Here is a 230,686-nt window from a genome sequence, read left to right on the forward strand (position 1 = left end):
CTGGTCTCCTATAATCTGCTGAGAAAGGAAATGGTTGATATAGCAGGGGAGGCTGGAGTCATACCGACGCGAATTAGCTTTGTTGCGGCATTAAATATCCTGGTATCGCAGGTCAGAGTGAGCGGTAAAGGCGCTGCGGGAAACATCCCTAAGCATCTGAAAGGAATGAGGGAAAATGTAAAAGCGTTTATCCTTCCGGAAAAAAGAAAGCACCGACGATACGATCGTACAGTGCTTTACATACCACCTAAATATCCGTTCAGTTTTAAGTCACGTGAGGCTTAAGTGAACGGCATTATTCCGATGGAAGGCTTTTTGGTGGCTCAACCCTGGCCGGGAAAGCGTTATTCAATAAATGCCGCACTGTGAAAATCAATCTCCCACTGTAATACCTGCCCATACAATACCGACAGGCGCTGCCTCTCGGCGGCGGTGAGTTGGGCGGCGCAGCGGTCGAGTTCTGCTTTCAACCAGCTGGCCTGATCAATAAAGGTTTTCTCAGCATGCATCGCCACCCAGGCTTTCACGTCGGGGTCCGCAATGTCTGAGCGACTGACCCGTTCACACCAGTGGTAATACATCCATTCGGCACCGAACATTAGCGTCAGAATCTCGGCATAGCTGCCGGTTTCAGCGGTGCTTAACATGCCCTGACTGAAACGGTAGACCTCAGGCGCACTGTGATGATAGTGCGCCTGATCGATATTGCGCTCGCTCATCACCCGTTCGAAATAGGCAATTTGCTCATTGGCGAGTGCATCCAGCACGCCTATCAGCCAGCGCTGATGGCGGATATTCGGTGCTTTTATCACCGCATGGGAAAAGATGCCGATAGCGGTCGCGACGAAATCCCCTTCGAACACTAAATATTGATTAAACACCCGTGCCGGCAACGTGCCATTTTCAATGCCAGTGACAAAGGGGTGAGTTTGCATCGCCTGCCAGCTTTCGTGATGCTCGGCCAGCAGCTGTTCGGTAAAAACCTGTCCTGTCACAGTGCTACTCCTCGAGCCCGGCCTGGGCTACCGACATGAAATGTTTAACGCGTTCCAGATCAACCTGATTCCACCATACACCGCCAAACTTCAACGTGCTGGCCACAATGACGCCCTGCGTGCGCTGCAAAATGGCACAGATATTGTCTGGCGTGACGCCGGAACCCACCAACAATGGCAGTTCAGTGGCAGAACGGATTTCGTCAATCTCTTCCATGGTGGCGCTGTCGCCGGTGCGCTGACCGGTGGCAATCACCCCATCGGCCAGGAAAAAATCGACGTCGCGGGTCAGTTCGGGAATCGAGCGGTCCGCCACGATGGCGTGGCTGCCGTGTTTGACGTGGCTGTCGGCGAAGACTTTAATGTGCCCGGCACGCAGTTGTGAACGGTAGCGCAGCGCCGTCGCTGCCGCCCCTTCGATAAAACCTTCGTTGGCAATGTAGGCATTGGCCCACTGGTTGACGCGGATAAAGTCCGCCCCACCCGCCAGCGCCGTGGCAAACGCCGGAATGGCCGCGTTGGCCAGTACGTTGATGCCGAGCGGACAACCGAACTCCTGTTTAATTCTGTCGGTGATCACCGACATAAATGCCGCGGTTTCATGACCAATATGTTCAGGTTTAGAAAAAGGAATGTCGCCATGATTTTCAATAATCAGCCCATGAAGCCCCCCGGTTAAATAAGCCTCAGCATCACTCAAGGCCACATCAATTATTTTATTAATTGATTTTCCCTGATAATTCGGCGAGCCGGGAAAAGCTTCACAATGCACTACGCCAATTATTGCTTTAGAACGGGAAAATATCTCTTGAATCGCGCTGGGTTTTCCTGCTGATATAGACGCCATCTTCATTCACCTTTCAGGGGATTAACTATGCGTGTTTTCGTCGTGGGTAATATAAGCGTTGACGAAACGTATGTAATAAATGAAATACCAGAAAAAGGCGCATCCGTTCACGGCCAGAAAATAAATCAGGATCTGGGCGGAAAAGGCGCCAATCAGGCAGTCATACTTTCTCGCTGTGCGGTCAGCACAGTGCTTATTGCCGCCACTGGCAATGATAATCAGGGCCAGTGGTGTCGTCAAAAACTAGCTCAGGAATCATTAACGCTTCTTCCTGATGAATCTTTATATTGCCGCACCGACACCTCACTGATTTTAAATACGGCTGACGGTGATAATTCTATTATTACTACCACCACCGCCGCCGACGCATTATCACTGGCCGACATTAAGCAGGCGCTGTCCACGGCACAATCCGGTGACGTGCTGTTACAGCAGGGGAATTTCTCACTGGAGAAAACCGCTGCCATTTTCACCCACGCCCGTGAACGCGGGTTACTCACCGTGTTCAACCCCTCGCCGGTCAAACAGGCATTCAGCCAGCTCTGGCCGCTGATTGACCTGCTGGTGGTCAACCGTGGCGAAGCTGAGTACTTCAGCGCGACATCGGCTGACCCTGCACAAGCGGCACATCATTTACTGGCCGCCGGGGTATCGAGCGTCGTCATGACTCTCGGTGCCGAAGGCGTTTATCTTGCCACACAGGCGCAACACCTTCAGGTCGATACACCGCGCTGCCATGTGGTGGATACCACCGGCGCCGGAGATACCTTCCTGGCAGTGATGCTGGCCGCCATGCTGCAACGCAATGCCAGTGAGCCTGAGAAACTCGATTTGCAACGTGCCGCTCAGGCCGCGGCAATCACCATTGGCCGCTCGGGTACCTTCAGTGCCTTTCCTTCCGCGACCGAGCTGGATACGCTGCTAAAAAATTAAATATCGGGGCCTGAAAGCGGGTTATGATTTCATAACCCGCTAATAGAAAACGATTATATTGTTATTGTTTGAACAAAGGACGGAAAGTATCGACGTTAGCTTTGGTCACGATCGTGGCCGGAACCTGGATACTTTTATCCACCGTTTTGCCCTCTACCACAATTTTATTCAGCGCCTTGACGGCCTCAACACCCATGTTTTTCGGGTCCTGTTGCAGCACGGCCGCCACGTAGCCCTGATCAATGCCGCTGACGGCTTTTGAGGTCAGATCCCAGCCAAAGACTTTGATGTCTTTCTGACGCCCCTGATTCTCAACCGCCGCAATAGCACCCAGCAGTGCGGGTTCACCGGTGGCGTAAATCGCCGTCATATCCGGGTTACCGGTGATCAGGTTTTCAGCCGCCGTTAGCGCATCATCTTGAATGTTACGGCCATCGACCACGCCCACGATTTTGATGCCAGGGTGCCCCTGCAGCGTATCTTCAAACCCTTTTTGACGCTGGTTTTGAATCGCCGAATTCAGCGCACCGACAATGCCTAACTTGGCTTTATCGCCCATATTTTTCTTTACGTAATTGGTGAAGTAATTACCGAGCAGCGCCCCGCCTTTGAGGTTATCGACCCCAACCTGGGCTTTTTGTGGCCCGGCGGGCAATACGGCATCGATAGCAATCACCGGTATATGTGCCGCTTCGGCTTCTTTAATGGCAGGCAAAATTCCATTGACGTCAATCGCATCAACCATAATGCCTTTCACACCCTGTTGAATATAGGTTTCGATGGCATCATTTTGGGAAACAGGATTATCATTGGCATTAAAAATAACCAATTTCGCACCCGATTTCGCGGCTTCTTCCTCTGCCCCTTTATTCATCAAGTTAAAGAACAAAGCCTGCTGGTTAATTTGCACTAACGCATAGGTTGGTGCTTCAACGGCAAAGGCGGAATAACTAAAAATGCAAAGCCCCAATGACGCAATGATTGCGCAAGCGGATTTTTTTAAATTCAACGCATTATATGCTGGAACGGATTTATTGTTGCTGGTGTTGATAAACATAATGACATCCTCAATATTTGGTGATGGCAATGCAATGCGCCGAACTGAATAAAACGCAGAGGATTTATTCTTCAGCAGAACCTCTGGCACAGTTAAATGACCTGACCATGGGGGAACGTTGGCGGGAGACACACATCAGAATGTCATGTTAAACGAAAAATACCGTTCCAAACGGAGAGTTTTCGGTAAAACGGGTGGTGCGGGTAAACTGCCAATTACAATTAAACGCGGCCCAAAAATTGTCAAGTATAAATTTTATCTGATCCGTGGCATGGTGAGCACCGAGCCAAGAGCCGCCATAATTTGAAGGATAAAGAGTAATGGCCAATTTATCAGACGTCGCTAAACGCGCGGGCCTGTCAAAAGCCACCGTCTCGCGCTATCTCAACAAAAGCATCGTCCTGCCCCAGCCTACCGTGGCGCGTATCGAAGACGCAATTAAGGCGCTGAATTATCGGGCCAATAGCCTGGCCCGCAGGCTGAGTATGGGTGGCAGTGAAACCATTGGTCTGGTCTTACCGGACATCGCCAACCCGTTCTTCGCTGAACTGGCGGACGCCGCGGAAGAGGCGGCCTCAGAGCACAAATACAGCCTGGTGTTATGCGTGACGCGCAACAATCTTGAGAAAGAGTCTCAGTTCATCCGCTGGCTGGATACCCGCCAGGTCGATGGTCTGTTATTCACCACCAACCGGCCGGACAACGGCCAGCTATGCGAGCAGTTGAAAGGCCAGCGCCACGTGGTGTTACTCGATGAAGACGTGCCGGGCAGCACGGTGCCTAAGGTCTTTTCCGACAACGTGCACGGCGGCGCACTGGCGGCCGAACACTTGATCGCGGCGGGGCATCAGCGCATCGCGTTTGTCGGCGGCCCGGACGAACTGATGAGCGTACGCGAACGTCATCAGGGTTTCCGTCAGGCTTTGCTGAACGCCGGCCTGCCTTACGATCCTGACCGGGTGCTGTACGGCGAGTATAGCCGCAACTTTGGTCGTTTAGCCCTGGATACACTGCTGAAACTACCGCAACCACCGACCGCCATCTTCGCCGCCAGTGACTATTTGGCACTTGGCCTGCTCGATGGCCTGCGTCAACGCGGCCTCTCCTCCCCGCAGGCGCTCTCTCTGGTGGGGTTTGATGACGCGATTTATTCCGATTTGATCACTCCACGTCTGTCGACCATTCGTCAGTCAGCCCGTGAACTGGGCCGCGCGGCAGTAGAAACGTTGATCAAATTGTTTAACAACCAGCCAGATATCCCGCCGGTAACACGCATTCCGGTGGAGTGGATCGCCCGTGACTCCGTCGCGCCTCCGGCCAAACACCCATGATCGGCGGGTCGTGTTGCACAAAAAAGGCGCAATTGCGCCTTTTCTGTGCAACGCACTGCGCTGAAAAATGCTGCCGCAGAACAATGTGCCCGGGGTGAAAGCGTGACAACCGCCACAAAAAATTAAATTTTAGCTTTTTGTTCACCTAATTATCACATTGATACATAGCGCATTTAACATACTCGTTGCTTAATATTTGAACCACGTCACTTTCCACCCTGCGATTAACTGGCATACATTCTGCTACATTCACATCGGCGACACAGAGTTCCACATTCAGAATTTTTTGACCATTCCGGGTGCGGGAAAAAACATCGCCGTTATTTTTGCCTTTCGGGTAAACCGGTTTACAAGGAAAGAAAAACCGGGAAAGGCCAGAAAAACGGCGCTGTCAGCAGCGGCAATCGCAGGTTTTCTCGGGTCATTCCGGCGAAAACCTTCGCCCTGCACCCGCCAGCCCCTCACCAGTTGGAGAGCAGTTATGTCCCAAGAGATGTCCAGAAATCTGTCTGGTTCACCCCGGGTGGAAATGGTAAATATCACCAAAACCTACGGCTCGATCCGCTCACTGCGCGGTGTCAATCTGAGCCTGGCACCTGGCGAAGTGCTGGGGCTGGTCGGTGATAACGGTGCAGGGAAATCTACCCTGACCAAAATTCTGGCAGGCGCGGTGGTGCCGACCGGTGGGATCTTGCGCATCGACGGCGAAGAGGTGAACTTTGCCAACCCGTCTGACGCCCGCCGTTGCCATATCGAAATGGTCTATCAGGATCTCTCCCTGTGCGACACGGTCAACGTGGCGGGAAATCTGTTTATGGGCCGCGAGCCGCAAACCCGCGTGCTGGGCATCCCTTTTCTTGATGAGAAAAAGATGCATGAACAGGCCCGCGACATGTTGCAAGGGCTCGGTATTTCCATTCCTGATACCCGGCTGCTGGTGCGCAATCTCTCGGGCGGCCAGCGCCAGGCGATTGCCATTGCCCGCGCCGCTGCCTTCGAGCCGAAGGTGTTGATCATGGATGAACCGACGGCCGCACTGGCCGTGGCCGAGGTGGAAGCGGTGTTGGAACTGATTCGACGCGTCAGCGCTCGTGGTGTCAGCGTGATCCTGATAACCCACCGTCTGCAGGATCTGTTCCTGGTGTGTGACCGCATCATGGTGATGTACGAAGGCACTAACGTGGCAGACCGCCAGATCGCCGATACCAGCCTATCTGACATCGTGAACCTGATCGTTGGCGAGAAATTCGAGGCGCACTCTGCGCGCGGAACGGTACATCACTAGACCCTCGCAGCGCTGCGTTTCTGTCTGGCAACGGGCAGTGGCCGGTTGATGCACATCCCGACTGATAAGGCTTAGCTCATGAGTATCATAAATATGTCCAGTCCCCGACTTATTAAGCAATCGGTTACGCGGCGCATGCTGCACAACCACTCCGGCGTGGTGAGCATCGCGGTATTCTTTATTTTCTGCTGCGCGGTGTTCTCTTTTGCTACCGACAACTTCCTCAGTGGCGCCAACTGGCTGAATATTCTGCGCCAAAGCGCACCATTACTGATTGTCGCCGCGGCCATGACGCTGGTGATCACCACCGGCGGCATTGATTTATCAGTGGGTTCGACATTGGCACTGGTCGGTGCGCTGTCGGCGATTGCGCTGAATAACTGGGGTTTGCCGTGGCCGGTGGTGTTGCTCGGTGGGTTGTTACTGGGCGGGCTGATTGGGGCCATTAACGGTTATTTCATCGCCTATGAGGGTATTCCGGCCTTTATCGTTACGCTGGCAACGCTGGCGGTTATTCGCGGTATCGCCCTGCTCATTACCCAGGGTTACTCCATCCCTATTCCGGCGGACAGCCCGTTCAGCCTGCTTGGCCGCGCCTGGGTACTCGGCTTGCCGTTACCTGCCATTATCGGCGTGCTGGCCCTGTTCTTCGGTCATGTATTGCTTAATCACATGCGCTTTGGCCGCTATGTCACCGCCATCGGGGCCAACGCCGAAGGGGTACGCCGTGCCGGAGTGAACACCAAAAGTATTACGCTGCGCGTGTACGTCATTTGCGGCATGTGTGCAGCACTGGCCGGAATGATCATCACCGCACGTCTGGGCAGTGGTTCTTCCAATCAGGGTGAAGGTTTTGAATTGCAGGTGATTGCCGCCGTGGTGCTCGGCAGTACCAGCCTGTTTGGTGGCTTCGGCACTATCATTGGTACTCTGCTTGGCGCGCTGTCGATTGCGGTGATCCAAAACGGGTTGATCCTGTCGCACATGTCGCCGTTTTATACCCAAATCGCCACCGGGTTGATCATTTTGCTGGCCATCTGGCTTAACACCCGCATCTTTAACCCGGTTCGAAGTACAAAAGGATAGCGCCATGTCATCAGACTCTGCATTTTCAGGTTCCCTGTTCCGGCATGCCGATCCTTTTCCGCTCGGCACACAAAGCGGCTTTGCGATGACCGTTCTCGGGCCACTGGCGGTAGAGAAACTCGGCGTGACCCTGATGCACGAGCATATTCTGCTCGACGCCTCGGGCAAATGGGTGCCGCCGTGTTGTTGCAGTGAAAGGCATATGGCTGAAATGCCAGTAAAAATCGAGAACCTCGGTGAATTACAGCACAACCCTTTAATGAGCCGCGATAACTGCCAGTTATTTGATGCTGATTTAGCAATAGAAGAGTTGATGAAATACCGCGCACTGGGCGGCGAAACAGTGGTGGACCCGACCAATATTGGTATCGGTCGCGATCCTAAAGCCTTGCAGCGCATTTCGCGTCTGACCGGCCTGAACATCATTATGGGCACCGGTTTTTACCTCGAACCGTCCCACCCTGACTACGTCAAAACGCATTCGCTGGAAACGCTGACCGATCAGATTATTTATGACGTCGGTGGTTTCAGCGACAAACCCGAGGTGGTGGCGGGTCTGATTGGCGAAATCGGTGTGTCTGCGGCGTTTACGCCAAATGAAGAGAAATCACTGCGGGCCGCCGGGCGGGCCAGTGCCAGAACCGGCGTACCGATGCAAATCCACCTGCCCGGCTGGGAGCGTTACGGTCATAAGGTGCTGGATATTCTGGAGGAAGAAGGCACCTTGTTGCGCAATGTGGTGCTGTGTCATATGAACCCGAGCTTTGCGGACAAAAATTACCAGCGCACGCTGGCCGGGCGAGGTGCGTATCTGGAGTACGACATGATTGGGATGTCTTACTTTTACGCCGATGAAAACGTCCAGTCGCCGTCTGACGAAGATAACGCCCGCGCTATTTGCGAGCTGATCGATGACGGTTTTATCCAACAGGTATTGCTGTCGCAGGACGTTTTTCTGAAAACCATGCTGACCAAATTTGGCGGTCAGGGTTATGGCTATATCCTCAAACATTTTGTGCCGCGCCTGCGCCGCCACGGTGTGACCGGTGAACAACTGGAAACGCTGCTGATTGGCAACCCAAAACGCGTTTTTGCCATAAAATCGTAACCGTTTAGCCGGGGACTGAGCATGAATGAAGACGTCATTACCCTGACCCGCGCCCTGCTGGGTTTCGATACCCTTAATCCGCCGGGTAACGAAGCGCAATGCCTGCGCTGGCTGGCGGACTTTCTTACTGAAAATAGTTTTGATGTTCAGCTGCATCACTTCGGTGAAAACCGTTACAACCTGCTGGCTTCGCTGCCGGGGTCAACCGCCGGTAAACCGCTGGCCTTCACGGGTCATCTCGACACCGTGCCGCTCGGCAATGCGCCGTGGCAGTGGGATCCGTTCGCTGGTGAAATCGATAACGGCCGGATTTATGGACGTGGCAGCAGCGATATGAAAGCAGCCATTGCCGCCTTTATTGTCGCCTGTATGAACAGTGCGGAAGCTATTGCTGCGGGAAACGGCGTAGTGCTGATTCTCACCGGAGGTGAGGAGACCGGCTGCGACGGTGCGCGGGCGATGATTAACGATCCTTCCATCACATTACCGCAACCCGGTGCGCTGATCGTCGGTGAACCGACGGCCAATTACCCGATAATCGGGCATAAAGGCGCGCTCTGGTTGCGCTGCGAAACACAGGGTAAAACCGCGCACGGCGCGATGCCGGAACTGGGCATTAATGCCATTTATCTGGCGGCAGACGCCATCGGTAAAATCCGCCATTTCGATCCCGGCCCGCCGCATCCGCTGATGAAAAAACCCACCCTGAACGTCGGCACTATCCGCGGCGGTCTGAATATCAACTCGGTGCCGGATCGCGCCAGTTTTGACGTCGACATACGCACCGACCCGACGCTGGTTCATACCCGGCTCAGAGAGCGATTACAGCACCACCTGAGTGACAGTGTCACGATATCTCCATTGGTTGACCTGCCTGCTGTGCTCACCGGGCGTCAACATCCGTGGATCCAAAGTGTCTTCGCACTCTGCGAACCGCTTCACGCCGCCCCTCTCGAAGCCCGGATTGTGCCCTATTTTACCGACGCCGCCCTGCTGATTAATGCGCTCGGCGCACCGCCCTGCATCATCCTCGGGCCGGGAGAACCTTCGATGGCGCATCAGACCGATGAATATTGCGTGGTGGCACGCTTATATGAGGGAGTGGAGCTCTATCAGCAGTTGATACAGGACTATGGGGTAGCGCCCCAAAGCTGCCTTTAAATTCAAATTCAAGATCGTGGGCGTCGGCCCACACCTAAGACCTTGGGCTGCCGCCCAAACCCGCCCAAAAGGAGGCGTAAACGCGCCTCCTCTTGGAACTCCTGCGTTTTTTTATGCGGCTTCAGCAGCTGCGCTGGTCACAATGGCCGTGTTTCAGGTATTTCTGTTATAGCCGCAAACTCCGCCGCTGCGCGGTACTCTCATTTCGGGTTCGGACCAGCTCGAATAAAAACCTCTCGCCGTTTCTCACCGCTCACTCGACGTCGTTTTGAACGCGGCCTCGACATTTTTAAGGACAAACACAGCACAGGTTTTGAAGTTAAAGTCGAAATTGAAGACAAAACAGCTTGTGCCGTATTAACTGCTTCAGCTTCAGCGCAGCCTGCGATGACGGCTGATCTTTACGGCTGAGTAAAATCACCTCAAACGGCAGAGCTTCCACCACGGGCAGAATTTTAAGTTGGTTGATGTAACGCCGCGCAGTAAAAGTATCGACGACGCCAACGCCACCACCGGCCAGCACCAGATCGGCGATCACCGAGTAGGTTTTAATGTGCAGTTGTGAACGTGGCGTCAGGCCGTTTTCGCGTAATACACGGCTGAGCACCTGACCAAGCGGGTCTTGCTGCTGCAACATCAGTAAATCGTTGTCGCACAGCCAGCTCAGCGAAACCGGCCCTTCCTGCGGGCTGTCAGGAGGTAACAGCGCCACCATATCAGCATGGTAGATAGACTCGGAGATCAACTCGGACGAAACCTGCTCGCCGAAAGCCAGCGCGAAATCCATCTTATAATGCAGCAGATCCTGACTCAGCGTGTTGAAGTGACCAGTCACCAGTTCGACACTGCCACCGGGGATCTGACGGCGAAAATCCACCAGCACCGGTGCCATCACGCTGTGGCCCAGTGCATGCGCCGAGCCGATACGCACATGCTGCCCTTCGCCCTGGCGCAGCTGTTCTGCCAGCACGCCGATGGCCTGAATGTGGCTGAACAGCGCCTCAACTTCCGGCATCAGCCGACGCCCTTCTGGCGTGACGATCAATCCCTGCGGGCTGCGCTCAAACAGCGTAAAGCCCAGCTGTTGCTCGGCATGATTGAGCACCCGGCTGACATTCGGCTGCGACACGTTGAGCAAGCGCGCCGCGCCGCTGACGCTGCCCGCCTGTAAGACCGCCTGAAACACTTCGATATGACGTAAACGCATACGCTTAATGACCTTCACAAAATCCGATGTCTGAAAGTAGCAAAAAGCTCAGTCGTTCGCTGATCTATTATTTCTGCGTTGATGCCAGATAAGAGAAGGCGCTCAGTAAGCTGATGACCGGTGCAACGCTGGCACTGGTGTAACTGACGGTGACGGCGTCAAGGCGCTCGACGCCGGGGATCAACATGAAGATATCCGCCAGCACCGGTTTAGTCACCATCAGTTCGAGGGTATACGGCGAGGCGAAACGGTTAGTGATCCCCGGTACGGCTTTGGTGACGGCAAGGGTGGCCTGCTTGCGGATCTGAGCGCGGGCAATCGCCGGGCTGTCAGATTCGGCGGCGTTGGCGGAAATTGCGCGTTTCACACAGACAAACTGTGCATACGGATAGTGCTGGTTGATCCACCTTTCCAGCTGGTCATCACCGGTCACCAGCCATAATGGCACGTTGAGTTCGGCAGCCGCCGCGGCGTAAAGATCACTTTCACCCACCACCTGCCCGTTCAGTTTTACCCGGTAAAACGCCCGTCCATTAATGGTATGCGCCAACACCCCGGATTCACCGGCAGCGGTATGGAAACCCACCAGCATCAGGCCGTCATATTGCTGTTGCGCAATACCTTCAATCATCGATAAAGCCCGGGGTTTGCCCTGGACCAGGCGCGCACGGGGATCGATATTTTCAGCCCGCAGATTTTGCATCGTCGCGTGGCTGTCTGCCACCGTGACAGTGGTTGCGCCACCGGCAAATGCGCCGTCAATCGCGGCATTCACTTCTTGCTCCATTAATGCACGGGCAGCCTCATAGTCCGCATTGCCAGGGCTGCACTGCTCAGGGCGCATCACGCCCGCCACACCTTCGATATCGGCAGAGATAAAGATTTTCATGATGATTTCTCGTTGTAGTGATCCAAAATATCCCGCAAGGAAACGCGGTGATTACCGCGAAATCCGGTAACAGATTCAGCACTGAGCATGGCGTCCTGCACGGCCTGTTCGGTGGCGTCTGCGGCCATCGCCAGCAGCGGCTCAAGAGCCAGATCGGCGGGCAGAATACCGGCGCGTTGGGTAGAAAACGCCAGCGAAATATCCCCGGAACCGTGGCCCCAGTAGCTTCCCAGACGGCCTAACCCGGCACCGGCCCGTTTAGCGATACGTGTAAGCTGACGGCTGTCGAGATACCGGTCACAGGCCATAATAATAATCACCGATCCCGCATCAACCTGCGGTGCCAGCTGCGGCAAGATGTTCTGTACCGCCGCACCGACCCGCACACCATCAAGGGTCAGTTCAGACAGCGTACCAAAATTGGCCAGCACCAGAACGCCAAGCGTGGCATTGAGGCTCTCGCACCAGCGCGACGCGGTGCCAATCCCGCCTTTCAGCCCGAAACAGCTCATTCCGCGCCCGGCCCCCACGCTGCCACGGGCGAAGTCGCAACGGGCGGTATCCAGCGCGGCCAGCACGTGGTTTTCAGTGACCGCCATCGCCTGAATATCATTGAGATAGAAGTCATTGCATTCGAGGATCAGCGGATTGATGGTCGGATCAGGGCGTCCGATGTGCGGAAATTGCTGGCAGCTGCGCTTCACCAGTGCGTTGAAGAGAGTACCGGTGGCGAAGGTGTTGCTGAGCAAAATGGGCGTTTGCAGTTCGCCCAATTCCATTAGCTGAATGAGCCCCATGGGTTTAGCAAAACCGTTAAGTACCGAGACGCCACAGGGCAAAGGCTGGGCATAAAGATTGTCGCCGGGAGGCACAATCGCGGTGACACCCGTCTGCACATCGCCCGCCGCCAGTGTGCTGTGGCCGACGGTGATACCGGCCACATCGCTCAGGCTGTTGCCCGGTCCACAGGGAAAACGCGGATGGAAAATCTGCCGCTTATCAGCCCAACGTTGGCGCAGCGTCTGCAGGCCGGGTGAGGAAAAATCATCAGTTTCTGTTGTCATTTCTTCAGTTTAGGATCCAGCGTGTCGCGCAGGGCGTCACCCAGCAAGTTAAAAGCCAATACCGTGAGGAAGATCGCAAGACCGGGGAACACGCTGACATGCCACTTACCGGCCATCATCATGTTGCGGCTCATCGCCAGAATGTTGCCCCACTCCGGCACGTCCGGCTCAGGGCCGAGGCCGATAAAACTGAGACTGGCCGCCGTCAGGATACTGGTACCGATGCGCATGGTGAAATAGACGATCACGTTCGACAGTGTGCCGGGCAAAATATGACGCAGCAGCACCACGCGGTCAGGCGCACCAACGCAGCGAACCGCTTCAACATAGGGACTTTGTTTGATAAATAACGTGGCGGCACGCACGATGCGCGCAAACACCGGCACACTGAACACCGCCACCGCGATAATCACGTTGTTGAGGCCAGGGCCGAGGATCGCCACCACAGCAATCGCCAGCAGCATACCGGGGAAAGCAAACAGCACGTCCGAACCCCGCATGATCAGCATATCCAGCCATTTGCCGTAATAGCCCGCCAACAGCCCGAGAAACACACCCACCACCATACCGAGCGTGACCGAGAAGACACCGACGTACAGCGAAATGCGCGAACCATAAATGATACGGCTCAGCACGTCGCGGCCCAGATCATCGGTTCCAAACCAGTGCGTGGCCGAAGGGCCAGCGCCGAGCGCCATCCAGTCGGGTGTCATCGGGTCATACGGGGCCAGCCACGGGGCAAAGATGGCGATCAGCACCAACAGCAGGATAAATCCCCCCGCCACCACGGCCATCGGATGGCGGATAAATGCATGAAAAAAATCGTACCAGGGGGAACGGATGTCGTCGTTCTGCGGTGCAAGCGTGACAATTACAGGCTCAGTCATAAGGCCTCCTTAACGCAGACGGATAGCCGGGTTAACCACCGCATAGAGCAGGTCCACCAGCAGGTTAATCAGAATAAATTCGAACACAAACAGCATCACCAGCGCCTGAATCACCGGCTGATCCTGCGTTTTGATCGACTCAATCAGCAGCCAGCCCAGACCCGGCCAACTGAATACGCTCTCAACAATGATCGAGCCGCCGAGCAGGAACCCGAATTGCAGGCCGAGCATGGTAATAATCGGGATCAGCGCATTGCGCATGATGTGTTTCCAGGTCACCCGCTGCGCGCGCAACCCTTTGGCGTTGGCGGTGCGGACATAATCCTCTTGCGCCACGTCGAGAAACGCCGAGCGGGTAAAACGCGCCATCACTGCCGCCACCGATGACCCCAGCGTGATCGCCGGTAAGATAATGTCACTGGGATGGTTAAATCCGCTGACCGAAAACAGCCCGAACGGCATGGCAACGAACTGGATCAACAGTAACCCCAGCCAAAACGGCGGCATGGAAATCCCCCCCACCGCCATACTCATCAGCGTCCAGTCCTGCCATTTCCCGCGCTTTAGCGCCGACACCACGCCGATCACCAATCCCAATACCACTGACCAGGCAAAACCGGCCAGCGCCAGCAATAACGTCGGCATAAAGCCACTTTCAATGACGCTGCTGACCGGCTGACGGGTGCGGTAGGTGGTACCTAAATCGCCATGTACCATGCCGTCGAGCCAGCGCCAGTACTGCGCAGGCAGCGGATCGTTGAGGCCAAGCAGTTGCCGTGCTGACTCCACCGCTTCGATCGGTGCATCCTGTCCGGCGTAAATACGTGCAGGGTCACCCGGCAGTAGCTTGATGAAACCAAAAACCAGCAACGACACCACCAAGAGCACCGGGATCATTTCCAGTAACCGGCGGATAAAATAGGTCAGCATAAATGTGTTTCCCGTACCTTCATGACAGGTGGTGCTGGCTCCCCCCGCGTCTCACGGGAGGAGCCGAACAACCAGAAAATTACTTAAACTCTGCCTGATTGAAGATCAGCGAACCGTCCGCCAACATATACACGCCGGAGAGATCTTTGCTCTTGCCGACCAGATTGTCCGGTACGCCGAGGTAAGCCATCGGCGCATCAGCCCACAGCAGCTTTTGCGCGTCGGCGTAAGCCGCTTTACGTTTGGCAGGGTCAGCCGTTTGCAGGCCCGCCGTAATGGCCTCATCCACCTGCTTGTTACTGTAGTAGGAGACGTTATAGCCGGTTGGGATCCAGGATTCGGTGGCAAACAGCGGACGCAGCGCCCAGTCGGCATCACCGGTTGACGCCGACCACGCGCCGTAATACATCTCGACTTTGGCATCCGCCGGTTTCGGCGTACTCCACAGACGCTGGTTCAGCGAACCGGAGTCCATCGGCACCAGTTTCACCCGTACGCCAATCAGCGACAGTTGCTGTTTGAGGAACTGGCCGCTGCGGATGCGGTCAGTTTTGTTGGAGCTCCAGAGTTCAACATCAAAGCCGTTCTCGTAACCGGCATCTTTCATCAGCGCTTTCGCTTTAGCGATGTTGTAGCTGTAATCCGGTGAAGTCTGCTTCTCATAGAACTGGACGTTTTTTGGCAGCGGTGACGTGGACGGCGAACCCAGACCCGCGAAACCGACTTTCAGCCACAGGTTACGGTCGATGGCGTAGTTAATCGCCTGTCGCACACGCACGTCTGAGAACTCTTTTTTCTGCGTATTGAACGCGATGTAATAAAGGTAGATGCCGGGGTTTTGCGAGATATCCAGTTTCGGATCGCTTTTCACGGTATCGACCAGATCCGATGGCAGCGGATACACGGCATCCACGCCGCCTGATTTGAGTTTTGCCACCTGGGTGGAGTCTTCCGGCGTCGGGTAAAGCGTCACGGAGTCCACTTTTGGCCAGCCTTTTTGCCAGTAGTTATCGTACTTCACCAGCTTGACGTCTTTGCCCTGCTGCCATTCGACAAACTTAAACGGCCCGGTCCCCACCGGGTGCACGCTCAGATCCTGCTCATTCGGATACTGTTTCAGCACCGCCGGGCTGTGCATCACCGCCGAGGGGTGCGCCAGCGTGTTGATCATCGCGCCAAAAGGTTTGTTCAGGGTGATTTTCACCTGATACGGCGTCATCACGTCGACCGATTTGATCATACTGAACAGCGCGTTGCGCTTCAGGTGATTGGCCGGGTTAGCGAGCCGGTCGAGGTTGATTTTCACGGCATCGGCGTTGAACGGCGTGCCGTCCTGGAAGGTCACGTCATGGCGCAGATTGATGGTGAATTCGGTGGCGTCACTGTTACTGGTGTAATCGGTGGCCAGTACCGGCACCACCGCCATTTTGCTGTCGAACTGGAACAGACGTTCGAAAATAGCGCTCTGCACGGAGTAACTCAGGGTGTCCGTGGTGTCGTGCGGGTCAAATCCCGTCATGTCGGCGTACATAGAGATGCGCAGGTCTTTGGCCTGGGCCGTGGCCGAAAAACTGAGCACCAGTGCGGCAGCTACCAGGGTTTTACGTAAAAAAGTCGATTGCATGTACTTCTCCTGTGTGTCCCAAAAATAAGCGTAAATTAGGTCTCTGATACCCAGTGGTGCGGGCTTACCCGCCGATATTTGATTTTATCTATCTGCATTCCCGCCGGGTGAACCGGCGATTTCACTTCCACATCATCAAAATTGCGCGTCGTCCGCCGTGACGGATCCGCCACCGGTACAGAGCTGAGCAAACGACGGGTATAAGGGTGCTGAGGCGAGCTGAAAATCGCCTCGCGTGGACCGATCTCCACAATCTGTCCGAGGTACATCACCGCCACGCGATTAGCGATGCGTTCCACTACCGCCATGTCGTGGGAGATAAATAGCCAGGCCACGCCGGTGTCGCGCTGTAGATCCATCATCAGATTCACCACCTGCGCCTGAATCGACACATCCAGCGCGGACACCGCTTCATCGGCAATGATCACCTGAGGCTGCAAGGCCATCGCGCGGGCAATGGCAATGCGCTGGCGCTGGCCACCGGAGAACTCATGCGGGTAACGCCGCGCATGTGATGGCTCCAGCCCGACACTTTCAAGCAGTTTGTTAACCGTCGGCGTAGCATGGGCCAGCGACTTCGCCAGCCCGTGCAGCAGCAACGGTTCAGCAATGGAAAAACCCACGGTTAGACGCGGATTTAATGACGCGTAGGGATCCTGAAATACCATTTGGATTTGACGGCGTACCGCCTGAAACGGCGGGTCCCGCAACAGGGTTATTTCTTTACCTTCGAGATGAATACTTTCAGATTGGCTGTCGGCAAGGCGCAAAATGGCCCGGCCGGTGGTGGATTTTCCGCAACCGCTCTCACCCACCAGCGCCAGCGTTTCCCCCGGCCAGATGGAGAAGTCGATCTGCTCCACCGCATGCACTTCTTTCGTCACCCGCGACAGCACGCCGGAGCGGATCGGGTAACAGACGCGCAACCCGCGCACATCGAGCAGGGGTGGCACGTCGTAATTGGCGGTGATCTGATCACCGTGATGGGCTAAAACGTGAGCATCATCACCTGCAATCGATTGCTTTTCTGGCGCAGAAAAAACGTTCAACAACGGGAAGCGGCGTGGCCATTTCAGGCCCCGCATATCGCCAAGTTTTGGCACCGCCGCCAGTAAAGCGCGGGTATAAGGATGTTGCGCGTTGGCAAAGATCTCGGTCACATGGCCCTGCTCCACCACGCGGCCCTGATACATCACCACCACGCGGTCGGCAATTTCAGCCACCACGCCCATATCGTGGGTAATGAACATGACCGACATATCGGTGCCCTGCTGCAAGTCACGCAGAATTTGCAAAATGCGGGCCTGCACGGTGACGTCAAGTGCGGTGGTCGGCTCGTCGGCAATCAGCAGCGCGGGGTCACACGACAGCGCCTGAGCAATCATCACCCGCTGACGCATGCCGCCGGACAGTTCGTGCGGATAACACTGTAAAATACGTTCGACATCAGGAATACGCACCTGCCGCAACAGTTCACGGGCCTTGTCGAGCGCGGCTTTTTTACCGCAAATATGGTGATCGAGCAGCGCTTCGGTAAGCTGATCGCCCACCCGCAGCACCGGGTTGAGGGAGGTCATCGGCTCCTGAAAAATCATCGCCATCTCTTGCCCGCGCAGTTTGCGTCGTGCCTCGGCAGAGGCTGCCACCAGCGGGTGACGCTCGCCGTCGCGGGTAAAGAAGTCGATGTTACCGCCGTTAATCCGGGCAGCATCAGGCAACAGGCCCATGATGCTCAGTGAAGTGACCGATTTCCCGGAGCCGCTTTCACCAACCACCGCCACCACTTCACCTTTATTAATAGAAAAGGAAATGCCTTTCAGTGCCTGCGTCTGGCCCTGACGGCCAGAAAAACTGACCGACAGGTTATTCACCTGCAGAATGGGCCGGTGAGGCTTGTCCGTTGACGCGGTTTGCGCATCGCTGGGGTTGTCTTGAGTGGCCGGTTCTGTCTTCAAAAAGCGTCTCCTTAAGGGTACGTCAGGGGAAATTACAACCAGATTTCACCCTGGTGATAGCGCAATGCCGGTTCGGCGTCCTGAGCCAGCCAGATAGGCCCGTCGAGATCGACCCGTTCTGCCTGCACGGCGACGGGCAGCGCGGCCTCCATGGCAATCGACGAACCCAGCATGCAGCCGACCATCACTCGCAGACCCAGCGCTTTGGCCTCAGTGCTCATGGCCAGCGCTTCGGTCAGGCCACCGCATTTATCCAGCTTGATGTTGATCATCTCGTAACGATCACGCAATTTGGCGATGTCAGAACGCTGATGGCAGCTTTCATCGGCACACACCGGAATGGGGTGCAAACAACGGACCAGATCGTGATCATTACCGGCTGGCAGGGGTTGTTCGATCATCGCGACAGTGAAATCATGTAAGGCATGGAACAGACTTTCCAGATCCAGCCCGGCCCAGGATTCATTGGCATCAACCACCAGCGTGGCGTGCGGTGCCGCGTTGCGGATTGCCGCGACCTTCTCAATGATCTGCTCACGGTTCAGTTTAATCTTCAGCAGCTTAGCGCCACCGGCAACCGCTTGTGTGGCGGCAGCCACCATATTCTCCAGCGTGTCCAGACTCAGCGTTTCAGCGGTGACAACCGTCGCGGGAGGAGTGACGCCAAGAAGTTGCCAGACGGTTTTTCCCTGGCGTGCGGCATCCAACTTCCACAGCGCGCAGTCGAGGGCATTGCGCGCTGAACCTTGTGGCAGAACCTGTTGCAGTGCCTCGCGGCTTAACCCCTGCTCTATTTGTGGCTGGATCAACACCAGTTGTTCGGTCACGCTCTCTGCCGACTCCTGATAATGCGGCGTCGGTGTGCATTCACCGCTCCCGCGATATTCGCCGTCAGTCAGATGCACACGCACCACGGTGACGGCCGTGCGGGCGCTGCGTGAAATCACGAAAGGCCGGGCCAGGGGTAACTCCAGCGTTTCAAAAGTCATGGTGATCATCAGCCGTTGTCCTTAATCCACTGCGCCATTTCCTCAATACCGAAGCGCACCGGGTCGGTGGCCGGAACGCCAAATTCAGCGGCGATCTCGGCCAGTGCGGCCCTGGCGGCTTGTTCACTCACGCCGGAGGTATTGAGGGAGAAACCGGCCAGTTTTACCTGCGGGCTGGTCAGCTGTGCGGCCGCCAGGTTGGTCTCCACGCACTGGCGCAGGGTGGGCATCGGTTGATGCGGTAAATGACGCATATGCGGGCGGCCCAGTTCATGGCACATCACCAGCAGATGGGCCTGCGCACCATGAATCAGCCCCATGCTGACGCCGGCGAACGACGGGTGATACAGCGACCCCTGACCTTCGATGATGTCCCAGTGATGTTCATCATTGGCCGGGGAAAGGGCTTCCACCGCACCGGAGATAAAGTCTGCGATCACCGCATCAATGGCGATACCTGCCCCGGCCACCAGCACGCCGGTCTGACCGGTTGCGCGAAATTCCGCATTGAGGTCCAGTTCACGCATGGCGGCTTCGAGGGCCAGCGAGGTGTACATTTTTCCCACCGAGCAATCGGTGCCAACGGTCAGAATACGTTTGCCGCTGCGCTTAATGCCGGTGCCGGTATCCAGCGCCGGGCGCATGTGGCGCACATCGAACAGTTCGACCTGATGCGCTTTTGCAAGCTCCACCAGTTCAGGAATATCGTTGAGGCCCTGATGCAAACCGTTGGCGACATTCAACCCGGCGCGGATGGCGGTTTTGATCGAGTCCAGCCAGTGGGCAGGCAGCTTGCCACCCGAGTTCGCCGTGCCGAGTACCATGGTTTTTGCACCACGGGCTTTGGCGGTCGCGATATCCATCTCTTCCAGACCCAGGGATACCGAGTCCGCTGCCAGGCGGATTTGGCCCACGCAGGCGTCTGGACGCCAGACGTAAATACCACGCGCCGTTTTCGCCGCCAGCGGATCCATCACATCACCGAGGAACAGCAGATACGGCATGGGAATATGTTGCATGTCAGTCTCTCTCCAAAAAAATGTCAGGGAACAGATCCGGTTTTTGTCACCGGTGAGACAGACTATTTCATGTGGAGGTAACGCTTGCGAATACTTGTTTAGTTAGGGGGTATGTCTTTAGGTTATAGGTAGATAAATCATTGAGCAGGAATGGGTTTTTAGGCATTTATACGGCGGGGAATACAGCAAAACACAGGCATAAAAAAAGGCAGAGCCAATGAACTCTGCCTTTGCGATTACCATTTTCAGACACAGAAACGGGTAATAACTCGTGGTGTCAACTTAGAAGCGATAGGTCATAGCGACGGTCATGATGTCGTCGGTATTCAGTTTCAACGCGTTATCGTCTTTCAGTTGGTTGATCAGGTAGTCAGCATAAACGTACATGTTTTTGTTGAAGTAGTACGTTGCGCCAACTTCAAAGTATTTCACCAGGTCCGCATCACCAATACCGTTTTCGATATCTTGCGCTTTAGACTGTACATAACCTACAGAAGGACGCAGGCCGTTTTCGAACTGGTACTGAGCAACAAATTCAATGCCTTTGGTTTTGTTAGCAAAACCCGCAGTTTTTGCAACTGCACCCGTAGCAGGGACAGTGATCGGCGTTTGATTATTTGTTTCGTTATACATTGCCGCCAGGTAAACCTGGTTAGCGTCGTATTTCAGGCCGGTTGCCCATGCAGAAGCTTTGTCGCCTTTGCCGTAAACAGAGCCAGTCTGAGCATTAGTACGGTCAGAAGAAGAACCGGCTAATGAAGCGCCGATACCGGTGCCTGCAATGTTTTCATAATCCAGTGATGCGCCGTAACCGTCGCCATTCGCTTTATTCGGAGTACGGGTATCGGAGCTGTCATTTTCGTTTTTGCCCTGATATTGCAGAGCAAAGTTCAGGCCTTCAACCAGACCGAAGAAGTTCTGGTTACGATAAGTTGCCAGACCGTTAGAACGACCCACCATGAAGTTATCAGAAATACCGGTGTCACCGCCGTATTCAGGCATCATATCGGTGAATGCGATAGCGTCATACACCACACCGTAGTTACGGCCGTAATCGAATGAACCCAGGTTTTTAACTTTCAGACCGGCGAAGCCCAGACGCGTTTTGGTGCCTTCGGTGCCTGCTGATTCAGCGTGGTTAGCCTGCACGTTATATTCCCACTGGCCGTAACCGGTCAGTTGGTCATTAATTTGAGTTTCGCCTTTAAATCCGAAACGCACGTAAGTTTTATCACCGTCAGAACCGGTGTTATCACTGAACTGGTGCTTACCATTTACGCGACCATATAAGTCTAATTTATTGCCGTCTTTATTATAAATTTCTGCCGCATTTGCTGCGGAGGATGCAACAATTAAAGAGACCACTACGGCCAACACACTGCGCTTCATCATTATTTAAGTTTCCTTGATTTTTTTATAAAGGATTTCTCATGCCCGCTTTTAAATATAGGGCTGTGAGTTTTAAAATGTTTTTAAATGCGTCTGTCTGTAAATCGATTTGAACCTTAGCACTAAGCACAAAAAGTTAAAATGGAAAAGTTCGGACGTTTTGGTCAATTTAACGAAAAGACTTGTAAGTAAATATTTCAAAATGAAGCCTATAAACCCCTATTTATATGCGCTTTTCGCATAATGCATTGCACCAGATCAGTGCCAGGCACTTTTTTGGTGCAATTTACGTTTCAATCTATGTCTGAAATGTAATGGAGATCACTTTTCTGTCCGGGTTTTTCGTCGTTAACAATCGTTAATAAAAACATACTCGGAATAGTGGTACTGCATTTAAATAGTGCATAGCAAGATAAGCATTTAAAATAACTTTCTCTTATACAAAAAACAGAAAACACCACAATCCTATTTTTTGTACTACGTCATTTTTCGCCGTTTCTTTTATTTGGAGATTAATAAGCCAAATCCCACAAATACATCCCACAAAAATAATTACCAAGGTTATTAAATTGATCAAAAAAATCCATTCCCCATTGCCCGTTTTGATTGTTTTCCACTCACGGTACTCATAATGGTGTTTTCTTCATGCTATATAAAGAGGGAAAATAGCGGAGGTTGAGAGCCAATATTGTGTGAAATACCCGTCTCTCCTGTAAAAATTAAACCTTCATTTTTACAGGAGAGAAGCGGCCTTTAATAAGGAGGATAGATAAGCGTGATGAACGGACTAAACGATTATCTGAACTGTGCGGCGTGAAGTTGTGCGTAGCGACCCTGAAGAGCGAGTAGCGCCTCGTGAGTACCCTGCTCGATAATGCCTTCTTTATCTACCACGATGATACGGTCCGCGTTCTGAATCGTCGCCAGACGGTGAGCAATAACCAGAGTGGTTCGCCCCTGGGATAAATCAGCCAGCGACTGCTGAATTGCCTGTTCGGTGGCGGTATCCAGCGCCGAGGTGGCTTCATCGAGGATCAGGATCGGCGGGTTCTTAAGGAAGATACGCGCAATCGACAGACGCTGTTTCTGCCCGCCTGAGAGTTTCACACCCCGCTCACCAATCACCGTGTCCATGCCCAGCGGCAGCGCATCAATGACTTCATCCAACCTTGCCTGGCGCGCGGCCTCGCGGATCTCAGCTTCGGTCGCATCCAGTTTACCGTAAGCAATATTCTCCCGAATACTGCCACCAAACAGGAACACGTCCTGCTGCACGATGCCGATGTTATTGCGCAGCGATGCCTGGGTCATATCGCGGATATCAATCCCGTCGATGGTAATAGAACCGCTGTCAAGTTCGTAAAAGCGCGGCAGCAGCGAACACAGCGTGGTTTTACCGGCCCCCGATGGCCCGACAAACGCCAGCGTCTCGCCCGCTTTAATCTCCAGATTGATGCCGTTGAGAATTTTGCTGACCGGGGTATAACCAAACACCACATCGCGGTAACAGATATCACCACGCAAATGCGTCACGGTCTGCGCATTCGGCCGGTCAACGATGTCCGGTGCGGTATCAATCAGCTGGGTAAAGCGTTTAAAACCGGCGATGCCTTTCGGATAACTTTCCAGTACCGAGGTGATTTTCGCCACCGGGCGGAAGAACACTTCCACCAACAGCAGGAAGCCGACAAAGCCGCCATAGCTCAGTTGGCCGTTCACCACGTACCAGGTTCCGGCGATCATCACGATAATCTGGATCAGGCGCGTGCTCAGGTAGCTCAGCGTCAGGCTGGCGGTCATGATGCGGTAGGCTTTCAGCTTGGTGGTGCGATAGTTGTCGTTGTCTGAGGCGAACAGTTTTTCCTCATGGGCTTCGTTGGCAAAGGCTTTAACCACGCGAATACCGCCGATACTCTCTTCAATTCGGGCGTTGAAATTGCCCACCTGACCAAACAGACGCCGCCAGGTTTCGGTCATCTGCGCGCCATAGCGGCTGACCAGGAATGTCATGAACGGCACAATAATGATGGTCATCAGCGCCAGCGGCAGATGCACGGTCGCCATCAGAATAAACGCACCGATAAAGGTCATGATCGCGATAAACAGATCTTCCGGCCCGTGGTGTGCCACTTCCCCCACTTCTTCCAAATCCTTGGTGACGTGAGTAATGATGTGACCGGTTTTGGTGTTGTCGTAATAACGGAAAGAGAGTTTCTGTAAATGGCTGAATGCCTGACGGCGCATATCCGTCTCGATACCGACCCCCAGCGCATGCCCCCAGTAGTTGACGATAGCCATCAACCCGGTGTTGAGCATATAGATGAGCAGCAAACCGACGGTCGCCGCCAGAATCAGCACGAAGTCATGGGCTGGCAGCAGTTTATCGATGAAGACTTTGATCGCCATCGGAAAGCCCAGCTCCAGCAACCCGCCCAGGATCGCGCAGCCGAAATCAAGATAGAACAGTTTTTTATAGGGGGCGTAATAAGAGAAGAAACGGCGGAGCATCATGCATCCTCAGTGGAATAGCCCGGGCGCGGGCAAGTTCGCTAGTCTAAATGAAAACTGTTATCAACGGGAAGGGGTTTAACGCTTTGGAAAGCGTTGGAAACTTTCTTTCAACTTCAACTTCAACTTCAAATTCAAAACCGTGGGCGTCGGCCCACACCGACCAAGGGAGACGCGCGCGCCTCCCTTGGAACCCTGCGCTAATGACTCCGTTGCTTCGCAAGTTGGGATGGCCGTGTTTCAGGCACCTTGGTGATAGCCGCAAAATGTCGCCGCGTTGCGGTCCCTTCGCTACGGGTTCGAGCCATAGGTCTCGAACCTCTTGCTCAGCGCCATTTTTGAATGCGGCCTCGACATTTTAAAAGATAAACACAGTCTGGATTTTGATTTTAGAAAAGCCTCGGCCGCGTTCAAAACGACGTCGAGGGAGAGGCGCAAAACCGCGTGGGGGTTTACGCGGGTTGAAGCCCGAACGGAGAGCACCGCGCAGCGGCGGAGTTTGCGGCTATAACAGAAATACCTGAAACACGGCCATTGTGACCAGCGCAGCTGCGGTGTCCCATGAAAGAGCCCGGGAGTCCAGAGGGCGGCGGCGACTGGCCGCCTTCTGGGCGGGTGTGGGCAGCAGGCCCACGGTTTTGACGTTGAATTTAAAAAGCCGGTTTGGGTGGCAACCCAAAGTCTTGACCTTGAGTTTGAGTTTGAGTTTGAGTTTGAGTTTGAGTTTGAGTTTGAGTTTGAGTTTGAGTTTGAATTTAAAGAAGCCTCGGCCGCGTTCAAAACGACGTCGAGTGAGAGGCGTAAAACCGCGTGTTTTTTTACGCGGGTTGAAGCCCGAACGGAGAGCACCGCGCAGCGGCGGAGTTTGCGGCTATAACAGAAATACCTGAAACACGGCCGTTGTGACCAGCGCAGCTGCGGTGTCCCATGAAAGAGCCCGGGAGTCCAGAGGGCGGCGGCGACTGGCCGCCTTCTGGGCGGGTGTGGGCAGCAGGCCCACGGTTTTGACGTTGAATTTAAAAAACCGGTTTGGGTGGCAACCCAAGGTCTTGACCTTGAGTTTGAATTTGAAATTAAAAAACCTACTGCTTGGCCTTCCGCCGAATCACGATCCAGCTAATCAACCCGAGGATGGCCCCAAAAACGATAAACCAGATCCCCAGCAAAAACTGCGGTGGCATTTCACCCACTGACGGATCGCTGTTGCCGACAATCAGACCGTGGACCACTGCAACGATGCCAATGACGATCAGTATCAGACTGTTGCGCAGTAAACGGCGCGGCAGGGAGAAGGGTTTTCTTTCAATGGCCATGGGGGCATCCTTGAGATCAAATTTGGAAAAAACGAAGGGCGCATCATAGCGCCCTTCTGTTTCTTGTCAAAATGCCGTGTGCTGCAACCGTTAGCGGCGGTTACGCACCAGTTGGTAACGACGGGTGAGATACTCCACCGGTGCGCTCCAGATATGCACCAAACGGCAGAACGGGAACAGCAGGAACAACGTCATGCCGAGCACCAGATGGACGCGGAAGATAAAGGCCACCCCCTCGAGATGTGCAGCCGCACCGCCGTGGAAAGTCACCACCGATTGTGCCCAACCCACCAGTTTCATCATTTCGCTGCCGTCCATATGCTGAGCGGAGAACGGAATGGTGCTGAGTCCCAGCGCACACTGAATCACCAGCAATGCGATGATCATGATGTCTCCGAAACTGGAGGTCGCCCGCACGCGGTCGTTACTCAGACGGCGCCACAGCAACATGCCGCCGCCAATCAGCGTCATCACACCGCAGGCACCGCCCGCCCACATCGCCATTTGCTGTTTCACCGGCACCGGCAGGAAGGATTCATACATCCAGTGTGGCGTCAGCATCCCGAAGGCGTGACCAGCGAAAATACCAAGAATACCGACGTGGAACAGCGGCGAGGCGATGCGCAGGATCTTTTTCTCCATAATCTGGCTGGAACCGGCGCGCCAGCTGTACTGGCCGTAGTCATAACGCAGCCAGCTGCCGACCAGGAATACCGTGCCGCACAGGTACGGGTAAATATTGAAGAAGAAGTTGTTGAGGAAGTCAGTCATTTGCGTGGTTCCCCCGCAGGTGTGTCATCAAGGTTCAGATACTGTGGCGCAACCGCACCCGCGAAGCGTTTCTGGTGCGCGGCTTCATCACCGCTCGCACAACTCTGCTCGCCGAGGAACTTAATCTGCTCCTCTTCCCATACCGCATCGAGCGCGGCGGGTGTGTCATCACGCGCTTCTTGTTTGATACTGTCACGCACGGTTTGCGTAGCGATATTCGCACCGGACAGCGCCAGCAGCAGATCAAACAGTTCGGCGTAATGGCTATTGCGTTCCTGTAAACGGGCACTGAGCAAAGCCAGGATTGGCGCGATATCGTTCAGACCACTACAGGCTTCAGCCCGGCTGAGCGTAGATAAATATTCCAGGTAGAGCGGCAGATAGTCCGGCAATTCGCGACTGTCGATCTCCAGACCGGCAGCGCGGTACTGGTCGAGTAAATCGACCATCGCCTGGCCGCGATCCCGTGATTCACCATGCACATGTTCAAACAGCAGCAGCGACGTCGCGCGGCCACGGTCAAACAGGCCGGTGTACGCCGACTGCGCGTCGAGCAGTTCCTGCTGGCAGAAATCGGCCACATACAGCGCCAGATCCAGGCGCTGTTCTGTCGTCAATTCTTCCGACTCATCAATGGCTTCCAACAGGTCATTCTGGTGATCCCACAGCAACTCGCCAGGGTAATCGAGCAGCAAACCCAGGATGCGTAAACTGTTCATTAGCCTTTCCTTTCTGTTTTCGCGCCGATGTCGATGGCATCGATACGTTTACTGTTGAACAGATTGAATTTGGTGTCGCTGCCGTGGCAGCCGTCGCCAAAGCTGAAACCGCAGCCTTTAGCTTCCGGGAAGGCTTCACGCGCCTGTTCACGGTGGCTGGAAGGCACCACGAAACGGTCTTCGTAGTTGGCAATCGCCAGATAGCGGTACATCTCCTGCGCCTGGGCTTCGCTCAAACCGACTTGCTCCAGCGCGCTGGTATCCAGCACGCCATCGACCGTTTCAGCACGTTTGAAATGACGCATCGCCAGCATGCGTTTCAGTGCCCGCAGCACCGGCTCCGGGTCACCCGCAGTCAGCAGGTTCGCCAGATATTGCACCGGAATGCGCAGGCTTTCGACGTCAGGCAGTACGCCGGTGTGCGGCAATGCGCCCGCGTCGGCGGCGGACTGAATCGGAGACAGCGGCGGCACGTACCAGACCATCGGCAGCGTGCGGTATTCCGGGTGCAGCGGCAGCGCCAGCTTCCACTCAATCGCCATTTTGTAGACTGGCGACTGACGGGCGGCGTCCATCACGGACAGGGGAATACCGTCGATTTCCGCCTGAGCAATCACTTGCGGGTCATTCGGATTGAGGAAAATGCTCATCTGGCTTTCGTACAGGTCTTTCTCGTTTTCTACTGAAGCGGCCTGTTCGATGCGATCGGCGTCATACAGCACCACGCCGAGATAACGGATACGGCCCACGCAGGTCTCGGAGCAGACGGTCGGCTGGCCGGCTTCGATACGCGGATAACAGAAAATGCATTTTTCTGATTTGCCGCTTTTCCAGTTGAAGTAGATTTTTTTGTACGGGCAGCCGGTCAGGCACATGCGCCAGCCGCGGCATTTGTCCTGATCGATCAGCACAATGCCGTCTTCGCCGCGTTTATAAATCGCGCCGCTCGGACAGGTCGCCACACAGGCCGGATTCAGGCAGTGTTCGCACAGACGTGGCAGGTAGGCCATGAAAGTGTTTTCGAATTCGCCGTACATCTCTTTTTGCATATTGGCAAAGTTCTGGTCAGCGGAACGTTTGCTGAACTCCGTACCCAGATCGTCTTCCCAGTTCGGGCCGCCGACGATTTTGTTCATGCGTTTGCCGGTCAGCAGCGAGCGCGGACGGGCCACGGGCTGATGTTTGCCCTCTTTCGCGGTGTGCAGATGCTGGTAGTCAAAATCAAACGGCTCATAGTAATCGTCGATTTCCGGCATGTGCGGATTGGCGAAGATTTTATGCAGCAGGTTGACTTTGTTACCCATGCGCGGCTGCAGTTTGCCGTTGATTTTGCGGATCCAGCCGCCCTTCCATTTTTGCTGATTTTCCCAGTCGGTCGGATAGCCCAGACCCGGTTTGGTTTCCACGTTGTTAAACCACGCGTACTCCATCCCTTCGCGGCTGGTCCAGACGTTTTTACAGGTCACGGAACAGGTGTGGCAGCCAATGCATTTGTCGAGATTCAGCACCATGCCGACTTGTGAACGAATTTTCATTTGGCTTTCTCCTGTACTTTTTTAGGGAGGACTGCGGCCTGCACGTAGTCGTTGCCTTCATCGTCCAACCAGTCGATACGGTTCATTTTGCGCACAATCACGAACTCATCGCGGTTGGAACCCACGGTGCCGTAATAGTTGAAACCGTAAGAGAGCTGCGCATAGCCGCCGATCATGTGGGTCGGTTTCGGGCAGACGCGGGTCACGGAGTTGTGAATACCGCCGCGCTGCTGGCTGATTTCAGAGCCCGGAATGTTCACGATGCGTTCCTGCGCGTGATACATCATGGTCATCCCCGCCGGTACGCGCTGGCTGACCACCGCACGGGCGCTCAGTGAACCGTTGGCATTGAAGGCTTCGATCCAGTCGTTGTCTTCGATGCCCAGACGGGTGGCATCCTCTTCACTCAGCCAGACAATCGGGCCGCCGCGACCTAAGGTCAGCATCAGCAGGTTGTCACTGTAAGTAGAGTGAATGCCCCATTTCTGGTGCGGCGTCAGGAAGTTCAGCGCCATCTCTGGGTTGCCGTTCGGCTTGGCGTTGAGCAACGGCTGCGCAGCGCGGGTGTCAATTGGCGGACGGTAAACCAGCAGGCTTTCACCGAAGGCACGCATCCACGCGTGATCCTGATAAAGCTGCTGACGGCCGGACAGCGTGCGCCATGGGATCAGCTCATGCACGTTGGTGTAACAGGCGTTATAAGAGACGTGCTCGTCTTCCAGCCCTGACCAGGTCGGGCTGGAGATGATTTTGCGCGGCTGGGCCTGAATATCGCGGAAGCGGATTTTCTCGTCTTCTTTATTCAGTGCCAGATGCGTATGGTCGCGGCCAGTGTTGGCACTGAGCGCCGCCCAGGCTTTCACGGCAACCTGACCGTTGGTTTCCGGTGCTAATGTCAGAATCACTTCGGCGGCGTCGATGGCGGTGTCGATATTTGGACGCCCCTTCGCTGCGCCATCCAGCTTGGTGTAATTCAGCTTTTTGAGCAGTTCGACTTCACTGTCAGTATTCCAGCTAATGCCTTTTCCGCCGTTGCCGAGTTTTTCCAGCAGCGGACCGACGGACGTAAAACGCTCGTAAGTATTCGGGTAATCGCGCTCTACCACCATCAGATGGGGTGCCGTCACACCCGGAATCAGCTCACATTGGCCTTTTTTCCAGTCTTCCACGCCAAATGGCTGGGCCATTTCAGCGGCGGAATCGTGCTGAATCGGCAAAGTCACCAGATCGGTTTCTAAGCCCAGATGGCCGACGCAGACGCGGGAGAACTCTTTGGCGATGCCTTTGTAGATTTCCCAGTCGCTTTTTGAATCCCACGCCGGGTCAACGGCGGCGGACAGCGGGTGAATAAACGGATGCATATCCGAGGTATTCATGTCGTCTTTTTCGTACCAGGTCGCGGTTGGCAACACGATGTCAGAATAGAGACAGGTGCTGGACATACGGAAGTCGAGCGTCACCACCAGATCCAGTTTGCCTTCGCCGCCCTGTGCCTGCCATTCCACCTCTTCCGGCATGATGCCACCCTGCACGCCGAGATCTTCTCCCTGAATACCGTGTTCGGTACCCAGCAGATATTTCAGCATGTATTCGTGGCCTTTACCGGAGGAGCCCAGCAGGTTGGAGCGCCATACAAACAGGTTGCGCGGGAAGTTTTGCGGGTTATCCGGCTGCTCTGCGGCAAAGCGCAGACTGCCATCTTTCAGGCTGTCGACCGCGAATTCCTGCGTCGTTTTCCCGGCCTGTTTGGCCATTTCGGCCAGATTCAGCGGGTTGACGTTGAGCTGCGGTGCAGAAGGCAACCACCCCATGCGTTCAGCACGCACGTTGAAGTCGATCATGCTGCCGGTGAACTGGGATTTATCCGCCAGCGGTGACAGCAGTTCCTGCGGCGCAACGGTTTCATAGCGCCACTGGCTGGAGTGGTTATAGAAGAACGAAGTGCTGTTCATATGACGCGGTGGGCGCTGCCAGTCGAGGCCGAAGGCCAGTGGCTGCCAGCCGGTTTGTGGACGCAGTTTTTCCTGGCCGACATAGTGTGCCCAGCCGCCGCCGCTCTGACCGACGCAGCCGCAGAAGACCAGCATATTGATCAGGCCACGGTAGTTCATGTCCATGTGATACCAGTGGTTCATACCGGCACCGACGATGATCATCGAACGACCATGGGTTTTGTTGGCGTTATCCGCGAATTCAGTCGCGATACGCACGATGTTTTGCTGTGAAACCCCGGTGATCAGCTCCGCCCAGGCCGGGCTGTAGGCTTTCACTTCGTCAAAGGTTTTAGCGCAGTTTTCGTCATTCAGACCGCGCTCGACGCCATAGTTGGCGAGGGTCAGGTCGTAGACGCTGGCGACCAGCGCGGTGCTGCCGTCAGCCAGTTGCAGGCGTTTCACCGGCAGTTTGTGCAGCAATACTTCTTCCAGCGCGACGCTGTTGAAGTGCTCGCTGACCGCGCCACCAAAGTAGGGGAAACCGACGTTAACCACGTCGTCGTGCTTATCCATCAGGCTCAGCGTCAGGCTGACTTCCTGCTGATCTTTGCCTTCGCGGGCTTCCAGATTCCACTGGCCCTTCTGGCCCCAGCGGTAACCGATGGAACCGAGCGGCGAGACCAGTTCGCCAGTGGTTTCATCGATAGCGATGGTTTTCCACTGCGGGTTATTTTCCTGACCCAGGTTATCCACCAGATCAGACGCACGCAGCATACGGCCTGCGGCGTAGTGGCCTTCTTCTCGTTCTTCGAGCATCACCAGCATCGGCATATCGGTGTAACGGCGCACGTAGTCGGTGAAATATTGGCTCGGGTTATCGAGGTGGAAGGACTTGAGGATCACATGCCCCATCGCCAGCGCCAGTGCGCTGTCGGTGCCCTGCTTCGGCGCTAGCCAGTGGTCGCACAGTTTGGCGACTTCAGCATAGTCCGGCGTGATGGCAACCGTTTTGGTGCCTTTGTAACGCACTTCGGTGAAGAAGTGGGCGTCCGGGGTACGGGTCTGCGGAACGTTGGAACCCCAGGCGATGATGTAGGAAGAGTTATACCAGTCGGCGGATTCCGGCACGTCGGTCTGCTCACCCCAGGTCATCGGCGAGGCCGGTGGCAGGTCACAGTACCAGTCGTAGAAGCTCAGGCAAACGCCGCCAATCAGCGAGAGATAACGCGCCCCGGCGGCATATGAGACCATCGACATGGCCGGAATTGGCGAGAAGCCGATGATGCGGTCCGGGCCGAAGGTTTTGGCAGTGTAGACGTTAGCAGCCGCAATCAGCTCATTCACTTCCTGCCAGCTTGAACGCACAAAACCGCCGCGTCCGCGTGCGGTTTTATATTGTTTGGCTTTTTCTGGCTGGCTGATAATCGAGCCCCAGGCATCCACCGGATCGCTGAATTGCAGCCTGGCTTCGCGCCACAGCTGAATCAGCTTCTTACGCATCAGCGGATATTTCAGGCGGTTGGCGCTGTAAAGATACCAGGAGTAGCTTGCGCCACGCGGGCAGCCGCGCGGTTCATGGTTCGGCAAATCAGGGCGGGTGCGCGGATAGTCAGTTTGCTGGGTTTCCCAGGTGACCAGGCCATTCTTGACGTAGATTTTCCAGCTACAGGAGCCGGTGCAGTTAACGCCATGGGTGGAACGCACCACTTTGTCATGCTGCCAGCGGCTGCGATAACCGTCTTCCCAGTCACGATTGGTATTCAGCGTCTGGCCGTGGCCGTCGGCAAAGGGTTCAGCTAAGGTTTTAAAATAGCGAAACCGGTCAAGAAACTTGCTCATCCGGGACTCTCCTGTGCAGCCGCCTGAAGCGTACTGTCGTTATGGTGTAAAGCGGGGAATGTCGACATTGCTCTTGGTACTCAACGTAACTGCGAGGGTAATCAGTGCGGGGTAGCGGCTAATTGATTGCGATCAACGTCACGCCGTTAGGTGAATTTTTATATAGCGCGAAATACTCCCAAGGGGGTAGCCAATGGATTTAGGATAACTTGTTGATTTTAAATATTTATAACCTGTTTTATCTATATTGAAGGCGCGGGAGGGATAACAGAGGAAAATTGGAGGTATGGGTAAGAAAACGGCCTGTTTTCACACAGGCCATCCTGATTCACAAAAAGGTTTTGGCTTTATTCAGCAATGAAGCTTTGGTGATCACGCCGAGCAGACGGCGGGTTTCGGCATTTTCCAGTACGGGCAGACGCTCCAGCGGCGAGTCACTGAACATCGCCCACGCCTGCTCATAACTGGCATCCTGATACAGGGTGGTAAACTCTTGTTCGATAAACGCCGTTATCGGCCCATCGGCCCTGAGGCTGCCGTCGATAATACCGCTGGCGAGGACGTTGGTCGGCACCACGCCGAGAAAACGCTCCTGCCGGTCCACCACATACACATAGCGGGTGCGCTGTTTCAGCCCTTCACTCACCACTTCGGCCAGGGTGGAATCCACCACCATTTTCGAACAGGGGGTGATAAGCGAAGCCACCGAGCTGTACTCAAACTCATTTTTCGCCGCGAAGCGCGCATTGTGACGGGTCAGCACCGGGTAGGTTCCTCCGGCTTTCAACCTGGAAGCCACTACGTAGGAAATGGCAGTCGCCAGCATCAGCGGGAACAGCAGCGAGCTGTTCAAGGTCATCTCAAAAGCCATCATGATCGACATCAACGGCGCATGGCTGGTTGCTGCCAGCAGCGCGCTCATCCCAATGGCGGCGTACAAACCCACCGGGCCGGGGTCAAACCCCAGCGATTGCAAAAACGTACACACCAGCGCCCCGCTCGCCGCGCCAATCAGCAATGATGGCGTAAACAACCCGCCCACCGCGCCGGAACCCACTGTAATGGCAGTGGCGACAATTTTCAGCACCAGCACTAACAGCAGCGACGTGTGCAAATTGCCGTCGTTGAGGATCAGGTCAATCACTTCAAAACCGTTGCCGAGCACCAGTGGCGACACCATCGCCACCAGCCCGACCGCCAGACCGCCCAGCCCAAGGCGCAGCGCGGGGTGGGATATCGGCTTCATCCACTGACGGACTTTATCGATAGACGCAATAAACAACGGCCCCAATGTGCCGGTTACCACGCCAATTGCCAGCACGGTGACAATCGCCCCCGGTGACGGGCTGAACGTAGCTGAGGAGTAAAGATAGAGTGGTTCGTAGTCGGTGACAGAACGCACAGTGAGCACGGCCACCGACGCGGAAATAAACAGCGGAATCAGCCGCTGCACGGCGGTGACGCCAAAAGCGATCTCAGCCACGAACAGTGCCCCCGCAAAGGGCGCATGGTACACCGCCGCCAGCCCGCCTGCGGCGGCCATGGCAATCACGTCAGATTGATGCAGGCCAGGGAAGCGTGAAAAACGCCCGAGCAGGCTGCCGCTCAACGCCGACAGTTGCACCATCGCCCCTTCGCGGCCAATAGACCCCCCGCTGGCGATGCTGGCGAGGGACGATGCCGCGCGCAGCAGCGTACTGCGCAGCGGAATGCCCGGCAGCCGCTGGTCAATGACGTCGAGGTAATCTGGCATTTTGCCGTGTTTGCGCTCCACGCTGATGGCCCACAGCAGAATGAAACCAGCAATAATGCCGCCTGCGGCGGTAATAAGCGGCCACACCATGCGCGGGTATTCGACGAAGGCTTTGGTGATATCGGTGCCGTCGGTGAACATCAGACCGTTAATACCGGAGATCGCCCCACGGAAACCGATGGTCACCAATGCGGCGATGATCCCGGCCGGAATGGCAATCAATAAGTTAATCCAGTCGCCCTTCTGCCAGGCATCAAGTGCTTTTAAAGTCATGATTATTCCGTGAAGTCGTGATATCGCCCGGACCCGCAGAGTAACATTTTATGCGCGGTTGTCGCACCTGCTGACATGTCCAGTTCAGGCCATTTTGATTTGCGCACCTAAGGCCTTAAAACCGTCACCATTTCGTCTCAATTTTGACCAGTCAGTCTAAATATCCATCACTAAACCGCTTTACTAAACCGGTTTACTTTGTTATCACCTTGATACGGAAAGTTTGAAAACAATGATGTCCTCACCAGAGAATTCATTCAGGAGATGAGATCCATGACTAAACGCGTTTTGTTGTTGGGTGAAAGTTGGGTCAGTTCCGCCACGCACTATAAGGGCTTCGACCAGTTCGGCAGCGTCACTTTCCATTTAGGCGCGGAGCCGTTGGTGAATGCGCTAAAAGGCAGTGAGTTTGAACTGACCTACATGCCCGCCCACGAAGTGGTAGAGAAAATGCCGTTTGATCTCGAAAGTCTTAAGGCTTACGACGCGATCATTTTGTCGGATATTGGTGCCAACTCGCTGTTACTGCCGCCTGCCGTCTGGCTGCACAGCAAACCCATGCCCAACCGGCTGAAACTGCTGCGCCAGTGGACCGAAGAAGGCGGTGGTCTGATGATGATTGGCGGTTACTTCTCGTTTCAGGGGATTGACGGCAAAGCACGCTGGCGCAATACGCCGGTCGAAGACGTCCTGCCGGTCACCTGCCTGCCGTATGACGATCGTCTCGAAGTGCCGGAAGGTTTCTCCGCCCGCATCACCGGCGATAAAAATCACCCGATCCTGCAAGGGATCGAAGGGGAATGGCCGCTGCTGCTGGGGGCTAACGAAGTGTTGCTCAAAGAAGGGGCGCAGGTGCTCGCTACCCTGCCCGCCGACGAAGGCGGCCACCCGCTGCTGGTGACCGGCACTTATGGCAAAGGGCGTTCGGTCGCCTGGACGTCAGACATCGGACCGCACTGGGTCCCCGGCGAATTCATCGCCTGGCCGGGTTACGACCTGCTGTGGAAAAACTGTCTGCGCTGGCTGACGCGTCTGGATAATGTCTGAGTATCCTGACGTTATGAAAAGAGCAGGTTATGCAAAGAGTATAGTGCCGGCCATTTTTGCTCCTCCCCCGGTAATGTTTGGGGGAGGAAACAGAAAGACCCTATTGATGATTAACGCGGCTTCTTGGTCGCAAAGCCCTTGTTCAGATTACGCCAGTAAACGAACCAGGTGATCACAGCACAAACCACGTAGAACACCAGGAACACTTTCATCGCACCCGCCGGTGAGCCGGTCAACGCCAGTGAGGTGCCGAACGCTTTCGGAATGAAGAAGCCGCCGATAGCACCGATGGATGAGATAAAACCCAGTGCCGCTGCGGTATCCGTCACGGCTTCACGCTGTGCTGATTCCGCGGTATCGCCACGGGCCAGCGCCGAATCGGTGGTCAGTTTGCGGAAGATCACCGCGATCATCTGGTAAGTCGACCCACTTCCCAGACCCGCAGTCAGGAACAGCACCATAAACACACCAAAGAAGGCCACGAAATTGCCGCCCACGCCGCCGTGTGGCAGGGTCAGGAACAGCGCCGCCGCCGCCATGGCCATCACCACGAAGTTCCAGAATGTCACCCGCACGCCACCTAAACGGTCAGACAGCATGCCGCCGAAAGAGCGCGCCAGCGCACCAAAGAACGGGCCAAAGAAGGCGTAATGCATGATGTTGACTTCCGGGAACTGGGTTTTGGTCAGCATAGCGAAACCGGCAGAGAAGCCGATGAACGAGCCGAACGCCGCCAGATACAACACGCACATGATCCACAGGTGACCGCGTTTCAGAACCGGCAGTTGCTGACGGATTGACGCTTTCGATGACGCCAGATCGTTCATTCCAAACCAGGCAGCCACGGTGCAAATCAGCAGGAAAGGCACCCAGATCCATGCGGCATTTTGCAACCACATGCTGCTGCCGTCGGCCAGGGTTTGCGGGTCGCTGAACGCGCTGAAAATCCCAACAGAGATCGCCAGCGGTGCCAGTAACTGCATCACGCTCACGCCCATATTACCCAGACCGCCATTAATACCCAGCGCACCGCCCTGTTTGGCTTTCGGATAGAAGAAGCTGATGTTGGCCATGCTTGACGCAAAGTTCGCCCCACCAAAACCACACAGCAGGGAGATGATCAAGAAGGTGTTGTAGGACGTCGACGTATCCTGCACCGCAAAGCCCAGCCAGGCGCAAGGAAGGATCAGGAACACGGTGCTGATCGCCGTCCAGCGGCGGCCACCAAACAACGGGATCATAAACGAGTAAGGTACGCGTAGAATGGCACCCGACACCGACGGGATCGCCGTCAACATAAACAACTGATCGGTCGTGAAGTTAAAACCGACTTTATTGAGGTTGACGGAAACCAGGCTAAACAGCATCCAGACGCAGAAGCCGAGCAGCAGGGAAGGAACGGAGATCCACAAATTACGGCTGGCAACGTGGTGACCGCTTTCGGCCCAGAATACCGGGTCTTCCGGTCTCCAGTCCTGTAACAGCCGCGACTGTTTTTCAGCCGGTGTGGAAGCATTGTGCGACATTGAAACCTCAGTATGCAGAACATTGTTGTTATTAATGCTGTACACACTAGGTAGGGGCCCGCTGCCTGATGTTGATGCAAATCAACCCGATGACCGGTATGTTTTGGGTGGAAAAACCGCACATGCCCTTTGTGAGTAGCCAGCACTCTGGCAATAAATAGCTATAATTCATCACGTTGGTCTCTGTTTATGGGGGCGTCATCCAATACAACCACTGAGACGGAAATTAGTGAGTACTCCGATAGGGGTATAGGTGATCGAGGCAGGATAATAAAAAATATGCCCACACAATTAGGATGCTTTATCACAACGTGGACCCACAGGAACTCATTCATGATTAATCGCGCCCTCGCCCCGCTCTCGCTGGTCAGCCAGATTGCATTATTGATGCTGCTGTTGGGCCTGTTAGGCATTGGCAGTATGAGCGTGGCCGCGTGGATGGCGCAAAGTATCCAGGGCAATGCCCACGCCATTAATAAGGCCGGATCACTGCGCATGCAGAGCTATCGCTTACTGGCGTCAGTGCCTCTGACCAAAGAGAGCAATGGGTATTTGCGCCAGATGGAGCAGGACCAGGACAGCACTGACTTACTTCGTGCTGTGCAAAGCGAACATCTGCAATCGGAGTTTGAGGCTCTGCGCCATTATTGGACAACCACCCTGAAAAGCCAGATTCAGCAGGCGCAGCGTCCGGCTCAGGTGGCGTCTAACGTGGCGGTGTATGTCAGTCAACTCGACAAACTGGTGGCCGCGCTGGAGCATAAAACCGAATACCACCTGACGCTAATCTCCATGGTGCAGCGCGGTTTGCTGGCCATCACCCTGCTGCTGCTGGCGCTGACTATTTGGTTTCTGCGCCGCCGTTTGCTGGAACCCTGGCAGCGCCTGCTGGCGCAGGCCAATGCGGTCACCGCCGGGGATTTCAGCCAGCGCTACCAACTGATGCGCGTGTCATCGGCAGACGCGACCCGCGCACCGCGCCCGCACAACGAAATGGACATTCTCGGCCAGTCGCTTAACAGCATGTCGCTGGCGATGGAACGCCTGGTCGACAGCCTGGCCGAGTTGGTCGCCAATAAAACCGCCGATCTGCAACATAAGAATCAGGTGCTGGATTTCCTCTATCGCGTCAGCCGCCAGTTGCATACCACCGCGCCACTGGAACAGCGTCTGGTGCCGGTACTGGAAGAGTTACAAACCCTGACGCCGTTACAATCGGTCCAACTGCGTTTATACGAAAATAACAGCGCCGAACTGTTTAATGACATTGGCAGCCCGCAACAGGCGCAGACAACGCATAACGCCGCCGATACACAGGGCAATCACCATCTGCTACGCGAAAATATCGCCCTGGATCAAGATAATCTGCACCAGCCATTAAGCTGGAGCCTGCGCGATGACCGGGAAAATTACGGTGTCCTGCTGGCACAGCTGCCGCAGGATTGCCAGCTTAACGACGACCAGCAGCAGTTGATCACCACCCTGCTCGACCAACTGACCAGTTCATTGATGTTGGCACGACAGTCTGAGCATCAGCAACAATTGATGCTGATGGATGAGCGCTCGGCCATCGCCCGCGAGCTGCACGATTCGCTGGCCCAGTCGCTCTCTTGCATGAAGATCCAGATTGCCTGTCTGCAAATGCAGGGCGGCGAACGGAGCGAAGAAAACCGCCAACTGATTCAACAAATACGCGATGAACTGAACACGGCCTACCGCCAACTGCGCGAACTGCTGACCACTTTCCGCCTGAAGATGCATACACCGGGGCTACGCGCGGCGATGCAACATGCGGTAGACGAGTTCTCGGCACGAATGGGGTTTGATATTGCCTTTAATTACCAGTTGCCGCCGCGTTCGGTGCCCGCTAATCAGGCGATTCACCTGCTACACATCGCCCGGGAGGCGCTTAATAACGCCTTTAAACATGCCCATGCCACCGACGTTTCTTTGACGCTGACCTGCGACGAGGGGCAGATTCTCATGCAGGTGGCCGACAACGGACAGGGATTACCCGAGAACGTTGAACGACAAAATCACTATGGCCTGATCATCATGCAAGATCGCGCCAAAAGTTTGCACGGCGAATGCAGGGTTGCCCGCAGAGCCCACGGGGGTACTGAAGTCACCGTTCGCTTTCGCCCCGACGCATTGCCCATTAATCCCCAGGAGCAAGTATGAATGACGTGACCCCTTCTACCATTTTACTGATCGACGATCACCCGATGTTGCGTAACGGGGTTAAGCAGCTTATCGCGCTGGACACCACCTTGCAGGTGGTCGGCGAAGCGAGTAACGGGGAGCAAGGCGTGGAGATGGCAAAAGAGCTGGACCCGGACTTGATCCTGCTGGATCTCAACATGCCCGGCATGAACGGTCTGGATACACTGGATAAAATGCGCCAGACCTCGCTGTCCGGCCGCATCGTGGTCTTTAGCGTGTCCAATCATGAAGATGATGTGGTCACGGCGCTCAAACGCGGCGCGGATGGCTATCTGTTGAAAGATATGGAACCGGAAGATTTACTGGCTGCGCTGCACAACGCCGCAGGGGGGAAAATGGTGTTAAGCGAAGCGCTGACGCCGGTGCTGGCCGCCAGCCTGCGCGAAAGCCGACCGAGCGGTGACCGCGACATTCAGTCCCTCACGCCACGCGAGCGCGATATCATCAAGCTGATTGCCGAAGGCTTACCGAATAAGGTCATCGCCCGCCGTCTTAACATCACCGAAAGCACCGTCAAAGTGCACGTGAAACATCTGCTGAAAAAGATGAAGCTCAAATCTCGCGTCGAAGCGGCCGTATGGGTGTTACAAAGCAATGTGATCTAGGGCGGGCGTCGGCCCGTAAACGCTTTTAAATTCAAGCTCAAAACCTTGGGTTGCTACCCAAACCTGCTTTTAAATCTTTAAATTCAAAACCGTGGGCTCGCCGCCCACACGGGCCCAAAGGAGGTTTAAACGAACCTCCTTTGGAATCCTGCGTTTTTTAACTGCGCGCTATCGCTGAATCGGGATGGCCGTGTTCCAGTTATCTCCGTGATAGCCGCAAAATGTCGCCGCTTAGGCGGTGCCTTCGCCGCGGGTTCGAGCCTCAGCGCCATTTTTGAATGCGGCCCACACTTTTTTAAAACATAAAAGCAGATCGGGTTTTGTTTTTAGTCTTCCATCTTTTGATTTACATAGCCGCTAAGGCGCAGTCAAAAATGGCACCGGATGAGGGGTTCGAGACCTGAGGCTCGAACCCGAAATACGGGGACGGCGCAGCCGTGACATTTTGCGCCGTGAACGGAAGTGGCTGAAACACGTGCCCTGCCAGCGGCGAAGCTGTCGGTGTTTCATGAAAAAGCGCGGAGTCCAGAGGCCCGCGCGACTGCGGGTCTCTGGTCGGTGTGGGCCGACGCCCACGACCTTGATTTTGAATTTGAATTTAAAGATTTAAAGATTTAAAAGCAGGTTTGGGCCGCAGCCCAAGGGTTTAGCGGGCGCGGGCAGCAGGCCCACAGCTTAAAAATTAAGCCCCTGATCTTGCATACCCGCACTGAGCGGCGGCGCCGCAACATCAAGCGTTATCCAATTTGAGGTGACGTGCTGTGATTTGCTGTCCACCACCGTGACTGACAACCGGTAGCTGTTACTGGCTCCCGGTGAGCTGTCCCACGGCGGGATGATCACACTCCAGCCGTCGGTATCGCGGTTATTGTGCGGCGGTGTCAGGCTCAGCGCCTGCGTGTCGCCCTGCCAGCTTAAGGCAGTCAGGCTGTTAAACGCCCTGACCTGTAATTTCAAGGCTAACGTTTCGCCGGGCTGTAACGTCCACGGCGGCGTGGCGAGGAATACCGAGAGGGTTTTACGCTGTTTGAACTCCATCACCGGCATTGAATTACGCTCGACGATGTCCATGCGGCTGCCGCGCAGTGAATGCGCGTCTGCGACATAATCGGAAGAGAGTTGCTGTGCCAGCGGCACGCCCAAACGATAATTGAGCGACAGCTGCACGGTGTCCTGATTATCCCCATCCTGCCCGGCCTGATGAGCGGCTTTGACCGTCACCAGCGGCACCGGCGTGTAGTTGACGCCAAACGTCATGGCCGACGGATTGATCTGCCGCGTACCGTTGCCGAGTAAATCGACCTGGTTGCCAAAATACTGTTCATAACTCAGGGAAGCACCAATCTGACGATAGAAAGGCAAATAGCCTTTGGTGGTGATGTCGTAACCCCGCGCCTGCCGCCGCAGCTGAGCTGACGTGCTGTTGTCTGGTGTATAAGAAGAAAATGGATGGTAGTAGTTGGTAGAAAAATGCAGGTAATCAGTCCAGGCTTCAACTCCCAAACTGCCGCGCGTCAACTGATGCTCAAAATCGTTATCGACAAAAGCGTTGTAGCCCAGCATCCATGGACCTTCGTTCCAGCGCTGGCCTAAGCCGAAATTCCCCACCGTGGCATCGGTGGCGCTGGTGACACCAACCTGACTGTAGGTCAGCAGATTTTTACCGTTATACAAAGGGCTGAATAGCTGCCCAGAGCTGCCATCCAGATTTCGCCCACTGACATCCAGCGACATACTGGCAGTACCCAGCGGCGACAATAAGCTACTGGTCTCTTTTTGCACCAGTTTTGCCGCCTGGGTCAGCGCCAGCGTTTCGGCTTGCTCCCGCAGCGGGTCTTCGCTGTCGCTGGAGGTGCTTTGCTCACCGAACTGTTTGAGCGTGGTGGCAATTTTGGTTGCGGCGGTACTGGCTGAGGTGGAGGGCTTGTAATAAGCACTGCCGAGGCTGGGTATTTGGTTCGGGTCAGCGACGGGTGCGCGGGTATTGAACAGCGAATTAGGGTCGCCTGCCGGGGCAGAAAGATCGACCTCTGGGGAAAATAGCGGATAGGTATCACCCGTCAGCGCATGAGCGCTGGCAGCATAAAACGCCGAACCTATTAACACACACAGGGGTAAGCGCAGCGTAGGGGGAATTCGCTTTATTAAACCGGGAATAAAATCCGTGACGTCCGTCATATCCTGCACAAATAATGAGTGAGTTTCGATCTTACCGCACGGTTGACAGATTTCAACCCTGAATGCCGCTTTATCTCCCCAGTACCTTGTTTTTGGTAGATTCTGGCCGGTAATGACCACCCGGCGTCGCTCAAGTTAAACCTGATATTGCCCCCTGCCTGCTTTAACAATTTGTGTGGTTTTCATGCCAGATGAAGTAAGTGTCTGCGCGGCTTGACTAATACATCCACCCAAACGCACACATTTCATAACATTTTTAACATATAACCACATTCTCTTTACAAGGGCTTTTCATCTATCCTAATGACGTATGTTTGATGTGGCTACGCCACCCGAATGCAAATTTTTATTTGCAGTGCGTGACTATCATCACAGTTCAATGACGTTATCAGCACGACGTCTCCCACTCGCCAAACAGCACAGACTGGTTGGTGAGAAGTGCGCATTCTATAAAAACAAGGGAACATAGATGAGCAAAAAAACCTTGCCCGGCGTCACGCGTCGGCAAATCCTGACGTTCACCGCCGCCTCTGCGGTGCTTGGCGCCGCCAAAGCCGCCAATGCCGTTACGCTCAAAGGTACGCCCGTGTGGAGCCCCTTTGACGCCAGTCCGCCCCCGCAAATCGAAACCGACGGTTGGGTGTTTTTCACCGACGCCGAAGCTTCCGCGCTGGAAGCCATTGTTGACCGCCTGATCCCGGCCGACGACCTGAGCGTCGGAGGCAAAGATGCCGGTTGCGCGGTGTTTATCGACCGCCAGCTGGCCGGCTTTTACGGCACCTACTCCCGCCTGTATATGAAAGGCCCTTTCCAGCCCGGCACCCCGGAGCAAGGCGACCAGTCGCCGCTGGTGCCGCAACAGCGTTACCGCCTCGGGCTGGCAGGCCTTGAGCAATATACTCAGTCCCAGCATAAAAAATCCTTCAAAGATCTGACCGGTGACCAGCAGGACGAGATCCTGAGCGGTTTGCAGGCCGGAAAAATTGCTCTGAATGGGATCGATTCCAAACTCTTCTTCGACATCGCGCTGAAGAACACCATGGAAGGTTTCTTCGCTGACCCGATTTATGGCGGAAACCGCAACATGGTGTCCTGGAAAATGCTCGGTTTTCCGGGTGCGCGCTACGACTACCGGGAATACGTCGGCAAACATAACCAGAAATTAGATCTGGAACCGCTGAGTATCTCCGGTGGAGATGCATGGAAGATGAAAAGCTAGGGGCGAAGAGAAAGATTATGGCAAAGAAATTACCCAAAACTGATGTGGTGGTGATTGGACTCGGCTGGGCCGGATCCATCATCGCCAATGAACTGGCCGACGAAGGCCTGAATGTCGTGGCTATAGAGCGTGGCCCATGGCGCGATACCGCCCGTGATTTTAACGTCGCCACGGTGACTGATGAACTGCGTTACAACAGCCGTCAGGAACTGATGGTGCAGACCGCACAGAACGCCATCACCATCCGTAACAACCCGTCGCAAACCGCACTGCCGATGCGCGAATGGGGATCGTTCCACCCCGGTAACGGCACCGGCGGCGCGGGCAACCACTGGGCGGGCATCACCTTCCGCTTCCAGCCAGACGAGTTCCGCCTGAAAAGCCACCTGACCGAAAAGTACGGCGCGAAAGCCATTCCTGAAGAGCTGGTTTTGCAGGACTGGGGCACCGACTGGGAAGAGATGGAACCGCATTACGCCTCGTTTGAGCGTCTGGCCGGGGTTTCCGGTAAAGCCAGCAACGTCAACGGCGAACATCATGAAGGCGGCAACCCTTACGAGGGTATGCGCTCGATTGAGTACCCGACCAAACCGATGGACATGCCCTACGGTCCGACGCTGTTTGCCGAAGCCGCCCGCAACATGGGTTACAAAGCCTTCCCGGTGCCCTCCTCGCTGGTGTCCGAAGCCTATACCAACCCGCTTGGCGTCAAGATGGGGCCATGCACCTATTGTGGTTTCTGCACCAACTACGGCTGCGCCAACTACTCCAAAGCCAGCGCCATCACCACGGTTCTGCCTTCGCTTATCCGCAAGGAAAATTTCGAAGCGCGCACCAGTTGTGAAGTGATGCGCGTGGTTAAATCGCCAGACGGTAAACAGGTCACCGGCGTGGTGTATATCGACTCGTCCGGCGACGAGTGGGAACAACCGGCCGACCTGGTGGTAGTCACCGCGTTCACCTTCGAAAACGTCCGCCTGATGCTGCTTTCTGGCATCGGTAAGCCTTACGATCCGATCAGCGGCACCGGCACCACCGGCCGTAACTATGCGTACCAGACCGCCAACAGCGTGCAGTTGTTCTTCGATGACAAGAACTTCAACCCGTTCATCGGTGCAGGCGCGGTCGGCATGGGTATTGATGACTTCAACAACGATAATTTTGACCACACCGGTCTCGGCTTCTTCGGCGGCGGCAGTATCCGCGTGACGCCCATCGGTGGCGCACCTATCGGTTATCGCCCGGTTCCACCGGGAACGCCGAAATGGGGGAAAGAGTGGAAGCAGGCGACGGTCAGCAACTATCTCAGCAGCATGTCGATTGGCTGCGAAGCCAGCAGCTACACCACGCGCACCAACTATCTGTCGCTCGACCCGAACTATGAAGACCGTCTGGGCCGTCCGCTGCTGCGTGTGACGTTCGACTTCCCGCAAAACGACCTGAAAATGGCCGCCTATTGCACCGGAAAAGTCGGCGAAATCGCCAAAGCCATGAACCCGCGTCAATACGTGGAAAACCCGATGAAAGGCCACTGGAACGGCTCGCCGTATCAGTCTTCGCATATTGTCGGCGGTTTCGTGATGGGGGCAGACCCGGCCACCAGCTCAGTGAACAAATATCTGCAAGTCTGGGACATGCCTAACCTGTTTGTGGTCGGTGCTTCTGCCTTCCCGCAAAACCCGGGTTACAACCCAACCGGCACCGTCGGCGCGCTGGCCTTTAAAGCCGCTGAAGCCATTCGCAAAAGTTACCTGAAAAAACCGGGAGAGATGATCGCATGAAGACATTAACCTCATTCTCACTCGGACTGGTGGCGCTGACCGTCTCCGGGCTGGTACACGCCGCCGGTGACGGTGCTTTCGAGCAGGTTGAACGCGGACGTTATCTGGCCACCGTTGGCGACTGTGCCGCCTGCCATACGGCCTCTACGCCGCATGCCAAACCGTTTGCCGGCGGTGTGCCGATTCAGACGCCGTTTGGCCGTCTGGTTGGCGCGAACATCACGCCAGATCCGGAAACCGGCATCGGCCGCTGGAGCTTTGATGACTTCCAGCGTGCCATGTCAGAAGGTGTCGGCCACGGTGGAAAGCGTCTGTATGGTGCAATGCCTTTCACCGCTTACACCAAGGTGACCCGTGACGATAACGCCGCCATCTGGGCCTATCTGCAAACGGTGCAACCGGTACACAGCGAAGTGGAATCCAACCAGTTGCCCTTCCCGTTCAACATCCGCACCAGCCTGATAGGCTGGAACTGGCTGAACTTCACCCAAGGTGAATATAAGCCGAAGATGGATAAATCGGCCGAGTGGAACCGTGGTGCCTATATTGTGGAAGGCCTCGGCCACTGCGGCACCTGCCACACGCCGAAAAATATCATCGGCGGTGATAAAGACAGTCAGTTCCTGCAAGGCGCGGTGATTGAAAACTGGGTCGCCCCGGATATCACCACCAATAAGCACACCGGGATTGGTAACTGGACTGAAGCGGACCTGACCCAATATCTGAAAACCGGTGCCAACCGTTTTGATATCGCTTCCGGGCCGATGGCCGAAGAAGTGGATAATTCGTCGCAGCACTGGACCGATGCCGATCTGAAAGCCGTGGCGGTGTATCTCAAAGACAGCGGCCACGACAGCGGCTCCAAAGCAGCGGAACCGCTGAAAACGGATGACAAGGCCATGATTGTCGGTAAGCATATTTATGCCGACCGCTGTTCAGCCTGTCATACGCCAGACGGTAAGGGACAAGAAGGTATGTTCCCACGCCTGGCCGATTCCGCGCTGATCAATCAGGACAACGCAACCTCGCTTATCCACGTCGTCCTGACCGGTAGCCGCCCGGTCGCCACCAACGCTGCCCCAACCGCACCAGCGATGCCTTCGTTTGACGCCAACCTGAGCGATGAAGATGTCGCCAACGTGCTGACGTATATTCGCAACAGTTGGGGGAATGCTTCGACAGCCGTATCGAGCTCTGACGTCAAAGATTTACGGGCAGAGCTGAAGAAGTAATTAAGGTTTTACCTTAATAATCCCAGGTATCGGGGCGCTGAAAAGCGCCCTTTTTTTTCGTTTGAAAACGAAGGAAATTTTTAAATTCAAATTCAAATTCAAGGTCGTGGGCTCGCCGCCCACACTGGCTCAGAGGGGGTCTAAGCGGTCCCCCTCTGAACTCCCGCGCCTTTTTAAAAACAGCAGCTGCGCTGGTCACAATGGCCGTGTTTCAGGGGCCAAGACGATAGCCGCAAACTCCGCCGCTGCGCGGTACTCTCAGTTCGGGCTTCAACCCGCGTAAAAAGACTCGCGGTTTTGCGCCTCTCCCTCGACGTCGTTTTGAACGCGGCCTCGACATTTTTAAAGAAAAATACCATGTAGGTTTTGATTTTGAATTTAAAGAAGCTTCGGCCGCATTCAAAAATGTCACCGGCAAGTCGGTGGAGAGACAACATCTTTACCGTTGGCTCGAACCCGCAGCCGGGAAGCCCGTCAGGACTGACATTTTGCGGCTATAACCGCGCTACCTGAAACACGGCCATCCCGATTCAGCGATAGCGCGCAGTTAAAAAACGCAGGATTGTTAAGGGCCGCGTTTACGGCCCTTGACCCGGTGTGGGCCGGCGCCCACGACCTTGACGTTGAATTTAAAAAGCGGGTGTGGGCGGCGAGCCCACGACCTTGAATTTGACTTCAAAGATGAAATTGAAAAAGAAAACAGTTATGGAATTTCCTCCTCCCCACCTGTTATGCATGCCTATTTCTTCGTCTGCTATGCTTTCCTGGTAACTCCCTTTTAAGGAAAAAACCATGTTCTCTCGTAAAACATTGTTAAAAACGGCAGTCGCCGTCACCCTGACCGCTTGGTTACCGCTGGCGAGTGCGGCAGGAATATTTACCCTTTCATCGCCAGATTTTCACGACAATGCGCTGCTGGCGCAAAAATTCGCCGGGAATATTAAGGGGAATGCCTTCTGTACCGGTGAGAACATCTCCCCGGCGCTGAGTTGGGAGAACGTTCCAGCGGGTACAAAAAGTCTGGCGCTGACGATGGTGGATCCTGAGGGGCGTGGAGGTCTGGGTGTTAATCATCTGGTGGCTTACGGGATCGCCGCCGACGCGAAAGGTTTTGCGCAAAACGAGTTGTCAGCCGGCAAAGGATTTATTGGCGGGAAAAGCACCCAGGGCAATGGTCACTATAATGGTCCCTGCCCGCCAGTTAGCGCAGGCGTACACCATTACACCTTCACACTTATAGCCACCGATTTAGCCCCGGATGCTTTACCAGCAGGTTTAACGCGTGAGCAATTGTTCGAAAAACTTGATGGTCACAGCAAAGGTGCCGCAGGCATCATCGGGCGTTTTGGCAATAAGTAAGTTACCCGCGGACGGTCACACCGTCCGCCATAGAATTTCTCCCCGTGCCAGCAGATAAAACCCGGTAAAAATCTGCCAGAAGGTGATGGTATACACCGAACCACGCTCAGCAATGCCTGTAGGTAGAAGACCCATCATCAGTATGATAACGTTGAGTAAACCGACCATACCCAGCACCCAACTTAAGCGGCTAAAAGTGCACCATTGGGGTTTATTCCACTGGCTCCAGCCTGCGCATAGCAACGTCAAATTTCCACCGACAATCGCCAGCACCGCGCCTGACTGATGCATTGAGACACTCCCAAGCATCGTCCCCTGCGGGTCACTGTGAAAAAACGCAATCAATACCCCGCCAAGCCCATGCAAAAACCCGAACAATAAAAATAGTTTGCTGGCAGCCCCCGTAAACAAGGGTCTTAACAACCAGCAGGCGATAAAGAACAGCACGCCTTCGAACGCAAACCCACCGTTCATTACCGCATGCAAGGGAGAGCATAAATTTCTGCCATCCTGCATCACACCGCATTGCGCCACGCCCAGATCACTAATGAAGTTGGCCGCGTAACTGTAAAACGGATTAACCCAGCTAAGCGCCGTTATTTTTTCGGCCAGCAGATATTGCACTCCACCCAACGCGAAGCACAATGCGCCGCAGGTCTTTCTATAATTTTTCGCAGACATGATGCTCTGGTCTTGGATATCAGCAGGTTGCGTAAGCCTAGCTGATATTTAAGCTTTCAACGGTTCTGCGCAAACAAAAAAGCCCCGCCATATTGGCAGAGCCTCGTAAGTCAGGGATTGGTGTTAGCGGGGAATACTGAACACTTCAAAATATTGACCGGGTAAACCGTCAATAGGCTCGTAGCGCATGGTGCCGTCAGCGCGGGCTTTATCGCGGGCGATATTAATGTCCCTTATCATATTGATGCGGTGCGCCTCATACTGGGCGGCTAGCATCTCTTCAGCTGTGATCTTCAGGGGTTCTGACAACATAACCATCTCCTTTTGGTTGCGGGATAATCTGGTAGGTAAATCCATATTTCTGATGTGTACTCAGCATCCTTTGATACATTCTGGCTAAACCTTCATCGGCCGCCTGGGCCAAATATATACCCGGATGGTGCTTAATATAATGCGTCAAAATCAATCTAACAAGCCGGTCGAAAAGAGTTTTTGTTTGGCGAAAATCGAATATATCCAATCGTTTATAGTGAGTTCCGTAACGTATATTACTAACTGAATCAAAACAGATTTCGAAATTCCCTGCATCACTGAATTTAAAATCAGTCGGTAGCGCGAAAAAAACACTATTAACATCAGTCAGTTTCACAAAGTAAATTTCGTACTCAATCTGACTGACCTCGAAATGACTGATATAAATATCTCTCGTTCCATCATTAAAAAATTTAAAAGGCGTCATTGCATTACGTGATCCCTGATTAAAAAAGAGATCACTTATATTATGCACTTTCGCCTTTTTATCGACTTCAACGCCCAGCCCTGCGCGATGTCTCGCAAAGTTTTATTTGGCAACCGTATCCAAATAGAGCTGACTACCGGCGACGTTCTGACTGGCACCGGTGACGTTGTCACGCAATGCCACCAGTAATTTGCTTTGCAACGCGACCACAAACGGTGAGTTGCGTTGGAGTTCGCGCTGAAGATCGGCATAGCGCGCCAGGCGTTTGGTCGGGTCCGATTCTGCAGCCGCTGCACGGGTCTGTTTACTGATTTCAGGGATCACCCACTGGACGCGCTGGGCCAGCGTTTTCGGGCCGTCTGGCACGTTATAAGCGAATGTGCTGGCGTTAGTATTCGGGTCCAGATAATCCGCGCCCCAGTAGGTGAAAATAGACTGGAATTTATGCGCCCGCATACGGGTCAGTACGTCACTTTCCACCAGTGGATGCACTACCAGATTGATATCGGCCTTGGCGAAGCTGGCCTGCAGTGACTGGGCAATATCGGAGTACGGTGGCTGGTTGATCACAATCAGGTCAATTTTGGTCCCCGGCGCAATTCCCCCTTTGGCGAGGATAGCTTTGGCTTTTGCCACATCGAGGGTAAACGGCTGGTCATCAATCGCCCCGGCCAGACCATCAGGCAAGAAGGTCTGATGAATGCCGTACTGGCCTTTAAGCAAATCCTGCGAGATACCTTTGTAATCCACCAGCCAGCGTGCCGCTTCCCACAGCGCAGGGTTATTCAACGCAGGCTGCGTGGTATCGCCGGTATTGAACGCCAGATAGAACACTTTGGCCGCCGGGAACTGCGCCACACGCACGCCCTTCTCTTTTTGCAGCGACGCAAACTGGTCAGCGCCCAGATCATAGGCAATATCCGCATCGCCATTGAGCACCAGCAGGCGGCGTGTGGCTGGGTCGGCAACGTTCTTAAACAGCACGTTATCAATTTTGGCGGCAGGCTGCGCGTTCGGATTACGTTTGAACAGCAGCGCCTCGTGTGGCACATAGTTACGCACTTCAAACGCACCGCTGCCCGCAGAACGTGAGCGCAACCAGCCATTGCCGAAGTCGTTATTTTGCGCGTGAGACTGCACCAGTTTGCTGTCGACAATTGCCGCCACCGGCGCGGTCAGCACGCGCAAGACCAGTTCACTGCCGATATCTGCAGGCCAGCTCAGCTGAAGTTTATCGTCGCCCACTTTTTTAAACTGCGCATCGACGTTATCCGGCGTCCAGCCCAGTTCACCTAAAATAAACGACGGGCTTTTGTTAAGTTTGACTGCGCGGCTCAGGGAGTAAACCACGTCATCGGCCGTAACCGGGTTCCCGCTGGCGAACTTCGCTCCCGGCTTGATGGTAAAAATCAGGCTGTGATCGCTGTCGCCTTTGCTCCATGCCGAAGCCACGTCCGGATCCAGCGTGTCCGGGTGCTGGCGGTCAGGTGCAACCAGCTGCTGGTATAAATTGATTAAGTTGCCAGAGCTCACCGTTTCAAAGCTTTCGGCCGGATCCAGACTGATGATCCCTTCAAGAGACCCCGCCACCACCAAGGTATCTTTCGGCGTTGCCGCATGAGCACTGAAGGCCGCCGTAACAGCCAGAAAAAGTAAAGAAGGAAGACGCACTTTCATTGAGGGGTAACTCCCGGAAATTAGGTTGTTTTCCGAGTGTAGGGACACTGGCCTGAAGGCAAAACGATGAAATTAAGCTTTAGAATTTAGGAAAATAGCTAAGCAGGGGAAAGGTGGCGACCTTTTTGGTCGCTTTTAAATTCTAATTCAAATTCAAGGTCGTGGGCACCGGCCCACACTGGCAGATTTGGGGTTGCGGCCTGAACCCGCTTTTTTAATTCAAGGTCAAGGTCGTGGGCTCGCCGCCCACACTGGCCCAAAGGGTTTTAAACGAAACCCTTTGGAATCCTGCGTTTTTTTGCTGCTGTCACACCGCTGCTGCGCGGGTCACAATGGCCGTGTTTCAGGGAGTTCTGTTATAGCCGCAAAATGTCAGCCCTTACGGGCTTCCCGGCTGCGGGTTCGAGCCAACGGTAAAAATGTTGTCTCTCCACCGACTTGCCGGTGACATTTTTGAACGCGGCCGAGGCTTCTTCAAATTCAAAACCGACAGAGTATTTATCTTTAAAAATGCCTCTGCCGCGTTCAAAACGACGTCGAGGGAGAGGCGCAAAACCGCGAGTCTTTTTACGCGGGTTGAAGCCCGAACGGAGAGGACCGCGCAGCGGCGGAGTTTGCGGCTATCACAGCGGTACCTGAAACACGGCCATTGTGACCCGCGCAGCTGCCAGTGCCTCATGAAAAAGCCCGGGAGTCCAGAGGGCGGCGGCGACTGGCCGCCTTCTGGGCGGGTGTGGGCAGCAGGCCCACGACCTTGAAGTTGAAGTTAAAGTTAAAGTTAAAAAGCAGGTTTGGGCAGCAGCCCAATATCACCCAATGATATATCCCCTCTCCATATGCACTGCCCTGTCACACATATGGTCGATCACATCCGCATCATGACTCACCAACAGCATGGTCAAATCCCCTGCTGATTTCAGATCATTGAGAAGATTGAGGATTTCAGCCTGTACGGACATATCCAATGCGGAAGTCGGTTCATCAAGCAGCAGCAGTTTTGGCTTTAGCAGCAACGCACGCACAATCGCAACGCGCTGACGCTGGCCGCCGGAAAGCTGGTGCGGGTAACGGCTCATCAGGGCCGGGTCGAGGCCTACCTGACGAAAACCTTCGGCAATTTTCTGCTCGATATCCTGCTCTTTGAGGATTTTTAGCGGCTCTGCCAGCGTGCGGCGCAGCCGGTGTTTCGGGTGCAGCGAGGCGTACGGGTCCTGAAATACCATCTGGACGTCGCGGCGCAGGCTGCCGGTAAAAGATTTACCCGGCGTCAACGGTTGGCCGAGCAGCGTCAGGTTACCATCCCACTGGCCGTTCAGACCCGCCAGCACCCACAACAGCGATGACTTACCGCAGCCGGAGGGGCCGACCAGGCCAAAACACTCGCCCTGATTAATGGTCAGATGGACGTCATGCACCACGGTGCGCACATCATAGCCATGGCGATGCGATACGCTGAGATGCTCCAGTTCGGCGACAGGCTGGTTCATGTCTGTGGCTCCTGCGAAGAAGTCTGTTTCAGCGATTCCAGTAACGCTCTGTCCAGTACCGGCAGCCGCTCACCGTGAGTGGCTTTGCTTGGTCGGCACGACCACAGCGTCTGGGTGTAAGGATGCGTGGCGTGTGCCAACTGATCAGCCGGAAGTTCATCCAGCAGGTCACCTTTGTACATCACCAGCACGCGTTCGCAGAAATGCGATACCTGTTGCAGGTCATGGCTGATCAGAATCAGACCCATGTTGCGCTGTTCGACTAAACGTTCAATCAGCGCCAGCACCTGCTCGCGCATGTCGAAATCCAGTGCGGAAGTCGGCTCATCGGCAATCAGCCATTGCGGGTCGTTAATCAGCGCAATCGCCAGCATCACGCGCTGGCCCATGCCGCCGGACAGCTGATGCGGATACTGCCCGCATATCCGTTTAAGGTCGGGCAAACCGACCGCATTGAGCATATCGAGTACCTTTTCCTGCCGCGCTTTACGCCCCAGACGGGTATGCAGACGCAGAGGTTCTTCCACCTGCCAGCCAATTGGCCGGGCGGGATTGAGGGCGTGTTTTGGGTCCTGCATCACCAGCGAGACACGGTTACCGCGCAGCTGATTCCATTGGCGTTCATTCAGGGTCATAAGATCCTGCTCACCCAGCGTCAGCTGGCTGGCACGCATGGCGCACGGATGCGGCAACAGGCCCATCAGCGCACGTGCGGTGAGGGATTTGCCTGAGCCGGATTCACCCACCATCGCCACCCGCTCTTTGCCCACGCTAAACGAGAGCGACTTCACCAGCTCCACCGGATGCGGGCCGGGCAGATAAACAGTCAGATCTTTGGCGATCAGCACGTCGTTATGCAGCGTCTTTTGCTGATTCAGTTCAAAATCATTTGCCATGTCGTGGGTCCATTTTGTCACGCAGGCCATCGCCCAGCAGGTTGAAAGCCAGACTGGCGAATAAAATTGCGCCGCCCGGTGCGGCAGCCACCCACCACTGGTCGAAAATCACTTTACTGCCTTCGGCGACCATCGAACCCCATTCAGCGGTCGGTGGCTGAATGCCCATGCCGAGGAAGCCAAGACCGGCCGAAGCCAGAATAATCCCGCCGAGGCTGAGTGCGGCGCGCACCACGGCGCTCGGCAGGCACAATGGCAGAATATGGCCGAACATCAGCCGCAGCCCGCCGATGCCCTGCATACGGGCCGCAGCCAGATAATCACTGCGGCGCAGGGCCAGCGTCTCCGCCCTCGCCTGACGGGCAAATGGCGGCCAACTGGTAAAGGCCAGCGCCAGCGCGCCGTTCATCAGACCGGGACCGAGGATCGCCACCAGTGCCAGCGCGATCACCAGACTGGGCAACGACAGCACGATGTCGGTCACGCGCATGATAATGCGTTCGTACCAGCCACCAATATATCCGGCGCTGATGCCCACCAGCAGACCAACAGGAATGGTCAGCACCAGAATCAGTGACACCAGCAGCAGCGTGGGCCGCGCGCCGTAAATCACGCGCGACAGCAGGTCACGGCCAAAACCGTCGGTACCCAGCCAATGCTCTGAGGAAGGCGGCAGCAAGCGAAACTCAATGTGCTGAATGTTGGGGGCGAACGGCGCCAGCCAGGGTGCCAGCAGCGCACAGACAATCAGGATAATGACCAGCACCGTACCAATCGACAGCGTGGTAATACGCCAGGCGGGATTTGCGGCGACCTGCGTTGGCGGGTCAGGAATAAGTTGAGTCATATTAGGGGGCCAGTTATCGGGTTCGCGGATCGAGCAGATACGTCAGGGCATCAGCCAGTGCGTTCAGCAGCACAAAACAGGTGCCGATCAACAGGGTCGCGCCAAGGATGGCTGGGGTGTCCGCCGCAAACAGCGCGGTGGTCAGATAACGCCCGACGCCGGGCCAGGCAAAGACGGTTTCCGTCAGCACCGCGCCTTCCAGCAGGCTGGCGTAGGAGAGCGTCAGCACGGTGATAAGCGTGCCGAGCACATTCGGAAAGACGTGGCGTAGCAGTACACGTGCGCGCCCTGCGCCTTTTGAACGGGCCAGAATCACATACTCTTTGTTCATTTCGCCGAGCATGGAGGCACGCAGCAGACGGGTGATCCCCGCCATCGACAGCAGCGCCAGCACAGTCACCGGCAGCCACAGATGGCTGATGGCGTTAAAGAACATATCGCGATCGCCCGACAGCCAGGTGTCGATCAGCACAAAACCGGTTTTCGGCTCCATGCTGTAGAGATACACATCATCCAGCCGCCCCGGCCCACCGGCCCAGTGCAGCACAGCGTAAAACAGCAACAGCCCGAGCAGGCTGAGCCAGAAGATCGGTACCGAATAGCCCAACAGAGAGATCAGCCGCGCGGCGTTATCCAGCCAGCTTCCCGGTTTCCACACCGCCAGCAAGGCCAGTGAAATGCCAAAGAAAGCGCCGAGGATAATCGCACAGGTCGCGAGCTCTACCGTCGCAGGAAAAGTCCGCGCCAGATCACTGGCTACCGGCTGCGCGGTGATGCGCGACATGCCCATATCACCCTGCGCCAGATGCTGAATATAGCGGCCAAACTGCACCGGCACAGATTCATCAAGGCCCAGATCGCGGCGAACCTGCGCATAGGTGGATTCGCTGGCGTGATCCCCGGCGATTTGCAACGTCGGGTCAATCGGGGCGAGGTGGGAAAGCGTAAAGGTAAAAGCCAGCAGGCCAAGTAGCGTGAGCGCCAGCGATAACACGCCGGTCAGCAAACGGCCAGACCAGCGCCAACCCTGCCGGACGAATCCGGCGGGTGTTGAACTGTCTGTCATTACTTGGTGACCTTGCTGTAGAAGACCATGTCAGGGTTGATGCCCTGCACGTAGCCCTGAATATTATCACGCACAGCGATCAGGCTTTTGGCCTGCAGACCAATCACGAACGGCGAGTTCTTCTGCACTTCCAGCTGCAACTGGCGGTAATCTGCCACGCGCTTGGCCTGATCCGGTTCGGCAATCGCCGCCAGTGTCAGTTTGTTCAGCGCCGGAATCGACCAGTTGGCACGCCATGCCAGCGTTTTGCTGCCATCTTCAGGGTTGAAAGCAAACGCTGAGGCGTTGGTGTTTGGGTCAAAGTAGTCAGGGCCCCATGAAGACATGTAAGCGTCGTACTCATGCGCTTTCACTTTGGTGGAGATCTGCTGGCTCAGGCCCGGATCCAGTTTCACCGTCACACCGCCCTGCGCAAAGCTGGCCTGCAGTGCCTGGGCGATATCCAGATACGGCGGCTGGTTGGCCGTGGAGAGGGTGAAGGTGACATTTTTCAAGCCGGCTTTGTCCAGAATGGCTTTGGCTTTGGCCGGATCGTAGGTGTACGGGGTGTCATTCAGGGCACCAAGGTAACCTTCCGGCAGGAACGCCTGATGGACCTGGAAGTTATCTTTCATCAGATCATGGGCGATTTTTTGGTAATCAAACAGGTAACGGGCAGCTTCCCAGAAGGCCGGGTTCCCCAACGCCGGAGAGGCTTTGGCGTTAAATTGCAGGAAATAGAGCGAGGCATAAGGGACCGCCAGCGGCTTCACGCCTTTCTTACCTGCCAGTGCTGCCATCTGGTCTGCGCCGAGGTTACGTGCCATGTCGGCGTCGCCCTGCTCAATCAGCAGGCGGCGGGCAGCCGGGTCCGGTACGTTTTTAATCAGAATGGTTTTCAGCTTCGGCGCGCCTTCCGGCGAAGTCAGGTTGGCGTCAAGCACCAACACTTCATGTGGCACATAAGTGCGGATTTTATACGGACCGCTGCCCGCTGAGTGGCTGCTCAGCCAGTCGTGGCCGAGGTCATCACCCTTGGCATTCTCTTTTACCTGTTTGCTGTCGACGATGGATGACACCGGCGCAGAGAGCAGACTCAGCACGAACGACGGGCTGACATCGGCGGTCCAGCTGATTTTCACATGCTGGTCATCGACTTTGGTCAGGAAGGTATCAACATTTTTGTCAGTCCAGCCCAGCTGCGTCAGGATGAATGACGGCTCGAGATTGAGTTTCACCACGCGGGACAGCGAGAAGATAATGTCATCCGCCGTGAGCGGGTTACCACTGGCAAACACGGCTTTCGGATCCAGAGTGAATGTCAGGCTGCGGTTGTCAGCGGCGGCTTCCCAGGACTTCGCCAACGTCGGTTTAAGATCAATCGGGTTATTGGGATCAGACTGCACCAGTCGCTGGTAAATATTGTTAAACGCCTGCACGGTGGTCAGTTCAAAACCCTGCGCCGGGTCAAAGCTGGAGGTGTCATCAATGGATTGTGCGATAACCAGCGTATTTGCCGGTGTTGCAGCCTGAACGGTGAAACTGGCCGCGATAGCAGCAAAGAGAACGGACGGGATTAAGGCTTTCACAGTGAGTGACTCTCCAAAATAGCGAAATTGCTAATGATTTCACGAGTGTAAGTGAGTCTTGAACCGACAATAAAGTCGTTTAATGACTAACGTTATGCGCATTTTGCATAACGTTATGAAACGGGTTATTAACAGGCTCGTTTCAAATATTGCGACAAATAGCACCATCAGCAGGTTTCCCTGCCGATGGCTGAACATTCGTGTGATTTCACCAAAAATTTAGCTTTAGGTGGGATGGGTATGATGGAGTGATGCAGGGAATCGCTGGGCGGAAAATACACCGGGGAAATAAAAAAATTATCCCAGCCCGGGAATGCCCTCGCCCGGCGATACCGCCAGCAGTATTCGTACCTGATTCACCAGTTCACTCATGCAGTCATCACGCATGCCGTAATTAGCCAGCTCTTTTTCCAGTGCGAACAGATATTGGGCGTTAGTGCCCAGCGGACCACTGGCTTTAGCGATCAGCGGCGCAATCACCTGATAGGAGGTATCGGCTTCAAACAATGGGTGGCCGGGATCCATGATAAACACCAGTGCGGTGACCGTACGGCCATCGTCGAGATCCAGTTCGCACCAGGTCGGGCGGTAGCAACCGGTCAGCATTTCACGCTTCCACAGTAACTCCAGCTCATCGCGCAGTTTTTCCTCCGGCAGACGGAAAGCCAGCCCGGTGGTGCGGCCGCCATTTTTCAGCGCCAACATACGCCCGGGTTGAGCGTGCGTACCTCGCCCGGCGGTCAGACGTAAACAGAATGCGCGGTGATAACCGTTAAGCGTCGCCGGGCGCGCCTCTTCTGAGTCGAACACCGGGTTCCACATTAGTGAGCCGTAGCCGAAAATCCACACCGGGCTGTTGTCCGGGCGCCGCGCAAGAGTACAGTCCAGCGAAGCGCAGCGTTGTTCGGAGGTCAATAACATCGATTCATCGATGCTGCCGAATGCTGTTTTGCAATCTGCATTACGCAGAAAATCTCGGGTTAACATCATTCATACCCTCCGTAATAAACACGACTCAGATAACTAGCCATACTGTCACGCTGTTTCTCCCGCTGATTATATTGATCTGCCCTTACCTGATGAAAAAGGGGTAGGCGTAAATATCAGAATTTCTTTATCTTACTAATAGCTCAAACCTTATGCGTTTCTGCGTCATCAATCAAGATTGATAATGATCACAAAACGAAAATTAAATGAACATTTAATGAACATTGATAAAAAGTTGGCCAGCCGACGTTAAAACCCTCACCCGGAGAGATTCCTGGCGCCAGGTCTGACACAGAATATCGTCCAGCTGCTACGCTCAATGGGGTTATTGGTCTTTGTCCGATAAGGCAGATTGTTATTAAAAAGTTAAAGAAACTTCAGGCTGTGTAAAGCCAGGTAAACCCCAGCATTAAATCTTGTGAAAAATGTGGATATAACGCCACTTATGAATAAACAACACCATAGGGTTATAAGACGGCATTAAGTCAGTAAGAAACTGTTTTACATTGATTTTAAAGTTAAGTTAAACAAATAATAGCGGCAGAATAAGCGCAGTAAATCAAATTGTGATGCCTAAAATTGACCGTTAATTATTTTTTTGTATCCAGCATTGGTTTTTTCTGTTAATTGAGTGCTTTTTCTACTATAGTTAATACGTTAACTCGTTAGACGCTAACGGGTTTTTATACTGGCAGCTCTGCTCGACTGACAAGGTTTAAGGCTGCCGTTTCGTGAAGCCGGTTCATCCGGTGAAGCGTGTGTTTATAAGGAGAATACTCATCATGGTGTCATCTCAGGAGCATCCGAAGCACAAATCCCGTCATCAGGAATATACGTTGGTTTTCCCCATCGCCGCATTATTGGTGCTGGTCTTCTTCAGTAACAGCAGCGACTTCCTCACCGTTGTTGGTATCAATTTAATTGCGTTGGTCGGTATTCTCGCCAGCGCATTCAGCGTCGTGCGCCATGCCGACGTGTTAGCCCACCGTCTGGGTGAGCCTTATGGTTCCCTGATCCTCAGCCTGTCAGTGGTGATTCTCGAAGTCAGCCTGATATCCGCCCTGATGGCCACCGGCGACGCTGCCCCGGCCCTGATGCGCGATACGCTGTTCTCGATCATTATGATTGTGACCGCCGGTCTGGTCGGCTTCTCGCTGCTGCTTGGCGGACGTAAATTCGCGACCCAGTATGTGAACCTCGGCGGCATCAAACAGTATCTGATGGCGATTTTCCCGCTGGCGATCATCGTGCTGGTGTTACCTGCGGCACTGCCGGAAGGGAATTTCTCCACCGGCCAGGCATTGTTTGTCGCGGCAATTTCAGCGGCGATGTACGGCGTATTTTTGCTGATCCAAACCAAAACCCACCAGAGCCTGTTTATTTACGAGCATGAAGATGAAGGCGAAGAAGATGGCCACGGAAAGCCCTCTTCGAAAAGCAACCTGACGCACACGCTGTGGCTTATTGTGCATCTGGTGTTGGTTATCGCGGTCACCAAATTTAATGCGAACCCGCTGGAAGCACTGCTGACTGAGCTGAACGCTCCGGCACAGTTCACCGGTTTTCTGGTGGCATTACTGATCCTCTCCCCTGAAGGCCTGGGTGCGTTGAAGGCAGTAATGAAAAACCAGGTACAACGCGCCATGAATCTGTTCTTCGGTTCGGTGCTGGCGACCATTTCACTGACTGTTCCAGCGGTGACAATCATCGCCACACTGACGGGTCAGGAGCTTATCTTCAGCCTGGCACCGGCCAATATTGTGGTGATGCTGGCGGTGCTGATTTTGTGTCAAATCTCCTTCTCGACCGGGCGTACTAATGTATTAAATGGTACGGCTCACCTTGCGCTGTTCTGCGCCTATATGATGATTATCATGCTGTAAATGCGTTCTGTGACAAAATAAGAGGCCGCCTGAATTAGGCGGCCTTTCGTTTATTGAAGATGATGTCAGGAATTAAGAGTAAGCGTGTAAGGCGCGTTTACACAGCTCAGAACGCACGCAGTCCTCTTTACCAAATTCTATGATGCCAACCATCTCGTCTTCTTCGAAGCGGGACATCGCATCGCTGAGACCCGATACTACCCCACGCGGTAAATCACATTGGGTAATATCACCATTAACAATCACCGTCACATTTTCACCCAGACGGGTCAGGAACATTTTCATCTGGCTGGCGGTAACGTTCTGGGCTTCATCCAGAATAACCACCGCATTTTCGAAAGTGCGCCCGCGCATATACGCAAAAGGAGCAATTTCAACTTTGCCTATTTCCGGCCGTAAACAATATTGCATGAATGATGAACCCAGACGACGGACTAAAATGTCGTATACCGGACGGAAATAAGGGGCAAATTTCTCAGATATATCACCGGGCAGGAAACCGAGATCTTCATCAGCTTGCAATACCGGGCGAGTGACAATAATTCTCTCTATTTCTTTATGGATTAATGCCTCTGCAGCTTTCGCTGCGCTGATAAATGTTTTGCCACAGCCTGCTTCGCCGGTAGCAAAAATTAACTGCTTATTCTCTATGGCTGATAAGTAATGACCTTGAGCTTCATTTCGAGCCTGGATTGTTGACGAGTCGCGAGTATCGCGCGCCATACCAATCGATTCAACACCGCCCATTTGTATTAAAGAGGTCACAGATTCTTCCTCACGTTGGCGATGACTGCGTGAATTGCTACGAATAACACGTTTCGCTTCACGACGAGCTTTGATCACTTCTTTCTGTCTTCCCATAGTGGCACCTTACAGTTTGATTCACTTAACACTAAGGCAGTTGCCCGCACGGTTATGTTTCACTAACAAATGAGGTTTTGGTCTCCTTTTAGACCAAGTGAAGCCAATGAATAACGTGAAGAGGAAAATAAGACAAACAGATTAAATAATAATCGCTCATTTATTTTCTTTAGACACTTTGTCTGTTCACGAGGAGGCATTGCCATTAACGACAAACCGCTGACCCATGCAGTATTCAATCCAGTCTTTATTCCAGCCAAATAGCCAGTTGATTTCAGTTTTAGAGTGGGGTCAGTTAAAGAACGAAGGTGCTGTGGTGTGAGTGAAAAAAATCGGGATGGAGATAAAGCAGAAGAAGGTGTGCTGGTAAATATCAGAGAGTCGACGTTTTGGCCCTCGTTGGCGTTTATGCGACAACAACGAGCGGTGTGGTTAAAAAGAGTATTTTTATATCCGCGCCCAAAACTGGACTTTCCCATTCGCGATCCCCGCTGTGATATTTACGGCTATTGACCGTACACCGAGTAAACTTTTTAGTTTGGTTTGGTGCTAAACATTAAGCACTCACTAAAAAGTACCGCCTGATAATGTCAGTATAGTGACAGCTGACACCTTTGCTATAAAAATTCGTTACCAACTTCTTACTGAAATGTAAAAAAGTTTGAGCAAAAGGTCAACAGGATCTTTAACGATCCTTTTTTGGGATCCTGTTTCTCCCTGTATTCAATGGGGAGCAGGAGTATTAACAGGAAGGGAATTCGGTAAACCTTGACGCCTTCCGTTTTCAAAACCAAAGGCGTCTGACCGTCAGGCCTCAATCAACGACTGCCCCAGATAGTGGCTGTCATCTTTCACACCCGGCAGCGTGAAGAAGAAACCGCCGCCGACCGGGCGGATATACTCTTCCAGCGGTTCGCCGTTGAGGCGTTTCTGCACACTCAGAAATCCTTTTTCCAGATCATGCTGGAAGCAAACAAACAGCAGGCCCATTTCCAGTTGGCCTGAGTTAGTCACACCGAGGGAATAACTGTAGCCACGGCGCAGCATCAGGTTATCGTCGGTGGCTTTAGTCCGCGGATTAGCCAGACGGATATGTGCGTCGAGCGGGATCACTTTACCTTCAGGATCTTTGCTGTAATCCGGCACGTCGTGCTCTTTCTCCATGCCGAGTGGCGCCCCGGTGTGCTTGTGACGGCCAAAGATGGTCTGCTGCTCCTGCAACGGCGTACGGTCCCAGAATTCGACGTGGAAAGGAATAATGCGCATCGCCTGATAGCTGCCGCCCACCGCCCAGGCCGGTTCACCCTGCTCCGGCGTCACCCAGATGGCTTTATCCATCAGCGGCGCATCTTGGGTATCGGGGTTGGCGGTGCCGTCTTTAAAGCCTAACAAGTTGATTGGCGTTTCTTTACCCTGGCTGCGTGCTGCGTGGGAAGAAATAAACCCGTCGCGACGCCAGCGCACGCTGAGCAAGTCCGGCGTGTACTTGATGATATCCCGCAGCGCGTGTACCACGGTGTCGCTGTTGTTGGCGCAAATCTGCAGCAGCAGGTCACCGTGACACAGCCTGGCGTCCAGCGAATCATTGGGGAAGCGCGCCATGCGTTGCAGTTTCAGCGGTTTGTGTGCCGCCAGCCCAAAACGCTCGTCAAACAGCGAATCTCCGGCCGACAGCGTCATGGTCAGGTTATCCGGGTAAATTTCCGGGCCCATCACGCCGGAATCCATCGGCGGGAATTTGGGGTCCACTTCCGGTGCCGTACCGCCGGTGGTCAGGAATGCGAAACGCGCGGTCAGCAGGCGGAACAGACGTTCGAGATCGGCTTTGCTGGTGGCGAGAACATCAAAGGAGATCAGCATCATCGAAGCCTGCTGCGGCGTCAGGATCCCGGCCTGATGTTCGCCGTGGAAAGGCTGTTTGCTCCAGCGTTCGTCCGGTGACACGGTCCCCGGCGCATAGCCCGGCTTGGAACCGGTAGTTTTCGACGGTTGTGAGTTTTCCATTCCGGCAGCGACAGCGCCGCCCAGGGCAAACGCACCGCCCAGTAAACCGACGCCTTTCAGTAAGCGGCGGCGTGAAGAAGAGATGTCCTGTGAACCGGACTTATTGTCGTTATTGTCACTCATTGTTATGCCTCAATACGTCATTACGGCTTCGTGCTATGCAAAAGAGCGCCGAAGCGCTCTTTTATTTCAATCAATATGGGTTAATCAAGGCCTAATACACCGCGCAATTTGGCGAGATCTTCCGCCAGTGTGGTGATCGGTCCTTTCATTGCATTACGGTCGGCGTCAGACAGCTTCTCGTAATGCTCATAGCCTTCTTTGGTTTTGTATTTATCCAGCAGCGCATCAACGGTTTTGAAGTTGGCGTCGATCTTATCCAGCAGCGGTTTGTCGGCTTTCACCAGCAACGGACGCAGCAGGTTGACGATTTTCTGTGCGCCATCAAGGTTGGCACGGAAATCCCACAGATCGGTGCGGCTGTAGCGGTCTTCTTCACCGCTGATTTTGCTGGAGGCCACTTCTTCGATCAGGCCCGCTGCGCCGCCAACCACTTTGCTTGGCGGGAAGGTCAGATCGGTGATGCGTTTTTGCAAATCCAGCACGTCGCTATACAGTTTGTCAGCGAACTTCCCGGTGCCTTTGGTGGTTTTATCCGCGAACAGGATTTTTTCCAGGCGGTGGAAACCGGTAAAGTTCGGGTCTTCCGCTTTCTTCTCGAAATCGTCTTCACGGGCGTCAATGCTGCCGTCAAGGTCAGAGAACAGTTCGGCAATCGGTTCGATGCGCTCGTAGTAAACACGGGTTGACGGATAAAGCGCCTGGGCTTTTTTCAGGTCACCCTTTTTGATAGCGTCGGTGAAAGCTTTGGTGTGCGAAACCAGCTCACCCACCTGCTGCGTTACATAGACTTTGTATTCTGCAATCGGACCCACCAGCGCCATGGCGTCAGGTTTGGTTGCGGTGCTTGCGCCTTCAGCCGTAACGGTCAGCTTACCTTTCGGGTTGCTGAGCAGGCCGCAGGTCATGTCATATTCGCCCGGCTCAAGATTGGCGGTCATTTTCTGGGTGAAGCCCGGCGCGATGTTTTCGCGCTCTTCGACGACCATCACGCCTTTCAGAATTTCCCACTCCAGCCCTTTCTGGCTGGCGTTATGCACCACAAACTGAGTTTTACCGGCCGGCACGCTGAGTGACATCGGGTCACACTGCTGGTCATTTACGCTGATTTTCACTTGCGGAACATCAGCAGCCAGCGCGTTGGCGCTCAGGGCAAAAGCAGGCAAAGATAAGAGTGCCATCTGTAGCGCTTTACGGCGAAATACGGTGGTCGAGTAAGACATGAACAACTCCCTGACAGAGACAGTGGATGAACAAATAAGCTTTATAAAATCAGCGTGGTGTTTTTTGTCCGGCGGCTGAGGAAACGGCCACCGGTGGTTTGCCCTGCGGCATAAAGAACAGGAACAGTGCCGGGATGAGGTAAAGGAAATAGACCGACACTTCACTGACCGTTGGCGCTTCCTGATAACCAAACATGCCTTCCAGCAGCGTGCCAAACAGCGAATGGGTTGAGAGCACGTTACTCATATCAAAAGCCACGTCCTGCATACGGTTCCACAGACCGGCTTCATGGAAGGCGCGAATCGCACCCGCTGCCAGGCCCGCCGCGACAAACAGAATAAACAGGCTGGTCCATTTGAAAAACTTCGCCAGATGCAGCTTCACCCCGCCGTAGTAGATCAGGAAACCGAGCACGATAGCGGCGGTTAAACCGAGCAGTGCACCGATCGGTGCTGCAATACCGACATCCTGCTGGAAAGCGGCCAACAAGAAGAACACCGACTCAAGGCCTTCGCGTGCCACGGCAAAAAACACCATCGCCACCAGCGCCCAGCCCTGCCCGCGGCCAGAATTCAGCGCGTTGTCGATAGCGCCTTCGAGATGCACTTTGATAGAGCGGGACACTTTACGCATCCAGAACACCATGTAAGTCAGAATGCACACGGCAATCACCGCCACCAGACCTTCAAACAACTCCTGCTGCTTCTGCGGGAATTCACCGGTGGTTTCATTGATGAAAATCCCCAATGCCAGACACAGAGCCGCCGCAACAATCACCCCAATCCACACCACACCGAGCCACTGCCCGCGCTGTGTCCGCTTCAGATAGCTGGCGATCAGGCTGACAATTAACGCGGCTTCCAGCCCTTCGCGGAACATAATGAGAAAGGGGACGAACATAGCTGACACTCCCGGCACCGAAATGCTAAACATTTAAACGCGAACTCATCGTGTAAAGATAAGTAAAATGAAAACGATTGTGATTATCATTCTTGCGAAAATAAAAACAAGGGGCTATGAGGGATTTTTTTACGCCGTAAGGCCGCTTTCAGGCCGAAAATTTATTGCTGATTATTTCTGCGCGGGGGATCGTCGGACAAAAGCAGAGTAAATGCGGAGCCAGAAGGCCTGACTCCGCAGTGGCTAACGATGCTATCAGACGGTTTTGAATTCCGCTTCGGCCATATCAAAACGCTGTTCGACGGCGTCTGATGGCTTGCTACCCATCAGGCTGACAATCCAGATCGCGAGCGATGCAAAGATAAAGCCCGGAATGATTTCATACAGATCCAGCCAGGCATACTGCTTCCACACCAGGACGGTAATGGCACCAATCAGCATCCCGGCCAGCGCGCCGTTGCGGGTCATGCGTTTCCACATCACCGAGATTAAAATCACCGGTCCAAACGCCGCGCCGAATCCAGCCCACGCATAGCTCACCAGCCCCAGCACGCGGTTTTCAGGGTTTGCCGCCAGCGCAATCGCCACCAACGCGACCACCAGCACCATGGCGCGGCCAACCCAGACCAGTTCGAACTGGCTGGCATTTTTGCGCAGGAAGGCTTTGTAGAGATCTTCCGTGATGGCGCTGGAACAGACCAGCAACTGACAGCTCAGCGTACTCATCACCGCCGCCAGAATGGCGGAAAGCAGCACACCGGCGACCCATGGGTTGAACAGAATTTTCGCCAGTTCAATGAACACGCGCTCACCGTTTTGCGACACATTACCCGCCTGCCCCGGATTATTGCTGAAATAGGCAATCCCAAAGAAGCCGACGGCAACGGTGCCCGCCAGACACAGGATCATCCAGATCATGCTGATGCGGCGTGCGCTGCGGATGGTGCGGTGGGAATCTGCCGCCATAAAGCGCGCCAGAATATGCGGCTGGCCGAAATAGCCCAGTCCCCAGCCCAGCAGCGACAGGATCGCCACCAGATTCATGCCTTTAAACATATCGGTGTATTCCGGGTTTTTGGCGTTGATCACCATCATCGAGGTATCAATGCCACCCACGGCCAAAATAACAATCACTGGCGTCAGGATCAGCGCGAAAATCATCAGGCTGGCCTGCACGGTATCGGTCCAGCTGACCGCCAGAAAACCGCCGATAAAGGTATAAATGATGGTCGCCGCCGCACCGGCCCACAGCGCAGTTTGGTAGGTCATGCCGAAGGTGCTTTCAAACAGACGCGCACCGGCCACAATGCCGGAGGCACAATAAATGGTGAAGAACACCAGAATGACGATAGCGGAAATAATCCGCAGCAGTTTGCTGGAATCTTCAAAGCGATGCGTGAAGTAGTCCGGCAAGGTCAGCGCATTATTATTGGCTTCGGTATGCACGCGCAGACGCCCCGCCACCAGCTTCCAGTTGAGATAAGCGCCAATAGTCAGGCCGATAGCAATCCAACTTTCAGAGATGCCTGAAATAAAAATTGCCCCCGGCAGCCCCATCAACAGCCAGCCGCTCATATCCGAAGCCCCGGCCGACAACGCGGTCACCACGCTGCCGAGGCTGCGACCACCCAGAATATAGTCATCGAAATTCTTGGTACGTAAATAGGCGATTAACCCGATGAGGATCATCCCGAAAATATAGACACAAAACGTCACCATCATGGGTGTGTTCATCGTCATGCACGTTCTCCATAGGGTAAAAAAAGTCGTGTATTTTGCCAGTCATACCTGCCAGCGCGGCGGGATAGTGATTTACACAAAGTCCAATTTCAAGTTTTTTAACAATGCAGTTACACAAACTCGACCCTGCATCACACTTACCATGAATCAAGGTTGCACCTTACATCATCAATAGTTGCACCCGCCACAAACCTCTGCAAACCGGGTAGGACAGCGCCCTGCGTGAGGTTAAAATTGTTAAAAATAACGCCTAATTCACAATCAGCACACTTCATGCATTTAACAGGGTTGCACAAAGTTGCAACATAGAAGATATTGCTGCACATAACGATGATGATTGAGGTAACAGGAATGGGTATGACGACGATGGGCGTTAAACTGGACGAAGCGACGCGCGACCGGTTGAAAGTGGCGGCACAGGGCATTGACCGCACGCCACACTGGCTGATCAAACAGGCGATTTACTCCTATCTGGAGCGGCTGGAAAAGGGTGATGCGTTGCCGGAGATCCCCGCGCTTAACGCCGCCAGCATGGGCGAAAGCGATGAACCACCAACGCCCTCCTCGCCGGAGTCACATCAGCCCTTCCTCGACTTTGCCGAACAAATTCTACCGCAATCCGTCAGCCGTTCTGCCATCACTGCCGCCTACCGCCGCCCGGAGGCCGAAGCCGTTTCCATGCTGCTGGAGCAGGCCCGCTTACCGGCGCCGATGGATCAGGCTGCGCACAAGCTGGCCTATGATCTGGCCAGCAAACTGCGAAATCAAAAGAGTGCTAATGGCCGCGCCGGTATGGTGCAGAGTCTGTTGCAGGAGTTCTCGCTCTCCTCGCACGAAGGCGTGGCACTGATGTGTCTGGCCGAAGCCCTGTTACGCATTCCTGATAAACCAACCCGTGATGCGCTGATCCGCGACAAAATCAGCACCGGCAACTGGCATTCCCACATTGGCCGCAGTCCGTCGCTGTTCGTTAACGCCGCCACCTGGGGTCTGTTATTCACCGGTAAACTGGTTGCGACTCACAATGAAACCAACCTGTCACGTTCGCTCAGCCGGGTTATCGGCAAAGGCGGCGAGCCGCTGATCCGCAAAGGTGTGGACATGGCGATGCGCCTGATGGGCGAGCAGTTTGTCACCGGCGAGACCATCGCCGAAGCGCTGGCCAATGCGCGCAAACACGAAGAAAAAGGTTTCCGCTACTCCTACGACATGTTGGGTGAAGCGGCGCTGACTGAAAAAGATGCACAGGCCTATCTGCTTTCGTATCAGCAGGCCATTCATGCCATCGGCAAAGCCTCCAACGGGCGTGGCATTTACGAAGGTCCGGGCATCTCCATCAAGCTTTCCGCCCTGCACCCGCGCTACAGCCGTGCGCAGTACGAGCGTGTGATGGACGAACTCTACCCGCGCCTGCTGGCACTGACTTTGCTGGCCCGCCAGTACGATGTGGGTATCAATATTGATGCCGAAGAAGCCGATCGTCTGGAGATCTCCCTCGATTTGCTGGAGAAACTCTGCTTTGAGCCGGAACTGGCAGGCTGGAACGGCATCGGCTTCGTGATTCAGGCCTACCAGAAACGCTGCCCGATGGTGATCGACTATCTGACCGGCCTGGCCCAGCGCAGCCGCCGCCGCCTGATGATCCGTCTGGTGAAAGGCGCCTACTGGGACAGCGAAATCAAACGCGCGCAGGTAGACGGTCTGGAAGATTACCCGGTCTATACCCGCAAGGTGTACACCGACGTCTCTTATCTGGCCTGCGCCCGTAAACTGCTGGCCGTGCCGAACCTGATTTATCCGCAGTTCGCCACTCACAATGCCCACACGCTGGCCGCAATCTACCAGCTGGCGGGTAATAACTATTACCCCGGACAGTACGAGTTCCAGTGCCTGCACGGCATGGGTGAACCGCTGTACGAGCAGGTCGTCGGTAAAATCGCTGACGGCAAACTCAACCGCCCTTGCCGCATCTATGCGCCGGTCGGTACCCATGAAACCCTGCTGGCCTATCTGGTCCGCCGCCTGCTGGAAAACGGCGCCAACACCTCGTTCGTTAACCGTATTGCCGACACCACGCTGCCGCTCGACGAACTGGTGGCGGATCCGGTGAAAGCCGTCGAAACGCTGGCGGCCAGCGAAGGCCAGATTGGCCTGCCGCATCCGCGCATTGCGTTACCGCGTCACTTATATGGCGAGAAGCGCGTTAACTCTTCCGGGCTGGATATGTCCAACGAACACCGCCTGGCATCGCTCTCCAGCGCCCTGCTAAGCGGCGCGGCACACCCTATCAAAGCGCAACCGATGATTGATGCCGAACGGGATGACGGCGAGTTTGTGGCCGTCATCAACCCGGCAGAACCGACCGATATTGTCGGCCACGTGCGTGAAGCCAGCGAAGCTGAAGTCAGCCGTGCACTCGACGCCGCTGCTGCGGCTGGTCCGATCTGGTTTGCGACACCTCCCGAAGAGCGCGCTGCAATCTTGCAACGTGCCGCAGAATTGATGGAAGGCGAACTGCAAAGTCTGCTTGGCGTGCTTGTGCGTGAAGCGGGGAAAACCTTTAATAACGCCATCGCCGAAGTGCGCGAAGCGGTGGATTTCCTGCACTACTATGCCGGGCAGATCCGTGAGCAGTTTGACAATAACACTCACCGCCCGTTAGGCACCGTGGTATGTATCAGCCCGTGGAACTTCCCGCTGGCGATTTTCACCGGCCAGATCGCCGCCGCGCTGGCCGCGGGCAACAGCGTACTGGCAAAACCGGCCGAACAGACGCCGCTGATTGCCGCACAGGCCGTACGTATTCTGCATGAAGCGGGCGTTCCGGCAGGCGTATTGCAACTGTTGCCGGGCCAGGGGGAAACCGTGGGTGCGCAGTTGGTCAATGATGAGCGCGTGCGTGGTGTGATCTTCACCGGTTCAACTGACGTAGCGGGCATATTGCAGCGCAACATTGCCGGGCGACTGGATCCCCAGGGCCGCCCTGTTCCGCTGATTGCCGAAACCGGCGGCCTGAATGCCATGATTGTCGACTCGTCGGCCCTGACTGAACAGGTGGTGACCGACGTCGTGGCTTCGGCCTTCGACAGTGCCGGGCAGCGTTGTTCCGCCCTGCGCATCCTGTGTATTCAGGAAGACGTTGCCGACCACACGCTGCAAATGTTGCGCGGCGCCATGGCCGAGTGCCGTATGGGTAACCCGGAGCGCCTGTCTACCGACATCGGCCCGGTGATTGATAGCGAAGCGCAGGAAGGCATTGAGAAACATATCGACGCCATGCGTGCCAAAGGCCGCATTGTGTATCAGGCGGCGCAGTACAGCGGCCAGGACCAGCCAGAATGGGCGCGCGGGACGTTCGTTAAACCCACGCTGATTGAGCTGGACAGCTTCGACGAGCTGAAAAAAGAGATCTTTGGCCCGGTGCTGCACGTGGTGCGCTACGCACGTCAGGATCTCGACCAGCTGATTGAGCAAATTAACGCTGCCGGTTACGGTCTGACGTTGGGGATTCACACCCGTATTGACGAAACCATTAACCGTGTGACGTCCAAAGCCAAAGTTGGCAACATGTACGTGAACCGCAACATGGTGGGAGCCGTCGTGGGCGTGCAGCCGTTTGGTGGTGAAGGCCTGTCAGGCACTGGCCCGAAAGCCGGTGGACCGCTCTATCTCTACCGCCTGCTGTGCAGCCGTCCGCAGGATGCCGTATCCCGGACGTTGCATCTTCAGGACAAAGAACTGCCGCTGGATGTCTCCCTGCGTGAGGCCCTGCTGGCTCCGCATCAGGCATTGCAGCAGTGGGCTAACGGCGAGAAAAACCGCGAGGAACTGGCTGCGCTCTGCGAACGCTTCGCGCTGGCGGCTCAGGGCGGCACCGTTCGCATCCTGCCAGGACCAACCGGTGAACGTAATACTTACGCCTTGTTACCGCGTGAACGCGTACTGGCGCTGGCCGATAATCAGGAGGACGCACTGACCCAGCTTGCCGCCGCGACGGCCACCGGTTGCCGTGTGTTATGGCCGGAGGCACCGTTGCAGCGTGACGTGTTCAAACAGTTGCCAAAAGCGGTTCAGGAGCGAATTGATTTCGCCCCGGACTGGCAGACCGATGCGCCCGAGTTCGATGCCGTCATCTACCACGGCGACGCCGATCAGCTGCGTGGGCTGTGCCAGACCATCGCCAAGCGTCCTGGGGCGATTATTTCTGTTCAGGGGTTTGCCCGCGGCGAAGACAATATTCTGCTGGAAAGGTTACTGCATGAGCGCTCATTGAGTGTGAATACGGCGGCGGCCGGGGGTAATGCGAGTTTGATGACGATCGGGTGATAGTCGAGGGCACCTCCGGGCTTGCAGCCCGGAACCCGCGAAGTCTCTGGGCTGCCGCCCGAACCGCTTTTTAATTCAAGGTCAAGGTCGTGGGCGCCGGCCCACACCGTCGAAACCTTGGGCTGCCGTCCAAACCGGCTTTTGAATTGAAATTCAACGTCAAAGTCGTGGGCGTCGGCCCACACCGTCGAAACCTTGGGCTGCCGTCCAAACCGGCTTTTTAATTCAAGGTCAAGGTCGTGGGCGCCGGCCCACACCGGGTTAAGGGCAGTAAACGCTGCCCTTAACAATCCTGCGTTTTTTGCTGCTGCAACACCGCAGCTACGCTGGTCACAATGGCCGTGTTTCAGGTGCCTCGGTTATAGCCGCAAAATCCCGCCGCGTTGCGGTGCCCTCCGTTCGGGTTCGGACCAACTCACGATAAACCCGTTCGTCGTTTCTCACCTCTCCTACGGCGGCATTTTTGAATGCGGCCGGAGCTTTTTTAAAAAATAAAAACAGACCTAGTTTTTAATGCGATTCGGATTTTGGTTTTGGTTTTGGTTTTGAATTTAGAAAAGCCCCGGCCGTGTTCAAAATGTCACCGGCAAGTCGGTGGAGAGACAACATCTTTACCGTTGGCTCGAACCCGCAGCCGGGAAGCCCGTCAGGGCTGACATTTTACGGCTGTCGCTGTGGCCCCTGAAACACGGCCATTGTGACCTGCGCAGCTACGGAAGCCTCATGAAAAGGCGCGGGATGTCCAGAAGGGCCGCGCCTACGGCCTTTCTGGGCGGGTGTGGGCAGCAGGCCCACGGTTTTGAAGTGGAAGTTGAATTTAAAAGCGCCTGCGGGTCGCCACTCGCCATCAGTGTGCGAGAAACTTCTCGAGAAACTGCTTTGTACGCGCCTGCTGTGGATTCGAAAAGAGTTCTTTTGCTGCCCCCTGCTCCACAATCCGTCCCTGATCCATAAAGATCGCCCGATCGGCGACGTCGCGGGCGAAGCTCATTTCGTGGGTGACGATGACCATAGTGCGGTGCTCGAGCGCCAGGGCGCGGATGGTGTTAAGCACTTCACCGACCAGCTCTGGATCGAGCGCGGAGGTGGGTTCGTCGAACAAAATCACTTCCGGGTTCATCGCCAGTGCACGGGCAATGGCGACACGCTGCTGCTGTCCGCCGGACAAACGCCGTGGGTAGGCGTCTTCTTTACCGCTCAGACCGACCTTCTCCAGCAACTCGCGGGCGTAGGCAATGGCTTTGGCGCGCGGTTCACCTTTTACAATCACCGGCCCTTCGATGATGTTTTCCATCACGGAGCGGTGCGGGAACAGGTTGAAGTTCTGGAATACAAAACCCACCTGCTGGCGCAACTTACGGACGTTCTCTTTCTGTTTGCTGATCGGACGACTGCCGTCGATCTGAATCTTACCGACGGTGATGGTGCCGGAATCCGGCTCTTCCAAAAGATTAATGCTGCGCAGCAAGGTGGTTTTACCGGAACCGCTCGGGCCGATAATCGCGACAACTTCACCGGCATTGACCTGTAAATCGATACCGTGCAGCACCGTCTGACCGTTGAAGGCTTTGGTCAGTTGTTTAACGTCAATGGTACTCATGAAGGCTCCTGATCCTGACGGTTAACCCGGTCTTCCAGACGATTTTGCAGGAAGGATAAAACGGTGGCCAGCACCCAATAAATCAGTGAAGCGGCCAGGTACATAGTGAACACTTCCAGCGTCCGCGAAGTCACCAGTTGCGCCTGACGGAACAGTTCTGGCACCTGAATAGTGGCGGCAAGTGAAGTGTCTTTCACCAGGCCAATAAAACTGTTACCTAACGGCGGCAACGCGGTGCGGGCAGCCTGCGGTAAAATCACGCGGCGCATCGCCTGCCAGCGGCTCATGCCGATACTGGCGGCAGCTTCCCACTGGCCCTTCTCGATGGACGAAATCGCCGCACGCAGGGTCTCCGAGGTGTAAGCCGCGGTATTGAGCGACAAACCAATCATCGCTGACGGAATAGGATCCAGCTCAATGCCGAACTGCGGCAGGCCGTAATAGATCATAAATAATTGAGCGATAAGCGGCGTACCGCGAAAAACCGACACGTAAAAGCGCGATAGCCATGACAGCGGCCAGAATTTTGACAAGCGCATCAGCGCCAGCATGAACCCGAGCGCAAGCCCGAACACCATCCCGCCCAGACTGAGCTGAAGGGTAAACAGCGTACCTTTTAATAAAAAGGGTGCTGAATCCAGCACCAGTTGAATACTTTCTTGCATCTAAGACCTTTAGGCTTTTTTTAATTCTTCAAAAACACGCTGAATGCTCTCAATAATTGGGACTGTATCAAGGCAGCAAACTTGTGGATCCCGATGCGCTGACATCAGTCAGTGATTCGGGTGAACACGCGCAGCTAACGCAGAGACAGCCCCAAGTATGACGAGCCTTATTTGGTGACGTCAGCGCCAAACCATTTATCGGAAATTTTCGCCAGTGAGCCGTCTTTTTGCATATCGGCAATCGCCTTATCAATAGCAGCCAGCAGTTCCGGGTTATTTTTACGCAGCGCGACACCAGACTCCTGACGGGCAAACGGTTTGCCTGCTACGGCCAGGGTATCACCGGTTTTCTTCACCAGATCCAGAGCAGCCAGACGGTCAACCAAAATGGCGTCAATACGGCCTACACGCAGGTCCTGATATTTAGTTGGGTCATCATCATAAGTACGGATATCCACGCCCGGTTCGTTGGCACGCAGCCACTGTTCGTAGTTGCTCCCCAGACCCACGCCGACTTTTTTGCCTTTCAGCGCCTCTGGCGTGGCAAAATTAGCCTCGTTGCCTTTCTTGGTCAGCACCTGAATACCGGACACGGTATACGGGGTAGAGAAATCATATTTTTTCTGACGCTCAGCAGAAATGGTCACCTGATTGATCGCCACGTCGATACGTTTGGACTCCAGTGATGCCAGCATGCCGTCCCATTTGGTCGGTTGCAGCTTGGCTTTCACGCCCATGTGCTGCGCCAGTGATTCGGCAAATTCCACTTCAAAACCAGTCAGCTTGCCATCGGTCCCCTGGAAACTGAACGGAGGATAAGTGCCTTCCAGACCGACGATCAGCGTGCCGCGCTCTTTCACTTTTGCCAGCAGACCTTCATCAGCCGCAAAGCTGTTGGTGACCATACCGCTGGTCAGCGTTACGGCAACGGCACCCAGGAGTAAACGACGACGTAATGTAGAAAAACCCATATTCACCTCATTCGATTCGATTTTAGTTATCAGCAACCGGGCGGTTAACCCCCGTTTACGGGCGGAAACGCCTCATTATTATCATCTTTTCATCACCCGCCGCACGTTAGCACCGCTCAGAAAGATTATCAGGAATATAATCCTCTAATCTTAGTGCATAAAAGCATAAGTGCGGCACAGACAGAATAAGCGGGCCGTTAGGTCCCACCTATCACTGCAATTACCGTGTTTTGTCACCCTAAAATGGGGCTTAAATGTGGGGATGATAGGCAAACAACGCAGGCGCGCCGCCGGTGTGAATAAACAGAATCGGCCCATCGCCGGGGAAACGACCGCGCTCCAGCCCGTCAAGCAGACCGGCCATGGCTTTGCCGGTGTACACCGGGTCAAGCAACATCGCTTCCTGCTGAGCCAGTAATTTGATGGCCGCCAGCCCTGCTTCACTGGGTTCGCCATAGCGCGGGCCAAAGTATTCATCCCACAGGTGAATTGGCGGTAACGCCTCGTCGAACTGCAATCTTTTCGCGACGTCGCGGGCAATGGCCTCGACTTTTGGTCGCTGTTGATCGGCAGTACGTGACACCGTCACGCCAATCAATTGCGTGGCAGGCATCAGATGATGCAGCGCAACAGCCAGACCCGCATGGGTTCCGGCACTGCCGGACGCCACGACAATGGCGCTGAAATCCACAAAACTGGAGGCGCTCTGTTCGGCAATTTCCAGTGCACATTGCACATAACCCAGCGCACCCAGCGCGTTCGAACCGCCAACCGGAACGATGTAGGGCCGGAACCCCTGCGCTTCCAATTTCTCTGCTTCGTCGGTCAGCTGGGTCATCGGGTCGTGCAGCGCATCGCACATCACCACCTCGACATCGAACAGATCGAGCAATAACCGGTTGCCGTTAGTCAGGTAGTTCGCCTGCGTGGTACCAATCGGGTTCTCCAGCAGCGCGACGCACTTCATCCCCAACTTAGCGGCAACGGCGGCGGTCTGGCGCACATGGTTGGACTGGATAGCGCCAGCGGTGATCAGCGTATCGGCCCCTTCCTCCAGCGCTGCCGCAGCCAGAAACTCGAGTTTTCTCAGTTTGTTACCGCCCATTGCCAGCGGCGTGACGTCGTCACGTTTTATGTAGATTGAACGACCTACATAATCTGAAAGACGGTTGAGTCTCTCCAGCGGCGTCACACTGCCCAGCAGGTCAACGCGCGAAAAGGCCTCCAGCCGATGTTTAACCAATGAAATTTTAGCAGGCACAGTGTTCCCCTGAAGCGCTTGGTGTTACGCGCTATCGCTATGATGTGAGTGAGGTCTATAAAGATAAGATGTATGGATTGTTATCAATGAAATATATAAAGAATTTATACATTCTGGCCACGGATGCAACACAAAAAAACAGGCCCCCGAAGGGGCCTGTTGATAGCAGAGCCTATTTCAAAAACAGTTAAGCTGATCTTTGCCAAGCCAGATACTGATCATACTTACGCAGCGCTATCCGGTAGTTATCATGTGCTGCCACCGGCAAGTCACTGATAATTCTCTGATGAATGCTGTCCCCCTTAATCCGATCCAGGGGATAATTATGGGCCACCAAAATTTCATCCAACCGGCGTAAGCGCACAACATATTCGCGTACCGTGCTGTGATTCATTTCGGTTTGTTCAAACAGATACTGTTTGAACGCCATAATGTCAAAGTAAGCCGAATGGCTATTACAGCTGATCTCACTGCAAAAACGACACAGCGCGGTCAATTCCTGCGAAAGATTGCGCCACACGTCATCATCAATAGGTTGATCCATCTTGGCGATGGCTTCTTTATTGATGACCTGACCGCGAAACACCAGCGCCATCCGATCGAGTTCTTTACCACATTGTGAGCAGTGAGTCTGACCATGTTTAAAATCTTTTAAATAACGGCTGAGGGGCCGTGTTTTCATTCCCGCTGGCATAAATTTATTCCTGGTGAGGAGGATAAAATATATACCCAAAATATTTCGAGCTGCAGGCAGGCGGCAAACAGAGAAGTCCCCAGCAACATAGCTGTACCATGTTGCCGGAGGGAGTGAGAGCCCCTGTAACTTAAAATATGACGAGTATTTAACCGGCCAGGAAAAAGCGGATCAGTGGTCGTTAGCCAAACGTGCGCGCAAGCGCTTAATAGCCTGACTGTGTAACTGGCTTACGCGGGATTCCCCGACGTCCAGTACTGCCCCAATCTCTTTTAAATTCAACTCTTCCTGGTAATAAAGTGTAAGTACCATTTTTTCCCGTTCAGGTAGTGCATCAATGGCATCCATCACCCGCTGGCGTAAATTACCCTCCAGTAAATGATGTAACGGGTTGGCCTCTTCGTGCCCTTCCATTAACGCTTCTGCTGTATCGCCGTGTTCTTCGCGCCATTCATCATAAGAGAACAATTGGCTGCTGTTGGTATCCATCAAAATCTGGCGGTATTCCTCGATGGGAATATCTAACGCCTGCGCCACTTCGCCTTCGCTCGGTGGTCGCCCTAATCGCTGTTCGGCATGGTGCATCGCCTGTGAAACTTCACGCGCATTACGTCGCACGCTGCGGGGCACCCAGTCGCGGCTACGCAGCTCATCGAGCATCGCACCGCGAATGCGTTGTACGGCGTAAGTCGTAAACGCCGTGCCTTGCATCGCATCAAACCGTTCAACCGCATTCAGTAAACCGATTCCCCCCGCTTGCAGCAGATCATCAAGCTCTACGCTGGCGGGAAGCCGTACCTGCAAACGCAGGGCTTCATGGCGCACCAGAGGAACATAGCGCTGCCATAAAGAATTTTTATCTATCACGCCGCTGGCTGTATACAGATCGCTCACTATCGTAACCTGGCAATTGGAGGGTCTGTACTATTATGCTTTCGCAATCACTTTCCAATCGCCTGAATAAGGACTTAAAAACGCGGCTATTTGGATTATGTCGCCGTTTTGGACAAATAACGAACAGTAACTATATCAGCGTTTTTGTCGGCCGTGTCACACTAAAAAGTAAGCATTGGTTAAAAAAGGGGTAAAAAGAGCAACAAAAAAAACCCCGCCGAAGCGGGGTTTTTCAATCAAATACTGCGCGGTAAGGCGATTAGCCCTGCAGCAGAGACAGTACTGACTGAGGAACCTGGTTAGCTTTGGACAATACTGAAGTACCAGCCTGTTGCAGGATCTGCGCACGGCTCATGTTAGACACTTCGGTAGAGTAGTCAGCATCCTGAATACGGCTACGTGCTGAAGTCAGGTTGTTGGTGGTGTTGTTCAGGTTGGTGATGGTAGATTCAAAACGGTTCTGAGAAGCACCCAGAGCTGAACGTTGAGTATCAACAGCTTTCAACGCGGCATCGATGTCTGCCAGTGGTGTAGTACCAGTAGAAGCACCAGTGCTTGTCACTTTACCGGTCAATACGTCAAAACCTTCAGCAGCAACAGTACGCAGGTTGCCGTTAACTACGGTACCGCCTGCAGCAGCATTAGCAGCCGCGGTGCCCGCAGTTTTACCCGCAGCAGTCGCCGCATCTTTAGCTGAAGAATAAGTAGCCAGGTTAGCATCAACCTGAATAGCAGCCGTCAATGCAGTATCGGCTGTGGCTTTATCAGCAGGTACCGAACCCGTTGTTGGGTAACCGGTTTTAACTTTTGCCAATGTTGCAGAAATGTCAACAGTCGCGCTTAAACCCAGTTTGCTACGTAACGCTGTTTCAGCTGTTTTTTCTGCAGCAGAACCTGCTGCAGTATCCGCATAGTTGGTCAGTTCGGTGGCAGCACCAGTAACAACGACGCCTGCCGCTGTTGCATCAACCGGTTTAGCCAGCGCAGTGGTGTAGGTTGAGTTGTACGTTGAAGTATAAGCAGTGTTATAGGCAGTGGTCCCAGTATTAATGTTTCCGCTGGTATTGATGCTGCTGTTTGACGTGCCATCGGTGTTAGCTGCTGCCAGGTTCCAGCCAGCGCTTGCGCCGATACCAATACTGATTTGTTCACCGTCTTTAGAACCAATCTGGAAACTGTACGCAGATGAAGCTGCAGTGCGGTTGTCCAGAACTTTGATGCCGTTGAAGTCGGTTTGTTTGGTTACGCGGTTGATTTCTTCCATACGCTGGTTAACTTCAGACTGGATGGAGTCGATATCTGATGCTGAGTTAGAGCTGTTTTGCGCCTGAACAGTCAGGTCACGAACACGCTGTAAGTTGTTGTTGATTTCGCCCAGTGCGCCTTCAGCGGTCTGCGACAGTGAGATACCGTCGTTAGCGTTACGTGAAGCAACGGTCAGGCCATTGATGTTAGACGTGAAACGGTTGGCAATTGCCTGACCCGCTGCATCATCTTTTGCGCTGTTGATACGCAGACCAGAAGACAGACGCTCAATGGCGGTGCCCAGGGACGCTTGAGATTTGTTCAGGTTGTTCTGAGTCATCAGGGACAAGCTGTTAGTGTTGATTACCGCCATAGTATGATTTCCTTAAATTCTGTTATTTAGGTTTAGGCTTTCGGCCTACGGCTTTATCACCGTCCAAACTTGTATCGGCGCTACCACCAGAACCTTTAGTCAGAATTTAAAAAAAAACGAAAATAATCACTCCGCCCGATGTTCTTCTCTATATCCCATTGTCGTCAAAATGCCGGCTGATGGCCGGTACATCAACGTAATCTATGTTCCTGCCACATTAAAAATGTCGATATAGAGGGAGGCTAATAATAATGCGGCAAATTACCCCTAATAAGCACGGCTATTCTTGCCATAAAAATTTAGAAGACCGGTATAAACTTCGCGTCATCCTTGCCGATAACACTGGTAACACCCTTCTCTCTAAGGAATAAAAAAATGGCTAGTGTAAGCTCACTCGGCGCCGGTACCACCCTTGATCTCAGCAGCTTAATGGATTCACTGACAACGGCAGAAAACGCGCGCATGACGCCGCTGACTACTCAGCAGACATCCTATAAAGCTAAGCTGACATCATTCAGTATTTTACAGACGGCTCTGGATAAACTGAAGACGACGACTGTCGCGTTACAATCTGCCGATACCATTTCAGGCACCTCAGTCACCAGCACCAATACCTCATTTACGGCCACCCTGACAGCGGGCACCTCCGCACCGGCTGGCTCGTTTAAAATCAATGTTACACAGTTGGCGCAGGCACAGTCTCTGCTCTCTGGCACCGTTGCCAGCGCAACGGCTAACGTGGGAACAACCGGTGCCACTGGCCGGACCCTGACCATTGCTCAGGCGGGTAAAGACCCGATCAGCGTCACACTGACTGATGACCAAACCACGTTGAATGGCGTGCGCGATGCTATCAATGCCAAACAGGGCGGCGTGACCGCCAGCGTCATTAAAGCCAATGATAACAGCTACCACCTGGCGTTAACGTCCAATGATTCCGGTACCGCAAACGCCATGACCGTCAGTGTGACCGGTGACGATACCCTGAACAAACTGATTGGTTATGACCCGACTGCCACCACGAATGGCATGAGCGTGTCGACAATAGCCCAGGATGCCAAATTCAGTGTCAACGGTTTAGAACTCACCCGCAGTACTAATACAGTGACCGATGCGCTGAGTGGTGTGACACTAAATCTAAATTCACAGACCAGTACAACCAGCGGCCCTGAAACACTGAGTGTGACCAAAGACACCACCGCGATGACCAAGGCGATTCAGAATTATGTTGATGCCTATAACTCATTGCAGACCACCATCGCCAGCCAGACGGCTTATACCGCAGTGACTAAGGGCACGACGCAGGATGCCAGCAATGGTGCACTGTTCGGTGACGGTACTGTCCGTACTATTTCAACCCAGTTGCGTGGGCAGTTAGGTTCTTCTCAACCGAATGCTGACTACTCAACGCTGGCGAGCATGGGTATCACTCAGGATATTAACGGTAAATTGCAGGTAGACAACGTCAAATTAGGTGCTGCGTTGACCAACAAACCGGCCAGCGTCACCCAGTTCTTTAAAGGTGATGGTGTGACGACCGGTTTTGCCACGCAATCGACAACTATGCTGACCAAAATGCTCGACTCCAGTAACGGCACGATTCAGTCCGCAGAAGACGGTATCAATAAGTCGTTAAAAACACTGGCTGACCAGATGACCTCCACGACCACCAGCATTAATACCAACCTGGCCAACTACAAGACGCAATTTACGAATCTATCCGTGCTGGTCAACAAGCTGACCAACACAGGTAACTATTTGACCCAGCAGTTTGCATCAACCAGTTCGACGTCATAAGGACTGAATATGTACAATAATTCTGGCGTTCAGGCCTACGCAAAAATCGGTCTTGAAAGTGCGGTGATGAGTGCCTCTCCGCATCAGTTAGTCGTAATGTTATTTGACGGGGCGCGCAGCGCCCTTATCCGCGCAGGTATTTTTATCCAGCAGGGCGATATTCCCGGCAAGGGTAATGCGCTGTCTAAAGCCATCAATATTATTGATAACGGTTTAATCGCGGGTCTGAGCCGTGAAAAAGGGGACCCGGCCTTAGTCGATAACCTCGAAGCGCTCTATTCCTACATGGTTCGCCGTTTATTACATGCCAATTTACATAACGACCAGCAAGCTATTACAGAAGTCATGGCGTTACTGGAAAATATAGCCGATGCCTGGCGGCAGATCGGCCCTAACTATCACCCTTTGCAGGACCAAAATAATGGATCGACATCAGTACCTGGTTAATGAGTATCGGCTGATCCTGACGCTAAGCGAACACATGCTGGTGCTTGCGAAAGAAGAGAAATGGGATGAGTTGGTAGAACTTGAAGTCAGCTATCTCAAAGCAGTAGAAGCAACCACCACACTGCCGCTGACTGAAGAGATATCTCCCATTGTTCAGAATTTGATCCGCCAGAGTTTGCGACAGATACTGGATAACGAGACTCAAATTAAAACTCTTTTGCAAGCACGGATGAATAAACTGGCCGAACTTATCGGCCAATCCGTAAAACAGCAGGAGGTCAACACGACCTATGGGCGTTTTACCGACAGAGCAATTGCCATTCGCGACCAGCAATAAATACGTTAAGACCTTTATTATCCTTTTTTTATTTCTTGTGTATATTAAAGACTTCAGAGACAGAGAATAAGTCACCCTGCACGGTTTCTTTTCTCTGTCGCCCTCTCTAATATCGTTTTCACCGACGGAAAACCGGCATTAATCCAGGGTCTCTTCACCGTTGGATCATACCGGTAATATGATGTGCTGCTTCGGGCAAAATCACGATGGTACGTAAAATAAAAGTGTCACCAGGGATCGGAACATCCTCATTGCTCATCCAGCATAGCGAGTTGCTTATCGGTGATATTTTTGTCGATAAACCCGAACTTATTTTTATTCTGCAGGGCTACTCCGTGATACGTCATGGCTTGCAGGAAACCCGTGTCAATAGCGGGGAAATGCTGGCAGTCAATAGCGGTCACACCTTAAGCGTCACCAACTCTTTGTCAGACGATGGCGTGTTCAGTTGTGCCATCATGGAATGGGACACCTCCTTATTCACCGACGTGCGTTTACACGCCCCGCCGTTTGATGGCGCCCTTACCAAGGTTGAGGATATCCGGGTCATTCCGCATATTCCCCCGGCATTTCACCAGTCATTTAATGATACCCACCATTCAATGTTATGGCACAAAAGCCTGCCCCCAACCATTGCCCGCCACCGCATGATTGAACAGCTATTGTGGTTATCACAGATGGGCATCTGTTATTCCCGTCAGCACAATGAGACCGTCACGCAGCAGGTGCGCGATCTGCTAGTGAATAATCTGCATAAATCCTTCACGGCGGCAGAAGTGGCGGAGCAGTTGTTGATGAACGAAGTCATGCTGCGCCGTCGTCTGGCGACGGAAAACAGCGTGCTGCGTAATCTGATGATTGATGTGCGCATGACCCACGCGCTGCGTCTGTTGCAATGCACCGATCTGGCCATTTCCAGTATTGCGCATCAAGTAGGCTACGAAAGCAGCTCGCGGTTTGCCGAACGGTTCCGCAAACGTTTCGGTTTCGCCCCGACCTCAATTCGCGGCCATTTGCGCCCGTTATAATGACGTTAATCATAGATGGGAAAAGTAAGGACAACGTTAGATCCTCGCGCGCAGGTTGCACTTCTAGATACCGATTGTAAAAATATGACAAATCACACGCATTAATTGATTACTAAATGTTAACGCCATAGAATACGTCCTGCTTTTTTGCCGTTTTCAGGGGTTATGTTGTGCACGTTTGGTGGGAAGTCATTAAAACAATTTATTGGGGTGGTTTAGCGTTGGCGGTAATTTTTACGCTGCTAGTGAGCCGGGGTACGTTTAAAATCCGCTTGCTGACCTCTGGGATCATCGGGTTTACCTGGCCGATGAGCTTTCCGGTAGTGCTGCTTTTTTCTCTGTTCTGATCTGAATATTTTGGCGTAAAAAACCCGGCTCGATGGCCGGGTTAACTGCACGCTGTGTCGTTGCGGCGCCGTTAATTGCGGGTCTGGATCCAAAAAGCATGGATCAGACCAGGCAGATAGCCACAAAGGGTCAGCAGGATGTTAAGCAAGAACTGCAAGCCCAAACCGTTGCCTATCAGCACGCCCAGCGGCGGCATAAGAATCGTAATTAATACTCTCCAAAAACCCATAACACGCTCCTTTTGATGTTTCCCTTCAAGTTATTGAAAATTCTGTGACCGGACAATCAGACAATTCGCGAAATCCCCTATTTCACGATAAGTGTTAATGGCAGATACAAAATAAAATGCCGCGTTTTAGTGAAACGGGGGGAATAATGGACCCTCTGAAATGTGGCCGTTTTACCGGCCCTCATTTTTCACTGTCACCAGGATTTCCTATGCAAACCAATCCCCCTGAAACAGCGCCTAAAAAACGCGACCCGTTCCGTTTTCATCATAAACATGCGCATCTCACGCCAACATTTGGTGAAAGCTGGTTCGCCTTGAAGGCCGAGGCGTTTGCACGATTCTTTGGCACGCCGCTGTTTCTTGGCGGGCAGACCCTGATTGTTGCGGTGTGGATCGTCGTTAACGTCACCGGCATAGTGAAGTTCGACGTCTACCCCTTCATTTTGCTTAACCTCGCCTTTAGTCTGCAGGCGGCATACGCGGCGCCTTTAATCCTGCTGGCGCAAACCCGCCAGGCCGAGCGTGATAAAGCTCACTCAGATGCCGACGCGCAACACCGCGAAGAGCTGGCCTTGGCCAACGAGCAGCGTCAGGCGATGGCAGCACAACATGCAGAGCAGATGATTGAACTGCTCAAACAAAATACTGAGCTGACCAACATGACCAAGCAACTGACTGAACGCATCGAGACACTGACCTTGCAGGTGCATAAGAAAATGCTGGAGTCATAATCTTCGCGGTATACCCGGTTGTGACAGCGCGCAGTGCCTGAACATGCTTTGGTCGCTAAAGTGATCAGCGTCACATATTTGCTTTTGTCCCCCATGACCTTCCCCTCCTGCCCTATAATTTAGAGCAACCGAAGCTGGCGCAGCACCTAGCGGTTCGGTTGCTTGTCCTTCATTATTAAGGAGTAGGAGGAATAATGTCTGAATACCATTATTTGCTTCTTGGCGGGAGTCGCCATGGACAGAGACATGTCGATGAATGCCATCAGTTTTCGCTGTATTTCTGGGGAGATAAACGTCTGGGAAAAGCCCATGCGGATTCAGAAATTTATAGCGTACAAAACGAGCGTTATAGGGTTTGTCCGGAAAAATGTACCGACGGACATTGGTATCTGGTGGGCTATTGCGGTGTCTGTCAGGAAATACCGGTAGAGGAACTTACCGACTGGATGATCAACAAGAACGTTAAACCCATGATGTGATCCACAAAGCGTTGAAATGCTCTCACTGAAGTCATGTAAAAAATAACCCCGCCAGTTGCGGGGTTTGTCATTTCTGCAGTTTGAGACACTAGCCGGCCATTCCCTGAATGTTTGCCGCGTGGAATTCCACATACCCACCGATCTCGAAATGCCGGTGAGCGGTAGAAACCCGCCCTAAAGGTGAGACGCGGGTGATCTCCCCTTCAAATTCACCGTCCATAATGCGGCTGATGGTGACATCAAGTTGATAGCTGGAAGGTTCGACACCAACGGGAAAAGTCAGCAACTTCACTTTATCACCGACCTGAAAGCGGTTGAGCATAGGTAACGGTGCCTGCTCGAAGATATCCTCGTTCATCATACGTTTCCTTGTTTTTTGGGATGATTAATAAGAGGATAGAACACTTCAACCCTACCCGCCTAAAAGGTTACAAGGAAATCCCATGATTAAACTCACTCAGCAGCAATGTGTGATCCTCACCGGTTTTACCGGCATTCTCCACGGTGAGTTCGAGTGGTTTCATGCCGATTTAGAATCCAGACTTGACCGCGAAGTACAAACCTCCGAACTGGGTTATCCTGAATTTATCGCCGAGTGCAAAGCGCTGTATGAAGAGGACTTCAACAATCTGATGCCGGAGTAAGCGCCCTACACCTGCATATTCATGCATGTGCAGCCGGGTGACGATAGGATGGGTTGAGTTACGGAAAGCATTAAAAATTCTTGTATACTGGTTTTTTTGGGCATTGTGAGCGCTAAGCCAATTCCCATCAAGACAGCAGCCAGTGCCGTGAGTGGCGGCTGGTTTATGGGGCTGTATCACAGGGTGTGGACTGACAGTCCTCTCATCATAAATAGTAGAGTAGTCACTTAATGAAAATGAAATTCATACCGCCAGTTATCGTACTGGCCGGTGCTGTAGGCTTTATGGTGTGGTTCTTTGCAAGTGGCGCTGCGATGCCTGGTGGGTGAAGAGACGTTCGCGTGATGAAGAATAAAATGAGGTTACTGTGGGAGCTACCGTTTACATCGCTGAAGATAGTTACGACATAGACAGTTATACCTGCCTACTCTCGCCCGCCCACACTGCGTTTTTTTTTGCTCAGCCTAACCTTCCACCTCATGGTTCAAACATGACCACTTATGTACGGCTATCTTCCTGATGGGAAATAATTTATGGCGCTATTATTTCAGCGTTCTATCCCATCCAAAGCACGAACGAATAAATTAAATTTTTGCCCGCCATTGTGCGGGCTTTTTTTTAAAGAGCGACATATCAGTCAATCGGCAACCTGATGCAACGTCCGCTTGTATTCATCGTCGCTCACTGGTTGCTGCTTCCTCTCGGTGTGTTTGCCCCGTTATGCCCCGCATAACAACGAAGAAACAAATTTACTTTATCTCTCAGTAAGTTAACTCACCTACACCTGCATATTCATCACATCTTGATAAGCAGCCACCAGTTTATTGCGCACCTGAATACCCAGTTGCAGCGAGATGCCTGATTTTTGCATATCCACCATCACATCGTTGAGACCGACACCGGGCACACCCAGCTCAAATTTCTCTGACTGCAATTTGGCGGTGTTTTGCGTCTCACTGATCTTGCCTAATGCCGCTTTCATTTCACTGGCAAAACCCGCTTCTTGTAACGGTTCGACCGGTTGCTTCATGCCAGCCTGCAACGACGTGGCCTGTAATTGCTGCAAAACACTCTCAATACCTTGAATTGCCATAAATTCCTCAGTTTTAGCTGCCGTAATGATGTCGTCGAAAGCCCTTCTCCGATCCACAGGACGTCACCCTATCACATAGGATTTTCCCTAAACGCGCTAATTGACCCCAAAAAACATGGCTTATCGACCCATTAACTTTGCATAAGGAGGCAAATAATGGCTTACCTGAAAAATCAGGTTCCTCTTGTGTTGCCTGAGGGGAACGAAAAAAAAATTTAACGCCTGTTTGTTTACCCCTACAGGTTTGCGCATCTGGGAGTCTGTTTTGTTACGACACAATCGGTTACGACACAACACGAATATTGCCGTTCAGCCGCTGAATAGGGATTTGCTATGAGCTCCGCAATAGCCGGCGCTGACAATTCTGAAAAAGGATTGACTGCGTTTATTAATCGACTGCGCGCTAACCCTAAAATCCCCATCGCCTTTGCTGCTGCCGCTGCATTGGCGATTGTCGTTGTAATGATGCTGTGGGCTAAGAACCCAACCTATCGCGTACTGTTCAGCAATATCAATGATAAGGACGGTGGAGCCATCGTCACGCAGCTGACGCAAATGAACATCCCTTATCAGTTCTCTGATAACGGCGGTGCCATCCTTATTCCTGCCGATAAAGTGTATGAAACCCGCTTGAAACTGGCCTCGGCCGGTCTGCCAAAAGGCGGTGCGGTGGGCTTCGAACTGATGGACCAGGAAAAGTTCGGCATCAGTCAGTTCAGCGAACAGATTAACTACCAGCGCGCACTGGAAGGTGAACTCTCCCGCACGATTGAAACTCTCGGCCCGGTACAAACAGCCCGCGTCCATCTGGCGATCCCAAAACCTTCGCTGTTCGTGCGCGAACAGAAAAACCCGTCCGCCTCCGTCACCCTAAACTTGCAGTCTGGCCGCGCGCTGGATGATGGCCAAATCAACGCCATCGTTTATATGGTGTCGAGCAGCGTCTCCGGGCTGCCGCCGGCTAACGTCACCGTGGTCGATCAAAGCGGTCATCTGCTGACTCAGTCTGATAATAATGGCCGTGACCTGAATGCCGCCCAGTTGAAGTTTGCTAATGAAGTCGAAGGCCGTCTGCAACGCCGCATTGAAGCCATTCTTCAGCCGGTGGTCGGTAACGGCAATATCCATGCGCAAATTACCGCGCAGATTGACTACGCCGTCCGCGAGCAGACTGACGAGAATTATCAGCCGAACGGCACACCTGATAAAGCCGCCGTGCGTTCACGCCAGTTGAGCACCAACGATCAGATTGGCGGTTCAGGCGTCGGCGGCGTACCGGGTGCACTCAGCAATCAGCCCACTGCACCGGCGACCGCGCCGATTAACAATCAGGCCACTAACGTTAACAACCCAAATGCGGCAGCCGGTAATCAGCAGGTCAATGGCCAGAATACCGCCAACAGCCGCACGGCAGCGCCAAGCGGGCCGAGCAGCAATCGTCATGACGAAACCACCAACTACGAACTTGACCGCACGATCACTCACACTCAGCACAGCGCCGGAGCCATACAGCGCCTGTCGGCAGCCGTGGTGGTTAACTATCAGCCGGGTGTAGACGGGAAAGCCAAACCGCTGACCGATGAGCAATTGAAACAAGTTGATTCACTGGTACGCGAAGCCATGGGCTTCTCCGCCGATCGTGGTGACACACTGAACGTAGTGAACACACCGTTTAACGAAACCGTCGATGACACCGCCGCCCTGCCATTCTGGAAATCACCGGCCTTCTTCGACCAGTTATTGAACGCCGGTCGCTGGTTGCTGGTACTGATTGTTGCCTGGCTGTTGTGGCGCAAACTGGTACGCCCTCTGGTGCAGAAACAGCAGTCCACGCGTGAAGCTGAGATAGCTGCCAATGTGGCCGCCGCCGCGCCGCCGTCAGACGGAGGCGCAGCCGTCAAACTCACCAATGATGAGCTGGCGAAACGTAAACGATCACAACAACGTGTCAGTGTCGAAGTGCAGACCCAACGTGTTCAGGAGCTGGCCGATAAAGATCCACGTATCGTCGCCCTGGTTATCCGCCAATGGATGAGTACCGAACAACCATGACTATGACTGGAACTGAAAAAAGCGCCATCCTGATGGTCACGCTGGGTGAAGACCGCGCGGTGGAGGTGTTTAAACACCTCAACCCGCGCGAGGTTCAGCAAATCAGCGGCGCGATGGCCAATATCCATCAGATTTCCAACAAACAGCTGAGCGAAGTGCTGGGCGAGTTTGAGGATGAATCCGAGCAGTACGCGGCGCTGAGCGTCAACACCAGCGAATACCTGCGTTCAGTGCTGACCAAAGCGCTGGGCGAAGAGCGTGCTGCCAGCTTGCTGGAAGATATCCTCGAGTCGCGTGAAACCACCAGCGGCATGGAAACGCTCAACTTTATGGAACCGGTGATTGCAGCCGACCTTATCCGCGACGAGCATCCGCAGATCATCGCCACCATCCTCGTGCATCTCAAACGCGGTCAGGCTGCCGATATTCTGGCCCTGTTCGACGAACGTCAGCGCAACGACGTCATGCTGCGTATCGCCACCTTTGGGGGCGTTCAGCCAGCGGCGCTGGCGGAACTGACCGAAGTGCTTAATAACCTGCTCGACGGCCAAAACCTCAAGCGCGCGAAGATGGGCGGTGTTCGTACTGCGGCCGAGATCATCAACCTGATGAAAACCCAGCAGGAAGAAGCGGTTATCGAAGCCATGCGCGGATACGACGGCGAACTGGCACAGAAAATCATCGACGAGATGTTCCTGTTCGAAAACCTGGTCGATGTCGACGATCGCAGTATCCAGCGCCTGTTGCAGGAAATCGAAGGCGAAGCGCTGCTTATTGCACTGAAAGGCGCCGAAGCGCCGCTGCGCGAGAAGTTCCTGCGCAACATGTCTCAACGTGCCGCCGATATCCTGCGCGACGATTTGGCCAACCGTGGCCCGATGCGTATGTCTCTGGTGGAAAACGAACAGAAAGCCATCCTGCAAACCGTGCGTCGCCTGGCCGAGTCTGGCGAGATGATGATTGGCGGAGGCGAGGATTCCTATGTCTGATGCCCTGACGCCACAAGATAAACCGGCTGAGCCGAAGAAAAGCACGGCAGAGAAAAAGACCGAGATGCTCAATGCGCTGCCGTGGCAGCCGTGGAAACTCAATGACCTGAATACTCCGGCGTTCTCGAATAAAGGAACGAGCGCGATAGAACCGCTGTTCGCCGAAGAAGATGAAGCGCAAGATAATGACGGTCTGACGCAGGCGCCGGTTGACCAAAATGAGCTGATGCGTCTGCAAATGCAGGCTCAGCAACAAGGTCACCAGCAAGGTTATGACGCAGGACAACAGCAAGGCTATCAGGCCGGTTTTCAGGCTGGACAAGAAGCCGGGCAGTTGCAGGGCGTGCAGGAAGCCCAGCAGCAGCAGGCGGTTCTGACCGAGCACTGGCAACAGATGGTGACCGACTTCCAGCAAACATTGGATGCGCTGGACAGCGTGATCGCGTCACGGTTGATGCAGATGGCACTGACGGCGGCGAAACAGGTACTGGGCCAACCGCCAATTTGCGACGGTTCAGCCCTGCTCAATCAAATTCAGCAATTAATACAGCAGGAGCCCATGTTCAAAGGCAAACCGCAGTTGCGGGTCAATCCGGCCGATTTCGACCGGGTTGAACAGCAATTGGGTGTCACTTTAAGCCTGCACGGCTGGCGACTGCTGGCTGACAGCCAGATCCACAGCGGTGGCTGTAAAGTCAGCGCGGAAGATGGCGATATGGACGCCTCGCTGGCGACCCGCTGGCACGAACTGTGCCGCCTTGCTGCACCGGGATCACTCTGATGACCGCCCGTCTCAGCCGCCTGCTCAAAACGCTTGATGACGCTGAAAAGCGCATGGAGCGCACCCCGGCCCTGCGCCGTTATGGTCGCCTGACCCGCGCCACCGGCCTGGTGCTTGAAGCCACCGGTCTGCAACTGCCGCTCGGTGCCACCTGTCTGATTGAACGCCTTGACGGCACTATTGTGCAGGAAGTGGAAAGCGAAGTGGTCGGCTTCAATGGCCAGCATCTCTTTTTGATGCCGCTGGAAGAGGTCGAAGGTGTACTGCCCGGCGCCCGCGTCTACGCACGGATCTCGCCGGAGGGTCACACCGCCAGCAAACAGTTGCCGCTTGGCCCGCAGTTGCTTGGCCGTGTGCTCGACGGCAGCGCCAAACCGCTCGACGGTCTGCCGCCACCGGACACCGGCTATCGTGCGACGCTGATCACCCCACCGTTCAACCCGCTGCAACGTACCCCGATCACTGACGTACTCGACGTGGGCGTGAGGGCGATTAACGCCCTGCTGACCGTCGGGCGCGGGCAACGTATGGGCCTGTTTGCCGGTTCTGGCGTAGGTAAATCCGTGCTGCTCGGCATGATGGCGCGTTACACCCAGGCAGATGTGATTGTCGTCGGCCTGATCGGTGAACGTGGCCGTGAAGTGAAAGATTTCATCGAAAACATTCTTGGCGACGAAGGCCGTGCCCGCGCGGTCGTGATCGCTGCCCCGGCGGATGTCTCGCCGCTCCTGCGTATGCAGGGTGCCGCTTACGCGACGCGCATCGCCGAAGATTTCCGCGACCGCGGCCAGCACGTATTGCTGATCATGGACTCACTGACCCGCTACGCCATGGCGCAGCGTGAAATCGCGCTGGCTATCGGCGAACCACCGGCCACCAAAGGCTACCCGCCTTCCGTCTTCGCCAAACTGCCTGCGCTGGTTGAACGCGCCGGTAACGGTATCAGCGGCGGCGGTTCGGTCACGGCGTTTTACACGGTTCTGACCGAAGGTGATGACCAGCAAGACCCGATTGCCGACTCCGCCCGCGCTATTCTCGACGGCCACATCGTGCTGTCGCGCCGCCTGGCTGAGGCCGGGCATTATCCGGCCATTGATATTGAAGCCTCGATCAGCCGCGCCATGACGTCATTGATTGATGATGCTCAGTACGGCCGCGTGCGTGATTTTAAACAACTGTTGTCCAGCTATCAGCGCAACCGCGATCTGGTCAGCGTGGGTGCCTACGCCGCAGGCAGCGATCCGCTGCTTGACCGCGCCATCCGACTCTACCCGCAAATAGAAGATTTTTTGCAGCAGGACATCATGGAGCGTAGCTCGTATGAAGATGCCTGCCTGCAACTAAAAATGTTGTTACCGGGTTAATCTTCTTAAGGAGATCTCATGGAAAGCTCTTCCCCATTGATTACTCTCTGTTCTTTAGCCCAGAAGGCACTGGATCAGGCAACCAATCATCTGGGTCAGATCAGGCAGTCGCACAATCAGGCGCAAGAACAACTGTCGATGCTACTCAATTACCAGAACGAGTACCGGCAGAAGCTTAACACGACCATGACTGACGGCATCGCAGCCAACACCTGGCAGAACTACCAGCAGTTTATTACCACGCTGGAAGTGGCTATCGACCAGCACCGGCAGCAACTGTTGCAGTGGAACCAACGTCTGGACGCCGCCGTTAACCAGTGGCAGGAGAAGCAACAGCGCCTGAATGCCTACCAGACGCTGCAAAGCCGGGCCAGCGAACAGCGACGCCAACATGAAAACCGGATGGATCAGAAGCAAACGGATGAATTCGCCCAGCGCGGCGCACACAGGAAAAAACATTGATGAATATGAATATTGTGCCCGCTGCCGTGACATCGGCCAACGCCAGCACTGGCACCAACAAAGCCACCGACAGTAGCCTTCTGGCAGACGCGGATGCCAGCACGGCAAGCGATGACTTCGCCACACAACTGGAAGCGCAACTGGGAGCCAAATTGGGTTCGCAAATTGGCCAGTTGGGTAAACAGATCAGCGCCAAAGGCCAGGTGGTGGATAAAAACACCCTGACGCAGGCCATTAACGCCGGTGAAAAAGCGGGTACACTGACCCTGCTTGATGAAACTCAGCTTAAACAGGTCATGACTGCCGTTCAGAACTTACCGGCAGGCAACCTGAAAACCACCGACCTCAACGCGCTGAAAGGTTTGCTCTCCGGCGATAAAGAGGATGTCCGCGATGCTAAAACGGAAGACAGCAACGCCCTGCCGGTTCAGGCCCTGTTCGCCATGCTGGCGGCGCAGCCTGCACAACCGGTGACCGTTGCCGCCGCCGCACAGGGCACTACGCTGTCCAAAACCGACGACGGGAAAGATAAAGCGGCTCTGCTACAAAGCCTGAGCGGGGATGCCAAAACATTGCTTGCAGGTGATGATAAAACCGCAGATCATAAAACCGCCGTGACCGACAGCAAAACCAGCGCCAGCAGCACAGCCGCCAGCAGTAAAACCACCAGCACCACCGATTTTAGCAGCGCACTGACGGCAATGAGCACGGCGGCGGGCACCGCTTCCCAAACTGACAGCCATCAAAAAAGCAGCGACAACAGCAGCCTGCTGCAGACGCTGAACCAGGTCAATGCGGCAGCGATGGCCTCGCCTTCAGCCACCGTGTCAAGTACGCCGACCACCACCTCGCTGGTAAGCGCGCCGGGCGTACCCCAGTTGAGTGCCCAACTGGGCAGCCCAGAGTGGCAACAGCAGTTAGGCCAGCAGGTGATGATGTTCAACCGCCAGGGGCAGCAAACGGCAGAACTGCGTCTTAATCCGCAGGATTTGGGATCAATTCAAATCAGCATGAAGATTGAAGACGGTCAGGCGCAGATGAACTTTGTCTCCGGCCACAGCGGCGTGCGTGCCGCGCTGGAAGCGGCAATGCCACAGCTGCGCACATCACTGGCAGACAGCGGTATCAACCTCAGCCAGAGCAACGTCAGCAGCGACACCTCGCAATGGCAACAGGCGCAGCAAGGTTTCCAGCAATCCGGCCAGCAGTCGGGTTCATCGCAGGGTAATGCGGCCAGTTGGGCCGCGTTTAATGGCACCGGCAGTGTGGCTGCCAGCGATGCACTGCCAGTACCCGCTTCGCTACAGCAGCTGGCTAATGGCAAAAGCGGCGTGGATATTTTTGCGTAATAATTAAGCCTTACCCCACTATTTTTCGAGGTGCGACAAAGCAGCGACTCGAAAGATAGTGGGGTAAACGGCAGATGTAACCCCCTTTACCCCACCTATTCCGACTATTGAAAGAAGGGATACGCGGGATAATCCTAAACAGAAATTAAATATCTAACTTACCCCAATAACAGGAACTTCGCTTATCCATGTCTGATTCTGCCATTTCGACCAAGCGTAAAAGTAAACGCCCGATGCTGATTATCCTGCTGATTTTGGTGGTAATTGCCGCCGCCGGTGGGGGCTATGCATGGTGGACATTGCACAATAAGCCTGCTGCTCCGGGGACGGAGCAAGTGAAGAAAGACGTTCCACCGGCACCACCGATTTTCCTGGCACTCGAGACCTTTACCGTAAATCTGCAAAACGCGGATAACAACCCCGATCGCGTGTTGTATATCGGCCTGACTCTGCGCCTGCCGGATGAGCAAAACCGCACTGCGTTGAACGAGTACCTGCCAGAAGTGCGCAGCCGTTTACTGATGCTGTTGTCACGCCAGAAAAGCGACGACCTGGCTAGCGAAGTGGGCAAACAGCAGTTGATCGCCGATATCAAACAAGTTCTGAGTCCTCCGTTTGTCAAAGGTCAGCCTAATGTGCTGATCAGCGATGTGCTTTTCACTGCTTTCATACTGCGATAATCAAATTATGGCCGACAGCATTCTTTCACAGGCAGAAATTGACGCGCTGCTCAATGGTGACAGCGACAGCGACAGCGCGCAGGAGGTCAACACCACTGCGGCCAAACCTGACGATGGTGTAAAACCTTTTGACCCTACCACCCAGCGACGCGTGGTCCGTGAGCGGTTGCAGGCGCTGGAAATTATCAACGAGCGGTTTGCCCGTCACTTCCGCATGGGTTTATTCAACCTGTTGCGCCGCAGCCCGGACATCACCGTCGGCCCGATTAAAATCCAGCCGTACCATGATTTTGCCCGCAACCTGCCGGTGCCCACTAACCTTAACGTTATCCACCTGAAACCGCTGCGCGGCTCGGCGCTGTTCGTGTTTGCGCCCAGCCTGGTATTTATCGCCGTGGATAACCTGTTCGGCGGTGACGGACGCTTTCCGACCAAAGTCGAAGGCCGCGAGTTCACCCACACCGAACAGCGCGTGATCAAACGCATGCTGACACTGGCGCTGGACGCCTACGAAGATGCGTGGAGCGCGGTGTATAAACTGAGCGTGGAGTACGTACGCGCCGAGTTACAGGTCAAATTCACTAACATCACGTCGTCTCCGAATGACATCGTGGTCACCACCCCGTTCCACGTTGAGATCGGCGCACTGAGCGGCGATCTCAACATCTGTATTCCGTTTAGCATGATTGAACCAATACGTGAACTGCTGACCAACCCGCCGATTGAAAACTCGCGCAACGAAGAGAGTCAGTGGCGCGAAAATCTGGTGCATCAGGTCAAGCACTCCCAGCTGGAACTGGTGGCAAATTTTGTTGATATTCCGCTGCGCTTGTCGCAAATCCTCAAGCTGCAACCGGGTGACGTTCTGCCTATTGAAAAACCGGACCGCCTGATTGCGCACGTTGACGGCGTCCCGGTGCTGACCAGCAAATATGGCACCCTCAACGATCAGTACGCCCTGCGCGTTGAACATTTGATTAACCCAATTTTGAATTCCCTGGATGAGGAACAGCCCCATGAGTGACACCAATAAACCGTCTGACAGCGGATCGGAAAACGTTGACGATTTATGGGCTGATGCGTTTAACGAACAGCTTTCAGCAGGCGGCAGTGAAAAAGCGTCCACCGAAGGCGTGTTCGCCGCGCTGGGTGCCCAGGAAGGCACCGGAAGTTTGCAGGATATCGATATGATCCTCGACATTCCGGTGAAACTGACCGTCGAGTTAGGCCGCACCAAAATGACCATCAAAGAGCTGCTGCGCCTGTCGCAGGGTTCCGTCGTGGCACTGGACGGACTGGCAGGCGAACCGCTGGATATTCTGATCAACGGCTATCTGATTGCTCAGGGTGAAGTGGTGGTGGTGGCCGACAAATACGGCGTGCGCATCACTGACATCATCACGCCATCAGAACGTATGCGTCGTTTGAGCCGCTAATGCCTAACAGCGTCGCCCCCCCGGATTCCCCCTACGCTACGCCTGCGTCGCCGCACATTGCGTCTCAACAGGCGGCACCGGCGATGCCACCCAGTTCAGTTCTGACGCAGGTCAGTACTGTGCTTGGCGGCATTTTGCTGCTGATTTTGTTTATCGGCTGGGTGGCGAAGCGTACCGGTTTTGCACCGCAGTCGAAGAATAACAAACTGCTCAAAGTGACGGCCAGTTGTCAGGTCGGCCGTGGTGAAAAAGTGGTGATAGTAGAAGTGGACAATACCTGGCTGGTGCTTGGCGTGACCTCGCATCAGATCACCCCGCTGCATACGCTGAGCGCACCACCGGTGGTCGCCACGCCGGATGACGTGACAGCGTCACAAAAACCGACTGACTTTGGTCAGTTGCTGAAAAAAGTACTGAAACGTCCGGGAAACAAGGCATGAGCTCGCTGAAATCTTCTTTGCGCTGGCTGCTGCCGGTGCTGTTACTGGTCAGCCCTGCGGCCTTCGCGCAATTGCCGGGGATCATCAGCCAACAGCTGTCCAACGGTACCCAAAGCTGGTCATTGCCGGTGCAAACGCTGGTGTTTATCACCACGCTGACACTGCTGCCCGCCATGCTGCTGATGTGCACCAGTTTTACCCGTATCATCATCGTGCTCGGTTTACTGCGAAACGCACTCGGTACGCCGTCGGCACCGCCTAACCAGGTGATGCTCGGTCTGGCGCTGTTTCTGACCTTTTTCGTTATGTCGCCGGTGTTTGATAAAATTTACACCGACGCCTATCAGCCCTTCAGCGAAGATAAAATCAGTATGCAGGTCGCGATGGACAAAGGGGCAGAACCGCTGCGCCAGTTCATGCTGCGCCAGACCCGCGAAAGCGATCTGGCCCTGTACGCCCGCTTAGCCAGTTTGCCGCCGCTGGCCGGTCCCGAAGCGGTGCCGATGCGTATCCTGTTACCGGCCTACGTCACCAGCGAACTGAAAACCGCCTTCCAGATTGGTTTTACTGTGTTCATCCCGTTTATGATCATCGACCTGGTGGTCGCCAGCGTACTGATGGCACTCGGGATGATGATGGTACCGCCCGCCACCATCTCACTGCCTTTCAAGCTGATGCTGTTTGTGCTGGTAGATGGCTGGCAGCTCCTGCTCGGGTCGCTGGCACAAAGCTTCTACAGTTAAAGATTTTTCGCGCTCCACCGCCCGAATTGATGGGCGTCAGCGTCGCAGTCAGTTTGTTCACCGCCAGCGCGCAGGGCCCGCAGCGTACATAAGTACGTGAGGAGCACGAGCACTGCCGGGGAACAAAATGGCAAGTAAGCTAGCCCAAGTGCACTCATATTGGACACAAGATCATGACTCCTGAATCGGTAATGGCGCTGGGCAACCAGGCGATGAAAATTGCATTGGCGGTGGCTGCACCTTTGTTGCTGGCCGCGCTGGTCACCGGTCTTATCGTCAGCCTGTTGCAGGCGGCGACGCAGATCAACGAACAAACGCTGTCGTTCATTCCTAAGATTCTGGCCGTCGTCGCCACTATCGTTATCGCAGGTCCATGGATGCTCAACTTGCTGCTGGACTATATGCGCACGTTGTTCACCAGCCTGCCCTATATTATCGGCTGACCGGTGATCTCCTTCGACAGCACGCAGCTGGCCGGCTGGCTGAGCATGTATTTCTGGCCCCTGTTGCGTATCTTGGCACTGATCAGCACCGCCCCCATCACCGGCGAAAAGCAGGTGCCAAAAAAAGTCAAACTCGGCCTCGGCATGATGATCACCTTTTTGATTGCCCCCGGTTTGCCCCCTATCGAAGTGCCGATGTTCTCGAGCGGTGCCCTCTGGTTGGCGGCGCAACAGATTATTATCGGCACCGCACTCGGTCTGACCATGCAACTGGCGTTTGCCGCGGTGCGTATGGCCGGTGAAATCATCGGCTTGCAGATGGGTATCTCGTTTGCCACTTTCTTTGACCCCAGCAACCGCCTTAACACGCCGATATTGGCGCAGCTATTAAACCTGTTGGCGGTGCTGCTGTTCCTCAGTTTCAACGGTCATCTGTGGCTGATTTCGCTGCTTTCCGACAGTTTCCACACCCTGCCCATTCGTTCACACCCGCTAAATGGCAACGGATTTATGGCATTGGCGAAAGGTGGCAGTATTATTTTCAGCGGCGGCCTGATGCTGGCGCTGCCGATTGTCACGCTGCTGCTGACGCTCAACATGGCTCTTGGGCTGCTCAACCGCGTGACACCACAGCTGTCGGTGTTCGTAATCGGTTTCCCGCTGACGCTGAGTATTGGTATTTTGGCTATGGGGTTGATGATGCCGATGGTCGCCCCGTTCTGCGAACACCTCTTCAGTGAAGTGTTCGACAAACTGGTGCTGATTTTAGGGCAACTGGCAGCCTGACGTTTGCAGGTTAACGGCGGGAAAGTAACGCCATGACTTCGTAGTGTGCAGTGTGCGGAAACATGTCGAATAGCTGGACGCGCTCGATGTGGTAGTCCGGCAGATGGGTAAGGTCTTTCGCCATGGTTTGTGCGTTGCAGCTGGAATAAAGAATGGTCTGCGGCGCCATGCGGCTTAAGTAATCACAAAGCTCTGCGCCGATACCTCGCCGTGGCGGATTAACCAGCACCAGGTCTGGCACCTCCCCCTTGCCGGTCGCGAAACCGGTTGAGTCCAGCGCCTGAAACTCCACGTTTTTCAATCCTAACCTTGCAGCCGATTCGCGCGCGCAGGCTATCGCTTCGGCACTGATTTCAATCCCGGTCAATTTCATCTCAGGCGTAGCGCAATGCAGGCCAAAACCACCGACCCCGCAGAACAGATCCCACATGCTATCAATTTTAAGATCGGTCACCCATTCCCGTGCCGTGGCATATAACGCCGCCGCCACCTGCGGATTGGTTTGGAAGAAACTCTGCGGACGAATAAACAACGGCACATGGTTAAACTCCTCTTCCAGCGCCTGCTGCGCCGTCAGCGGGATCTCCTCATCCCCCTCAAGTCTCGCCATATGTACTGGCTGAATATTGGCAGATATTACTTTTAGCTGCGGAAGCTGCTGCTGCAGCCACGGCAACGCGGCGCGCAGCTGGGCCAGTTTGGTCTGCGAACGCAGCACGAAGCGCAGCATCATGCCGCCCTCTTGCTGGCTTTCGGTTAACAGCAGGAATTTCAACTCACCGCGTTTGCGCGCCACGTTATAGGGCGTCAGCCCTGCGCGGGCGATGAAGCTTTTGAGTACGGAGAACACCGCCGGAAAACTGGCCGGATAGAGCGGACATTCGCACAGATCAACCGGCGTACCGTCGCGGTGCAGCATGCCTAACAGCGGGCGTTCGACGCTGCCGCTGACCACCATTTTAGCTTTATTGCGAAACGCACTTTCCGCGCCGGTGACCGGTTCGCACCATTGGCTGACCGGCAGGCCTTCGAGCAGTTGGCTCAAATCCTGCTGTTTATCGGCCAGCTGGCGTGAATAAGGTTTGTCGAGCCACTGACATGAGCGGCAGGTCCCGGCGGTATAAAGTGCGCAATGCATGAAAGATGACCGTTATCTGGAAAGCAGGAGAAAAGTTGGCGCGCAGTGTACCACTGGCTCAGCGTCGGCGCAGGAAAAACCGGCGGCTGCCCGGCGGGGCATACAACAACAGGATCACCACAATGTCAGGGATTTTCTGCATCAATAATGCATACAGGAACTCGCCCTGCGTGTCGGTTTCAAAGCGAAAAATCTTCGGCCCGAACCAGTCAAAAGAAGCCAGTAGCATATAACCCACCACCACGGCCTGACAGCCGATAAAGGCTCTGCGGCCCCAGTTACGGCCACGCATCATGGCGTAAGCGGCGCGGCACTCCACCAGCACAATCATCAGGCTGGCGAGCAGAATAATACAGTTGAGCCACGAACTGGCGCTGGCACGCACAAAATCACTCAGGCCGGCCACCCCCATGGCATCAAACAGCAGAATGAATTCCAGACAGCGCGTCGCCACGATGGCCGAGGCGCCAATCATGACGGGTACGGGTATGAACTGTAACTTCATCCCCTGCGCCCCAGACGCTGCGTTGGCTGCTTTTGTTCATCCAAATCGCCGATTGGTGTCAGCCCGCGTTTGCCGCCTGGCTGATACGCCAATCGCGTTGGGGAGGTATCAATGTCATTGACCACGATATGCACGTTGTATCTCTTTCACTCTCTGTTTTTCCGCCCGCGCCATAAACCACCAGGCAATCATGCCAATAATTCCCACCACCAGCAGAATCAGCGTTGCCAGTGCGTTGATCTCCGGGTTCACGCCCATGCGCACGCTGGCAAATACCAGCATTGGCAAGGTGGTTGACCCCGGCCCTGCGACGAAACTGGCGATCACTAAATCATCCAGCGACAGCGTAAAGGCCAGTAACCAGCCCGACACCAGCGCCGGGGCAATCATCGGCACGGTGATGATAAAAAACACTTTTAATGGCGTCGCACCGAGATCCATGGCGGCCTCTTCTATCGAGCGGTCCAGTTCACGCAATCGCGCAGCCACCACCACCGAAACATAGGCGCTGCAAAACGTCACGTGCGCCAGCCAGATGGTGAACATGCCACGCTCGGCGGGCCAGCCAAAGGCGTGCCCCATCGCCACAAACAGCAGCAGCAGCGCAAGCCCGGTGATCACATCCGGCATCACCAGCGGTGCCGTCAACATAAACGCAAACCCGGTAGAACCTTTAAAACGCCCAAAACGCACAATCACCACCGCCGCCAGCGTGCCGACAATCACCGCCATGGTGGCCGCCGCCGTGGCGATACTCAGGCTCATACCGACCGCGTTGATCATCGCCGTGTCATGGAACAGCTGAGTATACCAGCGGGTAGACCACCCGGCCCAGACCGTTACCAGCTTGGAGCTGTTAAACGAATAAATAACCAGCATCAGCATCGGTGCATAGAGGAAGGTGAAGCCGAGCACCAGAATAAGAATTCGCCACGGTGAGCGAACAACCGGCAAATTGTTCATTCTTTGTCTCCCAGCTCTTTGCTTTGGTATTTGTGGAACCACAGAATGGGCATGATCAGCAGCAGTAGCATGATCACTGCCACCGCCGAAGCCACTGGCCAGTCACGGTTATTGAAGAACTCCTCCCACAAAATTCGTCCGATCATGATGCTGTCAGGGCCGCCGAGCAGTGCCGGAATGACGTACTCCCCCACCGCCGGGATAAAGACCAGCATCGAACCGGCAATAATGCCGCCTTTGGTCAGCGGCACAATCACGCGGAAGAAGGTTTTAAGCGGACGCGCACCTAAGTCCAGCGACGCTTCCACCAGCGAGTAGTCGAGACGGGTCAGCGCGGTGTAAATCGGCAACACCATAAACGGCAGATAGGAGTAAACAATGCCAATATAGACCGCCAGATTGGTGTGCAAAATCACCAGCGGCTGGTCAATCACATGCAGCCAGATAAGGAAATTATTCAGCACGCCGTTATCTTTCAGGATGCCCATCCAGGCATACACGCGGATCAGGAATGAAGTCCAGGACGGCAAAATCACCAGCAGCAGCAAAATATTGCGCGTCGATTTACGGCTATGCGCCACCGCCCACGCCAGTGGGTAGCCAATGGCCAGGCAGCACAGGGTGGAAATCGCCGCGACTTCCAGCGATTGCAGGTAGGCTTCAATGTAGAGCGGGTCGTCGGTGAGCGAGAGGTAATTGCCGAGATTCAGGGCGATATCCAGCATACCATCAGCAAAGGTGACCAGATCGGTATACGGCGGAATGGCGCGGGCCATTTGGGCGAAACTGATTTTGAACACAATCAAAAACGGCAGCAGGAACAGCAGCAGGAACCACACCAGCGGCAACAGGATCACCAGCTTACGGCCATGCTTTTGCTGCAACCGGCCAAAGAAGGCTTTCAGGCCACCCGGTGGTTTGGCCGGTTCGGCCTGGTCAGGTTGTGCAGAGATAAAGGACATGTTTCAACTCCCCTTAAACGGTCAGCACGACACAGCTGTCGGCTTCCCAGCACAGACGTACTTCGTCGTCCCAGGTAGGCATGCCTCTGCGGAAGCGGTGGCCGTTCTGTAACTGTGCGGTGATCATCTGTCCACTGTGCAGTTTGACGTGGTAAATCGACAGATCGCCAAGATAGGCAATATTTGCCACTTCGCCGACGGCAAAGTTGCAGCCATCTTCAGGCACCTCGTCGCACAGCATGATTTTTTCCGGTCGCAGCGCCACGAATACCGGCACACCGTCGATCACCGAGGCATCAGCATCAACTTTCAACGGATGCATCAGACCAGGGCTGCTGATGATCAGCGCGTCATCCTGACGTTCCTGCAACACGCCTTCGAAGATATTCACCGAACCGATGAACTCAGCGCTGAAGCGGCTGGTCGGATGTTCGTAAATCTCTTCAGGTTCACCAATCTGCACAAATTTCCCACGGTTCATGATGGCGATGCGCCCCGCCATGGTCATGGCCTCTTCCTGATCGTGGGTGACCATCACGCAGGTCGCGCCAACGCGTTCGAGGATGTCCACCACTTCCAGTTGCATACGGTCACGCAGCTTTTTGTCCAGTGCGCCCATCGGCTCGTCGAGCAATAACAACTTTGGCCGCTTAGCCAGACTGCGAGCCAGCGCCACGCGCTGACGCTGGCCACCGGAAAGCTGATGCGGTTTACGTTTGGCAAACTCCTGCATATGCACCAGCGTCAGCATTTCTGCTACCCGACTTTTGATTTCAGCGGACGGCAGTTTGTCCTGCTTCAGGCCAAAGGCGATGTTCTGCTCCACCGTCATATGGGGGAACAGCGCGTAGGACTGGAACATCATGTTGATCGGCCGCTGATAAGGCGGCACCTGCGACAGGTCAACGCCATCAAGCACAATCTGGCCCTGCGATGGTGTCTCGAAACCGGCCAACATACGCAGCAGCGTCGACTTACCGCAACCGGAAGCACCGAGCAGTGCGAAAATTTCGCCTTTGTAGATGGTCAGACTGACGTCATCTACAGCCGCCTGCCCATCAAAGGATTTGGTTAAATTGCGGATTTCCAGCAAAGGCGTGAAGCCTTTGTGCGTTTTAGGCTGAGGACGGGGGATAGCATCATTCACTCAGGGACATCTCCGGCAGAGGCGGCGGCAAACCGCGCAAATTGAGGAACCGCAACAAAGTTAACGGCCCCGCCAGAAAGCTGCGGAGCCGCCAGTACAAATACTCAAAATCATTCGAGTCGCCTAGGGGCGCGTTCACGCAACCAACGCAGAGGCAGCTTGAAGGATGAAGAGTATCACTTTCCCGTTTTTACCTTAGTCCACGAACGGGTGATCACACGGTCAATCTTCGGATCCTGCACTTTCAGGGTGAAGAGTTTGGCACGGACATCGGCCGACGGGTAAATGCCCGGATTGTTACGCACGTCGGCATTGACCAGTGGCGTTGCGGCCAGGTTGCCGCTGGCGTAATAGACCGTGTTGCTGACCTGAGCGATGACTTTCGGCTCCATCAGATAGTTGAGGAACTGATAGGCCTCATCGAGGTTTTTGGCGTCAGCTGGGATAGCGAAGACGTCAAAGAAGGCCAGCGCCCCCTCTTTCGGAATACTGTAGGCCACGTTCACGCCGTTTTTGGCTTCTTTCGCGCGGTTAGAGGCCTGCATCACATCGCCCGCCCAGCCAATCGCCACGCAGATATCACCATTTGCCAGATCGTTAATGTACTGAGAAGAGTGGAAATAACGGATGTTAGGACGCAGTTTCAGCAGTAAGTCATTCGCCGGCCCCGTGTAATCACTGGCTTTGGTGCTGTTCGGGTCGAGATGCAGATAGTTAAGCACGGTGGCGTAAATCTCGGCCGGGGCATCAAGGAAGGAAACCCCGCAACTTTTCAGTTTCTCGAGGTTTTCCGGCTTGAGCACTAAGTCCCAGCTGTCCACCGGCGCATCTTTGCCGAGCACCGCTTTGACCTTATCGACATTATAACCAATGCCGGTGGTAGCCCACAGGTAAGGAATAGCGTATTTGTTACCCGGATCGTGCTGGGCCACCATCTTCAATAAATCAGGATCGAGGTTTTTATAGTTAGGCAGTTTGCTCTTGTCGAGCGGCTGGAAGACACCGGCCGCTAGCTGGCGCTCAAGGAAACTGGCCGAAGGCACCACCAGGTCAAAACCGGTACTGCCTGCCATTAATTTACCTTCCAACACTTCGTTGGAGTCGAATACGTCGTACACCACTTTGATACCGGTTTCCTTCTGGAAGTCCGGTACGGTATTTGGCGCAATATAGTCAGACCAGTTGTAGACGTGCAGCGTTTTTTCTTCCGCAGACGCTGTGACGGACGCGGCCATAACCAGACCGGCGACAACACCCGATAACCACTTTTTACGCAGGGTGAACATCCGTTACTACCTCCAAGATCAGGGGGAAAAGAAAAATTGAACTTGTATCTCAAAAGGATACAAAACCTTTCATAAACAGGCCAACTGCCGCGGCAAGTATTTGCATAGGCATTCAGTGTTGACGAGGTCGCTGCTCGCGAATTAACCGTTTGGTTTTACGGTGTTATCGACGCATTACGCAGATCAGCAGCATAGCGCCTGCCTACCCACCACGCCAGCCTGACGGGGAAAAAATGCGGTTTATCGATTATTTATGCACTTTTGCTTTATGCCCTGCGGCAATTTTGGCTTTAACAAAGTTAAATATCTGGCAACAATAGCCAAACAGCAGCATAACTGATGCGTAAGCAGAGAGGGAAAAGCGCAAAAAGCAGCGGAGCCACTGGTGATAGCAGCTCACAGAGGATATTGGTGCGGAATTTGGGGTAACGGTCAGTGCAGAAGCGGAGCGTTCGAGCCGACGACCGACTCACTTTCTTCTTCTTCATCACCCAGGAACAGCATCTCGTTGGCATGCGCTTCAAGGATGATCATCGACATCTGCTCTTCTGCCTGTTGCAGGAAGTGAGCAAACTGTGACTGGGTCACGCCGACGGCAATCGACAAGGCCTGACAGACGATCAATTTTGGTAAGTTATCGTCCTGAATATCAACGAAAGCTTTTACGGTCAGCGAACTGGCATTGATTTGGCTAAGGTCAGCCACGATCGGGATAAGCGCCGTAGGCTTCACTTCCGCCAGGGACGAGAACAAAATCACGTTGTCGACAATGTCCAGCTTGGCATCAAATACACCATCAAAATTCTGCATATGCGGCAAGTGAAGAGCCTGACAGGAATCACACTCGAAAAATGAGATGCCCAACTGATCCAGCCAGCGCCGAAGCAACGCTAAATCAGGGACGATGAGTGAATCCATAAAATGCCTCATAAGTTCAAAACAACGAAGTCAAATAGCCGAAAAGCGCGCCGACGCGCGGCGCGAAGGGGTCATAGCTTACGGAATATTCTCAGCCAGCGCCATGATCAATACGCGCTTGATGAACATTTTGCTTCGCCGAATCAATAATGCAGTGATGTTATCGAACATCACCCTCCCGATTTAAGCCTGAAGCCCGGTTTGGCGCGATGTTCAATGTAGTCGAGCATCATACCGGCAATATCCAGACCGGTGGTGCTTTCGATGCCTTCCAGCCCCGGTGAGGCGTTGACTTCCATCACCAGCGGACCCCGGTTGGAGCGCAAAATATCGACACCCGCGACGTCCAGCCCCAGAGTACAGGCGGCCTTGATGGCAATCGCCTTTTCCTCGGCGGTGATCTGCACTTTATTGGCCGTGCCGCCGCGATGCAGGTTGGAACGAAAATCCCCCGGTTTGGCCTGACGTTCAATGGCCCCGACTACCCGCTTGCCCACCACCAGACAACGAATGTCGCGCCCTTCGGCCTCACGGATATACTCCTGCACCAGAATATGCGCATTCAGCCCGCGAAAAGCGTCGATCACACTTTCCGCCGCCTGACGGGTTTCTGCCAGCACCACGCCGATGCCCTGCGTCCCTTCCACCAGTTTCACCACCAGCGGCGCGCCGCCCACCAACGCAATCAAATCTGACGTATCGTCAGGCGCGTTGGCAAAACCGGTGGTCGGCAGGCCAATACCCTCCCGCGCCAGGATCTGCATCGAACGCAGTTTGTCACGTGCGCGGGTGATCGCGACGGATTCGTTAAGCGGAAAACTGCCGAGCATTTCAAACTGGCGTAACACCGCCGTGCCATAAAAGGTAATGGCGGAGCCAATACGTGGGATCACCGCATGGTATTTATCCAATTGACGGCCCTGATAATGCACGCTGGGCGCGGCCGGATTGATATTCATATAGCAAGACAACGGATCGATAATATCGATTTCATGACCACGGCTTTGCGCCGCCTCCCGCAGGCGTTTGCACGAATACAAACTGCCATCACGGGAAAGAATAGCTATTTTCATCCGACAACTCCGTCGCCGTTAACGTGTGATCCAGCCTTGTTGGTGCAGAGCATCCAGCATATGCGGGCGCTGTTCCTTTTTCAGCGTGCGGACAATCAGGTCACTCCAGGTGTCGCGGCGCGCATTGCTGTCGCGCTGCTGATAATAGGTGTTCAGTTGGTCATCATATTCCGCCAGCACTGCCCGGTCGATGGGCTGATAGCTGTTCTCATGCACCAGCAGCGATTGCGGCATACGCGGCTTGACCTGATGATCCTGCGCCGGGTGGCCGATGCAAAAACCAAACAGTGGCATCACGAATTTTGGCAGTTTGAGCAGGGTCACGACGTCATTAACCTGATTACGAATCCCACCGATGAACACCCCACCCAGGCCAAGAGATTCGGCTGCCGTCATGGCATTTTGCGCCATCAGTGCGGTATCGACACAGCCGAGCAGTAACTGTTCGGCCAGACCGAGTTCGGCGTCCGGGTTAATTTGCTGGTTGCGGTTGAAATCAGCACAAAACACCCAAAATTCTGCGGCGCTGGCAACATATTGCTGCCCCCCCGTGTACTCAACCAGCTTTGCGCGCAGCGCAGGGTCGGTCACCCGAATGATGGACGAGCATTGTAAAAAACTGGACGTGGATGCACCTTGTGCTGCACCAATAATGGCTTCACGTTGTTCATCCGACAGAGGCTGATCGGTGAATGAACGGATTGAGCGATGGGCGCGCAGGAGGTCGATAGTCGGCGTCATTAGGGATCCTTGGACGGGAAAAGTTAAAACATACTGGCAATTATCATTGATGCTCCGTCTGCGCTTTGCAATAGTCCACATGCCGAATGCTGTAACAAAACGCGCACTTCACGGCAAACAGTGCCTGGGGGGAAAAGCCTTTGTCAGCATAACGATAGGTAACACACATCAAACTGACAGGTAATTCCTACTTTTTTTTAGCGCGTGTAACAGGCATAGTAAGTGCTACAAAAACCGTGACGCACTTAACAGTTTTGACGCGGACCACGGCTTAATTCATTCATTTTACTGGCATTGAAAAATCAAGGAGTCTCCATGTTTGCAGTGATTTTCGGGCGTCCTGGCTGTCCTTATTGTGTACGTGCAAAAGAGTTGGCGGAAAAACTGACTGAAGAGCGTGATGATTTCAATTTCCGTTACGTTGATATCCACGCTGAAGGTATTTCTAAAGCTGATCTGGAAAAAACGGTCGGTAAGCCGGTAGAAACCGTACCGCAGATCTTCATCGATTCCACCCACATCGGTGGTTGCACAGATTTCGAAGCGTATGCAAAAGAAAATCTGGCGCTGTTCCAATCTTAAGTCAGACAAAGACCACACAGCATAAAGGCGCTCATTGAGCGCCTTTTTTGGGTCTGCATGCGGGGTTACCCACCGGCACTGCGCTTCACCTATCGCCGACTCATTTGCTGCACCAGCGTGCGGATCAACAAATAGAGCAGTGCCCCCATCACGCACCAGAACACCGCACTGCCTACATAGGCCATCTCTTGCACCAGCGAACGTACCCGCACGAAATACAGCATGCAAATCATATAACAGACGGGGATGCCCAGGATGGCCCCGAGAAAGGCATAAAAAACTGGGGAGTGACGGATGAGGTGCGCGGTAATAATACCGGGGAAAATAAACAGCAAGAGGCCGTACTCTGGCCCGTAGGGAAGTGTCCTAACCACAACAAGCTCTGTTTTCAGTAAAACAAAAACCACCACAAACAGTACGCAGCAAATCACTGGACCAAAACGATCGCGAAAGTGCATGAAGCCTTCCTCCTTAAAGTGTTCGTTCATTCATTACCTGCGCTTAAACACATCCTGCGCTGGCAATCATTGCCCTGCTCTTTCCCTGGTGCATTGCACTATCCTGTGCAACACAAAACATGCTGTTAAGAAGTTTCTACCGGCTTTTCTCTGGCTGAATGGTCAATCAACGACTAAAATAACGCGCAAAATTGCGTTACTATGGCCACCGACTATTTCATTAGCCTTTGTGTTAGCGGTTAAAATATAATGCAGTCGAATCTATCCCTTACACCCCCTCATATCAAGAATTTGTTGGTAAACAATAAGTTATCTTAGTGAACATAAACGTCGCCAGTTTGTTAAACGGGAATTACATCCTGTTATTATTTGTAGTTTTAGCGCTCGGGTTATGCCTGGGGAAAGTTCGACTGGGATCGGTCCAGTTGGGAAATTCCATAGGCGTATTAGTCGTTTCCCTGCTGCTGGGCCAACAACACTTCAGCATTAACACTGAAGCGCTGAATCTCGGTTTCATGCTGTTTATTTTTTGTGTTGGCATCGAAGCCGGCCCAAACTTTTTCTCAATTTTCTTCCGGGATGGCAAAAACTACCTGATGCTGGCACTGGTGATGGTCGGCAGCGCCATGCTGTTGGCCCTTGGGTTGGGTCGTCTGTTCGGCTGGGACATCGGCCTGACTGCCGGTATGCTCGCGGGGTCGATGACCTCCACGCCGGTGTTGGTCGGTGCTGGCGACACGCTGCGAAATACGCTGGGTGGGAATAAACTGCTCGGACCTGAGCTGGATAATTTGAGTCTCGGCTACGCCCTGACCTACCTCATCGGGCTGGTAAGCCTGATTTTCGGTGCCCGTTATCTGCCAAAATTGCAGCATCAGGATTTACCGACCAGCGCCCAGCAAATTGCCCGTGAACGCGGTCTGGATACCGACAGCCAGCGTAAGGTTTATTTGCCGGTGATCCGTGCATACCGTGTGGGCCAGGAACTGGTTGCCTGGGCCGATGGCAAAAACCTGCGTGAGCTGGGCATTTACCGCCAGACGGGCTGTTATATCGAGCGCATTCGCCGTAACGGTATTCTGGCCACGCCAGACGGTGATGCTGTCTTGCAGGTCGGCGATGAGATATCGCTGGTAGGCTACCCTGATGCCCACTCACGCCTTGACCCGAGTTTCCGTAACGGTAAAGAAGTGTTTGACCGTGACTTGCTCGATATGCGCATCGTCACTGAGGAAGTGGTGGTCAAAAACAACAGTGCAGTGGGTAAACGCCTCAGCCAACTAAACCTGACCGACCACGGCTGCTTCCTGAACCGGGTGATCCGCAGCCAGATTGAGATGCCCATTGATGACAGCATCGTGCTTAATAAAGGCGATGTCCTGCAAGTCAGCGGTGACGCACGCCGCGTTAAAGCCGTGGCAGAGCGTATCGGCTTTATCTCGATTCACAGTCAGGTCACCGATTTACTGGCCTTCTGCGCCTTCTTTATTGTCGGCCTGATGATTGGCCTGATCACTTTCCAGTTTAAAAACTTCAGTTTTGGCATTGGTAACGCGGCCGGTCTGCTGTTTGCTGGGATCATGCTGGGTTTCCTGCGCGCCAACCACCCGACCTTCGGCTACATCCCACAAGGGGCGCTGAATATGGTGAAGGAGTTCGGACTGATGGTATTTATGGCTGGCGTGGGTCTGAGTGCGGGCGCGGGTATTAATCAGGGGCTGGGCGCGATTGGCGGTCAAATGCTGATTTCCGGCTTGATTGTCAGCCTGGTGCCGGTGGTGATTTGCTTTATCTTCGGCGCTTATGTCTTGCGGATGAACCGCGCCCTGCTGTTTGGCGCCATTATGGGTGCACGTACCTGTGCGCCCGCCATGGAAATCATCAGCGATACCGCGCGCAGTAACATTCCGGCCCTCGGTTACGCCGGGACTTACGCGATTGCTAACGTATTGCTGACGTTGGCCGGTACGCTCATCGTGATCATCTGGCCTGGGGCATAACGCAATACATTGATTCGTAATGTAAATGTAAAAAATCAATAAATATTTTTAAATATTGCAGCATTGAACGAACTTTATATAGGAAAGGCAGTCTTAATTAATGCCACTGCTTTTCTTTGAAGTCCCCACTTTGGAGAGCCCGCTAATCCCGCCTCGTTAGGTTCAAGATTAGTGGGTTTTTTCTTTTGTAGAAACATACCCATTTAAAAACAATCAATTAAAACTCCCCCCAGTCATAAATGGCGATAGAGTGGCGACAGCTAAAATGAAGTTATTTGCCCTAATCCCTTCTTTTCGCAAACGTTAGTACAACGTAAGAATTCAGATTGGAAGCTCCGAAATTGCAGTAATTTCGAACGGGGGTTCAAATCCCCCCAGCAAAATTCCTGGTTGATGATTACCAGAGCCATCCAACGAAGTCCCAGAAACCCGCATGGCGCAAGCCCTGCGGGCTTTTTTGTATCATCGCCCTTTCATCAAACAGCGCACTAAGCAGAGTTTTGGAGCCTATCCCTCGGTCACACTTTCTGACGCATGGAAGCTGAGAGCAGAATCGCGAGCGTTACTTGCCAAGCAGATCGATCCTCTTGAGTAACGATAGGTGGTTTTACCCCCATGCGTTCAGAAACCTGCGCCGATGTAAGCCCGCTTCGCCCCTCCCATCCTGTAGAGCGGGCTTCCAATAGACACACTAAGAAGAGGGCATGATATTCCCCAGCCTCGCGGAAAGTGAAGCAGCGATATTTACCAGTTTATTGCCGATAGTCTCGATGGTTGAGGCTGCCGCTTCCTGTTCCAGCATACTCACGGCCAGACCCGCCACCACTTGCCCTGAAAAGTCATATACCGGGGCTCCAATACAGAACATCCCTTCACGGATCTGTCCGTCATCGACCGAGTAACCGCGTTGGCGGACAACGGCCAACTCCTGCAAGAGCATCGTAAGTGATGCCACGCTGCGGGCAGTGAGCGGTTTAGGCCAGCCAGTTTCAAAGCGACGGCAGATATTCTCATCATTCAGGGTGCTGAGAATTGCCTTACCTGTTGCGGTAAAAGGGGCAGGCAGACGCATCCCGATCCGGAATGTAAATCCCAACGCGGCTTTGCTGTTGGAGCACGCGACGTAAACCACCTGCTGACTATCTAATATCGTCATGGTGACAGTGAAATCACTCAATTCGCGTCGATCTTGCAGGAGCCGCTGGAATTCCTCGACCAGATCGGTCTGACCAATAAAGGCATTAGCCCAATTCATCACTCGCCCTCCAATCCGGTAGGTCCCGGCATCGGTACGAATCAACATCCCCAAATCCACCAGCGCGGCACATAAGCCATGCGCAGAACTTTTAGGCAGGCCAAGTAATGTCACGATCTCAGTAAAAGTCGGAGGAGTGGGAAGTTCGCTGACTGCATCCAGAATCTGTACGGCACGGCGTAATGCAGGCGCACTGTTCCCGGGGGTTTCTGTCTCTGTATTTTCCGGCATGGGTCTCACTTTTTAACAGTAATTTGACGTTTGATTAAATTATGTGCCACAATTCTATATAGTGAATTTAGTTCAATATACTGAACTTGTAAATAAAAATTCCTCTGTTAGGAGGGGAAATATGCTCGATTTACGCGATCCATCGTTATTCAGGGAAACTTGTCTGCTCGCCGGAGAATGGCGTCCTGCCACTGACGGCGCAACGTTTCCAGTAACAAACCCGGCCACGGCTGAAATAATTGCCCATGTCCCCCAGCTTGAAGGGGCAGCAATTGAAGAGGCGATCTTCGCAGCGCAGCGCGCATTTTTACTCTGGCGCGAGAAAACGGCTAAAGAGCGTTGCGTGATATTGCGTCGTTGGTTTGACCTTATCACTGACAACAGCGCTGACCTTGCCGCCATCATGACGGCGGAGCAGGGAAAACCTTTGGCTGAATCTCGTGGGGAAGTGGCGTATGCCGCATCATTTATTGATTGGTTTGCCGAAGAGGGAAAACGTATTTACGGCGACGTGATCCCCTCGCCACAGGCCGATAAACGACTGGTGGTACTAAAACAACCCGTCGGTGTCTGTGCCGCCATTACCCCCTGGAATTTCCCCGCGGCCATGATCACCCGTAAAGCCGCGCCTGCTCTGGCCGCTGGCTGCGTCATGATCGTCAAACCTGCAGAGCAAACTCCGCTGACCGCATTCGCGTTAGGCGAACTGGCGATGCGCGCAGGGATCCCAGCCGGTGTGCTGCAAATCGTCACCGGCGATGCAAAAGTCATCGGCAATGTATTAACGAAAAGTGAAGTGGTCAGAAAACTCTCTTTCACCGGTTCAACGCAGATCGGGCGCTTGTTGATGGCACAGTGCGCACCAACGCTCAAGCGTGTTTCTCTGGAGCTGGGAGGAAACGCCCCCTTTATCGTCTTTGATGACGCTGACATTGAAGCCGCCGTTGACGGCGCCGTACAGTCTAAATTCCGCAATGCCGGTCAGACCTGCGTCTGTACCAACCGTTTTCTGGTGCAGTCGGGAATTTACGACCAGTTTGCACAGCGTCTGGCAGAGCGTGTCAGAAGTCTGACGGTAGGCAACGGCGTTGATGCCGGAGTTCTGGTTGGCCCCCTGATTGACGAAGATGCCGTCGTTAAAGTAGAGAGCCACATTCAGGACGCCAAAGATAAAGGGGCAGAAGTATTAACAGGCGGCAACCGGCATACATGCGGTGGGCTATTTGTTGAGCCAACGGTGATTGTTAACGTCACTCGCGACATGCTCATCGCGCGGGAAGAGACTTTTGGCCCTGTTGCCCCGCTGTTCCGTTTTGATACAGAAGAAGAAGCGGTAGCAATGGCCAATGACACTGAGTTTGGTCTGGCGGCTTATTTCTTTACTGAAAACAGCAAAAGAATGTGGCGGGTCGCGGAAGCGCTGGAGTACGGCATGGTGGGTCATAACACCGGGCTTATCTCCAATGAAGTGGCACCGTTTGGAGGAATGAAACAGTCAGGGATCGGCAGAGAAGGCTCAAAATACGGTATCGACGAATACCTTGAGATCAAATATTTCTGCACATCGGTAGGGTGATCATCGCGTTTTACGGTTAAAACTCACCCACGTTTTTTCACCAGAAAAGAGGGAAAGTATTATGTCAGATGTTATGCAACCCTTTGAATTTAGAACAGTACCATCGATGCTAGTGGAATGGTCAGGCGCACAACGCCTCGGGGAGATCCTGTCACACCGTTTTACTGCCCGTAAAGCACTGATCGTAACGGATGGGGGATTAGTCAAAGCCGGTTTGCTAAAGCCGGTCGAAAAAAATCTGCGCGACATCGGTTTCGATGTCGTGGTTTTCGACCGGGTTATCGCCGACCCACCGGAAGCCATTGTCCTTGAAGCCGCACGTATCGCGCGGGATCAGCACATAGATATCGTGATTGGGCTTGGTGGTGGCTCCTCGTTGGATGTGGCAAAGCTCACGGCTATACTGGCGCAGTCGGAACAGGATCTCAGTGGCTTGTACGGCATTGATAATGTTCTGGGCGAACGATTACCGCTGGTGCAAATCCCAACGACGGCGGGTACCGGGTCGGAAGTGACCAACATTGCGATTCTTACCACGGGTGAAACGACCAAAATGGGCGTGGTTTCCCGCCAGCTCTATTGTGACTTTGTTCTGCTGGATGCGGAGCTTACCGTCGGACTGCCTGCGACACATACCGCTGCGACGGGTATTGATGCGATGGTACATGCCATCGAGTCTTACACCAGTAAGCACAAAAAAAATCCGTTATCTGATGCGTTAGCCCGGGAAGCGTTACGCCTGATCTCACAACATCTGGTCACGGCTTGTCATGACGGTTCAAACCGACATGCCCGCGAGTCCATTCTATTAGGCGCAACACTAGCCGGTCAGGCTTTCGCCAATTCACCGGTCGCGGCGGTACATGCGCTGGCCTATCCACTCGGCGGTCATTATCACATTCCTCACGGCCTCTCGAATGCACTGATGCTGGGTGCGGTATTGCGTTACAACGCCAAAGTCGCGGCACCTTTATATGCGGAACTTGCCGACGTACTCAATGTGGGCAAAGAAGGCGATGTACAGACGCGTTGCAACGCGTTTATTGATGCAATGATCAGCATCATGGATGAAAGCGGTGCGCCGAGACGTTTACGCGACGTCGGGGTGAAAGAGGATACGCTGGCATTGCTGGCTTCAGATGCGATGAAACAGACCCGTCTTCTGACCAATAATCCGGTCGAGGTAAAAGAGGCTGACGCTTTGGCGCTTTATCAGGAAGCTTTTTAATCATCTCGCCAACACCCTACGAAGTGAAACGTGAAAGGACATAAGAAAATGACCGACATTCGCCTGTATATGTTTCAAACCGGCTCGCTGAAGTGCAAAGTTCACAATATCAAAATGAATCAGGGAAACGGGGCAGATTATGAAATCCCCGTGCCGTTTTTCCTGCTGACTCACCCTAATGGACATACGCTGATTGATGGCGGTAATGCCGTAGAAACTGCCACCGACCCTAAAGGGTATTGGGGAGGGATCACCGATGTTTATTGGCCGGTAATGCGTGAAGATCAGGGCTGCGTCGCGCAACTGAAAAGTATGGGGATCAATCCCGAAGATATCCGCTACGTCTTACAGTCGCACTTGCATCTCGATCATACCGGTGCGATTGGCCGATTCCCCAATGCGACACACATCGTTCAACGCAGGGAGTACGAGTATGCCTTTACTCCTGACTGGTTTGCTGCAGGAGGTTATATCAGAAACGACTTTGACCGGCCGGGCCTGAAATGGGAATTCCTGGAGGGTGAAAGCAATGATTTCTATGATATCTATGGCGATGGAACACTGAAAACGGTGTTTACTCCCGGCCATTCGCCCGGGCATCAGTCAATCCTGGTCAGCTTACCGAACTCGGGGCCGATGCTGCTGACCATTGATGCAGCCTATACAACGGATCACTGGGAAGAGAAAGCGCTGCCCGGATTTATGTCTTCAGCCGTTGAAGTCGTGCGTTCAGTGCAGAAGATGCGCATGTTAGCGAGCCGGACAAATGCACAAGTGGTGACAGGTCATGACCCTGATGCCTGGAAAACTTTCAGGCACGCGCCTGAATATTATGATTGATAGGTGGTTGTCACACTGAGTGAATATTGAACATCACCACAGAAAGTAAGGTGCTTTTCATTTTTGGAGAGCACCCCATCAGACATTCTTGTCGTCGTTTTAAACCCACGCCCGGTGCCCATCAGTTGGAAGCTACTCAGGCACAAAGGACAGATAACCCGCCACGCCGCCGCCGCCACCGTCTTTCGGATGATTAACCCCATCCACTACTTTGATGGTATGAAAATCGAATGGTGAGACATCTTCTATACAGGCCACGTTGACCCCATATTGTTCAGGGTTAGAACGACGCTGATGAAACGTATAGATACCGCAAACTGAACAAAAGTAATGCGCAGCTTCTTGGCTATTAAAACGGTACTCAGTGAGCTTATCTTTACCCTTTGTGACATCAATTCCAGACGCAAACACAACCACGGCGCCACGCATGCGACAAAATGAACAATTGCAGCGAAGAATAGTTTTAAACCCATCGATGAGTTCAACATTGAAAACAACAGCACCACAATGGCACTGAGCAGAGATTTTATCTGACATGGCGGCTTCCTTATGCTTCTCAGGTGTGGGTATACATTGGGTTTACAACTATTTTGACTTGTTGACCACTTTTTCACTATCAGCGACTTCCCTGCCCTGGGGGCATTATTGGCAGTCGATAAAGCATAAAGGGGGATGATTCATCCGCCTTGAGAGCCGCACGCATCGAGTGTCACAAAGCCTGATTTCCCTTCACAACAGGTGCTGTAAATCTTCGGCGCTCATCGTAGGTTCAAAAGGCGTGATCTCCAGCGTTGCCAAACCCTGATGCTGAAGCGGATCTTCCTTCATGCGCGCTTGTATCTCTTCAATGCTGCTACCTCTGGCCAAAATAACGCCTCCGGTTCGTGGGTTACGCCGCCCTGAAAGAATAAAGATCCCATCGTCATACCCCTTGCGCAGCCATTCCACATGGGCTGGCAGCAGTGCATCAACCTCACTGAGCGGTTTTACATAAGACAGGACCGCAATATAAAGCATGTTCATGACGTTTTCCTTAAAGGGTTTTCTGCGCCAGCCAGACTGTATGCCCGGCGCAGTCAGGGTCTTCGGGTATCATTTCGATCACATCAAAGCCATGGTTTGCGAGCAATTCCCGGTACTCATCAGGGGCTAAGCTTGCATGATAAAGAGGCTCCCCCTGAAACTCCCCGATAGCCTCACCGTTGCCCGGCCCACTCGTGAACATCAGCACGGCATTGTCCTTTGCGTGGGCGCTAAAAATGGAGAACATATGACGCTGATCGTCGCGAGTCAGATGAAAGAAACTGTCCCAGGCGAGCAAACCATCAAATTTACGCGCTAAAGATAACGTGCGCATATCCGCCACGTGCCATATTTGCTGCGCAAAACGCTGACGGCATAGTGCAATCATTGCCGCAGACGCATCAACGCCCGTTACATTCAAACCATGTTGCAGGAAATACTCTGCAATCGGCCTTCCCGAGCCACAGCCGATATCCAGAATATCCGCCCCGGCAGGCAACAAAGCCATAAAGCGGTTCAGCCAGGAAGTTTCATAACGAAGGTCATGGCGGATGCTGTCCCAGTGGGCACTATGTCGCTGGTATAATTCAATGATGTTATGGGCTGAAAAATGGTCCACCAGTGCGTCCTTCGACAGTTAAACTAACCGGTTAAATAATGCGCTGCACTTTCTGCGCCACGCCGCCTAAGCGACCATCGACCTGATTCCATTCGTGAGTATAGGCTTCATAGGCAAAGACAAAAGCATGGTGACCACTAGAAAACCAGCGGTCTGGTTTACGCTTCCACCCTGAGTAAGGGTCATAGCGTAAAATTTCAAAACCGCGTGGCTGCGAGCGGATGATATAGGTGTAATGCTCATAAAGATCTTCATCAACCGGGATCTCTTCTTCAGGTGCCAGCGTGATAAATAGCCCGCCGAGTTTTACTTTGATCATCCAAATTCCTTTTTCATAAAATGGTCTTTTTCATCACCCAAAGCCCGGTGGTTTGCGTTTCTGTAACATAAGCGCTTTCGCAATGGACGGACATCCCCTGTCGTTCGTAAAAATGAAGTGCGGTGGTATTACTTTGAAGTACGGTCAGCCAAAAACAGGATTGTTGACGCGCAATGGCCTGAGTTTGTGCGTGGGAAAACAGCGCCGCACCCAAACCTCGTGATTTTGCCTCCGGCTGCAAATATAACTTACATAGCATCGCGCCCTGTTGGTCGCTCTCGGGAAGAGGCTGATGGTAATGAACTTTGGCAAAGCCTGCCGTCTGCCCGTGATCGGTCGCCAGCCACCAGTCCTGCTGCGAGTCGCTCAAACCCTGCTGCAATGCAGGGATTGAGAAGTCGTTGTCCAGAAACTGATCCAACTCAGCGGCACTTTCCCAAAGCGCACCAAAATAGTGACGGTACGTGTCTATACCCACTTTCTGTAGCCGTTCAATATCGGCAATATCCGCCTGACGAATCTGCAAACTTTTTCTCCCGGTCTTTTTTTTACTACACTAGTAGCGCCGGTATCGGCACAGGATATCTTTTTAAAGGAGTCATTAACATGACGCAAAATATTTATGACGATCAGACGTTTTTCGAGGGTTATGCGCAGCTTAACCGCTCGGTGAATGGTCTGGAAGGGGCGCCGGAATGGCCTGCGCTGAAGGCGATGCTGCCGGATGTACAAAGTGCCAATGTGATTGATCTGGGCTGCGGTTATGGCTGGTTCTGTCGCCATGTCCGTGAACAGGGGGCCGCGCAGGTGCTGGGGCTGGACGTTTCTGAAAAGATGCTGAATAAAGCCCGCAGCATGACGGCCGACGCCGGCATCGAATACCGACGTGAAGACCTCGAACAGCTTAGACTGCCTGCCGAAACCTACTCGCTGGCCTACAGCTCTCTGACATTACACTACATTCAAGCGCTGCCGGAACTGTTGACTACCGTCTTTCAGTCACTGGTTCCTGGTGGTCATTTTGTCTTTTCCGCCGAGCACCCGATCTTCACCACGCCATCGCAACCCGGCTGGATAATCGGTAAAAATGGTGAGAAAACCTGGCCAGTCGATGGCTATCAGCGCGAAGGCAAGCGTATTACCCACTGGTTTGCTGAAGGCGTGATCAAGCAGCATCGTAAACTGGCGACCTATATTAATTTACTCATCAAAGCTGGATTTATGATCACGCATCTCGATGAATGGGGTCCGTCCGCTGAACAACTGATGTCTATTCCGGCATTGAGCGAGGAGGCCGAGCGTCCGATGATGTTCCTGCTTTCAGCACAAAAGCCCCGCTAATCCCCGCGTTAGCCTTATTGCTTTCTTTTAGCGCACTTTCTTTAAACGTTCTGGAAAACAGACTTTTTAAGTCGGGAGGCTGGCTCCTCCCCGCGTGCCTTAAGGATTCCTTAATTTCATAGCCATATTATTAATCCCAAATCGAAACTATACCGCGCTTAAATGGGGCGGAATATTCAGACGAACTCCCTTTACCCTGCGCACCGCACAATTTAACGTTGGGCCGGCATTCAGTTTTTCTGAAGTGGGTTACTGAACTATTTTACGGCTTCTTTTTGGCCAATATTGATGATGAGGGTATTGATGTTGCGGATAGATATTTCAAGGGAACACGCATGGAACAGTTAAACCACCTGATTTTTATCTGGATTAACGCCACGCCTGCGTCGCCACAGGTTATGATCAAATTTGCCACTTTTATGGCCAATGACATGATAATGATCGTGCCGTTGCTGATTATCGGCCTATGGCTTTGGGGCGAACGCGAGCAAATAACGTCGCAGCGTACGTTGGTCAGTAAAACCGTTATTGCGCTATGTTTCGCCATGGCAACGGCCAAAACCCTGTCGATTTTATTCCCCCATGCACGTCCTTTTGTCGAAGGGTTCGGCTATAACTTCCTGCACCATGCACCCGATGACTCTTTCCCGAGCGATCACGGTACGGCCATCTTCACCTTTGCGGTCGCCTTCCTGTGCTGGCACCGCGCGTGGTCAGGTGCACTACTGACCGTCACCGCGCTTGGAATTGCCTGGTCAAGAGTGTATCTCGGCGTACATTGGCCGATGGATATGGTCGGTGGCTTACTGGTCGGTATGTTGGGCTGCATGTTTGCCCAACTGGTATGGAATCTGTTTGGAGAGCAAATCTCCGGCGGGATGGATAAAATTTATCGTTTCAGTTTTGCGATTCCCATCCGCAAAGGCTGGGTCCGCGGTTAAGCACTGCGGAAATACCCCGTTAAGGGCGCAGCCTTCTGCGCCCTTATTCAACTTATTTACTGAAGATTGACCCAAACAGCCCGGTGATTTTCATCATGACGAAATCCCAGATACGGCTAAAGAATCCCCCCTCTTTGACCTCTTTCAATGCCACCAGCGGACGCTGGTCGACAACTTTGCCATCCAGGCTGAAGTCTATCGTTCCTACCACCTGGTTTTTCGCCAGCGGCGCTTCAAGTTGTTTGTTGGTTAGCGTAAAGCTGGCTTTCAGATTTTTCAGTTGCCCTTTCGGGGTGGTCAGCGAGGCATTTTCAGCCACGCCGAGTGGCACCATCTTGTCTTCACCAAACCAGACCCGCTGGCTGGTGAATGCATCACCGGCTTTAATAGGTGTCAGTGTTTCGAAGAAACGGAAGCCCCAGGTCAGCAAACTTTCACTTTCGTTAAACCGGATACGATCGCTTGGTGCACCCATCACGACCGCAATCAGACGCATCCCGCTGGGGTCACTGGCTGAAGAGACCAGATTGTAACCCGCACCGGAGGTGAAGCCGGTTTTGATGCCGTCTACGTTCAGATTGGTGTTCCACAACAAACGGTTGCGGTTAATCTGGCGGATATGGTTGAAGGTGAACTCTTTCTCTTTATGCAGCGCATACTCTTCCGGCGTATCGCGGATCAACGCCTGAGACAGCAACGCCATATCAAGCGCCGAGCTGTATTGCCCGTCGGCATCCAGACCGTGCACCGTTTTGAAATGGGTATTTTCCAGTTTCAGCTGCTGACCGTAGTGGTTCATCAGGCTGACGAAAGAGTCCTGGCTGCCTGCCACATAGTCGGCCAGCGCGATGCTGGCATCGTTACCAGACTGAATAACAATGCCTTTATTCAATTCGGAAACCGGGACTTTATCACCCGGTTTGAGAAACATCAGCGACGACCCGCGCAGCACCGGGTTACCGGTGGCCCAGGCATCCTGCCCTACGGTGACCATGTCATCCGGCGTCACTTTGCCAGATTTGATGGCCTGACCGACCACGTAGCTGACCATGATTTTCGTCAGGCTTGCAGGGTCAAGACGGGCATCAGGATTTGATTCAGCCAGCACTTTGCCGCTGTTGTAATCCATCAGCACCCAGGATTTAGCGTTTATCTGCGGGGCGGCCGGGTTGGTATCTGCCTGAGCAGCAGGAAGCGCCAGCAGCATCACACTGCCGCCGAGCGCACAAAGGAAGGTCCGTTGGAATTTAGGAGAAATTGTCATAGGTTTATCAGCGCTTTTGTCCGGGTAACTGAAATTTATCTTATCTTTCAAACAGGTTCACGACTTGACGTTAAGAAGTTCGCCGATGTTAAAAACTACCGGTTTATACACCGTGAAGGAACCATTGCAATGTAAAGATTCTTAGAATAGTGCTCATTTCTACCCTTGATGGTTTTTCACACTCACTTTTTATTCTGCCAGGTGGTCTTGACCGCGCGCGGCGAGTGGGGCAAGTTTGTGCCACAGCATCATACAATTTTCGATAACTATAAGACGCTTATCAGCAATCAATGTGCAACGTTTTATGTTAAAAAACGGAGAAAACCGCGTGACAGGACTGGTGATTAAAGCATTGATTGGCGCACTGATGGTGATAGCGATAGGAATATTATCGAAAACGCGGAATTATTACCTCGCCGGTTTACTGCCACTGTTTCCCACTTTTGCGTTGATCGCACATTATGTCGTGGGCACGGAGCGCAATATTGACGCGCTGCGCAACACCATCATCTTTGGCCTGTGGGGCGTGATCCCTTACATGGTTTATCTGATTTCGCTCTATTTTTTCATCGCCTGGATGAAACTGCCCTACGCCCTGCTCAGCGGCGTGATCTGCTGGTCACTGGCGGCGTGGCTGCTTATCTCCCTGTGGGCACGCTTTCACGCCTGAGACCTAAAGACCAAACTCGGTGCGAAACACGTCACCTTCGGTCGTCAGTTCATCGCGGACAAACTCAATAAACTGGCTGAGCATCGCTGAACGCCTTTTGCCTGCGACGGTTTGCAACTGCAACGTACGTTGGCTGAGTTGCTCAATATTCACCGGTTTCACACAAAGCCCGTCGCGGCGTGCTTTATACAAAATGGAAAAATGACTGCAAGCTACAATGGCGCCCGGCGTATGCAGCATAAAATCATATAGCGTTGAGAAACGGTTACAGCTGAGTGCCGGCTCAAGAAATATCCCGCTCATCCGGCATGATAAATCAAACAGTTGACGGATTGTGCTGCCCGGTTCGTTCATGGCCAACGGATAAGGGTGTAAATCGGTCAGCTGTAATGCGGTGGTCGCCAACGGATGGTCGGCGCGCATCACCATTCTCACCGGAGCCGGAAAGGTCGCGATCACCTCAACACCCCGTTCGGCGGTCAGGCTGAACTGCAACGCGAGCTCACTTTCACCGCTACGGATCATCTCAGCGACCTGCAGCGCGGTACCCACATTCAGCGAAAACATCACGCCAGGGTTACGCTGACGAAAGCGAATAAACAGCTGTGGCAACAGGTCAAATGCCGGCCCGTCAGTACATGCCATGCGGATAACGGTTCGCCGCACGGCATTCAGCCCCTTAATCTCTGCGATGGCATGCTCCATGTCCATCATGCTTTTGAGTACATGATTTTCGAGGATCTGCCCGGCGTCATTGAGCACCATCCCACGGGCATGACGCTCAAAAAGCTTCGCCCCGATACGCTCTTCAAGCCGCTGGATCTGCCGGCTTATCGCCGATACCGCCACAAATAATTGTTTACTGGCCGCGCTCAACGACCCCGTGTGGGCAACAGCCAAAAAATAGCGAATCTCCGTACTTTGCATCTTATCTCCCCTGCCTCATAAACGTGCAAACCAGCATTGCATAAAAAGCAAAGCCTGGTTGCAATTATTATTATTGTGGCAACGCTGCGTATTCGTTTAGATAACATTGGTAACAAAATCGATAAAAAAACAACCAACACAACGGACAACTCAATGACAGCGGATAAAGCAGCAGCGCAGGCTCTGGCCTGGTTCGACAGGGGTGAATTTAAAGCGACACTGGCTCGCCGCGTGGCACTGGCCACCGAAAGCCAAAGCAGCACGCGTGACGCCGTGCTGGTACGCTATTTTGACGACGAAATAAAACCGGCGCTATCTGCCATGGGCTTCTCACTGCTCAGCGTAGATAATCCTCGCGCCGCCCACCGTCCGTTTCTGATAGCCAGCCGGATTGAAGACCCCGCCCTCCCCACTCTGCTCACTTACGGCCATGGTGACGTGGTATTTGGCGACGATGAACATTGGCGCGAGGGGCTAACACCCTGGCAACTGGTGGAGGAAAATGACCGCTGGTATGGCCGCGGTACTGCCGATAATAAAGGCCAACACAGTATCAATATCGCCGCGCTGGAACAGATTTTTCTGGCCCGTGGCGGGCGTTTAGGATTCAACTGCAAAGTATTGTTTGAGATGGGCGAGGAGATCAGTTCCCCAGGCCTGGCTGATTTATGCCGCGATCACGCCGAGGCACTCAGCGCAGATCTGTTGATCGCCTCGGATGGCCCGCGTTTGAGCGCCGCCCGTCCCACACTGTTTCTTGGCTCACGCGGGGCGGTCAATTTTCGCCTGAGCATTAATGCCCGTGACAACGCCTACCACTCCGGCAATTGGGGCGGTTTGTTGACCAACCCCGGCACCCAACTGGCCAATGCACTGGCTTGTCTGGTTAATCAGCACGGTCAGTTACTGATCGATGCCCTGAAGCCTCCCGCTGTCAGCCCACAGATTCGCCAGATCCTCAGTGATATCGACGTGGGCGGCGGTGAAACAGACCCACCCATTGATCCCCTCTGGGGCGAACCCGGACTGACCCCCACTGAACGCCTGTATGCCTGGAACCAACTGGAGGTGCTCTCGTTCCTGACCGGCAACCCGCAGCGACCGATGAATGCGATCCCAGGCCTGGCAACCGCCGTGTGTCAGCTACGTTTTGTGGTCGGCACCGATTGGGAAAACCTGGCGCAGCATGTACGGGCGCATCTCGATGCTCGGGGGTTTTCTCAGGTCGAGGTCGAATTTATGCGCGGCTCGCCCGCCACCCGTTTCGACCCGACTGACCCGCTGGTCGGTTGGGCGCTCGGTGTGATGCAACACAGCTGCGGTAAAAAACCGGCCCTGTTACCCAATCTTGGCGGCTCGCTGCCTAATGATGTGTTCTCCGACATCCTCGGACTGCCGACCCTGTGGGTACCCCATTCTTATCCGGCATGCGGCCAGCATGGCGTGAATGAACATATGCTGCGCTCGGTCGCGCGCGAAGGGCTGGAGATCATGACCCGACTGTTGTGGGACCTGGGCGAACAGGGCACCTCACTGCTACAACAACACCGGCAACACGCCACTCTCGGAGGTGCGCGATGAACTCTTCCTCCGCTCACATCCCGGCGCTCAGTACCGCATCCCCCGGCAAACCTAGCCTGGTAAAAACGCTGTTTGCTACCTGTATCGGCAATGCGCTGGAATGGTTTGATATCGCCATTTATGGCTTCTTTGCCAGCTACATTGCCCACGCCTACTTTCCCGCCGCTGACCCCACGGTGTCCTTATTGCTGGCCTTCGGCAGCTTTGGCGTCTCTTTCCTTATCAGACCGCTGGGCGCGATTGTCTTAGGCGCCTATGCCGACCGGCATGGCCGCAAAGCCTCGTTGCTGATGTCGATAAGCCTGATGATGTTAGGTGGGTTGATCATCGTCCTCACGCCCTCTTACGCGACCCTTGGCGTCGCAGCCCCCCTGCTGATTCTACTTGCACGTCTGATTCAGGGATTCTCCGCAGGCGGTGAATTTGGTAGTTCCACCGCTTTTCTGGTTGAGCATTTCCCAGAACGCAAAGCCTTTATCGCCAGTTGGCAGTTTGCCACTCAGGGGGCCAGCACGCTGATGGCCTCAGCGTTTGGTTTGGGATTGGCACACGTATTAACCGAAACTCAATTACAGGACTGGGGATGGCGCATTCCGTTTGTTTTCGGCCTGCTGATCGGGCCGGTGGGTTTGTACATTCGCCGTCATATTCATGAATCGGAAAGTTTCCAGAAAGCAGAGAAAAACCATTCACCGTTAAAGCAGATCGTTCGGGCGCAGAAATCCCTGTTCTTCATTGCCGTCGGGCTGATGGTGGTCTCCACTGCCATCAATTATATGCTCAACTACGTCCCCACTTACGCCACCAAAACACTGCATCTGCCGCCTTCGGTCGGTTTTAGCGCCACACTGGTTGCCGGGATCATTCTTACCGTGGTGACACCGTTGATGGGGCTGTGGGCAGAAAAAATCGGGCGTTTACCTCTAATGTGGGGGTCACTGATCCTGCTGTTAATCACCATCTATCCGGCGTTCTGGTTGATGTTGCAATACACCTCTGCACTGTCGCTGATTCTGCTGATTGGCTGGCTGGCCCTGTTAAAATCCGTCTATTTCTCAACCGTGCCCTCGATGATGGCAGACCTATTCCCAGTCGGCACTCGCGCCAGTGGGATGGCGATCAGTTACAACGTAGCCGTCACCGTTTTCGGTGGTTTTGCCCCCTTCATCTGCACCCTGCTTATCTCGATGACCGGCAGCAGCCTGGCGCCCGGTTACTATTTAATGGCAGTTGCCCTGCTCAGTGTATGGGCTTTATTACGGGCGCAGAAGTTACAGCGATAAAGCGCACAGCGGTAAAAACAGGGATGCATAATGCCTTTTTCGCGCCTATAGTCTCAGCGAGCTTTTTAAAAATTGTCTTTATAAGTCAACTCATTCAGGGAGTCGTAAACATGCTGACGGTGTGGGGTCGTGAGAACTCGACCAATGTGAAAAAGGTGCTATGGCTGCTGGATGAACTCGGTGAAATGTACCAGCTGATTAATGCGGGCGGTGCCTATGGCAAAGTCAACGAGCCGCTTTACTTGTCACTTAATCCAAACGGGCTGGTGCCTTGTCTGCAAGATGAAGACTTTATTTTGTGGGAATCGAATGCCATTTTGCGCTATCTGGCAGAACGTTCGGGCAATCCGGCGTTTTGGGGCAGTAATACTCAGCAGCGCGCGGCGGCAGACAAATGGCTTGATTGGGTAAGCAGTTCACTTCCCACGCCTTTCCGTCAGGTATTTGTGAATTTGGTACGCACACCGGAAGATCAGCGCGATATGGCTGCCGTCGCCAGCGGAATGGCGACGTTTGAAAAACTGTGGACGGTAGTGGACGCCGTACTGGCCAAGCAGACATGGTTGTCAGGTGATAAATTTGGCCTGGGGGATATTCCAATGGGCTGTTTCGCTTACGCCTGGTTTGAGCTGGATATCCAACGTCAGTCGCAACCGAACCTGGAGCGTTGGTACCAGCAACTGACCCAGCGTCCGGCCTACCGTAAGCGGGTAATGATCCCACTGAGTTAATCCTTATTTTGGGCCGGACATTTACTGTTCCGGCCCCCTTCCTCCTCAAAACTCTCCTCGTCAGCCGGTCTATTCCAAACAGGAATAACGCGAGTACGAAATATACTAACCACAGATCATTCCCTATTTATTAACAACTGGGTAGACTGCTTCGACAGATGGACGTCTGGACAGACAGACTTCTGCACATCCTCATATTGGGTGGCTCATGTTGAGCTCCCGTAAACCACCTTGCGAAATCGTGTTCGCTGCCCTGCCGGAGTAGTTAATGAAAAAAATATCCGCCTCTTTACTGGTTCTGAGCCTGTTTGCCGCCGCACCCACTTTCGCTGCTGAGGCCACGCTCGCCGTGGTTCCTGCGGTCATTGCACAACATGCAGGCCCGGTGCGCGTTGCGGTGATCCGCAACCTGGGTTCCGACGATAACACCACCCAATTTCTTGCCGGTGCCATTAAAGAAGGCCGCAAACTGGGCTTTAAAGTCGATACCTTCCTGAGTAACGGCGACGACGCCAAGTTCCAGGACTTCGTGAATCAGGCCATTAGCCAGAAGTATGACGGTATTATTCTGTCGCAGGGCCGTGGCCCATACTCGGTTGAACTGGTTAAACGCATTACTGCGGCGGGCATTGCCGTCTCCGTGTTTGATACCGAAGTACCGGATAACACCCCTGGTGTCACGGTGACCCGCCAGGATGATGCGTCTCTGACTCACACCTCCGTGGGCCAATTGGTTAAAGATTTCAACGGCAAAGCCAACATCGTTAAATTATGGGTGGCCGGCTTCCCACCGATGGAACGTCGCCAAAAAACCTATGAGGAAATTCTCAAGCAGAACCCAGGCATTCATCAGTTGGAGTCTATCGGTGCGGTCTCTTCTGACGTTCAGGGCGATACCGCCAACAAAGTCGGTGCCATTTTAGCCAAATATCCAAAAGGTAAAATCGACGCCATCTGGGGCGCGTGGGATGCCTTCAGTCAGGGCGCATATAAGGCGTTGCAGGAAAATGGCCGTACTGAAATCAAGCTCTACAGCATTGATGCGTCCAACCAGGACTTGCAGATGATGCGCGAGGCAGGCAGCCCGTGGAAAATCACCGCCGCCGTGGACACTCAATTGATCGGTGCTGTGAATTTGCGCATCGTAGCGCTGAAAATCGCCGGTGAGAAAACACCCGCCACTTATGAATTCCCGGCACAAGCGATCCCACAGTCCTTGCTGCAAAGCCAGACCAGCGGTATCAACGTGAGTGGCTTGAGTAAAATCATCCCAGGCTGGGGCAAATCTGAAGATTTCACCGCCCCATGGTTCGCTACGCTGGAAGCAAAATACAAGAAATAAGCGATACGTCTCGCTTTAACACCCGCCCCTTTCTGTAAATTGAAAGGGGCGGGTTTGTAAAAAAATCCCCCTTAAGACCCTGCCTGATCCCCTGCTTGATCACAGAAATAAAGAAACGTAATTTCAGAACTAAAAATCTCAATAGCTCCTGACCTCATCAACCGTTAAAACCTTAAGCTCATCTTATAAATACGGACATTGAGTTCATGAGCACAGAGATCCTGTCGGTTAAGGAAAAAATTGGATACGGACTTGGCGATGCAGCCAGTCATATCATTTTCGATAACGTCATGTTGTACATGATGTTCTTTTATACTGATATTTTCGGTATTCCTGCCGGATATGTCGGCACTATGTTCCTGTTGGCCCGCGCACTGGATGCCATCTCAGACCCCTGTATGGGCCTGCTGGCTGACCGCACCCGCACCCGGTGGGGAAAATTCCGCCCCTATGTCCTGTTCGGGGCCATTCCTTTCGGTATTGTTTGCGTCTTTGCTTACTCCTGCCCGGACCTGAGCATGACCGGCAAAATGATTTATGCCGCCATCACCTATACCCTGCTAACGCTAATGTATACCGTGGTCAACATTCCATATTGCGCCCTTGGCGGCGTGATCACCGCGAATCCTACTCAGCGTATTTCCCTGCAGTCCTACCGCTTTGTTCTGGCGACCGCCGGCGGCATGTTAAGTACTGTGCTGATGATGCCGCTGGTGAAATTTATCGGTGGTGAAGACAAAGCCTTCGGCTTCCAGGGCGGTATTGCCGTGCTGTCAGTGGTGGCGGCGGTGATGCTGGCAATCTGCTTCGCCACCACCAAAGAGCGCGTCACCGGCGAAGGGAAACCCACCGGCACCATGCGCGAAGATCTGCGTGATATCTGGCATAACGATCAATGGCGCATCGTCGGCCTGCTGACCATTCTCAACATTGTTGCTGTGGCCGTTCGCGGGGGCGCAATGATGTACTACGTCACCTATATACTCGGCAATCCGATGCTGTTCGTCTGGTTCCTGACGGCGTACTCCGTCGGCAATCTCTTTGGCAGCGCGCTGGCGAAACCGCTGACCGACTGGAAGTGTAAAGTTAGCGTCTTCTGGTGGACCAACGCCATTCTGGCGGTGCTCAGCGCATTGATGTTCTTCCTGCCTGTCAGTGCCAGTATCACCATGTTTATCTTTATCTTTGTGATTGGCGTGTTCCACCAGTTGGTGACGCCAATCCAGTGGGTGATGATGTCCGACACCGTCGATTACGGCGAATGGAATGATGGCAAACGCCTGACCGGCATCAGCTTCGCAGGCACCCTGTTTGTACTGAAACTGGGCCTGGCGCTGGCTGGCGCATTAATTGGCTGGGTACTGGCGGGTGCGGGTTATCAGTCTGGTGCCGCCACGCAAAACCCCGCCACCATGACCAGCATTATTGCCCTGTTTACTCTGGTACCTGCGGCCTGCTACTTGCTTAGCGCCATTATCTGCAAACGCTTCTATATTTTGCGCACTCCGCTGCTGCGCCGGATCCTCGATGAAGTCGCGCAAGGCATCCGCCGTAATCAGCAAGATTTCATGAAGTAATTTATTGATTAATTAACAAAATTCCCCCAAATCTTTCGGCCCGGAACAGGTTGGTCAGTGAGCAAATCCAGCCAACGCAGAGTCCGCCCGAAAGATGAAGGGTAAAAGGAGAGAGCAATGAAAATCAGTGACGGTAACTGGTTAATACAGGAAGGTCTGACCCTCACGCACCCGCTGTATGTTTCAGAAGTGCAGACGTCAGGCAGAGAGATGACGGTTTATGCCGCCCCACGCGAAGCCAGTGAGCGCGCAAACCAACTTGACACCCCATTATTTACCCTGCGTTTTTTCTCGCCGCAAAGTGGCGTGATTGGAGTACGTATCACCCACTTTGACGGCGGGCTGGATCTGGGTCCTGACTATCCGCTGATTTGCGAGTCACAACACGAGGTGAGCATTGAGGATACCGCCGAATTTGCCGCCCTGCATAGCGGAGACCTCAGCGTCCGCGTCACCAAAGGCCCGAACTGGTCACTGGATTTCCTGCGTCACGGACAGCGAATTACCGGTAGTGTAGCGAAATCCAACGGCTACGTACAAAGCATGCACGATGGCAAAAACTACATGATGGAGCGCCTGGACTTGGGCGTGGGTGAAACCGTCTATGGCCTTGGCGAGCGCTTTACCGCGCTGGTGAAAAATGGCCAGACGGTGGAAACCTGGAACCGCGATGGCGGGACCAGCACCGAGCAATCCTATAAAAACATTCCTTTTTACCTCACCAACCGGGGTTATGGCGTACTGGTTAACCACCCGGAAGCCGTTTCGTTTGAAGTTGGCTCTGAAAAAGTGTCGAAAGTGCAGTTCAGCGTCGAAAGCGAATATCTGGAATATTTCGTTATTGATGGCCCGACACCTAAAAAAGTGCTCGACCGTTACACCCGGTTGACTGGCCGACCAGCACTGCCACCAGCCTGGTCCTTCGGTTTATGGTTGACCACCTCGTTCACCACCAATTACGACGAACAAACGGTGAATCGCTTTATCGACGGCATGGCCGAGCGCAATCTGCCGCTGCATGTGTTCCATTTTGACTGCTTCTGGATGAAAGCCTTCCAGTGGTGTGATTTCGAATGGGACCCGCAAACCTTCCCGGACCCACAGGGCATGCTCACACGCCTGAAAGAGAAAGGGCTGAAAATTTGCGTGTGGATCAACCCCTACATCGGGCAGAAATCGCCGTTATTTAAAGAGGGTAAAGAGAAAGGCTACCTGCTTAAGCGCCCGGATGGCCGGGTGTGGCAGTGGGATAAATGGCAGCCGGGACAGGCTATTGTCGATTTCACTCATCCTGAGGCCAGCGCCTGGTACGCCGGACATCTAAACCGCTTAATCGATATGGGTGTTGACTGTTTCAAAACCGATTTCGGTGAACGTATCCCAACGGATGTAGTGTGGCACGATGGCTGCGATCCGCAGAAAATGCATAACCACTATGCTTTTGTTTACAACAAGCTGGTGTATGAAACTCTGCAGGAAAAACTCGGCGAATCCGAAGCGGTGCTGTTTGCCCGTTCGGCCTCGGTTGGCGCACAACAGTTCCCGGTTCACTGGGGCGGCGACTGCTATGCAACCTATGAGTCTATGGCAGAAAGCCTGCGCGGCGGCCTGTCCATCGGACTGTCCGGGTTTGGGTTCTGGAGCCATGATATCGGCGGGTTTGAAAATACCGCCCCGGCGCATATTTATAAACGCTGGTGCGCTTTCGGCCTGTTGTCCAGCCACAGCCGCCTGCACGGCAGTAAATCCTACCGTGTACCCTGGGTTTATGATGACGAAGCCTGCGATGTCGTACGCCAGTTTACTGAACTGAAATGCCGCCTGATGCCGTATTTGTACCCTGCTTCGGTACAGGCAGCTATCCATGGCACACCAGTGATGCGCGCCATGATGCTCGAGTTCCCAGAAGACCCTGCGTGCGACTATCTCGATCGTCAGTATATGCTCGGTGACGATCTGCTGGTTGCGCCAGTGTTCAGTGAACAAGGCAGTGTCGACTTCTATCTGCCACAAGGCCGCTGGACGCATCTGCTGAACAACAGCGTGGCTGAGGGTTCCCGCTGGCACCGTCAACAGCACGCCTTCAACAGCCTGCCTTTGTATGTGCGCCCCAATACTTTACTGGCGCTGGGCAACAATAGTCAGAAACCGGATTACGACTACAGCGAACGGGCTGAATTCCATCTATTTGAACTGGACGATGGGTGCATGGCAGAAAGTCACTTAACCGATTTGCAGGGCAATATTGTGTTTACCCTGACAGCGGCGCGCAAGGGTGACCTGATAACCGTCACGCCGAAAGGCAAGGCAAGTCATTGGACTTTGTGTTTACGTAATATTGTGAACGTCAAAGAGATCACAAAAGCTTCTCAGAATACACATATCCACGGCTTACTGATTCGGCCTGACGACGACAGCGCAATGCTGTCGGTCACACTCTAACAGCGTAACTGAACCCCTCGCAGTAGCTACATGCGGGGGGTTCTCATTTTAAATAACTCCTTTCTTATTCCTGCCTCACACAACGTCAATACGTTGCCATCATATTTATAAACCACCATCATATATTTCACAGCACCGAAAAAAACCATCATTTTTTATTATTAATTGAAGTTTATTAGGAGGAATAAAATAAATAAACAACCATGGAAGGGAAAGTTTTGTCGCTTTTCACCTGAGGTAACATGCTTTACTTCAGCCGTAAAACCTTACCCCATCAACTACGGGGAATAATAAACGACGTTTTACCACCCTCTCATGGTTATCATTACTGAAGGAATATAAAACAATGAAATATACCCTATCCTCCCTGGCGATATTTGCAGGGCTAATGAGTCTGGCCCCCCTCTCGGCTTTAGCTGCCGATGGGCAAATTAACGTCGATTGTAGCTTCAGTCATATGAAACCCGATGACGCTATTCTGATGCCAGGTATGCCCGGCATGGCGATGTCGCATGACTTTGTGGGAAACCGTTCGACGGACGCGTTTTCTACAGCTGAAAGCTTATTACTTCATTCAGGCACTACCTGTGATAACGCGGCTGACAGTACCGGTTACTGGGTGCCCACCATGAAATTACCGAACGGTGAAATCGTTCACCCGTCTTATATCAAGAATTACTATCAGGCCAATAATGTACAGAATTATCCCATCAAGCCTTATCCACACGGTCTGCAACTGCTGGCGGGCAATCACCAAGGGACAGGCCCCAATCCACATGTAAGTTTCCTTTGTGCCAACGGCAATGGTTATACCAATACTGCCGACCAGATTTGCGGTCTGCGCGCCGCCGGGGACGCCGTACAATTCAACATCGGGGTAATGTTCCCGGATTGCTGGGACGGCGTTAATTTACCCGCCAAAGGCACCAATAACGCCGTTTACAGCACCAATGACCAATGCCCAGCTGATCATCCGGTTAAACTGGCAAAAGTAAACATGAACATCGCCTATGTCCTGCCACAAATTACATCACTGGATGTCAGTAAAATTCAGCTATCACTGGACCCCAAAGTGAGTGACATGAAAATAACCGAACTGTGGGGGAGTATATATACCGCACACGGTGACTTTATGAATGCCTGGACAGACGACGCAACGAAATTTATGGCTGACCGCTGCATAAATTACTCTATGGATTGTGGTACAAATATTCCGTATAGCTATTTTGATGCTGAAGCTGATACCTATGTCAGTAATCAGGCCGACAGTGATAAAAACTTTGGCACTGCTGCAACATTGATGGTTCAGGATGACTGGACTGGCGCAGGTCGCGACAAAAATAAACAAATGCTGGCATTAATGAAGTTCAAAATCCCGGCACAACCCACCAACATCGCTGATTATCCAGGAGTCTCCTTCAAGTATAAAATCCGTGTTTATGACGGTAATACCACTGACAGCGCGGCTGTTTCTATTTTCTTCTACCCAACCAATGATAACGCCTGGGACGAGAACAGCGTCACCTGGAATAATAAACCGGCATTTAACTACTCTGCAGATGGCAGCATATATATGGATAACGCACAGCAATTCCGTTATGTCGATGTCGATAAAGCCGTGCGTGCGGCTATCGCTGCAGGTAAAACCGAAGTGTCTTACTACATTGGGGGCGAACGTAATGGCCGTACCATTACAGTTGATTCACGAGAAAGTGGCAAAACACCCACGCTCATGCTGATTGGTTACCAGACCGTCACCGAACCTTAATCAGTGACGTTGGAATATGAGGACTAAGGCCTTATGTTTAAAAAAATCCCCCGGAAATTTCGGGGGATTTCACTTTTTTGAGTTTAGTAAATCACTTCACCATGCTTGTCGCGATACTCTTTCGGCGTCATGTCATACCCTTTTTTAAACACCGAATAGAAATATTGCAACGACGGGTAGCCGCACATTTGAGAAATCTCATTGATGGAAATCGACGTGGCCGTCAGTAAATTTCTCGCACGGTCCAGTTTCTCTTCATGGATCACCCCATGAATAGTTTGCCCGGTCTCATCTTTGAAACGCTTCTCAAGGTTAGATCGGGAAATACCGATGGCATCCAGCACTTGTTCAACTTTGATCCCTTTACAGGCGTGGTAACGAATGTAATGCATGGCCTGAATCACGGCCGGGTCGCGCAATGAGCGGAAATCCGTTGAGCGTCGCGCCATCACCTTTACCGGGGGCACAAGTATGCGCTGAAGCGGCAGTTCACGCTCATCAAGTAATTGATGCAGTAATTTTGCCGCACGATAACCCATTTGACGCGTACCCTGGACCACAGATGACAGCGCCACACGGGACAAATAGCGGGTCAGTTCCTCGTTATCAATTCCAATCACGCTGAGCTTCTCTGGCACCGGAATATCCAAATGTTCGCATACCTGTAAAAGATGGCGGGCGCGGGCATCGGTTACGGCAATGATTCCGGTCTGTTGCGGCAAGGTTTGCACCCAGTCAGCCAGACGATTCTGCGCATGCTGCCAGTTCTCCGGCGCGGTTTCCATTCCCTGATAGACCACTCCCTGATATTGCTCTGACGACACCAACTGACGGAACGCATACTCACGCTCCTGCGCCCAGCGCTTCCCCCCTGCATCTGGCAAACCGTAGAAGGCAAAGCGGTTGATACCCTTCTCCTTCAGGTGCATGAAAGCCGCTTCCACCAGCGCATAGTTATCGGTCGCAATATAATGTACTGGCGGGTAATCCTCTTCACGATGGTACGAACCGCCGACACCGACGATGGGCACTTTGAGATCTTTCAGTACCTGCTCAATCTCACGATCATCGAAGTCGGCAATAACGCCATCGCCAAGCCAGTCACGGATATTGTCGATACGGCAACGAAAGTCCTCTTCGATAAAAATATCCCAGTCGCTTTGAGACGCCTGCAAATATTCACCGACTCCTTCAACCACCTGCCGGTCGTAGACTTTGTTGGCATTAAATAACAATGTGATGCGATAACGCTTTTCAAACATGCCGGTCTCTCAATGCTAATGCCTGCAAAAAATAAGCCATACTCTTCCTACTACGGCCCGCCTGATTCAGCTCAATATCACAGCTCAGCAGCCGGGTGCAGCAAAAAGCCCGTGTTCTTTGACGCTTAGCAAATATTTTACTTCATATAGCGGTTCAGGCCCGGCGTTTGGTCGCAGAATCCATCCACACCGCCAGCAGCAAAATGGCCCCTTTGACGATGTACTGCCAGAACGTAGGGACATCGAGCATGCTCATGCCATTGTCCAGCGACGCCATAATAAAGGCCCCCATCACTGCCCCGGCCACGCTGCCCACCCCTCCGGCCAGACTGGTCCCCCCGATCACACAAGCCGCGATGGCATCCAGTTCGGCGATGTTCCCGGCGGAAGGCGACCCAGCCCCCAGACGTGAACTAAGAATTAAGCCAGCTATCGCAACCATCAGGCCATTTATCGCAAACACGGCCAGCTTGCTGCGCTCAACGTTAACACCGGATAACCGGGCAGCATCGATATTGCCACCGATAGCATAAATGCGACGCCCGAAGGAAGTCCGCGACGCCATAAACATGCCGCCGAGCATCAAGGCTACCAGCACTAGCACCGGCGTCGGCACCCCGCGATACTCGTTGAGCAGCAAGATGGCACCCATCGCGATAATGGCGGTCAGCGCCTGCCGGGTAACATCGCTTTTCACTTGCGTGAGCGGCAGCCCCAGTACAGCGCGCTGTTTACGCCTGCGCCATTGCCAACCAATAAACAAGGTTAAGGCCAGGGCACCAATACCAAAACCGAGGCCATTCGGCAGATAACTTTGACCAATCAGGGACATCTGAGGTGTGGTGGGTGCCACCGTGGTGCCGCTGGTAATACCGATTAAAATGCCACGAAATGCCAGCATCCCCGCCAATGTCACGATGAACGAGGGCACCTTGCGGTACGCCACCCACCAGCCGTTCCATGCACCCAGTAACAAACCGAGCAGCAGAGTCACCACAATGGTCAACGGCAGTGGCCAGCCAAACCACACATCAAAAATCGCGGCGACACCCCCCAGTAAACCCATCATAGAGCCGACGGAGAGATCGATTTCTGCCGAAATGATCACAAACACCATACCCACGGCCAGAATACCGGTGATGGCCGTCTGGCGCAGAAGGTTAGAGATGTTACGTGCACTGATATAAGCGCCGTCGGTAGTCAGCGAAAAAAATACAATGATCACTGCAATGGCGGCCAGCATGACATAGACCTGAAGGTTGATATTTTTCAGTCTCTGCCATGAAAATAACGACGGGTTCGTCACCGTTTCTGCGGTCATTAACGAAGCACCGACTGGGGGTAATTTAGACATGTGTTTCACTCCTTAATGCGGCTTCCATAACCTGCTGCTGGGTTAAATTGTTATTATTCAGACAGGCTTTGAGTTGCCCGAGATGCATGACCAGAACGCGATCGCTCAGCCCCAGCACTTCTGGCAGCTCAGAAGAAATAACAATGATCGCCATGCCCTGAGAGGCTAGCTGATTGATGAGTTTGTAGATTTCATGTTTTGCACCAACGTCAATGCCGCGTGTCGGTTCGTCAAGGATCAGAATTTTTGGTTTCAGCAGTAAACAACGGGCAAGAATGGCCTTTTGCTGGTTCCCACCGCTGAGACGACCAATGGCGAGCGTCGATGACGACGTTTTGATTTTAAGCTGGGTGACTGACTGGCTGATGGTTTGCTGTTCACGTGCATCGTTTATTACACCACCTACGGTAAAATCACCGAGTGCTGCCAGCGTGATATTGCTGCCTACCGCCATCACCGGAACGATACCGTCGCGTTTACGATCTTCCGGCACCATCGCAAGCCCCAGACGCATGGCATCACGGCAGTTTGAAATCTCCGCACGTTTGCCCGCCAGCCACACTTCCCCCTGCCAGCGACCGGGGTAGACGCCAAAAAGGCACTCCATGGTTTCTGAACGCCCGGCACCGACCAACCCCGCGACACCCAGCACTTCCCCTGCATGCAGCGTGAAACTGACATCATCCACCCGTTTGATATGGCGGTTAACCGGATGCCAGGCCGAGAGATGGGAGACCCGCAGCAGCTCTTCGCCTGCACGATGATGTCGTGGCGGAAACAGTTCCGTCAGTTCACGCCCGACCATCATGGCGATGATCTCCTGTTCGGCTATCCCGGCAGCGTCACGGGTGGCGATATGTTTGCCATCACGGATGACGCAAAGCTTGTCTGAAATAGCCCTGACTTCGTTAAGCTTGTGGGAGATGTAGATGCACGCGATGTCGTGATTACGCAGATCTCGGATGATATCCAGTAAGATCCCGGTTTCGCTCTCTGTCAGCGATGCAGTGGGTTCATCCAGCACCAGCAGACGCACCTGCTTATTCAGTGCTTTGGCGATTTCCACCAGTTGCCGCTGCCCGAGGCCCAGTTCGCCGACCAGTGTATGAGGGTCAATATCCAGTTTGACCTGTGCCAGCATTCTGCGACAGCGTAGAAACATCTGGTCGGTATCAAGCAGGCCATACTGCCCCCACTCATTACCCAAAAACATGTTTTCCAACACGCTCATCTGTTTCACCAGCGCCAGTTCCTGATGAATAATCGCAATGCCTTTTTGCTCGGTTTCGCGGATCCCTTTCGCCATCAGTTTCTCGCCAGAGAAATAAATCTCTCCCTCAAATGTCCCGAAAGGATAAATACCGCACAGCACCTTCATCAGGGTCGATTTACCCGAACCATTTTCGCCACATAGCGAGAGCACTTCTCCGGCGTCCAGCTGAATACTGATATTATCAACTGCCTTTACCATGCCAAATTGCTTGGTGATATTCCGCATCTCCAGCAGGCATGTTTTTTCCGGTGATCCAGACATAGATAATCCAGACATAATTAACCTCGCAGCACGCTGACACTTTCATTCGTTCTGAAAATGTCAGGGCCGCTCAATGACAGAAAAAATGCAAAAATAAAGATTACTTAAGGTCGGATTTTTTATGGAAGCCGTCGGCAATCACCGTGCTTTCAATATTATTTTTATCAACCTGAATAGGTGTTAACAAATAAGAGGGCACGTCTTTCTTACCGTTATTTAACGTCGCGTTGGATTTAGGTTTTTCCCCTTTGCCCAGTTGAACAGCAATTTCAGCCGCATCATTAGCCAGCTTAGTGATCGGTTTATAGACGGTCATGGTTTGTGTACCCGCCTGAATACGTTTGATCGCGGCAAGATCGGCATCCTGACCAGAAATAGCCACTTTGCCCGCCAGTCCCTGAGCAGAGAGTGCCTGAACTGCGCCACCTGCCGTTGCATCGTTGGAAGCCACCACCGCATCAATTTTATTGTTGTTCGCCGTTAATGCGTTCTCCATGATTTTTAGCGCATTTTCCGGTAACCAACCGTCAGCCCACTGGTCACCCACAATTTTTATTTTTCCGTCTTTGATTAGAGGGTTAAGTACTTTCATCTGCCCTGCGCGGAACAATTTGGCGTTGTTATCAACCGGTGACCCCCCCATCAAGAAATAGTTACCCTGCGGGACACGTTCAACCAGGCTTTGTGCCTGTAATTCACCGACTTTTTCGTTATCAAAGGAAATATAAAAATCAATATCGGCGTTGTTAATCATCCGGTCATAGGCCAGAACTTTAATGCCTTCCCGCTTGGCTTCTGCGATAACATTGCTCAGAACTTCACCGTTATAAGGAATGATCACCAGCACATCGACACCGCGATTGATCATGTTTTCAATCTGCGCCATCTGCGTCTCTTCATTGCCATTGGCTGATTGCACAAAGACATCAGCCCCCAGCGTTTTGGCTTTTGCTACAAATATATCCCTGTCTTTCTGCCAGCGTTCCAGACGTAAGTCATCGATTGCCATACCGATTTTAATTTCTTTTGCCATACCCGTTTGGCTGAAAAGGAGCATTGCGGTAGTTGCAGAGAGTAAAAATGTTTTTATTTTCATCTTCTAAGACCTTTTTTATAAAGAGGCAGGGAAAGAGAAACAAATTTATTAACAACCACAGGGAAGGTTGTCGCGAATGAATTGTTGTCGCTGCGTAAATATTCGGCAATTGCAGATTTTAACCCTCGCGTTACGTTTTTTAGTTTCTTTTCTAATATTTGATGAAGATCATGGTTTGATTGCAATGGACCTATTACCAGCACGGGCTTATTCGCGAAACATCGGAATTACTGAAAATTAATGAGGTTTAAACGGCTATTTTTGCGATCTAACGCACAGTTAATAATTAAGTTAATTTGAGTGTGAAATAACGTAATTGTGAGACGGCCTGACAACTCCGAAGATGATGGCTCTCACTCCCCAGCAGATCTGGGCCCGTATCCAAGGAGTTTTCAATGCACGCTTATTTCGACAAGCTTGACGCGGTTCGCTACGAAGGGATTAACAGCAAAAATCCTCTCTCATTCCGCCATTACAATCCGAATGAAGTTATTCTCGGCAAAACCATGGCCGAACATCTGAGATTTGCCGCTTGCTACTGGCACACATTCTGCTGGAACGGTTCAGACATGTTTGGGCTGGGTGCTTTTGACCGCCCATGGCAGCAACCGGGCGACGCGCTGGCGTTGGCGAAATGCAAAGCCGATGTGGCATTCGAATTCTTCCAAAAACTCAATGTACCTTACTACTGCTTCCATGACGTCGACGTTTCACCGGAAGGCAATTCGCTGAAAGAATACGTCAATAACTTTTCCGTCATGACCGATGTGCTGGCGCAAAAGCAAGAGAGCAGCGGCCTGAAACTGTTGTGGGGTACTGCAAACTGTTTCTCTAACCCGCGCTACGCGGCGGGTGCAGCCACCAATCCAGATCCTGAAGTATTTGCATGGGCCGCCACGCAGGTGTTCACGGCGATGAATGCGACCAAACAGCTGGGGGGTGAAAACTACGTGCTGTGGGGAGGACGTGAAGGTTATGAAACGCTGCTCAATACTGATTTGCGCCAGGAACGTGAGCAAATTGGTCGCTTTATGCAGTTGGTGGTTGAGCACAAACACAAAATCGGCTTCCAGGGTACCCTGCTGATTGAGCCAAAACCGCAGGAACCGACCAAGCACCAGTATGATTACGACGTTGCCTCAGTGTATGGTTTCCTGAAACAATTTGGTCTGGAAAAAGAGATCAAAGTGAACGTGGAAGCGAACCACGCTACGCTGGCAGGCCACTCATTCCATCATGAAATTGCCAACGCCATTGCTCTGGGGCTGTTCGGTTCCGTGGATGCTAACCGTGGTGACCCGCAATGTGGTTGGGATACCGACCAGTTCCCGAACAGCGTCGAAGAAAATGCGCTGGTGATGTATGAAATCATCAAAGCCGGGGGGTTCACCACCGGTGGTCTCAACTTTGATGCCAAAGTTCGCCGTCAAAGTACCGACAAGTATGACCTTTTCCACGGACACATTGGTGGCATGGACACGATGGCGCTGGCGCTGAAAGTCGCAGCTAAAATGATCACCGACGGTGAACTGGACAAACACGTTGCTCAGCGCTATTCCGGCTGGAATACCGAGTTTGGCCAGCAGATTTTGCAGGGTAAAATGTCTCTTGACGAATTGTCGACGTTTGCTCAGCAACATCAGTTAGCGCCGACGCATCAGAGCGGCCATCAGGAACAGCTGGAAAATCTGGTTAACCGTTACCTGTTCGGTTAATCACTACGCAGCACCCCAAAACGGCCCGGCCGAAAGAGCCGGGCAATAACCACTATTAATGTACTCGATAAATTTCAAACGACCGAAAAATAGCGGGTGCAGGAAGAGGTAGACATGTATCTCGGTATCGATCTCGGTACGTCCGGCGTAAAAGCCATTTTACTCAGCGAAGCCGGTCAGGTAGTCGCCACGCACAGTGAATCCCTCACCCTTTCCCGCCCTCACCCGTTATGGTCTGAACAAGATCCCGCAGACTGGTGGAACGCCACCGATAAAGCCATTATGGCGCTGGCGGCCACTCAGGATCTTTCGGGTGTCAAAGCCCTTGGGCTGACGGGCCAAATGCACGGCGCCACGCTGCTCAACGCACAAGGCAAAGTGTTACGCCCGGCCATTTTATGGAACGACGGGCGCAGTTTTGCACAATGTCTGGCGCTTGAAAAAGCGGTGCCGGAATCCCGCCATATCACCGGCAATGTGATGATGCCGGGTTTTACCGCACCTAAGCTGGCATGGCTAAAACAGAATGAACCCGACATTTTCCGCCAGGTAGACAAAGTGTTATTGCCGAAAGATTATCTCCGCTGGCGCATTACCGGCACTTTTGCCAGTGATATGTCAGATGCGGCGGGTACGATGTGGCTTGATGTTGCCAAACGCGACTGGAGTGACATTATGCTCAACGCCTGTTTCCTGCACCGTGACCAGATGCCAGCGCTGTTTGAAGGCAGCCAAATCACGGGGGAGGTATCCTTAGAACTGGCAAAACGCTGGGGTATCGGGTGTATTCCGGTGATTGCCGGTGGCGGTGATAATGCGGCAGGTGCCGTGGGTGTTGGCCTTTATCGGGCCGGTCAGGCCATGTTGTCGCTAGGGACATCGGGGGTCTATTTCGCAGTGAGTGAGGGCTTCCTCAGTAATCCTCAGCAGGCGGTGCACAGCTTCTGCCACGCCTTACCGAACACCTGGCATCTGATGTCGGTCATGCTCAGCGCTGCGTCCTGCCTCGACTGGGCAACAAAATTGACCGGTATGGCCTCGGTAGGTGATTTACTGAATCTGGTTGAACATTCCGCGCCCGCTGAAACGCCGGTCTGGTTCCTGCCGTATCTTTCCGGGGAACGAACACCGCACAACAACCCACAGGCTAAAGGCACACTGTTTGGCCTGACACATGAGCACGGCCCCGCTGATATTGGGCGCGCCGTACTTGAAGGTGTCGGTTTCGCCCTGGCTGAAGGTATGGATGCATTACATGCCACGGGCCTGAAACCGGACTCGATAATCCTGATCGGCGGAGGGGCGCGCAGCAGCTACTGGCGCCAGATGCTGGCAGATATTAGTGGTCAAACTCTTGAGTACCGTACCGGAGGCGATGTCGGCCCGGCACTGGGCGCCGCCAGACTGGCGCAAATTGCCATGAATCCGCAGAAATCCTTTGAGGCATTGCTTCCGGCGTTGCCTCTTGAACAAACGCATACGCCGGATGCCACAAAACACCACGCTTACAGCGCCCGGCGCAAAGTGTTCGGTGAGCTGTACCAGCGTTTGTTGCCATTGATGAGTTAACCTCTTGTCGAGGGGCCGGCACACGCCGGTCCCCGCCAAATAAACCCACCATAAAAAGCCGAATTTCCAAACTTCCCCACGCCAAAATGGCATACACTTCATTCATTAATTTCATACTCTGTTTTGTGGCACCGCTCACACTTTAATTGTATGATAAATGCGTCACCTTACTGGAATAAAGGCTATGCGCAACGTAATAACACTGCTATTACAATATATTCGGGCGTTCATATTAATTTACCTCTGCCTGTACGCAGGTATCGCTATTTCATCTCTGCTACCGCTCACTATCCCTGGCAGTATCATCGGTATGTTGATCCTGTTTACTCTGCTATCTACCCAAATTTTACCGTATCGCTGGGTAAAACCCGGCTGTAGCGTACTGATCCGCTACATGGCTTTACTGTTCGTGCCTATTGGGGTCGGGGTGATGAGCTATTACGACATATTGCGCAGTCAGTTTGGTCCGCTGGTGGTCTCTTGCATGATCAGTACACTGATTGTGCTGCTGGTGACCGCCTATTGTTCCCACTATGTTCATCGGGAACGCCCGGTGGTCGGCGAGACGGAGGAGAAACCATGACAGATATCTTGTGGTCGCTGCCCTTAACGCTGCTGGTGTTTTTTGCCACCCGCAAACTGGCGGTAAAACTCAAACTCCCGCTGCTGAACCCGTTATTGATGTCAATGGTGATCATCATCCCTTTGCTGCTGGTCACCCATATTCCTTATGCCCGTTATTTTGCAGGCAGCAAGATATTGAATGACCTGCTGCAACCCGCCGTGGTCGCACTGGCTTTTCCACTGTATGAACAACTGCATCAGATCCGCGCCCGGTGGAAGTCGATTATCAGCGTTTGCTTTATCGGCAGCGTAGTCGCGATGGTCACCGGTACAGCGATTGCATTATGGATGGGAGCCACGCCTGAAATTGCCGCGTCGGTACTGCCAAAGTCCGTCACCACACCGATTGCCATGGCGACGGCGCAATCCATCAACGGAATTCCGGCCATCAGTGCGGTGTGCGTTATTTTCGTCGGGATTTTAGGGGCAGTGTTTGGGCACACTATTTTGAATATTCTGCAGATAACCACCAAAGCCTCTCGCGGCCTGGCGATGGGAACCGCCTCTCATGCCTTAGGCACTGCCCGCTGCGCTGAGGTGGATTTTCAGGAAGGCGCTTTCAGTTCACTGGCGCTGGTCATTTGCGGGATCATTACCTCCCTGCTGGCGCCATTCCTGTTCCCCGTTTTATTGGCGGTATTTGGCTAGTCTCAAAAACCTTTTGGCAATGCCCGCCAATAAAAAGTTGTATGTCGCCCTGCCCTTAGCAAACAGAGCAACATACAAAACTGAGCTTACCCGGTTTAAGTACGCTCAGAAAAGCGGTGAAGACTGGGTGCTGGAAAGCACCCAGTGGAAAGGCAGGTCGTTAGGGAAGGGTTACGAATTCATCTTGAACAGTGACATGCTCTGCATGCTACTGAAGGTTTTGTACGACGCCTGCAATGCTACCTGCTGCAAGGTATAGGTCGAAATAGCGGCAGTCCAGTCGGTATTCACCAGTCCGCTGAGTTTGTCCGTGTTGGTCTGCGTGCGATCGGTGCCTAACGAATTCAGCTTATCAAGTTCATCCAACTGGGTGCCTAACTCGGAACGCACAGACAGCACGTTGTTCAGCGAGTTACGCAGACCACGGTTGGTTTTATCAATCGCAGCGGTGTAGTCGGTCGTGTTAGGGAAACTCTCTTTCGGGGTTTTCAGCGCGGTCAGCGCGGTATCAATGGTCTTAAACAGGTCTGACTCACCGGTTGAGCCGTCTGGTTCTTTCACCGCATCACCGGTCAGAGCGTTAAAAACCTGTGTACCAGAATGGCTGATAATCATAGTACGGCTGGCATCAACCTGCTGTGAAATAGGTTGTGCGCCTCCGCTGTAAGTCACCGCACCGGTAGTGGCATCAACGGTAAACGGGGCCTTATCACTGTTATAACCACCGAAGATATAGCGACCATTGCCGTCAGTGCTGTTAGCCAGGTTGACAATCTGATCCTTAATACCCTGTAACTTAGTTGCAAGGGTGGTACGGTCATCGTTACTAAGCGCGCCATCACCAGCCTGAACAATCAGGCTCTGAGCATCCAGAATACTGTTAGTGACGCCCGTCAGGATCGACTCTTCCTGGCTTATGCTTTGCGTAGCAAAAGTACGGGCTACGCCGTACTGGCTGTTTTCAGCCTCTGCCTGCTGAACCATTACAGCCTGAGAGGCCGCCAGAGGATCATCCGAAGGTTTATTGACACGTAAACCCGTTGCGACCTGCACGCCTGAGTCCTGGAAACGCGACTGTGCATTAAGGACGCTGTCCATGTTTTGCTGGTAAATCAAATTAGTACTAAGGCGCATGGCGTCAGTTCCTTATCACATTAAAGTTAAAAATTAACGGATGTTGATGATCGCGTCGAAGATAGTAGACGCCGTCTGAATCACCTGCGCATTAGCCAGATAATATTGCTGGTAGCGCTGTAAATCGCCGTACTCTTCATCGGTATTCACACCGGAAATTGACTGCTGTTGTGCACTCAATTGCGTGACGATATTGGTCTGCGCGGTATTGTTGGTTTTCAGGGTAGAGACCTGATTACCGACGTTACTCACCAGACTGGCATAAGCGCCTGAGAGCGTGGATTTACCTTCAACCAGTTTGGCCGTTTGTAAATCGAGCAGTTTCTGCGCGTTGCGGTTATCACTGGCCCCAATTTTACCGGTCGTTGCATCGACGGTACTGGCTGCCGCAATTTTAGAGGAATCGGTGATCGCCAGATTCAGACTGCCTGCCACACCGCTGACGGTTTTTACCGTGAAACTGTCTTTCGCGTTGGCTGTGCCGGTCACTGAGATACTCAGACCGTCGAAGTTCAGCGTCGGGTTGCCAGACGTATCCGTGCCTGCCGTTGGCGTAATATTGGCGCCATCTGAAGTTCGGGTCGCAGTCCAGGCTGTACCGTCATAAGACATAACATAATCGCTGGCTTTTACCGCTGACGAATCGCTGTATGTGACGCTCAACACGGCGGAGCCGGTGTTTTTGGTATTGGACACGGTCGCAGGCTGATTAAAGCTGAAGAAATTTCCACCCGGCTGGCTGTTCATATCAAAACCACCTTTATTGACGGTATTGAAGCTGTCACCCAACGTTAAAGCCAACTGCCCTAACTGATTAATTGCCGGCTCAAGGTTGTCTTTACGGAAGGCCAATACGCCACCCAGGGCACCGGTAGTGATGCGGCTTTCCGCAATCTCGGTCACTGAGCCATCGGGCTGTGTGACGCCCACGGTCAGTTTACTGGTATCGGCGCTGGAAGGGGTTGCCACGACAGTACGGGTATTAGAACCCTGGACTAACGGCACGCCGTTGGCGAAGGAGACGTTAAACGCATCGCCGTCCTGCTGGGTCACCGTAACACCCGCTACGTCGTTCAGTTGGCTCACCAGTTGATCACGCTGGTCGAGAAGCGCATTCGGCTCCTGACCAGTGGTACCGCGGGTAGTGGTAATTTGAGAATTCAGTTTGGCAATTTGCGACGCAAAATTGTTGATCTGGTTGACGTTATCGGTGATCTGCTGGTTCACACCATTGCTCATGTCGCTCAGGTATTTCGCGGAGCTGTTGAACTGCCCCGTCATGCCCTGTGCCTGACCGAGTACCGCCTGGCGTGAAGCGCTGTCGCCCGCGTTGCTGGTGAGCGTTTGCAGGCCAGTAAAGAACTTCTGCATGGTGCTCGCCAGGCTGGTGGTGGTGCTTGACAACAGATCATCAATTTGTCCGGCCTGCGTGGACTGTGTGGTCAGCGCGCTATTGATGGTGCTTGCACCCAATAACTGATTAACCACAAACGCATTGTATTCACGGTTGATGCTGCTGACGTTTACGCCATTACCGATATAACCTACCGCCGTATTGGTGCCGTTGCTCTGCCCAATAATCGCTGTCTGGCGGTTATAACCGGCCACGCTGACGTTGGCGATGTTGTTACTGACCGTACTGAGCGCAGCCTGCGCCGCATTCAGCCCGCTCATTGCGGTATTGATTAAGCTGTTGGACATGAGTGTTTTATCCCAGTGTGACGCCGGCTGACGTTTTTATATATTTAAGTGATATGAAAATCGGGAGCACTCCCTTTTCCCTGCAAGCGTTCTCGAAACTGATCTTTTTTTTCGAAACTCATCTTTTTTTCGAAACTAGAAGTGTTATCGGCTTAAGCGAGAGGAACTTGAGAGCAAATTGTCAGAAAATCTTACTCAAATCGGTGCTGTAAGCTTTGACGGCCTGCTGGCCCGCTCCTTTGATTTTCTGAATAACGCTGACCAGCTTGTCGGCATAGTTCGGATCGGTGGCATAACCCGCGGCCTGTAAGGCGTGTGCGGCCTGCTCTGGCGTTCCCGCTGCGGTAACCTGGGCATAGCGCGGGTTGCTGGTGAGCAATTTCACATAGTCGGATATCGCTTCGACGTAAGAGCCGTAAACACGGAAAGTGGCCTGCACTTTTTTCGCCACACCATTGGTGTATTCGGTGGTCATGACGTTAGTGGTCGGCCCGCTCCAGCTACTGCCTGCTTTGATCCCGAACAGGTTGAAGCTTTGTTTGCCATCCGTCGTCGGGATTTCCCGCTGGCCCCAGCCGGACTCCAGCGCGGCCTGCGCAACAATCAACTGATGCGAAATCCCGCTCTCTTTACTGGCGACCTGCGCCGGAATGCTTAGGCGGGAGACAAACTGCCCGCTGTCTTGTCCCAGTGGCGCGCCACCGGAAGTCCGGTCGGGCGCATTGGGTATGGCCTTGCGGATCATCTGTTCCATCGCCAGCAGCGGCAGGGTATTGAGTACGTCTTTATCCAGCGCCATCGGCACCGTACCCGCCAACTCAGACGGTTCAGGGTTTCCACCCGTCATCTGTTTGACCATCAAATCCGCCATGCCGAGGCCCTTTTCGGACATGTTCTGGGCAATTTGCTGATCGTACATCGATGTATAAAGCCGGGTCTGATCGCTGCTCAGTAAACCGTCCTGTGGCAAGGCAGAACGCATGCTTTTGAGCATCATCTGTACGAACACGCCTTCGAACTGCTTGGCGACTTCCTTGATGTGCGCCTGCGGATCTTTTTGCACTGCCAGCTTCAAACTATTCAGCGACTGCGTGTCATACGCAGCGCCGGACATCGACATAAGATCGCCCATCAGATGATTTCCAAATCAGCACGTAAACAACCCGCCGTTTTCATCGCCTGCAAAATTGACATCAGGTCGATAGGCGTTGCCCCCAGCGCGTTCAGCGTGCGCACCACATTGTTCAGACTGGCACTGGACTTGACCTGTTGCAATGAGCCACCCGACTGACGAACTGAGATGTTGGTGTTCGGTGTGACCACCGTCTGACCGCCACCAAAGGGGGTATTTGGCTGACTGACATCGTTCTGGCGGTCAACCACCACGGACAGATTCCCCTGAGCCACGGCGCAGGAGTCCAGCGTCACATCGCGATTCATCACCACCGAGCCGGTGCGCGAGTTAATGATCACTTTGGCGTCCATCGGGCCGACCGTCACATCGATGTTCTGGATCTGCGCCAAAATACGCACCTGTGAACTGTTGCCGCGCGGCACCATGACCCGGATGTTTCGCGCGTCCAGCGCAGTGGCTGAGCCCAGACCGCCCTGACGGTTAATGGCGTCAGTGACCTGCTGCGCCAGATTGAAATCTTCGTCATTAAGTTGCAGGTTGATCATCCCTTCGGCGCCAAAGGTGCTTGGCAGTTCGCGTTCAATGGTTGCGCCCGCAGTGATACGTCCGCCCGAGAGTTGGTTAACCGTCACGCTACTGCCACCGGATGACGCGCCAGCGCCACCCACCAGCACGTTACCCTGTGCCAGGGCATAAACCTGGTTGTCCACGCCTTTAAGCGGCGTCATCAGCAAGGTACCGCCGCGAATACTTTTGGCGTTACCCATCGAGGAGACCACAACGTCAATTGTCTGTCCGCTTTTGGAAAATGGCGGCATTTTTGCCGTCACCATGACCGCTGCGACGTTTTTCAACTGCATGTTGGTGCCCGCTGGCACAGTGATCCCTAACTGGGACAACATGTTGGTCAGCGTTTGAGTGGTAAATGGCGTCTGGGTGGTCTGGTCGCCGGAACCATCCAGGCCAACGACCAGGCCGTAGCCGATCAGGGCGTTATCACGCACGCCCTGAACGCTGGTAAGGTCACGAATGCGCTGTGCCGACGCGGGCAGAGCCATCACAGCACACAGCGTTAAGCACAGAATGCCGGGAAGGAGTTTTCTCATGATTGCCTCATTAATACGGCGAAAGATTAAGGAAGAACCGCTGCAACCAGCCCATGTTCTGCGCTTCATTGATGTAGCCGTTACCAACATATTCGATGCGGGCGTCCGCCACCTGCGTCGACACCACGGTGTTCGAGCCGCTGATAGTGCGCGGATTCACCACGCCGGAGAACCGGATAAACTCGGTACCCTGGTTAATTTCAATCTGTTTCTCACCCACAACATGCAGGTTGCCATTGGCCAGCACTTCGTTAACGGTCACGGTCAATGTTCCGCTGAAGGTGTTGTTGGCTGCAGCGCCACCTTTACCGCCGAAGGTGTTGTCTCCGCTCATGTCCATGTCGGCGCGGGCATTGCCGAATAATCCTGCGAGATAGCGCGGAGTCGTCGCGGAACTGAATTTGCTGGAACCATTGCGGGTGGCGTTGGCTGACGAGCTTTTGCTCGCGCTGACGTTTTCCTGCAACACAATGGTCAGGGTATCGCCGATGTTACGTGGTCGACGATCTTCAAACAGGGGCTGATAGCCATAGTTCATCGGCTGAACGGACTGGAAAATCGAACCGTTCGGTACCGGTGGTGCCGCCGGGGCCGGTTGGGCCGAGGTTGTCCCCTCCACCAGCGGTTTATGCGGAAAATACGCGCATCCATTGAGCAGCAAGGTCACTAAAAGTGGCAGAGCCAACACGCCGTGTCGGTGAAAGTGCGCGCTATTTACCGACGTAAATTTCATGGTCACCACAGATATCGCCTTAACTTAAAAGTATCTACTTTACTAAGGGCACAGGACCTGGAGGGGTCCGTGTGCCCTGCTTACATCAATGACAACATCCCCAAGGGGATTTTTATAATTGCGTTAGCTTCTGCAACATCTGGTCGGACGTTGATACGGCTTTACTGTTGATCTCGTAGGCGCGTTGGGTCTGAATCATGTTGACCAGCTCTTCCGCCACGTTAACGTTTGAGGTTTCAACGTAACCCTGATAGAGCAAACCGGCACCGTTCAGCCCGGGAGTACTTTCAATGGGTGCGCCGGAACTTTGGGTTTCCTGATACAGGTTTTCACCCATCGATTCCAGGCCGCTGTCATTGATGAACGTACTCAGTGTCAGTTGACCTACCTGCTGCGCCGCAGTCTGTCCCTGTTGGGTGACGCTGACGATACCGTCGCGACCCACGGTGATAGACAGAGCGTTAGCAGGAATAGTGATGGCCGGGATCACCTGATAGCCACTTGAGGTCACCAACTGACCGTTTTGGTCAACCTGGAATGAACCATCGCGGGTATATGAAGTGGTGCCGTCAGGGAGTTGTACCTGGAAGAAACCCTGCCCTTTGATGGCAATATCTTTGCTGTTGTTGGTCTGGGACAGGTTGCCCTGGGCATGTAGACGCTCAGTGGCAACCGGACGCACACCCGTACCAATTTGCAGACCGGACGGCAGATTGGTCTGCTCGGAAGACTGCGCACCGGGCTGACGGATAGTCTGGTACAGCAAATCTTCAAACACCGCACGCTGGCGTTTGAAGCCATTGGTACTGACGTTGGCCAGGTTGTTGGCGATCACGTCCATGTTGGTTTGCTGCGCGTCAAGGCCAGTCTTCGCGATATAAAGCGATGGGATCATGTTGTTACTCCTCTGCTGTCATCAGCTCAACGACAGCAGCTCGTTGGCGCGTTGTTCGTTCTCATCCACACTGTGGATGACCTTCATTTGCATTTCGAAGCGACGGGCGTTGGCAATCATGTCAACCATGGTTTCCACCGGTTTGACATTGCTGCCCTCCAGCGTACCTGGCATCACATGGATGCTCGCATCAGCCTGCAAGGCATTGCCCCTGGCCTGCGCCGTGGCCGGGGTGAGACGGAACATGCCGTCATCACCACGCGTCACTTCGTTACCCGCGGCTTTCACCAGTTTCAACTTGCCGAGCTGCCCCATGGTATTGGGATCAGCGCCCGCCTCGAGCACCGCGATGGTGCCATCTGACGAGATGGTCAGCTGCGCACCCGGCGGCACTTCGATCGGGCCGTTATCGCCCATGACCGGATTGCCCTGAATGGTCAGTTGATTGGTCGGTGACACCTGAAGGTCACCATTGCGGGTATAGGCTTCGGAACCGTCAGGCATCTGCACCGCCAGAAAGCCGTCTTGCTGCAACGCCACGTCCAGCGGGCGTCCGGTGTAGTTAAGCTGTCCCTGCGTCATGTCAGCACCCGGCGTTGAAGCCGTCACTAACGTGCGTGTTTCGAGACTTGGCCCGTTCACCGGTACAGCCCGCAGAGCCATCAGTTGTGCGCGAAAACCCGGCGTTGAAGCATTCGCCAAATTACTCGCGGTGACCGACTGCTGGTTCAGCGTCTGGCTGGCGGCGCCCATCGCGGTGTAGATTGCGTGATCCATAGTGCGTTCCTGTTCCGTCTGTCATCTAAAACGCGTCATTCACTGCGATTAACGCAGGTTGACCAGCGTGTTCAGGATCGAGTCCTGAGTTTTGATGGTTTGCGCGTTCGACTGGTAATTACGCTGAGCCACAATCATGTTGACCAGTTCTTTACTCAGGTCGACGTTCGAGGCTTCCAGTGCACCACTGGTCATGCTACCGAACCCACCCGTACCCGCGATGCCCGTAATTGGCTGGCCGGAAGACTGGGTGGAGGACCACACGTTGTCGCCTTCAGATTTCAGACCTTCGGGGTTGGAGAAGTTGCTCAACACGACCTGGCCCAGCAGTTGGGTTTGGCGGTTGGAATAGACACCAGCGATAGTGCCGTCATCGTTAATCTGATAACCGGTCATCTGGCCTGCAGCGTAACCATCCTGCTTAAGCGTACCGATGCTGTTGCTGCCGGTGTTCTGCTGAATACTGCCCTGGAAGCTCAGCGCCACGGTTTGCGGGGTGGCCGCGCCGTTGGTGCTGGTGTTCATTGGCAGAGCCAGTGTGGTCGCCGGTGTCGTCACAACGCCCGCTGCGTCAGCGGTGCTGACCAACGTACCGCTGGTGCTGAAGTTCAGGCTGCCGATTTTACCCGCAGTAGAACCGGTGACGCTGCTGTCTTGTGAGTAAACATCCCACGAGTTCGCCACCGTCGCCGACTTCACAAAGTACACGTTGTTGTCGTGTGAATTGCCCAGTGAATCGTAGGTGGTGATGGTGTTGACATAGTTGTAGCTGGTCGGGTCTGAACTGGAGAAGGTCGCGGTGGCTGGCGTTTTGTCTGTCGAGTTCAGGTTGGCCGCCATGGTCCCGGTGGTGGTCGCCTTGGCGATCATCATGGTGTTCGGGATGTTCAATGCCACAGGCTGCGCACCCTGCGCGATGGTCGGTGGTGTGCCGGTGGCCGGGTAACCGGTCACACTCAGGCCCTGCGAGTTAACCAAATTGCGGTTTTCGTCGAGGGAAAGCTGGCCGTTACGCGAATAGAACACGCCACCGTTGGCGTCGGTCATACGGAAAAAGCCATTACCGCTCAGTGCAACGTCCAGACTACGGTTGGTGGTGGTGGTGGTGCCGTCGCTGAAATCCTGAGTAATGGCCGCAACTTTCACGCCCATACCGGTTTGTGAACCGGCAAACATATCGGCAAAAGACGCGGTCGCAGATTTAAAGCCAGACGTGGCGGAGTTGGCAATGTTGTTACCAATCACGTCCAGGTTTGACGATGCTGCGTTCAGGCCGCTGACTGCTTGGGAAAAGCTCATGGTCTGCTCCAGGTTACTGTGTGTAGTTGCTGCATGAAGTTAACGTTATTAGCCCCTCACCCTGCATGGGGAGGAGCCAACGGCTTACAAAATTTGTCGCACGTTGGCCAGAGTACTGGTGCCGCGAACGCCGAGATCCAGCACTGCGCCGGACGTGTCGTTGGTGACGCCATTGACCAGCGCGTAGTTCAGCGTAGAGGCCACCATCTGCTCGCCGCCACTGGTGGCGTTGACGCTGAAGCTGTAACTGCCATCCACTGCCGTGGTGCCGTCATCCTGCTTGCCATCCCAGGAATAACTGTGAACGCCCGCTGTCTGCGCGCCGAGGTTGAGGGTTTTCACCACTTTGCCGTTCGAATCGCTGATGGTGACAGTGGTGGTATCTACAGAGCGTTCCAGTTCCAGTCCAAATGGCGTCGTGCTGACGGTGCCAGCGGAGGTGCCGACCAGAATGGCTTTGCCCGCCACCATCACACCATGACCAATCAGCGACGTCGCCTGTACAGACTGGTTGCTGTTGATCTGGCCGGAAATGCTGCCAAGCGTGGTGTTGAGTTTTTCAATACCGCTGACGGTATTGATCTGCGCCAACTGGCTGGTGAGCTGGGCGTTATCCATCGGGTTGGTCGGATCCTGGTTCTTCAACTGCGCGACCAGCAGCGTCAGAAAGTTACTCGACAGATCATCGGCCGTTGATTTAGTGGTCGTGGTGCCCGTGGTGGAAATCGTGTTGTCGGTGGTGTCGTTGATCGAGCTTAAAACAGACATAAGACGCTCCGTTATTGACCCAGTGTCAGGGTTTTCAACATCAACGACTTGGTGGTATTCAACACCTCAACGTTGGCCTGATAGCTACGGGAAGCTGAGATGGTGTTCACCATTTCGCTGACCACATCCACGTTAGGCATTTTCACGTAACCTTTGGCATCGGCCATTGGGTTACCGGGCTGATAGACCAGACGCATCGGCGCCGGGTCATCGACCACTTCTGCCACTTTCACTCCACCGGTTTCCTGCCCCGGTGCAGCGTTAACCTGAAACACCACTTGCTTTGCGCGATACGGCTGACCATCCGGTCCGGTCACGCTGTCGGCGTTGGCCATGTTACTGGCGCTGACGTTCATGCGTTGCGACTGGGCAGAGAGCGCCGATCCGGCAATATCAAAAATACTGAGCATCGACATGCGGGTTATCCTTGAAGTACCGACATCATCCCTTTCACCTGGCCGCCAAGCACGGTCAGATCGGTTTGATATCGCACACTGTTGTCGGCGAAGTTGGTACGTTCACGGTCCATATCGACCGTGTTGCCATCCATTGACGGTTGGTCCGGGATGCGGTACATCAGGTCCAGATCCGCGCCCGCGCTGGTAGACGCGGGAATATGACGCTGATTAGTCAACTCCAGCGACATCCCGCTGCCATTAGCACGGCCCGCTTCCATCACTTTTTGTAGCTGGCTGGCGAAATCGATGTCCCGCGCCTGATACCCAGGGGTATCCGCGTTGGCAATGTTCGCCGAGAGTATTTCCTGCCGCTGGGCGCGCAAGTTGAGCGCTTCCTGTTGGAACTGTAGTGCGGCGTTCAATTTGTCGAGCATGCGCCCTCCGCAAAATGAGAATTTGGAGCCGACAGCATAGATCCCCTGGTCAACAACCTATCGTGGGAATAAGCGCAAAATGCCCCGCTATTTGTCGCATTAGGAAATCTAAACTGCGGGTAGACTTGTCGTCAGAAGTGGGAATTCCACAACGGTGATCATGGCGGGGGAAACAGCGTGATGAACAAGCGGAGGATCGAGAAATGCGGGCGGGTACTGAGCCTATGCCTTGGGCTAATCCCTGCGCTAACGCTGGCTGCACCAGTGCAGCCCGTGGAGGTCTCATCCAATAGCGACACGCTGTTTGCCGGACAGATTCAGCAGTTTTTCCAACAGCAATATGCCAGTAGCGGGATGCAGGTGACGACGGTGGTCACCACGCCTGCGGCGCGTCAGCCACAGTGCTTATCGCCGCAATTTTCGCTGTCACAGAATGCCCGCAGTTGGGGCAACGTATCGGTGGCGGTGAATTGCAACGGACAAAAAAGCTATGTGCAGGCCAAGGTGCAGGTCAGTGGGACTTATTGGGTGGCGGCGCGTAATGTCGCGTCAGGCGCTCATCTCAGTGCAGCGGATATGCAGCAAAAAAGCGGCCGGCTGGATTTATTGCCACCACGCGCTATCCTTGAGAGCCAGCAGGCGTTAAATGCGGTGACGATGCGTAACATTAATATCGGCCAGCCGTTAACGCTGTCGATGTTGCGACGCCCGTGGATGGTTCACGCCGGTCAGCAGGTCCAGGTACAGGCTACGGGCAGTGGTTTCAATGTCTCGAGTGCTGGGAAAGCGATGAATAATGCTGCCGCGGCAGAGACTGTACGGGTCAGAATGCCATCTGGCCAAATCGTTAACGGTACGGTCGGCGCGGATGGCACAGTAAGTATTGCAATTTAAACCAGGCAACATGCGGGCGCACAATTACAATCATCTCTATTACAATAAAGACTAAAGTTTTTCTGTGAAATGACGATAACTTATTATCAACGCCATATCCGGCGGTTTTATTTGTTTTCGTCAGCGGATTATCAGTTAACTGATCCGCCCTATTGGGAGAAGTATAATGAGTATTGAACGTACACAGGCATCGCAGTCTGTCAGCCCGATCCAGCAGCGCGATCCATCCGACGTTGCAGCACAAGCGACTAAAAAAGAGAGTAACGTTGCGGCCCCGGTTAGCGGCACTGCCGTAACACTGAGCGATGCGCAGGCCACCCTGACACAATCAAGCTCACAAGATATCAATACTGCCCGCGTGGAACAGCTGAAACAGGCTATCCGTGATGGCAAGTTGACCATGGATACCGGCAAAATTGCCGATGCGCTGTTGCAAGACACCCAGGCTTACCTGAAGACGAATTAAGTTGTAAGTAAGGTGAGCTCTACGGTGTTTACGTTGAAAGGTAATGAAGCCCGATGAAGACTTTTATCAAGACCATGAATATGTTGGTTGAAACGCTGCAATCCCTGGATTTGATCATCAATCATGAACAAACCCTGCTCTGTTCCGGGCGTGTAAACGGAGTCGCTTTGCAGCACATCACCGAGCAGAAAAGTTCATTACTCACTACCGTAGATTACCTTGATAAACAGCGCCGTGAACACGACGTCAGGCTCAAACAAACCGCGCCCTATTCTCGTCAGCCCGAAATTGCCAACATGTGGAAGACTGTGGTGCAACTCAGTCAAAAGCTTAGCCACATCAACCGCCACAACGGCATGTTGCTCGATAAGCAACTGGCGTATAACAGCCAGGCAATGGCGATCCTCAACGCCAGCCAAACTCAGAAACTGTACGGTCCTAATGGACAAACCTCTGTCAGCGGACAGTCTGTACGTAAGATTTCAGTTTAACGACTGGGTTCGTTCCGCTCTTCTGATCTCGCCTTCTTTGCCGATTCGTAGACAAAAAAATATCACCGACCGGTGATATCTTTCTTTTCTGCGCAAGGGCATCCGTCAATTCAGCGATAGTTCACGATTATCTGTTGGCTAATAATCCGCAGCGGCGGATTGAGCCGGCCCTTTCCTTCCACAAAAAATATCATCTGGAAAGCAGACTGGGCAGATTGCCCATAAAACGCACGCGTCTGGCCGCTGGCACCATCAAGCTCGGCACAACGGTTGTTGGTATTGCACAGTCTGACCTGCAAACCGGCAGGCTGAGGGCCGTATAAACGATAGTTCCAACTGACAGAGTCAATAGACGCAGACGCGGTTTGCATCACGGGCGCGCTGGCAGGAGGGTTAAGCGCCGGGGTTGAACGCATCACGCCCCGGTTTTGCAGCGTCACGCCCTGCTGGCTGTCCGACCATGAGCCAGAGGCCGCGTGAGACGCAGAGCAGCCCAGCGCAAGCGCCGCCAGCGCATACCTCAACACCTTATTCACCGCCGATGGTCGCCGTCATACGGATCTGGCGGGTATCGCTCATTTCCAAATTCGACATGACCGCAATTTGCGGCAGCGAGCGGCGCAGGAAGCGGGAGAGCAGCGAACGCAACGCGTGATTAACCAGCAGAACCGGCGGTGCGCCGTTGATCTCCTGCTGTTGCAACGCGGCCTGCGCCTGAGTCAGTAAGCGTTCAGCCAGGCCCGGTTCCAATCCACCACCGCCCTGTAATGCCTGCAATAGCAGACGCTCAAGCGCCGTATCCAGCCCGATCACCTGCACTTCGCCGGATCCCGGGAACCACTGTTGCGTAATAGCACGTCCCAGCGCCACGCGGACCAACGAAGTGAGTTCGTTAGGATCACTTTGCGTGGCAGCATGTTCGGCCAGTGTTTCAATAATGGTACGCATATCGCGAATAGAGACCCGCTCAGCCAGCAGGTTCTGCAGCACTTTGTGCAGCGTCGTCAGCGTCACCACACCGGGCACAAAATCTTCGGTCAGCTTCGGCAACTCTTTACTGACACGTTCCAGCAGTTCCTGTGTTTCCTGACGCCCGAACAGCTCCTGCGCATGCAGGCTGATGAGATGATTGAGATGGGTCGCGACCACAGTACTGGCCTCCACCACGGTAAAGCCCTGAATTTGTGCCTGCTCACGCAACGCCGGTTCGATCCAAACAGCGGCCAGACCGAAAGCCGGATCCTGGGTAATTTCGCCCGGCAGTTCGCCAATCGCGTTGCCTGGGTTAATCGCCATCCAGCGCCCCGGATGCGCTTCACCGGTACCGATTTCCACCCCTTTCATCATGATGCGATAACCGGCTGGCGGCAGTTCGAGGTTGTCGCGGATATGAATAACCGGCGGCAAGTACCCCATCTCCTGCGCGAATTTCTTACGGATGCTGCGGATTCGCCCCAGCAGCTCGCCATTTTGGGCGTAATCCACCATCGGGATCAGCCGGTAACCGACTTCCATACCGAGCGAATCTTCCAGTTGAACGTCAGACCAGCTGGCTTCCACCAGCTGTTTGTTGTCGGTATTGACCGGTACGTTCTCTTTGGCCACGGCCGGTTTCTGTTGCTGACCGCGTGTCCACCAGGCCAGCGCTAACAGGCCACCGGTAAACATCAGAAACACGAAGTTTGGCATCCCGGGCACCAAACCAAGCAGGCCAAGGACACAGGCGCTGAGCATCATGACACGCGGGTTACGGAACAGCTGGGTGACCATCTGCTCGCCAACGTCTTCGTTGGTGCCAACGCGGGTCACGATAACACCCGCCGCCGTCGAGATAACCAGCGCCGGGATTTGTGCCACCAGACCATCACCGATGGTCAGCAAGGTGTAGCTCTCCGCCGCGTGGCCGAGATCCATATTGTGTTGCAGCACGCCGACCAGTAAACCGCCGACCACGTTGATGATCATGATCATCAGACCAGCGATGGCATCACCACGCACGAATTTACTCGCACCGTCCATCGAGCCGTAAAAGTCCGCTTCCTGCGTCACTTCAGAGCGGCGCTGTTTGGCTTCATCTTCGCCAATCAACCCGGCGTTGAGGTCGGCGTCAATCGCCATCTGTTTGCCCGGCATCCCGTCAAGGACAAAACGCGCGCCCACTTCGGCGATACGCCCGGCCCCCTTGGTGATCACCATAAAGTTGATCAGCACCAGGATGATAAACACCACGATACCGATGGCGAAGTTACCGCCCACCAGGAAGTGACCGAAGGCTTCTACGACGCGCCCCGCGGCGGCGGTGCCGGTATGGCCCTCCAGCAGAATGATACGGGTCGAGGCGACGTTGAGTGACAAGCGCAGTAAGGTGGAGAACAGCAGAATAGTCGGGAACGCAGCAAATTCGAGGGTACGCTGGGTGAACATCGCCACCAGCAGCACCATAATTGACAGCGCAATATTGAAGGTGAACAACAGGTCGAGAATGAACGGCGGCAGCGGCAGCACCATCATCGACAGAATAATCAGAATCAGGATCGGCCCGGCCAGCACCTGCCACTGTGTGTCTTTAAAACTTGGTAAGCGCAGCAGCGCAGCCAGATTACCCATGTGTTTCTGTCTCTCCAGCAAAGTCCAGTGCTTCAGGCACTGGTAAACGTTCAGGTTTCTTCGGAGCCAATCCGCCTTCACGCTTCCAGCGCTTCAGCTGATAAACCCACGCCAGCACTTCTGCAACGGCGGCATAAAGCGCCGTCGGGATTTGCTGACCAATTTCACTGTGACGATAAAGCGCACGCGCCAGCGGCGGTGCCTCCAGCATCGGAATTTTGTGTTCGGCACCCAACTCTTTGATGCGCAGGGCAACGTCTCCGGCCCCTTTTGCCAACACCTTCGGCGCACTCATTTTGTTTTCGCTGTATTGCAGCGCCACGGCGTAGTGGGTCGGGTTGGTGACAATGACGTCAGCTTTTGGCACGTCGGCCATCATGCGGCGTCTGGCCATGGCGCGTTGCTGCTGGCGGATGCGGCTTTTAACATGCGGGTCACCTTCCTGACTTTTGAATTCGTCACGGATGTCCTGCTTACTCATGCGCAGCTTTTTAATGTGCGTCCAGATCTGCCAGAAAACGTCAAAGCCCACCATCGGGGTCAACCCCAGCACGATCATGATCCCGCAGAAGGCAATCATGTTCAGTGCTTCGCCCAGCGCCGGGATGGTGGGTTGTGCCATCAGCCTCATCATCTCCGGCCAGTGGTGCCACAGATACAGGCCGCATATCCAGCCGACAATCGTGGCTTTCAGGATGGCTTTCAGCAGTTCAGCCAGGACCTGAGCGGAGAACATCCGCTTGATCCCGGCAATGGGATTCATACGGCTAAGCTGCGGGGCAAAGGATTTGCTGCTGAAGTTCAGCCCCCCCAGCAACAGCGGTGCGGCCAGAGCCACCAGAATCAGCCCGCCAATCACCGGCAGCAGCGCCCACACGGCGCGCCCGAGCAAAGCGGCAATCTGTTGCTGCATTTGCTGGTCATTACTGACGATGTCGTGGTCAAAATTCAGCCCCTGAGAGATCATCGCCGCCAGTTGACGCGCCATCGACCCACCGGACACCCACAGCAACGACAAACCGGCTCCCATCATCAGCATGGAAGTCAGTTCGCGCGAACGCGGGATTTGCCCATCCTCGCGGGCTTTTTCAAGCTTATGGGGTGTGGGGGCTTCGCTTTTTTCGAGATCGCTGTCTTCAGCCACCGGTCGGTTCCTGTCTGCTCTGCGGGCATAATTTCATGCCTATAATGGCAAAAGCGCTGAAGTCTCATGGAGGGAATAAAGGCTAAAACAGAGGGCTATTCATTTGATGAATAAATTGCGGATAAAAAACACCCTCCGTTTGCCCAGAATGTGCAAACGGAGGGGGACAAAACACCATGCATCAGAAACCTAAGGAATCCAGCAAGTCATCAACCTGCTCTTGCGAGGCCACAACACCTACGCCGGTCGCGTTCAACTGCGGTCCGTTCAGCAAACCGTCATTCTCACGTTTGGCTTTGGTTTGCTGTTCCGGGATGTTCTCCATCAGCACCATCAACAGCTGGTTTTCAATCTCCTGCACGACGGTCATCATGCGTTTGATCACCTGCCCGGTCAGATCCTGGAAGTCCTGTGCCATCATGATTTCCATCAATTGGGCATTAGTGAAACTGGTATGTTCCGGCACTTCTTTCAGGTAACTGCGGGTGTCGGACACCAGCACCCGTGCATCTGACAGTTCGATCGGGTTTTCGAACCACTGGTCCCAGCGTGCGTCGAGCTTTTTAGCCTCAGATTCCAGTTTGTTCTGACGTGGTTGCGCAGCTTCCACACAGTTCAAGGCACGTTCCGCCGCCTGAGCCGTCATGGTCACCACATAGTCCAGGCGATCGCGGGCATCGGGAATCGCTTCCGCAGCTTGCGCGATAGCCTGATCCAGGCCCAGTTCACGCATACTGTCGCGCAGCATGCGAGTCAGTTGCCCTATACGGGCGATAATATCGCCCGCAGTTGCCGCATCATTTGCAGGCATTGGTATTCCCTGATGAATAAAATCAGCCATATCCGCTCCTACATGCCTAATTTTTCGAAAATTTTACCCAACTTCTCTTCAAGAGTTGCTGCGGTAAAGGGTTTGACAACATAACCACTGGCGCCGGCCTGTGCTGCTGCCACGATGTTCTCTTTCTTCGCTTCTGCGGTCACCATCAGGACCGGAAGTTTAGCCAGCGCAGCATCGCCACGGATGGTTTTCAGCAGGTCAAGACCATCCATGTTGGGCATGTTCCAGTCGGATACCACGAAGTCAAAACCACCGGCGCGTAATTTATTCAGTGCGTCAACACCGTCTTCTGCTTCTTCAACGTTCTGAAAGCCGAGCTCTTTAAGCAGGTTGCGCACAATGCGCCGCATGGTGGAAAAGTCGTCTACAACCAAAAAACGCAGGTTTGGATCGGCCATTTTATGCTCCTAAAATTCTGTTTTTCGTTCAGCCTTGTACGGTCTGAAAAATTAAATACGTAACGCCTGTCCGGCTGATATTTGTGCCAACATGCGCTGGCTGATTTGGCTGAGATCCACTACTTCATTGACCCCGCCGGTGGCAATTGCCTCACGTGGCATTCCAAACACCACGCAACTGGCTTCGTTTTGCGCCAGAGTATAAGCCCCGGCCCGATGCATCTCCAGTATGCCGGCCGCGCCGTCATTGCCCATTCCCGTCAGGATCACCCCAACGGCATTGCGTCCGGCGAACTGCGCCACCGAACGGAATAACACGTCAACCGACGGACGATGGCGGTTGACCGCCGGGCCGTCGTTTAACTTAACCTGATAGTTAGCGCCGCTGCGGGTCAGCTCCATATGCCGGTCACCCGGTGCAATATAAGCATGGCCCGGCAATACGCGCTCACCGTCTTCCGCCTCTTTCACCGTGATCTGACACAGTTTATTTAGCCGTTCGGCAAACGAACGGGTAAACCCTGGTGGCATATGTTGAGTGATCATCAGCGCCGGACAGGTCGGTGGCAGCGGTTGCAGCACGTGGCGGATAGCCTCGGTGCCGCCGGTGGAAGAGCCGATAGCGATCAATTTTTCACTGCTGAGCAGCGGCATACTGGCCAGCATACGTGGCTGGTCAAGATTGACACTCTTGTTCAGCCGCGCTTTCGACGCGGTACGGATCTTGTCTGCAATCAGTTCGCTGTAGGCCAGCATTCCTTCGCGGATACCCAACTGCGGCTTGGTGACAAAATCAATCGCCCCCAGTTCCAGCGCCCTCAGGGTGATTTCTGAGCCTTTTCCGGTCAGCGACGACACCATCACTACCGGCATCGGGCGCAAACGCATCAGTTTTTCGAGGAAATCCAGCCCGTCCATGCGTGGCATTTCGACGTCCAGCGTCAGTACCTGCGGGTTGAATTTCTTAATCAGGTCACGAGCCACCAGCGGATCCGGTGCTGTCGCAACCATTTCCATATCGGGATGACTGTTAATAATTTCGGTCATCAACTGGCGCATCAACGCCGAGTCATCAACGCTCAACACTCTGATTTTATTCATTACCTCTCCTTGGCGAGGCCGTAGACTGTCTGGCCGCGCAAATAAAATTCCCGGCTTATCTGGCTAAAGTTTTCGGAATGTCCCGCAAACATCAGGCCGCCCGGTTTGAGTAAAGGAACAAATCGGCGCAAAATGGCTTCCTGCGTTTCTTTATCAAAATAAATCATGACGTTACGACAAAAAATGGCGTCGAAGGGACCGTTAAGGTTCCACTGACTCGCCAGCAAATTGAGCTGCTGAAAAGCCACCATTTGTGCCAGTTCGGGACGGATGCGTACCAGTCCACTGTGCGGGCCGGTTCCCTTGAAGAAAAATTTCTGCATTTGTTGCGCGCTCAGGGTGCGCAACTCTTCCTGGCGGTAAACGCCAGTGGTTGCCTTTTCCAGCACCTGCGTATCAATGTCACTGGCCTGAATTTTACAGGTCGACATGCGTGGCCCAAGGGCTTCACTCAACGTCATCGCGATGGAGTATGGCTCTTCCCCGGTAGAGGCCGCCGTGCTCCAGACGCTGTAATTATTCGGGCGTGCCCGGGCGTGTTCGGCCAGTATCGGGAAGTGATGTGCTTCACGAAAGAACGCCGTCAGGTTGGTGGTCAGCGCATTGATAAACGCCTGCCACTCCGCACTGTTAGGGTCACTTTCCAGCATCACCAGATAATGGCCAAAATCGTTAATCCCTAATAGCCGCAGGCGACGCACCAGGCGGTTATAGACCATCTCTCTTTTGTGGTCCGCCAGGACAATACCCGCGCGCTGATAAATCAGCTCGCTGATACGGCGGAAATGGGTATCCGACAGCGGTAAACGCTGAATCATCTGCGCCATAATTGACGCAGTGTCGGCACTCTGACTTGTATTAGGAGCACTCATATTCGGACTCCTTAAACGGACAGACTTTGATGTTATTACCCAATTGGCTTTCTTCCTTCACTCACCAGAGGCAGAAACTGCCTCTGTCATGCCGTTGTTGCGCGAGTGCGCAGCGGTTAAGCGGCGCGTTGTTACGGGCGACGCGCCGACCCGATAGTACTTCATTACCAACAGCATCAGTCCAAAAGCGGTTACCGCAAAAAAGCTATACCCACGAAATGATTAACGCAGGGATCAGAAGGTTTCCCAGTTTTCACTCAGATTGCTTTCAGTCTGACGAGCCCCTGACAGGTTCGGCGTCAGTAAGGGTGCACGCGTGGAGGCTGTACCCGGGCGAGATCCGCTGATCTGATGCTTGCCGAGAGTAAATACCGCCACAGATTGCGTCAGTAAGCTGGCCTGTTCTTCCAGGGCAGCAGAAGCTGATGCAGACTCTTCCACCAGCGAGGCGTTCTGTTGGGTGACGCGGTCCATTTCAGTAATGGCCTGCGCTACCTGCTCTATCCCACGGCTTTGTTCATCGGAAGCGGAGGTGATTTCACCCATGATGTCAGTCACGCGGGTTACCGCGCTGACCATATCACTCATGGTTTCACCCGCACTTTCGGCCAGAACCGAGCCGGTATTGATACGGCTTACGGAGTCATCGATCAGGCCTTTGATCTCTTTCGCCGCCTGGGCGCTGCGCTGTGCCAGACTGCGCACTTCGCCGGCGACCACGGCAAACCCACGTCCCTGCTCACCGGCACGTGCGGCTTCTACCGCAGCGTTCAGTGCCAGAATGTTGGTCTGGAAAGCAATACCGTCGATCACACCGGTAATGTCGGTAATTTTCTTCGAACTGGCAGCGATGTCGCTCATGGTTTGCACCACGTTGGAGACCACTTTGCCGCCCTTCTGCGCAGTTTCAGACGCACTCAGTGCCAGTTGGCTGGCCTGGCGGGCATTTTCGGCGTTCTGTTTCACGGTCGCGGTCAGCTGTTCCATACTGGCAGCGGTCTGCTCCAGTGAAGAAGCCTGCTGTTCAGTACGTGATGAGAGATCGTTGTTACCGGCAGAGATTTCGCTCGCCCCGCTGTAAATCGCATCTGCGCCCTGACGGACACCGGAAACGGTGCGGATCAGTTCGTCCTGCATGTCGCGCAAACTTTCTGCCAACTGGCCGATTTCGTTACGGCTGGCAACGGTGATTTCCTGCGTCAGGTCACCCCGGGCAATGTGGCGGATGTTCTCAACCAGTGCCTGCAGCGGATGAACCAGAATACGCTGCACACCCAACCAGGCGAGCGCGATGAACAGAATCAGCACTGCCAGAATCGCCCCCAGCACCCAAACTGCATGGTTGAAGGAGTTTTCACTGACGTGAACCGCGCCGTTATACAGGCGGTCGTTCTGATCGATATAGTTCACGAAGGCTTTTTCAAACCCGTCCTGATACTTCTGGGTCGGTTGTTCGAAGAAGTCATTGATGCGACCTATACCGATAAGCTGAATCAATTCACTCAGCGCACCATTCAGTACTTCATAGTTCTTTTTCACGTCTGCCGCATACGCTGGGTTCTGGCTGGCATCAGCAGGAATTTTCAGGTAGTTAGCATAATGTTCCGAAGCAATCTTCAGATTTTTCTGCGCGGTTTCGGTCAGTTCTTTTACCGTCGCGCCGCTGCCCATCTGATTGGCATCCAGCATAAAGCGGATACCTGCACGGTTCAGCGTGTTTCGGGTTTGCAGCAAATACACCCAACTGGCATTCAGCTCGGCCTGTTGCAAACGAATCTGCTGGGAAGTGGCAAAATTATCTTTATCGGTTTTAAGCGACTTGAAGAACAGTCCACCAGAAGTCAACTGTAAGGCACCGAATACCACCAGTAAGATCACGATGGCCGTGACCACTTTCATACGCTTAAACATGTTGTACCTTTTTTAATGTGATTCATCTAAAAGGGTTATCGGCAGGAGGCGTGAGAACTTTATGTGACAGGGGGCGAAATATCAGGGGGAGGATAATTATCTGATAACGGGCGCAGCAGGCTGCGCCCGAAATGACTTAGGCTTTCGTGACGCTCTCGAGCAACGCCATCTCTTCGCTGCTCAGCAGCTTCTCAATATCCACCAGGATCAGCATACGATCGCCCAGTGAACCCAGACCGGTCAGGTACTCAGTCGATAGGGTCACAGCAAATTCCGGCGCAGGGCGAATCTGGTCCTGCGTCAGCGACAGCACGTCTGAGACGCCGTCAACCACGATACCCACCACACGGTTTTCAAAATTCAGCACGATAACCACGGTATTTTCATTGTAGACCACGTTCTTCTGGGCAAATTTCACCCGCAGGTCGATGATCGGCACAATGACGCCGCGCAGGTTAGTCACGCCTTTAATAAACGACGGGGTGTTGGCAATACGGGTGACCTGATCATAACCACGGATCTCCTGAACTTTCAGGATATCAATGCCATATTCTTCATCGCCCAGTGTAAAAATCAGGAATTCCTGTCCTACAGTTTCACCCGCTATCTTCGTCACGGTTGCTAGTCCTGCCATGTTGTTCACCTTCAATCGGTCAGCCAATGTGTTGCCTCACCCGTTTGGCCGGTGAGGCCATGTCTGAAGTTATTTTGTTAAGCCGCAGTCCCATCCACTGCGCGTTTATCTCGGTTCAGTGCCTGCAGTGCCGACACGTCGACAATCAGTGCCACGCTGCCGTCGCCAAGAATGGTCGCAGCGGAAATACCTGGCACTTTGCGGTAGTTGCTTTCGAGGTTTTTCACCACCACCTGATGCTGACCAATCAGTTGATCCACCAGTAAGGCGTAGCGGCGTCCGGCACTTTGCAAGATAACCACGATGCCCTGCGTCGCTTCCGTTTTGGCTTCAGTAACATCAAAGACGTGATACAACTCGACCAGCGGCAGGTATTCCCCCCGTACCTGGAGGACGCGTTCGCCCCCGGCTAACGGGTGCAAATCTTCCGCCAGCGGTTGCAGCGATTCCATCACCGCATTCAGTGGCAGAATAAACACTTCAGCGCCCACTTTGACTGACATACCGTCAAGAATGGCCAGCGTCAGCGGCAGCAAGATACGAATGGTGGTGCCTTTACCTTGCTGGGAGTGGATTTCGACGTGACCGCCCATCTCCTGAATATTTCGTTTCACCACGTCCATGCCGACGCCACGCCCGGAAACATCAGTGACTTTTTCTGCCGTTGAGAATCCCGCCGCGAAAATCAACATGCCGACCTCTTCGTCACTCATGTTGTCATGAACATTCATGCCCTGCGACGCCGCTTTGGCGAGGATCTTCTCGCGGTTCAGACCGGCGCCGTCATCCGTCACTTCGATACAGATATTGCCGCCCTGATGTTCAGCAGACAGCGTCAGATTACCCGTTGCATCCTTACCACAGGCAATGCGCACGTCAGCCGTTTCGACACCATGATCGAGGCTATTACGCACCAGATGCGTTAACGGATCGATAATGCGTTCGATCAGGCTTTTATCCAGTTCAGTTGAGCTGCCGAGCAGGGTCAGTTCGATCTGCTTGTTGAGCTTACTGGCAAGGTCTCGCACCAGGCGCGGGAAGCGGCTGAAGACGAACTCCATCGGCATCATACGAATCGACATCACCGATTCTTGCAAGTCGCGGGCGTTCCGTTCCAACTGCCCCATACTGTTAAGCAGGTCACTGTGCGCGACCGGATCCAGCAGGTCTGAACGCTGAGCCAGCATCGACTGAGTGATCACCAGTTCGCCGACCAGGTTGATCAACTGATCCACCTTCTCAACCGCCACACGAATGCTGGTGGATTCCGGCGCTTTCGGAGCCCGCGCTTTTGGCGGCGCGGAGTCCGGTACGGCGGTCAGAATCGGCGCAGCACGCGGTGCGACTTCTGCAGCAACGACAACGGGTTCGGCAACTTCGTCAGCTTCGTCAACGTCATCAACCGGTACATCATTCGCAACGCTGTGGCTGAAGCTTATCTGTTCCGGTTCAATCACAAAACACAACACCGCGCAGATATCATCCTCGCTCAACGTGGTGTTCAGCGTGGCTTCCAGACTGGTGGAAGTTTGCAGCGGATCCAGAACGTCGCCCAGGTTACCGAGCTCTTCGAGCATCAGCGGAATTTCCGCCTCTTTCAGCCCGGAGAGACAGATACGCATCCCGTCGCTGGCTGCCGGTGTCGCAGCGCTGCCGGCAGGCGCACCGGTGACCACGTGGAGATCAACGACGGGGGCCCCCTGCTGCTGAACTTCCAACGCCAGTTGGCGCAAAGCAGCGCAGATATATTCAAAACTCTCTGCATCGGGATCCCGGGTGGATTTATAGGCGTCCAGTTGCTCCTGCATAATGTCTTTCGTTTCCAAAAACAGGTTAATAATGTCGGTGCTCAGGCTCATTTCTGCGCGTCGTGCACCGTCGAGCAAGTTCTCAAGTAAATGGGTGGTTTCCTGTAAAACCGTGAATCCAAAGGTTGCGGCCCCGCCTTTTATCGAATGCGCCGCGCGGAATATCGCGTTGAGCTGCTCAATGTCAGGTGCCAGTGGGTCGAGCAGCAACAGGTGTTGCTCCATGTCCGCCAGCAGTTCATCTGCTTCATCAAAAAACGTTTGATAAAAGTCACTAATATCCATGCTCACGTGATCACCTCTGCTGTGAATCGCGGCTTGTCGATGAAGCCGGTTGCGCCGTGACGTCGGCGGCGGCAGGAATTGCCGTCGTCGGTTTGCCAGGCACGGAAGTAACGACCGATTTCACCGTCTCACTCTTCGGTTGTTGTTGTTCTTGTGTTGGTACAGCCTGTGCTGGTAAAGCCTGTGTTGGTGAAGATTGCCCTGGTAAAGTTGGCGTGGATAAAGACGGTGCTGGCACTGATGTCGTTGGCGACGGATCTTTGGACGTCAGGTGCGGTGCCAGCGCTGGCGATGTTTTTATCGTCGGTGCACTCGGTGCCGCAGGCGCTGCATTGCCCGGAACCAATTTTTGCAGTTCACCCACATCGCTGATGTTGATCGCTTCACCTTCACTATTTTCGCGTTCGATTGCTTCTTCAGAATGTTTGTTAAGCACCAGAATGCTGATGCGGCGGTTGATTGCATCGCCTGACGGATGATTTTTCAGCTGCATGGTTGATCCCATGCCCATCACCCGCAGAACCTTGCCTTCGCTTAACCCACCGACAATCATTTCGCGACGTGACGCGTTTGCACGATCCGTCGAAAGCTCCCAGTTGCTGTAACCACGTTCACCCATGGCGTAAGGCATATCGTCGGTATGACCGGCGAGGCTTATCTTGTTCGGAAAATCATCCAGCACCGGTGCGATGGCCCGCAGGATATAGCGCATGTAAGGCTCAACCGTGGCGCTGCCGAGCTGAAACATCGGGCGGTTCTGGCTGTCGATAATCTGGATACGCAGCCCCTGTTCGGTCAGGTTGATCATCAAGTGCGGGCGCAAATCTCTCAGCCGCGGGTCAGATATCAACATTTGTTCCAGTTTTTCCTGCAAACGTTGCAGATCACCGGTTTCGCGCATATCGCCTTGCGACTGAATCATTTTGTGCACTTCGCCGTCTTGCTGAGTCGGGTCAGCACCGCCACCAGGGATCGGGCTGGTCGCATCACTGCTGCGCGGGCCATTGGTGATCGCTACCGCCAGCGGCGTGCGAAAGTACTCGGCAATCTGCACCAGCTGTTTCGGGCTGGAAATAGAAATCAGCCACATCACCAGAAAAAACGCCATCATGGCCGTCATGAAGTCAGCATAAGCAATCTTCCACGTGCCGCCATGATGCCCGCCGCCGTGCTTGCCCTTTTTCTTTCGCACCACAACGATGGGATGACTCTGATGCTTCATACTTTCTCTTCTTCCGCTTGCTTATTAGGCGATTTGACCTGGCGAACATGTTCTTCCAGCTCAACGAAGGACGGACGTTCTGAGGTGTAGAGCGTCTTGCGACCGAACTCCACCGCAATTTGCGGCGCATACCCATTCAGGCTGGAGAGCAGGGTCACTTTGATGCACTGCATCATTTTGGTGTTTTCAGCACATTTCTGTCGTAATACCGATGCCAGCGGAGAAACAAATCCGTAGGCCAGTAAAATCCCGAGGAAGGTCCCGACCATTGCATGGGCAATCAGTGCGCCCAACTCTGCTGCCGGTCTGTCCGCCGCTGCCAGCGTGTGGACAATCCCCATCACCGCCGCCACGATACCGAAAGCGGGTAATGAATCCCCGACCAGCGCCAGGCTGTTGGCCGGCACCTCACTTTCCTGTTCGTAGGTCTCAATCTCTTCGTCCATCAGGGCTTCAATTTCGAAGGCATTCATGTTGCCGCTGACCATCAGACGCAGATAGTCAGTTAGAAACTCGACTAAATGTTTATCGGCAATAATGCGCGGATAATTAGCGAAAATATCGCTTTCCTGCGGACTATCGATGTCATTTTCCAGCGAGAGCATCCCCTGTTGGCGGGATTTAGCCAGCAGCCGGTACATTAACGCCATCAAATCCATATACAGGGCTTTGTTGTAGCGGGAAGCCCTGAAAAGTTTTGGCAATGCGCGCATGGTTGCTTTTATGGCTTTGCCATTGTTACCAACCAGAAACGCGCCAGCACCGGCACCCGCGATGATCACCAGTTCTGCCGGTTGGTATAACGCGCCCATTTCGCCGCCGACCATCATGAAGCCGCCAAAGACTGAGCCCAGAACCACGATGTAACCTATTATCACTAGCACGATGATTCCTTAATTCGATGTGGCTTTTTGGGTATAAGACAAGACGAGGTAAACGCGAGGGTGGTGTTTCTGACGGTGTGAAAATGTCAGTGACCAACGGGATGTTAGGGGATGGGGCGAAGAGTGACACTGCAGCCACCCTTCTTGCCTTCTTTTCACTTGCTACTTTTCATCCGTGTACAGATGAAAAGTATTAAAGCCCACTACATCTCAAACCGCGCGCTTGACCTTTTCGTCCAGCTCTTGAGATGTAATATCGGCAACTTGCGGGGAAAGTTTACGTTTTTTTACCGCTCTGGACGGCGGTTGGCAAAGACTGCAAACAAAACCGTGTCGCGGCTGGTGGGCATGGGTAATAAATGACCCGTCGCAGCTATTGCAGGAAGAGAGTTGCAGCATGCCGCTGTCAACAAACCGGACCAGCGTCCAGGCGCGAGTCAGTGCCAGAATAGGTGCCTCACCTGGCTGTTCAGGGCATTGCTCCAGATAAAGACGGTACGCCTTAATCACCGCTTCCACGCCATTACAATGCCCACTTCTCATTAAGAAAGAGTAAGCGTTGTAGAACATCGAAGAGTGAATATTCTGCTCCCACGTCATAAACCAGTCTGTCGAGAAAGGTAACATGCCTTTCGGCGGCGGGCTGCCACGTAGCTCTTTATAGAGTTTGATCAACCGTCCACGACTAAGCTGTGTTTCGCTTTCCAGCATTTGCAAACGGGCACCCAGCGTGATCAATTCCATGGCCAGCTGAATATCACGGGCTTCCTGAACAATACTTTTCACCACTGGTTTAGCGGAGAGGTCTTTTGGCGCAGACGTTTTTATCAGAGACATGGTTATGCCCTTTTCTTAGACGTACTACCGTCCCTGGAAGAGAGTCCTTTCAGCAAATGACTGGATAACAAGATACCCGTATGGATTTGCTGTAAGTCGTCTACCCGTGATTCTTGCGTCAGACGCTCAATGGTTCTGCTGTCGTCAAATCGGAACTGGCACAGTAGCTGATTCGTTTCAGCTAACTTAACCATTTGCGGCAAGGTCAACTGGCCTAATGCGTCAGCCATGACATCGTCAATCCCCAGGCGGAACATCGCCGAGGCCTTTTCATCGTTAATTAAACGCTGTGCTAAGAGCAAATATGACAGGTTGATGTCATATATGTGTTTAAGCAATTCAGACATGCTTGTTTACCCCATACCGTCAGCTATGAATTCACAGCTGGTTGATAGACATACCCGCGCGCGGACATTAATCCGGCATAACAGGGATATTTTCTACTATCAAAACAATTGGCTCATTGGACGATGTGATATGCATTTCATTTTTTGAAGAAATGTTCTGCGACGACAAACAAATGATGTCGCGGATTTAACTCACCGCCAATACAAAGTAGTTCCTGATGTAAATTAAATAAAAAGTGACAATTTCACGGCTAACTAAATTTAATAATTTATCAATTGAGTCGTACAGGCAGGGTCCGTTGCTGTGGTCGCGTGTCTTTCTATGAAACGCTTTTACATACATTATTAGGATTAATCTTAATGCGAGGCAAATGTAACCCCGAACCATTAGCACATACAATCTCGCCACTAACGCATTTTGGATAAAGTGTGATGTAGATCACAAAAATAAAATATGTTTCGGGGCGAAAAACGAGATTAAGTCGAATAATGCGTACAAATTTTAATCAAAAGTAAAAAAGCGTCTTAAAACACGCTCCTCAGACCTCTTTTTCCATCATTTTTAGATCATTTTGTACAACAGAGACTTTAGGTGAAATTTAAAACCCCAATAACGCAAATAAAATATCCGATTAAGCGTCTTATCCTGAATATTCCACTTATGTAACACGATCAACCAAAACCACCCCAAAAAGCCGCTTTCTGTGGATGCAGGGGCATATAGCGTGATTTGTGATAAAAGTGAGGGATAAATTCAGCACTAAAAGTAGTCATAACGTGAGGAACTACTGCTTTAACGAAGTATAAAGTCAATGTATGTAACAAAACGTGTAGATATACGAAAACCTTCTGCCCTGGGGAAGGATACAGAAGTAATAGTTATGTATGGTCTTAGTGCGGGCTATTTTGCCTATGTAGTCACTATCGGCATCGGTGTGCATAACTTTAGCTATTGGGCTTAAAAAAGTCATTTATATCGCGCAATGTCAAATAAATGGAAGGCTTTTAGGAATTTTATTAGCAAGATGGTGCAACAGGTAAGTTTAATGAGGGAAAAACAATGTTATATGCCGCAAGTTAAATCAGCTGGGATTTATTTCGAGATATTCGTCACAGAACTTCAAACGAGCGCCACTTAAAGGCCATGTTAAATAGAGCGAAAGTTGATCAATTTAAGGATTTAATAGAGGAATATAAAGCAAAGACTCTTAAATTTTACCGGCTGGTTGAACCAACCGGTAATTAACGCCACACAGTAAACAGTGAAATATTCAACAGTATTCATGTTGCCTGGTGCAATGATAAGTGATGAATTTGCTGTTTCAGCTTGCTTCAGCTGACGGGCATCAGTTCAGGATTGGGGTACAAATACTCAAATCCCAGCTCTTTACAGATACGATTACCATCAATCAATTTGCCTCCCTTGTCAGCTTCAGCAGCTTCAGCAAAATGGGGTTCAGTTAAACCAAGCTGGCGGGCCAGCGCCGGGTAAAAATGCCGTTTCTCAGGATGCATTGGCGCGCAGAGGTTATAAGTGTGTCCACCTTTCGGCAGGCTCAGCAGCAGGATCATCGCGGCGATAACGTCATCCTGATGCACCAGATTGACACCATAGTTACCGCCCTGCACATTGATCTTACCTGCTATAAAGCGCCCTGGATGACGGTCAGATCCTACCAGCCCTGCCAGACGCAATACGTCGACCGATGTATTCGGCAGCCGGTGGAACCAGTTCTCCAGTTCCTCCAGCACCTTACCGCTCGGTGTCACCGGCCGCAGCGGTGAATCCTCACGCATCGTCCCACTGCCTTCCCCATAGACGGACGTTGAACTGGTAAAGATGATGCGCTTAACATTATGCGCCAGCGCGCTGTCCACCAGTTGTTGCACCGCCTGGAAATAGAGTTCGCTCCCTTCCACCGTACGACGGGCCGGTAAGGTGATGATCAGCGCATCGACATTTAACAATGCATCAAGGTCCGAGGCGTCACACTGCATTTCAGGAAGAAAAACCAGGGGATAACATTCAAGTCCACACATCCGTGCAGCATCTACGCCATCGAGCGTGGTCTTGCTGCCGACCACTTGATAGCCTTTAGACGTCAGCGCCATGGCCAGCGGCAAGCCCAGCCAGCCCAATCCTACTATTGCGATTTTTTTCATCGTTGACTCCATCCTTTGCGCGTCATGCGTTGCTGCATGATCAATGCCGAATTCTCTATAGTTTAGCAAATTGAGGCGCTCAGAACGTCCAGATAACGTCTTAACCGGTCAGGTTTTTTAGGAAAATGTTAGCGGCCTTGTCTGCCGAACACATTATTCATATAAACGATGAAACCCCTGCATGGGATAAGAAAAATTTATCATCCCAAAAAAAGGTTGCGCTGCGGCTACCGGATAGTTTAGTTTTATTGGCACAAGAATTGATTGAGTCCGCAAAGTGTGGGCTTCAAAACGCTTCCTTTATAGAGAAACACACATGAACAACATTCTGATCAACCACCATCATCACCATCACCCTGATTAGTCTTGCAGGCGATTGGTGCTGGAAGACTGTTAAGATCTTCCAGTGGCGCAGAATGTAGAGAGAGCCCTCGGAAGATTTTCTTCCGAGGGTTTTTTTTTACCTAAAATTTGAAGCAAACATTTAGCCATTACAGCTAACAAACATAAGCATAAGAAAGGTCGAGGTCATCATGTTAGATAAATCACGTTTACGCATAGCAATGCAGAAGTCAGGTCGCCTGAGTGATGATTCACGCGAACTGCTGGCACGCTGTGGGATCAAAATCAATTTGCAGGAGCAACGCCTGATTGCCTTCGCGGAAAACATGCCTATCGATATTCTGCGTGTGCGTGACGACGATATCCCAGGTCTGGTGATGGACGGCGTAGTGGATTTGGGCATCATTGGCGAAAATGTGCTGGAAGAAGAGCTGCTGAATCGTCGCGCACAGGGCGAAGACCCGCGTTACTTCACGCTGCGCCGCTTAGATTTCGGTGGCTGTCGCCTGTCGCTGGCCACGCCGCTTGACTGTGAATACACCGGCCCGCAAAGCCTGCAAAAAGCCCGTATCGCCACCTCTTATCCTCACATCCTCAAGCAGTATCTCGACAAACAAGGCGTTGATTTTAAATCCTGCCTGCTCAACGGTTCTGTTGAAGTAGCACCCCGCGCCGGTCTGGCCGATGCAATCTGTGATCTGGTATCCACCGGTGCCACCCTGGAAGCCAATGGTCTGCGTGAAGTTGAAGTGATTTACCGCTCAAAAGCTTGCCTTATTCAGCGTGATGGCGAGATGCCACAGGAAAAACAGCTGCTGATTGACCGCCTGATGACCCGTATTCAGGGCGTTATTCAGGCCCGCGAATCAAAATACATTATGCTGCATGCGCCGAGCGATCGCCTCGACGACATCATTGCCCTGCTGCCGGGTGCCGAACGCCCGACCATTTTACCGCTGGCCGGCGATCAACAACGCGTCGCGATGCACATGGTCAGCAGTGAAACGCTGTTCTGGGAAACCATGGAAAAACTGAAAGCACTGGGCGCCAGTTCGATTCTGGTCCTGCCAATCGAAAAAATGATGGAGTAAGGCCATGCAGCCAAACGCGTTCACCACCCCGATTGACTGGCAGCAGTGCGACGAGCAACAACGTCGCAACTTGCTGACCCGCCCGGCGATCTCGGCCTCTGACCGTATCACCGAGTCGGTCACTGAGATCCTGCGCCGCGTGCGCACCGAGGGCGACAGCGCCCTGCGTGAGTTCTGTGCAACCTTTGATAAGACTGACGTGGCAGACATTCGCGTCACCGCGCAGCAAATTGAAGCGGCATCCGCGCGTTTGGGCGATGACGTTAAGCAGGCGATGGCGCACGCCGTTCGCAACATTACCACCTTCCACGAAGCCCAGAAGCTGGCCGTGGTGGATGTCGAAACCGAGCCGGGCGTGCGCTGTCAGCAGTTGACCCGCCCTATTCAGTCGGTCGGGTTGTATATTCCTGGTGGCTCAGCTCCGCTGGTTTCTACAGTATTAATGCTGGCCACACCGGCACACATCGCCGGTTGTCAGCGTGTCACCTTATGTTCTCCGCCTCCGATTGCTGACGAAATTCTGTATGCGGCCAAATTGTGCGGTGTGACGGAGGTGTACCAGCTGGGTGGCGCGCAGGCCATTGCTGCGCTGGCGTTCGGTACGGAAAGCGTGCCAAAAGTGGCGAAAATTTTCGGGCCGGGCAATGCCTACGTCACAGAAGCAAAACGTCAGGTCAGCCAGAGCCTCAACGGCGCGGCCATCGATATGCCGGCTGGCCCCTCTGAAGTGCTGGTGATCGCCGACAGCGGCGCAACGCCAGATTTCGTGGCGTCTGACCTGCTGTCACAAGCCGAGCACGGCCCAGACTCACAGGTGATTCTGCTGACGCCAAGCCTGGAAATGGCCAGGGCCGTTGGCGAAGCGGTTGAACGCCAGCTGGCCCAGCTGTCACGTAAAGAGATTGCCCGCCAGGCGCTGGAAAGCAGCCGTCTGATCGTGGCCAAAGATCTTGCGCAGTGTATTGAAATCAGTAATGCCTACGGACCTGAGCATTTAATCCTGCAAACCCGTGAACCTGAAGCCTTGGTCGATAGCATCACCAGCGCCGGATCGGTATTTCTCGGTGACTGGTCACCGGAATCCGCCGGAGACTACGCGTCAGGCACCAACCACGTCCTGCCGACGTATGGTTACACCGCCACCTGTTCCAGCCTCGGCCTGGCGGACTTTCAAAAACGCATGACCGTACAGCAGCTCACCCCACAGGGCCTGCTCGGTCTGGCGACGACGATTGAGACACTGGCACAGGCTGAACAGCTGACTGCACACAAAAATGCCGTGACGCTGCGCGTGAATGCACTGAAGGAGCAAGGGTTATGAGCAACGAAAAAAATCTGAGCATTCAGTCGCTGGCGCGTCAGAACGTGCGTGAGCTGACGCCTTATCAGTCGGCCCGCCGGCTGGGCGGCAACGGCGACGTATGGCTGAATGCTAACGAATACCCGATTGCACCGCAGTTTGAACTGACTGCCCAGACCTTTAACCGTTACCCGGAATGCCAGCCTGCATTAGTGATTGAGCGTTACGCTGCTTACGCCGGGCTGGAGAACGATCAGGTACTGGTCAGCCGTGGCGCAGATGAAGGGATTGAGCTTCTGATCCGCGCCTTCTGCGAACCGGGTAAAGACGCCATCCTTTATTGCCCGCCAACCTACGGCATGTACAGCGTCAGCGCAGAAACCATCGGCGTTGAAGGCCGCACGGTTCAGGCCAAAGAGGACTGGTCGCTGGATTTACCGGCGATTGAAGCCGCGCTCGAGGGCGTCAAGCTGGTGTATGTGTGCAGCCCGAATAACCCGACCGGTAATCTGATTGACCCGGCCGAGCTGCGCGCAGTACTGGAGATGACCCGTGGCCGCGCCATTGTGGCCATCGATGAAGCCTATATTGAGTTCTGCCCGCAGGCCTCTGTGACCGGCTGGCTTAAAGAATATCCCCACCTCGCCATTTTACGCACGCTGTCAAAAGCCTTCGCGCTGGCCGGTTTACGTTGCGGCTTTACGTTAGCCAACAGCGAACTGATTGCGCTATTAATGAAAGTGATCGCGCCTTATCCGCTTTCCACACCGGTTGCCGACATTGCTGCGCAGGCGTTGAGTGATGAGGGTCTGGCCATAATGCGCGCCCGTGTGGCGGAGATCGGTGAAACCCGCGCCTGGCTAAAACAGCAACTGACCCGCTGCGACTGCGTGGAACAGGTTTTCACCAGCGAGACTAACTATGTACTGGCGCGCTTTACGGCCTCAAGCCAGGTATTCAAAACCCTCTGGGATCAAGGCATTATCTTACGCGACCAGAACAAACAACCGGGGCTTTCCGGCTGTTTACGTATTACTGTGGGTACACACGAAGAGTGCCGCCGGGTGATCGCTGCCCTGCAACCGCTGCCCGGTGCTGGCCAGACCGCCGCATCCCCCGATAAAAACACTGCCCCAAGCAAGGAGCCGATGTGAGCCAGCTATTACAAAAGATCTTATTTATTGACCGCGACGGTACGTTGATTTCAGAGCCACCTGAAGATTTTCAGGTAGACCGATTGGATAAGCTGGCCCTGGAGCCGGGGGTGATCCCCGCGCTGCTGGCATTACAAAGCGCCGGTTTTAAACTGGTGATGATCACCAATCAGGATGGTCTGGGCACCGCCAGTTTCCCGCAGGAGACTTTCGACCCGCCGCACAATCTGATGATGCAGATTTTGACTTCTCAGGGTGTGGTTTTCGATGAAGTGCTGATCTGTCCTCACCTGCCTGCCGACCATTGCGCCTGCCGCAAGCCAAAAACTGCACTGGTGAAAGGCTATCTGGAGAGCGGTCTGATGGACGTTGCCAACAGCTATGTGATTGGTGACCGCGATACCGATATTCAGCTGGCGGCCAACATGGGTATCGCCGGTTTGCGTTACCAGCGCGATACGCTGAATTGGGCCGCCATTGCCGCCCAACTGACTCAGCGCGATCGCCACGCACACATTAAACGTGTGACCCGTGAAACCTCTATCGACGTGGACGTCTGGCTGGACCGCGAAGGTGAAAGCAAAATTCGCACCGGCGTAGGCTTTTTCGATCATATGCTGGATCAAATTGCCACCCACGGCGGCTTTCGCATGAATATAGAAGTCAAAGGCGATCTGTACATCGACGATCACCACACCGTGGAAGATACCGGGCTGGCGCTGGGCGAGGCCCTGAATAAAGCCTTGGGCGACAAACGCGGGATTGGTCGCTTTGGATTTGTGTTGCCGATGGATGAATGTCTGGCGCGTTGCGCACTGGATTTATCTGGCCGTCCGCATCTTGAATATAAAGCCGAGTTCAATTATCAGCGCGTGGGCGATTTAAGCACCGAGATGGTCGAACACTTCTTCCGGTCTCTTTCTTACGCCATGGGCTGCACGCTGCATTTGCGCACCAAAGGCAAGAACGATCATCACCGTGTTGAGAGTCTGTTCAAAGCCTTTGGACGTACATTACGCCAGGCGATCCGCGTGGACGGCAATACCCTGCCGAGTTCGAAAGGAGTGCTGTGATGAACGTCGTTATCCTTGATACCGGCTGTGCCAACCTCTCATCGGTAAAATATGCGGTGCAACGTTTGGGTTATGAACCCGACGTGAGCCGTGACCCGGAAGTCGTCCTGCTGGCCGACAAACTGTTTCTGCCCGGCGTGGGAACTGCGCGTGCGGCGATGGAACAGCTCGAACAACGTGAACTGATCGATCTGATCAAAGCCTGCACCCAGCCAGTATTGGGTATTTGTCTCGGTATGCAGTTGCTGGGCTCAGGGAGTGATGAGAATGGTGGCATCAAGACGCTCGGTATCATTGATCAACCCGTATTGCGTATGCAGGATCGCGGATTACCGTTGCCGCACATGGGCTGGAACCAGGTGAGCGCCAACGCTGACAGCCACCTGTTCCGTGGGATTGACGAGAACGCGTATTTCTATTTCGTCCACGGATATGCGATGCCAATATGCGAAAACACCATTGCCCAAACGCTGTACGGCGAACCATTCACCGCCGCGGTGGCAAAAGACAACTTCTTCGGCGTGCAGTTTCATCCCGAGCGTTCCGGTGCCGCTGGCGCGCAGTTGTTGAAAAATTTTCTGGAGATGTAAGTACCATGATTATTCCCGCTTTGGATTTGATCGAAGGCAGCGTGGTTCGCTTGCATCAAGGCGATTATGCTCAGCAACGCGATTACGGCAGTGATCCGCTGCCGCGCTTGCAGGATTATCAGCGTCAGGGCGCAGAAGTGCTGCACCTGGTGGATTTGACCGGTGCCAAAGACCCGGCCGCGCGCCAGATCCCATTACTGCAAAAACTGCTGGCGGGTGTCAGCGTGCCGGTGCAGGTTGGTGGCGGCATTCGTAATGAACAGGACGTTGAAGCGCTGCTGGCGGCGGGTGCCTCGCGCGTGGTGGTCGGTTCAACCGCCGTCAGAGACCCTGCAACGGTGCAAAAATGGTTTAGCCGCTTTGGTGCTGATGCACTGGTGTTAGCGCTGGATGTGCGTATTGATGCGAATGGCACCAAGAATGTCGCCATCAGCGGCTGGCAGGAAAACTCCAACGTTACGCTGGAGCAAGTGGTCGAACAGTATTTACCTTTCGGCCTGAAACATGTGCTTTGTACGGATATTTCCCGCGACGGCACCCTGGCTGGCTCAAATGTTGAACTCTACCGGGAAGTCACCGCGCGTTACCCGCAAGTGGCGTTTCAGGCTTCAGGCGGCATCGGCTCTCTGGATGACATCGCCCAGTTGCGTGACAGCGGTGTGGAAGGCGTGATTGTCGGACGTGCTTTGCTCGACGGAAAATTTAGCGTGACGGAGGCGATTTCATGCTGGCAAAACGGATAATTCCTTGCCTGGACGTTAAAAACGGCCAGGTCGTGAAAGGCGTGCAGTTCCGCAATCATGAGATCATCGGTGACATTGTGCCGCTGGCAAAACGTTACGCCGAAGAAGGCGCAGATGAACTGGTATTTTACGACATTACCGCCTCGTCAGATGGGCGCGTGGTGGATAAAAGCTGGGTGTCACGTGTGGCCGAAGTGATCGACATTCCGTTTTGCGTGGCGGGCGGAATTAAGAGCGCAGAGGACGCAGCGCAAATTCTACAATTCGGTGCAGATAAGATTTCCATTAACTCCCCGGCACTGGCCGACCCGACGCTGATAAGCCGTCTGGCCGATCGTTTCGGCGTACAATGCATCGTGGTGGGCATCGATACCTGGCATGACGCGGAGTCAGGCAGTTATCAGGTACATCAGTTCACAGGCGATGAAGCGCGTACCAAGGTCACCACCTGGCAGACACTGGACTGGGTAAAAGAAGTACAAGAACGTGGCGCCGGTGAAATTGTACTGAATATGATGAACCAGGACGGTGTACGCAACGGCTACGACTTGCAGCAATTACAATTAATGCGGCAAGCCTGCCGGGTGCCGTTAATTGCCTCTGGGGGTGCGGGCACGCCTCAGCACTTCCTCGATGCCTTCCAACTGGCGAATGTTGATGGTGCTCTGGCGGCGTCAGTGTTCCACAAACAAATTATTAATATCGGTGAGCTGAAAAGCTTCTTAGCTGAGAATGGCGTGGAGATCCGCTTGTGAGTGATGTGATGATGAGTGAAGGGCAGACCGCAAAAACCGTTCTGTTGACCGAACAACAGATTAGCCAGCTGGATTGGGCCAAAGTCGATAACCTGATGCCCGTCGTGGTTCAGCATGCAGTCTCTGGCGAAGTGCTGATGATGGGTTATATGAACCAGGAAGCGCTGAGTGTCACCCAGTCTTCAGGGAAAGTGACCTTCTACTCCCGTACCAAACAGCGTTTATGGACCAAGGGCGAAAGCTCAGGTAATTTCCTCAATCTGGTGAGCATTTATCCAGATTGCGATAACGATACCCTGCTGGCGCTGGTGAATCCTGTCGGGCCGACCTGTCATAAAGGCAACAACAGCTGTTTCCACCCTGCCGAAACCGATTGGGCGTTTCTCTATCAGTTGGAAGAACTGCTGGCGTCGCGCAAAACCGCCGACCCTGAAAGTTCATATACCGCCAAACTGTATGCCAGCGGTACCAAACGTATAGCGCAGAAAGTGGGTGAAGAAGGTGTGGAAACAGCGCTGGCAGCTACAGTCAACGACCGTTTTGAACTGACCAACGAGGCTTCAGATTTAATGTATCACCTGCTGGTGCTGTTGCAGGATCAGGATTTGAACTTCAGTACCGTGATTGAGAATTTACGTCAGAGGCATAAGAAGTAATTCCAGACGTAAGACGTAAAAAAGCCGCCTTTGCTGATGCATTGGCGGCTTTTTGTTTTGGACTACTTCAACGGCGCAAACTCTCTGCGCCGCTCAGGCGATTAATCCAACCATTCGGTGTGGAATACGCCATCTTTATCGGTGCGTTTGTAAGTATGCGCACCGAAGTAGTCACGCTGTGCCTGGATCAGGTTAGCAGGCAGTACCGCTGAACGGTAGCTGTCGTAGTAGTTGATCGCAGCAGAGAATGTTGGCGTCGGGATACCGTTCTGAACGGCATAAGAGACCACATCACGCAGCGCTTGCTGATATTCATCCGCAATATTTTTGAAATACGGCGCCAGCAGCAGGTTAGCGATAGACGCGTTTTCAGCGTAAGCATCGGTAATTTTCTGCAGGAACTGAGCGCGGATGATACAACCAGCACGGAAGATCTTGGCGATTTCGCCGTAATGCAGATCCCAGTTGTTCTCTTCTGATGCTGCTTTCAGCTGTGAGAAGCCCTGTGCGTAAGAAACGATTTTACCCAGATACAGTGCACGGCGGATTTTTTCGATAAATTCCGCTTTGTCACCGTTGAAAGGTTTAACGGTTGGGCCGGTCAACACTTTAGAAGCCGCAACGCGTTGGTCTTTCAGTGATGACAAGTAACGGGCAAACACAGATTCAGTGATCAGGGTCAGGGGTTCACCAAGATCGAGCGAGCTCTGGCTGGTCCATTTACCGGTCCCTTTATTGGCCGCTTCGTCCAGAATCACATCAACCAGGTATTTACCTTCTTCGTCTTTCTTGGTGAAGATATCTTTGGTGATGTCGATTAGGTAGCTATTCAGCTCGCCTTTGTTCCACTCAACGAAGGTGCTTGCCAGCTCTTCGTTGCTCAGACCCAGAGACTGTTTCAACAGGGAATAGGCTTCAGCAATAAGCTGCATATCGCCGTATTCGATACCGTTATGAACCATCTTAACGTAGTGACCCGCACCATCCGCACCGATGTAAGCCACGCAAGCTTCACCATCTTCAGCACGTGCTGCGATTTGCTCAAGGATTGGAGCAACCAGTGCATACGCTTCTTTCTGACCACCAGGCATGATGGATGGGCCTTTCAGGGCACCCTCTTCACCACCAGAAACGCCGGTACCGATGAAGTTGAACCCCTGCTCTGACAGTTCGCGGTTACGGCGAATAGTGTCTTTATAGTAGGTGTTGCCGCCATCGATAAGAATGTCACCTTTATCCAGGTGCGGAGTCAAAGATGCGATAGTTTTGTCTGTCGCTTCGCCTGCTTTCACCATCAGCAGGATACGGCGTGGTTTTTCCAGCGAGTCAACAAACTCTTCGACGCTGTAGTGCGGAACCAGATTTTTACCCGGGTTTTCAGCGATGACTTCATCAGTCTTGTCGCCAGAACGGTTAAAAATGGAAACGGAATAACCACGGCTTTCGATGTTAAGCGCCAGGTTACGGCCCATTACCGCCATACCGACCACGCCGATCTGTTGTTTGGACATTAGCAACTCCTGTCTGAAATAGTTGAACGCCCAGTTTTTCACTTAACCCGCTGTTATGATTGGATTTAAGTGCACTGAGCTATACAAATGATCACAAGCATTGTACATGAGTTTGCCAGAGGGTGAACCTATTGCAGTCATAACAATCTTCTGAAGAAGTGATACGAACCATTACCTAAGGGCAGCCTCATCATGCAGGTTTACTTTACGGGTAATATTAAGGGTATGCCGGTCAAAAAGAGCTTCGGTACTGCTCATTACTAATTTTGGCCTATTCGCTGAACGATCAAGTAGGATTTAGCTGTAAATTGCGACCTGGTGGTACAACATTATAAACAAAAAATATATCCTCACACCATAATGGACAGGGTTTGCTTACCCTACACAATCAACCGTACAGGTGAATTGAATAAATGAAGATTATGGTGACGGGGGGGGCGGGCTTCATTGGTTCTGCCATGGTCCGCTATCTGATTGAACATACATCGGACAGCGTTCTGGTGATAGACAGCCTTACCTATGCGGGTAGCCTAGATTCACTTATCTCAGTTTCGAATAGTGACCGCTATCAGTTTGCCTTAGCGACTATCTGCGATCGTAAGGCCTTGGACTCGCTATTTAACAGCTTCCAACCCGATGCGGTTATGCATTTGGCTGCTGAAACCCATGTTGATCGTTCAATTGACGGTCCCGCCGCCTTCATTGAAACGAATATTGTTGGCACCTATGTGTTGCTTGAAGCCACCAGGCAATATTGGTCGACCTTGTCAGTAGAAAAAAAAACGGCCTTCCGTTTCCATCATATCTCCACTGATGAAGTGTTTGGCGATCTGACTGACAGCACGTCCCTATTCACGGAACAAACACCCTATGCCCCCAGCAGCCCCTACTCAGCCTCAAAAGCCTCCAGCGATCATCTGGTCCGCGCATGGCAGCGAACCTATGGGTTACCGACACTAATCACCAATTGTTCAAATAACTATGGCCCCTATCATTTTCCTGAAAAACTTATCCCGCTGATTATTCTAAACGCGCTGGCGGGTAAGCCTCTGCCAGTATATGGAGACGGTGGACAAATCAGGGATTGGTTGTACGTAGAAGACCATGCACGTGCGCTCTACCGGGTGATAACCCAGGGTGTTGTCGGTGAAACTTATAATATCGGCGGTCATAACGAGCGCAAGAATATCGAGGTAGTAGAAACGGTATGCCGTTTATTAGATGAGTTGCAGCCTGAAAAACCCAATGATATCGAGCATTATCGAGAGTTGATCACCTTTGTCACCGACCGTCCCGGCCACGATAAACGTTATGCGATCAATGCAGGAAAAATCGAGCGTGAGTTGGGGTGGAAACCCCATGAAACCTTCGAATCAGGGATCCGCAAGACAGTGCAATGGTATCTGAGTAATCGAACATGGTGTGAGCAAATCCGTAGTGGCTCTTACCAAGGTGAGCGGCTGGGCTTAACCCCTTAATTTAAGGAAATATATAATGAAAGGTATCGTTCTCGCTGGCGGTTCTGGCACACGGCTATACCCGATCACATTAGGTGTCTCAAAACAATTACTCCCAGTCTATGACAAACCGATGATCTACTACCCACTGTCTACGTTAATGTTGGCAGGTATCCAAGACATACTGATCATCACCTCGGCTGAGGATATGTCATCATTTCAACGTTTACTCGGCGATGGTTCCCAGTTCGGCATCAAACTGTCCTACAGAGTACAGCCCTCTCCTGATGGGCTTGCCCAGGCGTTTATTATTGGTGAAGATTTCATCGATGGCGACAGTTGTGCGCTGGTGCTTGGTGATAATATCTATTTTGGACAAGGTTTTGGTCCGAAATTGGAACAAGCCGCCAGTCGTAACGAGGGAGCAACGATTTTTGGCTATCAAGTGACAGACCCGGAAAGATTTGGCGTCATAGAGTTTGACAAGGACTACAACGCTATTTCTATTGAGGAAAAACCAGCAAAACCAAAATCAAAATGGGCAGTCACGGGTTTGTATTTCTTCGATAAGCATGTCGTACAGAGAGCTAAGCAAGTCACGCCCTCCTCACGTGGCGAATTAGAAATCACTACGTTGCTTGAGATGTACTTAAAAGATCAGGATTTAAAAGTGGAACTGTTGGGACGTGGATTTGCCTGGCTGGATACAGGAACACATGACAGTTTGATCGAAGCTTCGCAATTTATCCATACCATTGAAAAACGTCAGGGATTTAAAGTGGCTTGTCTTGAGGAGATTGGGTTCAGGAAGGGATGGTTGAGTAAAGTGCAGTTAAAACAACAGGCCGAGAAACTAATGAAATCACCGTATGGACTCTATTTGACGGGCTTACTAAACGAAGAAGGCAGGGTGTAAATTAACAAGTAAACGCCGGGAATAATAACCCGGCGTTGTAATTACGTCAGTGACTTATGGCCATTGAGTCAACTGTTTTGGCGATGAGGCGATAATGTCGTCTCTATTGAGGTGGACAAATTCACTATGCTATGCCACGTCACTGCGGCCGCGCCGCCCAGACAAGATCACAGATCTCATCTTTGGGCATAAACAGCAATGGAAGATCCATCAGCAATTCCCGAATTTTATCATGCTGGAAATGATGGCATGCATCATCGAGTTCCAGCAATTTACATTGCAGTAACTCCCATGGCATATCCAGTTCTTTGGCTTTAAGAATACGAGGATGCGGCGTGCTGCTTACATTTCCGCCAATCAGTAACTCTTCATAGAGTTTCTCACCAGGACGTAAACCTGTGATTTTTATCTCTATGTCTCCATCAGGATGCTCGCGGTCACGCACCATAAGGCCACTCAGTCGAATCATCCGTTTGGCGAGATCCATAATTTTAACCGGATTCCCCATATCCAGAACAAATACGTCGCCCCCCTCTCCCATAGCGCCTGCCTGTATAACCAGTTGTGCAGCCTCGGGGATCGTCATGAAATAACGAATAATATCCTGGTGGGTGACTGTTACTGGGCCACCGCGACGAATCTGCTCACGAAATAGCGGGACCACCGATCCCGATGAGCCCAGCACATTCCCGAAACGGACCATACAGAATTTAGTGGTATGCTTCTCTTTTGCCAGCGCTTGTAAAACTAACTCTGCCAGCCGTTTAGAAGCTCCCATGGTATTAGTTGGTCGCACAGATTTATCTGTCGAAATCAAAACAAAAGTGTTCACTTTCGCCTCAATTGCCGCTTGTGCGCAATACCAGGTACCAAATACGTTGTTTCTGACCCCTTCAACGACGTTGTACTCAACCAAAGGTACATGTTTATAGGCTGCAGCATGGTAAACCGTGTCAACGGCAAACTGCTTCATCACCATCACCAGACGACTTTTACGCTGCACAGACCCCAGCAGAGGGATAATTTCCACCTCATTTTCCAATTCGCTCAATGACGCATGAATGGTATAGAGCCCATACTCGGAAAGCTCAAAAAGAATGAGACGAGCGGGACGACAGGCCAGTATCTGACGGCATAACTCAGAACCAATCGACCCACCAGCCCCGGTAACCATCACGCACTTTCCACGAATGTTGGCATTCATTAGCTCATCAAAAGGCTCTACAGGTACACGTCCAAGTAAATCTTCGATGGAGACATATCTCAACTCGCCAATTGTTGCTACACCATTTACCAGGTCTGACATGCCAGGGATCGAAAGAATCTCGCAAGGGAAGGCCTCAAGAGATTGCAAAACGTCCTGACGTCTGGAGCGCGAAATACTGGGTATGGCCAACAGAATTTTTTCGGCATGATGGCGCTGCAAAAGCGCAGGGATTTGTGAGGGAGGGAAAACTGATGTCCCCTGCAATTGGTAGCCATGAGTGGCCGGATCATCATCTACAAAGGCGACTGGGTAAAATTCTTTCCCTTGCAGTAAAGCCATTTGCAATTGATGCCCTGCAGCACCGGCACCATAGATAATAACGGGAGTACGCACCACCCTGGTAATATTGAGTAAAGCACGAAAAAAAAGACGCACTCCTCCCACAAATAACATCATGAAGGCAAAATAGATAATAGTGACCGTGCGGGGAAGGAAAACACTGAAGTAAAATGCACTCATCACCAAAAATAAAGTCGATGCCCCTGTACCTACCGCAATCGTCCAGAGCACACGGAAACTGACAAAACGTAGAACTGCCCGATAGAGGCCAAGTCGCGCAAAAACAAGCACACTAAACAAACTCAGGGCAATTAATAATATCCAGTGTTTAATACTCGTTATTGGGAATGCATCATCCAGCCTGACCCAAAATCCTCCCCAGTACGCTAAGGTGATCATGGAAATATCAGCAATCACTGAAATAAAACGTTTACCAAAGCGGGACATGGAGCCGAGAAACTCTAGCAAATAAAAGTACATACGGGCCGGCATTGATTTCTTATTCATCACATTTTTCCTGCGTTCAACCGCTTAGCCAGAAGACACAGAGGCGCATATGCTATCACCAATGCCACAACACCATAGCATCGTCCAGAGAAGACTAACCAAGCCATAGGAGTGAGCCATACCAATGTAATACCAGCGATACTGGCCGTGACTATGCCATGCCCCCAACGTTGGGCTGCCTGTTGATAAGCATGTGAACGATGACCTTCACTCAGACGATGACCCTGTCGCCATCTCGCCAGCAAAGTCCAGGTTGCATCTACAACAAAAACCCCCAACAATATCAGCCATGCCCACAACCGCTCTGGGTCTTTCATTGCATCGACCAACATAAGCGCTCCCAAGGCCAGACCTAGAAAGCCGCTACATCCATCGCCCATGAAAATTCGTGCCGGGGGACGATTCCAATAGAAGAACCCCAAACATGCTGAGGACAATGCCAATGCCAAATAGGTTACGGTTGAACTGTCCCCTTCGATCCAGTGGAGAGCAGCAATAGCAATACAAATTATCATCGCCTCGCTCGAAGCAAGACCATCTATCCCATCCATAAAATTGTATAGGTTGATTAACCATACCAGCCCCAAAGCAAACAATCCCCAAACCCACCACGCTGGGGAGATGACCCAGCCTGCCAGTGCTAAAGAGGGAGTATTGCCTATGCCAAATAGCACCAAAAATGCAGCCAGGATCTGAACAATAAATCGAATTTTTGCAGATAGAGATCGGTGATCATCAATAAAGCCCGTCAAAGCTATAACCAACAGCGCCACAGTAATCCACAGCCACATTGACGAGAAGGTGACATCGGTGCCAACAAACCACATCAAAATAACCAAAAAGGATATAACTACAGCCATTCCTCCACCGCGGGGTGTGGGAACACTATGTGAACTGCGGTCGTTAGGAATATCCATAACATGATGACGAATAGCATATTGAAGAAATACAGCAGTCAATGACCAAGAAATCAACACACTTATCAGCAGAATAGAAAGGTACATACGGAAGGATTATCCATTATTAAACATTTTCTGAAGAGCTTCGCCTGTCGTAAATGGCGGCTGCCACCCCAGCAGAGTATGAGCCTTACTGATATCCAACTCCAAAGACCCCACAAGACGCTCTAATGTGGGCCCCTTGCCAACTATCGTCGCCAATCCCTTGAGTAGCGGTATTGGGAATGGGAATAGCCGGGCCGGTTTACCCTCTGCCTCAGCAATCATGCGAATTAATACTGATGTGGATATTGCGGGTTCATCTGCTAGCAGAAACGTTTCATTCGCAGCGGCGGGGTGACATAGAGTTCTTAAAATGAAGTCACACAGATTGTCTAAAGACAATAAGCTACGCCTATTATTCAAGTTAGCAAACGGCAACGGGACACCAAGTGAAATAATCTTCATGAGGAGGGCAAAGTTGGCTTTAACAGCGGGCCCATAAACCAATGGTAAACGTACAATGACGACCTCCATTCCTGTCTTAACCGACAGTTCAAGTAGACCTATTTCGGCCTCGTACTTTGACAAACCATAGGCGTCTTCTGGAGGCAGAATAATAGACTCACGGAAAGGAGAGCCCGCCGTGGTTTTTTCACCATTCACTTTGCATGAGCTCAAAAAAATAAAGCGCGAAACCCCTGCGGCTGCAGCCTGCTTTGCCAGTGTGAGCGTTCCCTCAGTATTGACTTTCCTGAACTCAGATAAAGGGTCTCGAGAGTTATCCTGCATCTGATGCACACGAGCGGAACAATGAACAACATAGTTAATCCCTTGCAGGCCTTCAGACCAGTCTGCCAGCCCATCCAGATCTGGACAGCACCACACAGTAGGAACATCAACATGTTGGCGCATTGCGCGTCGGACCTTCATGCCGGCCGACTCAATACTGCTCGCAACAGCACGCCCTATAAAGCCATTAGCTCCTGTCACTAATACAGAATCTGATTTGGAACACAGGCTCATTTTGCTTGGTGCTCCGCAATCACCCTTTGATAGAGCGCCATGTAGCCTTCAACCATACGGTCCGCAGTAAACATTTCATCAAATCTAGCTTTTGCATTCTGCCCCATTTGCAGAGCAACAGAATGATTTGTCCAGAGATTAACTAGTGCGGCACGGAGTGAAACCGGATCAGCGGGTTTTACAACCAGCCCCGTCTGCTCATGCAGGTTGATAAAGGTTGTACCCGTTCCAATCTCACAGGAAATCATTGGCTTGCCATACATTGCTGCTTCCAACAACGTCATGCCAAATGCTTCCGAACGCAGATGAGAAGGAAACACTACGGAATAACACAGTTCCAGCAATGCACATTTATCCTGGTCAGAAACAGCACCGACAAAATGGATATTTTTCAATCCCAGGCGAGCAGCCTGAGCTTTCAGTTCCTGCTCGCAAGGCCCCTCACCAACAATGACTAACGGGTAATCCAACTCTGCGAGAGCATCAAGCAGATAGGAGATCCCTTTGTAGTATCTCAGAAAACCAATAAACAGAAAGAAACGTCCTTGCAGCAACGTTCGCCACTTGTTCGCTATATCGTCAGGAGCCTTGGGGTAAGATGAGGTATCCAGACCAAAGGGAATCACCTCGACCTTTCGTTTCAATGAATTCAAAACCGTACTGGTTTGCGTATAATTTGGCGAAGAGGCCACTACCGCATCGACACTATTCAGAAACCGACGCATCAACGGTTGATAAAGGCGTAAAAGCTGCTTTTGCTTCACAATATCGGAATGATAAGTCACTACTGTCGGCTTATCCGGGCGCACCATAAAATGCACTAAGTCCATATAAGGCCAAGGGAAGTGATAATGTATAACATCAGCTTTCTCGGCCAAACGACGAAAATCACGAAATGCAGATAGAGAGAACCCCGTTGAAGCGATGTAGAGATCCTGCTTTGAGGTATGTACGGTATGGTGGCCAATTTTACCACTACCCGATGTTTTCTCTTGAGTTAACGAAAGTACATCCACTTCTGCGCCATTGCGACATGCGCCTTCAGCCAGTTGGTAAATCACCTGCTGAACACCGCCAAAAGCGACAGGGTAGTAGGTTTTAAAAAAATGAAGAATACGCATCAGTAACCTGTGACCCTTATGAGACTTGAACAAAAATTCTTTTGCTCCTCTCAAAATCAAACATTTTTATAAACGCAGATCCGTTTATGACAAACCAGAACTATTTCTACAAATGCAAATATTGCGCTAATAGAGACTAAAACTGGACGAGTAACATACTATTTATGTTACCAATACATTCAGTTAGCACCCAAAATAAAGACGCTAGCGAAAACAGCCCATTTGGTAAGTCTATTAGTTATCTATTGCGCAGAAAATTTAACAAAACTTCAGCGTTGTAAAGAGACAGGCATGGCAAAATTACATAACCATGCCGACACTTATGTGGAGTACATCCAACGGAGTGTCTCTTCAAGGGGGATTGGACGCCAGGCAGGAATAACCAAAGAAAGGCGTTCCGCGCTGCCAATCAATACCTTAACCTCATTGGCTCGCACAAAAGCAGGATTTACACTTAACTCAATTTTATATCCAGCCAAACTTTCCAGGGCTGAAACAACTTCCCTCAATGACGTTCCCACACCAGAGCAAACGTTAAATGTTTCCCCAGTCGGACACGCTTTAAGCAGGCCGGCATAAGCACTACAAACAGAACGCACATTGTTAAAATCACGCCACACATCGAGATTGCCCAACTCGATACGCTTCTCGTTACGACGGAAGTGAGAGACGATCTTCGGGATCAAAAAGTTCTCACTTTGTCCGACGCCGGTATAGTTAAATGGCCGCGCAATCACGATCGGCAATTTATCCATCCACAATCGCGCCATGTACTCCATCGCCAACTTGCTTACCGCATAATCATTCGCAGGATCTGGAAGACTCTCTTCGGTAAGGATCCCCTCAGTGCGATTGCCATAAATATTGGCACTGCTTGCAAGCAACACACAATCCAAGCCATCAGATACCTCTGAGAGGGCCTCCAGCAGATTACGGGTACCCATCAGATTAACGCGGTAAAAATCATCCGCTTTACCGTGAGCAACAAAGGCTATCGCTGCCAGATGCACCACAACATTTGGTCGTATCTTTCGAATCGCCTGACGAACGGCCTCTGGATCGCTGAGATCCACCTGATAATTCCCGGCAGCATTTGCTGCCGGGTTCTCAAGACCATGAACTTCATAACCGGCATCAGCCAGTTCCCGGGCCATATAGAGACCTGTAAACCCGTTCAAGCCGGTGATTAGCGCACGTTGAGTCATATTAGAATGAGAATCCTGCTTCGTTACGGCGCATATCTTCTTCAACCATCATCTGGCACAGTTCTTCCAGTGTAGTTTTTGGCTCCCAGCCTAATTTCTCTTTCGCTTTAGCCGGATCACCAATAAGAAGTTCAACCTCGGCAGGACGATAAAACTTAGGACTGATGCGCACTACCGTTTTACCCGTAGCAACATCAACCGCGATCTCTTCTTCCGCATTACCACTGAATTTAATGTTAATACCCGCAGCCTTAAAAGACATGAGGACAAAATCACGCACAGTTTCGGTACGGTTAGTTGCCAAGACATAAGAGTCTGGCTCACTCACCTGCAGCATGCGCCACATACCTTCAACATATTCCTTGGCAAATCCCCAGTCGCGTTTAGCATCCAGGTTACCTAACTCTAAAACATCCAACTTGCCCAGTTTAATTTTAGCAACAGAATCGGTGATCTTCCGCGTCACAAATTCACGGCCACGCAGCGGCGATTCGTGATTGAAAAGTATTCCGCTGCAAGCAAAGATGCCGTAGCTTTCGCGATAGTTGATCGTCATCCAATGAGCAAACAGTTTGGCCACACCATACGGACTGCGTGGGTAGAATGGTGTTGATTCAGCCTGCGGGATCGCCTGCACCTTACCAAACATCTCAGAGGTTGATGCCTGATAAAAGCGAATTTTAGGATTAACAATTCGAATTGCTTCCAGCAAATTCAGAGGACCAATTCCCGTAATTTCAGCGGTCGTGATGGGTTGTTCGAAAGACACACCAACAAAGCTCTGAGCAGCGAGGTTATAGACTTCAGTTGCTCCACTATTCTGCAGCAGACGAATACTGGAAGAAAGATCGGTTAGATCGTATTCAACCAAATGCAGATTGGAATGGTTCTGGATCCCCAACTCCTCGATACGCCAGAAATTTACAGAACTGGTACGACGATATGTACCATAAACTGTATATCCTTTGCCGAGTAAAAGTTCTGCCAAATAGGCACCATCTTGACCAGTAATTCCTGTAATTACTGCAGATTTAGTATTCATTAATGAAAAACCCTTTAAAAAAGCAAAACTCAAGAAAAGTTATTTTGAACAAAAATACCTTGCAACATGCCTTGCAGGCGCTGAGCAAGTCTGGAATAGCGGTGTTGATTCCGCCAACTATCAGCCTGTATTTGTCTTTCAACAAATACAGGGGTGCGCATATTGATATCATTAAGGGCCTGACGGATAGTGTCGGCCAATACTGATGGACTGTTGTCTTTAGCTCTCCATACAGTGTTACCAAACTCTTCAAATATCGGGATATCTGTCACGAGTGTTGGTTTTCCACATGCAAAACCATAACGCACTGCTGCACTTGCCGACTCTGATGTTGGGCTATAGCCAAAAATCACCAGATCAGACCCTTTAAGCAAACCCAAGCTTTCTTCGTCAGAAAGAAAACGAGTTTCTAGCATAACCTGCTTTGCCAATCCAAGTTTATCTATCTTAGACTGAAGTTTTTTAACAAGCGCAGATGACGAATCATGAGGATATTCTGCATTCACCATTCTCAAATTGACCGGAAAACCATCATTTTTAAGTAAGCTGACAGCTTCAACAACTTGTTCCAACCCTTTATGTGGAAGACAAAAACCATATGTTGCAATTGTAGGTTCTTCACTTATAGAGAGATCGGGTATCGCATCAAGATCAAGGATCCCAAGCGGGAAGAGAACAAGATTTTCCGTTACACCCAATAATTTGAGACGGTTCATGTCAGCACAAGAGTGCATCAAAAGACGGTCTGCCAGCGCCAGCCCAGCAATATAGTTAGACAGTTTTTTATGAGGAGCTTGAGGCGGGTCAAGGGTTGCATGCATATCAATGACAACCATGCGGCCAGCATCTTTCTGTTCTTTGATAAATCGATACAAATGATCTTGATGGAAGAAACCGAAATTAAACTGTATTACCACAACATCGATGTCTTTTTCATCAATCGCAAGAGCTAAATCTGATAAATCATCATCATCCCCTGCATCCCAGCAGCGAAGATAACTATCAGCATTTGAGGAGACCAAATCATTGGCTCTGGCTGCAAATACGAAGGGTTGTTGCTCAAAACCAGCCGTCAAATGTTCGGAGTAAGCAGCAATACCACATTTGGCATTCCAGGTACTGACCCAGGCAACTTTAGCCTGCTTACTAGGTTTAACCGTCTGTATTTTTTGATAAAAATCTATCAACCGTTTTGCAACCGCTTCCCACGTAAAACTTTTCATCAACAAAGTCCTGCCTTTTAGAGCCATACTTTGTCTCACTTCGGGAGAGGATTCGAATGCAGAAACCATTGCCGAACCAAGTGCATCAATATTGGGTACAGCCCAAGCTGACGGTAAAAGCTTGAAGTGAGTATTAGCTTGCTCAAACCGATAGTCCACAAGCCAAGAGTTTTCTGCTTTGCAAAAATCTAATTGGCCAGACCAGCCTGTTGTAATCACAGGAATGCCTGAAAGCATAGCTTCGGCCAAAGGTAATCCAAAACCCTCGGCACAACTTGGTGCAACAAGGACATGACAGTGCTGATACAGTGCTTTTAACTCGGAATCAGTCAACTCGTCTTCAATTAAGACTACCTGAGGATAATTTGGGTATTTTTCACGTATGTGTGCTAATTGCTCGTGCACTTCATTATGAGGATTAGGGAAGGTTTTTATCACCAAACATACGTCATCACTGTTTGTGAAAGATTGCCCATAAGCCTCAAGCAGTTCGTTCGGCCCCTTTCGAGGAAAGAAAGACGAAACATGTAAGAATCGGAATGCACTGGTTTCGACTTTATCTAAAGGTGTTGACGTACTGGGAGAAATTCGTTCCCAATGATCGACGCCACAACCAGAAGCAACGGTTGGAATAGAAATACCATTATCAAGCATTGTTTTCATAACATGTTGAGATAAGCATGTTAGACCAGTCAGATGCTTGTTAAAGTTTTTTACCCATTCCAAAGGAAATGCGGTTTCTTCCCAGGCATACGAATGCAGTAGATTGCATTTGAACTGCATATCCTCTACACGAGGCGGGTACAAATTTCTACTCGCGACAGAAACATCAGAATTGCCAACCAGCGTCGATCTCTCATTCATCCGAGCTAAGTCAGGATTTGCCTCAAGATACGTCGCTGACGGCTCAAAATCGCCTGGACCTTCGGTGGAATGCAGTAAAACGTCGACACCAAGTTTACTTAATGCGCGCGCTATTTCACGATTGACGACAGCCAGGCTATAACTGCTGTCGAAAGGACCTTCGATTCGCCAAATAATATTGGCGCCCGGCAATAAGTCATCGCGGCTATTGTTACCAATCACTTTTTCACCCTTAAATCAGTACCGATTAAACCTGAATAGGTATCAACCAGTTTCTCAACAACTACATCCCAACGATACAGTTCCTTAATACGAAGAGAAAGACCATCATTTTTCTCCTTCGCTAAGGCTGCCCCAATCCCCTCACTCATTGAAACAATATCATAGGGGTTTACGTAATCGGCATAGTCTTGAAAATACTCGGTAGTAGATCCTAAATCGGTTGTCAGAATTTTTGCACCCGCAGCACCGGCCTCAAGACTGGCAATACTTGGAGTCTCCCGCAAGCTCGGCATCGCAAAAAACTCACAACCAGCAATAGCTGATCGTAAAAGCTCAGATCCTGGAGGTAAGGGATCAATTAAACGAAATTGCTCTCCCCCCTCCTCCTTGCAAGCGTTCAAATACCAATTTTCTCTAACGCCACCAATGGTTATAAGTTGCAATGTTGGAAATTCTTTTAGCGCTTTAAGAAAAGCAAACTGATTCTTTCTTGGCTCAACATTTCCAATATTTAGAATGAATGGACCATCAACGTTATACTTATCCCGGAATAAAGCAGGATCAATAGGGCTAAAAAAACAATCCTGCACAGCATTGTGTATAACAGAAATTCTGGATGAATCAATTTTACATAGCCGGACCAGAGCTTCTTCTTCAATAAATGAATTTACGACTATTTTATCAGCTAACCATAATATGGAATTGACATCATCATATACCCCTGATGCTTTCCAGTCTTCAGGCTCCGGCCAGAAATTAGGGCTTATTAATAAGGGTATTCCGCGTCTAGCCTTAACCACATCCAAAAAGTCAAGGCTGGAAGGCATACATGAAAAGTAGTGCATCAGTTGCATTTTATCAAATTTTGGTTGCCACTGATCGAATAATTCAATATTGAGAGAAGGCCATTTCTCACTTCCTCGTATAAGTGCATCACGGTAGAAATGGAGTTGTTGCTCACCACCACCTGGTATACCAAAAGCCCATGGATAGGTATTAAGACAGATATTCATTCATGACGCTCCGAGGTTAAGCATAAAACAATGTCTGAAGTTATCGAGATCGGTATTACTCGGTATCGAATTAATTTTTAGAGAATTCATTATTACTAACAAATCTTCGAAAGAAGGTAGCGTTGCTTTGTTCGGATTTTTAGTGCCAGATATTTGGGTATTAGTGAATAGGTGCTCCATTGCATCAGCTGCGATGACAGCACTTACGGCCCACGAAAATTTTTTAGTTTGTATGGTTGTATGATGTTTAAGCCGAAGTCTGAATTTTTCATCAGTTAAAGCCAGTATGATCTTTTCTTTAATATCAGATGGCTGATAAGGGTCAAATAGTGCTTCATTTAACCCATGAGCTTCAGGAATACTTGAGCAATTCGACGCAATAACGACTGCGCCGCACGACATTGCCTCAAGCACTGGTAACCCAAAACCTTCTTGTAAAGAGGGAAAAATATAGGCCCTGCAACCACGATATAAATCAGCAAGGTCGGCATCAGAGACATAGTCTGTTAAAACCAACTCAGACTCTTCAATCCCAAGCGTGCCTGCTTTCCAAATAAGGCCCTCACGATAACCAGTTGGGAGTTTACTGGCTATGACTAAATTATAATCTTTGCGAAGATTTAATGGCAACAAGGCATATGCTTCAAGAAGCCGGTCAAGATTTTTGCGAGGGTCAAAGCCCCCTGGGGCGTAAAGTAAAAAGTCCTTTTCTATACCATATTTCCGCAATGTCGGTTCGACTCCCACTGAACTTTTTGAGCTCTCAAAGAAATCTTCATTAACAGCTGAAGACATATTAATAATAGAAGACTCGGGGAGCTTGAGGTATTGTTCTGCCTCTTTTTTTGCATATTCTGATATCGCAAGTAGTAAATCTGCGCAGCGCACATTATCAAGTTTGCACATGTAATAATCGCGGAAAATTTCATCTGTCAGATAAATATCAGACATGGCAAGAGGGATAAGATCATAATGTGTCAGTACGGTGGGAATATGTACATTCAATAAACCCACTGATGCCACTAAATCATCCCCCCATCCATCAGCCAAAAGAGAAGAGACATGAACGATATCAGGTTCCAGCCTTGCTAACGCATGCTCTCTTAATAGTCGTGCTGACATTTGCCGCCACTGATTCTCAGGCTGACTTGCAGCACAATTTGTAGGAATGGAAAACTCAAAAAAACGAACACCAGGAACTGATATTTCAAAATCAGTTTTTACTTCCTCAATTTCTACAGGAAATGCCGAGCTTAGAGCCACGATAACTTCATGTTTACGACTTATCAACTCTCGGGCTAAAGCCTTGCCCAGGGACATTGAGTATCGACCTATACCTCGAAACCGACTTGCAGATTGACAGGCCTGTAGATCAAGGACTACACGCATCTTGTTTCGCCTTAAAATAATTTAAAATTAAAAGTAAATTACTTATTACAGTAAGACTCTTATGTTATGTAATTTATACAGATAAAAAAGTAAGCATTATCGGTTGCTATTATCATCTTGACGGAAATTACTTTTTCTGTTTGTACATTGACCATTTTCACGCGGAACTAAGAATGCTATAAATAGCATTTCCCACTAGATATCCCCAGCGATCAAAAAACCTTAACGTATCAATATGCTTAAATTAAACTGACTGGAGATAATTCATTAGTGGTGCAACCGCATCGAACATATTCACAAATTCAGAGTGAGGAGAGGAGTGCTGAGTATTCTGTTGTTTTAACAATTGGATAGCAGAACTTTTGATCTCTTCATCACTATAAGGGTCCACCTGCGTACAGTAAGCCCCTAGTACTTCTTCAGTCCATTCCGACCGCGAAAGAAGCAATTTAGAACCTATTGCCGCGGATTCAATTGCAGATGCACCTGGAAAATCGAAAGGCAGTTCCACCACCATTTGGCTATGAGCCAGTGCGGATAGATGCTGCTCGGAGGCAAAAGGTATTGCTGGTATAAACTTAATATTAGGACCGGCCTGCCGCTTGCACTCATCAGCATAGCGTTGATCCCGAATCCCACCTGAAATAATGAGGTCTACATCTAATTCATTGAAAACACGTACAGCAGCCAACTGGTTTTTCTGAGGTTCAATAATACCAGTCCATATAGCATAAGAATCCAAACCATATGACTCTCTAAAAACATCCGTCACATTCTTACGAAAGAACTTGGGAGAAATAAGAGGATATACTCGTATGATATCCTTACCTTCAAGATTCAGATATTTCCGAAAGTGTGTTTCTTCTGCCTGGGACCGGAAAACCACAGCATGAAAATAACTCAACAACATTTTCAACTGATTTAAGCTCGCAAGCGAAGGGGGTTCGATAAACCAAAGGTTTGGCCAAAGTATTAGTTTTAGCCCATTTTCCGCAGCAGAAGAAATAACATGTTCTGAACCACCAGCCATTGAAAAATGTATCGCAGACTGATAAGCATTAATCGAACGGGATGTCGGACCATAAATATCAGAGATCATACCTGACCGATTTATAGCTTCATTGAGCAGATGTATTTCCCGCTCTCCCCCACCATCGTGCATAAATGCACCTGGGAAAGTCGTTAAGAGGACTCGATTCAATTGACCTCTCCTTCAACATTCTTCAGCTTGATATGTTCATATCGCAGAACTTTTTCACGGCTGATTTCAAAATAGAGGTAATCACAATTCCCGATAGGGAAATTTGGATAGTTCGCAACGTCCAGAGACATTAGGTATAGGTAGATTGAACGCAATGTACCTTCATGTCCTACGATCAATATCTTTTCATCATCTGACCAACCGTTCATATGGTTGCTATACCATTGGGAGATACGAGCGATCATTTCCCGAAAAGTCTCCCCTCCAGGGTATCTCAAGTCGGCCGATAACCAGGGTTGCCGAAAACGCTCATCACTGGCCCAAAGTTCAGGCAATGTGATATGACTTACGTCGCCAGTATTCAGCTCCTTAATTTGATCTTCAATACTGACAACAACATCCCCTCCCAGACCAGTGATAGTATTAATTGCTCTGGAAAGTGGCGAAGAATAAATACGGCTGAAAGGGATATGTTTGAGTTCTTCGCACACCCTTGATGCCTGTTCGAGGCCTTTACTGGATAATGGATAGTCGGATGAACCGCAAACTAGCTGTCGTTCGTTAGCAAGGCTCGTACCATGCCTCAGCAAATAAAGTTCCATATTTCAACCCGAAGATAATATATCGATAGGAAAGCGCATCAAAATCCGTAGGTATTACTAACGCCAACTTCAAAGTCAATATGACGTTCGTTCATATCATCAGGGAAAAAGAAATTTCTCCCAATAAGATTTATTCGATTTTGCATTAGATTACCAATGGCCTCGATGGAGAATTCGCGTGCCAGGCGAAGGCGTGCTCTTGCCGCCCGTTTCACCCAAGTGCGATGGTTTTGTACAAGATCGCGGAAAGCTTCAATTGCATCATCTAAGTCTGGCTCAGCCCACACATCATCATGACGGTAGCGAGGACGGTTGTGACCAACGGTTTTTAACTCATATGCTACAAGTCTGGAATCCGCCCCATTACAAAAATCCATGTTGCCAGAATATCCCGTTACAAGAACCGGAATACCACGACTCATTGCATCAGATATTGTCAGACCGAAGCCTTCTGCACGGTGCAAAGATACATATGCATCAGCAGAGTCATAAAGAGCTCTCAATTCTGACGGTTCCATGTATCCAGTAAGCACAGTAACATTTTTATGCTCATTTGAAATTCGATGTAATTTTTCTGCCAGCATCTTGTCTTGGTCAAGATTGCGAGTTTTCATGATTAGTCTGACTGCGGGATTACCTGCATGTGCTTCAAGGAAAGCCCTAATAACAAAAAGCGGATTCTTTCTTTCTGCATCACTGAAAACATCAAAAATGGCTAAAAAATTAAATACATCAAAAGGTTGGCCCGCTGCTCTTTCTAGCATCCGCTGATTGACAGGATTATCCTCGATAGGATACGGCATCTTGACCACCGGAATATTGGCAGAAAGAGACACTGCGGATTGACACAAGGATGAAGGTGTCCAAATTTCGTCGAAAAATTCCAATTGTCTGGCCCATTGGCTGGGTATTGTCGGCATTTCGTGCACCCAAAATCCAATGTTATAAAAACCCTTCAACGAATCTTTGCCAAGGCGAGAAAAATAAAGGGGCACTCTGCGAGCATTAAAATGAAAAATATTGACTCTATGTTTGAGTGAAGCGATTAAATCATCATCAATATTTGCATAATCCACAACTTCTTTCGGACCAGGCCGAGATAGAAGATGTATGTCGCAAGGAGTCCCTGACGCTTTCAAGCATTCTATATTGAGAGTAGCAACACGCCCGATACTATCGCGAGCTTCATAAGGACCAAAAAAATTAACACCGTTCACTATCATTTCGATGTACCATTTAATGCTGCCAGCATTTTAGACAACCTTGCCGACCACGTATTATTTCCGACTAATACATCTACTTCCTCTCGACTAAAACGCGTTCGCAAAAGTTGCTGTTCGATCGCGTCGACAAAACCTGTTGCAGTATCCGCCGTAAGCATCCCCTCATTATTAGATTGAGAAAATGAAAGCGGTGTAGATACCACCGGTACTCCTGCCGCAAGATATTCATAATATTTCATAGGGAACATCGATCGGGTGTAGTCATTAATAAGAGAAGGTAATAACCCCACCTGAATACCACGTAGGTAATCGGGAAGAGCCTGATAAGGACGATAACCTAAAAAATGTACATTCGGCAATGTTGCCAACTCAGCGACCAGAAGGTTTTTCTGCCCCTCTCGTTCTGCACCAATAAAGACCCAATGCCAGTCAGGCTTCATACGTGCTGAATCGAGTAACAGTTGGAAATCAATTTTAAAATCGGAAAGTACGCCATGATAACCTAATCTTGGCTCGGGAATACTGGCCAAATCATCAGGGATATTGCCTTTTTCCAACGCTTTCCCGAAGTGTCCGGCATCGACCACATTAGGAAGAAAATGGGTATTAACGTTAAACTGACCACACCGTTCTGCGAGAGCCGGAGCCGTGGCAAAGACGATATCTGCCTGTTTAAGCAAACGCTCTTCTGCATCACGAAATACTTCAGCATTGATCCCCGGTACTGCGGATAAATCATCAACACAGTGATATAGCAGTGCACTGTTTTCCAGAGAAGAAAACAGATCCAGCATAAAAGGATGATAAGTCCAGACCAGAGGCGGATTTTTCATCTTACGGGGAAGATTGCGCCAGATAGTGACCTGAAGTAACCAACGATTTAGCCACCGCGTGAACGGATGGCGATATCCAGCGGGGATCAACAGTGGTGAAAGTACACGAATATGCGGTGCCCGTTGTGGGGCGCCAATAAAAAGCGAGCGTAGCCCTTTTGTCAGACGTTCTTTCAGGCGCTGCCAGTCACGGGTACTGGCAGCACTCGGCGTGCGTAATCCAACACTCTCAACATAGAGAACCTCTACTCCAAGATCTGCAAGCGCTTTTGCACTATGCTGCTTATTCGTCCAATAGGGTTCATCCCAGTCGGCCGTAGCAAATAATATGCAGGATTCAGGTACAGATAGCCTATCGACACTCTCAACCACGAAACGCCTCCACCGGCTGCCCAAGCAATGCATCCGCAATTCGTTTGGCGGCCTTCCCATCCCCGTAAGGAGTCGGCAATGTTTTCAATTTGTCTACCATCTCTGGATGGGTAAGCCAATAATCAACTGCCTTTTCTATACGTTCAGGGTTTTGTCCAGCCAATATAGCGAACCCAGCTTCAACGCCCTCCATACGCTCCGTGTGCTCACGCATAACCACAACCGGAGTCCCAAATGTAGGTGCTTCCTCCTGAATTCCCCCTGAATCAGATATAACAAGTCTTGCATTCGCAATAAGGTAAAGACTCGTATGATAATCAACCGGCTCGGTAAGAAGTAGATTAGGGATGTGCCCGAGGATCCGCCGAACCGGGATGCTTACTGCCGGGTTAAGATGAACAGGAAATACCCACCGCAAATCGGTATTACGATCACATAAGCGTGCGATCATATGACAGATATTTTCCATTACCGCACCGAAATTCTCGCGTCGATGACACGTCAGCAATACATAGGGTGCTGCGGCCGTCCAGCTTTCAAGTTCAGCGGAGAGGGCTTTAGGTTTGCCATCTGACCAGGATTCGCTCGCCTGATAAATGGCGTCCACTACGCTATTGCCAGTCACAATAATGGCATCTTCAGCAATATTTTCTAACCGTAATGCGGCGGCAGCTGCAGATGTTGGTGCACAATGCAGCGTGGCAATTCTTGCCAGTAAGCTTCGGTTGGCCTCTTCCGGAAACGGGCTTGCCAAATCACCCGTTCGTAAGCCAGCTTCAATATGAGCCACACGAATGCCTCGATGGAAGGCCGCTAAACCTGCGCAGAAAGCCGTTGTCGTATCACCCTGAACCACCACCCAATCAGGTTGTTCTTGTTCAAGAACCTCATCAAATGCGCTGAGCTGGCGAGAAGCAAGGATATTCAACGAACGTCCCGGACTCATGGTATCGAGTTGAATATCAGGTACCAGAGAAAACGCCTCCAGAGCCTGAGTGAGCATTTCTCGATGTTGCCCGCTGGCGCAAATTCGCACCTCCGCACGCCCAAGCAAAGCCTGAATCACTGGAGCGAGTTTGATCACTTCAGGTCGAGTCCCTAACGCTACGAGGATCTTCATACCAGCACGACTCCATCAGTAATTTCGTATAGTGAACCGCAGAACTCTGCCGCAAATCTAAGACCATTACTTGTCTGAGGGACACTGGCAATCCATGTATTCCCCTCACGACTAAATTGAATCGCAGCACGGGAACGCAGAAAATCAAGGGCCTGGCACTCATCTAAAAAGAGAGGTTGCGCTGACTTCTCGCGAATGTACGTAATAAAATCTTTATGCGCAGCAGCACGGCTTTCCTCATCCGACCAACCATACTGATATCTATTAGAGAAAGGATGATCAAGATAGCCAAAGAGCGTCCGGGTTTCCGATGCACGATCAAAGGATTGCTTGAAAATCGCCAGAGGGTCGCCGTTAGCCAACATACAATCACCATGCATCATACTTTGTTGAGAGTGACCGACAAAACCTCGTGGTAGGTGAGCCAACTCCCCGCCCCGGGCGATCAAAAATTCGGGGTCATTGCGTATAATGCCACCAATGCAGCCCAGATAACCGGCGTCGCAAAGAGCCGCCAGGGCATAGTCAGGTGACTGATGGAAAGGAGAGACCGCATAATTCACACGTATCCCGGTCACTTTCTCAATTTTATCTCGCGATTCAACGCCTTCCCAATGGGCTGCCTCATAGCTTCCGCCCCAATTGGGGGCGTGGGTGGCAGTATGAGACAAGATTGCACCACCCGCTGCGATAAACGTCTGTAAAAACTCGGCATGGTTTTCATTAGGTAAGTTATTGGTATGAAGCGCTAACGAAAGTGGCACACCGGCTTCACAATAGGTCTGCCAGAGCGGTTTCGCTGACGCGATGTCTTCATCACAATCGAGTCGCATGGTAATAGCAGCATCATGGCCAAAAGGGATTTCGCTCAATACCGGCTGGCACGGTAACGTTTCATAGCGCCAGTTGCTAATAAATGTCTCAATCAGTCGCCATTCAAAAGAGTCAATAAGGCCAACCTCACGGTTAACCCAAAGAACACTGGTTTCCCGCTCATCAAAGAGCGCGCAATAAGTGGCAAGGACCTGCCCATCAAGCTGAATATTGGCAACTTCGGCAGAGTCTGGTGCCCGAAGGCCTGCTGCGATGCTCCAGATAGAACCTTCTGCACGAACAGCTCCAAACCCAAGATTGTTCCACTCATCGGTGAAATCAAAACGCTCTAGAGCACGATGCCAATCCTGTGACTCAAGTAGAGGGGCAGAAGAGAGGTAACGAATTGATGCTCTACTTTCGGCATATTGGCCACTCTTCGCTGCTGAACTACGAGCCCAGTGATCGGTAGGTTCGGGCAATGCCTTTAAAGTGATACCAAAGTGATTTAACAAGCAATCAGGAAGCCGCCCAAAAAGGATAAGCTTGCGCTTTCCTACACTCAGCCATGCAAGCAGCTCTTTTCCAAGCGCTTCATCAGGATTAATCGCTAAAAGAAAATTCGTTTGCGTCAGGTCGCCGGAAGCGATCGCACTGGCACCGGAAGTGCTTACAGAACGACGAATAGCCGCAAGCACCAGTTCACCCGTATAACGATCTGGCCAACTATAGAGAGTACCTATCATGCAGTCACCACATGGCGAAATTTGGCACGATGACCAACACGGATAAAGTCATCATGCCCAACAAATTCTACTTTCATTGCGTTAGGCCAATAGCTCTCGATTTTAGAAACGATTTGGGCTAATTCAGCATGAGGCTCAGGAACAATACGCATAATAGGTTGTACCCCACGCATATCGATTTGAAACTCCTGAATGCCACCGACTCGGTAATCAAGCATATCCTGAATGGTATGCGTTGGGTAAGCAACGCCATCTAAATGGATAATGTCATGAATACGTCCGGTGACGTCGGCCAGATAAAAACCATCCTCACGTTGCTCAACGCGTGCTAAGTCGCCGGTGGTATAACGAATAAGAGGCATCAGTCGGTTATGAAACCCGGTAAATACTAGTTCATGCTCGCCGGATTGATTGACATGCCCTTCAGGCCATCCTTCCGAATCAAGAACTTGTAACCCGTTTTCGTTCCCGTAGAGCTCATAAGCCATGACTCCCAGCTCAGCCAGCCCATAACGATCGACAACCCGTACCCCAAGACAGCGGGAGATGGTTTCGCGCATATGAGGTTCAAGCAATTCACCACTCGACTCAAAGACTTCAAAACTTTTCGCACTGCCAAACTCACGCTCTATGTAACATGCTAATGCGTAAATCGTGGACGGATGTGCGTGAACCATATAAGGCTTGCGGCGCTTAAGCGTTTGCCAGATTTCGGCCAGCCCCACATCATCTAACCTATCGAAGAAGATATTGCTGCGATTCATGGCAAAGCATTTAAAATCTTCGAGCGTTGGCCAGCCCGGATCAACCATATCAGGGAAACGACATGCGAAATGTAGCTCTGAACGGCGTTTAGTATTACCTGCGGACTCACGGGCAAAAAGCGTAACAGCAGCCGACCAGTCAGCTGCCGGTTGATCGTAAGCAATATGGCAGGATAAGCCGGTGGAACCACCGGTTTTACACATATGATGACGCACGTCATTCAGGGAGCGCGAATAGAGACGTTCCCCTTGTTCACGAATGATATCTTTGGTCAATAAGGGCAAATCTTGTAAATATCGCACATCATGGGCAACAGAATCTGGATTGAAACCTGTCGCGGCAAAGAGTTCACGGTAGTACGGTACTTCCTTACCAGCAAACTGCAATGTATCCACTAGCGCTGCTTTAGCCTGCTCTAAACGCTGAGCAAAAGGCTGACGATAATGACGCCGCAGTGCATGCACTTTTTCTCTGATTTGGCGCTTCTCATGTTTCTCTGCAAGGGGGTAAGCGATATTCGCGCTTACCAAACCTTTAATAAAACTAAAAGGTTGCACAGAGAACAGTCGCTCAGAGGCGAGAATCAAAGGGTGCTGTGAAGAGATCTTTATATCAGATAGCTTCAAAATTACCCCCGCCATCCACGGTATCCAGGTTTTCATCGCTGACAATAACGCCGTGTTCAAGATGGATTTTGCGATTACAAACCCGGGCAATAAGATCAGGGGAGTGTGAGGCTAAAACCAGAATCGAGGCCTTACTGACTAAAGAATCCAGACGCGTGGCCGCTTTGGCGCTAAATTCAGCATCACCAACGCTTAGCCATTCATCCATAATCAAAATTTCGGCATCTACGCTGGTTGAAATAGCAAATGCCAGACGTAACTGCATCCCACTGGAATAAGTACGTACAGGTAAATTGAGATAATCGCCTAAACCTGTGAAATCAGCAATTTCATCAATTTTACTGCGAATATGTGCGGGTTTAAGGCCATCCGTAATACCGCGTAAATAGATATTTTCAAAACCGGAAGCATCTGGATCAATCCCGGTTGAAACATCGAGTAACGAAGCTATGCGCCCGTGTATAGAGAGCTTCCCATATACAGGTGCATAGACACCTGAAAGCACACGTAAAAGAGTCGTTTTACCTGAGCCATTGTGACCACTCAGACCAACTCGGTCTCCTTCACGAATATCAAAATCTATCTCGTTAAGTGCACGCACTATAGGGTGTTTACCAACATTAACCCCTATGCGACCACCGGTTGTGAGATGCATGACAGTGTTTTTAAGCGAACGATGTGAGTTATCAAAAATGGGGAACTCAACACAGAGTTTTTCGGCACGAATATGTGTTTGCATAATATTACAACCAGTAGGCTACACGGTCGCGGTAGCGAATCATCAGATACTGAGCAAAAGCAAAACCAACGATCAGTAATGCAATGCTAGATGCCCAGGATATAAGCGGTACAGGGCTGCCTAAAATAGGCGCGCGTACAATCTCAATCAGGTGATAAAAAGGGTTAAAGTCAGCTATCCAGGCGCGACCTTTAAGCGCTGAGGTCTGCCACATAACAGGTGTAACAAAAAAGCAAACCTGGAAAAGACTACCGATTATTGGTGCGACATCCCGGAAACGTGCACAAAGAATACCGAAAACGACGCCCGACCATACAGCGTTAAGCAATACGATAAATAAACCAGGGATAATCCAAAGTATTTCAAATGTCACCATATGCCCAAAAAGGAGCATAAATAAAATGACGACAGGTAAGCTATGCAACAGGATGATAAAGTTACGCCAAGCCATGCGACAGACATGAGTAGTGAGTGGCATACGTACCTGCTTAATGATATGGGCAGACCCTATCAAGCTAATGCACCCCTCATTAGCTGCGGTACTTATAAACTGCCACACAACCAGCCCGACCCCCAGATAGGGTAAGTAGGTAGAAATGTCCTGCCCCAGAAGCTCTGAATAAAGGAAACCTAAGGCTCCTACCATTATCAGCGTCGTGAGTGTAAACCAGAAAGGCCCCAGAACAGATCGGCGATAGCGCTGACGGATATCGTGCCACCCCCAAATCAACCAGACATGATATGCCCTGATACCCTCAAGCAGATCGGTTTTACCGTTATGCTCTTTCCAACCAGAGGGAGCGCTATTTGTTTTGGTCGTCTCATGCGTCAAATCAGAGATGTTGGGATTCATTTCGTAATTGCCTTCAAGATAAATAAAACAAGTTCCTATAAGATCGACATTGAGGGCTGACTAGCTTTACGCCACAAGGAAGGGAGTGATTAAATCTCGTCCCTTCCTTCTTCTTTATCTAAAGTGGTTCACAGCACATTTACAGAACTATAGAGGTTATACAGAAAAACCTCTCACTAACGACAAAAAAGCAATATTTCGACATTATTTCCAATAACTATAAAAAATATTTACATCTTTATCAAACGTTCAACTTCAGCAACTTTATCCCATACTAATTCAGGCTGGCCTCGGCTCTCAATATTCAGGCGCAGGAGCGGCTCAGTATTAGAAGTGCGTACGTTCAAACGCCATTCTGGCATATCAATACTTAATCCATCAGTAAAATCAATAGATACAGCATCAGTATTAAATTCATTCTCTATTCTTGCGAGAATAGCTTGCGCATCGGTAACTCTATAGTTGATTTCACCACTGCAAGGATAGGCCTGCATGGCTGCGCTAACGAGTTTCGATAAGGTCGTGTTCTTAGAGGAGATAAGTTCAATAACCAGCAACCATGGGATCATGCCGCTGTCACAATAGGCAAAGTCTCTAAAGTAATGATGAGCACTCATTTCACCACCATAGATAGCATCTTCTTTTCGCATTCTCTCTTTAATAAAGGCATGCCCTGTTTTTGACATTATAGGAATACCATTTAATTTATCTACAATATCAATTGTATTCCAGGAAAGTCGAGGGTCATGGATGATTTTGGCGCCTGACTCTTTTTGTAAAAATGCTTCAGCCAGCAAACCTACAATATAATATCCTTCGATAAAATTGGCTTGATCATCGAACATAAAGCATCTGTCAAAATCGCCGTCAAATGCTATACCCATATCAGCCGAGAATTTATTAACGGCATTTGAGGTATCTGCACGGCACTCAGGTAAAAGTGGATTAGGAATACCGTTCGGGAAATTTCCATCAGCATCATGATGAATTTTTACAAACTCTACAGGTGCTTTGCCGGCTTTAAAACGCTTTTCAATCTCATCGATTACATGTCCAGCGGCACCATTACCAGAGTTGATAACTACCCTCAACTTGCTTTTAAAATTATCAAAGTCAACATAACTCATTAAATGGTCAACATACTCTTTCAAAACAGATATTTTCGAGTAAGAACCTTTAGTATTTATATCGCTGCTAAAATTATTTTCTTCAGCTAATCTTTTTATTTCGTTTAAACCTGTATCGCTACTGACAGGTCTGGCACCTTCACGTACCAGTTTCATCCCATTATAATCCATTGGGTTATGGCTGGCAGTGACTTCAATACCCCCATCAATTCCCAGATGAAAAGTAGCAAAGTAAATTTCTTCAGTGCCTGACATGCCAATATCCAAGACATCAGCCCCGGCATCCATTAACCCTTCAGCCAAAGCCATCTTAAGTTCTTCGCTCGTCAGTCTTACATCGCCGCCTAATACAACTTTTTTAGGCTTAAAATATTCACCAAAGGCTCGACCAATACGATAGGCAATATCGGTGTTTAATTCTGCACCTAATTTGCCGCGAATGTCATAAGCTTTAAAACAAGTTAAAGTATCCATTTAAAATATCCTTAGACTCAGTTACGGCCGTATTGATCTTGAATACGAACAACATCATCATTGCCCAAATAAGAACCAGATCTAACTTCAAGCAATTCCAAAGGAATTTTTCCAGGATTCTCTAACATGTGAACAGATCCAATAGGAATAAAGGTTGACTGATTTTCAGTAAGTAAGAATGTCTTATCACCAATTGTTACTTTGGCCGTTCCTGCCAAAATTATCCAATGCTCGGCGCGGTGATGATGCATTTGTAATGAGAAAGATCCTCCAGGGATGACAGTTACGCGGTTAACATTGAAGCGTTTTTCAGCCACTACTGCATCGCAACGTCCCCAAGGCCGATAAATATCACGGTGATGGCGGTATTCACTTCTTTCATTGGCTTTCAAGTATTCAACAACCCGCTTAACGTCCTGTACCTGTGACTTATCGATGACCAATACAGCATCTTTAGTATTGACTATAACTAAGTTTTTAACGCCAACAGCGGCGATGAGTTTTTCATCTGTATTGACATAACAATTATCGGTATTGTGTAAGAACACATCTCCGGTCACTGCATTATCATTACTGTCTTTACTATTCACTTCCCATAGAGCAGACCAAGAGCCCACATCGCTCCAATCAGCATCTAATGGCACGACCATACCATCGTTGGTTTTTTCCATAACGGCATAATCGATGGATTCATCCGGACAAGATGAAAAAATATCTTTATCAATGGAAATAAAATCCGAATTATTTATTTGGCTGCTAAGAGCATTTTCACAGGCTTCTAAAATATCCGGCCTAAATTTTTCCAACTCCTGAAGATATTTGTTGGCACGGAACATAAACATACCGCTGTTCCAGTAATAATCACCAGATGAAATATATTGCTCGGCAGTTTCTTTATTGGGCTTTTCAACAAAACACTTAACCTGGTACCCTTCATTATGTGTACCAATATGTTCACCGCGCTGTATGTAACCGTAACCGGTTTCTGCTCCCGCCGGAACGATCCCAAAGGTGACTAATTTATCAGCGGATGCAAATGGAATTGCTTTAGCAATAGCCCGATGGAACTCCTTAACATTATTGATAACATGATCTGCTGCAAGGACCAGCATGATCGGGTCATCACCTTCTTTAATTGCGTTTAAGGCAGCCAGAGCAATGGCTGGTGCAGTATTACGGCCAACGGGTTCTAATATTATATTATTAGATAATTTTTGGATTTCACGTAACTGCTCTGCAACCAGGAAACGGTGCTCTTCATTACAAATAACGACAGGTTCTCTCACTTCTAAGTCATCAAGACGCAATAGCGTTTCTTGTAACATGGAGTTGGTACTGTGCAAGCGTAAGAACTGTTTTGGATACAACTCTCTTGACATCGGCCATAAACGACTGCCTGTACCACCTGCCATTATTACTGGAAGTAACATTTTGGTTCCTCAAAATATCTTATCGCTAGAAATAAAGCCTTATAAAACAACAATATAAAAACACCCCATCAAATGACAGGTATGCTACCGCCCTTGGCTTACTGCTACCAAAGTGCTTGTAAAAAATTTGTTGTGTAAATTTTGATAAAACTGCATCGGAATATATCTGCTTTCGAAAGTAATGCGACTCTCAAAACCATGAACCATTACAGCTTCAGTCCTTTATTAGTTCTAATATTGACGCTGCTTATACTATCACTCTGTCCATTTTTTTTCTTCCAGATAATTCTCGGAGTTCCCTTTGTGCTTGAAATATGAGCAAGGGGTTTAAAATGGACATCTGCTACACCAGAGTGAGATTAAGAGTGAAAATCCCCCCCTAAAAAAACATTTGTATTTCTTTAACCAAAAGAAAAAAGCACCGATTAACAGTGCCTTTCGTAGAATTTAATCTGAATAATTTAGTTAATCATCATTATTGATAACAATTACTGTTTAGCAAACTCTTTCAACCAAGTCTCAAACGCTGCTCCCTGCGTAGGATGACGAACACCATACTCAACGAACGCCTTCATGTAGCCTAATTTATCGCCACAATCGTGCGAGCGGCCTGTCATCGTGAAGGCTTCGACGGTTTTCTTCTTCATCAACAATGCAATAGCATCTGTCAGTTGAATTTCGTTACCCGCACCGTAAGGGGTTATCGCCAACAGTGGCCAGATATCTTCGGAGAAGACATAGCGCCCTACTACTGCCAGATTTGATGGCGCATCTTTCTGCTCAGGTTTTTCAACGATTGCGGTCATTGGCGTACTTTTGCCCGGCTCACCTTCAACACCATTACAGTCAACTACGCCATATTTAGATACGTCTTCTTCAGGCACTTCTTCAACCATAACCTGGCTGTTGCCAGTTTCTTTGAAGCGGGCCAGCATGGCAGCGAGATTATCCTTGCCAAGATCGCTGGTGGAATCATCCATCAGGACGTCCGGCAAGATAACAACAAAAGGTGCATTGCCGATCAACGGTTTAGCGCAGAGTACGGCATGGCCCAGACCTTTGGACTGGCCCTGACGCACGTTCATGATCGTCACGCCTTTCGGGCAGATTGACTGGACTTCTTCCAGCAACTGGCGCTTAACGCGGGATTCCAGCATGCTTTCAAGTTCGAATGATGTATCGAAGTGGTTTTCAATCGCATTTTTGGAGGAGTGAGTCACCAGGATGATTTCTTTGATACCGGCTGCAGCACATTCGTTAACGATGTACTGAATCAATGGCTTATCAACGATAGGCAACATTTCTTTAGGAATCGCTTTCGTCGCAGGCAACATACGGGTGCCAAGACCGGCAACAGGGATAACAGCTTTTAACATTGTAAAGGATACTCCTTGAAACCAATAGTTCGAAAATTCAGCCAGTTATAGTATCGAAAATGCCAGGTAGCTCACTGTACTGAAGTTGTTTAAACAATTTCTTTTTCAGCGCTAATTACTCTTCTTCCAGTATAGACCTTTAGGCCCATATGGTAGAGCGAGTAGCGCGTCTAGCCAAGTATCTTTAACCCCACACTGGGTAATACGATACCAGCAAGCACACATAAACGTTAAGCTAAAGACTTAAAATTAAGAATGTTTCCCGCTTTCGTGGTTTTTATAATCAAAATTTGTTGCTTTCTGAGCCATTTTTAAGAAAGCCGCGTTTCGGGCTATAATCCCTCAGAGACTCTCTACCCTCAACTGGCTAGGCGGCTGATTTAAATTTGAATTTTCATCCGCTGGCGACCATTATTTACGTGCGACAACTGTCGTACAACTCAAGGTGAAATAGGTAATATGGAATGGATCGCCGATCCGTCAATTTGGGCCGGGCTGGCTACCCTGGTAATTTTGGAAATTGTTCTGGGTATCGACAATCTGATTTTTATCGCCATTCTTGCTGAGAAACTTCCGCGTCATCAGCGAGACAAAGCCAGAGTAACCGGCCTGCTTCTCGCCCTGGTTATGCGCTTAGTCCTGCTGGCCTGTATCTCCTGGCTCTCAACATTGACCCGTCCTCTGGTCACCCTTTTCAGTCAACCTTTCAGCGCCCGCGACATCATCATGTTGATCGGGGGGATTTTCCTGTTGTTCAAAGCCACCATGGAGCTGAACGAGAGGCTCGAAGGTAAAGATGAAGAACAGCGTAATCAGCACTCCGGCGCTAAGTTCTGGCCGGTTGTGGCGCAAATTGTCGTTTTGGATGCCGTCTTCTCACTCGACTCGGTGATCACCGCCGTCGGCATGGTTGAACACCTGGCGGTCATGATGGCCGCAGTCTGTATTGCTATCGCGCTGATGCTACTGGCCAGCCGCCCATTGACAAGGTTTGTGAATGAGCACCCGACTATTGTCATTCTCTGCCTGAGTTTCCTGCTGATGATTGGGTTCAGTTTGGTCGCTGAGGGCTTCGGCTACAACATTCCGAAAGGCTATCTCTACGCAGCCATTGGCTTCTCCGTGATTATTGAAGCGCTTAACCAACTGGCACACTTTAATCGCCGGCGCTTTCTCTCTTCCCGTCGCTCATTGCGTGAAAGAACAGCAGAAACAGTTCTGCGCGTATTGAGGGGTAAACATGAAGAGGCAGAGATGGACCCCCACTCATCTGGCTTGATTGCCGACAGCGAGGGAGAGGCGATTTTTAACCAGCAAGAGCGCAACATGATTGAACGTGTTCTTGGTCTCGCTCAGCGGACGGTCAGCAGTATTATGACCTCGCGCCATGACGTTGATAATTTGGAGTTAAATGACCCGCCAGAGGTGCTAGTGCAGCAAATTGCTAATAATCAGCACACGCGTATTTTGGTGACGGAAGACAGCTCGACCGATGAACCACTGGGTGTGGTGCATGTCGTTGACCTGCTTAAGCAGCAGTTGCTGCAAAATGAACTCGACCTTAAGGCCCTGATTCGCCAGCCGTTAATTTTCCCTGAACAGCTCTCGCTACTCAAAGCACTGGAACAGTTCCGCCAGGCCAAAACTCACTTTGCTTTTGTTGTCGACGAATTTGGTTCAGTCGAAGGCATTGTGACACTGACAGACGTAATGGAGACCATCGCAGGAAATCTCCCGGAAACCGATGAAACACCCGATGCGCGTCACGACATTCAACAGTTGGAAGATGGCAGTTGGATAGCCAATGGGTATATGCCTCTGGAGGATTTAGTGATGTATCTGCCATTACCGATAGAGGAAAAACGTGAATATCATACGCTGGCGGGTCTGCTGATGGAGTACGCACAGAACATCCCTCAGGTCGGTGCCCGGTTACATATTGATAATTATCTGTTTGAACCTTTAGAAGTCAGTAGCCATCGCATTTTGAAAGTGAAAATCACACCACTGTCGCCACAGGCAAATGAAAACTATGAGATTTGATGCCCTCTCAGCCAGCCTAAAGCCGTGATAAAAAACGGGGCCTCAGTCACTGACCAGGCCCCGTTTTTTATGCAGCAAGTAACAGCTCTCGCGAACCGCTATCTACTGATCAATGATTTGAGATCTTTACCTTCTTTGTTGCCTTTGTTCTTGTCGACCCAATTTTGAATGGCGCTTTTGGCTTCGTTTTGCAACTGGCTTCGCAGCACCTGGTCGACTTGCAACTGATAATTTAACTGTGTCCAGGGACCATAGACCCGCAGCGGAATATCGGTGTTTTGCAGACGTGAAATCAAACCGCTATTTCCTGTCCAGCCACCTGTCACGCGCACGTTCAAATTCATATCACACTGGCTGTCAGGGAAGTTCACGCTGCCCTCGCCTTTGGCGGCGAGCATTTCGGAGTCAGCCGTGAGGTTAGAGAGCTGTAACGTCCCCTCGGCCAGTTCCCCCTGCGCCTGCAATGTCTTGACAGCAGTGTAGTGCTCATAACGTTCAAGCCCCTGCACGCTGTTGTTATTACGTGTTATGGCCTGTTGGACAAGCTGCTGAATATTCATTCCATTCAGACGGGCATTTTCCATCGACAACTGTGCACTGCCACGCCAGTTTTCGCTGAAATCTGCCGTAGAGACTCCCAACCCCGACACGGCCCCCTCCATCGAGAAACTGCCGGAAAGCACTTGAGGCAAATTGTATGCAATCAACAGCTGGCTAAGTTCAATATTATGAACCACTGGCTTAAGGCTGATTAACACCGGAGTCTGTGTGGCGTCCAGGGAACCTGGAAGTGAGAAGTCACCAGGTGCCATCTTACCGCTGAGCGTTTTCAGGTTGACCTTGCCCAGATGATTTTCAGCCAGCAAGTTGAATTCCTGGATTTTCAAACCACGGTAAGTCAGATCAGCGACTTTAAGGTCCAGATTGGCATTGAAACTGGTGAGTATGCTGAAATTATTGGTCTCCTTACTAATATCACGAGCAATCACCGGTGCAGAAGTGACAGCCTGAGAAGCCTGAGTGGACTGATCCGGCGTTTTCGCCTGCCAGCCAGACAGTGCATCGAGATCCAATTTCTCGGCATTCAGGTTGATCTGGTAGTCCGACGTGCCTGAAAGCGTGGCCGCCGCCGTGCCGCTGAGTTGGTTATCATTGGCGGTTAATGCCAACTGGCTTAATACCAGGCGCTGGCTGTCATTCTGGTAACTGGCCTGCATTGTGCCGCCGCCCTGAATGCCGTTGGCCGGGATATCGGCACCATTCAACTGATAGTTGAATTTGCTGACATTGGCGGAAAACTGTTCGGGAAATTTCTGCATGTCCAGATCGGCAGCAAGCGAAAATGCGAGGTCGCGTTGATTACGGTTAATCCGGCTGGAAAGTTCCAGCGTCGCCTGATGGTGGGCGTTCTGTTCTAGCTGCAGGTTTAAATCCCGCACGTTAATCTGGTCGTCAGCACCGCGCTGCCAGATGAGAAGGCTGTCGGCTACGCTGATCTTATCAATATCAAACTTCCACCCGGCATCCAGTTCGCTAGGTGGCTGTGCATAAGAAGAAGGAGCGACGGGCGCATCCGGCACATTAGCCTCGCTGTCCGGGGTCAGGCGGATCACGGCGTTTTTCAGCATCACCTGACGAACCGCCAGTTGGTGCGACAAGAGTGGCCAAAGTTTTACGTCGAGACGCATATTCTCTGCAGTGACTACCGGTGCTTTGGCCCCTGGTGCGGTCAGGGAAGTCTTCCCAGCAATGATGCTTAGCTGTGGCCAGACGTGCCAACGTAAATCACCATCAATGGTAAGTTGATAACCGCTTTTTTGTTCAACCCGGTCCGCCATATACTCACGGAAATCATTTGGGTTAATTAAAAATACCAGCGACGTCATACCGGCAATTATTACCACCAGCAGGATCACCAGCGTTGTCAGTAGTCTTCTCATGCCTTCCTCTTGTCAATTTACCCGCACAACTTAGGGTAAAGACCTGAATCAGTCTTTGTCGATACGGCTTGCCACCGCGCTCTGCTGACCACGGTATTTGGCATCCTGTCGGCTGTTATAAGGACGTGAAGCCGGTCCTGACAACGGTTCAAAACTCAGTGCGCCAATCAGCATGCCAGGGCGCAAAGCCAGCGGTAACTTACCTGAATTATAGAACTCCAGTACGATCCTGCCCTGCCAGCCGGGATCGATACGATGAGCCGTTACGTGGACCATCAATCCGAGACGGGCCAGAGAAGAGCGACCATCCAGCCATCCCACTAAATCATCGGGAATTGAAACCGTCTCGAACGTGACCGCCAGCGCCAGTTCACCAGGGTGCAAAAAGAATGCCTCACCTTCCGGCAGGACTATCTCATCGCTCATCACTTTATCAAGAGCGGCACTGACTTCATCTTTAGGGCCGCTGAGATCGATAAAACCGGCGTTATGGCCGAGAAACACGCGGAATCCATTACCCAGACGAACATCTACCGTCGCGCCGTTAATCCGTTCAATGGGTGGACGGGGAGATATGGTTAACTTCCCGCTATCCATCCAGGCTTCTATGTCTCGATCGCACAGTCTCATCGTGTGTCTCTCCGTTTGCTAACTGCTGAAAAATAGCCGTCGAAAATAGGGGCCATTTTTAATTGAAGAACTGGCTGATTTTTGCTTTCAGAATATCAATCGCAATGCGATTTTTACCGCCGCGAGGCACAATGATATCTGCATATTGTTTCGAAGGTTCAATAAATTGCAGGAACATCGGCCGTACTGTTTTCTGATATTGCACCATCACCGAATCCATCGAACGACCGCGTTCATTCACATCACGCTTCATGCGGCGCAACAGGCAGATATCCAGCGGCGTATCGACGAAAATGGAGAAATTCATCTCCTGACGCAGGCGGGCATCCGTTAACAACAGGATGCCTTCGAGAATGATCACTTTCTTTGGTTTGAGCGTGACAGTTTCACTAAGGCGAGTGTGTTCGATGAAGCTGTAACCCGGCAATTCAATTGATTGTCCTGCTTTCAGGCTTTGTAAATGCTGAAGCAACAAGTTGTGGTCCATGGCGCTGGGATGGTCATAGTTCGTTTTTACCCGCTCCTCCATGGTCATATGACTCTGGTCTTTATAGTAGCAGTCTTCTGGAATCACCCCGATATGCTCATCACCAACCTGATCACGGAGTTCACGATATAAGGTACTGGCAATAAGGCTTTTTCCAGAGGCAGATGCGCCAGCGATACCTACGATGACACACTGATGGAGCTTGTCAGACATAAAATTAAAGACCTGATTTGGAGGTTTGAGGGGCTAAAGCACGCAGACAGTGCTTTGATCGCGCCAATTATAGGTACAACACCTTGCCGATGCCAGCGTTAAGGCAGTTCATTCGCTGGCATCGGACAATAATTAGCAGACTTTTGATGTCAAACTGCGCGGAAGGCGATTTCTGTCGGGATGGCGTCGCCTTTCCAATAGAGTTGTGCCGCCATACGGGCAGCTAAGTGACGATACAATAACGTAAATTCGCTCTGCGGATTGGACACCACCGTCGGCTCACCGCGATCCAAATCTTCCCGCAGTGAAATGTGCAGCGGCATCTGTGCCAGAAGTTCGCAGCGGTATTTCTCCGCCAGTTTTTGCGCGCCGCCGGTGCCGAAAATCGGCTCATGGTGCCCGCACTGGCTGCAAACATGCATGCTCATATTTTCGATAATCCCGAGCACCGGGACTTTCACTTTCTCAAACATCACGATGCCCTTCATAGCATCAAGCAACGCGATATCCTGCGGCGTGGTCACGACCACGGCCCCGGTCACCGGAATGTTCTGCGACAGCGTCAGTTGAATATCACCGGTACCCGGCGGCAGGTCAATCACCAGATAGTCAAGATCCGGCCATAACGTATCCTGCAACATCTGCATCAATGCTTTGCTGGCCATCGGACCGCGCCACACCATGGCGTTTTCATCTGTCACCAGATAACCAATCGAGTTGGTGGCGAGGCCATGCGCCATAATCGGCGCCATATGCTGGCCGTCCGGCGAGGTTGGGCGTTCATCTTCGGTGCCGAGCATATTGGGCACCGACGGACCATAAATGTCAGCGTCCAGAATGCCGACTTTACCGCCTTCGGCCGCCAGCGCCAGCGCCACATTCACCGCCGTCGTCGACTTCCCTACCCCGCCTTTGCCGGAACTGACGGCAATAATATTTCGCACGCCTTTAATGCCCGGCTGATCGTTGGCCCGACGCAGCGTGGCGATATCGTGTTTAAGACGCCACTCAATGGCCTCAGCACCGGTCACCCGCAGGAGTTCAGCATGGGTGCTCGCTTTCAGCGCATCAAAACCGCTTTGCCACGCGAATGGCAGAGTCAAATCAAGATGCAGCACGTTGTCCAGCAGCGCGCAGTGATGCAGCGCTTTCATCGACAACAGATCTTTTTGCAGCGTGAAATGGGTAAAAGTGGCCAGTACGCCGGTCACCAGGGCGCGCAGCCCCTCAGGGGTGTTCTGCTCAGGGGATTGAGATGTCATCCCGGCTCCTTGAAACGTGTGATGAAAAGACAATGATATTTATATGTAGCATATACTCAAAATCATTCGAGTTGCAGCCAGGCAGCAAAGGAATGAACCCGTTGAGCGGACAAAAGTCAGTGATTCGGGTCAGAGGAAGCAGCTCACACCGCCGCCGCTTGAATAATGAGGAGTATACCGTTTGTTTACGTCGCCTACGGCTTTCGGTTAACATCAATGCCCCTGATTTCAACAGCAGAAAGCAAGTTCTTACTATGGCTCAAGTCGCGAAAAAAATTTTGGTAACCTGTGCACTTCCGTACGCCAACGGATCTATCCATCTCGGCCACATGCTTGAGCACATCCAGGCTGACGTCTGGGTCCGTTACCAGCGAATGCGCGGCCACGAAGTGCATTTCATCTGTGCAGATGATGCTCACGGTACGCCGATCATGCTCAAAGCGCAGCAACTCGGTATTGAACCGGAGCAAATGATTGCCGAGATGAGCCAGGAACATCAGAAAGATTTCGCCGGCTTTGGCATCAGCTACGACAATTACCACTCAACGCACAGCGACGAAAACCGCGAGCTGTCCTCGTTGATCTACGGTCGCCTGAAAGAAAACGGTTTCATCAAGAACCGCATTATTTCCCAGCTGTATGACCCGGAAAAAGGCATGTTTTTGCCGGACCGTTTCGTCAAAGGCACCTGTCCGAAGTGTAAATCACCGGACCAGTACGGCGATAACTGCGAAGTCTGCGGCGCGACCTACAGCCCGACGGAACTTATCGAGCCGAAATCGGTGGTGTCTGGCGCAACCCCGGTCATGCGTGATTCCGAGCACTTCTTCTTTGACCTGCCGGAATTCAGCGCCATGTTGCAGGCCTGGACCCGCTCAGGCGCATTGCAGGAGCAGGTGGCGAATAAAATGCAGGAGTGGTTTGAGTCTGGCCTGCAACAGTGGGACATCAGCCGCGACTCGCCGTACTTCGGCTTTGAGATCCCTGATGCACCGGGTAAATATTTCTACGTCTGGCTCGACGCGCCTATCGGCTATATGGGCTCATTCAAAAACCTGTGTGACCGTCGCCCTGATCTCAGCTTCGATGAGTTCTGGAAAAAAGAGTCCACCACCGAGCTGTATCACTTCATCGGTAAAGACATTGTCTATTTCCACAGTCTGTTCTGGCCAGCCATGCTGGAAGGCAGCGGTTTCCGCAAGCCAACCAATTTGTTCGTGCACGGTTATGTCACGGTCAACGGCGCGAAGATGTCTAAATCACGCGGCACCTTTATTAAAGCCAGTACTTACCTAAATCATCTGGATGCCGACTGCCTGCGTTATTACTACGCCGCTAAGCTCTCTTCGCGTATTGATGACATTGACCTGAATCTGGAAGATTTCGTCCAGCGCGTTAACGCCGACATCGTCAATAAAGTGGTTAACCTGGCGTCACGTAATGCCGGTTTCATCGCGAAACGTTTTGACGGCATGCTGGCTGATAAACTGGCAGACGAAGTGCTGTATAAAACCTTTACCGATGCCGCAGTCAGCATTGCTGAAGCCTACGCCAGCCGCGAATCAGGCCGTGCTATCCGTGAAATCATGGCGCTGGCCGATTTAGCCAACCGTTATGTTGATGAACAGGCACCTTGGGTAGTCGCGAAGCAGGAAGGCCGTGATGCAGATCTGCAAGCCATCTGTTCTATGGGCATCAATCTGTTCCGCGTGCTGATGACTTACCTGAAACCCGTATTGCCATCGCTGACCGAACGCACCGAAGCCTTCCTTAATACGGAACTGACGTGGGATTCAATTGCTCAACCGTTGCTCGCCCATAAAGTGAATACGTTTAAAGCGCTGTTCAGCCGAATTGAACTTGATAAGGTGGCCGCGATGGTTGATGCATCAAAAGAAGATATCGCTGCCGCTAACGCGAAAGTGGTCACCGGCCCGCTGGCCGAAGACCCGATTCAAGAAACCATCACGTTCGATGACTTCGCAAAAGTGGACATGCGCATTGCGTTGATCCAGAGCGCGGATTTCGTGGAAGGTTCTGATAAGTTGCTGCGTTTGCAGTTGGATCTTGGCGGCGAAACCCGTCAGATATTCTCTGGCATCCGCTCTGCTTACCCGGATCCGAAACTGTTGGAAGGCCGTCTGACCATCATGGTCGCCAACCTTGCCCCGCGAAAAATGCGCTTTGGTCTCTCCGAAGGCATGGTCATGGCCGCAGGGCCTGGCGGAAAAGAGATCTTCCTACTCAGCCCGGATTCCGGCGCACAGCCGGGTATGCAGGTTAAGTAAAAGACGCTGAATCACGATCAAAGCCCGATGAAACCATCGGGCTTTTTTATGAAGTTATGCATCACTGATGGCAGATGTTTTTATTTCGGCCAGGTTGGCCAGATAGCCTTCGGAAACTCCTTCTCAATATCATCACGCGCCAGCCCGATATCCTTCAGTTGATCGTTGCTCAGCGATTCTAAAATCTTGCGGCTGATACGACGTTCATTCCAACTGTGCAGTACAGCAATGGTTTGTTTGGCCCATCCTGCTTTTGTATTCTGCATCTGTACTGCATGCTGTGGTACGGCCACATCAGCACAAAGTACTTGTTCACCAACAACGGTTTTACAGCCCGCAAACTGACGTTCTTCAATGTTATTTTTCATTTTCTGCTCCCGTTAACGACCTGTCATCAGGATCTAACAAACGGTAAAAACATTACAGATTCAGATTTTTAGTATTTCTGCCATACAGTTCTGGATCCAATCACAGATACAGGGTTAGATTGGAGACATCTGTACTGTTTTCTTTGCGCAGTGGTTAAGGAAAAGACAATGAATCGTTATGAAAAACTGGCAACCGTATTAGGTGATCGCATCGAACAGGGCTTGTATCCTGCCGGGATCCGCCTGCCCTCCGTGCGGGTGTTGAGCAGTGAACACGGTGTCAGCGTCAGTACGGTTCAGCAGGCTTACCGTGTACTGGAAGAAAAACAGCTGGTTGAGGCCCGCCCCAAGTCGGGCTATTTTGTGAAAGGTGCACGAGTTCAGGCGGCACTTCCCTCCGGTTGTCGCCCGGCGCAGCGGCCCGTCGAAATTTCCCAGTGGGATCAGGTGCTTGATTTAATCACCTCCCCGCACCGTCCCGGTGTCGTTCAGCTCGGACGCGGTTCTCCTGATGTCACCGCCCCCACGCTGAAACCATTAAGCCGTCTGATAGGCCGTGCTGGGCAGCATCCGAACCTCAACGCCTTTCACTACGACAGCATCTACGGCTTTGAAGATTTACGCGAACAGATTGCCCGATTGCTGATCGACAGCGGCAGCCACATGGATGCCAGCAATATTTTGATCACCACCGGCTGCCACGAAGCGCTGTCGATTGCTATACGTTCGGTGTGTGAACCCGGCGATATCGTGGCGGTAGATTCCCCCAGTTTTCACGGTGCGATGCAAACGCTGAAAGGTTTCGGCATGAAGGCATTGGAGATCCCAACAGATCCCGTCACTGGTATTAGTCTGGAAGCACTGGAGATGGCGCTGGAACAGTGGCCGATCAAAGCCATACAACTGACCCCTAACTGCAATAATCCGCTCGGTTACAACATGCCAGATGATCGTAAAAAAGGCTTACTGCGTCTGGCGCAGCGCTACGATATCGCGATTATCGAAGACGATGTGTATGGCGAACTGGCGTATCAGTATCCGCGCCCTGCCACCATTACCTCTTTCGATGACGACGGTCGCGTGCTGTTGTGCAGTTCGTTTTCGAAAACGCTGGCGCCAGGCCTGCGCGTTGGCTGGATTGCGCCGGGCCGCTACCATGACCGTGCGATCCACATGAAATACATCACCACTGGCGCTTCTGCGACCTTGCCGCAAATTGCCATTGCTGAGTTTATCAAGCAGGGCCATTACCTTGTGCATCTGCGCCGGATGCGTAATCAGTACCAGCGCAATCTGTGCATCATGACCGACTGGGTGATGAAATATTTCCCGTGCGGCACGCGTGTTAGCCGCCCCCAGGGCGGATTTCTGCTGTGGATTGAACTCGATGAGCGCATTGATACACTGCGCTTAAACCGCCTGCTGGAAGAGCATAACGTCCAGATCGCTATCGGTTCGATATTTTCTGCCTCGGGCAAATATCGCAACTGCCTGCGCATCAATTACGCCCAAACGCTGACCGCAAAAACCGAACGCGCAGTGCAGCGGGTCGGTATGTTGGTTTCGCAGATGCTGGAAAGCTGCTAAACGTCCTTTTGGAGAACTATTTACCGTGCAGATTGAGCCATTACCTCCGCTAAATACCCTGGTGGCGTTTGAATGTGTGGCGCGTTATTGCAGTTTTTCCCGTGCTGCCGATGAACTCAATCTGACCCAGAGCGCCATCAGCCGTCAGATTTTGCAGCTGGAGGAGATGCTCGGCTGCAAACTGTTTCAGCGCAATCAGCGTAAAGTCAGCCTGACGCCGCGCGGTGAAATTTATGCCGAGCAGGTGCGTAAATGGCTGGGGGATATTTCGCAGTCCACCGCCGAGGTGATGGGCTGGAACGGTTTACCACAGGTGACACTGGCCTGTACCAGCGCCATGAGCGGCCTGTGGCTGTCGTCACGGCTCTCAGCACTGCGTGAGCTGATGCCTGACTTGCAGATCCGCATGAAAATCTCTGACAGCTTCTCAGAGCTGAAATCGTCAGAGTTTGATCTGGCGATTTTCTATCTGCGCGCCCCACCGGTTGGTTACCACGCTGAACCGCTGTTTGACGAAGTCTGTTACCCGATGTGCTCCCCTTCCCTGTTCAAACAGCTACCGGCTGATGTCAGCGCTGTTGATCTGTTCAATCATACCCTGTTGATTCAGGACGACCCGCAACGCGAATGGACCGGCTGGCGCGACTGGTTTGCTTCGCAGGGCATTTCGCACATCGCACCGCGACAAACCTGGCGGGCCAATAATTATCCGTTCCTGGTGCAATCCGCCATACTGGGGGACGGTATCTTGCTCGGCTGGGAAGGACTGGTGCAGGATTTCATCAACAGCGGACAACTGGTCCCGGCCCACCCTGGCAAGCTCGCCGCCGAGGGGAAGTGTTTTATGCTGACGCCAAAAGACCGGTATTTGAGGCCCGTGATTCGACGGGTGAGCGAATGGCTTTTGAAAAGCCAGCAAAACTGACTATTGAGTTGCGACTCAAACCCGCTTTTTAAATTCAAGGTCAAGACCTTGGGTTGCGGCCTGGACTCGCTTTTTAAATTCAAGGTCAAGGTCGTGGGCGTCGGCCCACACCGACCAAAGGCCCGCAGTCGCTCGGGCCTTTGGAATCCGAGCTTTTTAAAAACAGCAGCTACGCGGGTCACAATGGCCGTGTTTCAGGTGCCACAGCGATAGCCGTAAAATGTCAGCCCTGACGGGCTTCCCGGCTGCGGGTTCGAGCCAACGGTAAAGATGTTGTCTCTCCACCGACTTGCCGGTGACATTTTGAACACGGCCGAAGCTTCATAAAATTCAAAGTCAAAACCTTCATAAAACCTACGTGGTGTTGGCCTTAAAAATGTCGAGGCCGCATTCAAAAATGGCGCTGAGCCAGAGGTGGAAAACCGCGAGTCTTTTTTCGCGGGTTGTAACCCGCAGCGAAGGCACCGCAACGCGGCGCAATTTTGCGGCTATCACTAAGATATCTGGAACACGGCCATTGTGACCAGCGCAGCTGCCGGTGCCTCATGAAAGAGCCCGGGAGTCCAGAGGGCGGCGGCGACTGGCCGCCTTCTGGGCGGGTGTGGGCAGCAGGCCCACGACCTTGACATTGATGTTGAATTTAAATTTTTTAATAAAATTCTTAACGTTATTTTAAATGTCAACTCTTGGAGTTTTATTCCGCTCCAAATACCGCCTTTTCCGCGCCGCATTCATCCCAATTAAAGTAAACAAAAGCCAGCATGACTGGGAAATACAGGATGCCAGATTGAAATCATGGCTTAAAGAATAGAGCCCGAACACACCGCCAATAATATTAAGATAAGCGTAAACATTAGCATCAACTGCTAGTTTTTGCATCTGAACCAGCGCATACGCCAACAGATAACAAAACACGCCAATTAAGCCCACAACGGTATGCAGTTCCACCGGTTATTTCCCATTTTCAAATTCATCCACAGGCAAAATAAAACTTTCCAGGGTGTTCTGCCGCGCATTTTTCGCATACCCTCATGATAAATTCTCATGCAAGTTCATGGAGGTGTTTTGATATAAATCATTTGGACAGATCGCAAATACTGAACCACTTTTGCCTGCAATCACCAGGTTTCGCCACCACGGAGTCATACAATAATATGAAAGATAAAAATTCCGCTTTGACGCAATTAATGCAGGATGCAAAACTCAGCCGCCGCGGTTTTATTACCAGCGCTGCCGCTGTGGGTATTACCACCGCTTATGGTCTTTCGCCAATATCCGTTTTTGCTGCCGAACCGAAGAAAGGCGGCGTATTAAAACTGGGAATGTCAGGCGGTAACACCAGTGATACCTTAGATCCCACATTATTCAGCGACTGGGTGCCATTAAATCAGGCGTATATGCTGATGAACGGTCTGGTGGAGATCGACGAAAATAACAAAGCTATTCCTGAGTTATTTGCCAGCTGGGAAGCTAAACCCGGCGCCACAGAATGGCTGTTTACCCTGCAGGATGGCGTGACATTCCACAACGGCAAGAAACTCGACGCCGACGACATTATTTACTCCATTAATTTGCACCGCGGCGATAAATCCAAAAGTGCCATCAAAACCCAACTGGCGCCGATCACCGGCCTGACCAAACAGGGCGATAAGCAAATCCTGATCACGCTGGAAAGCGGCAACGCAGACCTGCCCTACTTGCTGGCAGATTATCACCTGCTGGTGGTGCCGAACGGCTTTACCGACTGGTCGCACCCAATTGGCACCGGCGGTTTCACCTTCGACCAGTACGAGCCGGGCGTACGCTCGCTGTTCAAACGTAACCCAAACTACTGGAAGAAAGACCGTGCCTTCGTGGATGCCGTGGAAGTCATCGTCATCAACGACCCGACCGCCCGTACCAACGCGCTGATTTCCGGTCAGGTTCACGCCATCAACCGGGTGGATTTCAAAACCGTCGATTTCCTCAAACGCAGCCCGATGCTCAACATTGTGCGTTCTTCAGGCGGCCAGCATTTCACCTTCCTGATGGATTGCAGCGTCGCGCCGTTTAACAACAACGACGTGCGCATGGCGATAAAACACGGTATCGACCGGCAGAAAATTCTCGACACCGTACTGCGCGGCTACGGCTCATTGGGCAACGACCATCCGATCCCAAAAACCGACCGCTTCTTCAATCACAGCCTGGAGCAGCGCGTCTATGACCCGGATAAATCCGCGTTCTACCTGAAAAAGGCCGGCCTGACGGATCTAAAAGTTGAACTCGCCTCTTCCGATGCCGCCTTTGCCGGTGCCCTCGACGCTGCCGCGCTGTTCCAGGGGCAGGCGCAGAAAGGCGGGATTCAGGTCAGCATCAAACGCCAGCCGGCCGACAGCTACTGGGACGACGTGTGGATGAAAGCCCCGTTCAGCATGGGCTACTGGGGCGGACGCCCGACGGCGGATCAAATGTTTTCCACCGCCTATCAGTCCACCGCCAAGTGGAACGACACACACTGGAAAGATGACAAGTTCGACACCCTGCTGGTGCAGGCCCGCTCTCTGCTAGACGACAGCAAACGCGCCGAAATTTATGGCGAACTGCAAAGCATCGTGCGCGATAACGGCGGCGCGATGATCCCGCTGTTCGGCGACTATCTCGATGCCGCAAACAAGAAAGTCGGCGGTATCAAACCGCATCCGATGTTCAACTTCATGGGTGGTCGTCTGGCCGAGCGCGTCTGGCTGGAGGCATGATGAAAAAAAGGATTTTACAACGCGTACTGCTCGGCGTGGGTACGCTTTGGCTGGTGTCGCTGCTGATTTTTGTTGGAACGGAAATGCTGCCGGGGGACGTGGCCACCGCCATCCTCGGCCAGAGCGCCACCCCGGAAACGGTCGCGGCGCTGCGTCTGCAATTGGGGCTGGATGAACCCGCAGTCATGCGTTATCTGCACTGGCTGGTGGGTATTTTGCATGGTGATCTGGGGAATTCGCTGGCCAACGGCAGACCGATTGGTAACGAATTGCTGCCACGTCTGGGCAACACACTGTTTCTGGCAGGATACGCCGCCCTGATCGCCATTCCGCTGGCCGTCGGTCTGGGAATTGCCTCGGCCATCTGGCGCGGTTCGGTGTTTGACCGGCTGGCCAATACACTGACGCTCATCAGCATTTCGGTACCGGAATTTTTCGTCGGCTATGTGCTGGTGATCGCTTTTGCTATCCGGCTGGCGTGGTTTCCAAGTCTGGCGATGGTGGACCCCAGTACCTCATTCAGTGAGCGGTTATACGTATGTACATTACCGATGCTGACCCTGACGCTGGTGGTGCTGGCGCATATGCTGCGCATGACCCGCGCGTCGGTCACCGCCGTGATGGCCAGCCCCTACATCGAAAGCGCTGTGCTGAAAGGCATTTCCCGCTGGCGGATTGTGGTGTCACATGCCCTGCCTAACGCCCTCGCGCCAATCATCAATGTGGTAGCGTTCAACCTGGCCTATCTGGTGGTTGGGGTGATTCTGGTGGAAGTGGTGTTTGTCTACCCTGGCATCGGACAGTACATGGTGGACGCCGTCACCAAACGCGACCTGCCGGTCGTGCAGGCCTGTGGACTGCTGTTTGGCGGCACCTATATTTTCCTCAATACCACCGCCGATTTGCTGGCGATTTGGTGTAACCCACGTTTACGCCATGCGCGCTAGAGGCCGGACATCATGAAACGTTCATTTATCAACATTCCGCTCTCGGCCTGGATTGGCATCATCATTATCGCGGTCAATCTGCTGGCAGCGATTTTTGCCCCCTGGCTGGCGCCGCACAGCGAGACTGAACAGGTCGGCGACATCTGGCTGCTGCCGTCGGCGGCCACGCCGTTCGGCACCGACAGCCTGGGGCGGGATATGCTGTCACGCATCCTGTTTGGTGCCCGCACGACTATCGCCATCGCGCTGACCATCACCTTCACCTCGTTTGTTATCGGCATCATCACCGGCTTTGCGGCGGCGATTTATGGCAAATGGGTGGACGTAGTGCTGACGCGTATTGTCGATACCATCATGTCTATCCCGGTGCTGATTTTCGCCCTGATGGTGCTTTCCGTGATGGGGACCTCCATTCCGGTACTGGTACTGACCATCGCCCTGCTCGACTCCACCCGCGTATTCCGTCTGGCCCGTCTGGTGGCACAGGCCATTGTCTGTCAGGAGTACGTTGAAGCGGCCCGTCTGCGCGGCGAAGGGCTGCTCTGGGTGCTGAGAAAAGAGATCTTACCGAACGCCATCCCTCCGCTGCTGGCGGAATTCGGTATGCGTTTTTGCTTCACCTTCCTGTTTATCGCCGGCTTAAGCTTCTTAGGATTAGGCATTCAGCCGCCGTACGCCGACTGGGGCAGCATGGTGCGTGACAACGCGCAGGCGATTAACTTCGGCCAGTTCGCGCCGCTTTACCCTGCCGCGGCGATTGCCGTACTGACCATTGGCGTCAATCTGGTGGTTGACTGGCTTTTAGCCCGCAACAGCCTGCCACACGGAGAAGAAGCATGAGTCAATTAAGCCAGGAACCGATTCTGGAAATGCGCGGGCTGCGGGTGGAAACCCTCGATGGTTCGCCGCTGGTACACAATATTTCGCTACAGCTGGCGCGGGGTGAAGTGCTGGGGCTGATCGGCGAATCCGGTGCCGGGAAATCCACCATCGGGCTGGCCGCGCTCGGCTATGCCCGACAGGGCTGTCGGATTGCCGGTGGCGAAGTGATCCTCGATGGCACCGACATTGTGCCGCAACCGGCGCGGGTAAAACGTGAATGGCGCGGACGCCGTGTGGCCTATGTGGCCCAGAGTGCCGCAGCGGCTTTCAACCCGGCGCTGACTATCGAAAAGCAGGTGTGCGAAGGGCCGATCCGTCACGGTCTGATGAGCAAAGAGGAGAGCCGTCAGTGGGCCATCACCCTGTTCCGCTCGCTGGATCTGCCGGACCCGGAGAACATTGGCAAACGTTATCCGCATCAGCTTTCCGGCGGGCAGCTACAGCGCGCCATGGCGGCGATGGCCATGTCCTGCAAACCGGATCTGCTGGTGATGGACGAACCCACCACCGCGCTGGACGTTACCACGCAGATTGAAGTGCTGGTGATGCTGCGCAAACTAGTGCGTGAATTCAACACGGCGGCGCTCTATATCACCCACGACCTGGCCGTGGTCGCCCAGCTGGCCGACCGCATCATGGTGTTGCGGCACGGCAAAGAGGTGGAAACCGGCACCACGGAGAATATTCTCAATCATCCGCAGCAGGAGTACACCCGCCGTCTGGTGGCCGAGCGTGAACACGCCGCGGCCCCGGTGACCGCCTCGCAGCCCACCGGCAGCGCGGCCCTGCTGACCATCAGTAACCTGAGTACCGGCTATAACCGCAAGAAAGTGGTCAACGACATCAACCTCCAGCTACCACGCGGCAAAACGCTGGCGATCATCGGGGAGTCAGGCAGCGGCAAAAGTACGCTGGCACGGGCACTGGTTGGCTTATTGCCCGATACTGAAGGCACGGTGGAGTTTGACGGCGTCACCCTTGCGCCGCTCTATCAGCAGCGGCACAAAGAGACGCTGCGCCGCATTCAGATGATCTATCAGTTGCCTGACGTGGCGCTCAATCCACGCCAGACCATTCTCGAGCTGATTGGCCGCCCGGTGGCGTTCTATTTCGGGCTGAATAAACGTCAGGTTCGTGCACGGGTGGAAGAGCTGTTGAAACTGACCGAGCTGCCGCTCAAACTGATTGACCGCTATCCCGGCGAGCTTTCCGGCGGGCAGAAGCAGCGCGTTTGTATTGCCCGCGCGCTGGCGGCACAGCCCGAACTGATTATCTGCGATGAAGCCACGTCAGCCCTCGATCCGCTGGTGGCGGAAGAGGTGCTGAATCTGCTGCGCGGCTTGCAGGAAAAACTCGGCCTCTCCTACCTGTTCATCACCCATGACCTCGGCACCGTCAAACGCATCGCCCATCAGGTGGCGGTGATGTATCAGGGCAAGATTGTCGCCAGCGGTGACACTCACGTGGTGTTCAGCCCACCGATGCACGCTTACACTGAAAAACTCCTGACCTCGGTGCCGGAAATGCGCACCGACTGGCTCGACGAGGTTCTGACCTTGCGTTCATCCTCTCTTTCCCCCGGGAAATCTTCACATACAGGCGCATTATGAGCACTAAACGCATCATTACTGAGTTCCCTCATGCGGTCACCACCATTGAACATCTGTGGATCACACTGAGTGACGGCACCCGTCTTGCCGCCCGTTTATGGCTGCCGGACTCCGCCGCTGACACGCCGGTGCCGGCCCTTCTCGAATACATTCCCTATCGCAAACGCGACGGCACCCGCACGCGCGATGAACCAATGCACGGCTATTTTGCCGGTCACGGGTATGCCGTTGTCCGCGTGGACATGCGCGGCAGCGGTGAATCCGATGGCCTGCTGGCCGATGAATACCTGTTGCAGGAGCAGAAAGACGCGCTGGAAGTGATCGCGTGGATAACCGAACAGAGCTGGTGCAGCGGCAACGTCGGCATGATGGGTAAATCCTGGGGCGGTTTTAACTCGCTGCAGGTGGCAGCCCACCGCCCGGAGGCCCTGAAAGCCATCATCACCGTTTGCTCCACCGACGACCGCTACCGCGACGATATTCACTACAAAGGCGGTTGCCTGCTCAACGACAACCTGTGGTGGGGCGGCATCATGCTGGCTTACCAGAGCCGCCCTGCCGACCCGGCGCTGGTGGGCGACGGGTGGTACAACGAATGGTTGCACCGTCTGGAGAACATGCCGTTTTTCCCGGCGTTGTGGATGGAACATCCGCTGCGCGACCACTACTGGCAGCACGGCTCCGTGTGTGAAGACTGGTCGGCGATCCAGTGTCCGGTATTGGCGATTGGCGGCTGGGCGGATGCCTACAGCAACGCCGTTTTCCGCCTGATGGACAACCTGAAAGTCGCTCGCCGCGCCATTATTGGCCCGTGGGCGCACGTTTACCCGCAGGACGGTACGCCGGAACCGGCCATCGGTTTCTTACAGGAAGCGCTGAAATGGTGGGATCACTGGCTCAAAGGCGAACAGAACGGTGCGATGGACGGCCCGATGATTCAGGCCTGGCAGCAGGACAGCCAGCCGCCGTCGGCGCAGCGCCCGGTCAGCAAAGGTCGCTGGGTCGGTTTTGATCGCGGCACGGCCAGCAATGTCACCCACGATACCCTCTGGCTGACGCGCGGCCAGCTCAACCGGCAGCCAGATGTCGATGCGGGCGTGATCTCCCTCTGTTCGCCGCAAAACCATGGACTGATGTCCGGGGAGTGGATGGGTGCGGGCGTGTTGGGTGAAACGCCACCGGATCAGCGCGTGGACGACGGTAATGCTGAGATCTTCGACGGCGAGCCGCTGGCCGAACCGCTGGCAATTTTCGGCTTCCCGGAATTCACCGTGGAACTGAGCAGCGATAAACCGGCGGCCATGCTGTATGTGCGGCTGTCGGACGTCTCGCCGGAGGGCGCGGTTAACCGCGTCACCCACGGCTGGCTGAACCTGTCGCATCTGCAGGGGCACGACCAATCTGTGCCATTGGTGCCGGGTGAAAAAGTCCGCGTACCGGTGCAGCTTGACGGTATTTCGCACCGCTTTGCAGCCGGTCACCGCCTGCGTATTTCACTGGCAACCACCTACTGGCCGATGATCTGGCCGATGGCCGAAGCCGCCACGCTGACGTTGGATCTGCACAGCGCTCAATTGTCGCTGCCGGTGTGTGAACAGCCGCTGGAAATCGACGGGCCGAATAAGCAACCAGAAAGTGCGGCGCCCACGCCGCAAACCCTGCTGAGTCAGGGCCGGGTGGACCGCTCGGTCAGTTATGACTTCCTGACCGACAGTTGGACCTGCGTGACCAACGGCGAAGGCGGGGTATTTGGTGAGGGCGTGTACCGCTTCGACGACATCGACACGACGGTTGATCACAACCTGCGCCGCGAACTGAGTGTCAGTAATTCTGACCCGCTTTCAGCCCGCTATCTGCTGACGCAAACCATGAAAATCGGGCGTGAAGGCTGGTGGATTGAAGCGGTGATCACCCTCGATATGCGCAGTGACCTGACGCATTTCATCGTCAGCGGTGACATGGTGGTCAGCCTCAACGGCGAGGAAGAGTTCACCAAGTACTGGCATGAGAGAATTGCACGTTAAACGGCAGGGATCACCAGCGTAATATCCTGGATCGCCAATACCCGCCCGTCCTGCGCAATCAGTTCGATTTTGCGCAGCGGCTGGCGGTTTTTCACATCCACCAGACGAGTACAGACTTCATCCTCTTCAAACAGATATTCACTGCCCCACTGGCCTAAGGCCACCAGAATCGGCTGCAACGCAATGCCTTTTTCGGTTAGCACGTAGTCCTGATAAGCCGAACCATCGGACGCCGGTTCCACCCGTAAAATCCCTTCTGCCACCAGCGCTTTCAGGCGTGCGCTGAGAATATTCTTCGCCGCGCCCAGGCTGCGCTGAAATTCGCTGAAACGCGTCATACCGCGCATGGCGTCGCGCACAATCAGCAACGTCCACCAGTCACCGATCAAATCCAGCGCCCGGGCCGTCGGGCACGGGGTATTTTCCAGTCGGGTTCTTTTCATGCGTTTGTCCTGCGTTAAGAATCTGGTTGCATTATAAAACCACTGGTGCTAAAAATCATCTGGTTTCATTATTAAACCACCTTATTATTCACTTAACACTTGAGGTTCTGCCCATGTCTGATTCAGCCCACGCTTCATCCGTTGCCCTCATCACCGGTGCATCCAGCGGTATTGGTGCCACTTACGCTGACCGCCTGGCGAAACGTGGTTATGATCTGGTGCTGGTAGCACGAGATGCCGGGCGCCTGAATGCACTGGCAGAACGCCTGCAACAGGAAACTGGCGTGAAGGTTAGTGTGTTACCGGCCGATTTAACCCGCAGCGAAGATCTGACCCGTATTGAGGATTTTATCCGCGCCAACCCGCAAATTTCCCTGCTGATCAATAATGCCGGAGCATCTCTGCCAGGCGGCTTTGAGAACAGCGACGCTAATGCCATCGAGAATTTAATCACCCTGAATGTCACGTCTGTCGCCCGCCTTACCCGGGTGGCTTTCGACGGCCTGATCAAACACAAAGACGGTGCGATCATCAATATCGCGTCCGTGATGGCGCTGGCACCGGAACTGCGCTCGGCGGTCTATTCCGCGACCAAAGCCTTTGTGCTGACCTTCAGCCAGACGCTGCAGTGCGAAATGGCAGAGCGCGGGTTGTACGTGCAGGCGGTGTTACCGGCCGCGACGCGCACTGAAATCTGGGCGCGTTCGGGTAAGAATATCGATGAAGTCCCAGGCGTGATGGAAGTCGGAGAATTGGTGGATGCCGCGTTGCTGGGCTTTGACCGCAAAGAAAAAATCACCATTCCTCCGCTGCATGACGAAAAGCAGTGGGCTGATTTCGACGCCCTGCGCGGCGCGATGCTGCCGAATTTCCTGCAATCACAGGCCGCACCACGCTATAAAGCCTGACCGGCAAACAGGCATTGATCAGTAACAACAATTTACTGGTCAATGCTGGCGCGCTTTGCAAATATAACAATACGTTAACTTTGTGAAGTGAATACGATGACCGAATATGTGATTGCTGTACCTCCGACGCCGTCACTGGCCGTTGACAACGAACAGGCCCGCTTCCCGCTGCGCCGCGTGTACTGCGTCGGACGCAACTACGCCGACCATGCACGGGAAATGGGCCATAACCCGGATCGTGAGCCGCCGTTTTTCTTCTCAAAACCGGCTGATGCGGTGATCCCAGCCAGCGGCAGTGTGCCTTACCCGTCACTGACGCAGGAGCTGCATTATGAAGTAGAACTGGTGGTGGCTATCGGTGTTGGCGGCAAAGATATTGCGCCGGAAGATGCACTGGAACATGTCTGGGGTTACACCGTCGGCGTGGATTTAACCCGTCGTGATTTGCAGGCACAGGCCAAGAAAGCCGGGCGCCCGTGGGATTTATCCAAAGGTTTTGATGCGTCGGCCCCCACCAACCCGCTGCTGCCGGTCAGCCTTGTCGGTCATCCGGCAGAAGGCAGCATCTGGCTAAAGGTCAACGGTGAACAGCGCCAGCACGGTGACCTGAGCGAGCAGATCTGGCAAGTGCCCGAGGTGATTAGCTACCTG

Annotated in this window: 206 protein-coding genes, 2 pseudogenes and 1 other annotated feature (1 of these 209 cut by a window edge); of the genes and pseudogenes, 83 read left to right on the top strand and 125 right to left on the bottom strand. The window is 52.6% G+C overall.

Annotated elements, in window-relative coordinates:
• Positions 1-285 (top strand): annotated as a pseudogene (locus EAH77_RS00005) (IS4 family transposase); the annotation flags it as partial.
• Between the two features lie 59 nt (positions 286-344).
• Here EAH77_RS00005 and EAH77_RS00010 read toward each other — a convergent pair.
• Both EAH77_RS00010 and EAH77_RS00015 read right to left on the bottom strand, forming a co-directional pair.
• Entirely contained in the window at positions 345-995 is a 651-nt protein-coding gene (locus EAH77_RS00010) for a TenA family protein (protein WP_140469766.1), read from the bottom strand.
• Positions 996-999: 4 nt separating this feature from the next.
• Complete coding sequence (locus EAH77_RS00015; protein ID WP_140469767.1) at positions 1,000-1,842, bottom strand: BtpA/SgcQ family protein; 843 nt, start codon at positions 1,840-1,842, stop codon at positions 1,000-1,002.
• Positions 1,843-1,869: 27 nt separating this feature from the next.
• On the opposite strand from EAH77_RS00015, the gene EAH77_RS00020 reads away from it, so the two are divergent.
• Positions 1,870-2,775, top strand: coding sequence for a ribokinase (locus tag EAH77_RS00020; RefSeq protein ID WP_140469768.1), 906 nt, complete (start codon positions 1,870-1,872; stop codon positions 2,773-2,775).
• Positions 2,776-2,836: 61 nt separating this feature from the next.
• Here the strand turns inward: EAH77_RS00020 and EAH77_RS00025 are convergent, their stop codons facing one another.
• Complete coding sequence (locus EAH77_RS00025) at positions 2,837-3,757, bottom strand: ABC transporter substrate-binding protein (RefSeq protein WP_431306740.1); 921 nt, start codon at positions 3,755-3,757, stop codon at positions 2,837-2,839.
• A 395-nt stretch (positions 3,758-4,152) separates the two neighbouring features.
• On the opposite strand from EAH77_RS00025, the gene EAH77_RS00030 reads away from it, so the two are divergent.
• Positions 4,153-5,163: a LacI family DNA-binding transcriptional regulator gene (locus EAH77_RS00030; RefSeq protein ID WP_140469770.1), complete on the top strand. Its 1,011-nt coding sequence runs from the start codon at positions 4,153-4,155 to the stop codon at positions 5,161-5,163.
• 276 nt (positions 5,164-5,439) lie between these two features.
• On the opposite strand, the gene EAH77_RS25065 is transcribed toward EAH77_RS00030, so the two are convergent.
• Positions 5,440-5,613 carry a hypothetical protein gene (locus EAH77_RS25065; protein WP_161985750.1) on the bottom strand — a complete coding sequence of 58 codons (174 nt, stop codon included), beginning with the start codon at positions 5,611-5,613 and terminating at the stop codon, positions 5,440-5,442.
• Positions 5,614-5,692: 79 nt separating this feature from the next.
• Here EAH77_RS25065 and EAH77_RS00035 point away from each other — a divergent pair, with 79 nt between their 5' ends.
• The 4 genes from EAH77_RS00035 to EAH77_RS00050 all read left to right on the top strand — a co-directional run bounded on the left by EAH77_RS00035 (position 5,693) and on the right by EAH77_RS00050 (position 9,803).
• Positions 5,693-6,448: an ATP-binding cassette domain-containing protein gene (locus tag EAH77_RS00035; protein WP_161985761.1), complete on the top strand. Its 756-nt coding sequence runs from the start codon at positions 5,693-5,695 to the stop codon at positions 6,446-6,448.
• Between the two features lie 87 nt (positions 6,449-6,535).
• On the top strand, positions 6,536-7,534 hold the full coding sequence (locus EAH77_RS00040; protein ID WP_194150469.1) for an ABC transporter permease: 999 nt from the start codon (positions 6,536-6,538) through the stop codon (positions 7,532-7,534).
• Between the two features lie 4 nt (positions 7,535-7,538).
• On the top strand, positions 7,539-8,642 hold the full coding sequence (locus EAH77_RS00045; protein ID WP_140469772.1) for a phosphotriesterase family protein: 1,104 nt from the start codon (positions 7,539-7,541) through the stop codon (positions 8,640-8,642).
• Positions 8,643-8,663: 21 nt separating this feature from the next.
• Entirely contained in the window at positions 8,664-9,803 is a 1,140-nt protein-coding gene (locus EAH77_RS00050; RefSeq protein ID WP_140469773.1) for a M20 family metallopeptidase, read from the top strand.
• Between the two features lie 319 nt (positions 9,804-10,122).
• Here the strand turns inward: EAH77_RS00050 and EAH77_RS00055 are convergent, their stop codons facing one another.
• The 17 genes from EAH77_RS00055 to EAH77_RS00135 all read right to left on the bottom strand — a co-directional run bounded on the left by EAH77_RS00055 (position 10,123) and on the right by EAH77_RS00135 (position 34,401).
• Complete coding sequence (locus EAH77_RS00055; protein ID WP_140469774.1) at positions 10,123-11,010, bottom strand: LysR family transcriptional regulator; 888 nt, start codon at positions 11,008-11,010, stop codon at positions 10,123-10,125.
• 67 nt (positions 11,011-11,077) lie between these two features.
• The gene (locus EAH77_RS00060) at positions 11,078-11,899 is read right to left on the bottom strand and encodes a M55 family metallopeptidase (RefSeq protein ID WP_140469775.1); all 822 of its coding nucleotides are present in this window, start codon (positions 11,897-11,899) and stop codon (positions 11,078-11,080) included.
• Complete coding sequence (locus EAH77_RS00065; RefSeq protein ID WP_140469776.1) at positions 11,896-12,963, bottom strand: P1 family peptidase; 1,068 nt, start codon at positions 12,961-12,963, stop codon at positions 11,896-11,898. The genes EAH77_RS00060 and EAH77_RS00065 overlap by 4 nt, the downstream gene beginning before the upstream one ends.
• Positions 12,960-13,850: an ABC transporter permease subunit gene (locus tag EAH77_RS00070; protein WP_140469777.1), complete on the bottom strand. Its 891-nt coding sequence runs from the start codon at positions 13,848-13,850 to the stop codon at positions 12,960-12,962. The genes EAH77_RS00065 and EAH77_RS00070 overlap by 4 nt, the downstream gene beginning before the upstream one ends.
• A gap of 9 nt (positions 13,851-13,859) precedes the next feature.
• Positions 13,860-14,780: an ABC transporter permease subunit gene (locus EAH77_RS00075; RefSeq protein ID WP_140469778.1), complete on the bottom strand. Its 921-nt coding sequence runs from the start codon at positions 14,778-14,780 to the stop codon at positions 13,860-13,862.
• A 79-nt stretch (positions 14,781-14,859) separates the two neighbouring features.
• Positions 14,860-16,404, bottom strand: a complete 1,545-nt coding sequence (locus EAH77_RS00080) for a glutathione ABC transporter substrate-binding protein (RefSeq protein WP_140469779.1) — start codon at positions 16,402-16,404, stop codon at positions 14,860-14,862.
• A 35-nt stretch (positions 16,405-16,439) separates the two neighbouring features.
• Positions 16,440-18,275, bottom strand: coding sequence for an ABC transporter ATP-binding protein (locus EAH77_RS00085; protein WP_431306741.1), 1,836 nt, complete (start codon positions 18,273-18,275; stop codon positions 16,440-16,442).
• Positions 18,276-18,391: 116 nt separating this feature from the next.
• Positions 18,392-19,357, bottom strand: a complete 966-nt coding sequence (gene dgcA / locus EAH77_RS00090; RefSeq protein WP_140469781.1) for an N-acetyl-D-Glu racemase DgcA — start codon at positions 19,355-19,357, stop codon at positions 18,392-18,394.
• Entirely contained in the window at positions 19,357-20,367 is a 1,011-nt protein-coding gene (gene dgcN / locus EAH77_RS00095) for an N-acetyltransferase DgcN (protein WP_140469782.1), read from the bottom strand. Before dgcN ends, dgcA begins: the two co-directional genes overlap by 1 nt.
• A gap of 282 nt (positions 20,368-20,649) precedes the next feature.
• Entirely contained in the window at positions 20,650-21,759 is a 1,110-nt protein-coding gene (locus EAH77_RS00100) for a porin (protein ID WP_277752530.1), read from the bottom strand.
• A 792-nt stretch (positions 21,760-22,551) separates the two neighbouring features.
• The gene (locus EAH77_RS00105; protein ID WP_140470320.1) at positions 22,552-24,264 is read right to left on the bottom strand and encodes an ABC transporter ATP-binding protein; all 1,713 of its coding nucleotides are present in this window, start codon (positions 24,262-24,264) and stop codon (positions 22,552-22,554) included.
• 1,082 nt (positions 24,265-25,346) lie between these two features.
• On the bottom strand, positions 25,347-25,577 hold the full coding sequence (locus EAH77_RS00110) for a hypothetical protein (protein WP_140469783.1): 231 nt from the start codon (positions 25,575-25,577) through the stop codon (positions 25,347-25,349).
• Between the two features lie 90 nt (positions 25,578-25,667).
• Positions 25,668-26,348: a respiratory nitrate reductase subunit gamma gene (gene narI, locus EAH77_RS00115; RefSeq protein WP_140469784.1), complete on the bottom strand. Its 681-nt coding sequence runs from the start codon at positions 26,346-26,348 to the stop codon at positions 25,668-25,670.
• Positions 26,345-27,067, bottom strand: a complete 723-nt coding sequence (narJ, locus tag EAH77_RS00120) for a nitrate reductase molybdenum cofactor assembly chaperone (RefSeq protein WP_140469785.1) — start codon at positions 27,065-27,067, stop codon at positions 26,345-26,347. The genes narI and narJ overlap by 4 nt, the downstream gene beginning before the upstream one ends.
• A complete protein-coding gene (gene narH / locus EAH77_RS00125) occupies positions 27,067-28,602 on the bottom strand; it encodes a nitrate reductase subunit beta (protein ID WP_140469786.1) in 1,536 nt (511 codons plus the stop codon). The genes narJ and narH overlap by 1 nt, the downstream gene beginning before the upstream one ends.
• Entirely contained in the window at positions 28,599-32,375 is a 3,777-nt protein-coding gene (locus EAH77_RS00130; RefSeq protein ID WP_140469787.1) for a nitrate reductase subunit alpha, read from the bottom strand. Before EAH77_RS00130 ends, narH begins: the two co-directional genes overlap by 4 nt.
• A gap of 328 nt (positions 32,376-32,703) precedes the next feature.
• A complete protein-coding gene (locus EAH77_RS00135) occupies positions 32,704-34,401 on the bottom strand; it encodes a chloride channel protein (protein ID WP_140469788.1) in 1,698 nt (565 codons plus the stop codon).
• A 273-nt stretch (positions 34,402-34,674) separates the two neighbouring features.
• Here EAH77_RS00135 and EAH77_RS00140 point away from each other — a divergent pair, with 273 nt between their 5' ends.
• Positions 34,675-35,448: a glutamine amidotransferase gene (locus EAH77_RS00140; RefSeq protein WP_140469789.1), complete on the top strand. Its 774-nt coding sequence runs from the start codon at positions 34,675-34,677 to the stop codon at positions 35,446-35,448.
• Positions 35,449-35,558: 110 nt separating this feature from the next.
• On the opposite strand, the gene EAH77_RS00145 is transcribed toward EAH77_RS00140, so the two are convergent.
• Positions 35,559-36,974: a NarK family nitrate/nitrite MFS transporter gene (locus EAH77_RS00145; protein WP_140469790.1), complete on the bottom strand. Its 1,416-nt coding sequence runs from the start codon at positions 36,972-36,974 to the stop codon at positions 35,559-35,561.
• A gap of 333 nt (positions 36,975-37,307) precedes the next feature.
• Here EAH77_RS00145 and narX point away from each other — a divergent pair, with 333 nt between their 5' ends.
• The 3 genes from narX to EAH77_RS25070 all read left to right on the top strand — a co-directional run bounded on the left by narX (position 37,308) and on the right by EAH77_RS25070 (position 40,420).
• The gene (gene narX / locus EAH77_RS00150) at positions 37,308-39,155 is read left to right on the top strand and encodes a nitrate/nitrite two-component system sensor histidine kinase NarX (RefSeq protein ID WP_140469791.1); all 1,848 of its coding nucleotides are present in this window, start codon (positions 37,308-37,310) and stop codon (positions 39,153-39,155) included.
• Positions 39,152-39,802, top strand: a complete 651-nt coding sequence (narL, locus tag EAH77_RS00155; protein WP_140469792.1) for a two-component system response regulator NarL — start codon at positions 39,152-39,154, stop codon at positions 39,800-39,802. Before narX ends, narL begins: the two co-directional genes overlap by 4 nt.
• 462 nt (positions 39,803-40,264) lie before the next feature.
• Complete coding sequence (locus EAH77_RS25070) at positions 40,265-40,420, top strand: hypothetical protein (protein WP_161985751.1); 156 nt, start codon at positions 40,265-40,267, stop codon at positions 40,418-40,420.
• A 57-nt stretch (positions 40,421-40,477) separates the two neighbouring features.
• Here EAH77_RS25070 and EAH77_RS00160 read toward each other — a convergent pair whose 3' ends face one another.
• Positions 40,478-41,980, bottom strand: coding sequence for a YchO/YchP family invasin (locus tag EAH77_RS00160; RefSeq protein ID WP_140469793.1), 1,503 nt, complete (start codon positions 41,978-41,980; stop codon positions 40,478-40,480).
• A 469-nt stretch (positions 41,981-42,449) separates the two neighbouring features.
• On the opposite strand from EAH77_RS00160, the gene EAH77_RS00165 reads away from it, so the two are divergent.
• The 4 genes from EAH77_RS00165 to EAH77_RS00180 all read left to right on the top strand — a co-directional run bounded on the left by EAH77_RS00165 (position 42,450) and on the right by EAH77_RS00180 (position 47,571).
• Positions 42,450-43,199: a gluconate 2-dehydrogenase subunit 3 family protein gene (locus EAH77_RS00165; RefSeq protein ID WP_140469794.1), complete on the top strand. Its 750-nt coding sequence runs from the start codon at positions 42,450-42,452 to the stop codon at positions 43,197-43,199.
• A 17-nt stretch (positions 43,200-43,216) separates the two neighbouring features.
• Complete coding sequence (locus EAH77_RS00170; protein ID WP_140469795.1) at positions 43,217-44,980, top strand: GMC family oxidoreductase; 1,764 nt, start codon at positions 43,217-43,219, stop codon at positions 44,978-44,980.
• Entirely contained in the window at positions 44,977-46,212 is a 1,236-nt protein-coding gene (locus EAH77_RS00175) for a c-type cytochrome (protein WP_140469796.1), read from the top strand. Before EAH77_RS00170 ends, EAH77_RS00175 begins: the two co-directional genes overlap by 4 nt.
• A gap of 792 nt (positions 46,213-47,004) precedes the next feature.
• Positions 47,005-47,571 carry a YbhB/YbcL family Raf kinase inhibitor-like protein gene (locus tag EAH77_RS00180; protein ID WP_140469797.1) on the top strand — a complete coding sequence of 189 codons (567 nt, stop codon included), beginning with the start codon at positions 47,005-47,007 and terminating at the stop codon, positions 47,569-47,571.
• 15 nt (positions 47,572-47,586) lie between these two features.
• Here EAH77_RS00180 and EAH77_RS00185 read toward each other — a convergent pair whose 3' ends face one another.
• The 10 genes from EAH77_RS00185 to EAH77_RS00230 form a co-directional block, all read right to left on the bottom strand.
• On the bottom strand, positions 47,587-48,252 hold the full coding sequence (locus tag EAH77_RS00185; RefSeq protein WP_140469798.1) for a DUF998 domain-containing protein: 666 nt from the start codon (positions 48,250-48,252) through the stop codon (positions 47,587-47,589).
• 123 nt (positions 48,253-48,375) lie between these two features.
• Positions 48,376-48,564: a hypothetical protein gene (locus tag EAH77_RS00190; RefSeq protein ID WP_140469799.1), complete on the bottom strand. Its 189-nt coding sequence runs from the start codon at positions 48,562-48,564 to the stop codon at positions 48,376-48,378.
• On the bottom strand, positions 48,533-48,991 hold the full coding sequence (locus EAH77_RS00195) for a hypothetical protein (RefSeq protein ID WP_140469800.1): 459 nt from the start codon (positions 48,989-48,991) through the stop codon (positions 48,533-48,535). The genes EAH77_RS00190 and EAH77_RS00195 overlap by 32 nt, the downstream gene beginning before the upstream one ends.
• Before the next feature lie 102 nt (positions 48,992-49,093).
• Positions 49,094-50,668, bottom strand: a complete 1,575-nt coding sequence (locus tag EAH77_RS00200) for an ABC transporter substrate-binding protein (protein WP_140469801.1) — start codon at positions 50,666-50,668, stop codon at positions 49,094-49,096.
• An 809-nt stretch (positions 50,669-51,477) separates the two neighbouring features.
• Entirely contained in the window at positions 51,478-52,155 is a 678-nt protein-coding gene (locus EAH77_RS00205; RefSeq protein ID WP_140469802.1) for an ABC transporter ATP-binding protein, read from the bottom strand.
• The gene (locus EAH77_RS00210; protein WP_140469803.1) at positions 52,152-53,051 is read right to left on the bottom strand and encodes an ABC transporter ATP-binding protein; all 900 of its coding nucleotides are present in this window, start codon (positions 53,049-53,051) and stop codon (positions 52,152-52,154) included. Before EAH77_RS00210 ends, EAH77_RS00205 begins: the two co-directional genes overlap by 4 nt.
• Positions 53,041-53,898 carry an ABC transporter permease gene (locus EAH77_RS00215; protein WP_140469804.1) on the bottom strand — a complete coding sequence of 286 codons (858 nt, stop codon included), beginning with the start codon at positions 53,896-53,898 and terminating at the stop codon, positions 53,041-53,043. The genes EAH77_RS00210 and EAH77_RS00215 overlap by 11 nt, the downstream gene beginning before the upstream one ends.
• 13 nt (positions 53,899-53,911) lie before the next feature.
• Positions 53,912-54,964 carry an ABC transporter permease gene (locus tag EAH77_RS00220; RefSeq protein ID WP_140469805.1) on the bottom strand — a complete coding sequence of 351 codons (1,053 nt, stop codon included), beginning with the start codon at positions 54,962-54,964 and terminating at the stop codon, positions 53,912-53,914.
• Positions 54,964-56,532, bottom strand: a complete 1,569-nt coding sequence (locus EAH77_RS00225) for an ABC transporter substrate-binding protein (RefSeq protein WP_140469806.1) — start codon at positions 56,530-56,532, stop codon at positions 54,964-54,966. Before EAH77_RS00225 ends, EAH77_RS00220 begins: the two co-directional genes overlap by 1 nt.
• Before the next feature lie 297 nt (positions 56,533-56,829).
• Positions 56,830-57,519: a gamma-glutamylcyclotransferase gene (locus EAH77_RS00230; RefSeq protein WP_140470321.1), complete on the bottom strand. Its 690-nt coding sequence runs from the start codon at positions 57,517-57,519 to the stop codon at positions 56,830-56,832.
• 782 nt (positions 57,520-58,301) lie between these two features.
• Here EAH77_RS00230 and chaA point away from each other — a divergent pair.
• Positions 58,302-59,402 carry a sodium-potassium/proton antiporter ChaA gene (gene chaA, locus EAH77_RS00235; protein ID WP_140469807.1) on the top strand — a complete coding sequence of 367 codons (1,101 nt, stop codon included), beginning with the start codon at positions 58,302-58,304 and terminating at the stop codon, positions 59,400-59,402.
• Between the two features lie 72 nt (positions 59,403-59,474).
• On the opposite strand, the gene phoH is transcribed toward chaA, so the two are convergent.
• Positions 59,475-60,263, bottom strand: a complete 789-nt coding sequence (gene phoH, locus EAH77_RS00240) for a phosphate starvation-inducible protein PhoH (RefSeq protein WP_140469808.1) — start codon at positions 60,261-60,263, stop codon at positions 59,475-59,477.
• Positions 60,264-60,581: 318 nt separating this feature from the next.
• Here phoH and EAH77_RS25075 point away from each other — a divergent pair, with 318 nt between their 5' ends.
• On the top strand, positions 60,582-60,776 hold the full coding sequence (locus EAH77_RS25075; RefSeq protein WP_161985752.1) for a hypothetical protein: 195 nt from the start codon (positions 60,582-60,584) through the stop codon (positions 60,774-60,776).
• A 294-nt stretch (positions 60,777-61,070) separates the two neighbouring features.
• On the opposite strand, the gene efeB is transcribed toward EAH77_RS25075, so the two are convergent.
• From efeB to putP, 4 genes are all read right to left on the bottom strand, one after another.
• Entirely contained in the window at positions 61,071-62,390 is a 1,320-nt protein-coding gene (gene efeB, locus EAH77_RS00250; protein WP_140469810.1) for an iron uptake transporter deferrochelatase/peroxidase subunit, read from the bottom strand.
• 80 nt (positions 62,391-62,470) lie between these two features.
• Positions 62,471-63,610: an iron uptake system protein EfeO gene (gene efeO / locus EAH77_RS00255; protein WP_140469811.1), complete on the bottom strand. Its 1,140-nt coding sequence runs from the start codon at positions 63,608-63,610 to the stop codon at positions 62,471-62,473.
• Between the two features lie 49 nt (positions 63,611-63,659).
• Positions 63,660-64,511, bottom strand: coding sequence for an iron uptake transporter permease EfeU (gene efeU / locus EAH77_RS00260; RefSeq protein WP_140469812.1), 852 nt, complete (start codon positions 64,509-64,511; stop codon positions 63,660-63,662).
• Positions 64,512-64,766: 255 nt separating this feature from the next.
• On the bottom strand, positions 64,767-66,251 hold the full coding sequence (gene putP / locus EAH77_RS00265; RefSeq protein ID WP_140469813.1) for a sodium/proline symporter PutP: 1,485 nt from the start codon (positions 66,249-66,251) through the stop codon (positions 64,767-64,769).
• Between the two features lie 351 nt (positions 66,252-66,602).
• Here putP and putA point away from each other — a divergent pair, with 351 nt between their 5' ends.
• Positions 66,603-70,577 (top strand): trifunctional transcriptional regulator/proline dehydrogenase/L-glutamate gamma-semialdehyde dehydrogenase, encoded by a 3,975-nt coding sequence (putA, locus tag EAH77_RS00270; protein ID WP_140469814.1) that lies wholly within the window; start codon positions 66,603-66,605, stop codon positions 70,575-70,577.
• An 847-nt stretch (positions 70,578-71,424) separates the two neighbouring features.
• On the opposite strand, the gene tcyN is transcribed toward putA, so the two are convergent.
• The 7 genes from tcyN to EAH77_RS00305 all read right to left on the bottom strand — a co-directional run bounded on the left by tcyN (position 71,425) and on the right by EAH77_RS00305 (position 78,280).
• A complete protein-coding gene (gene tcyN / locus EAH77_RS00275) occupies positions 71,425-72,177 on the bottom strand; it encodes an L-cystine ABC transporter ATP-binding protein TcyN (protein ID WP_140469815.1) in 753 nt (250 codons plus the stop codon).
• Complete coding sequence (tcyL, locus tag EAH77_RS00280) at positions 72,174-72,842, bottom strand: cystine ABC transporter permease (RefSeq protein ID WP_140469816.1); 669 nt, start codon at positions 72,840-72,842, stop codon at positions 72,174-72,176. Before tcyL ends, tcyN begins: the two co-directional genes overlap by 4 nt.
• 167 nt (positions 72,843-73,009) lie before the next feature.
• On the bottom strand, positions 73,010-73,813 hold the full coding sequence (gene tcyJ, locus EAH77_RS00285; RefSeq protein WP_140469817.1) for a cystine ABC transporter substrate-binding protein: 804 nt from the start codon (positions 73,811-73,813) through the stop codon (positions 73,010-73,012).
• A gap of 250 nt (positions 73,814-74,063) precedes the next feature.
• Positions 74,064-75,074, bottom strand: coding sequence for a D-cysteine desulfhydrase (locus EAH77_RS00290; RefSeq protein WP_140469818.1), 1,011 nt, complete (start codon positions 75,072-75,074; stop codon positions 74,064-74,066).
• Positions 75,075-75,261: 187 nt separating this feature from the next.
• The gene (fliZ, locus tag EAH77_RS00295; RefSeq protein WP_140469819.1) at positions 75,262-75,768 is read right to left on the bottom strand and encodes a flagella biosynthesis regulatory protein FliZ; all 507 of its coding nucleotides are present in this window, start codon (positions 75,766-75,768) and stop codon (positions 75,262-75,264) included.
• A gap of 171 nt (positions 75,769-75,939) precedes the next feature.
• Positions 75,940-76,662: an RNA polymerase sigma factor FliA gene (locus tag EAH77_RS00300; RefSeq protein ID WP_034790139.1), complete on the bottom strand. Its 723-nt coding sequence runs from the start codon at positions 76,660-76,662 to the stop codon at positions 75,940-75,942.
• 259 nt (positions 76,663-76,921) lie between these two features.
• Entirely contained in the window at positions 76,922-78,280 is a 1,359-nt protein-coding gene (locus EAH77_RS00305; RefSeq protein ID WP_140469820.1) for a FliC/FljB family flagellin, read from the bottom strand.
• A gap of 375 nt (positions 78,281-78,655) precedes the next feature.
• Here EAH77_RS00305 and fliD point away from each other — a divergent pair, with 375 nt between their 5' ends.
• The 5 genes from fliD (at position 78,656) to EAH77_RS00330 (ending at position 82,236) form a co-directional block, all read left to right on the top strand.
• Complete coding sequence (gene fliD / locus EAH77_RS00310; protein ID WP_140469821.1) at positions 78,656-80,077, top strand: flagellar filament capping protein FliD; 1,422 nt, start codon at positions 78,656-78,658, stop codon at positions 80,075-80,077.
• A gap of 9 nt (positions 80,078-80,086) precedes the next feature.
• Positions 80,087-80,524 carry a flagellar export chaperone FliS gene (fliS, locus tag EAH77_RS00315; RefSeq protein WP_140469822.1) on the top strand — a complete coding sequence of 146 codons (438 nt, stop codon included), beginning with the start codon at positions 80,087-80,089 and terminating at the stop codon, positions 80,522-80,524.
• Positions 80,499-80,861 (top strand): flagella biosynthesis regulatory protein FliT, encoded by a 363-nt coding sequence (fliT, locus tag EAH77_RS00320; RefSeq protein ID WP_140469823.1) that lies wholly within the window; start codon positions 80,499-80,501, stop codon positions 80,859-80,861. The genes fliS and fliT overlap by 26 nt, the downstream gene beginning before the upstream one ends.
• Before the next feature lie 206 nt (positions 80,862-81,067).
• Positions 81,068-81,889, top strand: a complete 822-nt coding sequence (locus EAH77_RS00325; RefSeq protein ID WP_140469824.1) for a helix-turn-helix transcriptional regulator — start codon at positions 81,068-81,070, stop codon at positions 81,887-81,889.
• Between the two features lie 170 nt (positions 81,890-82,059).
• A complete protein-coding gene (locus EAH77_RS00330) occupies positions 82,060-82,236 on the top strand; it encodes a GhoT/OrtT family toxin (RefSeq protein ID WP_140469825.1) in 177 nt (58 codons plus the stop codon).
• 71 nt (positions 82,237-82,307) lie between these two features.
• Here EAH77_RS00330 and EAH77_RS00335 read toward each other — a convergent pair whose 3' ends face one another.
• Entirely contained in the window at positions 82,308-82,466 is a 159-nt protein-coding gene (locus EAH77_RS00335) for a YqaE/Pmp3 family membrane protein (RefSeq protein WP_140469826.1), read from the bottom strand.
• 209 nt (positions 82,467-82,675) lie between these two features.
• On the opposite strand from EAH77_RS00335, the gene EAH77_RS00340 reads away from it, so the two are divergent.
• Both EAH77_RS00340 and EAH77_RS00345 read left to right on the top strand, forming a co-directional pair.
• Positions 82,676-83,197 carry a DUF1003 domain-containing protein gene (locus EAH77_RS00340; RefSeq protein WP_140469827.1) on the top strand — a complete coding sequence of 174 codons (522 nt, stop codon included), beginning with the start codon at positions 82,676-82,678 and terminating at the stop codon, positions 83,195-83,197.
• 194 nt (positions 83,198-83,391) lie between these two features.
• Positions 83,392-83,676, top strand: coding sequence for a hypothetical protein (locus EAH77_RS00345; RefSeq protein ID WP_140469828.1), 285 nt, complete (start codon positions 83,392-83,394; stop codon positions 83,674-83,676).
• 88 nt (positions 83,677-83,764) lie between these two features.
• Here the strand turns inward: EAH77_RS00345 and EAH77_RS00350 are convergent, their stop codons facing one another.
• Complete coding sequence (locus EAH77_RS00350) at positions 83,765-84,037, bottom strand: hypothetical protein (RefSeq protein WP_241673363.1); 273 nt, start codon at positions 84,035-84,037, stop codon at positions 83,765-83,767.
• Between the two features lie 82 nt (positions 84,038-84,119).
• Here EAH77_RS00350 and EAH77_RS00355 point away from each other — a divergent pair, with 82 nt between their 5' ends.
• Positions 84,120-84,320, top strand: a complete 201-nt coding sequence (locus EAH77_RS00355; protein ID WP_140469829.1) for a hypothetical protein — start codon at positions 84,120-84,122, stop codon at positions 84,318-84,320.
• Between the two features lie 778 nt (positions 84,321-85,098).
• Here EAH77_RS00355 and fliE read toward each other — a convergent pair.
• Positions 85,099-85,413, bottom strand: a complete 315-nt coding sequence (gene fliE / locus EAH77_RS00360) for a flagellar hook-basal body complex protein FliE (protein WP_140469830.1) — start codon at positions 85,411-85,413, stop codon at positions 85,099-85,101.
• Between the two features lie 333 nt (positions 85,414-85,746).
• Here fliE and fliF point away from each other — a divergent pair, with 333 nt between their 5' ends.
• The 13 genes from fliF (at position 85,747) to fliR (ending at position 96,938) form a co-directional block, all read left to right on the top strand.
• On the top strand, positions 85,747-87,465 hold the full coding sequence (gene fliF / locus EAH77_RS00365; protein WP_140469831.1) for a flagellar basal-body MS-ring/collar protein FliF: 1,719 nt from the start codon (positions 85,747-85,749) through the stop codon (positions 87,463-87,465).
• Entirely contained in the window at positions 87,462-88,454 is a 993-nt protein-coding gene (fliG, locus tag EAH77_RS00370) for a flagellar motor switch protein FliG (protein WP_140469832.1), read from the top strand. Before fliF ends, fliG begins: the two co-directional genes overlap by 4 nt.
• Before the next feature lie 64 nt (positions 88,455-88,518).
• Positions 88,519-89,235 carry a flagellar assembly protein FliH gene (gene fliH / locus EAH77_RS00375; RefSeq protein ID WP_241673385.1) on the top strand — a complete coding sequence of 239 codons (717 nt, stop codon included), beginning with the start codon at positions 88,519-88,521 and terminating at the stop codon, positions 89,233-89,235.
• Complete coding sequence (gene fliI / locus EAH77_RS00380; protein WP_140469834.1) at positions 89,235-90,599, top strand: flagellar protein export ATPase FliI; 1,365 nt, start codon at positions 89,235-89,237, stop codon at positions 90,597-90,599. Before fliH ends, fliI begins: the two co-directional genes overlap by 1 nt.
• An 18-nt stretch (positions 90,600-90,617) precedes the next feature.
• On the top strand, positions 90,618-91,061 hold the full coding sequence (gene fliJ / locus EAH77_RS00385; protein WP_140469835.1) for a flagellar export protein FliJ: 444 nt from the start codon (positions 90,618-90,620) through the stop codon (positions 91,059-91,061).
• The gene (locus EAH77_RS00390; RefSeq protein WP_140469836.1) at positions 91,061-92,410 is read left to right on the top strand and encodes a flagellar hook-length control protein FliK; all 1,350 of its coding nucleotides are present in this window, start codon (positions 91,061-91,063) and stop codon (positions 92,408-92,410) included. Before fliJ ends, EAH77_RS00390 begins: the two co-directional genes overlap by 1 nt.
• 188 nt (positions 92,411-92,598) lie before the next feature.
• Entirely contained in the window at positions 92,599-93,090 is a 492-nt protein-coding gene (gene fliL, locus EAH77_RS00395; protein ID WP_140469837.1) for a flagellar basal body-associated protein FliL, read from the top strand.
• A 7-nt stretch (positions 93,091-93,097) separates the two neighbouring features.
• Positions 93,098-94,114, top strand: a complete 1,017-nt coding sequence (fliM, locus tag EAH77_RS00400) for a flagellar motor switch protein FliM (protein ID WP_140469838.1) — start codon at positions 93,098-93,100, stop codon at positions 94,112-94,114.
• Positions 94,107-94,526, top strand: a complete 420-nt coding sequence (fliN, locus tag EAH77_RS00405) for a flagellar motor switch protein FliN (RefSeq protein ID WP_140469839.1) — start codon at positions 94,107-94,109, stop codon at positions 94,524-94,526. The genes fliM and fliN overlap by 8 nt, the downstream gene beginning before the upstream one ends.
• Entirely contained in the window at positions 94,526-94,966 is a 441-nt protein-coding gene (gene fliO, locus EAH77_RS00410; RefSeq protein WP_140469840.1) for a flagellar biosynthetic protein FliO, read from the top strand. The genes fliN and fliO overlap by 1 nt, the downstream gene beginning before the upstream one ends.
• Complete coding sequence (fliP, locus tag EAH77_RS00415; RefSeq protein ID WP_140469841.1) at positions 94,963-95,709, top strand: flagellar type III secretion system pore protein FliP; 747 nt, start codon at positions 94,963-94,965, stop codon at positions 95,707-95,709. Before fliO ends, fliP begins: the two co-directional genes overlap by 4 nt.
• Before the next feature lie 173 nt (positions 95,710-95,882).
• Positions 95,883-96,152, top strand: coding sequence for a flagellar biosynthesis protein FliQ (gene fliQ / locus EAH77_RS00420; RefSeq protein ID WP_140469842.1), 270 nt, complete (start codon positions 95,883-95,885; stop codon positions 96,150-96,152).
• A 3-nt stretch (positions 96,153-96,155) separates the two neighbouring features.
• On the top strand, positions 96,156-96,938 hold the full coding sequence (gene fliR, locus EAH77_RS00425) for a flagellar biosynthetic protein FliR (protein WP_140469843.1): 783 nt from the start codon (positions 96,156-96,158) through the stop codon (positions 96,936-96,938).
• A 10-nt stretch (positions 96,939-96,948) separates the two neighbouring features.
• Here fliR and rlmC read toward each other — a convergent pair whose 3' ends face one another.
• The 9 genes from rlmC to nfsA all read right to left on the bottom strand — a co-directional run bounded on the left by rlmC (position 96,949) and on the right by nfsA (position 105,671).
• Positions 96,949-98,076, bottom strand: coding sequence for a 23S rRNA (uracil(747)-C(5))-methyltransferase RlmC (rlmC, locus tag EAH77_RS00430; RefSeq protein ID WP_140469844.1), 1,128 nt, complete (start codon positions 98,074-98,076; stop codon positions 96,949-96,951).
• Positions 98,077-98,134: 58 nt separating this feature from the next.
• Entirely contained in the window at positions 98,135-98,581 is a 447-nt protein-coding gene (locus EAH77_RS00435) for a YbjO family protein (protein WP_140469845.1), read from the bottom strand.
• 114 nt (positions 98,582-98,695) lie between these two features.
• Complete coding sequence (gene potI, locus EAH77_RS00440) at positions 98,696-99,544, bottom strand: putrescine ABC transporter permease PotI (RefSeq protein ID WP_140469846.1); 849 nt, start codon at positions 99,542-99,544, stop codon at positions 98,696-98,698.
• Positions 99,541-100,506, bottom strand: coding sequence for a putrescine ABC transporter permease PotH (potH, locus tag EAH77_RS00445; RefSeq protein ID WP_140469847.1), 966 nt, complete (start codon positions 100,504-100,506; stop codon positions 99,541-99,543). Before potH ends, potI begins: the two co-directional genes overlap by 4 nt.
• 13 nt (positions 100,507-100,519) lie before the next feature.
• The gene (potG, locus tag EAH77_RS00450; protein ID WP_140469848.1) at positions 100,520-101,653 is read right to left on the bottom strand and encodes a putrescine ABC transporter ATP-binding subunit PotG; all 1,134 of its coding nucleotides are present in this window, start codon (positions 101,651-101,653) and stop codon (positions 100,520-100,522) included.
• 176 nt (positions 101,654-101,829) lie between these two features.
• The gene (gene potF / locus EAH77_RS00455; protein WP_140469849.1) at positions 101,830-102,939 is read right to left on the bottom strand and encodes a spermidine/putrescine ABC transporter substrate-binding protein PotF; all 1,110 of its coding nucleotides are present in this window, start codon (positions 102,937-102,939) and stop codon (positions 101,830-101,832) included.
• Between the two features lie 432 nt (positions 102,940-103,371).
• Positions 103,372-103,857: a YbjN domain-containing protein gene (locus EAH77_RS00460; protein ID WP_140469850.1), complete on the bottom strand. Its 486-nt coding sequence runs from the start codon at positions 103,855-103,857 to the stop codon at positions 103,372-103,374.
• Positions 103,858-104,027: 170 nt separating this feature from the next.
• Positions 104,028-104,930 carry a 30S ribosomal protein S6--L-glutamate ligase gene (gene rimK / locus EAH77_RS00465; protein ID WP_140469851.1) on the bottom strand — a complete coding sequence of 301 codons (903 nt, stop codon included), beginning with the start codon at positions 104,928-104,930 and terminating at the stop codon, positions 104,028-104,030.
• 18 nt (positions 104,931-104,948) lie between these two features.
• Positions 104,949-105,671, bottom strand: a complete 723-nt coding sequence (gene nfsA, locus EAH77_RS00470; RefSeq protein ID WP_140469852.1) for an oxygen-insensitive NADPH nitroreductase — start codon at positions 105,669-105,671, stop codon at positions 104,949-104,951.
• Between the two features lie 315 nt (positions 105,672-105,986).
• On the opposite strand from nfsA, the gene EAH77_RS00475 reads away from it, so the two are divergent.
• Positions 105,987-106,253: a GrxA family glutaredoxin gene (locus tag EAH77_RS00475; protein WP_140469853.1), complete on the top strand. Its 267-nt coding sequence runs from the start codon at positions 105,987-105,989 to the stop codon at positions 106,251-106,253.
• 89 nt (positions 106,254-106,342) lie between these two features.
• Here the strand turns inward: EAH77_RS00475 and ybjM are convergent, their stop codons facing one another.
• On the bottom strand, positions 106,343-106,741 hold the full coding sequence (ybjM, locus tag EAH77_RS00480) for an inner membrane protein YbjM (protein WP_241673364.1): 399 nt from the start codon (positions 106,739-106,741) through the stop codon (positions 106,343-106,345).
• A gap of 287 nt (positions 106,742-107,028) precedes the next feature.
• Between ybjM and EAH77_RS00485 the strand changes: the two genes are divergently transcribed.
• Together EAH77_RS00485 and EAH77_RS00490 are read left to right on the top strand one after the other, a co-directional pair.
• A complete protein-coding gene (locus EAH77_RS00485) occupies positions 107,029-108,711 on the top strand; it encodes an aspartate:alanine antiporter (protein ID WP_140469854.1) in 1,683 nt (560 codons plus the stop codon).
• 454 nt (positions 108,712-109,165) lie between these two features.
• Positions 109,166-109,303: pseudogene (locus EAH77_RS00490) on the top strand (integrase arm-type DNA-binding domain-containing protein); the annotation flags it as partial.
• Between the two features lie 99 nt (positions 109,304-109,402).
• Here EAH77_RS00490 and EAH77_RS00495 read toward each other — a convergent pair.
• Positions 109,403-110,197, bottom strand: coding sequence for an IclR family transcriptional regulator (locus EAH77_RS00495; RefSeq protein ID WP_140469855.1), 795 nt, complete (start codon positions 110,195-110,197; stop codon positions 109,403-109,405).
• Positions 110,198-110,318: 121 nt separating this feature from the next.
• Here EAH77_RS00495 and EAH77_RS00500 point away from each other — a divergent pair, with 121 nt between their 5' ends.
• The 3 genes from EAH77_RS00500 (at position 110,319) to attM (ending at position 113,841) form a co-directional block, all read left to right on the top strand.
• Positions 110,319-111,773, top strand: a complete 1,455-nt coding sequence (locus tag EAH77_RS00500; protein WP_140469856.1) for an NAD-dependent succinate-semialdehyde dehydrogenase — start codon at positions 110,319-110,321, stop codon at positions 111,771-111,773.
• A gap of 61 nt (positions 111,774-111,834) precedes the next feature.
• Complete coding sequence (locus EAH77_RS00505) at positions 111,835-113,001, top strand: iron-containing alcohol dehydrogenase (RefSeq protein ID WP_241673365.1); 1,167 nt, start codon at positions 111,835-111,837, stop codon at positions 112,999-113,001.
• 48 nt (positions 113,002-113,049) lie between these two features.
• On the top strand, positions 113,050-113,841 hold the full coding sequence (attM, locus tag EAH77_RS00510) for an AttM family quorum-quenching N-acyl homoserine lactonase (protein ID WP_194150462.1): 792 nt from the start codon (positions 113,050-113,052) through the stop codon (positions 113,839-113,841).
• Between the two features lie 132 nt (positions 113,842-113,973).
• On the opposite strand, the gene EAH77_RS00515 is transcribed toward attM, so the two are convergent.
• From EAH77_RS00515 to EAH77_RS00535, 5 genes are all read right to left on the bottom strand, one after another.
• Positions 113,974-114,378, bottom strand: coding sequence for a GFA family protein (locus EAH77_RS00515; RefSeq protein ID WP_140469857.1), 405 nt, complete (start codon positions 114,376-114,378; stop codon positions 113,974-113,976).
• A 192-nt stretch (positions 114,379-114,570) separates the two neighbouring features.
• The gene (locus tag EAH77_RS00520) at positions 114,571-114,864 is read right to left on the bottom strand and encodes a YciI family protein (protein WP_140469858.1); all 294 of its coding nucleotides are present in this window, start codon (positions 114,862-114,864) and stop codon (positions 114,571-114,573) included.
• 10 nt (positions 114,865-114,874) lie between these two features.
• Entirely contained in the window at positions 114,875-115,483 is a 609-nt protein-coding gene (locus EAH77_RS00525; protein ID WP_140469859.1) for a class I SAM-dependent DNA methyltransferase, read from the bottom strand.
• Between the two features lie 31 nt (positions 115,484-115,514).
• Positions 115,515-115,802 carry a hypothetical protein gene (locus tag EAH77_RS00530; RefSeq protein ID WP_140469860.1) on the bottom strand — a complete coding sequence of 96 codons (288 nt, stop codon included), beginning with the start codon at positions 115,800-115,802 and terminating at the stop codon, positions 115,515-115,517.
• Positions 115,803-115,815: 13 nt separating this feature from the next.
• Positions 115,816-116,328 carry a GNAT family N-acetyltransferase gene (locus EAH77_RS00535; RefSeq protein ID WP_140469861.1) on the bottom strand — a complete coding sequence of 171 codons (513 nt, stop codon included), beginning with the start codon at positions 116,326-116,328 and terminating at the stop codon, positions 115,816-115,818.
• An 80-nt stretch (positions 116,329-116,408) separates the two neighbouring features.
• On the opposite strand from EAH77_RS00535, the gene EAH77_RS00540 reads away from it, so the two are divergent.
• Together EAH77_RS00540 and ybjG are read left to right on the top strand one after the other, a co-directional pair.
• Positions 116,409-117,143: a class I SAM-dependent DNA methyltransferase gene (locus EAH77_RS00540; RefSeq protein ID WP_140469862.1), complete on the top strand. Its 735-nt coding sequence runs from the start codon at positions 116,409-116,411 to the stop codon at positions 117,141-117,143.
• Positions 117,144-117,478: 335 nt separating this feature from the next.
• The gene (gene ybjG, locus EAH77_RS00545; RefSeq protein WP_140469863.1) at positions 117,479-118,084 is read left to right on the top strand and encodes an undecaprenyl-diphosphate phosphatase; all 606 of its coding nucleotides are present in this window, start codon (positions 117,479-117,481) and stop codon (positions 118,082-118,084) included.
• Between the two features lie 52 nt (positions 118,085-118,136).
• Here the strand turns inward: ybjG and EAH77_RS00550 are convergent, their stop codons facing one another.
• Positions 118,137-119,348 (bottom strand): serine hydrolase, encoded by a 1,212-nt coding sequence (locus EAH77_RS00550; RefSeq protein WP_140469864.1) that lies wholly within the window; start codon positions 119,346-119,348, stop codon positions 118,137-118,139.
• Between the two features lie 304 nt (positions 119,349-119,652).
• Here EAH77_RS00550 and EAH77_RS00555 point away from each other — a divergent pair, with 304 nt between their 5' ends.
• Complete coding sequence (locus EAH77_RS00555; RefSeq protein ID WP_194150463.1) at positions 119,653-120,018, top strand: GlpM family protein; 366 nt, start codon at positions 119,653-119,655, stop codon at positions 120,016-120,018.
• Between the two features lie 3 nt (positions 120,019-120,021).
• On the opposite strand, the gene EAH77_RS00560 is transcribed toward EAH77_RS00555, so the two are convergent.
• A complete protein-coding gene (locus tag EAH77_RS00560) occupies positions 120,022-120,945 on the bottom strand; it encodes a LysR family transcriptional regulator (RefSeq protein ID WP_140469865.1) in 924 nt (307 codons plus the stop codon).
• A 153-nt stretch (positions 120,946-121,098) separates the two neighbouring features.
• Here EAH77_RS00560 and EAH77_RS00565 point away from each other — a divergent pair, with 153 nt between their 5' ends.
• From EAH77_RS00565 to EAH77_RS00595, 7 genes are all read left to right on the top strand, one after another.
• Positions 121,099-122,526 (top strand): M20 family metallopeptidase, encoded by a 1,428-nt coding sequence (locus tag EAH77_RS00565; RefSeq protein ID WP_140469866.1) that lies wholly within the window; start codon positions 121,099-121,101, stop codon positions 122,524-122,526.
• The gene (locus EAH77_RS00570; RefSeq protein WP_140469867.1) at positions 122,523-123,809 is read left to right on the top strand and encodes an MFS transporter; all 1,287 of its coding nucleotides are present in this window, start codon (positions 122,523-122,525) and stop codon (positions 123,807-123,809) included. The genes EAH77_RS00565 and EAH77_RS00570 overlap by 4 nt, the downstream gene beginning before the upstream one ends.
• A 110-nt stretch (positions 123,810-123,919) precedes the next feature.
• Positions 123,920-124,540 carry a glutathione S-transferase family protein gene (locus tag EAH77_RS00575; RefSeq protein WP_140469868.1) on the top strand — a complete coding sequence of 207 codons (621 nt, stop codon included), beginning with the start codon at positions 123,920-123,922 and terminating at the stop codon, positions 124,538-124,540.
• 268 nt (positions 124,541-124,808) lie between these two features.
• Complete coding sequence (locus EAH77_RS00580; protein ID WP_140469869.1) at positions 124,809-125,882, top strand: sugar ABC transporter substrate-binding protein; 1,074 nt, start codon at positions 124,809-124,811, stop codon at positions 125,880-125,882.
• A gap of 206 nt (positions 125,883-126,088) precedes the next feature.
• A complete protein-coding gene (locus EAH77_RS00585) occupies positions 126,089-127,459 on the top strand; it encodes a glycoside-pentoside-hexuronide family transporter (RefSeq protein WP_140469870.1) in 1,371 nt (456 codons plus the stop codon).
• A 117-nt stretch (positions 127,460-127,576) separates the two neighbouring features.
• The gene (yicI, locus tag EAH77_RS00590) at positions 127,577-129,901 is read left to right on the top strand and encodes an alpha-xylosidase (protein WP_140469871.1); all 2,325 of its coding nucleotides are present in this window, start codon (positions 127,577-127,579) and stop codon (positions 129,899-129,901) included.
• Between the two features lie 346 nt (positions 129,902-130,247).
• Positions 130,248-131,669, top strand: a complete 1,422-nt coding sequence (locus tag EAH77_RS00595) for a DUF7594 domain-containing protein (RefSeq protein ID WP_140469872.1) — start codon at positions 130,248-130,250, stop codon at positions 131,667-131,669.
• An 83-nt stretch (positions 131,670-131,752) separates the two neighbouring features.
• Here EAH77_RS00595 and xylR read toward each other — a convergent pair whose 3' ends face one another.
• The 4 genes from xylR to xylF all read right to left on the bottom strand — a co-directional run bounded on the left by xylR (position 131,753) and on the right by xylF (position 136,915).
• On the bottom strand, positions 131,753-132,931 hold the full coding sequence (gene xylR / locus EAH77_RS00600) for a D-xylose utilization transcriptional activator XylR (protein WP_140469873.1): 1,179 nt from the start codon (positions 132,929-132,931) through the stop codon (positions 131,753-131,755).
• 154 nt (positions 132,932-133,085) lie between these two features.
• Positions 133,086-134,285, bottom strand: coding sequence for a xylose ABC transporter permease XylH (gene xylH / locus EAH77_RS00605; RefSeq protein ID WP_431306738.1), 1,200 nt, complete (start codon positions 134,283-134,285; stop codon positions 133,086-133,088).
• Complete coding sequence (locus EAH77_RS00610; protein ID WP_140469874.1) at positions 134,278-135,819, bottom strand: xylose ABC transporter ATP-binding protein; 1,542 nt, start codon at positions 135,817-135,819, stop codon at positions 134,278-134,280. Before EAH77_RS00610 ends, xylH begins: the two co-directional genes overlap by 8 nt.
• A 100-nt stretch (positions 135,820-135,919) precedes the next feature.
• Positions 135,920-136,915, bottom strand: coding sequence for a D-xylose ABC transporter substrate-binding protein (xylF, locus tag EAH77_RS00615; protein ID WP_140469875.1), 996 nt, complete (start codon positions 136,913-136,915; stop codon positions 135,920-135,922).
• A gap of 395 nt (positions 136,916-137,310) precedes the next feature.
• Between xylF and xylA the strand changes: the two genes are divergently transcribed.
• From xylA to EAH77_RS00635, 4 genes are all read left to right on the top strand, one after another.
• Entirely contained in the window at positions 137,311-138,630 is a 1,320-nt protein-coding gene (gene xylA / locus EAH77_RS00620) for a xylose isomerase (protein WP_140469876.1), read from the top strand.
• A 114-nt stretch (positions 138,631-138,744) separates the two neighbouring features.
• The gene (xylB, locus tag EAH77_RS00625; RefSeq protein WP_140469877.1) at positions 138,745-140,199 is read left to right on the top strand and encodes a xylulokinase; all 1,455 of its coding nucleotides are present in this window, start codon (positions 138,745-138,747) and stop codon (positions 140,197-140,199) included.
• Positions 140,200-140,383: 184 nt separating this feature from the next.
• Positions 140,384-140,782 (top strand): CidA/LrgA family protein, encoded by a 399-nt coding sequence (locus EAH77_RS00630; protein WP_140469878.1) that lies wholly within the window; start codon positions 140,384-140,386, stop codon positions 140,780-140,782.
• Positions 140,779-141,471 (top strand): CidB/LrgB family autolysis modulator, encoded by a 693-nt coding sequence (locus EAH77_RS00635; protein WP_140469879.1) that lies wholly within the window; start codon positions 140,779-140,781, stop codon positions 141,469-141,471. Before EAH77_RS00630 ends, EAH77_RS00635 begins: the two co-directional genes overlap by 4 nt.
• A gap of 171 nt (positions 141,472-141,642) precedes the next feature.
• On the opposite strand, the gene flgL is transcribed toward EAH77_RS00635, so the two are convergent.
• From flgL to flgB, 11 genes are all read right to left on the bottom strand, one after another.
• The gene (flgL, locus tag EAH77_RS00640; RefSeq protein WP_140469880.1) at positions 141,643-142,605 is read right to left on the bottom strand and encodes a flagellar hook-associated protein FlgL; all 963 of its coding nucleotides are present in this window, start codon (positions 142,603-142,605) and stop codon (positions 141,643-141,645) included.
• Positions 142,606-142,638: 33 nt separating this feature from the next.
• Positions 142,639-144,306, bottom strand: a complete 1,668-nt coding sequence (gene flgK / locus EAH77_RS00645; RefSeq protein WP_140469881.1) for a flagellar hook-associated protein FlgK — start codon at positions 144,304-144,306, stop codon at positions 142,639-142,641.
• Between the two features lie 181 nt (positions 144,307-144,487).
• Positions 144,488-145,441 (bottom strand): flagellar assembly peptidoglycan hydrolase FlgJ, encoded by a 954-nt coding sequence (flgJ, locus tag EAH77_RS00650; protein ID WP_194150471.1) that lies wholly within the window; start codon positions 145,439-145,441, stop codon positions 144,488-144,490.
• Positions 145,438-146,547: a flagellar basal body P-ring protein FlgI gene (locus EAH77_RS00655; protein WP_140469883.1), complete on the bottom strand. Its 1,110-nt coding sequence runs from the start codon at positions 146,545-146,547 to the stop codon at positions 145,438-145,440. The genes flgJ and EAH77_RS00655 overlap by 4 nt, the downstream gene beginning before the upstream one ends.
• Before the next feature lie 10 nt (positions 146,548-146,557).
• On the bottom strand, positions 146,558-147,280 hold the full coding sequence (locus EAH77_RS00660) for a flagellar basal body L-ring protein FlgH (RefSeq protein WP_140470328.1): 723 nt from the start codon (positions 147,278-147,280) through the stop codon (positions 146,558-146,560).
• A 112-nt stretch (positions 147,281-147,392) separates the two neighbouring features.
• Positions 147,393-148,175 (bottom strand): flagellar basal-body rod protein FlgG, encoded by a 783-nt coding sequence (gene flgG / locus EAH77_RS00665; RefSeq protein WP_140469884.1) that lies wholly within the window; start codon positions 148,173-148,175, stop codon positions 147,393-147,395.
• A gap of 21 nt (positions 148,176-148,196) precedes the next feature.
• Complete coding sequence (locus EAH77_RS00670; RefSeq protein WP_140469885.1) at positions 148,197-148,952, bottom strand: flagellar basal body rod protein FlgF; 756 nt, start codon at positions 148,950-148,952, stop codon at positions 148,197-148,199.
• Between the two features lie 48 nt (positions 148,953-149,000).
• Positions 149,001-150,251, bottom strand: coding sequence for a flagellar hook protein FlgE (flgE, locus tag EAH77_RS00675; RefSeq protein ID WP_140469886.1), 1,251 nt, complete (start codon positions 150,249-150,251; stop codon positions 149,001-149,003).
• Positions 150,252-150,335: 84 nt separating this feature from the next.
• Entirely contained in the window at positions 150,336-151,019 is a 684-nt protein-coding gene (gene flgD, locus EAH77_RS00680) for a flagellar hook assembly protein FlgD (protein ID WP_140469887.1), read from the bottom strand.
• A gap of 11 nt (positions 151,020-151,030) precedes the next feature.
• A complete protein-coding gene (gene flgC / locus EAH77_RS00685; protein WP_140469888.1) occupies positions 151,031-151,435 on the bottom strand; it encodes a flagellar basal body rod protein FlgC in 405 nt (134 codons plus the stop codon).
• Between the two features lie 5 nt (positions 151,436-151,440).
• Positions 151,441-151,851 carry a flagellar basal body rod protein FlgB gene (flgB, locus tag EAH77_RS00690; RefSeq protein ID WP_140469889.1) on the bottom strand — a complete coding sequence of 137 codons (411 nt, stop codon included), beginning with the start codon at positions 151,849-151,851 and terminating at the stop codon, positions 151,441-151,443.
• A gap of 180 nt (positions 151,852-152,031) precedes the next feature.
• Between flgB and flgA the strand changes: the two genes are divergently transcribed.
• The 3 genes from flgA (at position 152,032) to EAH77_RS00705 (ending at position 153,702) form a co-directional block, all read left to right on the top strand.
• The gene (gene flgA / locus EAH77_RS00695) at positions 152,032-152,745 is read left to right on the top strand and encodes a flagellar basal body P-ring formation chaperone FlgA (RefSeq protein WP_140469890.1); all 714 of its coding nucleotides are present in this window, start codon (positions 152,032-152,034) and stop codon (positions 152,743-152,745) included.
• A 166-nt stretch (positions 152,746-152,911) separates the two neighbouring features.
• Complete coding sequence (flgM, locus tag EAH77_RS00700) at positions 152,912-153,211, top strand: flagellar biosynthesis anti-sigma factor FlgM (RefSeq protein ID WP_140469891.1); 300 nt, start codon at positions 152,912-152,914, stop codon at positions 153,209-153,211.
• Between the two features lie 53 nt (positions 153,212-153,264).
• Positions 153,265-153,702, top strand: a complete 438-nt coding sequence (locus EAH77_RS00705) for a flagella synthesis protein FlgN (protein ID WP_140469892.1) — start codon at positions 153,265-153,267, stop codon at positions 153,700-153,702.
• A 110-nt stretch (positions 153,703-153,812) separates the two neighbouring features.
• On the opposite strand, the gene EAH77_RS00710 is transcribed toward EAH77_RS00705, so the two are convergent.
• The 15 genes from EAH77_RS00710 to EAH77_RS00780 form a co-directional block, all read right to left on the bottom strand.
• Positions 153,813-154,229 (bottom strand): flagellar protein FlhE, encoded by a 417-nt coding sequence (locus EAH77_RS00710; RefSeq protein ID WP_241673366.1) that lies wholly within the window; start codon positions 154,227-154,229, stop codon positions 153,813-153,815.
• 1 nt (position 154,230) lies between these two features.
• On the bottom strand, positions 154,231-156,309 hold the full coding sequence (gene flhA / locus EAH77_RS00715) for a flagellar biosynthesis protein FlhA (protein ID WP_140469893.1): 2,079 nt from the start codon (positions 156,307-156,309) through the stop codon (positions 154,231-154,233).
• Positions 156,302-157,453, bottom strand: a complete 1,152-nt coding sequence (flhB, locus tag EAH77_RS00720) for a flagellar biosynthesis protein FlhB (protein ID WP_140469894.1) — start codon at positions 157,451-157,453, stop codon at positions 156,302-156,304. Before flhB ends, flhA begins: the two co-directional genes overlap by 8 nt.
• Before the next feature lie 181 nt (positions 157,454-157,634).
• Positions 157,635-158,264 (bottom strand): protein phosphatase CheZ, encoded by a 630-nt coding sequence (gene cheZ, locus EAH77_RS00725; protein ID WP_431306742.1) that lies wholly within the window; start codon positions 158,262-158,264, stop codon positions 157,635-157,637.
• A gap of 38 nt (positions 158,265-158,302) precedes the next feature.
• Positions 158,303-158,692, bottom strand: a complete 390-nt coding sequence (cheY, locus tag EAH77_RS00730) for a chemotaxis response regulator CheY (RefSeq protein ID WP_140469896.1) — start codon at positions 158,690-158,692, stop codon at positions 158,303-158,305.
• Positions 158,693-158,743: 51 nt separating this feature from the next.
• Positions 158,744-159,793 carry a protein-glutamate methylesterase/protein-glutamine glutaminase gene (locus tag EAH77_RS00735; RefSeq protein WP_140469897.1) on the bottom strand — a complete coding sequence of 350 codons (1,050 nt, stop codon included), beginning with the start codon at positions 159,791-159,793 and terminating at the stop codon, positions 158,744-158,746.
• Positions 159,793-160,665, bottom strand: a complete 873-nt coding sequence (cheR, locus tag EAH77_RS00740; RefSeq protein WP_140469898.1) for a protein-glutamate O-methyltransferase CheR — start codon at positions 160,663-160,665, stop codon at positions 159,793-159,795. Before cheR ends, EAH77_RS00735 begins: the two co-directional genes overlap by 1 nt.
• Before the next feature lie 234 nt (positions 160,666-160,899).
• Entirely contained in the window at positions 160,900-162,576 is a 1,677-nt protein-coding gene (locus EAH77_RS00745) for a methyl-accepting chemotaxis protein (RefSeq protein WP_140469899.1), read from the bottom strand.
• A 136-nt stretch (positions 162,577-162,712) separates the two neighbouring features.
• Entirely contained in the window at positions 162,713-163,210 is a 498-nt protein-coding gene (gene cheW, locus EAH77_RS00750) for a chemotaxis protein CheW (RefSeq protein ID WP_140469900.1), read from the bottom strand.
• Between the two features lie 77 nt (positions 163,211-163,287).
• On the bottom strand, positions 163,288-165,303 hold the full coding sequence (gene cheA / locus EAH77_RS00755) for a chemotaxis protein CheA (RefSeq protein WP_241673387.1): 2,016 nt from the start codon (positions 165,301-165,303) through the stop codon (positions 163,288-163,290).
• Between the two features lie 10 nt (positions 165,304-165,313).
• Positions 165,314-166,525 carry a flagellar motor protein MotB gene (gene motB, locus EAH77_RS00760; protein WP_140469902.1) on the bottom strand — a complete coding sequence of 404 codons (1,212 nt, stop codon included), beginning with the start codon at positions 166,523-166,525 and terminating at the stop codon, positions 165,314-165,316.
• Positions 166,522-167,409: a flagellar motor stator protein MotA gene (motA, locus tag EAH77_RS00765; RefSeq protein ID WP_140469903.1), complete on the bottom strand. Its 888-nt coding sequence runs from the start codon at positions 167,407-167,409 to the stop codon at positions 166,522-166,524. The genes motB and motA overlap by 4 nt, the downstream gene beginning before the upstream one ends.
• Positions 167,410-167,619: 210 nt before the next feature.
• Positions 167,620-168,246, bottom strand: a complete 627-nt coding sequence (gene flhC / locus EAH77_RS00770; RefSeq protein WP_140469904.1) for a flagellar transcriptional regulator FlhC — start codon at positions 168,244-168,246, stop codon at positions 167,620-167,622.
• A 2-nt stretch (positions 168,247-168,248) separates the two neighbouring features.
• Complete coding sequence (flhD, locus tag EAH77_RS00775) at positions 168,249-168,593, bottom strand: flagellar transcriptional regulator FlhD (protein WP_140469905.1); 345 nt, start codon at positions 168,591-168,593, stop codon at positions 168,249-168,251.
• A 1,332-nt stretch (positions 168,594-169,925) separates the two neighbouring features.
• The gene (locus EAH77_RS00780) at positions 169,926-170,756 is read right to left on the bottom strand and encodes an SDR family oxidoreductase (protein ID WP_140469906.1); all 831 of its coding nucleotides are present in this window, start codon (positions 170,754-170,756) and stop codon (positions 169,926-169,928) included.
• Between the two features lie 339 nt (positions 170,757-171,095).
• Positions 171,096-171,218: a sequence feature (His leader region), on the top strand.
• A 71-nt stretch (positions 171,219-171,289) separates the two neighbouring features.
• On the opposite strand from EAH77_RS00780, the gene hisG reads away from it, so the two are divergent.
• The 8 genes from hisG to hisIE are packed head-to-tail and all read left to right on the top strand — an operon-like array spanning position 171,290 to position 178,460.
• The gene (gene hisG / locus EAH77_RS00785) at positions 171,290-172,189 is read left to right on the top strand and encodes an ATP phosphoribosyltransferase (protein ID WP_140469907.1); all 900 of its coding nucleotides are present in this window, start codon (positions 171,290-171,292) and stop codon (positions 172,187-172,189) included.
• Positions 172,190-172,193: 4 nt separating this feature from the next.
• Positions 172,194-173,510, top strand: coding sequence for a histidinol dehydrogenase (gene hisD / locus EAH77_RS00790; RefSeq protein WP_140469908.1), 1,317 nt, complete (start codon positions 172,194-172,196; stop codon positions 173,508-173,510).
• Positions 173,507-174,643 carry a histidinol-phosphate transaminase gene (gene hisC, locus EAH77_RS00795; protein ID WP_140469909.1) on the top strand — a complete coding sequence of 379 codons (1,137 nt, stop codon included), beginning with the start codon at positions 173,507-173,509 and terminating at the stop codon, positions 174,641-174,643. The genes hisD and hisC overlap by 4 nt, the downstream gene beginning before the upstream one ends.
• Positions 174,640-175,716, top strand: coding sequence for a bifunctional histidinol-phosphatase/imidazoleglycerol-phosphate dehydratase HisB (gene hisB / locus EAH77_RS00800; protein WP_140469910.1), 1,077 nt, complete (start codon positions 174,640-174,642; stop codon positions 175,714-175,716). Before hisC ends, hisB begins: the two co-directional genes overlap by 4 nt.
• Positions 175,716-176,306 carry an imidazole glycerol phosphate synthase subunit HisH gene (hisH, locus tag EAH77_RS00805; RefSeq protein ID WP_140469911.1) on the top strand — a complete coding sequence of 197 codons (591 nt, stop codon included), beginning with the start codon at positions 175,716-175,718 and terminating at the stop codon, positions 176,304-176,306. The genes hisB and hisH overlap by 1 nt, the downstream gene beginning before the upstream one ends.
• 5 nt (positions 176,307-176,311) lie before the next feature.
• Positions 176,312-177,049, top strand: a complete 738-nt coding sequence (gene hisA, locus EAH77_RS00810) for a 1-(5-phosphoribosyl)-5-[(5-phosphoribosylamino)methylideneamino]imidazole-4-carboxamide isomerase (RefSeq protein ID WP_140469912.1) — start codon at positions 176,312-176,314, stop codon at positions 177,047-177,049.
• Positions 177,031-177,804, top strand: coding sequence for an imidazole glycerol phosphate synthase subunit HisF (gene hisF, locus EAH77_RS00815; RefSeq protein WP_140469913.1), 774 nt, complete (start codon positions 177,031-177,033; stop codon positions 177,802-177,804). The genes hisA and hisF overlap by 19 nt, the downstream gene beginning before the upstream one ends.
• A gap of 41 nt (positions 177,805-177,845) precedes the next feature.
• Positions 177,846-178,460 carry a bifunctional phosphoribosyl-AMP cyclohydrolase/phosphoribosyl-ATP diphosphatase HisIE gene (hisIE, locus tag EAH77_RS00820; RefSeq protein WP_140470330.1) on the top strand — a complete coding sequence of 205 codons (615 nt, stop codon included), beginning with the start codon at positions 177,846-177,848 and terminating at the stop codon, positions 178,458-178,460.
• Positions 178,461-178,561: 101 nt separating this feature from the next.
• On the opposite strand, the gene gndA is transcribed toward hisIE, so the two are convergent.
• Positions 178,562-179,971 carry an NADP-dependent phosphogluconate dehydrogenase gene (gene gndA / locus EAH77_RS00825; protein ID WP_140469914.1) on the bottom strand — a complete coding sequence of 470 codons (1,410 nt, stop codon included), beginning with the start codon at positions 179,969-179,971 and terminating at the stop codon, positions 178,562-178,564.
• A 413-nt stretch (positions 179,972-180,384) separates the two neighbouring features.
• Between gndA and rfbB the strand changes: the two genes are divergently transcribed.
• Together rfbB and rfbA are read left to right on the top strand one after the other, a co-directional pair.
• Entirely contained in the window at positions 180,385-181,449 is a 1,065-nt protein-coding gene (rfbB, locus tag EAH77_RS00830; RefSeq protein ID WP_140469915.1) for a dTDP-glucose 4,6-dehydratase, read from the top strand.
• Between the two features lie 16 nt (positions 181,450-181,465).
• Complete coding sequence (gene rfbA / locus EAH77_RS00835) at positions 181,466-182,344, top strand: glucose-1-phosphate thymidylyltransferase RfbA (RefSeq protein ID WP_140469916.1); 879 nt, start codon at positions 181,466-181,468, stop codon at positions 182,342-182,344.
• Between the two features lie 139 nt (positions 182,345-182,483).
• Here the strand turns inward: rfbA and EAH77_RS00840 are convergent, their stop codons facing one another.
• From EAH77_RS00840 to galU, 21 genes are all read right to left on the bottom strand, one after another.
• Positions 182,484-184,397, bottom strand: coding sequence for a polysaccharide biosynthesis protein (locus tag EAH77_RS00840; RefSeq protein WP_140469917.1), 1,914 nt, complete (start codon positions 184,395-184,397; stop codon positions 182,484-182,486).
• A complete protein-coding gene (locus EAH77_RS00845) occupies positions 184,397-185,401 on the bottom strand; it encodes an MraY family glycosyltransferase (RefSeq protein WP_140469918.1) in 1,005 nt (334 codons plus the stop codon). Before EAH77_RS00845 ends, EAH77_RS00840 begins: the two co-directional genes overlap by 1 nt.
• 9 nt (positions 185,402-185,410) lie before the next feature.
• Positions 185,411-186,361: a UDP-glucose 4-epimerase family protein gene (locus EAH77_RS00850; protein WP_140469919.1), complete on the bottom strand. Its 951-nt coding sequence runs from the start codon at positions 186,359-186,361 to the stop codon at positions 185,411-185,413.
• The gene (locus tag EAH77_RS00855; protein ID WP_140469920.1) at positions 186,358-187,482 is read right to left on the bottom strand and encodes a glycosyltransferase family 4 protein; all 1,125 of its coding nucleotides are present in this window, start codon (positions 187,480-187,482) and stop codon (positions 186,358-186,360) included. The genes EAH77_RS00850 and EAH77_RS00855 overlap by 4 nt, the downstream gene beginning before the upstream one ends.
• Before the next feature lie 320 nt (positions 187,483-187,802).
• A complete protein-coding gene (locus EAH77_RS00860) occupies positions 187,803-188,687 on the bottom strand; it encodes a GDP-mannose 4,6-dehydratase (RefSeq protein WP_140469921.1) in 885 nt (294 codons plus the stop codon).
• 1 nt (position 188,688) lies between these two features.
• Positions 188,689-189,729, bottom strand: a complete 1,041-nt coding sequence (gmd, locus tag EAH77_RS00865) for a GDP-mannose 4,6-dehydratase (RefSeq protein WP_140469922.1) — start codon at positions 189,727-189,729, stop codon at positions 188,689-188,691.
• A 29-nt stretch (positions 189,730-189,758) separates the two neighbouring features.
• Positions 189,759-192,038: a glycosyltransferase family 4 protein gene (locus tag EAH77_RS00870; protein ID WP_140469923.1), complete on the bottom strand. Its 2,280-nt coding sequence runs from the start codon at positions 192,036-192,038 to the stop codon at positions 189,759-189,761.
• Positions 192,035-193,051: a glycosyltransferase gene (locus EAH77_RS00875; protein ID WP_140469924.1), complete on the bottom strand. Its 1,017-nt coding sequence runs from the start codon at positions 193,049-193,051 to the stop codon at positions 192,035-192,037. The genes EAH77_RS00870 and EAH77_RS00875 overlap by 4 nt, the downstream gene beginning before the upstream one ends.
• Positions 193,052-194,440 carry a glycosyltransferase family 4 protein gene (locus EAH77_RS00880; protein WP_140469925.1) on the bottom strand — a complete coding sequence of 463 codons (1,389 nt, stop codon included), beginning with the start codon at positions 194,438-194,440 and terminating at the stop codon, positions 193,052-193,054. It abuts the gene before it with no gap.
• A 244-nt stretch (positions 194,441-194,684) separates the two neighbouring features.
• Positions 194,685-195,641 (bottom strand): glycosyltransferase family 4 protein, encoded by a 957-nt coding sequence (locus tag EAH77_RS00885; protein ID WP_140469926.1) that lies wholly within the window; start codon positions 195,639-195,641, stop codon positions 194,685-194,687.
• Positions 195,638-196,243 carry a histidine phosphatase family protein gene (locus EAH77_RS00890; RefSeq protein WP_140469927.1) on the bottom strand — a complete coding sequence of 202 codons (606 nt, stop codon included), beginning with the start codon at positions 196,241-196,243 and terminating at the stop codon, positions 195,638-195,640. The genes EAH77_RS00885 and EAH77_RS00890 overlap by 4 nt, the downstream gene beginning before the upstream one ends.
• 38 nt (positions 196,244-196,281) lie before the next feature.
• Positions 196,282-197,466, bottom strand: a complete 1,185-nt coding sequence (locus EAH77_RS00895; RefSeq protein WP_140469928.1) for a glycosyltransferase — start codon at positions 197,464-197,466, stop codon at positions 196,282-196,284.
• On the bottom strand, positions 197,463-198,671 hold the full coding sequence (locus tag EAH77_RS00900; RefSeq protein WP_140469929.1) for a glycosyltransferase: 1,209 nt from the start codon (positions 198,669-198,671) through the stop codon (positions 197,463-197,465). Before EAH77_RS00900 ends, EAH77_RS00895 begins: the two co-directional genes overlap by 4 nt.
• Entirely contained in the window at positions 198,664-199,791 is a 1,128-nt protein-coding gene (gene wecB / locus EAH77_RS00905; RefSeq protein WP_140469930.1) for a non-hydrolyzing UDP-N-acetylglucosamine 2-epimerase, read from the bottom strand. Before wecB ends, EAH77_RS00900 begins: the two co-directional genes overlap by 8 nt.
• Positions 199,788-201,350, bottom strand: coding sequence for a polysaccharide deacetylase family protein (locus tag EAH77_RS00910; RefSeq protein WP_140469931.1), 1,563 nt, complete (start codon positions 201,348-201,350; stop codon positions 199,788-199,790). Before EAH77_RS00910 ends, wecB begins: the two co-directional genes overlap by 4 nt.
• The gene (locus tag EAH77_RS00915) at positions 201,347-202,756 is read right to left on the bottom strand and encodes a phenylacetate--CoA ligase family protein (protein ID WP_241673367.1); all 1,410 of its coding nucleotides are present in this window, start codon (positions 202,754-202,756) and stop codon (positions 201,347-201,349) included. Before EAH77_RS00915 ends, EAH77_RS00910 begins: the two co-directional genes overlap by 4 nt.
• Positions 202,728-203,480, bottom strand: a complete 753-nt coding sequence (locus EAH77_RS00920; protein WP_140469932.1) for an ABC transporter ATP-binding protein — start codon at positions 203,478-203,480, stop codon at positions 202,728-202,730. Before EAH77_RS00920 ends, EAH77_RS00915 begins: the two co-directional genes overlap by 29 nt.
• A gap of 4 nt (positions 203,481-203,484) precedes the next feature.
• Positions 203,485-204,333 (bottom strand): ABC transporter permease, encoded by an 849-nt coding sequence (locus tag EAH77_RS00925; protein ID WP_140469933.1) that lies wholly within the window; start codon positions 204,331-204,333, stop codon positions 203,485-203,487.
• A gap of 230 nt (positions 204,334-204,563) precedes the next feature.
• On the bottom strand, positions 204,564-205,934 hold the full coding sequence (locus tag EAH77_RS00930) for a phosphomannomutase CpsG (RefSeq protein ID WP_140469934.1): 1,371 nt from the start codon (positions 205,932-205,934) through the stop codon (positions 204,564-204,566).
• A 17-nt stretch (positions 205,935-205,951) separates the two neighbouring features.
• A complete protein-coding gene (locus EAH77_RS00935; protein WP_140469935.1) occupies positions 205,952-207,364 on the bottom strand; it encodes a mannose-1-phosphate guanylyltransferase/mannose-6-phosphate isomerase in 1,413 nt (470 codons plus the stop codon).
• Positions 207,365-207,852: 488 nt separating this feature from the next.
• Positions 207,853-208,740, bottom strand: coding sequence for a UTP--glucose-1-phosphate uridylyltransferase GalU (gene galU / locus EAH77_RS00940; protein WP_140469936.1), 888 nt, complete (start codon positions 208,738-208,740; stop codon positions 207,853-207,855).
• 459 nt (positions 208,741-209,199) lie between these two features.
• Here galU and EAH77_RS00945 point away from each other — a divergent pair, with 459 nt between their 5' ends.
• Positions 209,200-210,783 (top strand): TerC family protein, encoded by a 1,584-nt coding sequence (locus EAH77_RS00945; RefSeq protein WP_140469937.1) that lies wholly within the window; start codon positions 209,200-209,202, stop codon positions 210,781-210,783.
• A gap of 98 nt (positions 210,784-210,881) precedes the next feature.
• On the opposite strand, the gene asmA is transcribed toward EAH77_RS00945, so the two are convergent.
• The 4 genes from asmA to apbC form a co-directional block, all read right to left on the bottom strand.
• Positions 210,882-212,723: an outer membrane assembly protein AsmA gene (asmA, locus tag EAH77_RS00950; RefSeq protein WP_140469938.1), complete on the bottom strand. Its 1,842-nt coding sequence runs from the start codon at positions 212,721-212,723 to the stop codon at positions 210,882-210,884.
• Between the two features lie 48 nt (positions 212,724-212,771).
• On the bottom strand, positions 212,772-213,353 hold the full coding sequence (gene dcd / locus EAH77_RS00955; protein ID WP_140469939.1) for a dCTP deaminase: 582 nt from the start codon (positions 213,351-213,353) through the stop codon (positions 212,772-212,774).
• Positions 213,354-213,411: 58 nt separating this feature from the next.
• Complete coding sequence (udk, locus tag EAH77_RS00960; protein ID WP_140469940.1) at positions 213,412-214,053, bottom strand: uridine kinase; 642 nt, start codon at positions 214,051-214,053, stop codon at positions 213,412-213,414.
• A gap of 149 nt (positions 214,054-214,202) precedes the next feature.
• The gene (gene apbC / locus EAH77_RS00965) at positions 214,203-215,315 is read right to left on the bottom strand and encodes an iron-sulfur cluster carrier protein ApbC (RefSeq protein ID WP_140469941.1); all 1,113 of its coding nucleotides are present in this window, start codon (positions 215,313-215,315) and stop codon (positions 214,203-214,205) included.
• A 254-nt stretch (positions 215,316-215,569) separates the two neighbouring features.
• Between apbC and metG the strand changes: the two genes are divergently transcribed.
• Positions 215,570-217,603, top strand: coding sequence for a methionine--tRNA ligase (gene metG / locus EAH77_RS00970; protein WP_140469942.1), 2,034 nt, complete (start codon positions 215,570-215,572; stop codon positions 217,601-217,603).
• A gap of 80 nt (positions 217,604-217,683) precedes the next feature.
• On the opposite strand, the gene EAH77_RS00975 is transcribed toward metG, so the two are convergent.
• Complete coding sequence (locus EAH77_RS00975) at positions 217,684-217,971, bottom strand: DUF1127 domain-containing protein (protein ID WP_140469943.1); 288 nt, start codon at positions 217,969-217,971, stop codon at positions 217,684-217,686.
• A 168-nt stretch (positions 217,972-218,139) separates the two neighbouring features.
• On the opposite strand from EAH77_RS00975, the gene EAH77_RS00980 reads away from it, so the two are divergent.
• Together EAH77_RS00980 and EAH77_RS00985 are read left to right on the top strand one after the other, a co-directional pair.
• A complete protein-coding gene (locus EAH77_RS00980; RefSeq protein WP_140469944.1) occupies positions 218,140-219,558 on the top strand; it encodes a PLP-dependent aminotransferase family protein in 1,419 nt (472 codons plus the stop codon).
• Positions 219,559-219,583: 25 nt separating this feature from the next.
• Entirely contained in the window at positions 219,584-220,483 is a 900-nt protein-coding gene (locus EAH77_RS00985) for a LysR substrate-binding domain-containing protein (RefSeq protein WP_140469945.1), read from the top strand.
• Positions 220,484-221,155: 672 nt separating this feature from the next.
• Here EAH77_RS00985 and EAH77_RS00990 read toward each other — a convergent pair.
• The gene (locus tag EAH77_RS00990; protein ID WP_140469946.1) at positions 221,156-221,431 is read right to left on the bottom strand and encodes a CBU_0592 family membrane protein; all 276 of its coding nucleotides are present in this window, start codon (positions 221,429-221,431) and stop codon (positions 221,156-221,158) included.
• 206 nt (positions 221,432-221,637) lie between these two features.
• Between EAH77_RS00990 and EAH77_RS00995 the strand changes: the two genes are divergently transcribed.
• From EAH77_RS00995 to EAH77_RS01015, 5 genes are read left to right on the top strand one after another with little or no spacing between them, the layout of a single operon-like run.
• The gene (locus tag EAH77_RS00995; protein ID WP_140469947.1) at positions 221,638-223,221 is read left to right on the top strand and encodes an ABC transporter substrate-binding protein; all 1,584 of its coding nucleotides are present in this window, start codon (positions 221,638-221,640) and stop codon (positions 223,219-223,221) included.
• Positions 223,221-224,168 (top strand): ABC transporter permease, encoded by a 948-nt coding sequence (locus tag EAH77_RS01000; RefSeq protein ID WP_140469948.1) that lies wholly within the window; start codon positions 223,221-223,223, stop codon positions 224,166-224,168. Before EAH77_RS00995 ends, EAH77_RS01000 begins: the two co-directional genes overlap by 1 nt.
• A gap of 12 nt (positions 224,169-224,180) precedes the next feature.
• Positions 224,181-225,008 (top strand): ABC transporter permease, encoded by an 828-nt coding sequence (locus EAH77_RS01005; RefSeq protein WP_140469949.1) that lies wholly within the window; start codon positions 224,181-224,183, stop codon positions 225,006-225,008.
• On the top strand, positions 225,005-226,660 hold the full coding sequence (locus EAH77_RS01010) for an ABC transporter ATP-binding protein (protein WP_140469950.1): 1,656 nt from the start codon (positions 225,005-225,007) through the stop codon (positions 226,658-226,660). Before EAH77_RS01005 ends, EAH77_RS01010 begins: the two co-directional genes overlap by 4 nt.
• The gene (locus EAH77_RS01015; protein ID WP_140469951.1) at positions 226,657-228,684 is read left to right on the top strand and encodes a CocE/NonD family hydrolase; all 2,028 of its coding nucleotides are present in this window, start codon (positions 226,657-226,659) and stop codon (positions 228,682-228,684) included. The genes EAH77_RS01010 and EAH77_RS01015 overlap by 4 nt, the downstream gene beginning before the upstream one ends.
• On the opposite strand, the gene EAH77_RS01020 is transcribed toward EAH77_RS01015, so the two are convergent.
• Positions 228,681-229,127 (bottom strand): winged helix-turn-helix transcriptional regulator, encoded by a 447-nt coding sequence (locus EAH77_RS01020; RefSeq protein WP_140469952.1) that lies wholly within the window; start codon positions 229,125-229,127, stop codon positions 228,681-228,683. The genes EAH77_RS01015 and EAH77_RS01020 overlap by 4 nt on opposite strands.
• Before the next feature lie 113 nt (positions 229,128-229,240).
• Between EAH77_RS01020 and EAH77_RS01025 the strand changes: the two genes are divergently transcribed.
• Positions 229,241-230,035: an SDR family NAD(P)-dependent oxidoreductase gene (locus tag EAH77_RS01025; protein WP_140469953.1), complete on the top strand. Its 795-nt coding sequence runs from the start codon at positions 229,241-229,243 to the stop codon at positions 230,033-230,035.
• 96 nt (positions 230,036-230,131) lie between these two features.
• On the top strand, positions 230,132-230,686 hold the 5' portion of the coding sequence (locus tag EAH77_RS01030) for a fumarylacetoacetate hydrolase family protein (RefSeq protein ID WP_140469954.1). 135 nt of this gene lie beyond the right edge of the window; the window shows 555 of its 690 coding nt (coding positions 1-555); its start codon is at positions 230,132-230,134; the stop codon falls past the right edge of the window.

Origin of the sequence: Ewingella americana (genome assembly GCF_006438725.1) — a bacterium.
GTDB lineage: Bacteria > Pseudomonadota > Gammaproteobacteria > Enterobacterales > Enterobacteriaceae > Ewingella > Ewingella americana_A.

Excerpts from the sequence above, each read along its gene's own strand:
- EAH77_RS00015 (WP_140469767.1), bottom strand. The coding sequence starts at position 1,842 with ATGGCGTCTATATCAGCAGGAAAACCCAGCGCGATTCAAGAGATATTT.
- EAH77_RS00020 (WP_140469768.1), top strand. The coding sequence starts at position 1,870 with ATGCGTGTTTTCGTCGTGGGTAATATAAGCGTTGACGAAACGTATGTA.
- EAH77_RS00030 (WP_140469770.1), top strand. The coding sequence starts at position 4,153 with ATGGCCAATTTATCAGACGTCGCTAAACGCGCGGGCCTGTCAAAAGCC.
- EAH77_RS00035 (WP_161985761.1), top strand. The coding sequence starts at position 5,693 with ATGGTAAATATCACCAAAACCTACGGCTCGATCCGCTCACTGCGCGGT.
- EAH77_RS00045 (WP_140469772.1), top strand. The coding sequence starts at position 7,539 with ATGTCATCAGACTCTGCATTTTCAGGTTCCCTGTTCCGGCATGCCGAT.
- EAH77_RS00050 (WP_140469773.1), top strand. The coding sequence starts at position 8,664 with ATGAATGAAGACGTCATTACCCTGACCCGCGCCCTGCTGGGTTTCGAT.
- EAH77_RS00055 (WP_140469774.1), bottom strand. The coding sequence starts at position 11,010 with ATGCGTTTACGTCATATCGAAGTGTTTCAGGCGGTCTTACAGGCGGGC.
- EAH77_RS00060 (WP_140469775.1), bottom strand. The coding sequence starts at position 11,899 with ATGAAAATCTTTATCTCTGCCGATATCGAAGGTGTGGCGGGCGTGATG.
- EAH77_RS00065 (WP_140469776.1), bottom strand. The coding sequence starts at position 12,963 with ATGACAACAGAAACTGATGATTTTTCCTCACCCGGCCTGCAGACGCTG.
- EAH77_RS00070 (WP_140469777.1), bottom strand. The coding sequence starts at position 13,850 with ATGACTGAGCCTGTAATTGTCACGCTTGCACCGCAGAACGACGACATC.
- EAH77_RS00075 (WP_140469778.1), bottom strand. The coding sequence starts at position 14,780 with ATGCTGACCTATTTTATCCGCCGGTTACTGGAAATGATCCCGGTGCTC.
- EAH77_RS00080 (WP_140469779.1), bottom strand. The coding sequence starts at position 16,404 with ATGCAATCGACTTTTTTACGTAAAACCCTGGTAGCTGCCGCACTGGTG.
- dgcA (WP_140469781.1), bottom strand. The coding sequence starts at position 19,357 with ATGATCACCATGACTTTTGAAACGCTGGAGTTACCCCTGGCCCGGCCT.
- dgcN (WP_140469782.1), bottom strand. The coding sequence starts at position 20,367 with ATGCAACATATTCCCATGCCGTATCTGCTGTTCCTCGGTGATGTGATG.
- EAH77_RS00100 (WP_277752530.1), bottom strand. The coding sequence starts at position 21,759 with ATGATGAAGCGCAGTGTGTTGGCCGTAGTGGTCTCTTTAATTGTTGCA.
- EAH77_RS00105 (WP_140470320.1), bottom strand. The coding sequence starts at position 24,264 with ATGCTCCGCCGTTTCTTCTCTTATTACGCCCCCTATAAAAAACTGTTC.
- EAH77_RS00110 (WP_140469783.1), bottom strand. The coding sequence starts at position 25,577 with ATGGCCATTGAAAGAAAACCCTTCTCCCTGCCGCGCCGTTTACTGCGC.
- narI (WP_140469784.1), bottom strand. The coding sequence starts at position 26,348 with ATGACTGACTTCCTCAACAACTTCTTCTTCAATATTTACCCGTACCTG.
- narJ (WP_140469785.1), bottom strand. The coding sequence starts at position 27,067 with ATGAACAGTTTACGCATCCTGGGTTTGCTGCTCGATTACCCTGGCGAG.
- narH (WP_140469786.1), bottom strand. The coding sequence starts at position 28,602 with ATGAAAATTCGTTCACAAGTCGGCATGGTGCTGAATCTCGACAAATGC.
- EAH77_RS00130 (WP_140469787.1), bottom strand. The coding sequence starts at position 32,375 with ATGAGCAAGTTTCTTGACCGGTTTCGCTATTTTAAAACCTTAGCTGAA.
- EAH77_RS00135 (WP_140469788.1), bottom strand. The coding sequence starts at position 34,401 with ATGACTTTAAAAGCACTTGATGCCTGGCAGAAGGGCGACTGGATTAAC.
- EAH77_RS00140 (WP_140469789.1), top strand. The coding sequence starts at position 34,675 with ATGACTAAACGCGTTTTGTTGTTGGGTGAAAGTTGGGTCAGTTCCGCC.
- EAH77_RS00145 (WP_140469790.1), bottom strand. The coding sequence starts at position 36,974 with ATGTCGCACAATGCTTCCACACCGGCTGAAAAACAGTCGCGGCTGTTA.
- narX (WP_140469791.1), top strand. The coding sequence starts at position 37,308 with ATGATTAATCGCGCCCTCGCCCCGCTCTCGCTGGTCAGCCAGATTGCA.
- narL (WP_140469792.1), top strand. The coding sequence starts at position 39,152 with ATGAATGACGTGACCCCTTCTACCATTTTACTGATCGACGATCACCCG.
- EAH77_RS00160 (WP_140469793.1), bottom strand. The coding sequence starts at position 41,980 with ATGACGGACGTCACGGATTTTATTCCCGGTTTAATAAAGCGAATTCCC.
- EAH77_RS00165 (WP_140469794.1), top strand. The coding sequence starts at position 42,450 with ATGAGCAAAAAAACCTTGCCCGGCGTCACGCGTCGGCAAATCCTGACG.
- EAH77_RS00170 (WP_140469795.1), top strand. The coding sequence starts at position 43,217 with ATGGCAAAGAAATTACCCAAAACTGATGTGGTGGTGATTGGACTCGGC.
- EAH77_RS00175 (WP_140469796.1), top strand. The coding sequence starts at position 44,977 with ATGAAGACATTAACCTCATTCTCACTCGGACTGGTGGCGCTGACCGTC.
- EAH77_RS00180 (WP_140469797.1), top strand. The coding sequence starts at position 47,005 with ATGTTCTCTCGTAAAACATTGTTAAAAACGGCAGTCGCCGTCACCCTG.
- EAH77_RS00185 (WP_140469798.1), bottom strand. The coding sequence starts at position 48,252 with ATGTCTGCGAAAAATTATAGAAAGACCTGCGGCGCATTGTGCTTCGCG.
- EAH77_RS00190 (WP_140469799.1), bottom strand. The coding sequence starts at position 48,564 with ATGTTGTCAGAACCCCTGAAGATCACAGCTGAAGAGATGCTAGCCGCC.
- EAH77_RS00195 (WP_140469800.1), bottom strand. The coding sequence starts at position 48,991 with ATGACGCCTTTTAAATTTTTTAATGATGGAACGAGAGATATTTATATC.
- EAH77_RS00200 (WP_140469801.1), bottom strand. The coding sequence starts at position 50,668 with ATGAAAGTGCGTCTTCCTTCTTTACTTTTTCTGGCTGTTACGGCGGCC.
- EAH77_RS00205 (WP_140469802.1), bottom strand. The coding sequence starts at position 52,155 with ATGAACCAGCCTGTCGCCGAACTGGAGCATCTCAGCGTATCGCATCGC.
- EAH77_RS00210 (WP_140469803.1), bottom strand. The coding sequence starts at position 53,051 with ATGGCAAATGATTTTGAACTGAATCAGCAAAAGACGCTGCATAACGAC.
- EAH77_RS00215 (WP_140469804.1), bottom strand. The coding sequence starts at position 53,898 with ATGACTCAACTTATTCCTGACCCGCCAACGCAGGTCGCCGCAAATCCC.
- EAH77_RS00220 (WP_140469805.1), bottom strand. The coding sequence starts at position 54,964 with ATGACAGACAGTTCAACACCCGCCGGATTCGTCCGGCAGGGTTGGCGC.
- EAH77_RS00230 (WP_140470321.1), bottom strand. The coding sequence starts at position 57,519 with ATGTTAACCCGAGATTTTCTGCGTAATGCAGATTGCAAAACAGCATTC.
- chaA (WP_140469807.1), top strand. The coding sequence starts at position 58,302 with ATGGTGTCATCTCAGGAGCATCCGAAGCACAAATCCCGTCATCAGGAA.
- phoH (WP_140469808.1), bottom strand. The coding sequence starts at position 60,263 with ATGGGAAGACAGAAAGAAGTGATCAAAGCTCGTCGTGAAGCGAAACGT.
- efeB (WP_140469810.1), bottom strand. The coding sequence starts at position 62,390 with ATGAGTGACAATAACGACAATAAGTCCGGTTCACAGGACATCTCTTCT.
- efeO (WP_140469811.1), bottom strand. The coding sequence starts at position 63,610 with ATGTCTTACTCGACCACCGTATTTCGCCGTAAAGCGCTACAGATGGCA.
- efeU (WP_140469812.1), bottom strand. The coding sequence starts at position 64,511 with ATGTTCGTCCCCTTTCTCATTATGTTCCGCGAAGGGCTGGAAGCCGCG.
- putP (WP_140469813.1), bottom strand. The coding sequence starts at position 66,251 with ATGACGATGAACACACCCATGATGGTGACGTTTTGTGTCTATATTTTC.
- putA (WP_140469814.1), top strand. The coding sequence starts at position 66,603 with ATGGGTATGACGACGATGGGCGTTAAACTGGACGAAGCGACGCGCGAC.
- tcyN (WP_140469815.1), bottom strand. The coding sequence starts at position 72,177 with ATGAGTACCATTGACGTTAAACAACTGACCAAAGCCTTCAACGGTCAG.
- tcyL (WP_140469816.1), bottom strand. The coding sequence starts at position 72,842 with ATGCAAGAAAGTATTCAACTGGTGCTGGATTCAGCACCCTTTTTATTA.
- tcyJ (WP_140469817.1), bottom strand. The coding sequence starts at position 73,813 with ATGGGTTTTTCTACATTACGTCGTCGTTTACTCCTGGGTGCCGTTGCC.
- fliZ (WP_140469819.1), bottom strand. The coding sequence starts at position 75,768 with ATGCCAGCGGGAATGAAAACACGGCCCCTCAGCCGTTATTTAAAAGAT.
- EAH77_RS00305 (WP_140469820.1), bottom strand. The coding sequence starts at position 78,280 with ATGGCGGTAATCAACACTAACAGCTTGTCCCTGATGACTCAGAACAAC.
- fliD (WP_140469821.1), top strand. The coding sequence starts at position 78,656 with ATGGCTAGTGTAAGCTCACTCGGCGCCGGTACCACCCTTGATCTCAGC.
- fliS (WP_140469822.1), top strand. The coding sequence starts at position 80,087 with ATGTACAATAATTCTGGCGTTCAGGCCTACGCAAAAATCGGTCTTGAA.
- fliT (WP_140469823.1), top strand. The coding sequence starts at position 80,499 with ATGGATCGACATCAGTACCTGGTTAATGAGTATCGGCTGATCCTGACG.
- EAH77_RS00325 (WP_140469824.1), top strand. The coding sequence starts at position 81,068 with ATGGTACGTAAAATAAAAGTGTCACCAGGGATCGGAACATCCTCATTG.
- EAH77_RS00335 (WP_140469826.1), bottom strand. The coding sequence starts at position 82,466 with ATGGGTTTTTGGAGAGTATTAATTACGATTCTTATGCCGCCGCTGGGC.
- EAH77_RS00340 (WP_140469827.1), top strand. The coding sequence starts at position 82,676 with ATGCAAACCAATCCCCCTGAAACAGCGCCTAAAAAACGCGACCCGTTC.
- EAH77_RS00345 (WP_140469828.1), top strand. The coding sequence starts at position 83,392 with ATGTCTGAATACCATTATTTGCTTCTTGGCGGGAGTCGCCATGGACAG.
- EAH77_RS00350 (WP_241673363.1), bottom strand. The coding sequence starts at position 84,037 with ATGATGAACGAGGATATCTTCGAGCAGGCACCGTTACCTATGCTCAAC.
- EAH77_RS00355 (WP_140469829.1), top strand. The coding sequence starts at position 84,120 with ATGATTAAACTCACTCAGCAGCAATGTGTGATCCTCACCGGTTTTACC.
- fliE (WP_140469830.1), bottom strand. The coding sequence starts at position 85,413 with ATGGCAATTCAAGGTATTGAGAGTGTTTTGCAGCAATTACAGGCCACG.
- fliF (WP_140469831.1), top strand. The coding sequence starts at position 85,747 with ATGAGCTCCGCAATAGCCGGCGCTGACAATTCTGAAAAAGGATTGACT.
- fliG (WP_140469832.1), top strand. The coding sequence starts at position 87,462 with ATGACTATGACTGGAACTGAAAAAAGCGCCATCCTGATGGTCACGCTG.
- fliH (WP_241673385.1), top strand. The coding sequence starts at position 88,519 with ATGCTCAATGCGCTGCCGTGGCAGCCGTGGAAACTCAATGACCTGAAT.
- fliI (WP_140469834.1), top strand. The coding sequence starts at position 89,235 with ATGACCGCCCGTCTCAGCCGCCTGCTCAAAACGCTTGATGACGCTGAA.
- fliJ (WP_140469835.1), top strand. The coding sequence starts at position 90,618 with ATGGAAAGCTCTTCCCCATTGATTACTCTCTGTTCTTTAGCCCAGAAG.
- EAH77_RS00390 (WP_140469836.1), top strand. The coding sequence starts at position 91,061 with ATGAATATGAATATTGTGCCCGCTGCCGTGACATCGGCCAACGCCAGC.
- fliL (WP_140469837.1), top strand. The coding sequence starts at position 92,599 with ATGTCTGATTCTGCCATTTCGACCAAGCGTAAAAGTAAACGCCCGATG.
- fliM (WP_140469838.1), top strand. The coding sequence starts at position 93,098 with ATGGCCGACAGCATTCTTTCACAGGCAGAAATTGACGCGCTGCTCAAT.
- fliN (WP_140469839.1), top strand. The coding sequence starts at position 94,107 with ATGAGTGACACCAATAAACCGTCTGACAGCGGATCGGAAAACGTTGAC.
- fliO (WP_140469840.1), top strand. The coding sequence starts at position 94,526 with ATGCCTAACAGCGTCGCCCCCCCGGATTCCCCCTACGCTACGCCTGCG.
- fliP (WP_140469841.1), top strand. The coding sequence starts at position 94,963 with ATGAGCTCGCTGAAATCTTCTTTGCGCTGGCTGCTGCCGGTGCTGTTA.
- fliQ (WP_140469842.1), top strand. The coding sequence starts at position 95,883 with ATGACTCCTGAATCGGTAATGGCGCTGGGCAACCAGGCGATGAAAATT.
- rlmC (WP_140469844.1), bottom strand. The coding sequence starts at position 98,076 with ATGCATTGCGCACTTTATACCGCCGGGACCTGCCGCTCATGTCAGTGG.
- EAH77_RS00435 (WP_140469845.1), bottom strand. The coding sequence starts at position 98,581 with ATGAAGTTACAGTTCATACCCGTACCCGTCATGATTGGCGCCTCGGCC.
- potI (WP_140469846.1), bottom strand. The coding sequence starts at position 99,544 with ATGAACAATTTGCCGGTTGTTCGCTCACCGTGGCGAATTCTTATTCTG.
- potH (WP_140469847.1), bottom strand. The coding sequence starts at position 100,506 with ATGTCCTTTATCTCTGCACAACCTGACCAGGCCGAACCGGCCAAACCA.
- potF (WP_140469849.1), bottom strand. The coding sequence starts at position 102,939 with ATGTTCACCCTGCGTAAAAAGTGGTTATCGGGTGTTGTCGCCGGTCTG.
- EAH77_RS00460 (WP_140469850.1), bottom strand. The coding sequence starts at position 103,857 with ATGGATTCACTCATCGTCCCTGATTTAGCGTTGCTTCGGCGCTGGCTG.
- rimK (WP_140469851.1), bottom strand. The coding sequence starts at position 104,930 with ATGAAAATAGCTATTCTTTCCCGTGATGGCAGTTTGTATTCGTGCAAA.
- nfsA (WP_140469852.1), bottom strand. The coding sequence starts at position 105,671 with ATGACGCCGACTATCGACCTCCTGCGCGCCCATCGCTCAATCCGTTCA.
- EAH77_RS00475 (WP_140469853.1), top strand. The coding sequence starts at position 105,987 with ATGTTTGCAGTGATTTTCGGGCGTCCTGGCTGTCCTTATTGTGTACGT.
- ybjM (WP_241673364.1), bottom strand. The coding sequence starts at position 106,741 with ATGAACGAACACTTTAAGGAGGAAGGCTTCATGCACTTTCGCGATCGT.
- EAH77_RS00495 (WP_140469855.1), bottom strand. The coding sequence starts at position 110,197 with ATGCCGGAAAATACAGAGACAGAAACCCCCGGGAACAGTGCGCCTGCA.
- EAH77_RS00500 (WP_140469856.1), top strand. The coding sequence starts at position 110,319 with ATGCTCGATTTACGCGATCCATCGTTATTCAGGGAAACTTGTCTGCTC.
- EAH77_RS00505 (WP_241673365.1), top strand. The coding sequence starts at position 111,835 with ATGTCAGATGTTATGCAACCCTTTGAATTTAGAACAGTACCATCGATG.
- attM (WP_194150462.1), top strand. The coding sequence starts at position 113,050 with ATGACCGACATTCGCCTGTATATGTTTCAAACCGGCTCGCTGAAGTGC.
- EAH77_RS00515 (WP_140469857.1), bottom strand. The coding sequence starts at position 114,378 with ATGTCAGATAAAATCTCTGCTCAGTGCCATTGTGGTGCTGTTGTTTTC.
- EAH77_RS00520 (WP_140469858.1), bottom strand. The coding sequence starts at position 114,864 with ATGAACATGCTTTATATTGCGGTCCTGTCTTATGTAAAACCGCTCAGT.
- EAH77_RS00530 (WP_140469860.1), bottom strand. The coding sequence starts at position 115,802 with ATGATCAAAGTAAAACTCGGCGGGCTATTTATCACGCTGGCACCTGAA.
- EAH77_RS00540 (WP_140469862.1), top strand. The coding sequence starts at position 116,409 with ATGACGCAAAATATTTATGACGATCAGACGTTTTTCGAGGGTTATGCG.
- ybjG (WP_140469863.1), top strand. The coding sequence starts at position 117,479 with ATGGAACAGTTAAACCACCTGATTTTTATCTGGATTAACGCCACGCCT.
- EAH77_RS00550 (WP_140469864.1), bottom strand. The coding sequence starts at position 119,348 with ATGACAATTTCTCCTAAATTCCAACGGACCTTCCTTTGTGCGCTCGGC.
- EAH77_RS00555 (WP_194150463.1), top strand. The coding sequence starts at position 119,653 with ATGTTAAAAAACGGAGAAAACCGCGTGACAGGACTGGTGATTAAAGCA.
- EAH77_RS00560 (WP_140469865.1), bottom strand. The coding sequence starts at position 120,945 with ATGCAAAGTACGGAGATTCGCTATTTTTTGGCTGTTGCCCACACGGGG.
- EAH77_RS00565 (WP_140469866.1), top strand. The coding sequence starts at position 121,099 with ATGACAGCGGATAAAGCAGCAGCGCAGGCTCTGGCCTGGTTCGACAGG.
- EAH77_RS00570 (WP_140469867.1), top strand. The coding sequence starts at position 122,523 with ATGAACTCTTCCTCCGCTCACATCCCGGCGCTCAGTACCGCATCCCCC.
- EAH77_RS00575 (WP_140469868.1), top strand. The coding sequence starts at position 123,920 with ATGCTGACGGTGTGGGGTCGTGAGAACTCGACCAATGTGAAAAAGGTG.
- EAH77_RS00580 (WP_140469869.1), top strand. The coding sequence starts at position 124,809 with ATGAAAAAAATATCCGCCTCTTTACTGGTTCTGAGCCTGTTTGCCGCC.
- EAH77_RS00585 (WP_140469870.1), top strand. The coding sequence starts at position 126,089 with ATGAGCACAGAGATCCTGTCGGTTAAGGAAAAAATTGGATACGGACTT.
- yicI (WP_140469871.1), top strand. The coding sequence starts at position 127,577 with ATGAAAATCAGTGACGGTAACTGGTTAATACAGGAAGGTCTGACCCTC.
- EAH77_RS00595 (WP_140469872.1), top strand. The coding sequence starts at position 130,248 with ATGAAATATACCCTATCCTCCCTGGCGATATTTGCAGGGCTAATGAGT.
- xylR (WP_140469873.1), bottom strand. The coding sequence starts at position 132,931 with ATGTTTGAAAAGCGTTATCGCATCACATTGTTATTTAATGCCAACAAA.
- xylH (WP_431306738.1), bottom strand. The coding sequence starts at position 134,285 with ATGTCTAAATTACCCCCAGTCGGTGCTTCGTTAATGACCGCAGAAACG.
- EAH77_RS00610 (WP_140469874.1), bottom strand. The coding sequence starts at position 135,819 with ATGTCTGGATCACCGGAAAAAACATGCCTGCTGGAGATGCGGAATATC.
- xylF (WP_140469875.1), bottom strand. The coding sequence starts at position 136,915 with ATGAAAATAAAAACATTTTTACTCTCTGCAACTACCGCAATGCTCCTT.
- xylA (WP_140469876.1), top strand. The coding sequence starts at position 137,311 with ATGCACGCTTATTTCGACAAGCTTGACGCGGTTCGCTACGAAGGGATT.
- xylB (WP_140469877.1), top strand. The coding sequence starts at position 138,745 with ATGTATCTCGGTATCGATCTCGGTACGTCCGGCGTAAAAGCCATTTTA.
- EAH77_RS00630 (WP_140469878.1), top strand. The coding sequence starts at position 140,384 with ATGCGCAACGTAATAACACTGCTATTACAATATATTCGGGCGTTCATA.
- EAH77_RS00635 (WP_140469879.1), top strand. The coding sequence starts at position 140,779 with ATGACAGATATCTTGTGGTCGCTGCCCTTAACGCTGCTGGTGTTTTTT.
- flgL (WP_140469880.1), bottom strand. The coding sequence starts at position 142,605 with ATGCGCCTTAGTACTAATTTGATTTACCAGCAAAACATGGACAGCGTC.
- flgK (WP_140469881.1), bottom strand. The coding sequence starts at position 144,306 with ATGTCCAACAGCTTAATCAATACCGCAATGAGCGGGCTGAATGCGGCG.
- EAH77_RS00655 (WP_140469883.1), bottom strand. The coding sequence starts at position 146,547 with ATGAGAAAACTCCTTCCCGGCATTCTGTGCTTAACGCTGTGTGCTGTG.
- EAH77_RS00660 (WP_140470328.1), bottom strand. The coding sequence starts at position 147,280 with ATGAAATTTACGTCGGTAAATAGCGCGCACTTTCACCGACACGGCGTG.
- flgG (WP_140469884.1), bottom strand. The coding sequence starts at position 148,175 with ATGATCCCATCGCTTTATATCGCGAAGACTGGCCTTGACGCGCAGCAA.
- EAH77_RS00670 (WP_140469885.1), bottom strand. The coding sequence starts at position 148,952 with ATGGATCACGCAATCTACACCGCGATGGGCGCCGCCAGCCAGACGCTG.
- flgE (WP_140469886.1), bottom strand. The coding sequence starts at position 150,251 with ATGAGCTTTTCCCAAGCAGTCAGCGGCCTGAACGCAGCATCGTCAAAC.
- flgD (WP_140469887.1), bottom strand. The coding sequence starts at position 151,019 with ATGTCTGTTTTAAGCTCGATCAACGACACCACCGACAACACGATTTCC.
- flgC (WP_140469888.1), bottom strand. The coding sequence starts at position 151,435 with ATGTCGATGCTCAGTATTTTTGATATTGCCGGATCGGCGCTCTCTGCC.
- flgB (WP_140469889.1), bottom strand. The coding sequence starts at position 151,851 with ATGCTCGACAAATTGAACGCCGCACTACAGTTCCAACAGGAAGCGCTC.
- flgA (WP_140469890.1), top strand. The coding sequence starts at position 152,032 with ATGAACAAGCGGAGGATCGAGAAATGCGGGCGGGTACTGAGCCTATGC.
- flgM (WP_140469891.1), top strand. The coding sequence starts at position 152,912 with ATGAGTATTGAACGTACACAGGCATCGCAGTCTGTCAGCCCGATCCAG.
- EAH77_RS00705 (WP_140469892.1), top strand. The coding sequence starts at position 153,265 with ATGAAGACTTTTATCAAGACCATGAATATGTTGGTTGAAACGCTGCAA.
- flhA (WP_140469893.1), bottom strand. The coding sequence starts at position 156,309 with ATGGGTAATCTGGCTGCGCTGCTGCGCTTACCAAGTTTTAAAGACACA.
- cheZ (WP_431306742.1), bottom strand. The coding sequence starts at position 158,264 with ATGCCTGCAAATGATGCGGCAACTGCGGGCGATATTATCGCCCGTATA.
- cheY (WP_140469896.1), bottom strand. The coding sequence starts at position 158,692 with ATGGCCGATCCAAACCTGCGTTTTTTGGTTGTAGACGACTTTTCCACC.
- EAH77_RS00735 (WP_140469897.1), bottom strand. The coding sequence starts at position 159,793 with ATGAATAAAATCAGAGTGTTGAGCGTTGATGACTCGGCGTTGATGCGC.
- cheR (WP_140469898.1), bottom strand. The coding sequence starts at position 160,665 with ATGAGTGCTCCTAATACAAGTCAGAGTGCCGACACTGCGTCAATTATG.
- EAH77_RS00745 (WP_140469899.1), bottom strand. The coding sequence starts at position 162,576 with ATGTTTAAGCGTATGAAAGTGGTCACGGCCATCGTGATCTTACTGGTG.
- cheW (WP_140469900.1), bottom strand. The coding sequence starts at position 163,210 with ATGGCAGGACTAGCAACCGTGACGAAGATAGCGGGTGAAACTGTAGGA.
- cheA (WP_241673387.1), bottom strand. The coding sequence starts at position 165,303 with ATGGATATTAGTGACTTTTATCAAACGTTTTTTGATGAAGCAGATGAA.
- motB (WP_140469902.1), bottom strand. The coding sequence starts at position 166,525 with ATGAAGCATCAGAGTCATCCCATCGTTGTGGTGCGAAAGAAAAAGGGC.
- flhC (WP_140469904.1), bottom strand. The coding sequence starts at position 168,246 with ATGTCTCTGATAAAAACGTCTGCGCCAAAAGACCTCTCCGCTAAACCA.
- flhD (WP_140469905.1), bottom strand. The coding sequence starts at position 168,593 with ATGTCTGAATTGCTTAAACACATATATGACATCAACCTGTCATATTTG.
- EAH77_RS00780 (WP_140469906.1), bottom strand. The coding sequence starts at position 170,756 with ATGAAAAAAATCGCAATAGTAGGATTGGGCTGGCTGGGCTTGCCGCTG.
- hisG (WP_140469907.1), top strand. The coding sequence starts at position 171,290 with ATGTTAGATAAATCACGTTTACGCATAGCAATGCAGAAGTCAGGTCGC.
- hisD (WP_140469908.1), top strand. The coding sequence starts at position 172,194 with ATGCAGCCAAACGCGTTCACCACCCCGATTGACTGGCAGCAGTGCGAC.
- hisC (WP_140469909.1), top strand. The coding sequence starts at position 173,507 with ATGAGCAACGAAAAAAATCTGAGCATTCAGTCGCTGGCGCGTCAGAAC.
- hisH (WP_140469911.1), top strand. The coding sequence starts at position 175,716 with ATGAACGTCGTTATCCTTGATACCGGCTGTGCCAACCTCTCATCGGTA.
- hisA (WP_140469912.1), top strand. The coding sequence starts at position 176,312 with ATGATTATTCCCGCTTTGGATTTGATCGAAGGCAGCGTGGTTCGCTTG.
- hisF (WP_140469913.1), top strand. The coding sequence starts at position 177,031 with ATGCTGGCAAAACGGATAATTCCTTGCCTGGACGTTAAAAACGGCCAG.
- gndA (WP_140469914.1), bottom strand. The coding sequence starts at position 179,971 with ATGTCCAAACAACAGATCGGCGTGGTCGGTATGGCGGTAATGGGCCGT.
- rfbB (WP_140469915.1), top strand. The coding sequence starts at position 180,385 with ATGAAGATTATGGTGACGGGGGGGGCGGGCTTCATTGGTTCTGCCATG.
- rfbA (WP_140469916.1), top strand. The coding sequence starts at position 181,466 with ATGAAAGGTATCGTTCTCGCTGGCGGTTCTGGCACACGGCTATACCCG.
- EAH77_RS00840 (WP_140469917.1), bottom strand. The coding sequence starts at position 184,397 with ATGAATAAGAAATCAATGCCGGCCCGTATGTACTTTTATTTGCTAGAG.
- EAH77_RS00845 (WP_140469918.1), bottom strand. The coding sequence starts at position 185,401 with ATGTACCTTTCTATTCTGCTGATAAGTGTGTTGATTTCTTGGTCATTG.
- EAH77_RS00850 (WP_140469919.1), bottom strand. The coding sequence starts at position 186,361 with ATGAGCCTGTGTTCCAAATCAGATTCTGTATTAGTGACAGGAGCTAAT.
- EAH77_RS00855 (WP_140469920.1), bottom strand. The coding sequence starts at position 187,482 with ATGCGTATTCTTCATTTTTTTAAAACCTACTACCCTGTCGCTTTTGGC.
- EAH77_RS00860 (WP_140469921.1), bottom strand. The coding sequence starts at position 188,687 with ATGACTCAACGTGCGCTAATCACCGGCTTGAACGGGTTTACAGGTCTC.
- gmd (WP_140469922.1), bottom strand. The coding sequence starts at position 189,729 with ATGAATACTAAATCTGCAGTAATTACAGGAATTACTGGTCAAGATGGT.
- EAH77_RS00875 (WP_140469924.1), bottom strand. The coding sequence starts at position 193,051 with ATGAATATCTGTCTTAATACCTATCCATGGGCTTTTGGTATACCAGGT.
- EAH77_RS00880 (WP_140469925.1), bottom strand. The coding sequence starts at position 194,440 with ATGCGTGTAGTCCTTGATCTACAGGCCTGTCAATCTGCAAGTCGGTTT.
- EAH77_RS00890 (WP_140469927.1), bottom strand. The coding sequence starts at position 196,243 with ATGGAACTTTATTTGCTGAGGCATGGTACGAGCCTTGCTAACGAACGA.
- EAH77_RS00895 (WP_140469928.1), bottom strand. The coding sequence starts at position 197,466 with ATGATAGTGAACGGTGTTAATTTTTTTGGTCCTTATGAAGCTCGCGAT.
- wecB (WP_140469930.1), bottom strand. The coding sequence starts at position 199,791 with ATGAAGATCCTCGTAGCGTTAGGGACTCGACCTGAAGTGATCAAACTC.
- EAH77_RS00910 (WP_140469931.1), bottom strand. The coding sequence starts at position 201,350 with ATGATAGGTACTCTCTATAGTTGGCCAGATCGTTATACGGGTGAACTG.
- EAH77_RS00915 (WP_241673367.1), bottom strand. The coding sequence starts at position 202,756 with ATGGCGGGGGTAATTTTGAAGCTATCTGATATAAAGATCTCTTCACAG.
- EAH77_RS00920 (WP_140469932.1), bottom strand. The coding sequence starts at position 203,480 with ATGCAAACACATATTCGTGCCGAAAAACTCTGTGTTGAGTTCCCCATT.
- EAH77_RS00925 (WP_140469933.1), bottom strand. The coding sequence starts at position 204,333 with ATGAATCCCAACATCTCTGATTTGACGCATGAGACGACCAAAACAAAT.
- EAH77_RS00930 (WP_140469934.1), bottom strand. The coding sequence starts at position 205,934 with ATGGATACTTTAACTTGTTTTAAAGCTTATGACATTCGCGGCAAATTA.
- EAH77_RS00935 (WP_140469935.1), bottom strand. The coding sequence starts at position 207,364 with ATGTTACTTCCAGTAATAATGGCAGGTGGTACAGGCAGTCGTTTATGG.
- galU (WP_140469936.1), bottom strand. The coding sequence starts at position 208,740 with ATGTTAAAAGCTGTTATCCCTGTTGCCGGTCTTGGCACCCGTATGTTG.
- EAH77_RS00945 (WP_140469937.1), top strand. The coding sequence starts at position 209,200 with ATGGAATGGATCGCCGATCCGTCAATTTGGGCCGGGCTGGCTACCCTG.
- asmA (WP_140469938.1), bottom strand. The coding sequence starts at position 212,723 with ATGAGAAGACTACTGACAACGCTGGTGATCCTGCTGGTGGTAATAATT.
- dcd (WP_140469939.1), bottom strand. The coding sequence starts at position 213,353 with ATGAGACTGTGCGATCGAGACATAGAAGCCTGGATGGATAGCGGGAAG.
- udk (WP_140469940.1), bottom strand. The coding sequence starts at position 214,053 with ATGTCTGACAAGCTCCATCAGTGTGTCATCGTAGGTATCGCTGGCGCA.
- apbC (WP_140469941.1), bottom strand. The coding sequence starts at position 215,315 with ATGACATCTCAATCCCCTGAGCAGAACACCCCTGAGGGGCTGCGCGCC.
- metG (WP_140469942.1), top strand. The coding sequence starts at position 215,570 with ATGGCTCAAGTCGCGAAAAAAATTTTGGTAACCTGTGCACTTCCGTAC.
- EAH77_RS00975 (WP_140469943.1), bottom strand. The coding sequence starts at position 217,971 with ATGAAAAATAACATTGAAGAACGTCAGTTTGCGGGCTGTAAAACCGTT.
- EAH77_RS00980 (WP_140469944.1), top strand. The coding sequence starts at position 218,140 with ATGAATCGTTATGAAAAACTGGCAACCGTATTAGGTGATCGCATCGAA.
- EAH77_RS00995 (WP_140469947.1), top strand. The coding sequence starts at position 221,638 with ATGAAAGATAAAAATTCCGCTTTGACGCAATTAATGCAGGATGCAAAA.
- EAH77_RS01000 (WP_140469948.1), top strand. The coding sequence starts at position 223,221 with ATGAAAAAAAGGATTTTACAACGCGTACTGCTCGGCGTGGGTACGCTT.
- EAH77_RS01005 (WP_140469949.1), top strand. The coding sequence starts at position 224,181 with ATGAAACGTTCATTTATCAACATTCCGCTCTCGGCCTGGATTGGCATC.
- EAH77_RS01010 (WP_140469950.1), top strand. The coding sequence starts at position 225,005 with ATGAGTCAATTAAGCCAGGAACCGATTCTGGAAATGCGCGGGCTGCGG.
- EAH77_RS01015 (WP_140469951.1), top strand. The coding sequence starts at position 226,657 with ATGAGCACTAAACGCATCATTACTGAGTTCCCTCATGCGGTCACCACC.
- EAH77_RS01020 (WP_140469952.1), bottom strand. The coding sequence starts at position 229,127 with ATGAAAAGAACCCGACTGGAAAATACCCCGTGCCCGACGGCCCGGGCG.
- EAH77_RS01025 (WP_140469953.1), top strand. The coding sequence starts at position 229,241 with ATGTCTGATTCAGCCCACGCTTCATCCGTTGCCCTCATCACCGGTGCA.